The organism is Amycolatopsis sp. NPDC051061 (assembly GCF_040682935.1).
Classification (GTDB): Bacteria; Actinomycetota; Actinomycetes; order Mycobacteriales; family Pseudonocardiaceae; genus Amycolatopsis.
Genome location: NZ_JBFBBZ010000011.1, coordinates 57,672 through 251,028, shown reverse-complemented (window position 1 = coordinate 251,028; position 193,357 = coordinate 57,672). Strand labels below are relative to the sequence as shown.

Annotated in this window: 185 protein-coding genes, 1 tRNA gene and 3 pseudogenes (1 of these 189 running past the window's edge); 82 read left to right on the top strand and 107 right to left on the bottom strand. The window is 69.8% G+C overall.

All coding sequences use genetic code 11. The features are described 5' to 3' along the window. Nucleotides 1–46 precede the first annotated feature (46 nt). From AB0N03_RS17805 to AB0N03_RS17795, 3 genes are read right to left on the bottom strand one after another with little or no spacing between them, the layout of a single operon-like run. The gene (locus AB0N03_RS17805; protein ID WP_364372273.1) at nt 47–1,657 is read right to left on the bottom strand and encodes an ATP-binding cassette domain-containing protein; all 1,611 of its coding nucleotides are present in this window, start codon (nt 1,655–1,657) and stop codon (nt 47–49) included. Then, nucleotides 1,654–2,721 carry an energy-coupling factor transporter transmembrane component T gene (locus tag AB0N03_RS17800; protein ID WP_364372271.1) on the bottom strand — a complete coding sequence of 356 codons (1,068 nt, stop codon included), beginning with the start codon at nt 2,719–2,721 and terminating at the stop codon, nt 1,654–1,656. The genes AB0N03_RS17805 and AB0N03_RS17800 overlap by 4 nt, the downstream gene beginning before the upstream one ends. Continuing rightward, nucleotides 2,711–3,352 (bottom strand): LPXTG cell wall anchor domain-containing protein, encoded by a 642-nt coding sequence (locus AB0N03_RS17795; protein WP_364372268.1) that lies wholly within the window; start codon nt 3,350–3,352, stop codon nt 2,711–2,713. Before AB0N03_RS17795 ends, AB0N03_RS17800 begins: the two co-directional genes overlap by 11 nt. 66 nt (nt 3,353–3,418) lie before the next feature. Here AB0N03_RS17795 and AB0N03_RS17790 point away from each other — a divergent pair, with 66 nt between their 5' ends. Together AB0N03_RS17790 and AB0N03_RS17785 are read left to right on the top strand one after the other, a co-directional pair. Next, on the top strand, nt 3,419–4,324 hold the full coding sequence (locus AB0N03_RS17790; protein WP_364372265.1) for a Gfo/Idh/MocA family oxidoreductase: 906 nt from the start codon (nt 3,419–3,421) through the stop codon (nt 4,322–4,324). Between the two features lie 366 nt (nt 4,325–4,690). Next, nucleotides 4,691–5,446, top strand: coding sequence for a GNAT family N-acetyltransferase (locus AB0N03_RS17785; protein WP_364372262.1), 756 nt, complete (start codon nt 4,691–4,693; stop codon nt 5,444–5,446). On the opposite strand, the gene arfB is transcribed toward AB0N03_RS17785, so the two are convergent. From arfB to AB0N03_RS17755, 6 genes are all read right to left on the bottom strand, one after another. Next, nucleotides 5,443–5,859, bottom strand: coding sequence for an alternative ribosome rescue aminoacyl-tRNA hydrolase ArfB (arfB, locus tag AB0N03_RS17780; protein ID WP_364372321.1), 417 nt, complete (start codon nt 5,857–5,859; stop codon nt 5,443–5,445). The genes AB0N03_RS17785 and arfB overlap by 4 nt on opposite strands. Before the next feature lie 50 nt (nt 5,860–5,909). Further along, entirely contained in the window at nt 5,910–6,980 is a 1,071-nt protein-coding gene (purM, locus tag AB0N03_RS17775) for a phosphoribosylformylglycinamidine cyclo-ligase (protein ID WP_364372259.1), read from the bottom strand. A gap of 30 nt (nt 6,981–7,010) precedes the next feature. Continuing rightward, complete coding sequence (gene purF, locus AB0N03_RS17770) at nt 7,011–8,537, bottom strand: amidophosphoribosyltransferase (RefSeq protein WP_364372256.1); 1,527 nt, start codon at nt 8,535–8,537, stop codon at nt 7,011–7,013. Between the two features lie 118 nt (nt 8,538–8,655). Next, nucleotides 8,656–8,961 (bottom strand): hypothetical protein, encoded by a 306-nt coding sequence (locus AB0N03_RS17765; RefSeq protein WP_364372254.1) that lies wholly within the window; start codon nt 8,959–8,961, stop codon nt 8,656–8,658. Continuing rightward, the gene (locus tag AB0N03_RS17760) at nt 8,948–9,187 is read right to left on the bottom strand and encodes a DUF397 domain-containing protein (RefSeq protein WP_364372251.1); all 240 of its coding nucleotides are present in this window, start codon (nt 9,185–9,187) and stop codon (nt 8,948–8,950) included. The genes AB0N03_RS17765 and AB0N03_RS17760 overlap by 14 nt, the downstream gene beginning before the upstream one ends. A 325-nt stretch (nt 9,188–9,512) precedes the next feature. After that, the gene (locus AB0N03_RS17755) at nt 9,513–10,391 is read right to left on the bottom strand and encodes a helix-turn-helix transcriptional regulator (protein WP_364372248.1); all 879 of its coding nucleotides are present in this window, start codon (nt 10,389–10,391) and stop codon (nt 9,513–9,515) included. Nucleotides 10,392–10,591: 200 nt separating this feature from the next. Here AB0N03_RS17755 and AB0N03_RS17750 point away from each other — a divergent pair, with 200 nt between their 5' ends. Further along, nucleotides 10,592–11,389 carry an SAM-dependent methyltransferase gene (locus AB0N03_RS17750; RefSeq protein WP_364372319.1) on the top strand — a complete coding sequence of 266 codons (798 nt, stop codon included), beginning with the start codon at nt 10,592–10,594 and terminating at the stop codon, nt 11,387–11,389. Between the two features lie 21 nt (nt 11,390–11,410). On the opposite strand, the gene AB0N03_RS17745 is transcribed toward AB0N03_RS17750, so the two are convergent. Further along, complete coding sequence (locus AB0N03_RS17745; protein ID WP_364372245.1) at nt 11,411–11,791, bottom strand: sterol carrier family protein; 381 nt, start codon at nt 11,789–11,791, stop codon at nt 11,411–11,413. Between the two features lie 56 nt (nt 11,792–11,847). Between AB0N03_RS17745 and AB0N03_RS17740 the strand changes: the two genes are divergently transcribed. The 6 genes from AB0N03_RS17740 (at nt 11,848) to AB0N03_RS17715 (ending at nt 17,544) form a co-directional block, all read left to right on the top strand. Beyond that, entirely contained in the window at nt 11,848–12,552 is a 705-nt protein-coding gene (locus tag AB0N03_RS17740; protein WP_364372243.1) for a type VII secretion system-associated protein, read from the top strand. A gap of 99 nt (nt 12,553–12,651) precedes the next feature. Further along, nucleotides 12,652–13,452 (top strand): lysozyme, encoded by an 801-nt coding sequence (locus AB0N03_RS17735; RefSeq protein ID WP_364372240.1) that lies wholly within the window; start codon nt 12,652–12,654, stop codon nt 13,450–13,452. A gap of 193 nt (nt 13,453–13,645) precedes the next feature. Next, nucleotides 13,646–14,515, top strand: coding sequence for a lysozyme (locus AB0N03_RS17730; RefSeq protein ID WP_364372237.1), 870 nt, complete (start codon nt 13,646–13,648; stop codon nt 14,513–14,515). Nucleotides 14,516–14,688: 173 nt separating this feature from the next. Further along, entirely contained in the window at nt 14,689–15,621 is a 933-nt protein-coding gene (locus AB0N03_RS17725) for a hypothetical protein (RefSeq protein WP_364372234.1), read from the top strand. Between the two features lie 4 nt (nt 15,622–15,625). Beyond that, entirely contained in the window at nt 15,626–16,723 is a 1,098-nt protein-coding gene (locus tag AB0N03_RS17720) for a pentapeptide repeat-containing protein (protein ID WP_364372231.1), read from the top strand. Beyond that, nucleotides 16,720–17,544 (top strand): pentapeptide repeat-containing protein, encoded by an 825-nt coding sequence (locus AB0N03_RS17715; RefSeq protein ID WP_364372228.1) that lies wholly within the window; start codon nt 16,720–16,722, stop codon nt 17,542–17,544. Before AB0N03_RS17720 ends, AB0N03_RS17715 begins: the two co-directional genes overlap by 4 nt. A 344-nt stretch (nt 17,545–17,888) precedes the next feature. On the opposite strand, the gene purL is transcribed toward AB0N03_RS17715, so the two are convergent. Further along, on the bottom strand, nt 17,889–20,171 hold the full coding sequence (gene purL, locus AB0N03_RS17710) for a phosphoribosylformylglycinamidine synthase subunit PurL (protein ID WP_364372316.1): 2,283 nt from the start codon (nt 20,169–20,171) through the stop codon (nt 17,889–17,891). Between the two features lie 278 nt (nt 20,172–20,449). On the opposite strand from purL, the gene AB0N03_RS17705 reads away from it, so the two are divergent. The 3 genes from AB0N03_RS17705 (at nt 20,450) to AB0N03_RS17695 (ending at nt 24,318) form a co-directional block, all read left to right on the top strand. Continuing rightward, nucleotides 20,450–22,084 (top strand): ABC transporter ATP-binding protein, encoded by a 1,635-nt coding sequence (locus AB0N03_RS17705; protein WP_364372226.1) that lies wholly within the window; start codon nt 20,450–20,452, stop codon nt 22,082–22,084. Beyond that, a complete protein-coding gene (locus AB0N03_RS17700) occupies nt 22,081–23,826 on the top strand; it encodes an ABC transporter ATP-binding protein (protein ID WP_364372223.1) in 1,746 nt (581 codons plus the stop codon). The genes AB0N03_RS17705 and AB0N03_RS17700 overlap by 4 nt, the downstream gene beginning before the upstream one ends. Before the next feature lie 66 nt (nt 23,827–23,892). After that, nucleotides 23,893–24,318 carry a pyridoxamine 5'-phosphate oxidase family protein gene (locus tag AB0N03_RS17695; protein ID WP_364372220.1) on the top strand — a complete coding sequence of 142 codons (426 nt, stop codon included), beginning with the start codon at nt 23,893–23,895 and terminating at the stop codon, nt 24,316–24,318. Between the two features lie 87 nt (nt 24,319–24,405). On the opposite strand, the gene purQ is transcribed toward AB0N03_RS17695, so the two are convergent. Then, entirely contained in the window at nt 24,406–25,083 is a 678-nt protein-coding gene (gene purQ / locus AB0N03_RS17690) for a phosphoribosylformylglycinamidine synthase subunit PurQ (protein ID WP_364372217.1), read from the bottom strand. Then, entirely contained in the window at nt 25,080–25,319 is a 240-nt protein-coding gene (purS, locus tag AB0N03_RS17685) for a phosphoribosylformylglycinamidine synthase subunit PurS (RefSeq protein ID WP_086675945.1), read from the bottom strand. The genes purQ and purS overlap by 4 nt, the downstream gene beginning before the upstream one ends. A 160-nt stretch (nt 25,320–25,479) precedes the next feature. Here purS and AB0N03_RS17680 point away from each other — a divergent pair, with 160 nt between their 5' ends. Both AB0N03_RS17680 and AB0N03_RS17675 read left to right on the top strand, forming a co-directional pair. Next, nucleotides 25,480–27,039 (top strand): GMC family oxidoreductase N-terminal domain-containing protein, encoded by a 1,560-nt coding sequence (locus AB0N03_RS17680; protein WP_364372214.1) that lies wholly within the window; start codon nt 25,480–25,482, stop codon nt 27,037–27,039. Between the two features lie 183 nt (nt 27,040–27,222). After that, nucleotides 27,223–29,778, top strand: a complete 2,556-nt coding sequence (locus tag AB0N03_RS17675; RefSeq protein WP_364372211.1) for a hypothetical protein — start codon at nt 27,223–27,225, stop codon at nt 29,776–29,778. 249 nt (nt 29,779–30,027) lie between these two features. On the opposite strand, the gene AB0N03_RS17670 is transcribed toward AB0N03_RS17675, so the two are convergent. Together AB0N03_RS17670 and AB0N03_RS17665 are read right to left on the bottom strand one after the other, a co-directional pair. Continuing rightward, a complete protein-coding gene (locus tag AB0N03_RS17670) occupies nt 30,028–31,524 on the bottom strand; it encodes an aldehyde dehydrogenase family protein (protein ID WP_364372209.1) in 1,497 nt (498 codons plus the stop codon). A 35-nt stretch (nt 31,525–31,559) separates the two neighbouring features. After that, nucleotides 31,560–32,705, bottom strand: coding sequence for an MFS transporter (locus tag AB0N03_RS17665; protein ID WP_364372206.1), 1,146 nt, complete (start codon nt 32,703–32,705; stop codon nt 31,560–31,562). Nucleotides 32,706–32,766: 61 nt separating this feature from the next. Between AB0N03_RS17665 and AB0N03_RS17660 the strand changes: the two genes are divergently transcribed. Genes AB0N03_RS17660 through AB0N03_RS17650 form a run of 3 tightly spaced genes read left to right on the top strand, consistent with a single transcriptional unit; the run spans nt 32,767 to nt 35,142 of the window. Next, nucleotides 32,767–33,699 carry a DUF5937 family protein gene (locus AB0N03_RS17660; RefSeq protein ID WP_364372203.1) on the top strand — a complete coding sequence of 311 codons (933 nt, stop codon included), beginning with the start codon at nt 32,767–32,769 and terminating at the stop codon, nt 33,697–33,699. Between the two features lie 3 nt (nt 33,700–33,702). Beyond that, nucleotides 33,703–34,473 (top strand): tyrosine-protein phosphatase, encoded by a 771-nt coding sequence (locus tag AB0N03_RS17655; protein WP_364372200.1) that lies wholly within the window; start codon nt 33,703–33,705, stop codon nt 34,471–34,473. Between the two features lie 33 nt (nt 34,474–34,506). Next, a complete protein-coding gene (locus AB0N03_RS17650; RefSeq protein WP_364372197.1) occupies nt 34,507–35,142 on the top strand; it encodes an MBL fold metallo-hydrolase in 636 nt (211 codons plus the stop codon). Here the strand turns inward: AB0N03_RS17650 and AB0N03_RS17645 are convergent. The 3 genes from AB0N03_RS17645 to AB0N03_RS17635 all read right to left on the bottom strand — a co-directional run bounded on the left by AB0N03_RS17645 (nt 35,139) and on the right by AB0N03_RS17635 (nt 37,295). Further along, nucleotides 35,139–35,834, bottom strand: coding sequence for a DUF2334 domain-containing protein (locus AB0N03_RS17645; RefSeq protein ID WP_364372195.1), 696 nt, complete (start codon nt 35,832–35,834; stop codon nt 35,139–35,141). The two genes, AB0N03_RS17650 and AB0N03_RS17645, sit on opposite strands and share 4 nt — an antisense overlap. 74 nt (nt 35,835–35,908) lie before the next feature. After that, on the bottom strand, nt 35,909–36,373 hold the full coding sequence (locus tag AB0N03_RS17640) for an NADPH-dependent FMN reductase (RefSeq protein WP_364372192.1): 465 nt from the start codon (nt 36,371–36,373) through the stop codon (nt 35,909–35,911). Next, a complete protein-coding gene (locus AB0N03_RS17635) occupies nt 36,294–37,295 on the bottom strand; it encodes a phosphoribosylaminoimidazolesuccinocarboxamide synthase (protein WP_364372189.1) in 1,002 nt (333 codons plus the stop codon). The genes AB0N03_RS17640 and AB0N03_RS17635 overlap by 80 nt, the downstream gene beginning before the upstream one ends. A gap of 47 nt (nt 37,296–37,342) precedes the next feature. On the opposite strand from AB0N03_RS17635, the gene AB0N03_RS17630 reads away from it, so the two are divergent. Then, complete coding sequence (locus AB0N03_RS17630; protein WP_364372313.1) at nt 37,343–38,149, top strand: SAM-dependent chlorinase/fluorinase; 807 nt, start codon at nt 37,343–37,345, stop codon at nt 38,147–38,149. Here the strand turns inward: AB0N03_RS17630 and AB0N03_RS17625 are convergent. The 6 genes from AB0N03_RS17625 to AB0N03_RS17600 all read right to left on the bottom strand — a co-directional run bounded on the left by AB0N03_RS17625 (nt 38,032) and on the right by AB0N03_RS17600 (nt 45,066). Next, the gene (locus tag AB0N03_RS17625) at nt 38,032–38,913 is read right to left on the bottom strand and encodes an MOSC N-terminal beta barrel domain-containing protein (protein ID WP_364372186.1); all 882 of its coding nucleotides are present in this window, start codon (nt 38,911–38,913) and stop codon (nt 38,032–38,034) included. The genes AB0N03_RS17630 and AB0N03_RS17625 overlap by 118 nt on opposite strands. 75 nt (nt 38,914–38,988) lie before the next feature. Then, nucleotides 38,989–40,416, bottom strand: coding sequence for an adenylosuccinate lyase (purB, locus tag AB0N03_RS17620; RefSeq protein ID WP_364372183.1), 1,428 nt, complete (start codon nt 40,414–40,416; stop codon nt 38,989–38,991). Then, the gene (locus AB0N03_RS17615; protein ID WP_364372180.1) at nt 40,413–41,255 is read right to left on the bottom strand and encodes a DUF4380 domain-containing protein; all 843 of its coding nucleotides are present in this window, start codon (nt 41,253–41,255) and stop codon (nt 40,413–40,415) included. The genes purB and AB0N03_RS17615 overlap by 4 nt, the downstream gene beginning before the upstream one ends. Continuing rightward, complete coding sequence (dgoD, locus tag AB0N03_RS17610) at nt 41,249–42,394, bottom strand: galactonate dehydratase (protein WP_364372177.1); 1,146 nt, start codon at nt 42,392–42,394, stop codon at nt 41,249–41,251. The genes AB0N03_RS17615 and dgoD overlap by 7 nt, the downstream gene beginning before the upstream one ends. Nucleotides 42,395–42,407: 13 nt before the next feature. Then, nucleotides 42,408–43,091, bottom strand: coding sequence for an SDR family oxidoreductase (locus AB0N03_RS17605; protein WP_364372175.1), 684 nt, complete (start codon nt 43,089–43,091; stop codon nt 42,408–42,410). Nucleotides 43,092–43,107: 16 nt separating this feature from the next. After that, entirely contained in the window at nt 43,108–45,066 is a 1,959-nt protein-coding gene (locus AB0N03_RS17600) for a hypothetical protein (protein WP_364372173.1), read from the bottom strand. A gap of 272 nt (nt 45,067–45,338) precedes the next feature. Between AB0N03_RS17600 and AB0N03_RS17595 the strand changes: the two genes are divergently transcribed. From AB0N03_RS17595 to AB0N03_RS17585, 3 genes are read left to right on the top strand one after another with little or no spacing between them, the layout of a single operon-like run. Beyond that, nucleotides 45,339–46,253 carry a sugar kinase gene (locus AB0N03_RS17595; RefSeq protein WP_364372171.1) on the top strand — a complete coding sequence of 305 codons (915 nt, stop codon included), beginning with the start codon at nt 45,339–45,341 and terminating at the stop codon, nt 46,251–46,253. Further along, the gene (locus tag AB0N03_RS17590) at nt 46,250–46,867 is read left to right on the top strand and encodes a bifunctional 4-hydroxy-2-oxoglutarate aldolase/2-dehydro-3-deoxy-phosphogluconate aldolase (protein ID WP_364372169.1); all 618 of its coding nucleotides are present in this window, start codon (nt 46,250–46,252) and stop codon (nt 46,865–46,867) included. The genes AB0N03_RS17595 and AB0N03_RS17590 overlap by 4 nt, the downstream gene beginning before the upstream one ends. Then, nucleotides 46,860–47,855: a beta-propeller fold lactonase family protein gene (locus tag AB0N03_RS17585; RefSeq protein WP_364372167.1), complete on the top strand. Its 996-nt coding sequence runs from the start codon at nt 46,860–46,862 to the stop codon at nt 47,853–47,855. The genes AB0N03_RS17590 and AB0N03_RS17585 overlap by 8 nt, the downstream gene beginning before the upstream one ends. On the opposite strand, the gene AB0N03_RS17580 is transcribed toward AB0N03_RS17585, so the two are convergent. The 4 genes from AB0N03_RS17580 to AB0N03_RS17565 are packed head-to-tail and all read right to left on the bottom strand — an operon-like array spanning nt 47,829 to nt 52,903. After that, a complete protein-coding gene (locus tag AB0N03_RS17580) occupies nt 47,829–49,868 on the bottom strand; it encodes an alpha-galactosidase (RefSeq protein ID WP_364372165.1) in 2,040 nt (679 codons plus the stop codon). The genes AB0N03_RS17585 and AB0N03_RS17580 overlap by 27 nt on opposite strands. Beyond that, entirely contained in the window at nt 49,865–50,683 is an 819-nt protein-coding gene (locus tag AB0N03_RS17575; protein WP_364372163.1) for a carbohydrate ABC transporter permease, read from the bottom strand. Before AB0N03_RS17575 ends, AB0N03_RS17580 begins: the two co-directional genes overlap by 4 nt. Continuing rightward, nucleotides 50,680–51,603 carry a sugar ABC transporter permease gene (locus tag AB0N03_RS17570; protein ID WP_364372162.1) on the bottom strand — a complete coding sequence of 308 codons (924 nt, stop codon included), beginning with the start codon at nt 51,601–51,603 and terminating at the stop codon, nt 50,680–50,682. The genes AB0N03_RS17575 and AB0N03_RS17570 overlap by 4 nt, the downstream gene beginning before the upstream one ends. Before the next feature lies 1 nt (nt 51,604). After that, nucleotides 51,605–52,903, bottom strand: coding sequence for an extracellular solute-binding protein (locus AB0N03_RS17565; protein ID WP_364372160.1), 1,299 nt, complete (start codon nt 52,901–52,903; stop codon nt 51,605–51,607). Between the two features lie 171 nt (nt 52,904–53,074). Between AB0N03_RS17565 and AB0N03_RS17560 the strand changes: the two genes are divergently transcribed. The 3 genes from AB0N03_RS17560 (at nt 53,075) to AB0N03_RS17550 (ending at nt 55,224) form a co-directional block, all read left to right on the top strand. After that, entirely contained in the window at nt 53,075–53,773 is a 699-nt protein-coding gene (locus tag AB0N03_RS17560) for an FCD domain-containing protein (RefSeq protein WP_364372158.1), read from the top strand. A 75-nt stretch (nt 53,774–53,848) separates the two neighbouring features. Beyond that, nucleotides 53,849–54,619: an inositol monophosphatase family protein gene (locus AB0N03_RS17555; protein WP_364372156.1), complete on the top strand. Its 771-nt coding sequence runs from the start codon at nt 53,849–53,851 to the stop codon at nt 54,617–54,619. Further along, nucleotides 54,616–55,224 carry an NAD(P)H-binding protein gene (locus AB0N03_RS17550; RefSeq protein WP_364372153.1) on the top strand — a complete coding sequence of 203 codons (609 nt, stop codon included), beginning with the start codon at nt 54,616–54,618 and terminating at the stop codon, nt 55,222–55,224. Before AB0N03_RS17555 ends, AB0N03_RS17550 begins: the two co-directional genes overlap by 4 nt. A 123-nt stretch (nt 55,225–55,347) precedes the next feature. On the opposite strand, the gene AB0N03_RS17545 is transcribed toward AB0N03_RS17550, so the two are convergent. From AB0N03_RS17545 to AB0N03_RS17530, 4 genes are read right to left on the bottom strand one after another with little or no spacing between them, the layout of a single operon-like run. Beyond that, on the bottom strand, nt 55,348–56,250 hold the full coding sequence (locus AB0N03_RS17545) for a LysR family transcriptional regulator (protein ID WP_364372150.1): 903 nt from the start codon (nt 56,248–56,250) through the stop codon (nt 55,348–55,350). 18 nt (nt 56,251–56,268) lie between these two features. Further along, nucleotides 56,269–56,865, bottom strand: coding sequence for a TetR family transcriptional regulator (locus AB0N03_RS17540; RefSeq protein ID WP_364372147.1), 597 nt, complete (start codon nt 56,863–56,865; stop codon nt 56,269–56,271). A 34-nt stretch (nt 56,866–56,899) separates the two neighbouring features. Continuing rightward, on the bottom strand, nt 56,900–57,616 hold the full coding sequence (locus AB0N03_RS17535; protein WP_364372145.1) for a hypothetical protein: 717 nt from the start codon (nt 57,614–57,616) through the stop codon (nt 56,900–56,902). Then, nucleotides 57,609–58,118 (bottom strand): SigE family RNA polymerase sigma factor, encoded by a 510-nt coding sequence (locus AB0N03_RS17530; RefSeq protein ID WP_364372142.1) that lies wholly within the window; start codon nt 58,116–58,118, stop codon nt 57,609–57,611. The genes AB0N03_RS17535 and AB0N03_RS17530 overlap by 8 nt, the downstream gene beginning before the upstream one ends. Before the next feature lie 135 nt (nt 58,119–58,253). On the opposite strand from AB0N03_RS17530, the gene AB0N03_RS17525 reads away from it, so the two are divergent. Together AB0N03_RS17525 and AB0N03_RS17520 are read left to right on the top strand one after the other, a co-directional pair. After that, entirely contained in the window at nt 58,254–59,276 is a 1,023-nt protein-coding gene (locus AB0N03_RS17525) for a GntG family PLP-dependent aldolase (RefSeq protein WP_364372139.1), read from the top strand. Nucleotides 59,277–59,293: 17 nt separating this feature from the next. After that, on the top strand, nt 59,294–59,872 hold the full coding sequence (locus AB0N03_RS17520) for an HAD family phosphatase (protein ID WP_364372136.1): 579 nt from the start codon (nt 59,294–59,296) through the stop codon (nt 59,870–59,872). A 19-nt stretch (nt 59,873–59,891) separates the two neighbouring features. On the opposite strand, the gene AB0N03_RS17515 is transcribed toward AB0N03_RS17520, so the two are convergent. The 10 genes and pseudogenes from AB0N03_RS17515 to purD all read right to left on the bottom strand — a co-directional run bounded on the left by AB0N03_RS17515 (nt 59,892) and on the right by purD (nt 69,106). Next, the gene (locus tag AB0N03_RS17515) at nt 59,892–60,083 is read right to left on the bottom strand and encodes a hypothetical protein (protein ID WP_155548045.1); all 192 of its coding nucleotides are present in this window, start codon (nt 60,081–60,083) and stop codon (nt 59,892–59,894) included. A gap of 101 nt (nt 60,084–60,184) precedes the next feature. Then, a complete protein-coding gene (locus AB0N03_RS17510; protein ID WP_364372133.1) occupies nt 60,185–61,357 on the bottom strand; it encodes a pyridoxal phosphate-dependent aminotransferase in 1,173 nt (390 codons plus the stop codon). 333 nt (nt 61,358–61,690) lie between these two features. After that, nucleotides 61,691–61,906 (bottom strand): annotated as a pseudogene (locus AB0N03_RS17505) (transglycosylase SLT domain-containing protein); the annotation flags it as partial. Between the two features lie 1,758 nt (nt 61,907–63,664). Beyond that, nucleotides 63,665–63,874: pseudogene (locus AB0N03_RS17500) on the bottom strand (WXG100 family type VII secretion target); the annotation flags it as partial. 71 nt (nt 63,875–63,945) lie between these two features. Beyond that, nucleotides 63,946–64,257, bottom strand: a complete 312-nt coding sequence (locus AB0N03_RS17495; RefSeq protein WP_364372130.1) for a hypothetical protein — start codon at nt 64,255–64,257, stop codon at nt 63,946–63,948. A 133-nt stretch (nt 64,258–64,390) separates the two neighbouring features. Next, nucleotides 64,391–65,149 carry an ESX secretion-associated protein EspG gene (locus AB0N03_RS17490; protein ID WP_364372127.1) on the bottom strand — a complete coding sequence of 253 codons (759 nt, stop codon included), beginning with the start codon at nt 65,147–65,149 and terminating at the stop codon, nt 64,391–64,393. A 2-nt stretch (nt 65,150–65,151) separates the two neighbouring features. Beyond that, on the bottom strand, nt 65,152–66,732 hold the full coding sequence (locus tag AB0N03_RS17485) for a hypothetical protein (protein ID WP_364372124.1): 1,581 nt from the start codon (nt 66,730–66,732) through the stop codon (nt 65,152–65,154). A gap of 9 nt (nt 66,733–66,741) precedes the next feature. Next, complete coding sequence (locus tag AB0N03_RS17480; protein ID WP_364372310.1) at nt 66,742–67,308, bottom strand: DUF3558 domain-containing protein; 567 nt, start codon at nt 67,306–67,308, stop codon at nt 66,742–66,744. Between the two features lie 28 nt (nt 67,309–67,336). Next, complete coding sequence (locus AB0N03_RS17475) at nt 67,337–67,717, bottom strand: hypothetical protein (RefSeq protein ID WP_364372121.1); 381 nt, start codon at nt 67,715–67,717, stop codon at nt 67,337–67,339. 114 nt (nt 67,718–67,831) lie between these two features. Beyond that, on the bottom strand, nt 67,832–69,106 hold the full coding sequence (gene purD, locus AB0N03_RS17470) for a phosphoribosylamine--glycine ligase (RefSeq protein WP_364372118.1): 1,275 nt from the start codon (nt 69,104–69,106) through the stop codon (nt 67,832–67,834). A gap of 180 nt (nt 69,107–69,286) precedes the next feature. Here purD and AB0N03_RS17465 point away from each other — a divergent pair, with 180 nt between their 5' ends. The 3 genes from AB0N03_RS17465 to AB0N03_RS17455 all read left to right on the top strand — a co-directional run bounded on the left by AB0N03_RS17465 (nt 69,287) and on the right by AB0N03_RS17455 (nt 73,029). Further along, the gene (locus AB0N03_RS17465; RefSeq protein WP_364372115.1) at nt 69,287–70,438 is read left to right on the top strand and encodes a glycerophosphodiester phosphodiesterase; all 1,152 of its coding nucleotides are present in this window, start codon (nt 69,287–69,289) and stop codon (nt 70,436–70,438) included. Nucleotides 70,439–70,478: 40 nt separating this feature from the next. Continuing rightward, nucleotides 70,479–71,417, top strand: coding sequence for a serine hydrolase domain-containing protein (locus tag AB0N03_RS17460; protein ID WP_364372112.1), 939 nt, complete (start codon nt 70,479–70,481; stop codon nt 71,415–71,417). A gap of 70 nt (nt 71,418–71,487) precedes the next feature. Further along, nucleotides 71,488–73,029 carry an amino acid permease gene (locus AB0N03_RS17455; RefSeq protein ID WP_364372109.1) on the top strand — a complete coding sequence of 514 codons (1,542 nt, stop codon included), beginning with the start codon at nt 71,488–71,490 and terminating at the stop codon, nt 73,027–73,029. Between the two features lie 75 nt (nt 73,030–73,104). Here the strand turns inward: AB0N03_RS17455 and AB0N03_RS17450 are convergent, their stop codons facing one another. After that, complete coding sequence (locus tag AB0N03_RS17450) at nt 73,105–74,340, bottom strand: aromatic acid/H+ symport family MFS transporter (RefSeq protein ID WP_364372106.1); 1,236 nt, start codon at nt 74,338–74,340, stop codon at nt 73,105–73,107. A 150-nt stretch (nt 74,341–74,490) separates the two neighbouring features. Here AB0N03_RS17450 and AB0N03_RS17445 point away from each other — a divergent pair, with 150 nt between their 5' ends. The 3 genes from AB0N03_RS17445 to AB0N03_RS17435 all read left to right on the top strand — a co-directional run bounded on the left by AB0N03_RS17445 (nt 74,491) and on the right by AB0N03_RS17435 (nt 79,907). Further along, the gene (locus AB0N03_RS17445) at nt 74,491–76,125 is read left to right on the top strand and encodes a Na+/H+ antiporter (RefSeq protein WP_364372103.1); all 1,635 of its coding nucleotides are present in this window, start codon (nt 74,491–74,493) and stop codon (nt 76,123–76,125) included. Nucleotides 76,126–76,314: 189 nt separating this feature from the next. Continuing rightward, nucleotides 76,315–79,242, top strand: coding sequence for a BTAD domain-containing putative transcriptional regulator (locus AB0N03_RS17440; protein WP_364372100.1), 2,928 nt, complete (start codon nt 76,315–76,317; stop codon nt 79,240–79,242). A 167-nt stretch (nt 79,243–79,409) separates the two neighbouring features. Continuing rightward, nucleotides 79,410–79,907, top strand: a complete 498-nt coding sequence (locus tag AB0N03_RS17435; protein ID WP_364372097.1) for an OsmC family protein — start codon at nt 79,410–79,412, stop codon at nt 79,905–79,907. Here AB0N03_RS17435 and AB0N03_RS17430 read toward each other — a convergent pair. Continuing rightward, a complete protein-coding gene (locus AB0N03_RS17430; protein WP_364372094.1) occupies nt 79,904–81,190 on the bottom strand; it encodes an adenylosuccinate synthase in 1,287 nt (428 codons plus the stop codon). The genes AB0N03_RS17435 and AB0N03_RS17430 overlap by 4 nt on opposite strands. 113 nt (nt 81,191–81,303) lie before the next feature. On the opposite strand from AB0N03_RS17430, the gene AB0N03_RS17425 reads away from it, so the two are divergent. From AB0N03_RS17425 to AB0N03_RS17390, 8 genes are all read left to right on the top strand, one after another. Further along, nucleotides 81,304–81,948, top strand: coding sequence for a hypothetical protein (locus AB0N03_RS17425; protein ID WP_364372307.1), 645 nt, complete (start codon nt 81,304–81,306; stop codon nt 81,946–81,948). Between the two features lie 140 nt (nt 81,949–82,088). Next, entirely contained in the window at nt 82,089–82,727 is a 639-nt protein-coding gene (locus AB0N03_RS17420) for an HNH endonuclease family protein (protein WP_364372092.1), read from the top strand. Nucleotides 82,728–82,853: 126 nt separating this feature from the next. Further along, complete coding sequence (locus tag AB0N03_RS17415; protein ID WP_364372089.1) at nt 82,854–84,461, top strand: ABC transporter substrate-binding protein; 1,608 nt, start codon at nt 82,854–82,856, stop codon at nt 84,459–84,461. Beyond that, entirely contained in the window at nt 84,458–85,411 is a 954-nt protein-coding gene (locus tag AB0N03_RS17410; protein ID WP_364372086.1) for an ABC transporter permease, read from the top strand. The genes AB0N03_RS17415 and AB0N03_RS17410 overlap by 4 nt, the downstream gene beginning before the upstream one ends. Then, nucleotides 85,404–86,225, top strand: coding sequence for an ABC transporter permease (locus tag AB0N03_RS17405; protein ID WP_364372083.1), 822 nt, complete (start codon nt 85,404–85,406; stop codon nt 86,223–86,225). Before AB0N03_RS17410 ends, AB0N03_RS17405 begins: the two co-directional genes overlap by 8 nt. Next, nucleotides 86,222–87,772: an ABC transporter ATP-binding protein gene (locus AB0N03_RS17400; RefSeq protein WP_364372080.1), complete on the top strand. Its 1,551-nt coding sequence runs from the start codon at nt 86,222–86,224 to the stop codon at nt 87,770–87,772. The genes AB0N03_RS17405 and AB0N03_RS17400 overlap by 4 nt, the downstream gene beginning before the upstream one ends. A 69-nt stretch (nt 87,773–87,841) precedes the next feature. Further along, nucleotides 87,842–88,735 carry a glycosyl hydrolase family 18 protein gene (locus AB0N03_RS17395; RefSeq protein WP_364372077.1) on the top strand — a complete coding sequence of 298 codons (894 nt, stop codon included), beginning with the start codon at nt 87,842–87,844 and terminating at the stop codon, nt 88,733–88,735. A 16-nt stretch (nt 88,736–88,751) separates the two neighbouring features. Continuing rightward, nucleotides 88,752–89,858: a glycosyltransferase gene (locus tag AB0N03_RS17390; protein ID WP_364372074.1), complete on the top strand. Its 1,107-nt coding sequence runs from the start codon at nt 88,752–88,754 to the stop codon at nt 89,856–89,858. Here the strand turns inward: AB0N03_RS17390 and AB0N03_RS17385 are convergent. Beyond that, complete coding sequence (locus AB0N03_RS17385) at nt 89,842–91,719, bottom strand: FAD/NAD(P)-binding protein (RefSeq protein ID WP_364372071.1); 1,878 nt, start codon at nt 91,717–91,719, stop codon at nt 89,842–89,844. The two genes, AB0N03_RS17390 and AB0N03_RS17385, sit on opposite strands and share 17 nt — an antisense overlap. A gap of 208 nt (nt 91,720–91,927) precedes the next feature. Here AB0N03_RS17385 and AB0N03_RS17380 point away from each other — a divergent pair, with 208 nt between their 5' ends. From AB0N03_RS17380 to AB0N03_RS17370, 3 genes are all read left to right on the top strand, one after another. After that, on the top strand, nt 91,928–93,073 hold the full coding sequence (locus tag AB0N03_RS17380) for an LLM class flavin-dependent oxidoreductase (protein ID WP_364372068.1): 1,146 nt from the start codon (nt 91,928–91,930) through the stop codon (nt 93,071–93,073). Nucleotides 93,074–93,387: 314 nt separating this feature from the next. After that, nucleotides 93,388–94,647 (top strand): MFS transporter, encoded by a 1,260-nt coding sequence (locus tag AB0N03_RS17375; RefSeq protein WP_364372065.1) that lies wholly within the window; start codon nt 93,388–93,390, stop codon nt 94,645–94,647. Between the two features lie 311 nt (nt 94,648–94,958). After that, nucleotides 94,959–96,134, top strand: coding sequence for a GGDEF domain-containing protein (locus AB0N03_RS17370; protein ID WP_364372062.1), 1,176 nt, complete (start codon nt 94,959–94,961; stop codon nt 96,132–96,134). A gap of 4 nt (nt 96,135–96,138) precedes the next feature. On the opposite strand, the gene AB0N03_RS17365 is transcribed toward AB0N03_RS17370, so the two are convergent. Next, nucleotides 96,139–96,783: a TetR/AcrR family transcriptional regulator gene (locus AB0N03_RS17365; RefSeq protein ID WP_364372059.1), complete on the bottom strand. Its 645-nt coding sequence runs from the start codon at nt 96,781–96,783 to the stop codon at nt 96,139–96,141. An 89-nt stretch (nt 96,784–96,872) separates the two neighbouring features. Here AB0N03_RS17365 and AB0N03_RS17360 point away from each other — a divergent pair, with 89 nt between their 5' ends. Beyond that, complete coding sequence (locus AB0N03_RS17360; RefSeq protein WP_364372056.1) at nt 96,873–98,096, top strand: lipase family protein; 1,224 nt, start codon at nt 96,873–96,875, stop codon at nt 98,094–98,096. Between the two features lie 70 nt (nt 98,097–98,166). Here the strand turns inward: AB0N03_RS17360 and AB0N03_RS17355 are convergent, their stop codons facing one another. Continuing rightward, complete coding sequence (locus AB0N03_RS17355; RefSeq protein ID WP_364372053.1) at nt 98,167–98,577, bottom strand: DUF3151 domain-containing protein; 411 nt, start codon at nt 98,575–98,577, stop codon at nt 98,167–98,169. Between the two features lie 285 nt (nt 98,578–98,862). Here AB0N03_RS17355 and AB0N03_RS17350 point away from each other — a divergent pair, with 285 nt between their 5' ends. Then, entirely contained in the window at nt 98,863–100,038 is a 1,176-nt protein-coding gene (locus AB0N03_RS17350) for a hypothetical protein (RefSeq protein ID WP_364372050.1), read from the top strand. 71 nt (nt 100,039–100,109) lie between these two features. Here the strand turns inward: AB0N03_RS17350 and fbaA are convergent, their stop codons facing one another. Next, nucleotides 100,110–101,141 (bottom strand): class II fructose-bisphosphate aldolase, encoded by a 1,032-nt coding sequence (gene fbaA, locus AB0N03_RS17345; RefSeq protein WP_364372047.1) that lies wholly within the window; start codon nt 101,139–101,141, stop codon nt 100,110–100,112. 153 nt (nt 101,142–101,294) lie between these two features. After that, entirely contained in the window at nt 101,295–102,119 is an 825-nt protein-coding gene (locus tag AB0N03_RS17340; protein ID WP_364372044.1) for an LLM class F420-dependent oxidoreductase, read from the bottom strand. Between the two features lie 63 nt (nt 102,120–102,182). On the opposite strand from AB0N03_RS17340, the gene AB0N03_RS17335 reads away from it, so the two are divergent. From AB0N03_RS17335 to AB0N03_RS17320, 4 genes are all read left to right on the top strand, one after another. Next, nucleotides 102,183–103,091 carry an aldo/keto reductase gene (locus AB0N03_RS17335; RefSeq protein ID WP_364372041.1) on the top strand — a complete coding sequence of 303 codons (909 nt, stop codon included), beginning with the start codon at nt 102,183–102,185 and terminating at the stop codon, nt 103,089–103,091. A gap of 83 nt (nt 103,092–103,174) precedes the next feature. Then, the gene (locus tag AB0N03_RS17330) at nt 103,175–104,086 is read left to right on the top strand and encodes an SDR family oxidoreductase (RefSeq protein ID WP_364372038.1); all 912 of its coding nucleotides are present in this window, start codon (nt 103,175–103,177) and stop codon (nt 104,084–104,086) included. Between the two features lie 2 nt (nt 104,087–104,088). Further along, entirely contained in the window at nt 104,089–104,562 is a 474-nt protein-coding gene (locus AB0N03_RS17325) for a pyridoxamine 5'-phosphate oxidase family protein (RefSeq protein WP_364372036.1), read from the top strand. An 81-nt stretch (nt 104,563–104,643) separates the two neighbouring features. Beyond that, a complete protein-coding gene (locus tag AB0N03_RS17320; protein ID WP_364372033.1) occupies nt 104,644–106,116 on the top strand; it encodes an NAD(P)/FAD-dependent oxidoreductase in 1,473 nt (490 codons plus the stop codon). Between the two features lie 22 nt (nt 106,117–106,138). Here AB0N03_RS17320 and AB0N03_RS17315 read toward each other — a convergent pair whose 3' ends face one another. Further along, a complete protein-coding gene (locus tag AB0N03_RS17315; protein ID WP_364372030.1) occupies nt 106,139–106,423 on the bottom strand; it encodes a YciI family protein in 285 nt (94 codons plus the stop codon). 201 nt (nt 106,424–106,624) lie between these two features. Between AB0N03_RS17315 and AB0N03_RS17310 the strand changes: the two genes are divergently transcribed. The 4 genes from AB0N03_RS17310 (at nt 106,625) to AB0N03_RS17295 (ending at nt 109,579) form a co-directional block, all read left to right on the top strand. After that, the gene (locus AB0N03_RS17310) at nt 106,625–107,197 is read left to right on the top strand and encodes a SigE family RNA polymerase sigma factor (protein ID WP_199191266.1); all 573 of its coding nucleotides are present in this window, start codon (nt 106,625–106,627) and stop codon (nt 107,195–107,197) included. A gap of 91 nt (nt 107,198–107,288) precedes the next feature. Then, entirely contained in the window at nt 107,289–108,440 is a 1,152-nt protein-coding gene (gene nagA, locus AB0N03_RS17305) for an N-acetylglucosamine-6-phosphate deacetylase (protein WP_364372304.1), read from the top strand. Between the two features lie 26 nt (nt 108,441–108,466). Further along, the gene (locus AB0N03_RS17300; RefSeq protein ID WP_364372027.1) at nt 108,467–108,832 is read left to right on the top strand and encodes a hypothetical protein; all 366 of its coding nucleotides are present in this window, start codon (nt 108,467–108,469) and stop codon (nt 108,830–108,832) included. A gap of 45 nt (nt 108,833–108,877) precedes the next feature. Further along, nucleotides 108,878–109,579, top strand: a complete 702-nt coding sequence (locus AB0N03_RS17295; RefSeq protein ID WP_364372024.1) for a VTT domain-containing protein — start codon at nt 108,878–108,880, stop codon at nt 109,577–109,579. A gap of 78 nt (nt 109,580–109,657) precedes the next feature. On the opposite strand, the gene AB0N03_RS17290 is transcribed toward AB0N03_RS17295, so the two are convergent. Together AB0N03_RS17290 and AB0N03_RS17285 are read right to left on the bottom strand one after the other, a co-directional pair. Continuing rightward, entirely contained in the window at nt 109,658–111,049 is a 1,392-nt protein-coding gene (locus tag AB0N03_RS17290) for an FAD-linked oxidase C-terminal domain-containing protein (RefSeq protein WP_364372021.1), read from the bottom strand. Nucleotides 111,050–111,131: 82 nt separating this feature from the next. Continuing rightward, nucleotides 111,132–111,557, bottom strand: a complete 426-nt coding sequence (locus tag AB0N03_RS17285; RefSeq protein ID WP_364372018.1) for a PPOX class F420-dependent oxidoreductase — start codon at nt 111,555–111,557, stop codon at nt 111,132–111,134. 185 nt (nt 111,558–111,742) lie between these two features. Here AB0N03_RS17285 and AB0N03_RS17280 point away from each other — a divergent pair, with 185 nt between their 5' ends. The 4 genes from AB0N03_RS17280 (at nt 111,743) to AB0N03_RS17265 (ending at nt 116,482) form a co-directional block, all read left to right on the top strand. Continuing rightward, on the top strand, nt 111,743–112,273 hold the full coding sequence (locus tag AB0N03_RS17280; protein ID WP_364372016.1) for a MarR family transcriptional regulator: 531 nt from the start codon (nt 111,743–111,745) through the stop codon (nt 112,271–112,273). Then, on the top strand, nt 112,270–114,864 hold the full coding sequence (locus tag AB0N03_RS17275) for an MFS transporter (protein WP_364372013.1): 2,595 nt from the start codon (nt 112,270–112,272) through the stop codon (nt 114,862–114,864). The genes AB0N03_RS17280 and AB0N03_RS17275 overlap by 4 nt, the downstream gene beginning before the upstream one ends. Next, nucleotides 114,861–115,682, top strand: a complete 822-nt coding sequence (locus AB0N03_RS17270) for a YceI family protein (RefSeq protein WP_364372010.1) — start codon at nt 114,861–114,863, stop codon at nt 115,680–115,682. Before AB0N03_RS17275 ends, AB0N03_RS17270 begins: the two co-directional genes overlap by 4 nt. Nucleotides 115,683–115,813: 131 nt before the next feature. Then, nucleotides 115,814–116,482 carry a DedA family protein gene (locus tag AB0N03_RS17265; RefSeq protein ID WP_364372007.1) on the top strand — a complete coding sequence of 223 codons (669 nt, stop codon included), beginning with the start codon at nt 115,814–115,816 and terminating at the stop codon, nt 116,480–116,482. 1 nt (nt 116,483) lies between these two features. Here the strand turns inward: AB0N03_RS17265 and AB0N03_RS17260 are convergent, their stop codons facing one another. From AB0N03_RS17260 to AB0N03_RS17230, 7 genes are all read right to left on the bottom strand, one after another. Then, the gene (locus AB0N03_RS17260) at nt 116,484–116,897 is read right to left on the bottom strand and encodes a VOC family protein (RefSeq protein ID WP_364372004.1); all 414 of its coding nucleotides are present in this window, start codon (nt 116,895–116,897) and stop codon (nt 116,484–116,486) included. Nucleotides 116,898–117,074: 177 nt separating this feature from the next. Continuing rightward, a complete protein-coding gene (locus AB0N03_RS17255; RefSeq protein ID WP_364372001.1) occupies nt 117,075–117,815 on the bottom strand; it encodes an SDR family oxidoreductase in 741 nt (246 codons plus the stop codon). Beyond that, nucleotides 117,812–118,447: a nucleoside/nucleotide kinase family protein gene (locus AB0N03_RS17250; protein ID WP_364371998.1), complete on the bottom strand. Its 636-nt coding sequence runs from the start codon at nt 118,445–118,447 to the stop codon at nt 117,812–117,814. The genes AB0N03_RS17255 and AB0N03_RS17250 overlap by 4 nt, the downstream gene beginning before the upstream one ends. Continuing rightward, entirely contained in the window at nt 118,444–119,271 is an 828-nt protein-coding gene (locus AB0N03_RS17245) for a PfkB family carbohydrate kinase (RefSeq protein WP_364372301.1), read from the bottom strand. The genes AB0N03_RS17250 and AB0N03_RS17245 overlap by 4 nt, the downstream gene beginning before the upstream one ends. A gap of 7 nt (nt 119,272–119,278) precedes the next feature. After that, nucleotides 119,279–120,088: an ATP-binding cassette domain-containing protein gene (locus tag AB0N03_RS17240; protein WP_364371995.1), complete on the bottom strand. Its 810-nt coding sequence runs from the start codon at nt 120,086–120,088 to the stop codon at nt 119,279–119,281. Then, the gene (locus tag AB0N03_RS17235; protein ID WP_364371992.1) at nt 120,085–121,089 is read right to left on the bottom strand and encodes an ABC transporter permease; all 1,005 of its coding nucleotides are present in this window, start codon (nt 121,087–121,089) and stop codon (nt 120,085–120,087) included. Before AB0N03_RS17235 ends, AB0N03_RS17240 begins: the two co-directional genes overlap by 4 nt. Continuing rightward, nucleotides 121,086–122,102 (bottom strand): substrate-binding domain-containing protein, encoded by a 1,017-nt coding sequence (locus tag AB0N03_RS17230; protein WP_364371989.1) that lies wholly within the window; start codon nt 122,100–122,102, stop codon nt 121,086–121,088. Before AB0N03_RS17230 ends, AB0N03_RS17235 begins: the two co-directional genes overlap by 4 nt. Before the next feature lie 119 nt (nt 122,103–122,221). Here AB0N03_RS17230 and AB0N03_RS17225 point away from each other — a divergent pair, with 119 nt between their 5' ends. The 4 genes from AB0N03_RS17225 (at nt 122,222) to AB0N03_RS17210 (ending at nt 125,917) form a co-directional block, all read left to right on the top strand. Further along, entirely contained in the window at nt 122,222–123,259 is a 1,038-nt protein-coding gene (locus AB0N03_RS17225; protein ID WP_364371986.1) for a LacI family DNA-binding transcriptional regulator, read from the top strand. Between the two features lie 69 nt (nt 123,260–123,328). Then, nucleotides 123,329–124,195: a substrate-binding domain-containing protein gene (locus AB0N03_RS17220; RefSeq protein WP_364371983.1), complete on the top strand. Its 867-nt coding sequence runs from the start codon at nt 123,329–123,331 to the stop codon at nt 124,193–124,195. 64 nt (nt 124,196–124,259) lie between these two features. Further along, the gene (locus AB0N03_RS17215) at nt 124,260–125,369 is read left to right on the top strand and encodes a toll/interleukin-1 receptor domain-containing protein (protein WP_364371980.1); all 1,110 of its coding nucleotides are present in this window, start codon (nt 124,260–124,262) and stop codon (nt 125,367–125,369) included. Nucleotides 125,370–125,419: 50 nt separating this feature from the next. Further along, nucleotides 125,420–125,917 carry a GNAT family N-acetyltransferase gene (locus tag AB0N03_RS17210; protein ID WP_364371977.1) on the top strand — a complete coding sequence of 166 codons (498 nt, stop codon included), beginning with the start codon at nt 125,420–125,422 and terminating at the stop codon, nt 125,915–125,917. Here the strand turns inward: AB0N03_RS17210 and AB0N03_RS17205 are convergent. Then, on the bottom strand, nt 125,882–126,904 hold the full coding sequence (locus tag AB0N03_RS17205; RefSeq protein WP_364371974.1) for a glycoside hydrolase family 76 protein: 1,023 nt from the start codon (nt 126,902–126,904) through the stop codon (nt 125,882–125,884). The two genes, AB0N03_RS17210 and AB0N03_RS17205, sit on opposite strands and share 36 nt — an antisense overlap. A gap of 72 nt (nt 126,905–126,976) precedes the next feature. Between AB0N03_RS17205 and AB0N03_RS17200 the strand changes: the two genes are divergently transcribed. Further along, nucleotides 126,977–129,112: a molybdopterin-dependent oxidoreductase gene (locus tag AB0N03_RS17200; RefSeq protein WP_364371971.1), complete on the top strand. Its 2,136-nt coding sequence runs from the start codon at nt 126,977–126,979 to the stop codon at nt 129,110–129,112. A gap of 77 nt (nt 129,113–129,189) precedes the next feature. Beyond that, nucleotides 129,190–130,170 carry a cellulase family glycosylhydrolase gene (locus AB0N03_RS17195; protein WP_364371968.1) on the top strand — a complete coding sequence of 327 codons (981 nt, stop codon included), beginning with the start codon at nt 129,190–129,192 and terminating at the stop codon, nt 130,168–130,170. On the opposite strand, the gene AB0N03_RS17190 is transcribed toward AB0N03_RS17195, so the two are convergent. From AB0N03_RS17190 to AB0N03_RS17140, 11 genes are all read right to left on the bottom strand, one after another. After that, nucleotides 130,171–130,827 (bottom strand): RNA methyltransferase, encoded by a 657-nt coding sequence (locus tag AB0N03_RS17190; RefSeq protein WP_364371965.1) that lies wholly within the window; start codon nt 130,825–130,827, stop codon nt 130,171–130,173. A 14-nt stretch (nt 130,828–130,841) separates the two neighbouring features. Further along, complete coding sequence (locus AB0N03_RS17185) at nt 130,842–131,234, bottom strand: DUF2784 domain-containing protein (protein ID WP_364371962.1); 393 nt, start codon at nt 131,232–131,234, stop codon at nt 130,842–130,844. 110 nt (nt 131,235–131,344) lie between these two features. Beyond that, entirely contained in the window at nt 131,345–131,509 is a 165-nt protein-coding gene (locus AB0N03_RS17180) for a hypothetical protein (protein WP_364371959.1), read from the bottom strand. A gap of 26 nt (nt 131,510–131,535) precedes the next feature. Further along, on the bottom strand, nt 131,536–131,802 hold the full coding sequence (locus AB0N03_RS17175; protein ID WP_364371956.1) for a hypothetical protein: 267 nt from the start codon (nt 131,800–131,802) through the stop codon (nt 131,536–131,538). Beyond that, entirely contained in the window at nt 131,799–132,155 is a 357-nt protein-coding gene (locus AB0N03_RS17170) for an Asp23/Gls24 family envelope stress response protein (RefSeq protein ID WP_364371953.1), read from the bottom strand. Before AB0N03_RS17170 ends, AB0N03_RS17175 begins: the two co-directional genes overlap by 4 nt. After that, nucleotides 132,152–132,745, bottom strand: a complete 594-nt coding sequence (locus tag AB0N03_RS17165; RefSeq protein WP_364371950.1) for an Asp23/Gls24 family envelope stress response protein — start codon at nt 132,743–132,745, stop codon at nt 132,152–132,154. The genes AB0N03_RS17170 and AB0N03_RS17165 overlap by 4 nt, the downstream gene beginning before the upstream one ends. Continuing rightward, nucleotides 132,736–133,290 (bottom strand): RNA polymerase sigma factor, encoded by a 555-nt coding sequence (locus tag AB0N03_RS17160; RefSeq protein WP_364371947.1) that lies wholly within the window; start codon nt 133,288–133,290, stop codon nt 132,736–132,738. The genes AB0N03_RS17165 and AB0N03_RS17160 overlap by 10 nt, the downstream gene beginning before the upstream one ends. Nucleotides 133,291–133,370: 80 nt before the next feature. Continuing rightward, complete coding sequence (gene pyrE / locus AB0N03_RS17155) at nt 133,371–133,934, bottom strand: orotate phosphoribosyltransferase (RefSeq protein ID WP_364371944.1); 564 nt, start codon at nt 133,932–133,934, stop codon at nt 133,371–133,373. Nucleotides 133,935–133,961: 27 nt separating this feature from the next. Next, entirely contained in the window at nt 133,962–136,409 is a 2,448-nt protein-coding gene (locus tag AB0N03_RS17150) for an ABC transporter permease (protein WP_364371941.1), read from the bottom strand. After that, nucleotides 136,409–137,149 carry an ABC transporter ATP-binding protein gene (locus AB0N03_RS17145; RefSeq protein ID WP_364371938.1) on the bottom strand — a complete coding sequence of 247 codons (741 nt, stop codon included), beginning with the start codon at nt 137,147–137,149 and terminating at the stop codon, nt 136,409–136,411. The genes AB0N03_RS17150 and AB0N03_RS17145 overlap by 1 nt, the downstream gene beginning before the upstream one ends. A gap of 75 nt (nt 137,150–137,224) precedes the next feature. Beyond that, nucleotides 137,225–137,977 carry an SDR family oxidoreductase gene (locus AB0N03_RS17140; protein ID WP_364371935.1) on the bottom strand — a complete coding sequence of 251 codons (753 nt, stop codon included), beginning with the start codon at nt 137,975–137,977 and terminating at the stop codon, nt 137,225–137,227. 152 nt (nt 137,978–138,129) lie between these two features. Here AB0N03_RS17140 and AB0N03_RS17135 point away from each other — a divergent pair, with 152 nt between their 5' ends. After that, the gene (locus AB0N03_RS17135) at nt 138,130–138,834 is read left to right on the top strand and encodes a hypothetical protein (protein WP_364371932.1); all 705 of its coding nucleotides are present in this window, start codon (nt 138,130–138,132) and stop codon (nt 138,832–138,834) included. On the opposite strand, the gene AB0N03_RS17130 is transcribed toward AB0N03_RS17135, so the two are convergent. The 4 genes from AB0N03_RS17130 to AB0N03_RS17115 form a co-directional block, all read right to left on the bottom strand. Continuing rightward, nucleotides 138,831–139,592 (bottom strand): hypothetical protein, encoded by a 762-nt coding sequence (locus AB0N03_RS17130; RefSeq protein WP_364371929.1) that lies wholly within the window; start codon nt 139,590–139,592, stop codon nt 138,831–138,833. The genes AB0N03_RS17135 and AB0N03_RS17130 overlap by 4 nt on opposite strands. A 193-nt stretch (nt 139,593–139,785) precedes the next feature. Then, a complete protein-coding gene (gene clpB, locus AB0N03_RS17125; protein WP_364371926.1) occupies nt 139,786–142,380 on the bottom strand; it encodes an ATP-dependent chaperone ClpB in 2,595 nt (864 codons plus the stop codon). Between the two features lie 96 nt (nt 142,381–142,476). Continuing rightward, nucleotides 142,477–143,664 carry an MFS transporter gene (locus AB0N03_RS17120; RefSeq protein ID WP_364371923.1) on the bottom strand — a complete coding sequence of 396 codons (1,188 nt, stop codon included), beginning with the start codon at nt 143,662–143,664 and terminating at the stop codon, nt 142,477–142,479. A gap of 100 nt (nt 143,665–143,764) precedes the next feature. Beyond that, a complete protein-coding gene (locus tag AB0N03_RS17115) occupies nt 143,765–144,250 on the bottom strand; it encodes a MarR family winged helix-turn-helix transcriptional regulator (RefSeq protein WP_364371920.1) in 486 nt (161 codons plus the stop codon). A gap of 324 nt (nt 144,251–144,574) precedes the next feature. Here AB0N03_RS17115 and AB0N03_RS17110 point away from each other — a divergent pair, with 324 nt between their 5' ends. The 6 genes from AB0N03_RS17110 (at nt 144,575) to AB0N03_RS17085 (ending at nt 151,205) form a co-directional block, all read left to right on the top strand. Beyond that, complete coding sequence (locus tag AB0N03_RS17110; protein ID WP_364371917.1) at nt 144,575–145,750, top strand: globin domain-containing protein; 1,176 nt, start codon at nt 144,575–144,577, stop codon at nt 145,748–145,750. 353 nt (nt 145,751–146,103) lie between these two features. Continuing rightward, entirely contained in the window at nt 146,104–147,207 is a 1,104-nt protein-coding gene (locus tag AB0N03_RS17105; RefSeq protein ID WP_364372298.1) for a globin domain-containing protein, read from the top strand. A 53-nt stretch (nt 147,208–147,260) separates the two neighbouring features. Next, a complete protein-coding gene (locus tag AB0N03_RS17100) occupies nt 147,261–147,977 on the top strand; it encodes a dienelactone hydrolase family protein (protein ID WP_364371914.1) in 717 nt (238 codons plus the stop codon). Nucleotides 147,978–148,122: 145 nt separating this feature from the next. Beyond that, the gene (locus tag AB0N03_RS17095; protein ID WP_364371911.1) at nt 148,123–148,869 is read left to right on the top strand and encodes a lytic polysaccharide monooxygenase; all 747 of its coding nucleotides are present in this window, start codon (nt 148,123–148,125) and stop codon (nt 148,867–148,869) included. After that, complete coding sequence (locus AB0N03_RS17090) at nt 148,866–149,399, top strand: DUF305 domain-containing protein (protein WP_364371908.1); 534 nt, start codon at nt 148,866–148,868, stop codon at nt 149,397–149,399. The genes AB0N03_RS17095 and AB0N03_RS17090 overlap by 4 nt, the downstream gene beginning before the upstream one ends. Nucleotides 149,400–149,654: 255 nt before the next feature. Continuing rightward, nucleotides 149,655–151,205 (top strand): ATP-binding cassette domain-containing protein, encoded by a 1,551-nt coding sequence (locus AB0N03_RS17085; RefSeq protein WP_364371905.1) that lies wholly within the window; start codon nt 149,655–149,657, stop codon nt 151,203–151,205. Between the two features lie 51 nt (nt 151,206–151,256). Here AB0N03_RS17085 and AB0N03_RS17080 read toward each other — a convergent pair whose 3' ends face one another. The 7 genes from AB0N03_RS17080 to AB0N03_RS17050 form a co-directional block, all read right to left on the bottom strand. Then, a complete protein-coding gene (locus AB0N03_RS17080) occupies nt 151,257–151,682 on the bottom strand; it encodes a helix-turn-helix transcriptional regulator (protein ID WP_364371902.1) in 426 nt (141 codons plus the stop codon). Nucleotides 151,683–151,687: 5 nt separating this feature from the next. Continuing rightward, nucleotides 151,688–152,866: a molecular chaperone DnaJ gene (dnaJ, locus tag AB0N03_RS17075; RefSeq protein ID WP_364371900.1), complete on the bottom strand. Its 1,179-nt coding sequence runs from the start codon at nt 152,864–152,866 to the stop codon at nt 151,688–151,690. A 36-nt stretch (nt 152,867–152,902) separates the two neighbouring features. Next, on the bottom strand, nt 152,903–153,610 hold the full coding sequence (gene grpE, locus AB0N03_RS17070; protein ID WP_364371897.1) for a nucleotide exchange factor GrpE: 708 nt from the start codon (nt 153,608–153,610) through the stop codon (nt 152,903–152,905). Continuing rightward, a complete protein-coding gene (dnaK, locus tag AB0N03_RS17065; protein WP_364371894.1) occupies nt 153,607–155,478 on the bottom strand; it encodes a molecular chaperone DnaK in 1,872 nt (623 codons plus the stop codon). The genes grpE and dnaK overlap by 4 nt, the downstream gene beginning before the upstream one ends. Before the next feature lie 318 nt (nt 155,479–155,796). Continuing rightward, entirely contained in the window at nt 155,797–157,239 is a 1,443-nt protein-coding gene (locus tag AB0N03_RS17060) for an alpha/beta hydrolase (RefSeq protein ID WP_364371892.1), read from the bottom strand. A gap of 66 nt (nt 157,240–157,305) precedes the next feature. Then, a complete protein-coding gene (locus tag AB0N03_RS17055) occupies nt 157,306–157,539 on the bottom strand; it encodes a hypothetical protein (protein WP_364371889.1) in 234 nt (77 codons plus the stop codon). 29 nt (nt 157,540–157,568) lie between these two features. Next, nucleotides 157,569–158,339, bottom strand: coding sequence for a DUF4097 family beta strand repeat-containing protein (locus AB0N03_RS17050; protein ID WP_364371886.1), 771 nt, complete (start codon nt 158,337–158,339; stop codon nt 157,569–157,571). 174 nt (nt 158,340–158,513) lie between these two features. Here AB0N03_RS17050 and AB0N03_RS17045 point away from each other — a divergent pair, with 174 nt between their 5' ends. The 3 genes from AB0N03_RS17045 (at nt 158,514) to AB0N03_RS17035 (ending at nt 160,145) form a co-directional block, all read left to right on the top strand. Next, a complete protein-coding gene (locus tag AB0N03_RS17045) occupies nt 158,514–159,047 on the top strand; it encodes a YbhB/YbcL family Raf kinase inhibitor-like protein (protein ID WP_364371883.1) in 534 nt (177 codons plus the stop codon). A gap of 95 nt (nt 159,048–159,142) precedes the next feature. Next, nucleotides 159,143–159,970 carry a helix-turn-helix transcriptional regulator gene (locus AB0N03_RS17040; RefSeq protein ID WP_364372295.1) on the top strand — a complete coding sequence of 276 codons (828 nt, stop codon included), beginning with the start codon at nt 159,143–159,145 and terminating at the stop codon, nt 159,968–159,970. 1 nt (nt 159,971) lies between these two features. Further along, nucleotides 159,972–160,145, top strand: a complete 174-nt coding sequence (locus AB0N03_RS17035; protein WP_364371880.1) for a DUF397 domain-containing protein — start codon at nt 159,972–159,974, stop codon at nt 160,143–160,145. Here AB0N03_RS17035 and AB0N03_RS17030 read toward each other — a convergent pair. The 3 genes from AB0N03_RS17030 to AB0N03_RS17020 are packed head-to-tail and all read right to left on the bottom strand — an operon-like array spanning nt 160,123 to nt 161,465. Further along, complete coding sequence (locus tag AB0N03_RS17030; protein WP_364371877.1) at nt 160,123–160,557, bottom strand: GNAT family N-acetyltransferase; 435 nt, start codon at nt 160,555–160,557, stop codon at nt 160,123–160,125. The two genes, AB0N03_RS17035 and AB0N03_RS17030, sit on opposite strands and share 23 nt — an antisense overlap. 21 nt (nt 160,558–160,578) lie before the next feature. Next, the gene (locus AB0N03_RS17025; protein ID WP_364371875.1) at nt 160,579–161,139 is read right to left on the bottom strand and encodes a TetR family transcriptional regulator; all 561 of its coding nucleotides are present in this window, start codon (nt 161,137–161,139) and stop codon (nt 160,579–160,581) included. After that, on the bottom strand, nt 161,136–161,465 hold the full coding sequence (locus AB0N03_RS17020; RefSeq protein WP_364371872.1) for a multidrug efflux SMR transporter: 330 nt from the start codon (nt 161,463–161,465) through the stop codon (nt 161,136–161,138). Before AB0N03_RS17020 ends, AB0N03_RS17025 begins: the two co-directional genes overlap by 4 nt. Nucleotides 161,466–161,630: 165 nt before the next feature. On the opposite strand from AB0N03_RS17020, the gene AB0N03_RS17015 reads away from it, so the two are divergent. The 3 genes from AB0N03_RS17015 to AB0N03_RS17005 all read left to right on the top strand — a co-directional run bounded on the left by AB0N03_RS17015 (nt 161,631) and on the right by AB0N03_RS17005 (nt 165,647). Next, nucleotides 161,631–163,844 carry a (Fe-S)-binding protein gene (locus AB0N03_RS17015; RefSeq protein WP_364371869.1) on the top strand — a complete coding sequence of 738 codons (2,214 nt, stop codon included), beginning with the start codon at nt 161,631–161,633 and terminating at the stop codon, nt 163,842–163,844. A gap of 313 nt (nt 163,845–164,157) precedes the next feature. Continuing rightward, nucleotides 164,158–164,622: a DUF742 domain-containing protein gene (locus AB0N03_RS17010; protein WP_364371866.1), complete on the top strand. Its 465-nt coding sequence runs from the start codon at nt 164,158–164,160 to the stop codon at nt 164,620–164,622. Nucleotides 164,623–164,639: 17 nt separating this feature from the next. Next, nucleotides 164,640–165,647 (top strand): cation diffusion facilitator family transporter, encoded by a 1,008-nt coding sequence (locus AB0N03_RS17005; RefSeq protein WP_364371863.1) that lies wholly within the window; start codon nt 164,640–164,642, stop codon nt 165,645–165,647. On the opposite strand, the gene AB0N03_RS17000 is transcribed toward AB0N03_RS17005, so the two are convergent. The 5 genes and pseudogenes from AB0N03_RS17000 to AB0N03_RS16980 all read right to left on the bottom strand — a co-directional run bounded on the left by AB0N03_RS17000 (nt 165,641) and on the right by AB0N03_RS16980 (nt 171,523). Then, nucleotides 165,641–166,330 (bottom strand): CAP domain-containing protein, encoded by a 690-nt coding sequence (locus AB0N03_RS17000; RefSeq protein WP_364371860.1) that lies wholly within the window; start codon nt 166,328–166,330, stop codon nt 165,641–165,643. The genes AB0N03_RS17005 and AB0N03_RS17000 overlap by 7 nt on opposite strands. 155 nt (nt 166,331–166,485) lie before the next feature. Further along, on the bottom strand, nt 166,486–168,261 hold the full coding sequence (locus AB0N03_RS16995) for a hypothetical protein (RefSeq protein WP_364372293.1): 1,776 nt from the start codon (nt 168,259–168,261) through the stop codon (nt 166,486–166,488). A 318-nt stretch (nt 168,262–168,579) separates the two neighbouring features. Next, nucleotides 168,580–168,654 (bottom strand): annotated as a pseudogene (locus AB0N03_RS16990) (hypothetical protein); the annotation flags it as partial. 15 nt (nt 168,655–168,669) lie between these two features. Then, nucleotides 168,670–170,955 (bottom strand): hypothetical protein, encoded by a 2,286-nt coding sequence (locus tag AB0N03_RS16985; protein ID WP_364371857.1) that lies wholly within the window; start codon nt 170,953–170,955, stop codon nt 168,670–168,672. Nucleotides 170,956–171,052: 97 nt separating this feature from the next. Continuing rightward, a complete protein-coding gene (locus AB0N03_RS16980; protein WP_364371854.1) occupies nt 171,053–171,523 on the bottom strand; it encodes a MarR family transcriptional regulator in 471 nt (156 codons plus the stop codon). A 73-nt stretch (nt 171,524–171,596) separates the two neighbouring features. Here AB0N03_RS16980 and AB0N03_RS16975 point away from each other — a divergent pair, with 73 nt between their 5' ends. Next, on the top strand, nt 171,597–172,793 hold the full coding sequence (locus AB0N03_RS16975) for an FAD-dependent monooxygenase (protein ID WP_364371851.1): 1,197 nt from the start codon (nt 171,597–171,599) through the stop codon (nt 172,791–172,793). On the opposite strand, the gene dcd is transcribed toward AB0N03_RS16975, so the two are convergent. Together dcd and AB0N03_RS16965 are read right to left on the bottom strand one after the other, a co-directional pair. Next, nucleotides 172,790–173,371 carry a dCTP deaminase gene (dcd, locus tag AB0N03_RS16970; protein ID WP_329053741.1) on the bottom strand — a complete coding sequence of 194 codons (582 nt, stop codon included), beginning with the start codon at nt 173,369–173,371 and terminating at the stop codon, nt 172,790–172,792. The genes AB0N03_RS16975 and dcd overlap by 4 nt on opposite strands. 23 nt (nt 173,372–173,394) lie before the next feature. After that, entirely contained in the window at nt 173,395–174,588 is a 1,194-nt protein-coding gene (locus tag AB0N03_RS16965; RefSeq protein WP_364371848.1) for an oxygenase MpaB family protein, read from the bottom strand. A gap of 110 nt (nt 174,589–174,698) precedes the next feature. Here AB0N03_RS16965 and AB0N03_RS16960 point away from each other — a divergent pair. Continuing rightward, nucleotides 174,699–174,769: transfer RNA gene (locus tag AB0N03_RS16960), tRNA-Gly, on the top strand. Nucleotides 174,770–174,863: 94 nt separating this feature from the next. Here the strand turns inward: AB0N03_RS16960 and AB0N03_RS16955 are convergent. The 8 genes from AB0N03_RS16955 to AB0N03_RS16920 all read right to left on the bottom strand — a co-directional run bounded on the left by AB0N03_RS16955 (nt 174,864) and on the right by AB0N03_RS16920 (nt 181,695). Then, complete coding sequence (locus AB0N03_RS16955; protein WP_364371845.1) at nt 174,864–175,889, bottom strand: site-specific integrase; 1,026 nt, start codon at nt 175,887–175,889, stop codon at nt 174,864–174,866. Between the two features lie 154 nt (nt 175,890–176,043). Beyond that, nucleotides 176,044–176,262 carry a helix-turn-helix domain-containing protein gene (locus tag AB0N03_RS16950; protein WP_176174002.1) on the bottom strand — a complete coding sequence of 73 codons (219 nt, stop codon included), beginning with the start codon at nt 176,260–176,262 and terminating at the stop codon, nt 176,044–176,046. Between the two features lie 19 nt (nt 176,263–176,281). Further along, complete coding sequence (locus tag AB0N03_RS16945) at nt 176,282–177,916, bottom strand: replication initiator (protein ID WP_364371842.1); 1,635 nt, start codon at nt 177,914–177,916, stop codon at nt 176,282–176,284. Further along, nucleotides 177,916–178,305: a hypothetical protein gene (locus AB0N03_RS16940; protein WP_364371839.1), complete on the bottom strand. Its 390-nt coding sequence runs from the start codon at nt 178,303–178,305 to the stop codon at nt 177,916–177,918. Before AB0N03_RS16940 ends, AB0N03_RS16945 begins: the two co-directional genes overlap by 1 nt. After that, nucleotides 178,302–179,861 (bottom strand): FtsK/SpoIIIE domain-containing protein, encoded by a 1,560-nt coding sequence (locus tag AB0N03_RS16935; RefSeq protein WP_364371837.1) that lies wholly within the window; start codon nt 179,859–179,861, stop codon nt 178,302–178,304. Before AB0N03_RS16935 ends, AB0N03_RS16940 begins: the two co-directional genes overlap by 4 nt. Nucleotides 179,862–180,198: 337 nt before the next feature. Further along, complete coding sequence (locus tag AB0N03_RS16930; RefSeq protein ID WP_364371835.1) at nt 180,199–180,447, bottom strand: AMED_5909 family protein; 249 nt, start codon at nt 180,445–180,447, stop codon at nt 180,199–180,201. Then, on the bottom strand, nt 180,431–180,709 hold the full coding sequence (locus AB0N03_RS16925; protein ID WP_364371832.1) for a hypothetical protein: 279 nt from the start codon (nt 180,707–180,709) through the stop codon (nt 180,431–180,433). Before AB0N03_RS16925 ends, AB0N03_RS16930 begins: the two co-directional genes overlap by 17 nt. Nucleotides 180,710–181,221: 512 nt before the next feature. Next, the gene (locus AB0N03_RS16920) at nt 181,222–181,695 is read right to left on the bottom strand and encodes a hypothetical protein (RefSeq protein WP_364371830.1); all 474 of its coding nucleotides are present in this window, start codon (nt 181,693–181,695) and stop codon (nt 181,222–181,224) included. A gap of 191 nt (nt 181,696–181,886) precedes the next feature. On the opposite strand from AB0N03_RS16920, the gene AB0N03_RS16915 reads away from it, so the two are divergent. Then, nucleotides 181,887–182,729 carry a GntR family transcriptional regulator gene (locus AB0N03_RS16915; RefSeq protein ID WP_364371827.1) on the top strand — a complete coding sequence of 281 codons (843 nt, stop codon included), beginning with the start codon at nt 181,887–181,889 and terminating at the stop codon, nt 182,727–182,729. Then, on the top strand, nt 182,726–183,397 hold the full coding sequence (locus tag AB0N03_RS16910; RefSeq protein WP_364371825.1) for an HAD hydrolase-like protein: 672 nt from the start codon (nt 182,726–182,728) through the stop codon (nt 183,395–183,397). Before AB0N03_RS16915 ends, AB0N03_RS16910 begins: the two co-directional genes overlap by 4 nt. A gap of 274 nt (nt 183,398–183,671) precedes the next feature. On the opposite strand, the gene AB0N03_RS16905 is transcribed toward AB0N03_RS16910, so the two are convergent. After that, nucleotides 183,672–184,868, bottom strand: coding sequence for a hypothetical protein (locus AB0N03_RS16905; RefSeq protein WP_364371823.1), 1,197 nt, complete (start codon nt 184,866–184,868; stop codon nt 183,672–183,674). Nucleotides 184,869–184,950: 82 nt separating this feature from the next. Between AB0N03_RS16905 and AB0N03_RS16900 the strand changes: the two genes are divergently transcribed. Continuing rightward, nucleotides 184,951–186,129 (top strand): Fic/DOC family N-terminal domain-containing protein, encoded by a 1,179-nt coding sequence (locus AB0N03_RS16900; RefSeq protein ID WP_364371820.1) that lies wholly within the window; start codon nt 184,951–184,953, stop codon nt 186,127–186,129. Between the two features lie 808 nt (nt 186,130–186,937). On the opposite strand, the gene AB0N03_RS16895 is transcribed toward AB0N03_RS16900, so the two are convergent. The 4 genes from AB0N03_RS16895 to AB0N03_RS16880 all read right to left on the bottom strand — a co-directional run bounded on the left by AB0N03_RS16895 (nt 186,938) and on the right by AB0N03_RS16880 (nt 191,305). Beyond that, nucleotides 186,938–188,917 (bottom strand): exo-alpha-sialidase, encoded by a 1,980-nt coding sequence (locus AB0N03_RS16895; protein ID WP_364371817.1) that lies wholly within the window; start codon nt 188,915–188,917, stop codon nt 186,938–186,940. A 98-nt stretch (nt 188,918–189,015) separates the two neighbouring features. Next, complete coding sequence (locus AB0N03_RS16890; protein ID WP_364371811.1) at nt 189,016–190,209, bottom strand: DUF6596 domain-containing protein; 1,194 nt, start codon at nt 190,207–190,209, stop codon at nt 189,016–189,018. After that, complete coding sequence (locus AB0N03_RS16885) at nt 190,206–190,556, bottom strand: YciI family protein (protein WP_364371808.1); 351 nt, start codon at nt 190,554–190,556, stop codon at nt 190,206–190,208. The genes AB0N03_RS16890 and AB0N03_RS16885 overlap by 4 nt, the downstream gene beginning before the upstream one ends. A gap of 98 nt (nt 190,557–190,654) precedes the next feature. Further along, nucleotides 190,655–191,305 (bottom strand): hypothetical protein, encoded by a 651-nt coding sequence (locus tag AB0N03_RS16880; RefSeq protein WP_364371805.1) that lies wholly within the window; start codon nt 191,303–191,305, stop codon nt 190,655–190,657. Between the two features lie 93 nt (nt 191,306–191,398). On the opposite strand from AB0N03_RS16880, the gene AB0N03_RS16875 reads away from it, so the two are divergent. Further along, nucleotides 191,399–191,932: a GNAT family N-acetyltransferase gene (locus tag AB0N03_RS16875; protein WP_364371802.1), complete on the top strand. Its 534-nt coding sequence runs from the start codon at nt 191,399–191,401 to the stop codon at nt 191,930–191,932. On the opposite strand, the gene AB0N03_RS16870 is transcribed toward AB0N03_RS16875, so the two are convergent. Together AB0N03_RS16870 and AB0N03_RS16865 are read right to left on the bottom strand one after the other, a co-directional pair. Further along, nucleotides 191,922–192,248 carry an MmcQ/YjbR family DNA-binding protein gene (locus tag AB0N03_RS16870; RefSeq protein WP_364371799.1) on the bottom strand — a complete coding sequence of 109 codons (327 nt, stop codon included), beginning with the start codon at nt 192,246–192,248 and terminating at the stop codon, nt 191,922–191,924. The genes AB0N03_RS16875 and AB0N03_RS16870 overlap by 11 nt on opposite strands. A 37-nt stretch (nt 192,249–192,285) precedes the next feature. Further along, nucleotides 192,286–193,357, bottom strand: partial view of a bifunctional metallophosphatase/5'-nucleotidase gene (locus tag AB0N03_RS16865; RefSeq protein ID WP_364371796.1) — the 3' portion only. 623 nt of this gene lie beyond the right edge of the window; 1,072 of the gene's 1,695 nt are visible here — the last part of the coding sequence; its start codon lies off the right edge, out of view — the gene reads right to left on this strand; its stop codon occupies nt 192,286–192,288.

Sequence of the window (193,357 nt, the reverse complement as noted above, 5' to 3'; positions counted from 1 at the left end):
CCCGCCCGCCCGCCCGCGCCCCCGCCCCCTCGCTCCTCCTCCGTCCTCATGCCAGCGCTTCCGCTACCTCGTCCACCGTCAGCCACCGCTCCGGCGCCAGGATCTTCGCCACCTGCGGGGCGAACGCCGGCGATGCGACGATCACCTCCTTCGTCGGGCCGTCCGCGACCACCTCGCCCTCGGCCATGACCACCACGCGGTGGGCCACCGTCGCCACGAACTCGACGTCGTGGGTGGCCAGCAGCACCGCGTGGCCCTGCGAGGCCAGCTCTCGCAGGGTCGCCGCGAAGCGCCTTTTCGCGTGGTAGTCCAGGCCGCGGGTGGGCTCGTCGAGCAGCACGACCGGCGGGGCCGCCGCCAGCTGGACCGCCAGCACCAGCGCCAGTCGCTGCCCTTCCGAGAGATCTCCGGGGTGCGCTTCACCGGCGATCCCGGGGGCGAGCCGGTCCAGCAGGGCCCGGGCCGTTCCCGCCGGGACCTCCGATTCGGTGTCGGCCTGTACGCACTCGGCGTCGACCGAATCGAGGTACAGCAGGTCGGCCGGGGTCTGCGGGACCAGCCCGACGCGCTGACGGGCCACTCGTGGCTTGAGCGACGCTGGATCCGCGCCACCGACGTCGACCTTCCCCGCCAACCTCGGGCCGCTGCCCTGCACCGCCCAGAGAAGCGACGACTTGCCGGAGCCGTTGCGTCCCATCAGCGCGACCACTTCCCCCTGCCCGACGCGCAGGTCCACCCCGCGCACCGCCAGGACATCTCCGTATCGGACCACCACCCCTCTCACGTCCAGTGCTTGACCGGTCACCGAGAGAGTAGAACCCACCACCGACAATTTCCGATCGAGCAGCTGAAGCCGGGACCGCAGCGGCCCCGCGACCCGCCGCGCGTCCCGCACCGACAGCGGCAACGGCGACCACCCCGCCAGCCGCCCCAGCTCCGCGATCGGCGGCGCGATCGACGACGTCGCCAAGATCTCCGAAGGCGGGCCCGACCGCACCGAACCGTCGCCCGGCAGGTACAGCACCCGGTCCGCGTACTGCGCCACCCGCTCCATCCGGTGCTCCGCGACGACCACCGTCGTCCCGAGGTCGTGCACCAGCCGGGTGATCGCCGCCAGCACGTCCTCGGCCGCCGTCGGGTCCAGCGCCGACGTCGGTTCGTCGAGCACCACGACCGACGGGTGGGCCGTCAGCACCGAGCCGATCGCGACGCGCTGCTGCTGACCGCCCGACAGAGTCCGAAGTGGACGGTTGCGCAGCTCCGCGATCCCCAGCAGGTCAAGGGTTTCCTCGACGCGCTTGCGCATGACGTCCGGCGCCACCGCGAGCTGCTCCATCGCGTACGCCAGCTCCTCCTCCACGGTGTCGGTCACGAACCCCGAAAGCGGGTCCTGCCCGACGACGCCGACCACCGAAGCCAGCTCGCGCGGCGGATACGCAGCAGTGTCGAGCCCGCCCACGAGCACCCGCCCGGCCAGACGCCCGCCGGTGAAGTGCGGGACGAGTCCGTTGATCGCCCCGAGGAAAGTCGACTTGCCGGCCCCGGTCGGCCCGGCGACCAGGCACAGCTCACCCTCCTCGACCTGCAGTGAGACGTCCGAAAGCACCGGCCGCGAGGCGTCCGGGTAGGTCACCGTGACCCGCGAGAACTCGATCACCGGACGACCTCCGACGACGGCGGACGAGGCGCCACGAACGCGGGCACCACCGCGATGAGCAGGGACACCACGTGCACCAGGGAAACCTCCGGCCACCGCAACGGGCTCAACGACGGGTACAGGTTCGCGGGATCGACCTGCGCGGAAAGGAAGAGCGACACGCACGACCCGATCCCGGCGAGGACGACCAGCGTCTCCGGCCACCGCCACGGGTCCGGCCGGTACGCCGTCCGCCGCACGCGCCGCCCGCCGAGGACGAACCCCACCACCGCCACCACCAGCCCCGCCGCCAGCAGCGGCACGCCGAGCCACGACGACGTCCCGTCGAGCACGCCGTAGACGCCGACGCACACGCCGACCAGCCCGGACAGGACGCAGGAAGCGATCAGCACCCGCACGCCAGGGCTCAGGTACGCCCGGCGCCCGTAGCCCCGGGAGTCCATCGCGGCCGCCAGCCGCAGCGACCGGTCCATCGCGTCTTCCAGCACCGGCACCACGATGCCCTTGACCGCCCGCAGCCCGCGAGTCCGCCCCGCCCGCAGCCGCCGGGCTCGCCGCACGCGCTGCACGCTCTCGACGAGCTGCGGCGCCACCGTCAGGGCCACCGTGACCGCCGTACCCACCTCGTACAGCGCTCCGGGGACCGCCTTGAGCAGGCGTTTCGGGTTGGCCAGGGCGTTCGCCGCGCCGACGCAGACGACCATCGTCGCCAGCCGGAGGCCGTCGTAGAACCCGCCGAGCAGCGCTTCCGCCGACGTCGGCCCGAGCAAGGACAAACCTGCGGTCAGCGGGATCCGCGGCAGCGCGAGGAGCACGTGACCGCCGTCCTCACCGCCGACCAGGATCCGGAACAGCACGCGCGACGCGACGATCAGCGCGCCGACGTACGCGTACAGCCGGAACGCCAGCGCCCACGGCGCGTCACTCCGGCGGTTCGCGACGACGAACCCCGCGACGGCGATGATCAGGCCGAGCAGCAGCGGGTTCGTCGTCCGGCTGGCGGCGACGGCCAGCGAGAGCGCCCAGACCCACCAGGCGCCGGGATGCAGCGCCCTACTGTTCACGCCGACGCCGGCGCCGCGACGCGATGAACACTCCCGCGCCGGCGAGCAGCAGGACCACGACGGCTCCGATCACGAAGCCCCAGGGAAATTCGGTGTCGCCGGCTTTCGCGACATCCGGAGCGGCCGTCGCGGCCTGACGCACCGGAGCCACGCGCGGCGGCGTCGGCAGGTCGTTCGCCGACTTCGGACGCGCGAACGCCCAGCCCTCGAAGCCGTTCGCGACCGGCTTCGACGTCTGCGCACCTTCCTGGCTCGACTCCCACGCCCCGCCCGCCGACGCGTGCCAGTAACTCCAGTACGCCGTCGCCGACGGCATCCCCGCGCACGACTCGACGTCCGGCCCTGGCTTGCCGTCGATCCGGCAGGCCACCGCGAGGCCGTACTTCTGCGACCCGGCGACGTCGACCCCGGCCGCTTGCAGGGTCGCGATGCCGTTCGCGGGCGTGCCCGCGGCGCAGCGGATCAACGGCTGCGGGCCCAGGTCGCCGAAGTCGACGACCACCGTGACCCCGGCGCCCTCGGCGCAGGACCCCGCCGTCCCGGTCGCCGAGGCGGGCGCGGCGCCGGCGAGGCCGGCTCCCAGCAGCAAGGCGCAGACAGCGGAGAAACGGGCGAAGCGCACGGCGATCATGCGAGAACCTTAACCAGCGGCGGACGCGGTTCCGGCGCGACGAGGGACACACCTAGACTGCGGACCGTGGGACAGCTCATCGCGGACGGACAGCTGCGCGTCGGCCTGATCGGCGCCGGCCCGTGGGCGACGACCATCCACGCACCCGGCCTGGCGGATCACCCCGGCACGGCGCTGACCGCGGTCTGGGCCCGGCGGCCCGAGGCCGCGCAAACGCTTGCGGACACGCACTGCGCGGCCACCGCGAGCAGCGTCGAGGAGCTGTTCGAGCAGGTGGACGCGGTCGCACTGGCCGTTCCGCCGTCGATCCAGGCCGAGCTGGGCGTGCGCGCGGCCGAAGCCGGGAAGCACCTGATCCTGGAGAAGCCGATCGCCGCCGACCTCGCCGGTGCGAAGCGGCTGGCCGACGCCGTCGCGAGCACGGGTGTCGCCGCGCTCGTCGTGCTGACCTTGCGGTACTCGGCGCAGACCCAGGAGTGGCTCGCCGGCCTCGCGCAGGCGGGCGGCTGGGCCGGGGGCGGCGCGCGCTGGCTCTCCGGCGCCCTGCTCGGCGGCCAGTACGCCGCTTCGGAGTGGCGGCAGGACGACGGCGGCGCGTTGTTCGACATCGGCCCGCACGCGCTCGACCTGCTGGACGCCGCGCTCGGCCCGATCACCGAGGTCGTGGCGGCGCGGCGGAGCCCGGGTGACCTCTGGCACCTGATGCTGGCGCACGAGAACGGCGTGGTCAGCACCGCGACGCTGTCGCTGCGGCTGCCGGTGCAGCCGACCGTCGTCGAGGTCGCCGTCTGGGGACAGCACGGATATCGGACACTCGGGCGCAAACCGGGCTCGGCGCAGGAGTCCTACACCGCGTTGCTGGACGACTTCGCCGCGATGATCGCGAGCGGCACCACGGCGCACCCCTGCGACGTCCGCCGTGGTCTGCACCTGCAGAACCTCCTCGAGCAGGCCCGACAGCTCGCCGAGTAGTACACAGGCCCACATCGCGGGTTTACGTTGTGAAGTAAGGCTTCCTCACAAACTCTCCGAATTCATCCACAGGGTTGTCCACAGCCTCCACTATGGAATACGCCTTCTGACCGAACCACGGAAAGACAAACGCCGCCACCGGAAAGATCACCGAATAGTGCGGCCTGCTCGGACTGCCGCCGATAATCCGCTTGCGGACCGTGTCAAGATGGCCGGGAAGAGTCCCTTCGAGTCAAGGAATGACCGCCTATGCCTGGCGCCGCCCTCGGCGTCGGCCCCCGCTAGGCCCGACGCCCGGCGTTCGGCCCGCATGCCCGTCCGGGGCTGCGGCTCCTTGACATGCTCTCGAAAGGCTCCAACCCAGCGATGTCTGCTATCCAGACCTATGTCCGAAAGACGGCACCCCGCGGCCGGACCACCGAGCAGGTCGGCCCCTTCCTGGCCACCTACTCGCCGGGCACGGCCCACCCGATGCTCAACTACGCGATCCCGGACGACGGCGCGCGGCCGACGGCGGCCGAGATCGGCGCCCTGACCGAGGCGTACCGGCGGCGGGACCTGCTCCCGCGGCTCGAGTACTTCACCGACGTCGCTCCCGACCTGGAGAACCTGCTGGTCGAGGCGGGGTACGGGCTCGAACACCGGGTGCCGCTGATGACCTGTTCCCCGGCCGGCTTCGTCGACCACCCCGCCCCCGACGGTTACGCCGTCCGCGAACCGGAGTCCGACGAGGACTACCGGCGGATGCGCGCGGCGCAGAACCACGCGTACGGCGAACCGGACGCGGAAGTCACCGACCAGGACGTCGAGAAGGCGAAGAAGAGCGCGTCGGCCGGGGTCGTGTCCGCGCTCGTCGAGCACCTGGCCACCGGCGAGGTCGTCGGCGGCGGAGTCGCCCTCGAGATCGTCGACGGCACCACGGAGATCGCCGGCATCGGCGTGCTCGACACCCACCGCGGGCGCGGGCTCGCGGGCGCGCTCACGGCGTTCCTCACCCGGGACGCGCACGCCAAGGGCGCCCGCACCGCGTTCCTGACCCCCGGTGACCTGGGGATCGGGCGCATCTACGCCCGCGTCGGCTACCAGCCGGCGGGCGAGTGCGTGCATCTGTCCCTGAGCTAATCCTCGAAGCGGCCGGAGCGGCCTCGCTTCACGTCGCTCCGGCGCTTCTTCGACGCCAGGCGGCGCTCCTTCGAACCGCGAGACGGCTTCGTGGGGCGCCGCTTGGCGGGCGGCGGCGCCGACGCGTCGCGCAGGAGGTTCGCCAGGCGGCCGCGAGCCGCTTCGCGGTTCTGCAGCTGGGAGCGGTGTTCGCTGGCCGCGATCGTCAGGACGCCGTCGACCAGCCGCGGGCCGAGTTCGGCGAGGACCCGGTCACGCAGGTGCTCCGGGATCGACGGCGACGAAGCCACGTCGAAGGACAGCTCGACGCGCGAGTCGGTGGTGTTCACGCCCTGCCCGCCCGGGCCGGACGAGCGCGAAAAGCGCTCGTTCAACTCGGCTCCCGGGATCGTGAACCGAGAGCCGATCACCACGTCCTCGGCTGCCACGTCAACCAGTGTGACAGCCGCGATCAAGTACGTTTCTAAAAGCGCGGGTGATCGCCGGAGAGAACCGCGCGCGGGCCGTCGACGTCCTCGGCCGGCTGGACGTCGCCCAGCACCCACGCCGGCAGGTGCCGCGCGGTCAGCATGGCCAGCGCCCGGTCGACGTCCTCGGCGCCGACGATCGCGACCATGCCGACACCCATGTTGAAGGTCTTCTCCAGCTCGGCCCGCTCGACCTTGCCGCGCTGGCCGATCAGCGCGAACACCGGCGCCGGGGTCCAGGTGCCGCGCTCGAGCCGGGCGACCAGGCCGCGCGGCATGACGCGGGCCAGGTTCGCCTCCAGGCCACCGCCGGTGATGTGCGCGAACGTCCGGACCTCGGTCTCGGCCGCGAGCGCGAGGCAGTCCTTGGCGTAGATCCGGGTCGGCTCCAGCATCTCCTCGCCGAGGGTGCGGCCGAACTCCTCGACGTGCCCGCCGAGCGGCATCCGCGCGATGTCCAGCAGCACGTGCCGGGCCAGTGAGTAGCCGTTCGAGTGCAGGCCCGACGAACCGAGCGCGAGCACGATGTCGCCCGGGCGGACCTTCTCCGGCGAGAGCAGCTGGGACGCCTCGACGACGCCGACGCCGGTGGCCGACATGTCGTAGTCGTGCTCGCCCATCAGGCCGGGGTGCTCGGCGGTCTCCCCGCCCAGCAGCGCGCAGCCGGCCTGGACACAGCCTTCGGCGATGCCGCCGACCAGCGCGGCGATCTTCTCCGGGTGCACCTTGCCGACGGCGATGTAGTCCTGCAGGAACAGCGGCTCGGCGCCGGTCACGACGAGGTCGTCGACGACCATGGCGACCAGGTCGATGCCGACCGTGTCGTGCTTGTCCAGCGCCTGCGCGACCGCGATCTTGGTGCCGACGCCGTCGGTCGACGACGCGAGCACCGGCTCCTTCCACTTGTCGAGCTTCAGGGAGAAGAGCCCGGCGAAGCCGCCGACGCCACCCATGACCTCGGGGCGCGTGGCCCGCTCGGCGTGCGGCTTGAGCAGCTCGACGGCTTGGTCGCCGGCGTCGATGCTGACCCCGGCGGCGGCGTACGTGGCGCTCGTGAACTCGCTCACGGTGGAAGGACTCCCTACTGGAAGGAACTGCTAGGGACGCCGGACGGCGTCCTCGGCACCGTACCCGGCGGAGCTGACCGGAGTCGCCGCGCCATTGACCGAGTCGAGGCTTTCGAGCAGGTGCTTCCCGATCAGCGCGTCCTCCGGCAGCGGGATCGGGTACTCCCCGGAGAAGCACGCCGTGCACAGCCGCGACTTCGGCTGTTCCGTGGCCGCGACCAGGCCGTCGAGGGAAATGTAGCCCAGGGAGTCGGCCCCGATCGAGCGCCGGATGCCGTCGAGGTCGACGCCGTTCGCGACCAATTCGGCCCGCGACGCGAAGTCGATGCCGTAGAAGCACGGCCAGCGCACGGGCGGCGACGCGATCCGGACGTGCACCTCGAGCGCGCCGGCCTCCCGCAGCATCCGGACGAGCGCGCGCTGGGTGTTTCCGCGGACGATCGAGTCGTCCACGACGACCAGGCGCTTGCCGCGGATGACGTCGCGCAGCGGGTTCAGCTTGAGCCGGATGCCCAGCTGGCGGATGGTCTGCGACGGCTGGATGAACGTGCGCCCGACGTAGGCGTTCTTCACCAGGCCGGTGCCGTAGGGGATGCCGGACCCCTGCGCGTACCCGATCGCGGCCGGCGTACCCGACTCCGGCACCGGCATGACCAGGTCGCCCTCGACCGGCTGCTCGTGCGCCAGGCGGCGGCCGATCTCGACGCGGGTGGCGTGCACGCCGCGACCGGCGATCGTGGTGTCGGGACGGGCGAGGTAGACGTACTCGAAGACACAGCCCTTGGGGTCCGGGCTCGCGAAGCGGGAGGAGCGCAGGCCCTCCGCGTCGATCGCGATGAGCTCGCCGGGTTCGACCTCGCGGACGAAGGACGCGCCGACGATGTCGAGGCCCGCCGTCTCGCTCGAGACGACCCAGCCGCGCTCGAGCCGGCCGAGCACCAGCGGGTGCACGCCGTGCGGGTCACGCGCCGCGTAGAGCGTGTTCTCGTCGGCGAAGACCAGGCAGAAGGCGCCCTTGAGCGTGGGCAGCAGGTCCATCGCGGCGGCTTCGATGCCCTTGTCGGCGGCGTTCGCCGCGAGCAGCCCGCAGATCAGGTCGGAGTCGCTCGACGAGCCGGTCAGGCCCGCGTGCGGCTTGAGCCCGGCGGCGATGGTGCGCTCGCGCAGCTCGGCCGTGTTGACGAGGTTGCCGTTGTGCGCGAAGGAAAGGCCGCTGCCGGTTGCGGTGGTGCGGAAGATCGGCTGGGCGTTCTCCCAGATGGTCGCGCCGGTGGTCGAGTACCGGCAGTGCCCGACGGCGATGTGCCCCTGCAGCGACTGCAGGATCTGCTCGTCGAAAACCTGGCTGACCAGGCCGAGGTCCTTGAAGACCACGATCTGCGAGCCGTCGGAGACGGAGATGCCGGCAGCCTCCTGGCCCCGGTGCTGCAGGGCGTAGAGGCCGTAGTAGGTCAGCTTTGCGACTTCTTCCCCGGGAGCCCAGACGCCGAAGACGCCACACTCCTCGCGGGGTTCCGGTTCGGGCTGGTCGGACACGAGCTGCGGGTCGGAAACCACCGAAGGTGCTCCCAGGAAGACGTGGTCAGGCCGATTTCAGTGTAGACGGTGCGGACCTGAGTCAGGCCCCGCCCGACGTGGTACTGACCACTTCGGACAGGGCCTGAAGCCTTCTTGTCTAGCAAGCATCCGGCAGGGAGAGCATCTCCGTGAGCACTTGCGCGCCTTCGCCGCGGCGGCGCCACAACCAGCGCTCCGGCTCGAAGATGTTCTCTTCGGTGCCGGGCATCCGGGTCGCCACGACGTCGTCCTCGGCGTTGAGCCGGACCACGTCCACCACGTCGTCGTGCACCCGCACACCGACGACGGCGAGGACCTCGCCGCGCTCGTCGGCGGGGTGGACGAACTGGTAGCCGCGGGCCACCAGTTCCTGCAGTCCGGTTTCGATGTCGAAGACGGCGGAGATGGCCTCAGCCGAGGACATCGTCGAATTCACCGTCTTTCGCGCCGGCCAGGAAGGCCGCCATCTCCGCGCGCGTGTAGACGAGCGCCGGGCCGGTCGGGAACCGCGAGTTGCGCATCGCGATCTCGCCGTTGGACAGCGGCGCGACCTCGACGCAGTTGCCGACGGCACCGCTGTAGCTCGCCTTGCGCCACTCGGCCCCGGAGAGCCGGTCGGCCGGGATGCCGTTCTCGAATCGCTCAGCCATGGTCCACCTCTCGATGCGGAAAACCTTCCGGGCACTGCATCTGCATGTGCATTTGCCCGCGTATCGGAGGCTAGCACGTGTGCCTGCAACGGTAAATGCACGTGCAGAATTTCTTGCAAAGTTCTCGGACGGTAAAGAATCACCAGGTCACGGTTAACCTATTGGGTGATAGTTAGCGACCCTAATGGGTGAACAACTACGGGTAGTCACCGCTGATCAGGACAGGGCGGGAGTCGCCGACTGGCCCGCGGATACCGCCGGTGACCACCTATCGGGCACACGTCGGCGCCGGCGAAGCGGTTCACCGGCCTGGTCACGGACGTTCTCAGATCTCCGCGCGCCGCTTCGCGAGTAGAGCGCGGCTCCGCTCCGGCGTCTCGGAATCGACCGCCAGCATGTCCAGCGCACGACTGTACTTTTCGATCTCTTCGCGCTTCTCGATGTAGTGCGCGCCGGTCAGGTACTCGACGTAGGCGATGTTCGGCAGTTCCGGTTCGCCGAACCGCAGCAGCGAAAACGCGTGCTCCGCGGACAGCCCGCTGCGCGAATACGGCAGGACCTGGACCGATACGTGCGGCAGCGCGCTCATCTCAAGCAGGTACTCGATCTGCTGCTTGAGGATCTTCATCCCGCCGATCGGCCGGTACAGCACCGACTCGTCGAGCACCATCCACACCCGGGGCGCGTCCGGCCGGCTGAACATCTTCTGCCGCCGCATGCGCAGGGCGACCAGCTGGTCGACGCGCTCGTCGGCCATCTCCGGGCGGCCGTGGCTGAAGATCGCCCGCGCGTACCCCTCGATCTGCAGCAGCCCCGAGACGTACAGCGGCTCCCAGATCTGGATCCGGGCCGCGGCTTCTTCGAGGCCGACGAGGTCGGTGAACCAGTTCGGCATCGTGTCGCCGAAGCGCCGCCACCAGCCCGGCTCGTTCGACTGCTTGACCATGTCGAGGAACGTCTGGCGCTCGGTCCCGTCCTCGACGCCGTACATCGTCAGGAGGTCGGTGACGTCGCGTTCCTTGAAGCCGACCCGGCCCAGTTCCAGGCGGCTGATCTTCGATTCGGACCCGCGGATGTTGTACCCGGCCTGCTGGCGGGTGATACCGGCCTCTTCGCGGAGTCGGCGAAGCTGCGAGCCCAGGATCATCCGGCGCGCCGTGGGGCCGATGTTCTGTTCACCTGCGGACGCGTTCACCGCGTTCATTCCCGGACCTTCCGCGCTCACGTCACCAGGGGGTTCTAGCCCGACTACCGAAAGTACACGTTGGGCCGTCCTGCGCAAAGAGGTGACCCGGTTTACCGCATGCGTGTGTCGTCCTACTCTACGTAGAAGCCGAGACTTTCGACACAGAACTTGCGAGGTTCAAGATGCCCGACGCCGCGACCCGGACCGAACGAGTTCCCGTGGGGGTCGACCCGACCCGAGCGAGCATCGCGCGCGTGTACGACGCCTTCCTGCTCGGGAAGGACAACTACGAGATCGACCGGGAGGTCCTGCACAAGGTGCAGCAGGCCGCCCCGGAGGCCCAGGACCTCGCGTTCGAAAACCGCGGCTTCCTGATCCGCGTCTGCCGCTTCCTCGCCGGCCAGACCGGCATCACCCAGTTCCTGGACCTCGGCTCCGGCCTGCCGACGGCGGAGAACACCCACCAGGTCGTCCAGCGGATCAACCCGGAGACCAAGGTCGTCTACGTCGACAACGACCCGGTGGTCCTCGCGCACGGCCGCGCGCTGCTCGAAGAGAACGAGCACACCCACTTCGTCGCCGAGGACATCTTCGAGCCGCAGCGGATCCTCGAGAACGAGGTCGTCCGCGAGCACATCGACTTCACGCAGCCGCTCGTGCTGCTGCAGATGGGCACGCTGCACCACTTCAAGGGCGACCACGACCGGCCGGCCCAGATCATGCGGGAGTACGTCGACGCGCTGCCGTCCGGCTCCTTCGTCGGGCTCAGCCACTTCTCCGACCCCGAGAACGAAGACTCCGCGACGGCGCGCCGCATGGAGGACTTCTTCGTGCACAGCCCGATGGGGTCCGGCACGTTCCGGACGCAGAAGGAGATCGAGGCGCTGTTCCCCGGCCTCGAAATGGTCGATCCCGGCGTGACGCTGTGCGCCGACTGGTGGCCGGACGGCCCGCGGCTCAAGGAGCTCAACGTCGCGCAGCGCACGATCTCCGGCGGCGTCGGCCGCAAGCCGTAGCTCCGCGCGCGCCCGCGCCCGTCAGAGGCGGACGAGGGGCAGCCAGTGGGAAAGGTCGGCCCGGGTGCCCGAAGCGGACACCCGGCCGTCCGCCACCGCCGTGGTCCAGTCCAGCCGGCCGGTGGCCAGTTCGAGCCAGGTGCGCGGGTCGGTCTCGATCACGTTCGGCGGGGTGCCACGCGTGTGCCGCGGGCCGTCCACGCACTGCACCGCCGCGAACGGCGGCACGCGGACCTCGACCGTGCGGCCCGGCGCGTCGGCCGCGAGCGCGCGCAAGCTGAGCCGGACCGCGGCGGCCAGCTCCGGGCGCGCCGGATCGGGCGCGTCGCCTTGCAGCCACGCGGAAATCGCCAGCACCGCCGCACGTAACTGTCCGGGGTCGACCGAACGCGAAGAGGCCATGGGCAAACAGTAGAGTGGCGCACCAAGACTTTTCAGGCACACCCGAGAACGTGGGGATGACGATGGCGCAGCGGGACGAGGCAGATCGGATGGTTTCGCAGCAGCCCACCGGAAGCGGCGCCGATCGCCCCGGCAAGCACAGCAAGCACAACCGCGCCGCGCGGCGCGGCGGCCAGCAGGCCCGGCGCTCCGGCAAGCACGGCACGCCCGAGATCACCGCGGAGATGCGCACGAACGCCCGCGCCAACCCCGACAGCTGGCTCTACGTCATCGACGAGGCCTTCGACCCGAACGGCCCGGTGCCGTCGTGGGCGGTCGTCGGCGCGTACCCGGTGAACGGCGCGGGCGACGTCGTCGCCGACTTCCACCCGAACGACCGGTACCGGCCCTCGCCCAAGGCGCTCGGCTTCCCGGAGCCGTCGAACGACCTCGAGCAGCTGCTGCAGCTCGTCCGCACCGAGCACCGGCCGCCGTCGGACCTGCCGAAGGTCGTCCTCGACTCGACGCTGTTCGTCTACGCGATGTCGCCGGTGCAGCGCACCGTGATCGGCTTCCACAACACCGACGGCCGGGTCATGGTGCCCGCCTACACCCGCAAGGCGCTGGTGCCGCGCGAGTGGCCGCACGCCCGCGCCGTGGTCGGCCGCGACATCGCCGGCCTGCTCGGCGGGCACCCCGTCGCGATCAACCCGCACGACCTGATCACGGCCGTCGTGCCGGCCGAGCACCTGCTGAAGGCGCTGGCCGACGAACGCGGCTGACCTGCGGGTTTAACCCCATCGAGTGACCACCCGAGTCGCCGATCCGGCGGCTCGGGTGCATGGTGAGGCTGGAAAAGACTCACGAGACCGGTGGGGTGCATGAGGGTGGGACGTCGTTCGCTGCTTCCCTTCGCCGCCGCCGTCCTGCTCGCCGCCGGACAGGCGCCGGCGGCGGCCGCCGACAGCTACTCGGGGGCCGAAGACCACTACGCCGGTTCGCAGATCGCCAAGGTCGAAGGCGTCGACGCGGTGCCCGGCGTGGAGTACGCGACCGACGACCAGGAGCTCGGCCACGACGTCAGCGGCCACCAGGGCCCGGTCGACTGGTCCGGCGCGGCGCGGACGGGCGCGAAGTTCGTCTACGTCAAGGCGACCGAGGGCACCGGGTTCGTCAACCCGCAGTTCGCCCAGCAGTACAACGGCTCCTACGGCGCCGGCCTGATCCGCGGCGCTTACCACTTCGCCCGGCCGGACATCTCCGACGGCGCGTCGCAAGCACGGTACTTCCTCGCTCACGGCGGCGGCTGGTCGGCCGACGGCCGGACCCTGCCCGGCGCGCTCGACGCGGAGTACAACCCGTACGGCGAAACCTGCTACGGCAAGGACGCCGCGGGCATGGTCGCCTGGATCCACGGCTTCTCGGACACCTACCACGCCGCGACCGGCCGCTACCCGACCATCTACACGTCGACGAGCTGGTGGAAGCGCTGCACCGCGAACAACGGCGGTTTCAGCGGGAATCCCTTGTGGATCGCCCGCTACAACACCTTCATCGGCGAGCTGCCCGCCGGCTGGAGCATCCACACGATCTGGCAGTTCGCCGACCGCGGTTCGCTTCCGGGCGACCAGAACTGGTTCAACGGCCCGGCCGACCGCCTCCGCGCCCTCGCGCTGGGCTGAACGGCCCACCGGCCGAAGTAATAGGTGTTAACCAGTCACCAATTGAAGATCGACTACCCGGGAAAATCACCCACACGTATACCCAATTTCACGGAACTGAGTGACAAACACGACCTCGTCCTCAACAATCGTGCACGGGCGGCTACCTGCAGTAAGCCGTCCTCAGCGAGGGTATCTGTGAAGGGATTCAACGATGTCCACTTCCCGAAGAGGGCGGATCTTCGCCGCCCTGGTCGTCCCGGCCACGCTGCTCCTGCTCGGCAGCACGGCCCAGGCGACGACCTTCTCCCCCGAAATCGACCCCGTGGCCGCGATCAACGCGGACATCGCCCAGCACGACCACGAACTGGGGTCGCAGATCCGGCGCGTCGAAGGCGACACGTCGACCCCGGACACGCAGAAGGCGGCACAGCAGCCGCAGCCCGGCCAGGCCATCCCGGGCCAGGTGCTGGCCACGGTGGCCGGCATGGACGTCGCCGGCTACCAGGGCAACGTCGACTGGGCGAGCTGGTGGAACCAGGGCAAGCGGTTCGTCTGGACCAAGGCCACCGAGAGCACCAGCTACACGAACCCGTACTTCGCGCAGCAGTACAACGGCTCCTACAACCAGGGCTTCATCCGCGGCGCCTACCACTTCGCGACCCCGAACACCGCGAGCGGCGCGGCGCAGGCGAACTACTTCATCGCCCACGGCGGCGGCTGGTCCAAGGACGGCAAGACGCTGCCGGGGGCCCTGGACATGGAGTACAACCCGTACGGCGCGACCTGCTACGGGCTGAGCAGGGCGGCGATGACGGCGTGGATCCTCGACTTCCACGACACCTACCACGCCAAGACCGGCCGGTACCCGGCGATCTACACATCGCAGAGCTGGTGGAACCAGTGCGTCAACGCCGACTTCTCCAGCACGGCCCCGCTGTGGGTCGCGCGGTACTCGTCGTCGGTGGGCGCCCTCCCCTACAACTGGGGCTTCTACACCGTCTGGCAGTACACCTCGAGCCCGCTCGACCAGGACACCTTCAACGGTGCCTACGACCGGCTCCAGGCCCTCGCCAACGGCTGACCCGCACCCCCGGCTCCCGGATCGTGACGACTTCGCGTCGTCGCGACCGGGAGCCGGTTTCATGCCGTACCGTCCGAGCTTGCAGAATGCTGCTCACCACGTCCTGGGGGAACCGCACAGGCCTTGCGGACGTCGGAAGCGCACGAACACCCAGCGCCCGGAAGGCATGAAAGATGACGTACCCGCCTCAGCCGGGCCAGCCCGGCCAGCCCGACCCGTACGGCCAGCAGCCGCAGTCCGGCGGCTTCCAGCAGCCGTACCCGCAGCAGGGCGGGTGGGACCCCAACCAGCAGCAACAGCCCTACCCGACGCAGCAGTACCCGCAGGGCTGGGACCCGAGCCAGCAGCAGCAACAACCCGGCTACCCGTCGGGCGGGTTCCCGGCGAACCAGCCGCCGCAGTGGGGTGACCCGAACGCCCAGCAGCAGCAGGCGTGGGGCGACCCGAACGCGCAGCAGCAGTCGGCGTGGGCGGACCCGAACGCGCAGCAGTACGGCCAGCAGGCCTGGGACCCGAACCAGGGCGGCCAGATGGCGGGCTGGGACCAGTCCGGGGGCTACGGCCAGGGCTTCGGCGGGCCGCCGGCGCCGCCGAAGCAGGGCAAGACCGGGCTGTGGATCACCATCGGCGCCGTGGTCGTCCTGCTCGTCGCCGTCGGGATCACCGGGTTCGTCGCGCCCGGCTTCTTCCTGTCCAAGGACAACAACACCGCGGCCCCGCCGGCGACGAGCACGTCGGCCAAGCCTTCGACGCCGAAGACGACCCCTCGCAAGTCGACCACGCCGACCACGAAGCCGTCGTCGCCGACCGGTTCGGGCGCCGACGCCAAGGTCGTGCTGCAGGGCTTCATCGACAAGCTGAACGCGGGCGACACGCCCGGCGCGCTCGCGCTGGGCTGCTCGGACTCGAAGGACCTGCTCGACTCGTGGCTCAAGACGTTCCTCAAGCCGCCGCTGCAGCTGACGCTCGGCGACGTGCCGGACGACGAGTTCCTCGTCGAGGGCCAGGTCACCGGGACGTCCGCGGGCAAGAACGTCAAGGGCACGCTGAGCGCGACGAACTTCGACGACAAGGGCTTCTGCGTCAGCACGATGCTGGTGTCCTGACCCGGTGAAGCTGTGGCGATCACCGCTGGCGTGGACGTTCTTCGCGTCGGCGGTGCTGCTGGTGGGGGTCGGCGGCTGGCTGCTGGCCGACCCCGCCACCAGCCGCAGTGACGCGCTGAAGACCGGCGGCCTCGCCGGCGGCGCGATCGTGGCGCTGTACGCGCTGTGGCTGAACGACCGGCGACGCCGGGTCGAGGAACGCCGTCAGGACATCGAGCGCCAGCGGCACGAGCTCGAGTCGCAGCGCGCGGAACTGGACCGCGAACGGGTGGCCGACGAGCGATTCGCGAAGTCCGTCGAGTTGCTCGGGCACGCGGCCGACCAGGTGCGCGTGGGCGCGATGCACGCGCTGGCGGGGCTGGCGCGCAGCCGGCCGGAGTACACGCAGACGGTGCTGGACGTGCTGTGCTCGTACCTGCGGCGGCCCTTCGACGTCAACCAGTCTTCGTCGTCTGCTCGGGTCGACGACGACGGGCAACCGGATCCGGAACGGGAACGCGAACTCACCGTCCGGCTCACGGCGCAGCGGCTGGTCGCCGACCTGCTGCCCTCGCGGGACGCCGAAGGCCCGGCGTACGACCTGGACCTGACCAGCGCGACGCTGGAGTACTTCGACCTCTCGGGCAAGCTGGTCGGGGGCCTCCTGCTGCGGTACGCGTCCTTGCGCAGCAGCACGAACCTCAGCGGCTGCCGCTTCAAGGGCCGGGTGTACTTCACCGCGGCGGGCACCGGCTCGAGCCGCCTGGTGGGCTACTTCCGTTGCCGCGGAACGGTTTTCGAAAGCCATGCCTGGTTCAGCGGGACGACTTTCGCCGAGGGCGCGGAATTCACGGAGACGACGTTCGCCGGGCGGACGACGTTCAAGGACGCGACGTTCGTCAAGAACGCTGAATTCACCGACGTGACCGCTTCCGATTCGCTCGACCTGCGGCGAACTTCCTTCGAGGGGCAGACCGACTTGCGGTTCGCTTCGCTGCCGGAATCGGTTTCGCTGTACAACACGCGGGTCCGGTCCGAAAAGGACATTCAGCTGCCGGCCGGCTGGGAGCTGGAAGACCTGCGTGACGGCGAAGCCCGCATCGTCTCGAAGGTGGGTAAGTGAAGCGCTTCTCGCCCCTCCTCGCCGCCTTCCTGTTCAGCGCCGTCGTGTTCGCCGGGGTGCTGGTGTGGCTGCTCGCCGACCCCGGGACCAACCGGGGTGACGCGCTCAAGACGGCGGGGCTGGCGGGCGGTGCGGTCGCGGCGTTGTACGGCCTGTGGCTGAACGACCGGCGCCGGCGCGTCGAGGAGGACCGGCACGAGCTGGAACGCAGGCGGATCTCCGACGAGCGGTTCGCGAAGTCGGTCGAACTGCTCGGGCACCAGGCCGACCAGGTCCGGGTCGGGGCCGTGCACGCGCTGGCCGGGCTCGCGCGGACGCGGCCCGAGACCTACACGCAGACCGTGCTCGACGTGCTGTGCGCCTACTTGCGCATGCCGTTCGCCCACGAGAACTTCGACGCTTCCCTCGAAGGATCGGCCGAGGCGGACCGGGAGCGGCAGGTCCGGCGCACGGCCCAGCAGGTGCTCCGGTCGTTGCTGCCGGACGCCGGCACCCCGGACGCGCCGGAGTACGCGCTCGACCTCACCGGAGCCCGGCTCGATCGGTTCAACCTCAGCCACAAGCGAATCGCGTGGCTCGGCGCGCAGCGGACGGAGATCATCAACGGCGCGTCGTTCACCGGGACGTCGTTCCGCGGGTCGGCGTTCTTCACCGGGGCGAGCGTGCACGGGCCGGTGGAGTTCGTCGGGACGAAGTTCGGTTCGGGGACGGGCTTCCGGGACTTCACGGTTCACGACGAGGTGGTCTTCACCGAGGTCGACTTCGCGATCGCGCCGGACTTCGGTCAGGCCAGTTTTCCGGCGGGGACCGAACTGCCCTGAGCAGCACCCGCCCGCCCTGGCTGGGCTCCGGCATAGTCGCGGCCGCGCGCGGAGTCGGGTGTCGCGAATGAGTCATTGGGGGCACCGGAGGTCCCGAATGAGTCATTCGCGACGTCGGGCGGGGTTGGCGACGTCATGAACGACCCTTTCCTGTCGCCGGACGTCATGAACGACCCTTTCATGACGTCCGCCCGGCGAACGCGACTTTGCCGGAGCCCCCGCCCTCCCTGGGGGGCGTCCCCGAGTCCAGTCTATCGGCGGGGTGCGACAAACCCTGGGGAAAAGCCCGACGAGCCCCGACCTGTCCACATTCGAACCGGGCTGTGGACAGGTCGGGATCCGGCTCAGTTGAACAGGGCCGGGAGGGTCTTCTCCCAGGGTTCGCGCAGCTCGTCGAGCGTGAACTCCGTGATGTCCTGCAGCTCCAGCGTTCCCGACTCCGGGTCCACCACGCCCGTCTTGCGCCACGGGAGGCCGCGCGCCGTGCACATCTCCGTGAAGCGGAGCTCCTCCGTGCGCGGGACCGCCACCAGCACGCGACCGGCCGACTCGGAGAACAGCTGGACGAATGGGTCCTGGTCGTCGTCGAGGAACACCCGGGCGCCGCACTGTCCGATGAGGACGGTCTCGACCAGCGTCTGGATCAGGCCGCCGTCGGACAAGTCGTGCGCCGCCGAGATCATGCCGTCGCGGGAGCCCGCCACCAGGATCTCGCCCAGCAGCTTCTCGCGGGCGAGGTCGACGCGCGGGGGCACGCCGCCGAGGTGGCCGTGGAGCTCGCGGGCCCACGCCGAACCGTCCAGCTCGTCGTGCGTCTCACCCAGCAGCAGCAGGGTTTCGCCCGCCTCCGCGCCGATGCCCGTCGGGATGCGGCGGGTCACGTCGTCGATCACGCCGAGGACGCCGATCACCGGCGTCGGCAGGATCGCCGTCGAACCCGTCTGGTTGAAGAAGCTCACGTTGCCGCCCGTCACCGGGATGCCCAGCTCGACGCAGCCGTCCGCCAGGCCGTGCACCGCCTGCTCGAACTGCCACATCACGCCCGGGTCGGTCGGGGCGCCGAAGTTGAGGCAGTCCGACACCGCCACCGGCGTCGCGCCGCCCGTCGCCACGTTGCGGTACGCCTCGGCCAGCGCCAGCTGCGCGCCGCGGTACGGGTCGAGGTAGACGAACTTGCTGTTGCAGTCCGTCGCCACCGAGACGCCGCGGCCGGACGACTCGTCGATCCGGATCATGCCGGAGTCCGACGGCTGCGAGAGCACGGAGTTCCCGCGCACGTACCGGTCGTACTGGGACGTCACCCATTCCTTCGACGCCTGGTTGGGCGAAGAAATCAGCCGCAGCACGTCCGCGCGCAATTCGTCCGGAGTGGACGGACGCGGCAACGAAGCCGACGTGTCCGCGACCAGCGCGTCCTGAGTGGACGGACGCTCGATCGGCCGGTCGTACACCGGGCCCTGGTGGGCCACCGTGTGCGCCGGGACGTCGACGACGACCTCGTCGTGCCAGGTGATCACGAGGTGCTCGCCGTCGGTGACCTCGCCGATGTCGGTGGCGATGACGTCCCACTTGCGGCAGACGGCCATGAACGCCTCGACGTTCTCCGGCGAGACGACCGCGCACATGCGCTCCTGCGACTCGCTCGAGAGCACCTCCGCCGGCGTCATCCCGGTGGCGCGCAACGGAACGCGGTCGAGGTAGACGTGCATGCCGCCGTCACCGGCCGCGGCCAGCTCGGACGTCGCGCAGGACAGCCCGGCGCCGCCGAGGTCCTGGATGCCGACGACCAGCTTCTGCGCGAACAGCTCGAGGCAGCACTCGATGAGCACCTTCTCGGTGAACGGGTCGCCGACCTGGACGCTCGGCAGCTTCTTGCGGCCGCCCGAGGACTCGTCACCCGAAAAGGTGTCACTCGCCAGGACGGAGACGCCGCCGATGCCGTCGAGGCCGGTGCGCGCGCCGAACAGGATGATCTTGTTGCCGGTGCCGGACGCGAACGCCAGGTGCAGGTCCTCGACGCGCATCGCGCCGACGCACAGCGCGTTCACCAGCGGGTTGCCCGCGTACGACGGGTCGAAGACCAGCTCGCCGCCGATGTTCGGCAGGCCGAGGCAGTTGCCGTAGCCGCCGACACCGGCGACCACGCCGGGCAGCACGCGCTTGGTGTCGGGGGCGTCGGCCGGGCCGAAGCGCAGCGCGTCCGAGACCGCGAGGGGCCGCGCGCCCATGGCCATGATGTCGCGGACGATGCCGCCGACGCCGGTCGCGGCGCCCTGGTACGGCTCCACATAGGACGGGTGGTTGTGGCTCTCCACCTTGAAGGTGACCGCCCAGCCCTCGCCGATGTCGACGACGCCCGCGTTCTCGCCGATGCCGGCCAGCATCTTGGCCTTCATCTCGTCGGTGGCGGTCTCCCCGAAGTAGCGCAGGTGCTTCTTCGACGACTTGTAGGAGCAGTGCTCGCTCCACATCACCGAGTACATGGCCAGCTCGGCGTCGGTGGGCCGGCGGCCGAGGATTTCCCGGATGCGGGCGTACTCGTCGTCGGCGAGCCCGAGCTCGCGATAGGGCTGGGTGTGGTCCGGGGTCGCCCCGGCGCGCTCGGTGGTGTCAACGGTGCTGGTCACGGTGTCCGTGTCAGGGTTCGCCACGGCCGCCAGGATACGGGGCGCACCCGCGTGCCCCGGACGGTGGGCCGCCGAAAACGGACGGGCGCGAAAAGGGTGTGAGCGAGGCGACACCGGGCGGCGCCCTGGGGACAAGCCGGGTCCGCGGGCCCGGAATTGTCGGTCCCCGCGAGTAGCGTTGAAACCGGGGGTCCCCCGAGAGGGCCGGGTGCGCGCCGAGGTGCGATCGCCGGAAAATCGGTCGCCTTCGACTGGTCGGCGGCTTACCGTCGGGAATCGTGCTTTCCGCCACGTATCCCTTTCCGCCGCTGCGGCTGCCCGCGCGGCCGAGTGCGAGCCGCTTCCTGCTCGCCGTGTTCCGGGCCCGGCTCGCCACGGTGCTGGGCGCCGCCGCGCTCGGCGTCGTCTGGGCGCTGCCGGGTGCGCTGGTGCCGCTGGTGATCGGCCAGGGCATCGGCGCCGTCAGCGCGCACGACGCCACCGCCGTCTGGCGCTGGGCGCTGGCCGCCGCCCTGCTCGGGGTGGTGCAGACGCTCACCGGGACCTGGCTGCACTTCCTCAACTACGGCCTGTGGCTGCACGGCGCGGGCTCGACGCAGCGCGCCGTCTCGGCGCACACCACGCGCGTCGGCGCCGGCCTGCGCGAGAAGACGACCACGGGCAACCTCGTCGCGATCTCCACGACCGACATCAACCACATCGGCAACACCATCGAGATGACCGGCCGGGCGTTCGGCTCGCTGCTGGCGTTCGTCGTGGTGGCGGTGTGGCTGATCTCGACGTCGACGCTGCTCGGCGTGGTCGCGCTGGTCGGCGTGCCGGTTGCGGTGCTGGGCATCGGGCCGCTGCTGGCGCCGCTGCAGAAGCGCAAGGCGAGCCAGCGCGAGAAGCGCGGTGACGTCAACGCGCTGGGCGCGGACATCGTGTCGGGCCTGCGGATCCTGCGGGGCATCGGCGGCGAGCGGCGGTTCTTCACCCGCTTCCGCGAGACGAGCCAGCGGGTGCGCCGGGCCGGCATCGAGGTCGGCAAGGCCGAGGCCTGGCTGGCCGCGGCGGAGATCGCGATGCCCGGCCTGGTCACCGTGGTGATCACCTGGCTGGGCGCGCGGCTGGCCGTGGCCGGGGAGATCGGCGTCGGTCAGCTCGTGGCGTTCTACGGCGTTTCGGCGTTCCTCATCTGGCCGGTCACCGCCGCGACCGAAGCGGTCGGGGCGATCACGTCCGGCCTGGTCGCGGCGCGGAAGGTGGTGACGCTGCTGGCGATCCACCCGAAGCTGGCGGACCCGGAGACGCCGGTCCGGCTGCCCGCGGGGCCGCTGGAGCTGGTCGACACCGAGTCCGGCGTGCGGGTCGCGGCCGGGCGGCTGACGGTCGTCGACTTCGGCGCCGACGGCGAAGCGGTGGCCGACCGGCTGGCGCGGTTCGCCGACCCGGCCGAGGGTGAAGAGGTGCTGGTCGGCGGCGTCCGGGCGGACCACGTCGCGCTCACGGAGCTGCGGCGGCGGGTCGTCTACGCGCACAACCAGGACATCTGGTTCTCGGGCGTGCTGCGCGAGCAGCTGGCGCCGGCGCGGCCGAGCGGCGTCGGGATCACCGAAGCGCTGTACGCGGCCGACGCCGACGACATCGTCGAGGCGCTGCCCAACGGCGTCGACGAGGTGATCGGCGAGCGCGGGCGCGAGGTGTCCGGCGGTCAGCGGCAGCGGCTGAACCTGGCCCGCGCGCTGGCGGTCGACGCCGACGTGCTGGTGCTGGACGAGCCGACGTCGGCGGTCGACGCGCACACGGAGGCGCGCATCACCGAGCGCATCGCGGCCCTGCGCCGCGGCAAGACGACGGTGGTGTTCAGCCAGAGTCCCTTGTGGACACACGTGGCAGATGAGGTCTTCACGGCGAAGGTGGTGACGGTATGAAGCGGCTCCCCACGGCGTCCCGGCGGGACGTCCGGCGCTGGGCGCTGAAGACGGCGGGGACCCACAAGCGCGAGTTCGGGCTGCTGCTCGGCGCGCTGTGCGTGGCAACGCTGATCGGGCTCGCCGGGCCGCAGCTGCTCGGCTCGCTGGTCGACGACGTCGCGGCCGGCACGACGACCGGCCGCGTCGACGTGGTGGCGGCGGTGTTCGTCGGGATCCTGGTGCTGCAGGCGGTGGCGCGGAAGATCGCGCGGATGCGCGGCGCGGTGTTCGGCGAGCTGGTGCTGGCCGAGACGCGCGAAGAGTTCGTCGGGACGGCGCTGCAGCTGCCGCTCGGCACGGTCGAGGCGGCCGGCACCGGCGACCTGCTCAGCCGCGCCACCACCGACCTCGGCCGGATCGACCACGCGGCGCGGTTCGCGGCGCCGGAGATCCTGATCGCGGCGGTGACCGTGGTGTTCACGGTCGTCGCGATGGTAGTGACGTCACCGCTGCTCTCGCTGAGCCTGCTCGTCGCGGTGCCGCTGCTGCTGTGCGTGAACGTCTGGTACCAGCGGCGGATCCCGGCGCTGATGCAGTGGATGCTCGACCGCTGGGCGGACCTGACGACGAGCGTCCACGAGACGGCGGAGGGCGCGCGCACGGTCGAGGCGCTCGGGCTGACCGAGCAGCGGGTCGGCGCGGCGTACGAGGCGCTGGACCGCAGCATCCTCGGCGAGCGGCGGATGCGGGCGCTGCAGCTGCGGTGGCTGCCTTCGCTGGAGATCAGCTACGTGCTGCCGCTGGCGGTGATGCTGCCGCTCGGGCTGCTCGCGTACACGCGCGGCTGGGCCGGGCTCGGCGAGATCACCACGATGCTGCTGTACGTGCAGGCGATGTCGGCACCGCTGAACGAAGCGCTGTTCTGGCTGGAAGACCTGCAGGTCGCGGCGGCCGCGGCGCGCCGGATCCTGGGCGTCCGGGAGGTGGCCGTCGAGGAGTCGCCGAAGGTGACGGAGGTGCCGCGCGGGCGCGACATCGACGTCCACGGCGTCCGGTTCGCCTACACGGCCGACCGCGAGGTGCTCCACGGCATCGACCTGCGGGTTCCGCGCGGCGAGCGGCTGGCGATCGTCGGCCCGTCCGGCGCGGGCAAGTCGACGCTCGGCCGGCTGCTGGCGGGCATCGCGGCGCCGTCGTCGGGCTCGGTCCGGATCGGCGGCCAGGACGTCTCGTCGCTGGCCGACGACGTCCTGCGCGGCGAGGTCCTGCTGCTGACCCAGGAGCACCACGTGTTCTCCGGGACGCTGCGGCAGAACCTGGCCCTTCCGGCCCGGCGAGCGGGCGGCGACTGGACGGACGACGAGCTGCTGGCTGCCCTGACCTCGGCGGGCGCGTCGGACTGGGTGGCGTCGCTGCCGTCCGGGCTCGACACGAAGCTGGGTTCGGGCGAGCACCCGGTACCGGCGGCGATCGCGCAGCAGCTGGCGCTGGCCCGCGTGGTGCTGGCGGACCCGCACACGCTGGTGCTGGACGAGGCGACGTCGCTGCTGGACACCGGCTCGGCGCGTGACCTGGAGCGGTCGCTGAACAGCGTGCTGGCCGGGCGCACGGTGATCGCGATCGCCCACCGCCTGCACACGGCGGCGGCGGCCGACCGGGTGGCGGTGGTCGAGGGCGGCCGGATCACGGAGCTGGGATCGCACTCGTCGCTGCTGGCGGCCGGCGGTTCGTACGCGCGTCTGGTCGCGGCGGCTTCGTAGTCCGGAATGTCCGGAGTTCGCGACGTGTTGCTCCCCGGGTAGCGGATCTTCTACCCGGGGAGTGCCATGTCGTTTGTGATGACCACGGCCGAGCGCGAATCGTTCTTGAGCGGGGTGCACGTCGGGGTGCTGGCGGTGGAGCGCGCCGGCCGGGCACCGCTGGCGGTCCCGGTTTGGTACGACTACTCGCCCGGCGGCGAGCTGCTCATCTGGATGGAGCGCGACACGGTCAAGGATCGCGCGATCACGACGGCGGGCCGGCTGAGCCTGGCCGTCCAGGACGAGAACCCGCCGTACAAGTACGTGACGGTGGAGGGTCCGGTGGTGGCGAACGACGAGCCGCCCACGCGCGAACAGGCGTTGCGGATCGCCGGCCGATACTGGCCCACGGACCAGGCGACGGCCTACGTCGACTCGGCGCTCGGGGAGCGATCGGTGCTGGTGCGGGTCCGGCCGGAGAAGTGGCTGTCGAACGACCAGAGCAAGAGCTGAGCCCGGACCGGTGGACAACCCGCGTCCACCGGCCCGGAACTGTCGGTGCCTCTCGGTAGCATGGATACCGGGGGGCGCCGCCCACCCTCAAGCCTTGATCAGCGCGTCCACCGCGCTGTAGAACATGCCCAGCCCGTCGTCCGACGGCCCGGTCAGCGCGTCGATCGCGTGCTCCGGGTGCGGCATCAGCCCGACCACCCGGCCGTTCTCGCTGCGAATCCCCGCGATGTCGTTGCGCGACCCGTTCGGGTTGCCGCCGACGTACCGGAACACGACGCGCTCCTCGGCTTCGAGCTCGTCCAAAGTGGACTGCTCGGCCACGTAGCACCCGTCGATGTTCTTCATCGGGATGAGGATCTCCGCGCCGGACTCGTAGCGCGACGTCCACGCCGTCGCGTTGTTCTCCACGCGCAGCCACTGGTCGCGGCAGATGAAGTGCAGGCCCTGGTTGCGGATCATCGCGCCGGGCAGCAGGCCCGCCTCGCACAGGATCTGGAACCCGTTGCAGATGCCGAGCACCGGCATGCCCGCGCGCGCCGCCTCGATCACCGGCGTCATCACCGGCGCGAACCGGGCGATCACGCCCGCGCGCAGGTAGTCGCCGTAAGAGAAGCCGCCCGGGACGACCACCGCGTCGACGTCGTGGAGGTTCTCGTCCGCGTGCCACAGGGGCACCGCCTCCGCGTCGGCGTAGCGGACCGCGCGGGCCGCGTCGCCGTCGTCGAGCGTGCCCGGGAAGGTGATGACCCCGATGCGCGCGCTCACGCGTCGACCCGCGTGATCGTCCACTGCTCGATGACCGGGTTCGCGAGGAAGCCCTCGGCGATCTTCTCGAGCGTCGCGTCGTCGACCGTGTCGTCGACCTCGATCTCGAAGTGCTTGCCCTGGCGGATCTCCTTGATCCCGGTGAAGCCGAGACGACCGGCGGCGCCGAGCGCGGCCTGTCCCTGCGGGTCGAGGATTTCGGGCTTCGGCATGACGTCGACGACGACTCGGGCCACGGCAGGCTGCTCCTTATTCACGCAGGTCGTGGGTACCCCGCGAGCATAGTTCACCCAGTTCGGCGGGCCGCGGGGGCCGCCGGGAAAACTAGACTGGCCGTCGGCGCGCCGCTGCGCCATGATGAGTCGTTGACATCGCGCCAACAGCTGTGGAGGCACCGTGGACTCCTACGACTACGTGATCGTCGGCGCCGGGAGCGCCGGGTGCGTGCTGGCGAACCGGCTCACCGAAGATCCGTCGGCCCAGGTCTTGCTGCTCGAAGCGGGCGGGGAGGACACCGCGGACGAAATCCACATCCCCGCCGCGTTCCCCTCGCTGTTCAAGACCAGGTGGGACTGGAACTACGAGACCGTCGAGCAGAAGCACACCGGCAAGTCCGCGTACTGGCCGCGCGGCAAGGTGCTCGGCGGCTGCTCGTCGATCAACGCGATGATCTACATCCGCGGCAACCGCGCCGACTACGACGGCTGGCGCGATTCCCACGGCGCCGAAGGCTGGGGCTGGGACGACGTCCTCCCGTACTTCAAGCGCGCCGAGGGCAACCAGCGGCTCGATGGGCCGCTGCACGGCACCGACGGCCCGCTGAACGTCGAGGACCGCCGGTTCACCCACGAACTGTCGAGCGCCTGGGTCGACTCGGCCGTCGCGTGGGGGCTCAAGCGCACCGACGACTTCAACGGCGAGAGCCAGGAAGGCGCCGGCGTCTACCAGGTCACCTGCAAGAAGGGCCGCCGCTGGTCCACCGCCGACGCGTACCTGCGGCCCGCTTTGGAACGGCCGAACCTCACGGTGAAGACGTGCGCGCCGGCGACCCGCGTCGTCTTCGAAGGTACGCGCGCGGTCGGCGTGTCCTATTTGGACAACGGCTTCGAGCGGACGGTGCGGGCGTCGGCCGAAGTTCTGTTGAGTGGCGGCGCGGTGAATTCGCCGCAGCTGCTGATGGTTTCCGGCGTCGGCCCGGCCGAGCACCTGCGTGAGCACGGCATCGACGTCGTCGCGGCGCTGCCGGGTGTCGGCGAGAACCTGCACGACCACCCGGCGTGCGGGATCATCTGGTCCACGCGCGGCACGACCGACCTGGTCGACGCGGCCACGCCGCGCGGGCTCGTTCGCTACCAGCTGACGAAGCGTGGGCCACTGACGTCGAACATCGGCGAGGCGGGCGCGTTTTTCCCGACCACCGACGGACTTCCGGCGCCGGACATGCAGATCCACGTGGCGCCGACGCTGTTCTACGACAACGGCATGCGCGAGCCGACGGTCCCCGGATTCACCTCGGCGGCGACGCTGGTGGACGTCGCGAGCCGCGGCCGGCTGCGGCTGAAGTCGGCGAACCCTTCGTGGAAGCCGGAAATCGACCCGGCTTACTACGCGGAGTCGTCGGACATGGACAAGATGGTGGCCGGGCTGCGGGCGCTGATCGAAATCGGCCGGACGGGGCCGTTGCGGCGGTTCCTGGACCAGCCGTTCCTGCCCGCGCGGCACGACCTGAGTGATGTTGAGCTGGCCGAGCACATCCGTGAGAACACGCAGACGCTTTATCACCCGGTCGGGACGTGCGCGATCGGGTCGGTGGTCGATCCGCAGCTGCGGGTTCAGGGGGTCGAGGGGCTGCGGGTGGTCGATGCTTCGGTGATGCCGGTGGTGCCGCGGGGGAATACGAACGCGCCGACGATCATGGTGGCGGAGAAAGCGGCGGATCTGATTCGGGGGCGGTGAGAGGCAGAGTCATACGGCCCCGAGGAAGCCCGACGCGGACAACACCCATGAGCCGACGCCCAGCGGCGTTTCAATCACTTTGATCACGACCACGCCGTGCCGGCTCGGAGGCTGTAACAACAGCCTTACGCACGCGACCTCTGTCTAGAGGTTCGACATCCGTCAACAGAGCTGGGTGGTAGCGTGCCGACGCGGGTGATTCAGATCTGCAAAGCAGTCGCCGTTGCGTTTCTGTTTGTAACTGTCATCGCAAGCAGCTCCTGGTTTGTGCACCAAGTGAGCAAACAGCTTTCACGCGACAAGGACAACTCCAGCTTTTCAGATGAAGAACCACCCTTGAAGCTCTTGCCCGGCCCACATCCGCCGCGTACGGAGTCATGCAAGTTTCTGATTGACGGAAGATCGGCAGAACTTACCGCAACCGGAAGTTGCGATGTAACAGTCAATCGAAAAGACCCACTGCTTCAAAGCATCAGATCAGGCAGCGGAGAAGTCAGCAGTCTTATGGCCGCAGTCACCGCTGTCAACATGTATCAAGATGGCCTTCCGACCGTTGACCTGTTGCCTAGTTCACCCAACGCCCAGATCCACGTCAGAGGATCTCTTAATTTTTCTATTATCATAGACGATCAGAGCGAAAATCTAATTAAATTCTCTCTCGAGCCACGAGAAGAAAGCGACGTAAACCGCTTATCAAATCGCGTAGAAAACCGCAATATAACGATCGAGACAATTGAATTATCCGTCGTCGGATCCCAGGGTCCAATACCAGTAGAACAAGGGTCTACTAAGATCAAGTTTGACGGGAACCCTTCTGTCGGTACATATATTTTGATCAAACCTGAAAAGAGTGCCAATAAAGCTTGGTTTCCAACCAGAATTGGCGAACTCACCAGTCGCAGATCATCTAATGTCGCCGAGTTCGCAGCCTTGGCTCTAATTTATTTTTTCCCTTATTTAGTTGTACTTCGCTGGACTAGCGGATCTCATCATCCCGACAACATGGCTCTGCGGAACATGACAGTTGCCATTATCTTCGGCATTTTCACCCTAGGATCGATGATAGCGTCGTCGCAATTGTCGATCACAAGCATCTTCGGTGTTTCCGCAAGAGAGTTCAGCGCGGCAGGCGCTGGCCTGGCCACGTTCAGTGGCAGCCTGGTCGTTGCGGCCGCATGGCACACCGGACACGGCAGCACGCCAATCCCCGCGCGACGCGGGTGGATACTGTCGAGTGTAGCTTTTGTTATCCTGCTCACACTTTTTTGGACATTGAACACACGAATTACCGCGATGACCGTCGGTGAGCTCATGGCCCTAGTTGCCGTGGTGGCGGCGTGCACCTTGATACAGGTTGCACTTGTGCGCAAGAACAATATGTTTCTCGGCCTGCTGATCGGCTTTATTTCCGCAGTCGCATGCTTGATTTTATTTACCTTCAAAAACACGAGCAGTACACCTCTGACATGGTTGCCGGACATTCTCGCCGGACTTGGAATGATGCCACTGGTTGCCATAGGATTATCTATCACTAATCTATCCAGACGCTGGCGCGTTCTCTTGTCGCTAACGCTTGCGGCACTCGCATACACCCCCCTCGTCTACCTAATTTTCGAATCGGATGATCTGACATACTGGCCATTAGACTATGGTGGAATAATTAGCCAACTTGCAAGCAGTAGCACGCAAGCAATTGGAATGTCATGGCTGACAGTCGCCAACCTGATAATTTGCGTTCTTATTTTAGCACAACTGCGCAAGCAGTCCGATCTCAGCTTTTTTGATGCGCGAAAAATTCGTTTGCCACTCATTGCCGTTTCGATTATTTTCATTCCCACCAAATTTTTGCCAGGCGTCCCCAATGCACTGGCGTGCACTCTTTTATTCATTGGTTTTTACCTAGCCATCCCCGCTCGATCGACGGCGATCATCGACCGGACGATGGATGCGCATCGAACAGCATTTCAAGCAGAAACTCGCCGACGCCTTTCGCAATCCGCCGCCGCCCGCTTCTACCATTCAGCACAAGGTGATCTGGCAGCCGGAAATATAGATGCCGATGGTTTCCTTGCGAGATACGAAAGCTTGACGAGTCTCGACCCCACCAGATCGGCATCTTCCTCAAGTAGAGTGTCAAGTCCACTCGGGTCCAACTGCGGCGAGACCGCGTGGCAAAACCTAAAGTGCGGATTGCGGTTGGCTTTACCGATCTGCATGCCGTCCGTAATTTTTGAGGCCTGGGCCTACGTCAGCAGCACCAGTTTCGAATACCAGTCGGTAGTTGATATCATCGATAATCTGCGTCACATCTTGAGATGGTTTACTTACGCTGCAATATACGGCTATGCATACCCTTGGTTGCGAGGCAGCAATCCTATTCAAAAGTCGATCGTATTTGCGATTGCCTTAGGCATACCCGAGGTTATTACCGCCCTGAGCACACCTACCCTGGAACAGAACCTGCTGGTTTCCAGCGTTGTGCGATCCGGGCAAGTCGTATTCTTTTGCATCTGCCTTGGCATGCTCTGGGAACGTGAGATCGCACGACGCGCCAACACGGCGTGGTCTCAAATTCGTGACTTTAGAAAACTTCGCTCATTGGCGGCGCCGACGATTACCGTGTTGGTCGCGGCCGCGACCGCCGCAGCGACAGTACTGGCTACAGCCGCTGTGACTCCTAAATCCACTGAGTCCACGGAGTCGAGCACCAGTCAGGACAAGGATGGCAAAAAACCATGATCCGGCCGAGGAGAAGGCGGCGGACCTGATTTGTGGCGCGGAGCGTGGGCCGCCCCGTTACCAATTTCGTAGTTACTGCACAAGAAGCTGTGGTCGCCAGGTCCGGTATGACTCAGGCACCAGTCGCTCGCATGATCGGGGTGGCATCGACTGACCGCTGATAGACACGGCCACCACTGTATCCAGTTATCGGGGACCACCGACAGTTCCGGGGCTGTGGACGTGACTTGTCCACAACCCCGGACCGCCTCAACGCTTGCCGTGGAGGATCGTCACCAGCTTGGCCACCATCGCGTCCGTCGAAGGCTTGCGGCTGAACGATGTCAGCGTCAACGGCGCCGTGAAACGCTGGCGGGCGATTGCCTTTGTGCGGGCGAACTCGCGTAGTCCCTCCGGACCGTGGATGCGGCCGAAACCCGAGTCGCCCACCCCGCCGAACGGGAGGGAGGCGATGCCCGCGAACGACAGCGGTGCGTTGATCGACGTCATCCCCGTGCGCAGCTTCTCGGCCAGCTCCACGCCGCGGGACTTCGAAAAGACCGTCGATCCCAGGCCGTACTTCGTGCTGTTCGCCTTCTCGATCGCTTCGTCCATGTCGCGGACCTTCGCGATCGTCACCGTCGGGCCGAACGTCTCCTCGGTGACCGCCTCCGAGTCCTCCGGGACGTCGATCAGCACCGTCGGCTGCGCATACCTGTCGCCGACCGCGTCCTCGCCGCCGAGGACCGCCTTGCCGCCGCGGGCCAGAGCGTCCTGGATGTGCCTCTTGATCACGCCCAGCTGCGACGGCATCGTCACCGGGCCGTACTGCGCCGCCTCGTCGGAGCCCGCGCGCACGTCCTTCGACTTCTCGACGACCTTCGCCACGAACTCGTCGTGGACCTTCTCGTGGACGTACACCCGCTCGACGCCGATGCACGTCTGGCCGGAGTTGGAGAACGCGCCCCAGACCGTCGCGTCGGCCGCCGCGTCGAGGTCGGCGTCCGCGTCGACCAGCACCGGGTCCTTGCCGCCCGCCTCGATCACCACCGGCGTCAGCGTCTCCGCCGCCGCGGCCATGATGCGCTTGCCCGTGGCGGTCGAACCGGTGAACGCGATCTTGTCGACACCAGCTCGCACCAGCGCCGCGCCCGTCTCGCCGAAGCCCGTGATCAGCTGCAGCACCGGCTGCTCCGGCACGATCTCGGCGAACGCGTCGACCAGCCACTTCCCGACGCCCGGTGTGTACTCGCTGGGCTTGAACACCACGGCGTTGCCCGCCGCGAGCGCGTACGCGATCGAGCCGAGCGGCGTGAACACCGGATAGTTCCACGGGCCGATCACGCCGACTACGCCCAGCGGCTGGTACTCGACGGTCGCCGCCTGGTTCGACATCAGCAGCCCGGCCGAGCGCTTCTGCTTGCCGAGGATCTTCTTCGCGTGCTTGCCCGCCCACGCGATGTGCTCGATGGCCAGGACGCTCTCGAGCTGCGCGTCGGCGATCGGCTTGCCGGTCTCGTCGCGGACCACCTGGCACAGCTGCGGGAGCCGGCGCGTCAGCACGCCCTTCCAACCGCGAAGCCGCTCGGCGCGCCCGGCGAAGCCCAGGTCCTCCCACCACTTCGCCGCGACTCGCGCTCGCTCGACGGCCGCCTGGACGTCTTCGGCGGAGTGCACGGGGTAGGTTCCGACCACCTCGTCGGTCGCCGGGCTCAGCGAGTCGAAGGTCTCGCCGACCGACGTCGGCTTCGGCTGGACGGCAGTCATCGGCGTCTCCCTGGAGGTTCGCGGGTCAGCCCAGGTTACGACGTTACTGACATCGTGCCAATAGCTCTCGCGGGCTTCGCCACCAGCATTGCACCCGCGATCGCCGCGGCAAAGACACCGAACAACGGTGGGAGCCACAGCGGCAGCACGCCGACGGCCAGCGAGCCGAGCCCGAAGCCGCACGATTGCACCGTGAAGCTCAGTGAAAACCCGGCTGACCGGCGGTTCTTCGGCAGCAGACGCTGGAGGTTGACCGAGGTCGCGGCGACCAGCGGCCCGCCGCACGCGCCGATCACCGCCACCGACGCAAGCAAGCCGGCCCAGCCGAGGTCCGCGGCGAGCGCGATCCCGCCGGCGACGAACCCGCCGAGGAACAGCCGCGGGTCGCCGATCTTCCCGCGCCACACGTAGAGCGCGCTGCCCGCGATGCTCGCCCCGGTCAGCACGGCGATCACGACCGGGGCGGCCGTCTCGGGCGCGCCCAGGCGCTGGACCAGCGGCAACGGTGCGACCTCGATCGTCGACGTCAGCAGTCCGATGGTGAAAGCGCAGCAAAGCCACGGCAGGTAGGCGACCGGCCGCACGGGTGGGCGGTCGTCCCCGGAGTTCACTCGTTCGTGCTCACCCGCGCGGCGCGGGACGAGCGCGGCGGCGACCACGCAGGCGACGGCCATCGCGCCCAGCGGCACGAGCGGGCCGGCCAAGTCGAGCAGCGTGACCAGCGCCGGGCCGCCGACGAGCACGCCGTCGAGGATCATCGCGTCGACGGAAATCGCCCGGGGAAGCAGCCCGTCGTCGACCGTGTCCGCGAGCAGCGTCCGGAAGCCGCCCGACAACGCCCCGCCCGTGATCCCGGGCAGCAGGACGACCACGAGCAGGACGGCGCCGGACGCGTCGCTCGCGGCGGCCGCCGCCAGGACGACGAACCCCGCAGCCGTCAGGAGCAGGAGCGCCGGCAGGCCACGCGAAGGGCCGACGCGGTCGAGCAGCCGTCCCATCGGGACCGCGCAAACCATCTCGGCGGCGACGTAGACCGACATCAGCACGCCGCCGAGCCGGTAGGAGCCGGTCGTCGCGGTGGTCAGCAGGGTGAACGCGAGCGGCGCCATGGTCGCCGGGAGGCGGGCGAACTGGACGCCCGCCGACCAGCGCCAGTAGGCGCGATGGGTGAACAACGACATGCTCATACGCTCGTTCGTGGCTCCCGCAAGGCACACTGATTCGCGTGAGAGCGAATCACCGGTGATCGAGCTGGTCCTGACCGCGGCGGGTGCGCAACGCGTCCGGTTCGCGATCTCGCCGCTGGAGGAGGTGCTGGGCGCTGTCCAGACGCTGCTCGGCGTCCGGCGGCACCCGGCGCACCTGCCGTGGCTGTCCGATGCTCCAGACGTACCTGAACTGGCCGCGGTGCTGGGCGCGCGGCACTACATCACCGAGTTCCTGAGCCCGCCGCCCGAGGGTCCGGAGACGACGGCGGAGGCGCAGCTGCGGGCCGTGCGCGCCACGCCGCCGGCCCAGGTGGCGCTGGAGCTGGCGATGGTCGACGCCGACCTCTCGCTCCTGCCGGACGACCCGGCGACCGCGCGCGACCTGCTGGCCGGCCAGCTCGAGACGGTCTGGCACACGCTGCTCGCGCCGGAGTGGCCCCGCCTGCGCGAACTGCTGGCCGCGGACATCGCGTTCCGGACGCGGCAGCTGGGTTCCGGCGGGCTCGCGTCGATGCTGGCCGGGCTGCACCCGCGCGTGCGGTTGTCGGACACGTCGGTGCTGGTGGACATCCGCTCGCGCGAGCGGCTGGAGATCGATTCGCGCGGGTTGCTGCTGATTCCGGCGGTGTTCGCGTGGCCGAACGTCGGCGTGGTGACAGTGCCGCCGTGGCAGATTTCGCTGCTCTACCCGGCTCGAGGCGTGGCTTCACTGTGGACGGCTTCCGAGGCGCCGCCGGAGCCGCTGGTCGAGGTCCTCGGCCGGACGCGGGCGCTGCTGCTGGCCACCCTCGACCGCCCCGCCGCGACGACGGAGCTGGCCCGGCGCCACGGCTTGGCGCCGGCGACGGTCTCGGCGCACCTCACGGCGTTGCGCGGGGCGGGGTTGCTGACGTCGGAACGTCGTGGTCACCGGGTGCTGTACCGGCGGACGGAGCTGGGCGACGCGCTGCTCACCGGCAAACTGTGACGCATGGACAGAGCGGTGACTTGGGAAGGCTTCCACAACACCCGGGATCTCGGCGGCCTGCCGACGGCAGCGGGACGCACGACTCGTCACGGTGCCCTCTTCCGGGCCGCGGACCTCCGGTTCGTGACCGAGACGGGCTGGGCCCGAGCGCGGGAATCCGGCGTCCGGACCGTCATCGACCTGCGCAACGCCGATGAGATCCGGCCGACGACGGACGCCCCGACCGCGCTGGCCGGTTCGGCGCAGTTCGCCGCCGCGGCCGGAATGACCTCACCGGCCGGCATCGACCGCGTGGAGGTTCCCCTCGACGACATCGACGACGTCGAGTTCTGGCGGCACGTCAACCGCGAACGGCTGAACGGCACCCCGCTCTACTACCGCGTCTTCCTCGAACGGAAAGCCGAGCGCTGCGCCGCCGTCATCGAAGCGATCGCCCGGTCCGCCCCCGGCGGTGTCCTGTTCCACTGCGGCGCCGGCCGGGACCGGACCGGTCTGGTCGCGCTCCTGCTGCTGGCACTGGCAGGCGTCGGCCCCGACGCCATCGCCGCGGACTACGACCTGTCCGCCGAGGCCGTGAAACCGCTGTTCGCCGTGATGGGCGCCGAAGACCAGGGCCCGGTCATCGCGGCCATCCTCGCGGAGCGACGCACGACGACCGCGGCCGCCATCCGGGACACGCTCGACGGATTCGACGTCGAGCGGTACCTGCTGGAAGCGGGGGTCGGCAGCGCGCAGCTCGACGACATCCGGCACCGGCTGACGCACCGGGACTAGGCTGGAATCGACCACCTGCGAAGGAGAACATCGATGCGTATCGTCCATTTCGGACACGCCTGCCTGTTGCTGGAGACCGGCTCCGAGCGGATCCTGATCGACCCCGGCGCGTTCTCCACCGGGTTCGAGGGTGAGCGGGAGCTGTCCGCCGTCTTGATCACGCACCAGCACTTCGACCACCTGGACGTCGACCGGCTGCCGAAGGTGCTCGAAGCCAACCCGGACGCCAAGCTGATCGTCGATCCCGGCTCGGCCCCCGAGGTCGAAAAGCTGGGCCTGCCCTTCGACGTCGCCAACGTCGGTGACGCCTTCGCCGTCGGGGACACCTCGATCAAGGCCGTCGGCGGGGAGCACGCCGTCATCCACTCCGACATCCCGGTGATCCCGAACATCGGCTACGTCTTCGACGACGGCGCGTTCTTCCACCCGGGCGACTCGTTCTTCGTGCCCGAGCAGAAGATCGACGTCCTGGGCCTGCCGACCGGCGCCCCGTGGCTCAAGGCCGGCGAAGCGGTCGACTACCTGCGGGCCGTCGCGCCGCGGGTCGCCGTGCCGATCCACGAAGCCGTGCTGGCCAACCCGGCCCTGCACTACGGCCTGTTCGGCAACCTCGCGCCCGAAGGCACCGAGGTCAAGGTGCTGGAGCGCGCCGAGCCGGCGAAGTTCTAGGCCGCGACCGTGCGCAGCGAACCGTAGGTGGCGCCGAACGCCCGGTTCTCCAGCGCCACGTCGACGGCGTCGAGCAGGGCCTGGCGGAGGCCGGGGCGGGTGAGGTCCGTGGCGTCGACCCCCAGCCGGACCAGCCCGCCCCGGCGGGCCCCGCGCGCCGCCGCCAGGACCAGCGCGAAGCAGCGCACCGTTTCCGTGCGGTGCGACTGGCTCGTGAACTCACTCACGCGCGCCCGGCGGATCTCGCCCGTGACGAGGTCGCGGACCGCGCCGAGGTCCGCGCACAGGCGGAACCCGTGCTCCGCCAAGGCCTGAAGCGTGCCCTGGGAGGCGATCCAGCGCGGGGGCGCGAAGCCGTCGACCGCCAGGCCGGTGCTGTCCAGCGCGGCCTTCGCGGCGATCAGGCGCAGCCGCGCCTCGTGCGCCGGCAGCGTCGCGAACTCCGCCTTCTTGCCCAGGTACACCGTGCGGTGCGTGGGCGTGACGGCGTGGTCGTAACCGTGCAGCAGCACGGAGTCTCCGGCCCGGGCGCGCGTGCGCACCCATTCCGTCACCGGGCCGCCGCCGGTGCGAGCGGCGTAGAGCACCGAGAGCGGCACCTTGCGGCGGTCGAGCTCGGCCGCGAGGTCGGCGCACCGGTGCAGCGTGCGCGGGGTGATTCCCGACAGCGAAACCAGCAAGCGAGCGTCCACGCCACCATTGGGACGCACGCGTCTGACCGGCCCGTGAACTGCGCAGAACGGGCGGGCGTCCGTTGCCGGAAGGGTCAGACGCCCTCTCGCAGGCGCTGGACGGCCACCGCGATCCGCCCCCGCAGGTCGGGGTCGGCGACCTGACCGTCGGCGACGTCGGCGCGGGACACCGGGATCCGCGCGCACGCCTCGTCGACGATCTTCGCGCCCGCGTACGTCAGGACCTTCCGCAGCGAGTCGTGCGCGTCACGGCCGCCCGTCGGCGCCGCCACCGAAGACGCGTTGATCCACGCCACCGGCTTGCCGTAGACCTCGCCGCCGCCGACCGTCCAGTCCAGCAGGTTCTTGAACGAGCCCGGCAGGCCGCCCGCGTACTCCGGCGTGCAGATCAGGATCGCGTCCGCTTCCCCGATCGCCGCCCGCAGCGTCGCGACCTCGGGGTGCAGCGGGTCGCGGTCGTCATCGGGGTTGAAGTGCGGCAGGGCACCGAGGCCGGTGTACGTCTTGCTCGCGGTGAGGGTCGCGACGGTCCCCAGCACCGCCGCATTGCCCGAGCCTGCTCGCAGGCTGCCGCAGATCAGCAGGATCACGCGGCCAGTCTGCCAGGGAAAGCCCGGTGATGCGGCGGTACGCCTCGAGGTACCGGTCGCGCGTGGCGGTCACCACTTCGGGCGGCAACGGCGGCAGCGCGGACACGCAGTCCCAGCCGGAAGCCGGATCGACCAGCCAGTCGCGCACGTGCTGCTTGTCGAACGACGGCCGCGGGCGGCCGGGGTGGTGGCCGTCGGGGAGCCAGTAGCGCGCGGAATCCGGCGTCAGCAGCTCGTCGGCGAGCACGAGCCGGCCGTCCGCGCCCAGGCCGAACTCGAATTTCGTGTCGGCCAGCAGCAGGCCCTGCTCCGCGGCCCGCGCGGCGCCCCGGCGGTACAGCTCGAGCGACGCCTCGCGGACCTCTTCGGCGAGCGCGCGGCCGAGGACCGCCACGAAGGTGTCGAAGTCGATGTTCTCGTCGGGCTCGCCGGGACGCGCCTTGGTCGACGGCGTGAAGATCGGCTCCGGCAGCCGCGCCGACTCGGCCAGCCCGTGCGGCAGCTCGAGGCCGCACACCGAGCCGGACCGGCGGTAGTCCGCGTAGCCGCGGCCGGTGAGGTGGCCGCGGACGACGGCCTCCACCGGCAGCATGTCGAGCCGCTCGACGAGCAGCGCCCGGCCGCGGAAGGCCTTCGGGATGAGGGGCCCGTCGCAGGCCACCAGGTGGTTCGGGAGGACGTCGGCCAGCTCGCGGAACCAGAACACGCTCATCGCGGTGAGCACCCGGCCCTTGTCCGGGACGTCGGTGGGGAACACGCGCTCGAAGGCGGAAATGCGGTCGGAAGCGACGATGAGCAGGTGATCGCCCATGCCGTAGAGGTCACGGACCTTGCCGGAGGCGAGTCGCTCGGGGGTGGGGAGGGGTGTCACGCGCTGAACCCTAACGGGCACCCTCCGCCACCATGGATGATGCTGGCATGGCGTACGACTGGATCTCGGTGACGACCGACTACGGCCTGCGCGACGGCTTCGTGGCGGCCTGCCACGGCGTGATCGCGCGGCTGGCGCCCGCGGTGCGAGTGCTCGACGTGACGCACGAGGTGCCGCCCCAGGACGTCCGGCACGGGGCCATGGCGCTGGCCCAGACCGTGCCCTTCCTCCCGGAAGCGGTGCACGTCGCCGTCGTCGACCCGGGCGTCGGCACGGCCCGGCTCGGCGTGGTCGTCGTCGCCGAGGGTGGCCTGCTGGTCGGGCCGGACAACGGCCTCCTGCTGCCGGCCGCGCACGCGCTGGGCGGGGTCCGGGCCGCGTACGAGCTGGCCGAGCCGTCGCTGCGGCTGCCGGTCACGTCGGCGACGTTCCACGGGCGGGACGTCTTCGCGCCCGCGGCGGCGCACCTGGCCTTGGGGGTCGCGCCGAGCGACTTCGGCGCCTGCGTCGACGACCTGGTCGAGCTGCCCGAACCGTTCGTGGCGGCGTTCCCGGGGAAGCTGGTGTCGGAGGTGCTGACGGTCGACCACTTCGGCAACGTCCAGCTGGCCGCGACCCCGGCGGACCTGGAGCTGTCGGGGTTGTCCGGCGCGGTTTCCGTGCACAGCGAGCGGGTCGCGGTGACCACCGAGATCGGGCGCACCTTCGCCGACGTGCCCGCCGGCGCGAGCGTGCTCTACACCGACTCCGCCGGACGGCTCGCCGTCGCCGTCAACGGCGGTTCCGCCGCGGCCGTGCTGGGGCTCGGGCCCGCCCAGGAGTGCACGATCACCTCGTCGCCGACCGCCACCTGACCGGGTCGCACCACCGCGGCCTTCATCCCGAAGACCACCCCGCCGTCCGGGTGCCGCCGGTAGCTCGCGAGCGTGCGGATCGGCTCGGGGCCGGCCTTCCGGCCCGTTTCCTGGTCGACCATCGGGACCGTGCAGCGCACGCACTGCTTGGCGTAGCCGAACCGCGCGGTGCCCGCGGTCATCGCGCGGACCTCGTCCTCGGTGTGCGGCTCGACCCAGCCGGAGACGATCACGTTGGGCCGGAAGCGGTCCATCGGCACGGGCTCGCCACCGCGTTCGAGGATGCGCGCGTTCAGGCCGTCCAAAGAGGACTCACCGGCGACGAGCAGCGCGTGCCCGTCGGCGAACGCGGCCGTGCCGGGCGTCTCGCCGCCCGTGACGCGCTCGTGGTCCGGCGCGACGCCGATCAGCACCGAGGGCAGGCCGAGCAGGTCCGAGAACCACTCGGCCGCGGCTCGCCCTTGGTGCACGCCGTCGCCCTGCCAGGAGAACGTCGAGCCCGGGTGCCGCGGGCCGTCGCGGCGGATGTCGAGTTCGAGGTCGTCGGACCCCGGCGCGGACAGCGCGAGCCGGTCACCGAGCACGCGCGGCCGGACCGACGCCAGCACCGGGTAGCGCCGCTGGCTGCGGAAGTCGCCGTCCGGCGCGACGACCTGGAAGACGCGGTCGTGCGCCAGTCCGGCCGGCCCGACCTCGGCGACCGGCACCGAAGTGCCGGCACAGCCCTTGACCGGGTAGTACGTCAGCCGCGCGATCCTCGCCATGCCCGCAGGCTACCCGGGCACCGGCGGCCGAATCGCGGGATTTTCAGGCGGCGGTGACGTTCCAGGTGCGTCAGCTCAGAGGATCGGTTGCGGCGCATAACCCGCGGCCGCGGGGAACCGCTCCAGCACCCGCGCCACGCGCTCGGCCACCTGCTCGACCTGGCGGCCGGCCGTGCCGGTGAAGGAAATGCGGTCGGCCAGGAGCTTGTCCAGCTCACCGCGGTCGAGCGGGATGCGCTCGTCGGCGGCGAAGCGGTCGAGGAGGTCGTTCTCGGCGCGGCCTTCCCGCATCTCCAGCGCGACGGCGACGGAGTGCTCCTTGATCGCCTCGTGGGCCGTCTCACGCCCGACACCGGCGCGGACCGACGCCATGAGCACCTTCGTCGTGGTGAGGAACGGCAGGTAGCGATCCAGCTCACGCTCGATCACCGCCGGGAAGGCGCCGAATTCGGCCAGGACCGTGAGGAATGTCTCCAGCAGGCCGTCGAGCGCGAAGAACGCGTCCGGCAGCGCGACGCGGCGGACGACCGAGTCGGAGACGTCGCCCTCGTTCCACTGGTCGCCGGCCAGCTCGCCGATCATCGACAGGTAGCCCCGCAGCACGACGGCGAGGCCGTTCACGCGCTCGCACGAGCGGGTGTTCATCTTGTGCGGCATGGCGGACGAGCCGACCTGGCCCGGCTTGAAGCCCTCGGTGACCAGCTCGAGGCCGGCCATCAGCCGGATCGTCTTGGCCAGGCTGGACGGCGCCGCCGCGAGCTGGACCACAGTGGACAGCACGTCGAAGTCGAGCGAGCGCGGGTACACCTGGCCGACGCTGACGAACCGCCGGTTGAAGCCGAGGTGCTGCATCACGCGATCTTCGAGCTGGTCCAAAGTGGACTCGTCGCCGAGCAGGTCGAGCATGTCCTGCGCGGTGCCGACCGGGCCCTTGATGCCGCGCAGCGGGTAGCGCTCGATGAGGTTGTCGAGCCGCTCGAAGGCGACCAGCAGCTCGTCGGCCGCGGTGGCGAACCGCTTGCCGAGGGTGGTGGCCTGCGCGGCGACGTTGTGCGAGCGGCCGGCCATGACGGTGTCGGAGTGCTCGACGGCGAGGGCGGCCAGCCGCGCCAGCACGGCGGCGACGCGCGTGCGCACGAGCTCCAGCGAGCGGAGCAGCTGCAGCTGCTCGACGTTCTCGGTGAGGTCGCGCGAGGTCATGCCCTTGTGGATGTGCTCCTGCCCGGCGAGGTCGCTGAACTCCTCGATGCGCGCCTTGACGTCGTGGCGGGTGACGCGCTCGCGGGCGGCGATCGAATCCAGCCGCACGTCCGCCAGCACCCGCTCGTAGTCCTCGACGACGCCGTCTGGCACCTCGACGCCGAGGTCCTTCTGCGCCTTGAGGACGGCGAGCCAGAGCTGCCGCTCCAGGACGACCTTCTGCTCCGGCGACCAGAGCGAGACCAGCTCCGCCGAGGCGTAGCGGGCGGCGAGCACGTTCGGAATGCGGGGCTTGTCCGTCACGCCCTCACGATACCTGTGCAGGTCAGGGACATCGAAGTGCCCGGGTCCAGCGCGGTCAGCGGGCCGAGCACCTCCAGTTCGACGATGCGCGCCGGCGGGTCCAGGTCGCCCAGCTCCGTGAGCGGCGACGGCAGCGGGTGCTCCAGCCAGATCTCCAGCGGCGAGCCCTGGTCCGGGTACTCGCCCGCCGGGTCGACGTCGAAGGAGAGCGTCAACGCGCCATAGGTCACCCAGCCCGACGAGCCCGGCACACCCAGCTTCCCGACGACGTCCTGGGCGGGCACGACCAGCCGGTCACAGTCCACTGTGTACTCCGGCGTTCCGGTGCCCGCGACCAGCGCGACCACGTCGGGCCGGCGGAGCCCCGCGGTGACCGGGCCACCGCCGGGGAGCTGGGTCACGTTCCACAACGCCCAGCGCACCTGCCGCTCGGACACGTTCTCCGCGCGCAGGTCCAGCCGGTAGCCGTCGTCGAGGATCGTGATCGCGCGGGTGAACCGCAGGCCGGTAAGCGGGTCCGGCGCACTGGTCATGGTCACCGTGTCGCCGTCGGCGGCCACGGAGTACGGCCCGGAGTCGAGGACCGGGTCGGGCGGGCCGGGCCACTGGTCCGGACCGTCCCAGCCCTGCGGCGCGGGCCACGTCTTGTCGCCGCCGTAGTTGACCCAGTCGCCCAGCTGCCCGGAGTTCGGCGCGTACTCGCCGCGCAGGTCGGCGTCGAGCAGGTCGGCGTTGCGCCACAACAGTTCGACGCCGCGGTGCCGCACCGACAGCAGGCGGCCGCCGAGTTCCGGGACGAGCCCGAGCCGCAGGTCGCCGCGTTCGAGCCAGGTCACCATTCGGCGAGACCGCCGTCGTCGTGGCGCCACACCGGCGAGCGCCAGGTGTGCCCGACCTCGTCGGCGCGTCGGACGGCCTCCTCGTCGACCTCGATGCCGAGCCCGGGCCCGAGCGGGCGGGCCGCGTAACCGTCCTGGAAGGCGAAGATCGAGGGATCCGTGAGGTACGCGTGCTCGCGACCCTCGTGGTAGTGCATGCCGACGCTCTGTTCCTGGATCAGGAAGTTCGGCGTCGCGAACGCGACCTGCAGCGACGCGGCCAGGGAGATCGGCCCGAGCGGGCAGTGCGGCGCCAGCGACGCGCCGTAGATCTCGGCGAGCGCGCCGATCCGCCGCAGCTCGGAAATGCCGCCGGCGTGCGACGGGTCGGGCTGCAGCACCGCGACACCGGCGTCGAGCACCGGCTTGAACTCCCAGCGCGAGTACAGCCGCTCGCCGACCGCGATCGGCACGGTCGAGGCCTCGACGACCGAGCGCAGCGCGTCGCCCTGCGTCTCCGGCAGCACCGGCTCCTCGACGAACATCGGCTGGACGTCTTCGAGCAGCTTCACCAGCCGTCGCGCCATCGCGGGCGAGACGCGGCCGTGGAAGTCGATCGCGAGGTCTCGGTGCGGGCCCAGGACCTCCCGCGCTTCCCAGGCGCGGGCCACCGCGGCGTCGGCCTCGGCGGGCGACGCGATCGCGGTCAGCGGGCCGGCGACGTTCATCTTCACCGCCGTGAACCCGGCCTCGACCTGGGCGGACACGGCTTCGCGGATGCCGGACGGGCGGTCGCCGCCGACCCAGCTGTAGACGCGGACGCGGTCGCGGACCGGGCCGCCGAGCAGCTCGTGCACCGGCGCGTCGCGGACCTTGCCGGCGATGTCCCACAGCGCGTGGTCGAAGCCGGCCAGCGCGCTGGAGAGCACGGGCCCGCCGCGGTAGAAGCCGCCGCGGCGCAGCACCTGCCAGTGGTCCTCGATGCGCAGCGGGTCTTGGCCGAGGAGCAGCTCGGACAGCTCGTGCACGGCCGCGCGCACGGTCTCCGCGCGGCCCTCGACCACGGGCTCGCCCCAGCCGCTGATGCCCTCGTCCGTGCTGACCTTGAGGAAGAGCCAGCGCGGCGCGACCAGAAACGTTTCAACCCCGGTGATCTTCACCCGTGTCCCCCATCTACGCGGAATCCTTGGCGGCGGACCAGCCGCCGTCGACGGTCAGCTCGGCCCCGGTGACGAACGACGCCGCGTCCGAGAGCAGGAACGCGATCACGTTGGCCACCTCGGCGGGCTGCCCGAGGCGCCCGGCCGGCGTCGCCTGGGCACTGCGTTCGCGGTCCGCCGGCGAGATGCGGTTCCAGGCCTCGGTGAGCACCGGTCCCGGCAGGACGGAGTTGACCCGGAGGGACGGTGCATATTCCACGGCCAGCTGCCGGGCCAGCGCGACCAGCGCGCCCTTGCTCGCGGCGTACGCGGGGTGGCCCGGCAGGCCGAAGTGCGCGTGCACCGACGAGACCAGCACGACCGCGCCACCTCGAGCCCGCAGCGACGGCAGGCAGGCTTTCAGGGCGAGGTACGTGCCGGTCAGGTTCACGTCGAGCTGGCGTTCCCACTCGGCGCGGCCGATCTCGTGCAGCGGCCCGGTGCTCGGCACGTAGGCGTTGCTGACCAGGGCGTCCACCTCACCGATGGCCGCCCACGTCGCTTCGTCGCTGACGCTGCCCCGGATCGGGACGACGCCCTCGGGGAGTTCGGCGATGTCCACGCCCAGCACGCGATAGCCGTCTTCGAGCAGCTTCCGGGCCGTGGCCAGCCCGATCCCGGACGCCGCTCCGGTCACCACCGCCGTACGCGTGGACATCGCCGTTCTCCCCTTCCTAGAACTTCGCTACGTGGACATGGTCGTCCGGCCCGCGGGCGGCGAACCACAGCGACCCGCCGTCGGACGCGGCGCCGAGGGTTCCCACGATGCTCCCGCTCGGGTACTCCGGCCGCTTGAACCAGCCGGCCCACGAGCCGGACCACTCGTTGGCCCACAGCGAGTAGTCGCTCGCGGACGCGGTGAGCGCGACCTTCGCGCCGACGGCGACGAGCGTCGGGCTGCTGCCGACTGTGCCACCGATGCCGGTCCAGTCCGACCACGTGTCGCCGGTCTTCGTGCGGGCCCAGACGCTGTCGTCGGCCGTGCGGACCGCGACGACCGTGCCACTCGTGGCCGTCGCCGAGCCGGGTCGGCCGAAGATCGGCTTGCCGCCGGGCGCCCCGAGACCGGACCACTGACCGGCACTGGTCCGCTGCCAGACCTGACCGTCGGCACCTCTCGCGAAAACGGTTCCATCGGTGGTGACGGACGGCGAATCGGTGAGCGCGCCGCCGAGCCGCTTCCAGTCGCCCCACTTCTTCGTATAACTGCGCTGGTAGAGGGCGTTGTCGAGGCCGCGGACGTAGACGTCGATCTTGCCATCGGAAGCGACCGCGGCCGGCTGGCCGAGGAACTTGCCGCCGACCTGGCGCGGCCCGTCGAGACCCTTGACCTGCAGGGACCCGCTCTGGTCGCGGAAGAACGTCACGGTCTTGCCGCCGGTGCGGACGATCGCCGGGCTGGCGGACGCGTCGCCGCCGAGGTCATCACCCGGGACGAGGTCGGTACCGTGCAGGCGGAGGAACGCGGTGCCGTGCGCGGGGACCGTGACCGTGTACGAGCCGGTCGCGCTGCCGCGGTCGGCGCGGGCGCGGAGGTCGCGAATGGACACTCGACCGTTGAGCCCGGCGTCGGCGAAGTTCAGCGTCATCTGCGTCGGCGTCTCGCCGCGGTTCAGCAGGACCACCGAGCGGTCACCGTCGCGGTCGAGAACCTTGCTGTAGGTGTCGGTGCTGCCGCTCGACGCGACGCGGACGCCCTGGATGCCGAGGCGGTCCTGGTTGACGCCCACGATCTCCGGGTTCTTCAGCGTCTTGAGCATCGACGCGGGGAGCGTGCGCGGGTCGGAACCGAGGATCAGCGGGGAAGCCATCTCCGCCCACATGACGAACTGGGTGGTCGACTCCTCCTCGTTCAGCTCGTAGGTGCCCTGCTCGGTCTCGCGCATCGGGATCAGGTAGTCGGGGTCGTTGTAGTGACCCGGCCCGTTCGCCTCGGGGTGCGCGGCGTTGGCGTCCATGTTGCGCAGGACGTCGGTCCAGATGCCCTCGTACGGCGTGCCGAACGCGATGTCGGTACTGGTGCGCCAGGAGTCGGCGACGAGCGGGCCGTAGCTGTAGGCGATGCCGGCGACCTGGTCGGGCCCGTGCGGAGTGCCCCACTCGTCGGTGACCGGGTTGCAGACGTTCAGCACCATCGGACGGCCCGCCTTGGCGAGGGCCTGGCTGAACTGCGTGAACGCCTCGGCGGGCTTGAGGTTCTGGACGATGCCGCAGAGGAAGTCGACCTTGACGGCGTCGAACTTCCAGTTCGCGAACCGCTTGGTGTCCTGCTCGTAGTAGCCGCCGGAGCCGGCCGCGCAGTTCTTGCCGTCGGAGGCGCCCGCGTCGGTGTAGATGCCGGCTTTCAGGCCCTGGCCGTGCAGGTAGTTGACCAAAGTGGACAGTCCACTCGGGAACTTCGCTCTGTCCTCGTGGAGGTTGCCCTGCGCGTCACGCGGATCGGGGGCGGTCCAGCCGCCGTCGATCCAGACGTAGCGGTAGCCGGCGTCGCGCAGGCCGCTGGAGACGAGGAAGTCCGCGACGGACTTCACCGACGCCTCGCTGGGCGCGCCGAGGCCGTAGTAGGTGTTCCAGCCCATGTACGGGGTCTTCGCGACCCCGCTGTCGTAGTAGTCGGGAGCGCCTTGGTCCACGGCCGGGGTTGCTTGTGCTGGGATCGCGATGGCGGTGAGCGCGGCAGCTGCCGCGGCTACGACCGCTAGAGATCTTTTCAGGAGCATGTTGCCGGACACCCTTCTCCAGTGAACAGGTGTAGTGCGGGGGTTCCGGGTGGCGGAGTCCCCGGCCCGGGGCGAAGCCCCGGATGACAGAGCGTCGAGCGAAGCCGGATGCAGCATGCCGGGGCGTCTCGGCTTCCGTCAAGAATAAATCCTAAATTAAGATTTCACGCGCTATGCTGTCGGCGATGAACACCGAAGTCGTCACTCTCGGCGAGGCGATGCGGCTGCTGCTCGCCGAGCCCGGCGTCGCCCTGCGGCGCGCCCACACCTTCACCTCGTCCGTCGCCGGCGCCGAGACCAACGTCGCGGTCGGCCTGGCCCGGCTCGGCCACCGCGTCCGCTGGCTGAGCCGCGTCGGCGACGACCCGTCCGGCGCGCACGTGCTCGCGACCCTGCGCGCGGACGACGTCGACGTCTCGCGGGTCGAAGTCGATCCGGACGCGTACACCGGGTTCCTGATCCGGGACACCGAGACGGTCGAGTACCACCGAAGCGGCTCCGCTGCTTCGCGTCTGTCAGCTGCGTACGTACGCGAAGCAGGTCTCGACGGCGCTCGGCTCGTACACGTCTCCGGCATCACGGCGATGCTGTCGTCCGACGCGCGCGAAGCCGTCGAAGCGCTCTTCGCGCTGGCACGCGCTTCGGGGGCTTGGGTGTCCTTCGACCCGAACGTCCGGCTGAAGCTCGCGAAGCCGGACCGCTGGCGCTCGGTGGCCGGGCCACTGCTGACCAGGGCGGACCTCGTCTTCGCCGGAGAAGACGAGCTCGAACTACTCGGGCAGACGCCGGACGCGCTGCTCGCGGGCCGGGCGCGGACGGTGGTCGTCAAGCAGCGGAACAAGATCGCGCGGGCGGTGACGGCGGACGGGTCGTGGTGGCAGCCGAGCCTGGTCACGCGGGTCGTCGACCCGGTCGGGGCGGGTGACGCGCTGACGTCGGGGTACCTGTCGGCGTGGCTGCGGGGCGCGTCGCCGGAGGAAGCGCTGCGGGCGGGCGCGGCCTGCGCGGCGCTGGTCGTCGGCACGCGGACGGACCTGGAAGGCCTGCCCGACCGGGGCGAACTCACCAAGGCACTGCTCGGCACGGAGGTGGACCGATGACCTATCGCTGGGAGATCACGGCGGCGGCTTTGCGCCAGGGCGTCGTCGGAATCGTGCGCACGCACGACGCGGAATCGGCGGTTTCGGCGGCCCGCGCGGCCCTGGAAGCCGGGCTGCGCTCGATCGAGCTGCCGCTGACGAACCCGGGCGCGCTGGACGCGATCGCGGGACTGTCGGCGGCCTACCCGGACGCGACGATCGGGGCCGGCACGGTCCTCGACGAGGCGTCGGCGGTGCTGGCGATCCGCGCGGGCGCACGGTTCCTGGTGTCGCCGTCGGTGGACGCGACGGTGATCCGAACCGCTCACCGGTACGGCGCGGCGGCTTTCCCCGGCGCGGGCTCGGTGACCGAAATCGTGCGGGCGCTGGAGGAAGGTGCCGACGCGGTCAAGGTGTTCCCGGCGTCGGCGCTGAGCCCGTCGTGGGTGAAGGACGTGCGGGCGGCGCTCCCGCAGGCGCCGCTGGTGCCCACCGGCGGCATCGGACCGGCGGACGTGCCACAGTGGCTGGCGGCGGGCGCGGTGGCGTGCGGAGTCGGCTCGGCGCTGACCCGCGGCACGGCCGCGGAGGTCTCCGCCCGGGTCGAGACGCTGTTGAGGAGCGCGCATGGCTGAGCTGGTCTTCGTCGGGTGCTACACCGGCGACGCGGGGAACGGCACCGGGATCACGACGTTCTCGCGGTCCGCCACGGGTGAGCTGACCGAGGTGGCCACGCTGCCGCTCGAATCGCCGTCGTGGCTGGTGCGGCACCCGTCGCTACCGGTGCTGTACGCGGTGAACGAGACCTCTTCGGGCGCGGTCACGGCGCTGTCCATCTCGCCTTCGGGCTCGTTGTCGGTGCTGGGCACCTTGGAGACGGGTGGGGCGCACCCGTGTCACCTGGCGGTGACGCCGGACGGCCGGTTCCTGCTGTGCGCCAACTACACCGGGGGCAGCCTGGCGGTGTTCTCGCTCTCCTCGTCGGGCGCGCTCGAGTCTCGGACGGCGTTGGCCCAGCACACCGGAACCGGGCCGGACGCGGACCGTCAGGAGGCGGCGCACGTCCACATGGCGGTCCCGTCGGCCGACGGTTCGGTGGTGAGCGCGGTCGACCTGGGAACGGACGAGATCCGCAGCTACACGCTGTCTTCGTCGGGTGCTTTGGAGCTGCTGGCCGTGTCTTCGCTGCCGCCGGGCACGGGCCCGCGCCAGCTGGTGCGGCGGCCGGGTACCGACCTCGCTTACGTGGTGGGCGAACTGGCCGGAACGGTGGTGACGGTCCGCGAGACTTCGCCGGGCGCGTTCTCGGTCGTGGCAGTCACCGCGTCGACGCTGTCGCCGGTGACGCCCAACCTGGTGGCCCACCTGGAACTGGCGGACGCGCGGATGTACGTGTCGAACCGCGGCCCGGACTGCGTGACGGAGTTCGCCCTCGACGAGGCGGTGGCGGTGGCCGACCAGCCGTGCGGCGCGAACCCGCGCCACTTCGCCCTGATGGACGGGACTTGTTACGTGGCCGCGCAGTCGGAGGACGCGATCACGGCGTTCACGCTGACCGCGTCGGGCGAGGCGGAACTGAAGCACTACCCGACGGGCTCACCGACGTTCGTGCTGCCGGCGTAGGACGACCACGTCCGCGTCGTGGTCCGCCGTCCAGTCGAACGGGAGACCCGCGTACTTCAAGTGCGTTCCCGAGTACCGGATTCCCTTTTCGTCCACATAGGACGACTCAGCGTGCACCTCGAGCCGCACCCGCGACGATCGGCCCGGCACCAGCGGTGCTCCGGTCAACCGGCCCGTGCTCCACGCCAGCACGACGACCGTGTCGCCGTCCTCGGACGTGTACTGCGTTGCCGCCGTCGGGACTGACGGGCCCGCGAGGACCCGGGCCACGCCGTGGTGGATGACCGGGCGGATCGACTTGTAGACCGCGATCAGCGACGCCGCTTCCGCGTGCTGCCCGGGTGTCCAGCGCGAGAGGTCCGCGCCGATGCCCAGCACACCCGCCATCGCCGTCACGAACCGGAACCGCAGGGACCGGGGACGCGGGTCGAACACCCCCGGCGAGTCCGTCACCCACGAACTCATCAGGTGCGGCGCGTGCATCAACAGGAACCCGTCCTGGATCGCCAGCCGGTCCAACGGTCCCGTGTTGTCACTCGGCCACACCACGTCCGTGCGAGCCACCGTCGCCAGGTCCGTCCGGCCCCCGCCACCGGCACAAGCCTCGATCGTGACGTGCGGATGTGCGGCACGCAGGTGATCCAAGATCGACAAGTACCCCGCCACGTGCTCGGCGTCCAAGTCCGCAACAGGCGAACCCGGGCGGCCGCGTTCCGTCGGGGGACGGTTCATGTCCCACTTCAGGTACGAGATCGGATACGTCGTCAGCAACGTGTCCAGAGTGGACTTCACGAAGGAAACGACCTCAGGCAGACCCAGGTCCAGCAGGAGCTGATTCCGGATCAAAGTGAGCGGCCGTCCGTCGATCCGGTACACCCAATCCGGATGCGACGCGTAGAGCTGCGACTTCGGGCTGACCGCCTCCGGCTCGACCCACAGGCCGAACTCCAGACCCAGCTCCCGCACCGAGTCGACGAACTCCCCGAACGACTCCTCCGCCGGGGTCCAGTCGCCGAGACCCCCGGTGTCGTCATCGCGGCCGGTGAACCAGCCGTCGTCGACCACGAACAGCTCGACACCGATGTCCGCCGCCCGCTTCGCCAGTTCCAGCTGGTGCGCGCTCCGGACGTCGAACCCCGTGGCTTCCCAAGAGTTGTAGAGCACCGGACGCGGACGTCGCCACCGCGAGCCGGCCAGCACGCGGTCGTAGTCGTGCCACCCGGAGGCCAGCCCGGAAAGTCCGTCCACACTGGACGCAAGGGCAACCGCGGGTGTCACCAGCGAAGCGCCGGGTTCCAAAAGCACAGGGCCGGGCGAAGGCAGCCGCCCGGCGCGGATGCGCGTCAAGCCCGAAGGTTCGACGTCCGCCTCGATCGACCACGAGCCCGGCCACTCCAGGGAGACCCCGAACGCCGGACCACCGGACGCGTCCTGCACCGCCAGCCACGGCACGTGCGCGTGCCCCGGAACGCCGAAGCGGCTTTCCATGCGGAACCCGCCCGCGGGCAGCGAAACGGACTGGCGCGTGAACTCCTGCGACCACTGCCCGGTCAAGTACGTCAGCCGAGCGCCGGACACCGTCGGGACGCACACGCCTGCCGAGCCCAGCCGGTCGAACTCCAGGGTCGACGAGCCGGTGTTCGTGAACTCGACCCAGCGCGTCAGGACGTCCGTCTCGGGCACCGGCCGGTAACAGAGCACGGCCCGCAGTCCGGTCAGCTCATCCACAAAGGACACACGTAGGTCAGCGGCAGAAGAGGCGCCGTCGAACCGCCACCACGAACCGCCGCGGACCGAGACGTCCGCGCCCGAGAACGGACGCAGACCCAGCGGCGCGTACTCCACCGGCGCCGCGTCGGCCTCGGTGATGAAGTGCACCGAGCCCGCGTTCGCGAACACCGACGGCCCGTCCTCGATCCCGGCCGGCCCCCATGCCACCAGCTCCAGCCAGCGCTCGGTGGGGTCCAGCGCCACCGTGTACGAAGTGGACTTCATCGACACGGTCCACGTCACTTGATCGCCCCGATCGCGAGTCCGGAAATGAAGTGCTTCTGGAACCGCAAGAACACCGCGACCGTCGGCACGGCGGCGATCACCGAGCCCGCCGCGATCACGTTCCAGTTGGACACGTACTGCCCCTGCAGGCCGAGCAGCGCCGGCGTCACCGGCATCACCGTCCCGGTGCGCAGCACGGTGATCGACCACAGCAGGTCGTTGAATGTCCAGGTGAACGCCAGCGCGCCGAGCGCCGCCAGCGCCGGGCGGGTCATCGGCAGGATGATCCGCCAGAAGATCTGCGCGACCCCGGCGCCGTCGATCAGCGCCGCCTGCTGGATCTCGCCCGGGATCGACCGCATGAACCCCTGCAGGACGAACATGTAGAAGCCGAGCCCGAACCCGACCTGCACGACGATCAGCGCGGTCAGCGTGTCGTAGATGCCCAGCAGCTCCGACAGCTTCGCCACCGGCACGAGCAGGATCTGCGGTGGCAGCAGGTTCCCGGACAGCATGACCAGGATGATCGTGCGGCGGAACGGGATCGTGTACCGGCTCAGCGCGAACGCCGCCGCCGACGCGAGCAGCAGCGACAGCAGCACGGTCGGGATCGTCACGAGCAGGCTGTTCAGCATCGCGTGCCCGCCGCCGCCCTCGCCCCACGCCTGCCCGAACCCGGCGAGCGAGAACGAGCCGGGCAGCGCGCCGAGGCCGTTCGACGCGATGTCGTCGAACGACCGGACGCTCGTCGTCAGCACGAGCAGGATCGGCAGGAGCCACAGCACCGCCAGCCCGCCCGCGAGCAGGTGGAAGCCGAAGGTCCGGGCCCTCACTGGTCGTCCTCCCGGAACGCGCGCACGAGGTAGGTCACGATCACGCCGAACGCCAGCACGAAGATCACCACGGCCAGCGCGGACGCGTAGCCGAGGCGCAGCGACTGGAACGCCGTCGCGTACATGTAGGTGCTGAGCACCTCGGACGAGTGGTACGGCCCGCCCTTGGTCATCGACCAGATGACGTCGAACGATCGCAGCGAGTCGATGATGATCACCGACAGGACCACCGAGTTGACGCTGCGCAGCTGCGGCCAGGTGACGTTGCGGAACTGCTGCCACGCGGTCGCGCCGTCCAGTTTGGCCGCTTCGTACAGCGCCGGGTCGATGCCCTTGAGGCCGGCCAGGTACAGCACCATGACGTACCCGAGCTGCCGCCACAGCGCCGGCACGAGCACCGCGTACAGCGCGGTCTTCGGGTCGGCGAGCCAGGCGTGCTGCCAGCTGCCGAGCCCGACCGCGCCGAGGAGCTTGTTGAAGACGCCGTCCGGCTGGTAGATCACCTGCCAGATCAGCGACGTCGCGACCAGCGAAAACACCACCGGCGTGAACAGCGCGGCCCGGTAGAACCCGACGCCGCGGCGCTCCTTCTGCAGCAACGTCGCCAGCGCGAGCCCCCCGACGGCCGAGAGGCCGCCGAAGAGCACGAGCCAGATCACCGTGTCCAGCGCCGCCGTCTTGAAGATGTCGTCGGAGAACATCTCGGCGAAGTTCCCCAGGCCGACGAACGTGGGCGCCGAGACGCCGTCCCAGTTCGTCAGCGACAGGTAGAACCCCTGCAGCGCCGGCCAGAACACCCAGAACCCCTCGACGACGAGGGGCACCAGGACGAACGCCAGCAGCACGGGCGAGACCCGGCGACGACGACGTTTCGCGGCCAGGAACGCCGTGTCGGGCCTCTTCGCGGTCAGCACCGCCATCTCAGGACTGCCAGACCTTCTGCGCGGCGGTCTGCCAGTCGCTCAGGATCGAGTCGAGCTCGTTGGGCTTCTGGATGAACCGGATCAGCGCGGCGTCGGCGGTCGGCTGCAGCGCGTCGGAGGAGTCGCGGTTGAAGAACTGCGTGATCTCCTTGGCGTCGGTGAGCAGCTTCCGTCCCTTTTGGACCAACGGCGTGCCGTTGTCCTTGGCCTTCGGGTTGGTCGGCAGGACCGTGCCGGAGGAGTTCTTGATGTAGAGCTCCTGCGCCTCGGCCGTCGCGACGTACTTGAACCACTCCTTGGTCTCGGCGACGTGCGGGGTGCGCGCGCTGGCGAAGAAGCCGTCGGTCGGGCCTTCCTCGGCTACCGGCACGGCCGGGTCGAGGATCGGGAACTGGAAGAAGTCGAGGTCGTCGAGGGCGTCCTTCGGGGCGGCGTCGGCGAAGAACGTGCCGGTCAGGACCATGCCGGTGCGGCCCTGGAGCAGCACGGTCGTGGCGTCCTGGAACGCGATCGCGGTGCCGTTCGGGTCGAAGTACGGCAGGGCCTGGCGCCACGGGTCGAAGATCTTCTTGACGCGCGGGTCGTCGAAGCGCTGCTTGCCGGCGAGCAGTTCGCGGTGGAACGGCGCGCCGTTGATCCGGATGTTCAGGTAGTCGAACCAGGCGGACGCGGTCCACGGCGTGTTGCCGCCCGCGCCGAGCCCGATGGGCGCGATTCCCTTGCCCTTCAAGGTTTCGCACAGCGCGAGGAACTCGCTCCAGTTCGTCGGCGGCTGCACGCCCCACTTCGCGAAGTTGGACTTGCGGTAGAAGAAGCCCCACCAGTAGTAGGACGTCGGGATGAAGACCTGGTGGCCGGCGCCGTCGCCGGAGAGCGCGCGGAACGCGGCGCTGTAGTCGCCCATGGTCTGCCAGACGTCGCCGACGTCGAGCAGCAGGCCCTTGCGCGCGTAGCCGGACAGCAGCGACCCCGGGTACCACGTGTAGGTGTCCGGCGGGGTGGCGGCGGTGAGGTAGCTGGGCAGCTGGGTCCGGAAGGTCTCCGACGCGACGGTGTTGACCGTCGCCGTCGCGCCGCCCTTCGCGCCGAACGCCTGCGCCAGCGCTTCGATCGCCTTCTTCGCCTCGGGCGAGGAAAGGTTCGACTGGACGGTGACCGCGCCGGCGGCCTGCTTGACCGGGCCGGAGTTCGCGGAGGTGGCGCAGGCGGCGAGGAAGCTGCCCGAGCCGATGGCGCCCAGCCCGGCCAGGCTCGTGTTGCGCAGGAAACGACGGCGGGACAGGCCTGCACTCGTCATGTCGTGACCCCTTTGTCATGGTGCTGTCTTCGGCGCCCGCTCGGGCGTGACTGCTGCCAAAGAGTGCAACCGGGCGACGCCGGTGTCAAGATGTATTCATAATTTATGACGACTTAGTGAGCGGCGTAGGATGTCCCCGATCACGACCTGCCAGCCGAGAGGGCCCCTCCATTGACCGAACACCGGCCACGCGGGTTGCACGGCCAGACCGTGGAGGCACTGGCCAGCCGGATCCTCTCCGACGAGTGGGGCGAGGGCACCGTCCTGAATCTGCCGGCGCTGCGCGAAGAGCTCGACATCAGCCTGACCGCGCTGCGCGAGGCGCTGAAAGTGCTGGCCGCGAAGGGGATGATCGACGCCCGCCAGAAGCGCGGCACGTTCGTCCAGCCGCGCGAGAAGTGGAACATGCTCGACGCCGACGTCATGCGCTGGCAGACCGCGGCCGCCGACGACCCCGTCCTGCTCGACGAGCTCACCGAGGTCCGCACGGTCGTCGAGCCGGCGGCGGCGCGGATCGCGGCCGAGCGGGCGTCGGAGGAGGACCTCAAGTCGTTGCGCGAGGCGCTGGCCGACATGGCCGCGGCCGACGACGCCGAAGCGAGCGTCCAAGCCGACCTCGCGTTCCACCGGCGGCTGATGGGGGCCACCCACAACAACTTCCTGATGCGGATGGAACGCGTCATCGCGATCGGGCTGGCCGAGCGCGACAAGCTGGTGCACGGGGCGTCGGCGGCGGAGGACCCGGTGCCGAGCCACCGGAAGGTGTTCGACGCGATCGTGGCCGGCGATCCCGTGGCGGCCGAGCAGGCGATGCTGGCGCTGGTCACGAAGTCCCGCGACGACTTGGCGAAGGCTCAGCGCAAGTCTTGACAAGTGCATGGCGGTAACTCGTCGATTAAGGAGATTGCACTGGAGTCAGGCGTAGGTCTGTGCCGTAATGGGTGCATGACAAACGTTCTGACAGCGGTCGTCCAGGCGGCCGAGAAGGCCGGACAGGCGTTGCTGGCTTCGTACGACCCGGCGAGCCGGCCGGCGGACCGGACCGAGATGTACGAGGTCGGCACCCGCCTCGAAGCGACGTCGACGGCGATCGTGCGCGAGGCGCTCGACGGCGTCGCGCCCGGCGTCGGCTGGTGGGACGAAGACGAGACCGGCCGGGTCGTGCCGGCCGGGCGGTGGTGGGTGGTCGACGGCACCGAAGGCGCGGTCAACCACGTGCACGGCCTGCCGGAGTGGGGCGTGACGATCACGCTGGTCACGGACGGGCGGCCGGAGCTGACCGTCTTCCGCCAGCCGATCGGCGACCTGACGTACACGGCGGAGCGCGGGCAGGGCGCGTTCCTCAGCGGGCAACGGCTGCGTGCCTCGGCGAAGACGGACCTCTCGGCCGCGGCGGTGACCGCGAGCCAGGGTGGCAACGACGACGCCGTCTACGAGCGGTTCGCGGGCGCGTTCGCGGCGATGGCGTCGCGGGCTTTGCTGGTGCGCAACACGATTCCGACGGTGTTCCCGTTGCTGGGCCTCGCCGCCGGGCAGTACGACGTGTTCTGGCAGTACGAACCCGACCTGCCGGGCTCCGCGGCCGGCGCTCTGCTGGCCGGGGAAGCGGGCGCGATCGTCACCGACCTCACCGGGGCGCCGTGGGACGTCAACGCGTCCGACATCCTGGTCGCCGCACCGGGTTTGCACGCCGCGGCGCTCGAGGTGCTGAAGTGAGCCGGGTGACGGTGCTCGGCGCGTCGGGCGCGGTGGGCAGCGAGCTGGTGCGGCAGGCCCTTTCGCGCGGGCACGAGGTGGTGGCCATCAGCCGTCACGCGTCGGCTACCGGCGAGCGGCTGGTGTCGGTGGCGGCCGACGTCCATGACGCCGCCGAGATCGCGAAAGCGTTGCGGGGCAGCGAAATCGTGCTCGACGCGCTGGGTTTGCGGAAGGGCGACCCACCTGGGGTACTGACCGCCGGGGCTCGCGCGGTGGTGGCCGCGGCGCCGTCGCGGGCGGTGTCGGTGGGGGCGTTCGGAACCGGGCCGTCGGCGCGGGCGGCCGGATGGCTGACCCGGACGTTGCTCGAGCGGTTCATGAAGAACGAGCTGCCGGACAAGGTCGCGGCGGACACGGCGATCCTCGGCATGGGCGGAACGGTGGTGCACGTGGGGCCGATGAAGACCGGCCCGATCAGCCCGACGCGGCGGGAGGTGCGGATCGACACGGCGCCGCACCGGTGGTTCCCGCCGATGATCAGCCACGCCACGGTGGCGGCGGCCATGCTGGACGCGGCGGAGAGCGGGCCGCGCGGCGAGGTGCTGGTGGCACTGCCCAAGTGACACCGCGGCGCGGGCGGGTCCGGCTCGGCTGCGAACGACATGAAAGAGTCGTTCACCTCGCCTGACGACATGAAAGAGTCGTTCATGTCGTTCGGGCCGGCCCCGCGACCCGGCCGCGCCACCTCAATCTCGGGCTGCTGGTTCTTCTCCCTCCAGCACCTGGGCCAGCGCGGCGCGGCAGTGGCCGCGCAGCCACTCGTGCGCCGGGTCCGTGTCGTAGCGGCTGTGCCAGCTCAGGACCACCTGGGGCCTCGGCAGGTCCAGCGGCAGCTCCGTCGCCGCCAACCCCACGTCCGCCCGCGCCAGGGCCGTGGCCCGGATCGGCATCACCCCGGCGACGTCGCTGTGCGCGATCGCCTGCAGCGCCAGCGCTGCCGTCGGGAGCGCCGCCACCACCCGGCGGCGCAACCCCAGCTCCGCCAGCGCCTTGTCCACCCCGTCACGCAACCGCCCACGCCGGGACACGATCACGTGCTCGGCCGCCGCGAACTCCTCGATGCCGAGGGCGACCCCGGCGCGCGTCACCAGCACCAGCCGGTCCTCGCCGACCACGTCGTGGCTGATCTCCGGCGCGCCCGGCACCGTCGCCCCGACCTCCAGGTCGACGTGCCCGCGCGCCAGGTCGGGCGTGTCCACCGGCGCCTCCGCCAGCAACCGCAAGCCGATCCCGGGCGCCTCGGCCGACGCCGTCCGCAACAACGCGGGGAACAACGCCGCGAGCAGCGCGTCGTGGCCCTGGACGGTGAACGTGCGCCGCAGCGTCGCCGGGTCCACCGTGCGGGCCGGGGCCAGCACCCGGTTCGCGCGGGCCACCAGGGCCCGCACCTCGTCGCGCATCGCCAGCGCGCGGGGCGTCGGGGTCATCGTCCGGCCGGTGCGCACCAGGATGTCGTCCCCGGTCGTCGCCCGGATCCGGGCGAGCGTGCGGCTCATGGCGGGCGGCGTGAGGTGCAGCCGGTCGGCGGCCGCCTGCACGGAGTTCTCCTCCAGCAACGCGTCCAGGGCGGTCAGCAGGTTCAGATCCACCTGCACGACAGTAACGACTCAGGTGCCGTCGAGTGCGTTCCGCAGCATCCGGGACGCCGCCGCGCGCGGGGCCGGGTCGATCGCGATCAGTGCGTTGACGACGGCGCCGTCGACGAGGGCGATCAGCCGTTCGAGTTCATCGGAGGAAACCGGCGTGCCCGACCGCGCGAAGATCGCCGTCAGCAGCTCGTCGAGCTGGGCCGACAGCGTCCGCATCAGCGGCCGCAGATAGGGACGGCGACCGGTCGCGACCAGGCGTTCGTAGCGCAGGAGCACCGCTTCCGCGTCGGCCTCCTGGTCGTCGGTCTCCGGCCCGAGCAGCATCTCCAGCACCAGGTCGACGGTCGCCTGCACCCCGCGGTTGCGGGTCGCCAGCTCCTCCAGCCGGTGGCGGCCCGCCGCCAGCTCCGCGTTCGAGTGGTGCTCGACGGCCGCCGTGACCAGGTCTTCCAGCGAGTCGAAGTAGTACGTCGTCGAGGCGAGCGGCAGCCCCGCGCGCTCAGCCACCGCCCGGTGCCGGACGGCGTCGAACCCGCCCTCGACGAGCAGCTTCGCGGCGGCCTCGACGAGCGCGGCGCGCCGTCGTTCCCCTTTGGGAGTGGTCGCGGCGGTCATGACCGGTCATTCTGCCAACCGGGCGGACCGGGGCTCAGAAGCGGGGCGCGAGATCGCGCGCGAACGCGTCCACCTGGCCGGCGTACGGCGCCGTCGCTCCGGATGAAGGCACGCTCACCAGCACCAACGACCCGCCGGACGCGGTGGCCACCTGGGCCGTGACCGTGCCGGCCGGCTGGGACTTGAAGACCACGGGAATGCCTTTCGGGTACACCGCCGCGGACACTTCGCCGCCCGCAACCGGGAACCCGGCGGAACGCGAGCCCGTCGAACAGGCGCCGCCCGGCACAGCCGGGGTACCGGCGACGTGGCCGGGGAGCTCGCCAGCGAGGGCGATGGCGAGCTCCCCGTCCACCTGTTCGCACCCGGAGGCGCCTTCGGCCAGGTGGCCGGTCTTCCCGCCCTGGTCACCTCCCTGCCGAGGTGGTTCGGACGAGAAGTTCGGTGACTCCCCACCGACTTCAGGACGTGCCGGGCTCAAGCCGGGTTGCCCCGACCCCGGCCCGGATTGCGACGACAGGGCGCCGTTGTCCGCGGACGTCAACGACTCGGGGGTACCCCCGGACAGCACGCCGTACGCGCCGAACCCGACGACCACCAGCGCCGCGGCGCTCACCCCGGTGGTGATCCGGTTGCGGCGCCGCACGCTCTGGCGGCGGGATTCGCGGACGACGTCGTCCTGCGTGAACGTCGACGAGGGCGCGTCGCCGGGCGCGGCGGAGAACAACGAGCGCAGCTCCTGCTCATCCATTGGTCTCCACCTCCCGTTCCAGCACCTGCTTGAGGTTCGCCAGCCCGCGTGCGGTCTGGCTCTTCACGTTGCCTTCGCTGCAGCCCAGCTCCTTCGCCGCGCCGGTCACGTCGAGCCCTTCGAAGAACCGCAGGACCAGCACCGCCCGCTGCTTGGGCGGCACTTCCTTCAGCGCCGCGAGCAGGTCTTCCCTGGTCGCGACGAGGTCGTCGAGGCCCGGCGTGTCGTCGAGCGGCTCCGGCAGCACTTCGGTCTGCCACTCACGCCGCCACGGACGCCGCGATTCGTCGATCGACGCCCGGACGAGCGTCTTGCGGACGTACGCGTCGGTCGCCGCGCGATCCCTGATCTTCTTCCACCTCCGGTGCAGCGCGACGAACGCCGTCTGCGCGAGGTCGTCCGCCCGGTGCCAGTCGCCGCAGAGCATGTACGCGGTCCGGCGCACGGCGTCCCGCCTGGCGGCGAAGTACTCCGCGAACTCCTCCTCGTCGCGCTGGTCCACGCGCAGTCGTGCTCCGCTCTGTTGTCGTCGGTGGGTAGGACGGAATCAGGGGCGTCCACGGTTGCACGGACCGAGCGGGTTCGACCACCCGAGGCCTCATTGATCCCCGTCGGGTGGGTGTGATGTGATCACTCTGTGACCTTCACGCTGCCGCCGCTGGACTTCCGTTCCGACACCGTCACCCGTCCGGATGACACGATGCGCGCGGCGATGGCGTCCGCCGAAGTCGGGGACAACGTCCTCGAGCGCGACCCCACGGTCCAGGCGCTGGAGGAACGCGCCGCGCACGTCCTGGGCATGCCGGCCGCCCTGTGGGTGCCGAGCGGGACCATGGCGAACCTCGTCGCACTGAGCCTCCACCTGCAGCGCGGCGACCGGTTCCTCGCCACGCGGGGCGCGCACGTGCTGTCCAACGAGCTCGGCTCGGCGGCGTGGCTGGCCGGCGGGATGCCGGACATCCTGGAGCACGACGGCGGCCCGGGCCGCCCATCGCCCGACGCCCTCGCGGCCGCGATCGGACAACCCGGGCCGTACTTCACATTACGGACAACTCTGCTCTGCCTCGAGAACACGCACAACGCGGCCGGGGGCGCGGTGACGCCGCCCGACGAGCACGCCCAGCTGCTGTCCGTCGCGAAGGAAGCCGGCCTGACCGTGCACCTCGACGGCGCCCGGCTCTGGCAGGCCGCCGTCGCGCTGGAGGTGCCGCCCGCCGCGCTGACCGTCGGCGTCGACACCGTGTCGGCCTGCTTCAGCAAGGGCCTCGGCGCGCCGGTCGGCTCGGTCGTCGCGGGCAGCGTCGCGTTCGTCGAGCGGGCCCGCCGGATGCGGCAGATGCTCGGCGGCGGCGTCCGGCAGGGTGGCGTCCTGGCCGCGGCCTGCCTGGTCGCGCTGGACCGCATCCCCGAGCTGGCCGAGTCGCACGAGAACGCGCAACGGCTCGCCGAGGGCCTGACCGAATACGGCTGGGCGACGAACGTGCCGGACACCAACATCGTGCTCGCCGAGGTACCCGACATCCCGACTGCGCTGGCCTGGCTCGACTCGCTCGGGATCCGGGCGGTGCCGATGGCGGGCCGGGTCCGGTTCGTCACGCACCGGGACCTGAGCGCGACCGACGTCGAAGAAGCCTTGCGCCGGATCAAGACCGGCGCGTGACGAGTACTGGGGGCCCCGTGAACTGGATCGTGTTCGACTACGGCGACGTGCTGAGCAAGCCGAGCCTGGCCCGCCCGGACCTGGCCGCGGCGATGGGCGCGCCGCTGCCGGAGTTCGAGAAGGCGTACTGGGACTACCGGATTCCCTACGACGCCGGGAGCACTCCGCTCGAGTACTGGCAGACGGTCGGCAAGGCACTGGGCGTGTCCGTCGACGAACCGCTGTCGGCCGAGCTGACCCGCATCGACGTCGAGGGCTGGGCCCACCTCGAACCGTCTTCACAGGCGCTGTTCGAAGCGCTTTCCGAGGCCGGCGCGTCGCTGGCGCTGCTGTCGAACGCGCCGGTGGTGTTCGGCGAGTGGGTTCGCGCGCAGGAGTGGGCGCGCCACTTCCGCGTGACGCTCTTCTCGGGCGACGTCCGGTGCGTCAAGCCGGACGCGAAGATCTTCCGCCTGCTGCTCGACGAGCTCGGCGCGGAGCCGGCCGACTGCCTGTTCTTCGACGACCGTCCGTCCAATGTGGAGGGCGCACGCGCGGCCGGGCTCAAGGCGGAGGTCTGGAACGGCGCCGACGCGGCCCAGGCGTGGCTCGAGTGAGCCACGCCCGGTCACGGGCTCAGTAGCGGTTGATGCGGCGCGGGTCCTTCTTGCCGCCGCTGATCGCGCGGTAGCCGGCGGCGCCGAGGAACGCGATGCCGCCGATGATGGCGATCCACAGGACGGCCTTGAACACGAAGCCGATCACGGCGCCCAGCACCATGAACGCCACCCAGGCGACGATCAGGCCGCCGACGATCTTCCAGAACATGGCTTCCTCCGTTTGTTCCCGTGGCCCCTCCGGCCCGATGCCTCCACTGTGGCACCTCGGCCGGGGAAACTCCCCTCGTCGAGCCAACGTTCAGGGATGAATCAGGGTTCCCCCTGGCCGAGCCACGCCCCCAGCCGGCGGACGCCCTCGTCGATGTCGGCCGCGCTGCCGGCGAAAGAGAACCGCACGTACTTGCCGCCGTCGACCGGGTCGAAGTCGACGCCGGGCGTGATCGCCAGGCCCGTTTCGGCGAGCAGCCGCTGGCACCAGCTCAGACTGTCCTCGGTGTACGCGCTGACGTCGGCGTACGCGTAGAAGGCGCCGTCGGCGGGGGCGAGCTTGCCGAGGCCGATGCTCTCGAGGCCCGCGAAGAGCCGGTCGCGGTTGGCGCGGTACCGCTCGACGTGCGCGTCGGCCTCCGCGTACGCCTCCGGCGTGAAGGCGGCGAGCGCCGCGTACTGCGAAACCGCGGGCGGGCAGATGGTGAAGTTGCCGGTCAGGACGTCGACCGCGCGGTGGAGGCGCTGCGGCACGAGCATCCAGCCGAGCCGCCAGCCGGTCATCGCGAAGTACTTCGAGAAGCTGCCGAGCACGAGCGGCTCGCGGCCGAACTGCCACGCGCAGTCGAGCTCGGCGCCGTAGGAGATGCCGTGGTAGATCTCGTCACTGACCAGCTGCACGCCGTGCGACGAGCACCAGCCGGTGATCGCGGCGAGCTCCCCGGGCGGCAGGACGGTCCCGGTCGGGTTGCTGGGGCTGGCAACGATCAGGCCGTCGATCGGGCCGAGCTCGTCGAGCAGGGCGACGGTGGGCTGGAAGTTCGTCTCGGCGGTGGTGGCGAACTCGACGACCTCGCAGCCAAGGACGGCCAGCAGGTTGCGGTAGGCGGGGTAGCCGGGCCGGGCCATCGCGACCTTGGCACCGGGATCGAAGGCGCTGAGGAAGGCGAGCAGGAAGCCCCCGGACGAACCGGTGGTCATGACGACGTCCTGCGCGGCGACGTCAAGGCGGTACTTCCGCTGGTAGTGCCCGGCGACGGCCTCGCGCAGCTCGGGGATGCCGAGCTGTTCGGTGTAGCCGAGGGTGCTTTTGCCCAGCGCTTCGCGGGCGGCCTCGAGGACGGGCTGAGGCGCGGGCGCGGAAGGCTGCCCGGCGGCGAGCGACACGAGATCGCCGTGGCTGCGCTGCCGGGCGCCCGCCGCGGAGAGGACATCCATGACGTGGAAGGGCGGCACACCGGCCCGCAGCGCGGGACCCGCCTCGAGGTCGGCCATGCGGCCAGGCTAACGCGGAGAGGCCGCGCTCCAGTTCACCGAATTCACCGAAAGCCGTGAAGGCCCCCTTCACGGCATCTTGGGCCGGTAAGGGGGCCTTCACGGCATCTCGGGGGTCAGTACCCCGGTAGGCACAGTCACGGCCGCGCGCGGAGTCGGGTGTCGCGAATGAGTCATTGCGGGCGCCGGAGGTCCCGAATGAGTCATTCGCGACGTCGGGCGGGGTTGGCGACGTCATGAACGACCCTTTCCTGTCGCCGGACGTCATGAACGACCCTTTCATGACGTCCCGCCCGGCAAACGCGACTTGCCGGGGCCCTGGCATCTCGGGGGTCAGTACCCCTGGTAGGCACCACCGTGGGCCATGGCCTTGATGCCCGGCACGTTCCCGAGGCCGCCGTAGCGGTCGAAGGAGTACCGCACGCCGGCGATGATGTTGTCGACCGGGTTGTAGATGTTGTCGTGACCGGGCAGCTTGTGCGCGTTGAACGTCCCGTCGATGCACTGCATGAGCCCCTTGGACGGGTGCCCGGCAGCGGCATTGGAATTGCCGGTCAGGAAGAGGTGGTCGTCTTCCTGGGCCGTCCACGTGCCCAGTTCCGTGGTCACGCACCACACGTCGCCCCGCCCGGCGTCTTCCTTCCGCAGGAAGGCCCCCGTGACGACCGGGTTGTTCAGGTGCACGGAAAATTCCCGGCGCCAGGTCTCCGGCCGGCCCGCCCGCTCCACCGGGAGTACGCGAGGCCGCGATCCGGACAGGTAACCCGCCAGCGCGATCGCCTCGAGGACGGCACCGGGCGCCTGGTAGATGACCGTCTGAGGTGCGGAGTAGCCAGGCCGCAGGTAACGGGTGCCCTCGGCGTCGATGATCGCTTCGAGCCACGCCGCACGCTGAGCGGCGGACATCGCCAGCACCTGGGCGGCCGCTTCGGACTTGGGATTCCCCGCTCGCGCGAGCAGGTCCTGGGCGTAGTCGTGGTCCAGCCGGAACTGGTGGCGGGGTCCGCACCCGCCGCGATCGTCGACGTACACCGCGTGCGGCACGCCGTCGAGAAGCCGGCGGATCTTCTCCACCATTTCGGGCTTCGACTGCGCGATGGACATGGTCGGGCGGTGCTGCCTCGTCTCGATGTGACCATCACCGGCGATCCACCCGAGGATCGCCGCTTCAGGCACGGAGACATCCAGCGACGACTCCGTCGCGGCAGGTGCCGTCAGAAGGATCCGGTCGCGAGAGCGGACGTCTTGAGTGGTGACAAAGCGAGGCTCGGTCTCGTACTGGTTCTCCTGCTTCGGCGAAACGAAGCCGTGCTTCTTTCGCCGATGCACGGCGACACCGTTCTCCGGCTGATGCGCCGCGCGCGGCTCCCAGCCGCACTCCGGGCAAACCACCGGCAGGTCAGTGCGCCTGACATTGACCCGCGGCAGGGTGAGCCAGCGGTGGTTCGGCGTCGTGGTCGCCTGCCACCGGGAGTTGCTCATCCGGACCAGCTGGGCATCTTCGTGGTGGACGACCCGGGTGATCCGCGTCCACTCGCTGTGCCCGGTGGCCGGGTTGAAGCCGATCGTCTCGTCGCCGACCTCGACCGCGTCGTGCTTCAGGAGGCCGCGCTTGGTCACGATCATCGTGTCCAGCGGCACGCAGTCCCAGTTGTTGATGGCGTTGGGATTCCCGCCCGACTCGTGCTGGATGATCGCCCAGATGTTGGGGATGTCGGCATCGGTCACCGGCACGCCGGCGGCCTGGAGGGCCTTGATGGCTTCCTGGATCCACTGCTGGACGTTGCCCGGGGGCGGCGAGGACGGGGGGCCGCCGCTGGGACCGAGGCCGCCTCCGCCGCCACCACCACCACCGCCTCCTCCGCCACCGCCGCCGCCGTGGGAGGAACCGTTGCTGTGGATGCCGCCGGTGCTCTTCGGCGCCGCGGGAGTGCTGCTCGGCAGGGGGACCTGGTCGTAGCCGCCCTCGATCTGCTGGGACATCAGCGTCTGCGAGGCCTTGATCGCCGTGTCGGCCTGGGTCTGCAGGCTGGCGACGTCGGCGTCGAAGCCGGCCGTGATGGTGTGGATGTCCTTCTTCGCCTGGTCGAGGATCTCCCCGGCGGACGGGCTCGGGCCGGGCTTGCCCTCGTCCATCGCCTTCTTCGCGCCGTCCAGCGCGACCTTGATGTCGGTCGCCGCCTTGGTGTTGCGCTCGTTGACCGCGGTCTCGGCGGAGTTCTGCTTGTCCGAGACCTTGCGCTTGATCTCCGCGAGGTTGGTCTGCAGGGTGTCGAGGTCCTTGGCGACGTCCTCGAGGTGCGTCTGCACCTTGGTACCGGCGTCGCGCACCTGGCGGACGTAGGTGAAGAACTGGTCCGCGGCCGGGCCGGCCCAGACTCCGCCGTTGAGCGCGTCCGTCGAAGACTTCAGCGACGCGTTGTGGTCACCGGCGTTCTTGCCCGCCTCACGAAACTGCGTCGCCGCGTCCGTGATTTTCTGCAGGTTCACCTTTTCGACCTGGTCGACCTTCTTCATGAAGGCGTCCCAATTGTCCGGCGTTCCGGCGCCGACCCCGTTCAAAGCCACTCTGGTGCCCCCTGCTCAGTTCACTTGTCGACGTGCAGCTTGAGGTCGCTCGCCCCGACCTGGTCGGTCTCGGCGATCAGGCCGGCGGCCTTGCGCATGGCGAACCCCAGCGCCTCCATGTGCTTGCCCGCGGCATCGAACTGGCTGTGCACGCCGTCCTTGAACTTGCCGACCGCGCTGTGCGCGTCGCCTTTGTCGTCCATCCCGCCGAAGGGGCTTTCGTGCTCGTGGTCCAGGCCGGTGACCTTGTGCTTGGACTTTTCGAACTCGTCCTTCAGCTTCTCCACCTGGCCGGCCGCGATGGCCATCGAGTCGGCGTCGTAGACAGGCACGGTTCGTCATCCCCTTCGCGAACTTGGGTCCGCCCGATCAGACGTCGTCATGACCCGGACGGTTCCCGCGCTTACTTTAATGACTTCCCGCGCGCCGCGCGTACCGTTCCCCGCCAACTTCCACCCGGCGGGCTCAGGCCTCCGCCATCAGTTCCCGGATCCTCGTCGCCAGCAGGGCGTTGTCCGCCGGGGTCACCGTCGCCCACTCGCGGCCTTCCCGGTCCGAGACCGCCTGGAACAGGTAGCGCCCCGCGTCCGTGTCGAAGAACGCCACCACGCGGCCCGCCCGGTGGGCCATTCCGTCACGGCCGGCACGCTCGGCGCCGAACTGGCCCCGGGCCTCCTGGCCCAGCAGCATCCCGGACAGCTCCTGGGCCTGGAACAGCTCCACGCCCCGGTCCGCCAGCGACGTGACCAGGGCCTTCGCGTCGCCCTTCGCGGCGGCGTCGGAAGACCGGAGCACGTCGTAGGGAATGCTCACCGTCTGGCCGATGCCCGGTCCGAGATCTCCCGCCACCGAGACCGCCGCCTCCGGGAGGCCGTCCTCCGTGGCCGGGATCAGCCAGACCTCGCCGTTGTCCACCACCGCCAGCACCGCCTGGCCGCGGACGCTCACCGCGCGGCCGCGGATCTCGCGCTCGGCCCACACCCACACGTCGATGCCGAACTGGGGGCGGGCCAGCAGGTGCAGCTGGTCCGCCACCTCACCCGACACCCGGCCGTTGCGGGCCAGGCGCCGCTCGCTCAGCGACGCCCACGCCGCCTCCACCACTTCCCGCCGCTCGGTGCGGGTGGTTCCCTCGCTCGGCACGTCCAGCGCGACGTGCTTGCGCGGCAGTTCGAGCGACTCCCAGAGCACGTCGAACTCACGCGCGGACAGCACCAGCGACACGGTCAGCGCCCGTCCCCGCCGTGGTCGCCGAGCACGTCGGGGGAAACCATCCGCTGGTCGGCGAACAGGTCCTGGTCGTCGACGCCGTAGCGGCGGACGTGCTCGGCGTCGTCCTCCTGCGGGGCCGCTTCGGACAGGAACTTCGACTCGCCGGGCCGCTGCTTCGGGCTGATCTGCTCCGACTTCCGCAGCGCGGCGGCCTCCTCCTCGGGCAGCTCGCCGACCGGCAGCGGCCGCACCGGGCCCTTCGCCTGCCCCTTCTCCCGCCGCAAGCGCTCCTTGTCGCCGCTCAGCGCGCCACCGGCCGCGCCCGCGCCGATCGCCGCCGCGCCCGCGCCGATCTCGCCCGGCGTCGCACCGGGCTTCGCGACGAAACCGCGTTCGGCCGTGAACTGACCCGGGGGGAGCGGGGCCTGCGGCATCGCGCCGACCGTGCGGCCCTTCGCCAGCAGGCCGTCGGGACCGCGGTTGGTGCCCGCGAGCGAACCTTCGACGCCGGTCGAGCCGGCGCCGGACGCGCCGCCGCCGCCGAGCGACTTGATCGGCGCCGTCGCCGGCGACGAGCCGGGTGGCAGCGAGCCGGGCGCACCCGGCGGGACGAACTGCTCGCCGCCGCCCCCGGTGGCCAGGCCGGGCGAGAAGTGGGACGGGTCGCCGGAGGACGTGCCGCGGCCCGGCGCGTTGACCCAGCCGGGCCCGGGCGACGACGGCGACGGCTTGACGCCCGCCGGGGTCGTTGACGAGCTCGCCGTCGTGTGCTGTGGGGGTGGGGCGCCCGCGCCGGTCTGACGCGGCGGCTGCGCGACGGACCGGGACGGCTGCTGCGCCGCGACGCCGTAGACCGGGGTCGGCGGGTCGGCGTGGACCGTGTGCGACACCGGCTGCACCACCGGCGGGTCGACGTGCACCGACCGGACCTTGTCCGACGCCGGCCGCACGCCGCCGTCCGGCGTCACCGCGACGGAGGCGCCCGCGACGTCCAGTACGCCCGGCGTCACGCCCGGGGCGGCCAGCTTCAGCGACTCGGGGTCGGACAGCGACTGCGTCGAGAGCAGGTTGGTGCCGCTTTCCTGCGCGTAGTCGTTCAGTGCCTGCTTCGCCTGCTCCTTGGCGTCGTTCGCGGCTTCGACCTGCCGGGCGTGGTCGGTCTCGAAGCCGATCAGGCTGAGCAGCAGGCCGTCGGTGAGCGTGTAGCCGCCCGCGCCCTTCCGGACGGTCTCGGCGTCCGGGAGCTTGTACTTGGTGCGGTTGAACGACTCGCCCTGCTCGAACACCATCTCCGCGGCGTGCGCGACCTTCGTCGTCGCGTCCTGGGAGAACCCGGCCTGCTCGGTCAGCACCTGGCTGGCCGCGCCCCCGGCCTGGCTCTGCCATTCGACACCCAGCTTGAGCAGCTGCGCGCGCAACGTCTGGTCGGTGTGGGCGAGGGCGGTCGCGACGGCCTTCAGCGCGTCGACGGCCGTGCCGATGCTGCCGGTGCCGTCACCGTTGACCATCCGCGTGATCTGGTCGGCGATCGCGGTGTTGGTCCAGCCGTCGAAGCGGTGGTTCTGGATCCCGGCCGCGAGCTCGGAGAATTCCACGCGCCCTCCCTAGTTGCTTGACTTCAAGGACTGCAGCGCCAGGTCGGCGGCGTGCACCGACATCTCGCACAGCTGCGGCTGCGTGAGCCGGCCGCGGGTGATGGCGAAGGTCTGGACGGCCAGCGTCTGGCCCCTCGCGACGCCGACGAGCGCTTCGCAGTCGGCGGGGTCGCCGGCCGCGCGGTAGTTCGTCAACGCCGGGTAACCACCGACGGTCTTCGGCTCGGTGGTCATGCTGTTCTTCTTGCGGGACCCCGTGATCCACTCGTCGAGGTCCGCCGACACGGCACGCACGTGGTACGCGTGCACCGGCTCGGCGCCGTCGGCGTCGAACACGCAGGTCGGCCCGTCTTCCGGCGGAGCTTCCCGGGGCGCGCTGGTGATTTTCATGGCGTCGAGCTGCACCTGCGGGAACACCTCGCACAGGTTGACGCCCTGCAGGGTCAGCTCGGCCGGTCGTTGCGGCAGCTGGGCGGCCTTGGCGCTCTGCGACGCGGCGGTCGCGGCCGTCTCGATCGGGTACGGGGTGCCGTCGGTGCCCGCCGAACAGCCGGCGAGCGCCGCCGTCGCGAGCACGCCTCCGGTGACGATGCGCACCTTCCGGCTACGCACCGTGCTTGGCGCGGTCACCGAACACCGCCGCCTTCTCCTCGTCGCTGACCTGGTAGTCCTTGGCGGCCTCACGCAGCTGCGAGACCAGGCGCTTCAGGCCGGCGACGTACTCGCGGACCTGCCCCGCGTAGGAGCGGTCGCCGTCGGCGATCAGGGTGTTCCAGGCGTCGATCGACTGGGTGCTGATGACGTCGGCGGACGGCGCGTCGATCCGCAGCTGCCCGAGCTTGGTCAGCAGCTGGTCTTCGAGGGCGTTCGCCTGCTCTTCGACGATCCGGGCGACGTCCAGGAGCTTGTCCGGGTGGACCAGGACGTCCGCGGCCGCCGGCGCCACGGGGACGGCCGAGCTGAGGTCGTACGAGGGTCCTGACATGCGCTCCCCTGACGTCATACGGACAGTGACCGGCCGACTCCCGTCGAGGCTACCAACCCGGGTGTGACAGCAGGCTGAGATGGGACGAACATCGTCGGCCGCCGGTTCCCCGGATCAGGCGCGCTGTTTGGCCGTCGGGGCGCCGATCTCGCCGTTCGCCGCCTTGAGCGCGATGTCCGTGCGGTGGTGCGAGCCCGCGAGGTGGACCTTTTCGACGGTCTCGTACGCGTGCTTGCGCGCCGACTTGAGCGTCTTGCCGGTGCCGACCACCGAGAGCACGCGGCCGCCGGAGGAGACGACGGCGCCGTCGTCGCGACGGCGGGTGCCCGCGTGCAGCACGCCTTCCAGCTCGGCCCCGCTGATGACGTCGCCGGTGCGCGGCTTGCCGGGGTAGCCGTCGGCGGCGATCACGACCGTGACCGCGGCGCCGCCCGCCCACTCCAGCGGCGGGTGCTCGGCGAGCTTGCCGGTGGCGGTGGCGTGCATCAGCCCGGCGATCGGGGTGCGCAGCAGTGCCAGCACGACCTGCGTCTCCGGATCGCCGAAGCGGCAGTTGAACTCGATGACCTGCGGGCCGTCGGACGTCAGCGCGAGGCCGGCGTAGAGCAGGCCGGAGAACGACGCGTCGCGCGCGACCAGCTCGTCGGCGACCGGCTGGACGACCTTCTCGACCAGCTCGTCGACCAGGTTTTCGGGCGCCCAGGGCAGCGGCGCGTAGGCACCCATGCCGCCGGTGTTCGGGCCGGCGTCGTCGTCGCCGACGCGCTTGAAGTCCTGCGCGGGCAGCAGCGGCACGACGGTGTGGCCGTCGACGAAGCAGAACAGCGACGCCTCCGGTCCGTCCAAAAAGGACTCCAGGAGGACCGGGTGGCCGCCGTCGAGGAGCATGATCGCGTGCTTGCGCGCGACGTCGTAGTCGGTCGTGACGACGACGCCCTTGCCGGCGGCGAGGCCGTCGTCCTTGACCACCCAGGTCGGGCCGAAGCGGGCGAGCGCGGCGTCGAGGCGGGCCGGGTTGTCGACCACCTCGCTGCGCGCGGTCGGCACGTCCGCCGCGGCCATGACGTCCTTCGCGAACGCCTTCGAGCCTTCGATGCGGGCCGCCGCGGCCGAGGGGCCGAAGCAGGCGATGCCGGCCTTGCGGACGGCGTCGGCGACGCCGGCGACGAGCGGGACCTCCGGCCCGACCACCACCAGGTCGGCCTGCCAGCTCTTCGCGAGCGTGGTGACCGCTTCCGGATCGGCCGCCTCGACGCCGAGCTGCTCGGCCATGGCGGCTGTCCCGGCGTTGCCGGGCGCGCAGGCCAGGGCGGTGACCGTGGGGTCGCCGGAGGCCGCGAGGACGAGAGCGTGCTCACGGGCGCCGGAGCCGATTACCAGTACGCGCACGCCGCACAGCGTATCCGGCCGTGTTCGCCCCGGACATTTCGCCGTCCTCCGCACCCGGGGCGAGCAGGGGTCCACGCGCCGTTTACCGAGGTGTTCACCCAGGTACTGCCCGGAGACGCTTGCGGCGGTGAGGGTTGCGCGGGTAGTCAGGGTCAACCCTGTGTGAAAAGAGGTCACCAGATGAAGCGCAAAAGTGTCGGCGTACTGGCACTCGCCGGACTGGCGTTGCTGAGCGTCACCGGACTGGCCGTCGGGTCGGCGAGCGCGTCCACAGTGCCGTCCGAAAGCGGGGGGTCCGCCGATGCGGCCGCGCACGGACGGGGCCACGATGACCCCGTGATCATCGGACACCGCGGCGCGCCCGGGTACCGGCCGGAGCACACCCTCGCCTCGTACGAGCTCGCCTACCGGATGGGCGTCGGCTACGTCGACGTCGACCTCGTCCCGACCAAGGACGGCCAGCTCGTCGCCCGGCACGAGCCGGAGATCAGCGGGACCACCGACGTGGCGAAGCACCCCGAGTTCGCGAACCGCAAGAAGACCCTGGTGATCGACGGCGTCTCGACGACCGGCTGGTTCACCCAGGACTTCACGCTGGCCGAGCTGAAGACGCTGCGCGCGGTCGAGCGGATCCCGGCGAACCGGCCGCACAACACGCTGTACAACGGCCGGTACCAGATCGCCACCTTCCAGGAGGTGCTCGACCTGACCAAGCGGCTCGGCAAGGAGCTGCACCGGACGCTCGGCACCTACCCCGAGGTCAAGCACTCGACGTTCTTCCAGTCGATCGGCAACCCGATCGAGCCGAAGCTGGTCACGGCGCTCGAGCGCAACGGTCTCGACCGGCCGGACGCGCCGGCGATCATCCAGTCGTTCGAGGTGTCGAACCTGATCGCGCTGCACAAGCAGGTCCGGACGCCGCTGCTGCAGCTGACGTCGGCTTCGGGCGCTCCGGCGGACTTCGTCGCGAAGGGCGACAAGCGGACGTACGCGGACATCGTGTCGGCTTCCGGGTTGCGTGACGTCGCGAAGTACGCGAAGTACCTCGGGCCGGACAAGGCGCAGATCATCCCGCTGGACGCGGCCGGCAACCTGACCAAGCCGAGCGCGATCGTCGCGGACGCGCACAAGGCGGGCCTGAAGGTGCAGCCGTACACGTTCCGGAACGAAAACCCGTTCCTGCCGGCGAACCTGCGCTCGTCGGCCGAGCCGGACGCCTACGGCGACGTCTTCACCGAAGAGGCCGCGTTCCTCAAGGCCGGCGTCGACGGCTTCTTCGCCGACCAGCCGGACACCGCCCTGGAGTCGCTGCACGCGTTCCTGGGCCGGTAATCGCTTTGCCGTGAAGGGCACCTTCATGGACGCTATGTCCATGAAGGTGCCCTTCACGGCTTTCGACGGCTTCTCCGGCGTGGTCCTGGTGACCCGCGGCGAGGAGACGCTCGTCGAGGAGGCCTACGGGCACGCGCACATCGCATACGGCGTCGAGAACACCGTCGACACGCGCTTCGCGATCGCCAGCGGCACCAAGGGGTTCACCGCGCTGGTCGTCGTGGGACTGGTCGCCGAGGGCCATCTCCAGCTGACGACGAAAGCCCGCGAAATACTCGGCGACGACCTGCCGCTGATCGACGACCGCGTGACCGTCGAGCACCTGCTGACGCACACGTCCGGCATCGGTGACTACTGCGACGAGGAAGCCGATCCGGAGCCGACTCCCTTGCTCGCCACGTCGGCCGACTACCTCGCCGCGCTCGGCGGCTACCCGCAGAAGTCCGCGCCGGGTCGGGAGTTCCGCTACCACAACGGCGCGTTCGCCGTCCTCGGCCTGATCGCCGAACGGGTCGCGGGTGTACCTTTCGCCGAGCTCGTCCGGACCCGCATGACCGAGCCCGCCGGGATGACGGACACGGCGTTCCTGCGGTCGGACGCGCTGCCCGCCCGCACCGCCACCGGCTACCTCGAAGACGGCCGCACCAACGTGTTCAGCCTGCCGGTCGTGGGCTTCGGCGACGGCGGGATCTACAGCTCCGCCCCGGACTTCCGGAAGTTCTGGCCCGCCCTGCTCGACGGCCGGATCCTGCCGCGCGAGTGGGTGGACCGGATGCTCAGCCCGCACGCGGACGGTTACGGGCTCGGCTTCTGGCTACCGCGGCCGGGCGTGGTGCACCTGGACGGCGGTGACCACGGCGTCACGTTCTGGAGCTCGCACGAGCCGTCGTCCGGGCTCACCGCGACCTTGATCTCGAACAACCACCGAGGTGGCGGGCCCCTGCTGCGGCGGCTGGACGAGTTCTTGACGAAGGCTTGACACCCTTCGGGCCCGGGGCTACTTTCGGCGAATTCAATGGTCTGGCCGCATACCTTTCAAGAGGTGCCCGATGGATGTTTCCGACCAGCAGACCACCCCCGACCACGATGACGACAGTGCCCGGCTGCACCAGCTCGGCTACGCGCAGGAACTGAAGCGGACGATGTCGGGGTTCTCGAACTTCGCCGTCTCGTTCACCATCATCTCGATCCTCTCCGGCTGCCTGACGCTCTACGGGTTCGGCATGAAGACCGGCGGGCCCGCCGCGATGATCTGGGGCTGGCCGCTGGTCGGGATCTTCGTCATCCTGGTCGGGCTCGGCATGGCCGAGGTCTGCTCCAGCTACCCGACCGCGGGCGGGCTGTACTACTGGGCGGCGAAGCTGGCGCCGAACAAGTCCGGCCCGGCCTGGTCGTGGTTCACCGGCTGGTTCAACCTCATCGGGCAGATCGCCGTCACCGCGGGCATCGACTTCGGCGCGGCGCTGTTCCTCAACGCGTTCCTCGACCTGCAGTGGGGTTTCACGGCGACGCCGGGGCACACGATCCTGCTGCTCGCGATCATCCTCGTGGTGCACGGCCTGCTGAACACCTTCGGCGTCCGGATCGTGGCGATCCTCAACAACGTCAGCGTGTGGTGGCACCTCATCGGCGTGCTGGTGATCGTCGGCGTGCTGATCTTCGTGCCGGCCAAGCACCAGGACGCGTCGTTCGTCTTCGGCAGCTTCGTGAACCAGACGGGCTGGGGCTCGACGTTCTACGTCTTCGCCATCGGGTTGCTGGTCGCGCAGTACACGCTGACCGGGTACGACGCGTCGGCGCACATGACCGAGGAGACGAAGAGCGCGGCGACGGCCGGGCCGCGCGGCATCGTGATGTCGATCGTCGTCTCGCTCGTCGCGGGCTGGATCCTGTTGATCGGCCTGACGTTCGCGATCCAGGACTACGACGGCGCGGTCGGCTCGGCCACCGGTGTCCCGCCCGCGCAGATCTTCATCGACGCCACCGGCGCGGTCACCGGCAAGTTCCTGCTGCTGATCTGCATCGGCGCGCAGCTGTTCTGCGGCATGGCGTCGGTGACGGCGAACTCGCGGATGATCTACGCGTTCGCCCGCGACGGCGCGATCCCGGGTTCGGGCTTCTGGCACAAGATCAACAAGCGGACGCAGACGCCGACGAACGCCGTCTGGCTCGGCGCGGGCGGCGCGCTGATCCTGGCCCTGCCGTACCTGTGGAGCGCGACGGCCTACGCGGCGGTGACGTCGATCGCCGTGGTGGGGCTGTACGTGGCGTACGTGATCCCCGTGTTCCTGCGGGTCCGCCGCGGCGACTCGTTCGAGCCCGGGCCGTGGTCGCTCGGCAGGTGGGGCAAGCCGGTCGGCATCATCGCGACGATCTGGGTCGTGCTGATCTTCTTCCTGTTCATGCTGCCGCAGGTGTCGCCGGTGACGGTGGATTCGTTCAACTACACGCCGATCGCGTTCCTGGTGGTGCTCGGCGGCGCGGCGCTGTGGTGGGCGGTCTCGGCCCGGAAGTGGTTCAAGGGCCCCAAGGTCCAGGGTTCCGAGGCCGAACTGGCAGCGGTGGAACAGGAACTCAAGGAACTCGGCTGACGCTCGGCGCAAGTGGCCGTGAGTGTTTAGGACGGTTGGAACCGTCCTGAACACTCACGATCCCGCCGCGGCAGATCAGGTAGTCGCTGGGCTTTGCTTGACCGGGGCGGCGTCCCGGGCCGGGCTTTGGCGGCCCGGGCGGACCACCGTGACCGCCGCCGCGCCCAGGGCGCCCACAGCGGCAAACGCGTAGAAGCCCCACGGGTACGCGATCCCGGCCGTCAGCAGCGCGCCGCCGAGGAGTGGGCCGGAGATCGCGCCGATCCGGCCGATGCCGGCGGACCAGCCGAGGCCGGTCGCGCGGATCGCGTCCGGGTAGATCCGGCCGATGTAGGCGTACACCAGCACCTGCGCGCTGAACACGAAGCAGCCGGTCAGGAACACCGCCGCGTACAGCCCCACCGCCGGCAGCTTCACGCTCAGCAGCGCGAGGAACACCGCGCCCAAGCAGAACCAGACGATGGCCGACGGGCGGATGCCGACGCGGTCGGCGACCCGGCCCGCGACGAGCAGCCCGACGATTCCGCCGACGTTCAGCGTCAGCAGCAGGCTCAGCGCCGCGCCGAGCGGGTAGCCGGCCTGGCGCATGATCTCCGGCAGCCAGGTGTTCAGGCCGTACACCAGCAGCAGGCCCATGAACGACGTCACCCAGAACGCGATCGTCGCGCGCAGCAGGCCGCCGCGGAACAGGCCGGCCACCGCGTGCCCGGCCGACCGCTCGGTCTCGCGGACCTGCTGGAACGTCTCGGACTCCGGCAGGAACTTCAGCATCAGCGGGATCAGGAAAACCGCGGGAATGGCTCCGGCTACGAACATCGCGCGCCAGCCCAACGGCGAGATCAGCACGATGCCGAGCAGTGCCGTCAGCACCGCGCCGACGTGGTAGCCGGTCATCACCGTGGTCGTCGCGCTGCCGGACTTGCCGTGGCGCGCGTACTCCGTGACCAGCGTGATCGCCGTCGGCAGGCAGCCGCCCAGGCCGAGCCCGGCGACGAACCGCAGCAGGCCGAAGATGAACGTCGACGGCGCGAAGGCGCACAGCAGCGTGCACAGCGAGAACAGCGACACGGAGATGATCAGCGACTTCCGGCGGCCGATGACGTCGGTGATCGTGCCGATCGCCAGCCCGCCCAGCATCATCCCGGCCAGGCCGACGGTCGAGACGACCGACGCAGTACCGGGCGTCAGGCCCCAGACGTGGTCGCGCAGCAGCACGGGCAACACTGAGCCGAGCACGACCAGGTCGAACCCGTCGAGCAGGACGGCGGTCCAGGCCAGGGGCACGACCCAGGAGCGGGTGCCAGGGGACATGGGAGAACCTCCGGATGTGCGTCGGTGCACGATTTCCGTACAGGTGTGCGGATTGCGCACAAGTATGCATGGGCGCTATGTCGCAATCCAGCTCACTTCCATTGAACGGAAGCCGAGCGCACGGCTTCTACCTGGGGAAAGATCGCGCCCGTGGAGATCCTGACGCTGATGGGCGTGCTCGCCGGCTCGCTCGCACTGACCGCGCTCGCCCGCCGCTACAACCTGTCGGCGCCGCTGCTGGTGGTGGTCGTCGCGCTCGGGGTCGCACTGATCCCCGGCGTGCCGCGGCTGGAACTGGAACCGGAGCTGATCCTCACGGTCGTGCTGCCGCCGCTGCTCTACTCGACGTCGCTCGAGAGCTCGGTGACGCACTTCAAGACCAACCTGCGGCCGATCGTCGCGCTCGGCGTGGTGCTGGTCGCGGTGACCGCGGTGGTCGTCGCCTTCGTCGTGCACCTGCTGCTGCCGGACGTGCCGTTCGCGTCGGCGCTGGTTCTCGGCGCGGTGGTGGCGCCGCCGGACGCGGTGACGGCGGTGGCGATCGGGCGCAAGCTCGGGCTGCCGCGCCGGCTGATGGCCGTGCTGACCGGGGAAAGCCTGGTCAACGACGCCGCCGCGCTGACGCTGTACAAGGTCGCGCTCGCCGCGGTCGCGGGCACCGCGGGCTCGGCTGGGCACGGGTTCGCGGTGTTCGGCGTCGCGACCGTGCTGGGCATCGGGGTCGGCCTGGCGATCGGCGCGGCGGTCGTGCTGATCCGGCGGCTGCTCGACGACCCGCTGCTGGAGTCGGCGTTCGGGATCATCGTGCCGTTCGGCGCGTACGTCCTCGCCGAGCACTTGCACCCGTTCGGCCCGGAGTTCAGCGGGTCCGGCGTCCTGGCGGTCGTCGCCGCCGGTCTCTACCTGGGCGCGCGCTCGCTCTACGCGTCCCCGGCGACGCGGATGCAGGACAGATCGGTGTGGGCGTCCATCGACGTCCTGCTGGAGGCGCTGGTGTTCGCGCTGATGGGGCTGCAGCTGCCGTTCGTGCTCGACGGCGCCCAGCACGCGGCCCGCGACAACGGGACGCTCGCGCTGGTCGCGGTGGTCGTGCTGCTGGTGACGATGCTGGTGCGGATCCCGGCGGTGTTCGCCTTCGCGTTCCTGCCGCGGACGTTGCGGCTGTTCGGCCGCGGGCGCGCGACCCCGCCGTGGCGGTCGTTGGCGGTGCTCTCGTGGACGGGCATGCGCGGCGTCGTCACGCTGGCCGCGGCCGCCGGTGTCCCCGCCGGCACCCCGGGCCGGGAGGAGATCCAGCTGTTCGCGTTCGCGGTGGCGATCGGGACGGTGCTGGTCCAGGGGCTGACGCTGCCGCCGTTGATCCGCGTCCTGAAGGTGCGGGACCCGTCGGAGGCATCCCGCGACGAGGCCGAAGAGCTGGCCGCGCGCGAGGTCGCGCAGAACGCCGCCCACGAACGGCTGCGCGAGATCAGCCGCGACCGGCTGGCGTCGCTTGACCTGCCGCCCGAGAAGGTCGAGCGGCTGAAGCAGCGCCTGGAACGGCTCGTCGACACGCGCTACCGGTTCGCGAAAGCGGCGATCACGTTGTCGGGCGAGGAGCGGTCCGGCAGTCCGCAGGCCCAGTTCGCGAAGGCCCGGCGGGAGCTCCTGATCACGCAGCGCAAGGCGATGCTGGAGGAGAACCGCGCGGGCCGGCTCGACGACGAGATCCTGCGGAAGGTGCTGCGGGAGCTCGATCTCGAGGAGCTGTCGGTGTCGACGACGCTCACGAACCGGATGAGCTGATCACCTTTTCAGGTCCTTCGGCGCTACCGATCAGCACTCGCTGCCGGCGCACACAGTGAGCCCCCTCGCCCCTCCGTGTGCGCCGGCGGCAGGCACCCCCAGCGATTCCATGGTGGCAAGGTGGCTGTACAGGATCGGCACATCCGGCGAACATCGACTGGTCACGCCACGATCACCGGGAGGGATGTCGTGGAGTTCCTGCTCCTCGGCCCGGTCGAAGTCCGGTCGGGAACCGCGCACCTGCGGCTGGCCTCGCAGCGGCAACGAGCCCTTCTCGCCGCACTCCTGCTGACGCCCAACGCGGTGATTTCGCCACCGCGGCTGGTGGAGGTGGTCTGGGGTGAGACGGCGCCGCCGTCGGCGATGGCGAACTTGCGCACCCACGTCGCCCAGCTGCGCCGGCAGCTTGCCGGGCTGGAACCCGGCGCACGGCGGATCCACGCCCGGGCGGGTGGCTATCTGATCGAAGTCCAGGCGGACGAGCTCGACATCGAGCGGTTCGAACGACTCGCCGCCGCGGGTCACCGGGCTCTCCTCGCCGGCGACGACAAGGACGCCGCGGAAACGCTCGGGCGAGCCTTGGCGTTGTGGCGAGGACGGCCACTGGCCAACCTGCCCGCGACCGCGGCGGCCGAAGGCGAGGCCCAGCGGCTGACCGAGGCCCGGCTCGCCGTCGTCGAACACCACTGCCGGGCCCGTCTCGACCTGGGTGCGTGCGCGGACGTCGCCGGCGAGCTGCACCGGCTGGTTGTCGACCACCCGCTCCACGAACGGCTCTGGGCGCTGCTGATGCTCGCGCTGGCCGGCGCGGGACAACAGGCGGCGGCGCTCGACGCCCACGACAAGATCCGCAGCCGGCTGGCCGCCGAGCTGGGCGCCGAGCCGGGTCCCGACCTGCGTGAGGCTCAGCTGGCCGTGCTGCGGCAGAAAGCCGTTCCCACCACGCCGTCCGTCAGTCCCGCGCAGCTCCCCCGGGCCGCGGCCGGGTTTCGCGGGCGCCGCGCCGAACTGCTGGCTCTCGACCGCCTGCTGCCCACGGGCGATGGCTCCCGGCTCGCGGTCGTCGCCGGGACCGCGGGTGTGGGCAAGTCGGACCTCGTGACGCACTGGGCACACCGTGTCCGCGACCGGTTTCCCGACGGGCAGCTCTACGCCGATCTCCACCGGTCCGCTCGGCCCGCCGTGGTGCTCGCGCGGTTCCTGCGAGCCATGGGGGTCCCGGCCCGGCAGATCCCGGACGACCTCGACGAGGCCGCGGCGCTGTACCGGTCCGTGCTGGCCGCCAAGTCCGTGCTCTGTGTCCTCGACGACGCCCTCGATTCCGCGCACGTGCGGCCGTTGCTGCCCGCGGCACCGCACTGCATGGTCGTGGTGACCAGCCGGAACCGGCTCGACGGGCTGGTCGCCCTCGACGGCGCGCACCGCCTCCCGCTTGACGTCCTCGGCGCGGCCGACGCGGTCGCCGTGCTCGCGGCCGCGATCGGGCCCGACCGCGCAGCCCGGGAACCGGCCGCCACCGCCGATCTGGCCGAAACGTGCGCGCGCCTGCCCATCGCCCTGCGCATCACCGGCGCCCAGATCCGGCACCGAGCCGGCCGCCGGGTTCTCGATCACCTCACCGACATGCGCGCCCACGGCGTACTGGACAGCTTGACGACCGACGGCGACACCAGCGCGCTCCGCGTCGCCTACGACCTGTCCTACGACGCGCTCGACGCCGCGACCCGCCGCACCTTCCGGCTGCTCGGCCTCGTGCCGGGCCCGGACACAACCGTTCCCGCGGCCGCAGCCCTGATCGACGCTTCAGCTTCGACGACGGCCCGCCACCTCGAGCGGCTGGCCCAGGCCCACCTGATCCAAGAGCACGCGCCGGGCCGCTACCGCTTGCACGACCTGCTTCGCCGCTACGCCGTCGAACGTGCGCATCTCGACTGTTCCGAGGACGAACGCGAGACGGCGACGCGAGCGCTGCTCGACCACTACCTCGCACGCGCCGGCGCGGCCGCCCGCGTCCTGTATCCGTACGTCCTGCGCTTGCCCGGGACGCGACCGCCCCGGAACGCGTTCGACAGCGAAGAGCACGCTCGGGCCTGGCTGAACGACGAAGTTCCGAACCTCGTCGCCGCGATCCGCCACGCCCACGCACACCAACACCACCGGCTGGCGTGGGAGCTCGTCGACGCCCTGCGTGGGCACTCCATGACCACCTGGCTCGCGGAAGGGCTGGAACTCGCGCGGATCGGCGTCGAATCCGCCGGCGCCACCGATCTGCCGGACCTGCGCGCGGCCGCGCACAACAACCTCGCGGCCACCCACGCGCTCCGCTACGACTTCCAGCCCGCCATCAAGCACTTCCAAGCCGCTCTCGAGCTCTACCGCACGGTGCGGTTCTCGCGTGGCGTGACCGGCGTGCTGGAAAACCTGGCCACCCTCCACCTGGTGACCGGTGACCTCGACCGGGCCGGCGCCCTTTTCGCCGAGGCAGCCGAGCTCGATCCCCGGCGCAACCCGATCAGCCGGCGAAACCTCGGCATCCTCCACGAATACCGCGGCCGGCTGACCGAGGCGACGGCCGTGCACGCCGAATGTGCCGCGGACTCGCGGAGTCCGGACGACCTCTTGCTGCTCGCGCGCGTGCGAGCCCGCGCGGAGGACTACGCCGCCGCGCTCCCCACCGCGGAAGAAGCCGCCGAAGGCGCCCGACGCCTGAACGATCGCTGCACCGAGGTCCACGCGCTCGCGCTGCTCAGCGCGATCCACGCCGCCACCGGGAACCCCGCGCGAGCCGTCCGCCTCGCCGGGACAGTGCTCGAGTTCGGTCAGGGCACCGGCGACACCAGCGCCGAAATCGCCGGGCACGCCGCGCTGGCGGTGAGTCACCTCGCCGGCGGCGACCACCGGCGTGCACTGGTCAGCGGCCACCACGCGCTCCGCCTCGCCTGCCGAACCGGCGCCCGGTTCGACGAATGCGAAGCCCTGATCAGGATCGGCCGCATCCACCGCGCCGCCGGGTCGCCGGCGCAAGCCGGCCACTACCTCGGCTCGGCCCGGCGCCTCGCGGAAACCCACGGCTACCACGGGCTCGCCGCCATCGCCGGTGAGCGCGGGGCCGGCTGAGCCCGCGCCGAGCCGACGCTCGGGGAGGTCGCCATGATCCCCGCTTCGCCCGGCTGTGCAAGCGCTTCCGCATCGCGGACACCGCCGCTCCCAGCGCGTGAGAACCCGCGCGCCCGCCGCGAGAATCGCTCACCCTGTGGCGAAATGCCGATCACCGAGGAGCACCCATGTCGCTGACCGACGTCATCGAAGGCACCCGCAAGGCCGTCGACGCCGACCCGCACAACGCCGCCGTCTCCTTCAGCGTGGCCCACACCCTCAAGCCCGGTACCAAGACCGAGGTCCTCGTCAACGTCCGGGACCACAGCTTCACCGTCGACGAGCCGCCCGCGCTCGGCGGGACCGACCAGGCCGCCAACCCCGTCGAGGTCGCGCTCGCCGCCCTGGGGTCCTGCCAGGTCATCACCTACCAGTTCTGGGCGGCGAAGCGCGGCATCCCGCTCGACTCCGTCAAGGTCACCGTCGACGGCGACCTCGACCTCCACGGCTTCTTCGGCTTCTCCTTCAACACCCGCCCCGGTTTCGGGGACGTGCGCGTGTCCGTCGAACTGGAGGGCCCGGCGAGCCGGGAGCGCTACGAAGACCTCAAGCGCGAGGTCGACGAGCACTGCCCGGTGCTCGACCTCTTCCGCAACGAGACGCCGGTCAGCACGAAGCTGACTTAGACAAACGTATGCCGCACGATCGTCTGCTCACGGCCCGGGCCCACGCCGATCGCCGAAATCCGGGCGCCCGACAGCTCTTCCAGACGCTCGACGTACGCGCGCGCGTTCGCCGGGAGCTCCTCGAACGTGCGGCACGCCGAGATGTCCTCGAACCAGCCCGGGTGCTCTTCGTAGATCGGGATCGCGTGGTGCACGTCGGTCTGCGTCATCGGCATGTCCTGCGTGCGGAAGCCGTCGACCTCGTAGCCGACGCACACCGGCACCTTCTCCAGCCCGGACAGCACGTCCAGCTTCGTGAGGAAGTAATCGGTGATGCCGTTGACGCGCACCGCGTAGCGCGCGATCACCGCGTCGAACCAGCCCGTGCGGCGCGAGCGGCCCGTCGTGACGCCGAACTCGCCGCCCTGCTTGCGCAGGTACTCGCCGGACTCGTCGTGCAGCTCGGTCGGGAACGGGCCCGAGCCGACGCGGGTGGTGTACGCCTTGAGGATGCCGAGCACCGTCGTGATGCGGCCCGGGCCGATGCCGGAGCCCGCGCTCGCGCCGCCGGACGTCGGGTTCGACGACGTCACGAACGGGTAGGTGCCGTGGTCGACGTCGAGCAGCGTGCCCTGTGAGCCCTCCAGCAGCACGATCTCGCCGCGCTCGAGGGCCTGGTTGAGCTGCAGCCGCGTGTCGGCGATGCGGTGCGCGAACTTCTCGCCCGCGGCCAGTACCTCGTCGGCGACCTCGTTCGCGTCGAGGGCCTTGCGGTTGTAGACCTTCACCAGCACCTGGTTCTTGAACTCCAGCGCGGCTTCGACCTTCTGGCGGAAGATCTTCTCGTCGAGCAGGTCCTGCACGCGGACGCCGACGCGGGCGATCTTGTCCTGGTAGCACGGGCCGATGCCACGGCCGGTGGTGCCGATCTTGCGGCTGCCGAGGTACCGCTCGGTGACCTTGTCGATGGCCACGTGGTACGGCATGATCAAGTGCGCGTCGGCCGAGATCAGCAGCTTGGACGTGTCGACGTCCCGCGCTTCGAGGCCGGACAGCTCGTCGAGCAGCACACCCGGGTCGACGACCACGCCGTTGCCGATGACGTTGGTCACGCCCGGGGTGAGGATGCCGGACGGGATGAGGTGCAGGGCGAAGTTCTCGCCGTTCGGCAGCACCACGGTGTGCCCGGCGTTGTTGCCACCCTGGTAGCGGACGACCCACTGGACCCGGTCACCCATCAGGTCGGTGGCCTTGCCCTTGCCTTCGTCCCCCCATTGGGCACCGATGAGCACGATGGCCGGCATGTGACACTCCAAGGTGTTCGACGACGTGAGGTTTAGTGTCCCGGACGGACACCGGTGGCGCTGGTAAATGCCGGTGCATGACTGTAACGGAGGACCCGCGGGTGCGCGGAATAGTGGTGGCCTGTGGCGAGGACGCGGCGGGCTTCGAAGATGTCGATGATGTCGAATCGATCCGCGTGTCCAGCCGTCCCGGCAAGGCGGAAATCGACCCCTTGCTGGGCGAACACGATCACCTGGTCGTGTCGGGCACGGACGCGGACCTCGCCGCGGTCGTGCTGCGACTGCTCCGCAAGGAGGCGCTCTCCGGCGTGTCGGTCGGGTTCGTGCCGTCTTCGCCGGACTCGGCCGTCGCCGCGCTCTGGGGACTGCCGAAGACGCCGTTGCCGGCCGTCGCGCTCGCCCTGCGCGGGGAGGTCGACCCCGTGCCGCTGATCCGCGACGACGTCGGCGGGGTGCTCGTCGGGCGCGGGGTGCTGCGGCTCGTCCGCGGAGTGGCCTACGCCGACGAAGAGCTGGCGCTGCGCGGGCCGGCTTCGTCGATCGAGGTGATGCCGGATCCGGGCGGGCCCGGCCTGGCCGTCCGCGTCGTGAAGGGGACGATCTTCAAGCGGCCGACGACGCTCTACTCGCGCGCGTTCCAGATCGGCTGCATCCCGACGCGGCCCATCAGCGACGACGTCGTCCACGAGCGCGCGGTGAACAAGTGGACGTGGTACCGGCACACCCAAGATCTCCGGCTGGTCCGGGGTCCGGCCTGACCAGCGGTTTTCATCCTTGGGTGCACGCATGGCAACGCAGCGTTCACCAACGGGCAGCAACATGTCACCTATACGTGTTGCACTCGCCACTCCGGTGTATCAGGGTTAGCTGTCCCCGCACCTGACACGGAGGCAGCAAAATGCCAACCAGGCGTGCTGTTCGTCATTCCTTGGCCGTTCTCGCGGCCACCGCCGTGCTCTCCGGGACGCTGGTCAGCGTCGCCGGGGCCACCCCGCCGGGCATCCCGTCGACGACCACGGCGAAGTCCGACCTCGCGGCCCTCACCGTCAAGGCCGACGGTTCGCAGACCGGCTACAGCCGGGACAAGTTCCCGCACTGGATCGACCAGGGCAACAGCTGCAACACGCGCGAACTGGTCCTCAAACGCGACGGCACCAACGTCGTCACCGGGTCGGACTGCGCGGCGACGTCCGGCAGCTGGAAGAGCCCGTACGACGGCGAGACCTGGACCGCCGCGTCCGATGTGGACATCGACCACGTCGTGCCGCTGGCCGACGCGTGGCGCACCGGCGCGTCCGGGTGGACGACCGCGCAGCGCCAGGCGTACGCGAACGACCTCACCGACCCGCAGCTGATCGCCGTGACGGACAACGTCAACCAGGAGAAGGGCGACAAGTCGCCCGACCAGTGGAAGCCGCCGCTCACGAGCTACTGGTGCACCTACGCGAAGATGTGGGTCGCGGTGAAGTACAAGTTCAAGCTGACGATCAACACGGCCGAAAAGAGCTCGTTGACGGACATGCTCGGCCGCTGCTGACCGTGTCAAGGGCGAATCCTTGCGGTATCAGGGATTGAGACCCCGGTTCGCTCTGTGGGACGGCCTTCAGCGCGTGGTTAGCGTCGCTCATCGAAGACGCAACCGCTCCCCGCTGGAGGCCGTCCGGTGTCCCCACTCTTCCGCGCCCGCAACGCCGCGGCCCTGCTCGCCCTGCCCGTCCTGCTGACCGCCTGCTCCGCCGCCGGCACCGAACAAGCCGCTTCCGGTCCGCCGAAACCCGGCGGCACGCTCCGCCTGGGCATCTCGTCCGCGCCCGACTGCATCGACCCGCAGCAGACCGCGACGAACGCGTCGATCAACGTCGCGCGCCAGCTGGTCGACTCGCTCACCGACCAGGATCCGAAGACCGGTGAGATCAAGCCGTGGCTGGCCGAAAAATGGGAGGTCAGCGCCGATTCGACGGCGTTCACCTTCCATCTGCGCGCCGGCGCGACGTTCTCCGATGGCAGCCCGGTCGACGCCGCCGCGGTGAAGACGAGCTTCGACGGCATCAAAGCCCTCGGCACCAAAGCCCAGCTCGGCTACGGCTACCTCGCCGCGTACAAGGCGTCGACGATCGTCGACCCGCAGACCGTGCGCCTCGAGTTCTCCGCGCCCAGCGCGCAGTTCCTGCAGGCCAGCTCGACGATGTCGCTCGGCGTCCTCGCGCCCGCCGCGTTCCAGAAGACGCCGGAACAGCGCTGCCAGGGCAACGGCCTGATCGGCTCCGGGCCGTTCGTCTTCGAAAGCCTGAAGCAGAACCAGGAAATCGTCCTGGCCAAGCGCAAGGGCTACACCTGGGGCTCGTCGCTGTTCAAGCACCAGGGCGAGGCCTACCTGGACAAGATCGACTACAAGATCGTGCCGGAGCCCGGTGTCCGCACCGGCAGTCTCGCGTCCGGCCAGCTCGACGCGGCCACCGACATCCAGCCGGTCGACGAGCCGCAGTTCACGGGCAACGGCTTCAGCGAGAACATCCGGCCCAACCCCGGCGTCGTGTTCAACCTGCACGCCAACACCACCCGCGGCGTGCTGACCGACGAGAAGGTGCGCCAGGCCGTGCTCAAGGGCGTCGACCGCACCGAGGTCGTGAACACCGTGCTGACGGCGTCCTACAAGCCCGCCACCAGCATCCTCGGCTCGGCGACGCCGCTCTACGACGATCTTTCGCAGCAGCTGGCGTACGACCAGAAGGGCGCCGCCGCGCTGCTCGACGCCGACGGCTGGGTGCCCGGACCCGACGGGATCCGCGTCAAGAACGGACAGCCGCTGAGCGCGTCCGTCGTGTTCTCGCCGGTGTTCAACCAGAACCGCAGCGTGCTGGAGCTGGTCCAGCAGCAGCTGCGCAAGATCGGCTTCGACCTGCGGATCGAGCAGCACACCACGGCCGAGACCACGCAGCTCCAGCTCGCCGGGAACTACGACTTCCTCTGGTACAACGTCACGCGCGCCGATCCGGACATCCTGCGCGGCCAGTTCTCCACCAAGGCCGGCAACCGCAGCAGGCTGACGCCGGGCAACCCGCTCGACGTCGCCCTCGACGCCCAGTCGTCCACTGTGGACAACGCCAAGCGCAAGCCGTCGGCCGATGAGGTGCAGAAGCTGATCGTCGACCACGCCTACGCCATCCCGGTGTTCGAGCTGACCCAGGTCGTCGCGCTGAGCTCGAAGGCGCACGCCGTCGACTTCGAGGCGTCGTCACGGCTGCAGCTCTTCGACGCGTGGCTCTCGTGAGGCGATACCTGCTCCGCCGCGTCGGGCAGGCGGTGTTCGTGCTGTGGGCGGCGTTCACGCTGTCGTTCCTGATCCTCTACCTGCTGCCGGGCGACGCCGTTTCGGCGAAGCTCGCCAGCGGGGAGGCCGGTTCGTCGGCGACACCCGAGCAGCTCGCCGCCGCCCGCGCGGAGTACGGCCTCGACTCGCCTCTGCCGGTGCAGTACCTGAAACGGCTGGTCTCGGCGCTGCACGGCGACTTCGGGCGCAGCGTCGCGACCGGCGACGACGCGTCGCACATGGTCGTCACGGCGTTGCCGCCGACCCTCGCGGTGACCGGGCTGGCCCTGGTGTTCGCGGTGCTCTTCGGCGGCGGCTCGGCGTTACTCGGCACGTTCACGCGGTTCCGCTGGCTGCGGCAGGCGCTGTTGTCGTTGCCATCCCTGGCGATCTCGCTGCCGCCGTTCTGGGTCGGGTTGCTGCTGATCCAGTTCTTCTCGTTCCGGCTGCGGCTGCTGCCGGCGCTGGGCACGCAGGGCTTCGAGACGATCATCCTGCCCGCGATCACCCTCGCGCTGCCGACCGGCGCGATCATCGGCCAGGTGCTGGCCAAGAGCCTCGCCACGCAGCAGGAAGAGCCGTACGCGGAGATCGCCGCGGCCAAGGGCGCGAGCCGCTGGCGAGTCCACTTCGGACACCTCCTGCGCAACGCCGCCGTGCCGACGCTGACCGTCGCCGGCGTGGTGGCGGGCAACCTCGTCGCGGGATCGGTGATCACCGAGACCGTGTTCTCCCGCGACGGCGTCGGCCGGATCACCGCGGCCGCCGTCACCGCGCAGGACGTCCCGGTGGTGCAGGCGGTGATCGTGCTCGCCGCGCTGGTGTTCGTGGTGCTCAACCTGGTCGTCGACCTGCTGTACCCGCTGCTCGACCCGCGCATCGCGCGGACCCCGGAGGTGGCCCGTGGTTGACCTCGCCACCCCGGCTCGCGTCGTGCGCCACCCGGGTCTCGTGCTCGCGATCGCCGTTTTGGCGTTCGTGCTGCTCGCGGCCTTCGTGCCGGGGCTGCTGACCGGCTACGACCCGATCACCGGCGTCCCCGCCGAGCGAATGCAGGGCCCGTCGCTGCAGCACCTGTTCGGCACCGACGAAACCGGCCGTGACGTCTACGCGCGGGTGATCCACGGCGCGTCGCTCTCGCTGCGGGCGACCGCGATCGCCGTGCTCGTGGCACTGGTCGCGGGCTCGGCGCTCGGCCTGCTGGCCGGGTTCCGCGGCGGCTGGGCCGACACCGTGATCATGCGGGTCGTCGACGTCTTCCTGGCCATCCCGCCGATCCTGCTGTCGCTGGCCCTGGTCACGGCACTCGGCTTCGGCACGACGAACGTCGCGATCGCCGTCGGCATCGCGAACCTCGCGTCCTTCGCGCGAGTCATGCGCGCGGAGGTGCTTCGCGTGCGAAACGGCGTATTCGTCGAAGCGGCACGCGCCAGCGGAGTGCGCTGGTCGGGCGTGCTGCTGCGGCACGTCCTGCCGAACGCGGCGGGCCCGGTGCTCGCGCTGGCGACGCTCACCCTGGGCACGGCCGTGCTCGAGGTGTCCGCACTGAGCTTCCTCGGTTTCGGCGCGACCCCGCCGACGCCGGAGTGGGGCTCGCTGGTCGCGGGCGGCCGCAGCTTCCTGGCCACGGCCTGGTGGATGACGACGTTCCCGGGCTTGACGGTCGCGGCGGTGGTCCTCGCCGCGAACCGGCTGTCCCGCGCGCTGGACGGAGGAGACCGATGAGCTTGTTGCGGATCGCGGACCTGGCCGTGTCGTACCGGAAGGTCCCGGCGGTACGTGACGTCGGATTGCACGTCGACGCGGGCGAAGTGGTCGCCGTCGTCGGCGAATCGGGCTCGGGGAAGTCGACGACCGCGCACGCGGCGATCGGCCTGCTGCCCCGCGGTGGCCGGATCGACGGCGGCTCGATCACCTTCGACGGTCGCGACCTGCTTTCCCTGTCGGACAAGCAGTGGCGGGGCGTGCGCGGCCGCGAGATCGCGCTGGTGCCCCAGGACCCGGCGGTGTCGCTGAACCCCGTGCACCGGATCGGCGACCAGGTCGCGGAGGTCCTGAAGATCCACGGACTCGCGGACCGGCGCACGGCCGGTGTCCAAGCGATTGAACTCCTCGAACGCGCGGGTGTCCCCGACCCTGCGGCAAGGGCGCGGCAGTACCCGCACCAGCTGTCGGGTGGGCTCCGGCAGCGCGTGCTGATCGCGTCGGCGCTGGCCGGGCGGCCGAAGCTGATCATCGCGGACGAGCCGACGTCGGCGCTGGACGTCACCGTGCAACGCCGGATCCTCGACCACCTGACGTCGCTGGCCCTTGAATCAGGCACGGCGATCCTGCTGATCACGCACGACCTCGGCGTCGCGGCCGACCGCGCGTCGCGAATCGTGGTGCTCTCGCAGGGTTCGGTGGTCGAGGAGGGTTCCTCGGTCGTCAGCGCGCCCACCCACCCCTATACCCAGCAGCTGCTCGCGGCGGCGCCGAGCATGACGAGCGCTTCGCGTCCGCCCGCGCCCGCCGCCGAGCCGCTGGTGTCGGTGCGGGACCTCGCGAAGACGTTCGACGGCGGGATCCGCGCGGTCGACGGCGTTTCGTTCGCCATCCCCCGCGGTCAGACGCTGGCGCTGGTGGGCGAGTCGGGCTCGGGCAAGTCGACGACGGCGCGCATGGTGCTCCGGCTGGAAACGCCGTCGGCGGGTTCGGTGGAGTTCGACGGCCAGGACATCACGTCGCTCGCGGGTCCCGAGCTGCGCCGGCTGCGGCGGCGGATGCAGATCGTGTACCAGAACCCGTACGCGTCGCTGAACCCGAAGTTCTCCATCGAAGACGTCGTCGCGGAGCCGCTGCGGGCGTTCGGGCTTCCGCGAACCCGGGTGCCGGAGCTGCTGGAGCAGGTGGCGCTGCCGACGTCGGTGGCCCGCCGGAAACCGTCGGAGCTGTCGGGCGGCCAGCGCCAGCGGGTGGCGATCGCGCGGGCCTTGGCGTTGCGGCCGGACCTGGTGGTGTGCGACGAGCCGGTGTCGGCGCTCGACGTCTCGGTGCAGGCCCAGATCCTGCGGCTGCTGGCGGAGCTGCAGTCGGAGCTGGGGCTGTCGTACCTGTTCATCTCGCACGACCTGGCGGTGGTCCGCCAGCTCGCGGATCAGGTCGGCGTGATGCGCGAGGGCGCGCTGGTGGAGCTGGGGCCGGCTGCGCAGGTGCTGGAGGAACCTCAGGCCGAGTACACGAAGGAACTGCTGGACGCGATCCCCGGACGTTCGGTGCAGGAAGTGAGCTGAGACAGGAAACCGGACAGAAACGACGGTGAGTGTTTCCCCAACCACCCGCCGCGACTTATGGTCTGGACCATGCGGCGGATCGGCGTGGCCTTCGTGGCCTTGGTGCTGATGATTTCGGGTGCGGTGCCGGCTTCGGCCGCCGCCGGGCGGAGAGTTGTCGTCTACTACCAGACCATCTACAACGGCTCCACCTACGTCTCGCCGCTTCCCCTGCGCGACGCCGGGGCCACGGACGTCGTCGTCGGGGCGATCCACCTCGACACGAACAGCGTCGTCCACCTCAACGACGATCCACCGAACGCGAGCAAGTTCACGCGGATGTGGCAGGACCTCGCGACCCTGCGCAGCCAGGGCGTGCACGTCCTCGCCTTCGTCGGCGGAGCCGCCGCGGGCAGCTTCCAGCGGCTCGAAACGCAATTCGACACGTACTACCCGCTGCTGCGGAACCTCATCCGGACGTACTCGCTCTCCGGCATCGACCTCGACGTCGAAGAGCACATGTCCAACGGCGCGCTGAACAAGGTCATCGACGCGCTGCGAGCCGATTTCGGCAGCTCCTTCCTCGTCACCCTCGCTCCGGTGGCGACCGAGCTGAGTGGCGGCGGCGGGCTCTCGGGCCTTAACTACGACACGCTCTACCGCGACCGCGGGAGCCAGATCTCCTGGTTCAACACGCAGTTCTACTGCGGCTGGGGCTCGCTTTCGAGCACGTCGGGCTACGACAACATCATCCGGCGCGGGGTCGTGCCGGCGAGCAAGGTCGTCGCCGGAACGGTGACCAACCCCGCGAACTGCAGCGGATACGTCGCCATGTCGACACTCCAGTCGACCGTGCGCAGCCTGATCGGCAAGTACTCCGACTTCGGTGGGATCGACGGCTGGGAGTACTTCAACTCGCTGCCCGGCGGGACGTCGGCGCCGCAGCAGTGGGCCCAGCAAATCGCTCCGGTCGTGAAGGGCTGACCGGTACGCTCGGGTGGTGCGGATCCTCTTCACGTGCCGCCCGGCGTACGGCCACTTGTTTCCCTTGCTGCCCTTGGCGAACGCGGCCGTCGAAGCCGGGCACGACGTCGTCTTCGGCACCGGCGAAGCCTTCGTGCCCCAAGTGCGTGACCTCGGCTTCGAGGTCCACCGCGCCGGGATCGGCATCGGCGAGGCGGAGGCCGAAGCCAAGAAACGGCACGGCGAGGACGCCGGATTCATGGACATCGGCATCACGATGTTCGCCGAGCTGCTGCCGCGGTCGCTGCTCGACGACCTGACGCCGCTGCTCCCCGAACTGCGTCCCGACCTGGTCATCTACGAGATGAGCGACGTCGGCGCCGGGATCGCGGCGCGCCGGGCGGGCCTCCCCGCGGTCGCGGTGGTGATCGGGCGGTCGATGCCGCCGGAGCTCTTGTCCGTCGCCGCCGAACGGCTGCGGCCGCTGTGGGGCACGCTCCCCTCGGACGCGCTGTTCGGCGACGCCTGCGTCGACGTCTGGCCGGACAGCGTCCGCGATCCGGGCACCGCCGCCGTGCCGACGGTGTTCCGGATGCGCCCGACGCCGTTCGACCCCGACGTCCCGCTGCCACCCCTCCCGGCAGACGGCTTCGTCTACCTGACGCTGGGCACGGTGGTCTTCGGCGCGACGGACGTCCTGCGCGGTGCGATCCGCGCGTTGTCCCGCCTGGACGTGGACGTGCTGGTGGCGCTCGGCCCCGGCGATCCCGCGCTGCTCGGTTCGCTGCCGGCTCGCGTCCACGCGGCCGGGTTCGTGCCGCAGGCGGAGGTGCTGAAGCACGCGGGCCTGGTCGTGCACCACGGCGGCACGGGCACAGTGCTCGCGTCGCTCGCCGCCGGGCTGCCGCAGCTGATCCTGCCGCAGGGCGCCGACCAGTTCGCGAACGCGGACACGCTCTCGACGCTGGGGGTGGCGAAGTCCCTGGTGGGCGACGCGATCCGGATTCCCGCGATCGAAACGGCGGTGCGCGAACTGCTCGGCGATCCGAAGCCACGCGACATCGCCCGGGGCGTCGCGGCCGAGATTGCGGCGATGCCTTCGCCCGAACAGGTCCTGGCCGAAATCGTCAGCTGGGCGGGCTGACCAGCGCCAGGATCTCGCGCGCGACGGCGTCGTTCTGGCGGAAGCTCGCCGCGTTCGTCCGGGGGCGGGTGAACGCCGCCGCCGAGCGGGCGCTCGTGTGGGGGCCCACGGCGAAGCGGTGCGAGTGCGGGCGGCCGGTGCCGTCGAGCAGGCGGGAGTCCGACACGCGCGTGTGGATCCGGCCCGACGGCAGCAACGCGCCTGTGACCGGGTCCGTCACCGTCTCCTCCGCCAGCTCGCCCGTGTCGCGCAGCTGCCGGAGCAGGCCGTCCGCCGCCCGCGTGACGCTCGGACCCGGCAGCCGCGCCTCGACCAGGGTCCGCGCCGAAACCGTTCCCGGGTAGCTCGCGCTGGACGCGGCGAACGCCTCGCCGTTCGCCGTCACCTGCATGTCCGCGCCGGCGAAGGAAACCACGCCGGCCTGGTGCAGGGCCAGCAGCTCCTCCAGCCGGCGCGGCGGCGGCCCGCTGGCGTAGTAGGAGAAGAACCCGTGAAACCAGCCGTCCATGTCGGACACTTGCGAAGCCGCGTCCAGCCGTCCTTTTTGGACGAGCACCGGCAGCTGGCCGTACACCGACAGCAACGCCATGAACGCGCCCAGATCGGCGCTGAACTCCTGGTCCGCCCGGCGCGCGAGGTCGGCTTCGACGTACTCCCGCAGCTCTTTGCCGAATTCCTCCGCCGAGCCGAACTCGCGGCCGGACAGGGGCCGGTCGAGCCGGTCGAGGTCGAGGCGGTCGGCCTCGGCGGGCACCGCCCGCACGACGAGGTCCCGCATCCCCGGCGAATCCCAGGGCAGGTCGGCGAAGGCGTCGGCGAACACGACGAAGTCCAGGCGCACGCGGTCCGGGTGCCCGGTGAACAGCTCGCTGTAGTAGCCCCAGGCCAGCTCCTTGGCGATCAGCGGCCAGACGTCCGTGCGGAAGTCGAGCGCCTCTCCGGCGAGTCCGTCCATGGCGTAGGCGTCGAAGAACCTGGGCAGCCGCAACGCTTTTCCGCGCAGCCGGTAGCCGATCTTCGCGTGGTAGGGCACCCCGCGCCGCGAGCCGACGTGCAGCACCGGCTCGGCGCCGCTCGGGTGGTAGCGCAGGCCGCCGCACGGGAGGTCCTCGAACCGGCCGCCGCGGCCCTCGGTCAGCAGCAGCATCAGGTCGACGAACGCCAGCCCGAACCCGCGCACCAGCACGGTTTCCCCCGGTGCGATGCCGGAGTAGTCGACGTCGGCGGTGTAGCCGGCCGGGTAGTAGGCGAGCCCGTGCCGCGCGGCGAACGTCACGAGCTCGCGCTCCCGGTCGTCCGGTTCCGCGTCGAGGTGCCCGACCGTGAACACGACGGCGTCCGCCGCGACGGTCGTACCGTCGGACAGGCTGACGGTACGACCGTCGACCCCGACGGCCCGCGCCGCGTGCTCGACGACGTCGATGCCCTCGGGCAGGTCGTCGAGGATCTTGCGGTAGACCCAGGTCAGGTAGGCGCTCTGCAGCCGCCGGGTCGGGAAGTCGAAGCTGTCGAGCGCGGTCAGCTCGGCGACGACGCCGGGCGGGACTTCGGCGTCGAGCGCGCCGTCACGCACCTTCCGCGCCCACTCGAGCAGCGTCGGTCCCGGGCGCACCGGGCCCGCCATCTTCACCGAGTCGTCGGTGAACATCGTGACGTCCTCGGGCATGGAGTTCATCCGCAGCAGCGGCGACTGGTCGTAGCGCCACACCCGGCCGGGCCCCGGCGGGAATGGGTCGATCAGGTGCACTTCGAGCCGGCGGTCGCGCAGCGAGCCGGAATTCGCGCCGAGCCGCTCGAGGACGCCGACCCCCCGGGGTCCGGCGCCCACGACGGCGAGGGTGAACGGCGCGCGCTCGGCCATGGAGCCGAAGCTACGCCCGGGCCCCGGACCAGGGCGTCCTTCCCATACTCCGGAATTCCGGGAATAAAAACCAAACACTCCGGCCGGCGGCGCCGAATCCCGGGGCACACCGACGGAAGGAACTGAGTTCCACCCTGCGGACTTCGTTGCCGTCCACCGCACGCGAGGCGTAGCTCTGGCGGTACCGACGTGAGAGAAGGTGGACGGAATGCCGGTGGAGTTCCTGGGCATCGGAGGCACGCACGACGGGTCGGAGACGCACGCCCGCTCGGGCGGGGTGTTCGACAAGGAGTACACGCTGCGCCTGGCCCGCGCGCACGAGGACTTCGGCTGGGACCGGGTGCTGTTCGCCTACGGCTCCGGTTCGCCGGACCCCGCGCAGGCGGCCGCGTACGTCGCCACGAAGCTCGACAAGCTGCAGATCCTGCTCGCGCACCGCCCGAACGTCTCGTACCCGACGTTCGCGGCGAAGACGTTCGCGTCGCTCGACCAGATCTCCGACGGCCGCCTGACGGTGCACTTCATCACCGGCGGCAACGACCACGAGCAGCAGCGCGAAGGCGACTACCTCACGAAGGACCAACGCTACGGACGCACGCGCGAAGCCATCCAGATCATCAAGAAGGCCTGGACGTCCGACGAGCCTTTCGACTTCGAAGGCGAGTACTACCGCTTCGCGGACTACGTCAGCGACGTGAAGCCCGTGCAGAAGCCGCGGCCGGGCGTCTCGTTCGGCGGCTCCTCGCCCGCCGCGTACGCCGCCGGCGGTGCCGAAGCGGACATCTACTGCCTCTGGGGCGAGCCGCTGGCCCAGACCGCGGAGCAGATCGAGTCGGTGAAGGCCGCCGCCCTGGCGGCCGGCCGCACCGACGTGCCGCGGATCCAGGTCGCGTTCCGGCCGATCATCGCGCCGACCGAGGAGCTGGCCTGGGAGAAGGCGTACGCGACGGTCGGGGCGATCAAAGACCGGACGAAGGGCGGACAGCCCCTGACCCGGCGGCACAAGCTCACCGAGCCCGAGAACACCGGTTCCCAGCGGCTGTTGTCGCTCGCGGCCCAAGGTGAGCGGTTCGACCGCGCGCTGTGGACCCCGACGGCGGCCGCGACGGGCGGCGCGGGCAACTCGAACGCGCTGGTCGGCACGCCGGAGACGGTGGCTCAGGCCCTGCTGGACTACTACGACCTCGGCGTCGAGATCCTGTCCGCGCGGGGTTACGACATGCTCGGCGACACGATCGACTTCGGCCGGTACGTCATTCCGATCGTCCGGGAAGAGGTGGCCAAGCGGGACGCGGAGCGCGCGTCCGGGGTGACGCGGGCGCCGGCGGAGGACGCCCTCGCCGTCGACGGCTGAGCCGGATCACCGCTCGGGACCACCTCGCGGGAGCACGCTGGGTGGTCTTGACCTTTTCGCCCCGAGTTACCCGATCAGGTGACACCGTTGGTGACTCCGGAGCGAGCGTTCGTGCACGGCGGGCTAGGGTCTGCACGCGCCGGAAAGATCCGTGACACGTTAGATACCAGCTAAAGAACCTAGAGATTCACCTACCGTCACGGGACACTGGCCTGGGTAACTCACGTATCGTGATCGCCCGTGACCAGAGGGTTTGAGCGTCGCCACTGGTCACCGGTGTGACACGGTCTGCGCACGAACTCGGGAGTGAAGGTATGGCAGCACCGCCGGCTCGGGTCACCTTCGGCGAGGTGTTCGGCATCGCGGAATTCCGGGCACTGTGGTTCGCGGAACTGCTGTCCATGGCCGGCGACCAGCTCGCGAGAGTCGCGCTGTCCGTCCTCGTCTTCACCGGGACCGGTTCGGCCGCGCTCACCGGCCTCACCTACGCGCTGACGTTCGCCCCCTCGCTGCTCGGTGGCGTCTTCCTGACCGGCCTCGCCGATCGCTTCCCCCGCCGTTCGGTGATGGTCGCCGTCGACCTCGGCCGCGCCGCGCTGATCGCGCTCGTCGCCCTGCCCGGCATGCCGTTCTGGGGGATGTGCGTACTGGTCGGCGGTGTCTCCCTGCTCAACCCGCCGTTCAAGGCGTCCCAGCTGGCCCTGCTGCCGCAGGTGCTCGAGGGAGACCGGTTCGTCGTCGGCATGGGCATCCGGAGCATGACCGTGCAGTCGGCTCAGCTGCTCGGCTTCGCCGGCGGCGGCGCGCTGCTGCTGGCCGTCGACCCGCGCGTCGCGCTGGCCATCGACGCGGCGACGTTCCTCCTCTCCGCGACCTTCGTCCGATTCGGACTGAGCGCCCGGCCCGCCGCGGCGACCGGCGAGAAGCGCAAGAAGTTCTTCGCGATGATCAGCACCGGCGGCAGCGTGGCCTTTCGCGACGCGCCGCTGTGCTCGCTCGTGCTGTTCACCTGGCTGATGGGCCTGCTGCCGGTGTACGAGGGCATCGCCGCGCCGTACGTCGCCGCCGCGGGCGGCGGCACGGCCGCGATCGGCCTGCTGCTGGCGGCCGACCCCGTCGGCAGCGTGATCGGCACGTTCATCTACACCCGCTGGGTGCCCGCCCGGGTCCGGCCGCGGCTGATCGGGCTGATGTCCCTGCTCTGCGCGATCCCGCTGCTGCTGTGCCTCCTGCAGCCCGGGCCGTGGGTGTCGATCGCGCTGTTCGTCGTCTCCGGCGGGTTCGGCACGATCGCGCTGCTGCAGGCGACGGCGTCGCTGACGCTGGCGGTGCCCGACGAGACGCGGGCGCAGACGATGGGCCTGTCCAACACCGGCCTGACGACGATGCTCGGCATCAGCCCGCTGCTCGGTGGCCTCCTGGCCGACCACGTCAGCCCTCAGTCGACGGTCGGCATCTTCGGGCTTGTCGGAATCGTGATGACGCTGCCGCTGGCCTTCGTCTGGCAGCGCAGCCTCAACGGGAACCCGGGGCGATGGGTCGATGAAGGAGCCGCACGCGCCGAACATGCTTGACATGTCCCAGCGCGTGGGCTTGACCAGCGCGACCTTGGCGGTGCGGCTAGTCGGTCACTGCTCCTTCGTGCGCATCGCTGGTCACCCTTCATCCGGCGTCAGAGAAAAGGTACACACCTAAGACCCTTGTGGACAGGCGGCAAACGGGCTGAAACTGTGCGTGAGTAGTTTGTCACGGCACCATTGCGCAAGCCTCTGGGGGAAGAATGATTACATCGGGGGAACAGACTGGACAAGTCTCGGTCTCCATGATTCGCCACTGGGCGCTGTGGGCGCGTCCACGGAGGTGGATCGCGGTCACCCTCACGGCGATGGCCGTGCTGGTGGCCTGGACCTTGGCGACCGTCGTGGTGGTTCCGGTGACGACCGGCGCGCTGGGGATGTTCGCGCTCATCACCGGGCTCGCCGTGGCGCAGACGGAAATCAGCAGGCGGATCGAGCGCCAGCGCCGCAGCCTGAGCCAGGGCCCGCACATCAGCACCACTTCGGTGTGGCTGGTGCCGGCGAGCCTGCTGCTCCCGCCGCAGCTGGTCGCCGCCGCCGGTGTCGTGCTCTACATCTACCTCGCGTTCCGGAGCTGGTCCGGCACGCGGCCGGGGCAGCCGCACCGCGTCGCCGCGAACATGACGACGGCGATCCTTTCCGGACTGGCGGCGAACCTCGTGGGCCCGCTGGGGAGCGGGCACACGGTCGCGACGGTCGCGGCGGCGGCACTCGTGTTCTTCATGGTCAACACCGCGCTGACCGGCCTCGGCCTGTACTTCGCGGCGCCGGACAAGGCCACCGTGGCGTCCTGCTTGGGCACAATGGACGACAACCTGCTCGAGCTCGCGCTGCTGTCGGTCGGCGGGCTGCTGACGATGATGCTGGCCGACGAGCCCTACCTGTCCGTCCTCGTCATCCTGCCGCTGTACGTGCTGCAGCGGTCCGTGCTGATCAAGCGGCTCGAGGAGCTGGCCACCACCGACCAGAAGACGCAGCTGCTCAACGCCACCACCTGGCAGGACGGCGCGCAGCGGGAGATTTCGCGCGCGCAGCGGGACAGCGGCAGCTTCGGCGCCCTGATGATCGACCTCGACCACTTCAAGCGGATCAACGACACCTACGGGCACCTCGCGGGGGACGACGTGCTCAAGGCGGTGGCCGCCGCGGTCAAGCAGGAGACCCGGGCGCACGACCTGGTCGGGCGGTTCGGCGGCGAGGAGTTCGTCGCGCTGTTGCCCTCGACGTCCAAAGAGGACGCGATCGTCACGGCGGAACGGATCCGGCAACGGGTCAGCGAGCTGGTCATCAGCACGAAGACCAACGAAGGCGCCGCCGTCGCCATCGAACGGCAGACGGCGTCCATCGGCGTCGCCGCCTACCCGCTCGACGGGTCGTCGATCGAGGAAGTGATGGCGTCCGCCGACGCGGCCGTGTACGCGGCCAAACACGGCGGCCGCAACCGGGTGGTGGGGTCCGTCGAAGTGGCCCTGGCCGCGGCTTAGCTGCTCACCGCAGCCGGTCGATGACGTCGCTCGCCTTCGTCTGGAGGCGAGCGACTCCGCCGACCGTGAATTCGGTGAGCAGGTCGATCAACGCTTCCTGGTCCGGCGGCGCGCCGTCCCAGGTCGCCTGCACCAATGACTCCGTCATCGCGAAGAAGAGGGTGACGAGCGCGCGGTCGGCGCGGCCGGAGTCGATGCCGTGCGCGGCCCACCGCTTGCGGCTCGCGCCGGCGTAGACGACGGCCAGCCGCTCCCTCAACCGGGTGAGAGCGGGGTCGCCCGCGCGCTCGGCCGCGCGGAGCACGCCGTAGGCCTCGGGGCTGTCGGCGACGAAGGTGACCATGTTGGCGTAGTTGGCGCGCGCCCAGGCCCGCAGGCCGGGCTGCGGGTCGGTCACCGACGGGCCCGCGATCGCGGCGAACGCGCGCTCCTCGGTTTCCGCCACGACCTCGGCGAACAGCGTCGCGCGGTCGCCGAACTGCTCGTAGACGGCCTGGCGCGAGACGCCGGCTTCGCGCGCGATCTGCTCGATCGTCGCGCCCTGCATCCCGTGCTGCGCGACGACCCGCGCCGTCGCGTTCAGCACGCGCGCGCGCTGCTCCCCGACCGGGAGCTTGCGCGGCCGCCCACGCGGAGCCGGGCTTGACATGGTGGTCCACCTCACGTGATTCTTTTTCCGACACCTCTGTCTAAAAAGGTGTTCCCCCGCGCACCAGTCCTGCTCAACGAGGAGCAAGCATGCGTATCTTCTCTCGCCGCGCCCTCTCCGCGGCGGTCGCCACGGTTTCGGTTCTGGCCCTGGTGGCACTCGGCCCGCCGCAGGCCTCCGCCGCGTCGTTCTACGACCCCCCTTCGCCCCTGCCGGCCGGCCGCGACGGCGACGTCATCCGGCACGAGGCTTCGACGTTCTACATCGACCCGGTCAAGCTGATCAAGGCCGACGCGGGCGTGCAGCGGATCATGTACCTCAGCCGCGACACGCACGGTTCGCCGATCGCGGTCACCGGCACGGTGCTGACGCCGCGGTCCGCCTGGCACGGCGCCGGGGTGCGCCCGATCGTCTCCTACGCCGTCGGCACGCAAGGCGAGGGCGACGACTGCGCGCCGTCGAAGGCACTCGCCGCCGGCTTCGAGTACGAAGGGCCGTTCATCGCCGGGCTGCTGGCGCGGGGCTACGGCGTGGTCGTGACCGACTACGAGGGACTCGGCACGCCGGGCGACCACACCTACGTCAACCGCGCGTCGGAGGGACACGCGGTGCTCGACGCGATCCGCGCGGCCCAGCGGCTGCCGGAGGCGGGCCTGCCGGACGACGGCCCGGTCGCGATCGCGGGCTACTCCCAGGGCGGCGGCGCGTCGGCCGCGGCGGCGGAACTGCAGCCGAGCTACGCGCCGGAGCTGCAGCTGAAGGGCGCGTACGCGGGCGCCGTGCCGGCGGACCTGGCTTCGGTGGCCATGAACCTCGACGGCCACTACGCGGTCGGGTTCCTCGGGTTCGCGCTGGTGAGCATGAACTACGCGTACCCGGAGCTGGACATCCCGGCGCTGCTCAACGCGCGCGGCAAGCAGCTGTTCGAGCAGGTCCGGACCGAGTGCACGGTGGAGGCGATCGCCGCGCACGCGTTCACGCAGTCGTCGACGCTGACGACCGACGGTCGCTCGCTCACCGCGTACCTCGGTGAAGAGCCGTACGCCTCACGGGTGGCGGAGCAGAAGATCGGGACGTTGAAGCCGACGGCGCCGGTGCTGATCGTCCACAGCGCACTCGACGACATCGTGCCCTACGCGCAGGACCGCGACCTGGGCCGGACGTGGTGCGGCAAGGGCGTGCAGGTGCGGTTCAGCACGACGCTGGTGCCCACGCACGTGCTCGCCGCGGTGCGCGCGTACCCGGAGGCGTTCGCCTGGCTGGAGGCCCGCTTCGCCGGCCTCCCGGCGTTGAGCAACTGCGGCCTGTTCTGACCCTGCCGAAAGCCGTGAAGGCCACCTTGAGGAACTTGAACTTCCTCAAGGTGGCCTTCACGAACTTGGGTCACTTCAGGCCGGTGGCCTCGGACGCGGCGGGGTCGGAGTCGGCGAGGAACGTCCGGCAGCGGTCGTACTCCTCGGTCTCGCCGATCTTCCCGGCGGACTTGCCCAGCACGGCCAGCGCCCGCAGGAACCCCTGGTTCGGGCGGTGCGTCCACGGGACCGGGCCGAAGCCCTTCCAGCCCGCGCGGCGCAACTGGTCGAGACCCCGGTGGTAGCCGGTGCGGGCGTAGGCGTACGCGGCGACCGTCTCACCCGCGTCGAAGGCCTTCTCGGCCAGCGAAGCCCACGCCTCGCTGTAGTCGGGGTGTTCGGCCGCGACGGCGGCCGGGTCGTTCCCGGCGTCGAGCGCGGCCTGGGCGGCGGTGTGCTCGGGCAGCAGCGTCGGCTCGGGGCCGAGCAGGTTGTGCGTCATGACCCCATTCTGCCCGCGCCCGCGGATCAGAAGAACAGGCCCGCGAGAACCCCGCCGCCGGCCAGCACCAGAGCGCCGATCAGGACGGCGGCCACAACTCGTTTCGGCATCATGGCGGCACACCCTGCCAACCCGCGCCGGGCGAAAGCAAGTCGTCCACCCGTAGGGGTGACAGCGGTGCGAAGCGCCTCCGTTGAGGGTGGTGGTGGGGAAGAAGGTCGGGGGGAACCCGGGTTTTTCGAGGTCTTTGCGCGCTCGTGACCATGACCGGTCATGATGTCCGGCATGGCCAAGGCAGTCGACGTCCCCGTGGACGTGATCCCGCGCAGCCCCGTCGGCAAGACGCGGCTGTTCTTCACGCGGCACTGGCACCGCGGCGCCCCCGGGCAGCCGACGCCGGACTGGGTGCTCCGGTTCTGCTACGGGATGTGGCTCGCGGCGTTCGCGTTCAAGCTGGTGGGCTCGTCGTGGGACATGTCGTGGCACTTCATGTGGCTGCGCGACGACCTGGCGCCGCCGCACCTGATCAACACCGTCGGCACGGTGATCATCGTCGTGCTGGTGGCGATCCACAGCTACACGGGCCTCGGCGCCGACAAGACGTCACTGCGGCTGATGCAGATCGGCTTGCTGGTGTTCCTGGTCGCGGCGCCGCTGGACGTCATCAACCACCGCGTCAACGGTCTCGACCTGACCGCGTGGAGCCCGTCCCACCTGATGCTCTACCTGGGCACGGGCATCATGCAGGCGGGCGTGCTCCTGGGCTGGCTCCGGCTCTCACCGCCCGGGCGGTTCCGGACGGGCGTCCTGCTCGCGCTGTGGGCGTTCTTCCTGGAGAACACGTTCTTCCCGAACGGCCAGCAGGAGTACGGCATCCTCGGCCTGCGCGCGTGGGAGCGCGGCACGCCGGAGGCAGAGCCGTCACTGCTGGACTTCGCGGCCAACCAGATCGGGCACCCGGTCGACCGGACCGCGGTCATGCACTTCACGATGCCGATCCCGGAGTGGGTGTACCCGCTGTGGGGCATCGGCGTGATGGCGCTGATCCTGGTTTTGGCCCGGCGCACGCTGGGTTTCCGCTGGGCGGCTTCCCTGGTGGCGGTGGCTTACATCGCGTACCGCGGTGTGATGTGGCCGCTGCTGCTGGGCATGGGCTTCCCGGTGTCGACGGTGCCGTTCTACCTGCTTTTCGTGGGGCTCGCCGTGGACCTGGCGTTCATGATCGGCCGCGCGCGCGGCCTGCTGACGGCGGGCGTGGGAGCGCTGCTCGTAACGGCGTTCGGGTACGGCGCGCTGTGGGTGCAGTCACAGTTCCGGCCGTGGGTGCTCGGTGACGCGCACACGGAGTCGGCCCCGCCGGTGGCGTACTGGACGGCGCTGGTGGTGCTGGCCGGGGTGTTCGCCCTCTGGGCGGCTGCGGGGCCTGTTGCACGCCGCCGGAGCAGGACACCGGCAACCTGACCTCGAATGCGCTGAAGGCCACCTCAGGGCACTGGATGCCCCGATGGTGGCCTTCAGAGGCTTTGCGGTGCTTACTTGACCTTCGTGCCCGCAGAGCCGAGGGCCTGGCAGGCCTCGACGACGCGCTGGGCCATGCCGGTCTCCGCGGCCTTCAGGTACGACCGCGGGTCGTAGACCTTCTTGTTGCCGACCTCGCCGTCGATCTTCAGGACGCCGTCGTAGTTCTTGAAGAAGTGGTCCACGATCGGGCGGGTGAACGCGTACTGCGTGTCCGTGTCGACGTTCATCTTCACCACGCCGTACGACACCGCCTCGCGGATCTCCTCCGGGAGCGAGCCCGAGCCGCCGTGGAAGACCAGCTCGAACGGCTTCGAGCCGGCGTCCAGGCCGAGCTTCTTCGCCGCCGCCTCCTGGCCGCCCTTCAGCACGTCCGGGCGCAGCTTCACGTTGCCCGGCTTGTACACGCCGTGGACGTTGCCGAACGTCGCCGCCAGCAGGTAACGACCGCGATCGCCGGAGCCCAGCGCGTCGATCGTCTTCAGGAAGTCGCCCTCGGCGGTGTAGAGCTTCTCGTTGATCTCCGCCTCGACGCCGTCCTCTTCGCCGCCGACGACGCCGATCTCGACCTCGAGGATGATCTTCGCGGCCGCCGTCTTGGCGAGCAGCTCCGCGGCGATCTCGAGGTTCTCGTCGAGGTCGATCGCCGAGCCGTCCCACATGTGGGACTGGAACAGCGGGTTCTGGCCGTTCTTGACGCGCTCGGCCGAGATCTCGATCAGCGGGCGGACGAAGCCGTCCAGCTTGTCCTTCGGGCAGTGGTCGGTGTGCAGCGCGACGTTGACGTCGTACTTCGCCGCCACGACCTGCGCGAACTCCGCGAGCGCGGCCGCGCCGGTCACCATGTCCTTGACCTTCTGGCCCGACGCGAACTCCGCGCCGCCGGTGGAGAACTGGATGATCCCGTCGCTCTCCGCCTCGGCGAACCCGCGGATGGCGGCGTTCACGGTCTCGGACGAGGTCACGTTGATGGCCGGGTAGGCGAACTCGTTCGCCTTGGCCCGGTCGAGCATCTCCGCGTAGACCTCGGGGGTCGCGATGGGCATCGGTGTTCCTCCTTGGCAGGGATGGGTCCCGACCGCATCGTACGAGGTGTACCGCCGCCGCACACCGGTCCCCGCACAGAAACTTTTCCGCACGTGGAATCGGTTCAGAAGGGGGTGTGTCCGGCCGCCGGGTGACCGGCGGCCGGACCAGGATCACCGCAGCTCGGAAGCCAGCGCCCGGTAGCCCGGCCACGGGTCTTCGTTCAGCACCTGGACGACCACCTGGTCCGCCCCCGCCTCCAGGTGGGCCGAAAGCCCCCGCGCGATCGTCGACGCGTCGCCGTGCAACGCCAGCGCGTCGATCAACCGGTCGCTGCCCTCACCTTCCAGATCGGCGTCCGTGAAGCCGAGTTTGCGCAGGTTGGCGACGTAGTTCGACAGCCCGAGGTAGTACTTGACGGTGTTGCGGCCGATCGCGCGAGCCTCGGCGACGTCGGTCGACAGGACGACCTTGTGCTCCGGGGCCAGCAGCTTGCCCGCACCGAGGATCTCGCGGGTGCCGCGGGTGTGCTCCGGCGTCGTCAGGTACGGGTGCGCGCCCGCCGTGCGCTCGCCCGACAACGCCACCACCTTCGGCCCCAACGCCGCCAGGGCACGCCCGGAAACCGGGACTCCCGCCGCGTCCAAGCCGTCGAGGTAGTCGACCAGCGCCGCGTACGGCTTCTTGTACTCCTTCGTCGCTTCGCGGTGGCCCGCGCCGACGCCCAGCAGGAAGCGGTCCGGGTACTTGCCCGCGATGCGCTCGTACACCTTCGCGATGTCCGCGGGCTCGTCCTGCCAGATGTTCACGATGCCGGTCGCGATGACCAGCGAGTCCGTCGCCGCGAGGAGGTCGTCCACGGACGCGAGGTCGCCCGCGCCGGGCGAGCCGCCCAGCCAGATCGCCCCGTAGCCGAGCTTCTCCGCCTCCGCCGCGAACTTCGCGTCCACGTTGGCGTGGTACCGCCAGATTCCGAGCTTGCCCAGTTCGATAGCCATGGAACACTCCAACGCGTGGGACGGCGATTTTCCTCCCGGGATCGGCGAACTAACGTCGAAGGCATGACCAAGCTGGGCAACACCGACCTCGACGTGTACGGACTCAACCTCGGCGGCAACGTCTTCGGCTGGACGGCGGACGAGCCGCAGTCCTTCGCCGTGCTCGACGCCTACACCGCGGCCGGCGGCAACTTCGTGGACTCCGCCGACCTCTACGGCGGGGGCGGCGGCTCCGAGGAGATCCTCGGCAACTGGCTCGCCGCGCGTGGCAACCGCGACGACGTCGTCATCGCGACCAAGGTCGGCATGTGGGACGGCCGGCCGGGCCTGTCCGCGCAGAACATCCAGGCCGCGGCCGAAGACTCGCTGCGCCGCCTCAAAACCGACCACATCGACCTCTACTACGCGCACCGGGACGACCCGGACACCCCGCTGGAGGAAACCCTCACGGCGTTCGACGCGCTCGTCCGCGCGGGCAAGGTGCGGCACCTCGGCGCGTCCAACTACAGCGCCGAGCGGCTCGCCGAAGCACTGTCCATTTCGGACTCAGGTGACCTCGCCCGCTACGCCGTGCTGCAGCCGCACTACAACCTCGTCGAACGGGACTACGAGCGCGACCTCGCCCCGCTCGTCGAGCGCGAAGGGCTCGCCACGCTGCCGTACTTCGCCCTCGCGAAGGGCTTCCTGACCGGCAAGTACCGCACGAAGGACGACACGGTCGACAGCCCGCGAGCGGCCCGCGCGTCGTCCTATTTGGACGGAAACGGCGAGCGCGTGCTGGCCAAGCTCGACGAGGTCGCCCAAGCGCACGGCGTCTCCGTCGCCACGGTCTCGCTCGCCTGGCTGCGGCAGCAGCCGACGGTCGCCGCGCCGATCGCCAGCGCCCGGACGCCCGAGCAGCTCACCGACCTGATCGCGTCGGTGAGCCTCGAACTGACCGACGCCGAGGTCACCGCATTGAGCGAAGCGTGAGACCTACTTCCGGGTAGCTTACTCGTAGTAAGTTGAGGTACGGTGCCCTCCAGATAGCGACGTGCGACGTCCAGGAGGGCACCGTGGCCAACCCGTTTTCGCTGCTGAGCGGCACCAAGAAGGTCGACGGCAAGGTCGTCCTCATCACCGGGGCGGCCCGCGGCATCGGCGCCGGGCTGGCCGAACGGCTCGCCGCCCGCGGCGCGAAGGTCGCCCTCGTCGGCCTCGAAGCCGAGGAGCAGCAGAAGGTCGCCGACCGGATCGGGCCGAACGCGCACGCCTGGGAAGCCGACGTCACCAGCTGGGACGCCCTCGAAAAAGCCACAGCGGGCGTCGTCGAGCACTTCGGCGGCATCGACATCGTCATCGCCAACGCCGGCATCGCGACCGCGGGCTTCGTCCGCTCGGTCGACCGGGCCGCGTTCGAGAAGGTCATCGAGGTCGACCTGCTCGGCGTCTGGCGCACGTTCCGCGTCACGCTCCCGCACGTCATCGAGCGCAAGGGCTACCTGCTGGCCATCTCGAGCCTCGCCGCGATCACGCACGCGCCGGGCATGGCGAACTACTCCGCCGCGAAGGCCGGCGTCGAGGCGTTCTCCAACAGCCTCCGCGCCGAGGTCGCGCACCTGGGCGTCAAGGTCGGCGTCGCGCACCCGACGTGGATCCGCACCGACCTCGTCGAGAGCGCCGACGCGCACCCGGTGTTCGGCAAGCTCCGCGCGTCGATGCCCGGCCTGATCGGCAAGACCTACCCGCTCGACACCGCGCTGGACGACCTCGAAGCGGGCATCCTCAAGCGCGCCCGAACCATCCACGTGCCGCGCTGGGTCGGCGGCCTCAAGCTGCTCCGCGCCTTCCTCCCGCCGATCATCGAAATCGGGTCCCGCAGCCGGGTACCTTCGGCGGACAAGGCCGCGCTGGCCGACATCGAGGCGCGCGGCGCGTTCGAGTCGGCGGTCACCGGCCACGGCGGCCGGGCCGCCACCAAGGGGTGAAGATGTCCGGTCGTGACCAGATCCGGATGACCGAGGACGAAGTGCGCGCGTTCTTCGCCGAGCAGAAGGTCATCAACGTCGCCAGCGTCGGCCTGAACGGCCGCCCGCACCTCGCGCCGCTCTGGTACTTCCCGCACGAGGACGGCGTCGCGACCTGGACGTACGGCACGTCACAGAAGGCCAAGAACCTCCGGCGGCTGCCGGAGGCGACGGTCCTCATCGAGGACGGCGACAGCTACGAGAAGCTGCGCGGCGTCTCGCTCGAGGCCGACGTCGAGATCGTCGAAAGCACCGTGGAAGTCACCCGGATGGGGATCACGCTCATGCAGCGGTACGCGGGCGCGAAGCCGGGCGACCCCGTGCCCGACGAGCTGAGCAGCTTCATCGCAGGTCAGGCGCCGAAACGGATCGGGCTGGTCTTCCGCCCGACGAAGATCGCCAGCTGGGACCACACGAAGCTCGGTGGGAAATACTAACCAGTAGGGAGTACTTTCAAGTAACTGTTACTTGAGGTAACGTCATCTGGGCAGCATTCTCGAAGCAGCGGAGGCCGACAGATGACCGAGCGGTTCAAGGTCGTGATCGTGGGCACCGGATTTTCCGGGCTCGGCCAGGCGATCCAGCTCGAAAAGGCCGGCATCCGGGACTACGTGATCCTGGAGAAGGCCATCGAGGTGGGTGGCACCTGGCGCGACAACTCCTACCCCGGGTGCGCGTGCGACGTGCAGTCGCACATGTACTCGTTCTCGTACGAGCAGAACCCGGACTGGTCGCGGTCGTTCTCGCCGCAGCCGGAGATCTTCGAGTACCTCAAGGGCGTCGCCGACAAGTACCGGCTGCGCGAGAAGATCCGGTTCGGCGTCGAGCTCACCGGCGCCCACTGGGACGAGCGCGAGCGCCGCTGGACGGCGACGACGAAGGACGGCCGCGAGTTCGTCGCGCAGTTCCTCGTCTCCGGCGTCGGCGGCCTGCACATCCCGCAGGTCCCCGAGCTGCCCGGGATCGGGAAGTTCCAGGGCCAGACGTGGCACTCGGCGCAGTGGAACCACGAGTACGACCTTCGCGGCAAGAAGGTCGCCGTGGTCGGCACCGGTGCCAGCGCCGTCCAGTTCGTCCCGAAGATCGCTCCCGACGTCGCCGAGCTGACGCTGTTCCAGCGGACGCCGCCGTGGATCATGCCGAAGCCCGACCACGCGATGCCGCGCTGGGCGCAGACGCTGTTCAAGCGCGTGCCCGGTACCCAGCGCCTCTACCGCAACGCGCTGTACTGGTTCCTCGAAGCGCGGGCCATCGGCTTCAACGGCCACCCGGCGATCATGAAGGCCGGCGAGCTGATCGCCAAGCGCAACATCGCGAAGGGCATCAAAGACTCCGCGCTGCGCAAGAAGGTCACGCCGGACTACACGATGGGCTGCAAGCGCGTCCTGATCTCCAACGACTACTACCCGGCGCTGAGCCGGCCGAACGTCGACGTGACCACCTCCGGGATCAAGGAGGTCAAGGCGCACTCGATCGTCGACTCCGCCGGCGTCGAGCACGAGGTCGACGCGATCATCTACGGCACCGGGTTCAAGGTGACCGACGCGCTGGAGTACCTGGACATCACCGGTGTCGACGGCCGGGACCTCGCCAAGGAGTGGGCCGCCGAGGGGATGCAGACCCACAAGGGCATCGCGGTCTCCGGCTTCCCGAACCTCTTCTTCCTGCTCGGCCCGAACACCGCGCTGGGCCACAACTCCGTGGTGTTCATGATCGAGTCGCAGTCCCGGTACGTCGTCGACGCCATCAAGCTAGCCGGCTCCCGCGACGCCGCCGCGCTCGACGTCCGGCCGGGCGTGCAGGACGAGTTCCAGCGCGACATCCAGGACAAGCTGGTCAAGGGCGTCTGGACGCAGGGCGGCTGCAAGAGCTGGTACCTCGACGCCAAGGGCGTGAACCGGACGATCTGGCCCGGCTTCACCTGGCGCTACTGGCTCCAGACGCGGAAGGTGGACCCGGCCGACTTCGAGCTGTCCGGCCGGGCGTCGTGACTTCGCAGGACGAGCGCTCGACCTATGACTCCTGGGGGACCCAGGCGCCGATGACCGGCTTGAACTCGCGGATGGTCCGCTCCGCGATGACGCCCTCCAGGAGGTACGGGTCCTGGTCGATCGTCGCCTTCAGGTGCGCTTCGTCATCGGCCTGGTACAGCGTGAGACCGCCGGAACCGTCGCCGAGCGGCCCGGCGACCGCGACACGCCCGTCCGCGGCCAGGTTCCGCAGGAATTCGCGGTGCCGGGGCCGGACCTCCGGCATCTTCTCCTGGACGTAGGTGATTTCGACGAGGTACCAGGCCATGTGGATCTCCGGGGTGGGGCAGGGGCGGGACAGGACCGACGCTACCCGGGTCGTCGCCGTGTCCCAGCATCCGATCTGTGGCGACGGGAAGCCAACCCGATAGGCTGGGTGTGCGTCAGTACCTGTGTGAGCGCTGTGAATACCGTGAACCTGCTGACGCGACACACCGTGCAAACCGGGGTCGAGGACAGGCAGGGGTTCATGCTCGAGGGCAATGCGGAACGCAGTGTCGAGGCAACCCTCGGCCACCTGCGGGTCATGGACGGTCCGGCCCCGGCGCAGGCGCCGACACCGCTGACCCTCGAAGACCTCTACCGCCAGCACCGCATGCGGCTGGTCCGGCTGGCGATTCTGCTGGTGGACGAGCCCGCGACAGCGGAAGACGTCGTCCAGGAGGCCTTCACCGGCCTGCATCGCAACTGGGGCCGCCTCCGGGACGCCGCGGCCGCTGTCGGCTACCTGCGCACCGCCGTGGTCAACGGGTCTCGCAGCGTGCTGCGCCGGCGCAAGACGGCCCGCGAGTACGTGCCGCCGCACGCGGTGAACGCGCGGTCCGCGGAGAGCCTCGCGATGCTCTCCAGCGAGCACCAAGCCGTGGTCAGCGCGCTGTCCAAGCTGCCGCCCCGCCAGCGCGAAGTGCTGGTGCTGCGTTACTACGGTGGGTTGAGCGAAGCCGAAATCTCTGAGGCCGCAGGCATTTCCAAGGGTACCGTTAAGTCGACCGCCAGCCGGGCGCTCGAGGCACTCCAAAAGGCCATGCAGGCCCCACAGTGACCCGGGTGGACCAAACCGATCACTGAGTCGTATCACCATGCTTGGTCCAGACCAATATATGCTGGGGTGCGTGAGAGGCGCCGGAGATTTCGTGATCATGGGCGGCCGGGTCGCTGCCCCGGACCGTGTACTCGACGACGGCTGGGTGGCCGTCTCCGACGGGCGGATCGCCGGCGTGGGTTCGGGGACCCCGCCGTCCGGCGAATACGTCGACGTCGGCGGGGCACTGGTCGTGCCCGGGTTCATCGACACCCACTGCCACGGCGGGGGAGGTGCTTCGTTCACCTCCCTCGATCCCGAGGAACTGCAGACGGCGGTGCGAGCGCACCGCCGTCACGGCACCACGACCATGCTCGCCAGCCTGGTGTCCGACCCGGTGGACATCCTGCGTGAGCAGGTCGCGGCGCTGCGTGAGCTCGTCCAGGACGGCGAGGTCGCGGGCATCCACCTGGAGGGGCCGTTCATCTCGAAGGCCCGCTGCGGGGCGCACGACCCGGAGACGCTGCTCGAGCCGGACACCGGCACGGTCGACAAGCTCCTGCGCGCCGGCCAGGGCGCGATCCGGATGGTCACCATCGCGCCGGAGCTGTACGGCGGGATCAAGGCCGTCCGGCAGCTGGCCGAATCGGGCGTCATCGCCGCCATCGGGCACACCGACGGCGTCGAGGAGCAGCTGCTGCCGGCCATCGACGCGGGCGCTTCGGTGGCAACGCACCTGTTCAACGGGATGCGGCCGCTGCACCACCGCGAGCCGGGGCCGGTCGGGGCACTGCTCGATGACGAGCGCATCACGATCGAGCTCATCTGCGACCTGGTGCACCTGCACCCGACCGTGGTGCGGCTGGCCGCGAAGCACGCGGGCCGCAACCGGACGGTGCTCATCACGGACGCGATGTCGGCCACCGACGCCGCCGACGGCCGCTACACGCTGGGCCGCCTCGAGGTCGACGTCCACGACGGCGTCGCGACGCTGGCCGACAACGGCTCGCTGGCCGGCAGCACCCTGACGATGGACACCGCCTTCCGCAATCTGGTCCGGGGTGCGAAACTCGGCATCCTCGACGCGGTGCACGCGACGTCGCAACGGCCCGCCGAGCTGCTCGGCATCGCCGACCGCACCGGGATGCTGTGCCCGGGTTACGTGGCCGACATCGTCGTCCTCGACCAGGACCTGCGGCCCGCGAAGGTGCTGCGTCGGGGTGAATGGGTCGCCGAGGTGGGTACGGCTACCTTGAGTACCTGAGTTTCGGGACGAGGAGACGGGCGGAGATGAGCGAGCCGAAGGACCCCGAGCAGTTGCTGGCGGACGCCCTTCGCGCGCAAGCGGTCTTCGCCCCTTCGGCGTCACCCCCGGCCCCGGCTCGTGAACCCGAGCCGGGCACGGAAGCGGTTCCGACCAGCGCGATCAACGAGCTGCCGTCGGCGTACGGTCTGCTCTCGGGCGCGAGCGCGGACTCACTGGAGCGCGAGCGCGCGGCCCTGGACCCGGCACCCGAAGCGCCCACGGCGTACGTCCCGCGTCCCCCGGAACCGCCTCGGCAAGGGGCGCAGCTGCCCGCGTACTGGATCCTGTTGCTCGCGGTGCTGCTCGGCCTCGCCGCGGGGTCCGTGGTGGGCCTGCTCACACTCGTCTGACCGGGTCTCAGTAACGACTCAGGGTGACCCTGTACCGTTTTTGGGGTGATTCTCGCCCAGAGCACGGTCAACACGATGTCCCTGCTGCCGTCATGGCTCGACCCGCAGCACCTGCTGAGCGGCCTGACCACGCCGGTCATCGCGGTGCTCTGCCTGATCATCTTCATCGAGAGCAGCGTTTTCCCGGTGCTGCCCGGTGACTCCCTGCTGTTCACGGCGGGTCTGTTCATCGCGAACGGCACCCTCGACGCGCCGTTGTGGCTGGTCTGCGTGCTGGTGACGGCCGCGGCGCTGCTCGGCAACGTGGTCGGCTACTACCTCGGCTACTTCGTCGGACCCAAGCTGTTCAACCGGCCGGACTCGAAGATCTTCAAGCAGGAGTACGTCCACAAGACGCACGAGTTCCTGGAGAAGCACGGCCCCAAGGCGGTCGTGCTGGCCCGGTTCGTGCCGTTCGTCCGGACGTTCATCACGTGGATCGCGGGCATCGGCCGGATGGACCCGAAGCGTTACTTCACGTACACGGTGATCGGCGGCATCCTGTGGGCCGCGGGCATCACGGTGCTGGGTTCGCTGCTGGGTGGGGTGTCGTTCATCGCGAACAACGTCGACGCGATCTTCGTCCTGATCGTCCTGATCTCGGTGGTCCCGATCGTGCTCGAGTACCTCAAGTCGCGGCGCGCGAAGAAGGCCGCGGCCGAGACCGACCCCGAAGTCACGCAGCGGATCCCGCGGGTGCGGGACTGAGGTCCGCTCGACGGAGAGGGCCCCACCGGTCGGCGGTGGGGCCCTTTTCGTTCGGCTCGGGCGAGGCTGTCGCGCGGCTCAGGTCATCGAGAACATCGAGCCCGGGTTGAACACGTTCTCCGGGTCCAGAGCCGCCTTGATCTGCCGGTGCACCCGCATCCCCACCGGCCCGATCTCCCGTTCCAGCCACTCCCGCTTGATCTTCCCGACCCCGTGCTCGCCCGTCACCGTCCCACCAAGGGACAACCCCACCTCGAGGATCGCGTCGAACGCACGCTGAGCCCGCGCGAACTCGTCCTCGTCATCCGGCTGGTAGACGATCGTCGGGTGCATGTTGCCGTCGCCCGCGTGACCCACCACCGCGATCCGCAACCCCACCTCGGAACTGATCTTCTCGCAGCCGCGGATCAGCTCCGCGATGCGCGTGCGCGGGACGCAGACGTCGTCGGTCAGCCACTGGCCGTACGTCTCCAGGGCCGTCAGCACCACCCGGCGGGCCTGCAGCAGCATCCGGCCCTCCTCGACGTCCTCGGTCGTGTACGCCAGGTCCGCGCCGCAGTCGGTGCAGATCTGCTCGATCGCCGCCAGCTCGCGGCGCGCGACCTCGCCGCCCGCGTCGGATTGGCCCAGCAGCAGCGCCTGGCAGTCCGAGCCCGCCCCCAAATCGGTCTTCAAGTACGTCTCGGACGCCTTGATCGACGACGCGTCCATGATCTCCAGCAGCGACGGCACGAGCCCCTCGCGGACGATCCGGGCCACGGCCGCCCCGGCGGCTTCGGTCGTCGTGAAGCCCGCGACGAGCGTCGCCGGGGCCTGGGGCAGGGGCTTGAGCTGGACCGTCGCCTGCGTGATGACGCCCAGCGTGCCCTCGCTGCCGACGAACAGCCGGGCGAGGTCGTACCCCGCGACCCCCTTGACCGTCCGCCGCCCGGTCTTGAGCAGGGACCCGTCGGCCAGGACGACCTCCAGGCCCAGCACCGAGTCCGTCGTGACGCCGTACTTCACGCAGCAGAGGCCGCCGGCGTTGGTCGAGAGGTTGCCGCCGATCGTGCACCAGTCGTAGCTCGACGGGTCCGGCGGATAGAACAGGCCGTGCTTCTCGACGGCGTTGCGGAAGTCGAGGTTGACGACGCCCGGCTGCACGACGGCGAGCCGGTTGCCCGGGTCGATCTCGACGATCTCGTTCAGCTTGGTCATCGACAGCGTGACGCAGCCGTCGATGGCGTTCGCGGCGCCGGACAGGCCGCTGCCCGCCCCGCGCGGCACGATCGGCACCCCGGCTTCGGCACACGCCTTGACGACGGCCTGCACCTCCTCGACGTTCGCCGGCAGCACGACGGCGAGCGGGCGGCCGGAGGGCGCCAGCGGCATCATGTCGCGCGCGTAGGAGGCGGTGACGTCGGAGTCGGTGAGCACGGCGCTCTTGCCGAGCAGGTCGCGGAGCCGGGTGACCAAAGCTTCGTCGCTCATGGCCTCATGGTAAGCCCGCCTAGTCCGCACTGCGGAAGTTCTATTTCAAAACCGCCGGTTCAGCGCAGTGCGGGCTCCCATCTCAGCGAACCAGGCCCAGCAGCTTCTCCACGTGCACCCGCAGCAGCACGCGCTGGTCGCCGACCATCGCGTCGCGGTACTCGTCCCAGTCGGGGTGCTCGCCCGCCGCCCGGCGGTAGTAGTCGACGAGCGCTTCGACCGTCTCGTCGTCCCGCGAAGCCGCCGGCGCCGTGAGCGAGGCCCGCCCCTCGGCGACGACGTAGCTCCAGCCGTCCTCGCTGCCCACGTGGTAGGTCACCCGGGGGTCGCGGCGCATGTTCTTCGTCTTCGCCCGCGTCTCGGTGATCGACGCGATGATCGTGTTCGTCTCCGCGTCGTACAGGTGCGTGATCGTGGACAGCTGGGGCCGCCCGTCGCGGCGGATCGTGGCCAGGACGCCGTGGCGGTGCGTGCCGAGGAAGTCCTTCAACGCTGTGTCGTCGGTCATACCCCTACCAACCCGTGTCCGCCGCCCTTGTTCCGGGGAGCCGCCGGAAATCTGCTTGCATACGACAACTAAAGTGTGTTCCGACACATCGACCGCGCCTCCGCTTGCATAACCGCTAGTGAAGGCACATCCTTGCCTGAGGCAACTAGTTGCAGCCGCCAACCAACGCCGTTGAAGGATCCCTCATGGCACCGAACAGCTCCGCCACCCGGCCCAAAGCCGAACTGGACCTCGCCGACCAGCTCGGGCACGAGCTCGTGCGCTTGGTCCGGCTGATCAACAAGGCGAAGTCCCAGGTGACCAAGCAGGGTCCGGACGGGATCGAGCGGGCGGCCTACGCGATCCTCTTCACCCTCATCCACGAGGGCCCGCAGCGCACCAGCCGGCTCGCCGAGTCGCTCCACTCCGAGATCTCCACGATCAGCAGGCAGTCGAGCTCGCTCGTCCAGCACGGCCTGGTCGAGCGGCAGGCCGACCCCGAGGACGGCCGGGCGTGCCTGCTCGCGCCGACCTCCGAGGGCATGCGGGTGTTCGAAGAGAACCGCAAGCAGCGCAACAAATGGCTGGCCGAAGTGCTCGGGGACTGGACCGAAGGGGAGATCCAGACCTTGAACAAGCTGTTCGGCCGACTCAACACAGGTATCGAGAACCACTCTCCACAGCTGGCCGACGCGCAGGCGTCACCCGCTGCACCGGCCAAGGGGGCCACCGCATGAGCACCACCGTCGACAAACCCACTCAACCGCCCGTGGCGAAGGAGCCACCCCGGCTGAGCCACCGCCAGATCGTCACGATCCTGAGCGGCCTGATGTGCGGCATGTTCCTCGCCGCGCTCGACCAGACGATCGTCGGCACGTCGATCGTCAAGATCGCCAACGACCTGCACGGCTTCGACCTGCAGGCGTGGGCGACCACGGCGTACCTGATCACCTCGACGATCGTCACGCCGATCTACGGCAAGCTCTCCGACATCTACGGCCGCAAGCCGTTCTACCTGGCCGCGATCACGATCTTCGTGATCGGCTCCGCGGCGTCGTCGTTCTCGACATCGATGTACGAGCTGGCCGCCTTCCGCGCGGTGCAGGGTCTAGGTGCCGGCGGTCTGATGTCGCTGGCCATGACCATCCTCGGCGACATCGTGCCGCCGCGTGAACGGGCGAAGTACCAGGGCTACATCCTGGCCGTGTTCGGTCTGTCGACCGTGCTCGGCCCGGTGCTCGGCGGCTTCTTCGCCGGCATCGACAGTCTGGCCGGCCTGCACGGCTGGCGCTGGGTCTTCCTGATCAACGTCCCGATCGGCATCCTCGCGCTGTTCGTCGTCGCGAAGGTGCTGAACGTGCCGCACACCCCGCACAAGCACAAGATCGACTGGTGGGGCGCGCTCACGCTGATCGTCGCGGTCGTGCCGTTCCTGGTGGTCGCCGAACAGGGCCAGAAGTGGGGCTGGGGCGACGGCAAGGCGATCCTCTGCTACGTCGTGGGCGGCGTCGGCGTGATCTCGTTCATCCTGGTCGAGAAGCTGATGAAGGACGCCGCGCTGATCCCGCTGCGGCTGTTCAAGAACTCGACGTTCACCATCGCGATCATCGGTGGTGTCATCGTCGGTGTGGCGATGTTCGGCGCGATCATCATGATCCCGCAGTACATGCAGGTCGTGCAGGGCTACACGCCGACCGAGTCCGGGCTGCTGATGCTGCCGCTGATGGCGGGCATCATGACCAGCTCGATCGTCTCCGGCCGGCTCACCGGGAAGACCGGGCGCTACAAGATCTTCCCGATCGTCGGCACCATCCTGATCGCCGGCGGCGCGTTCTTCTTCGCGCAGGTCAAGTACGACTCGCCGCTGTGGCACCCGCTCGTCGCGGCCGCCATCATCGGCCTCGGCCTCGGCCAGTGCATGCAGACGCTGATCATCGCGGTGCAGAACGCGGGCCCGCGCAGCGACATGGGCGTCTCGACCGCGTCGGCGACGTTCTTCCGCCAGATCGGCGGTACCGCGGGTGTCGCGATCTTCCTGACGGTCCTGTTCAACACCCTGCTGCCCAACATCACGAAGGCGTTCGGCGGCAAGCTACCGGCCGGCGCCGGTGCGGGCATCAGCAGCCTGTCCGGGGACACCAGCGGCATCCAGAACCTGCCGGAGGCGATCAAGACCCCGGTCCTGATCGGCTTCACCGACTCGATCACCACGGTGTTCTACATCGCGGGCGCGGTGGCGCTGCTGGCCACCGTGGTGCTGCTGTTCATGAAGGAGATCCCGCTCACCAGCGGGGCCCCGGCCGCGGCGGCCATGGAGGGCGGCGAGGCGCTGCTCGACGCGGACGAGCACGACTTCGCCGACGAGCCCACCGAGATCGTCGAGCCGGTCCGGCCGGTCGACCGCGAGCCGGCCCTCGTCGGCGGCGGGAAGCACTCCTTGAGCACCAACGGGCACGGCGACTACCAGGCCGTGTCGGGCGCGCTGCCGATGCCGATCACGAACTCCGTCGCCGGCTCCGGGATCGACGTCCCCGTCGGCGCGGGTGGCGTGCCGGTCGTCGGGCACGTCCGCCGTCAGGACGGCAGCCACGTCTCCGGCGCGGCGCTGACCCTGATCGACCAGCGCGGCCGCCAGGTCGCGCGGGCCACCGGTGCGGCGGACGGCAGCTACTCGGTCCCCAGCCAGGGCCCGGGCGCGTACGTCCTCATCGTGTCGGCCCACGGCCACCAGCCGCAGGCCTCCAGCGTCGTGATCAGCAACGGGCCGGCGACGGTCGATGTCACGCTCACCGGGTCCGGCGAGCTGACCGGCACCGTGCGGGCGGCCGCCACCGGCTCCCCGCTGGCGAACGTCACGGTGACGCTGACCGACGGCCGCGGCGAGGTGAACGGCGCGTTCATCACGACCACGGACGGCACCTACGCCTTCGTCGGGGTCGGCGCCGGGGCCTACACCCTGGTCGCCAGCGGCCCGGGCTACCGGCCCGTCGCGGTGACGCTGACCGTGCCGGACAGCGGCGTGCTGCGCCACGACGTCGAGCTGTCCAGCTCGGTGCAGCTCACCGGCGTCGCGCGGACCGAGGGCGACCGGATCGTCCCGGACGCGCGGATCACCGTCCTCGACGCCGAAGGCAACGTCGCGGCCGTGGCCCGGACCGACGGCGAAGGCCGGTACCTGGTGAGCGACCTGCCCGCGGGCGCGTACACCGTGGTCGCGAGCGGCTACCCGCCGGCGACCAGCCAGGTGGAGCTGACCGGCGGCGAAGCCGGTCACGACGTCCGGCTGAGCTACGACCAGGCCCTCGACGAGCTGGTCGACCGGTCATGAGCGGCTTGCGCGCGACCTTCCGCACGGCCGAGGGCTGGGCGGTGGAGCACGCGGTGCTGACCGTGACCGACCCGGCCGGGCGGCAGGTCGCCCGGCAGGCGGCGGACGTCCGCGGGGAGGTCGTCACCGACGCCCTCCCGGCGGGCACCTACACCGCCGTCGTCACGGCGGCCGGGTACACCCCGATCGCCCGGATGACGCAGGTCGCCTCGGACGGCTCCGGCTCGCTCGGCGACGTCGTGCTGGCCCCGGTCGCCGAGGCGATCGACCTGCCGCCCGCCGGGCCGTGGGTGATCGACCCGATGCACTCGTCGGTGGTCGCGACCGCCCGGCACCTGGGCATCGCGAGCATCAAGGCGCGGTTCCCGGACGTGTCCGGCCGGATCGAGATCGGCCGCCCGGCCGAGCGGTCGTCGGTGCACGCCGAGATCAAGGCGGCGAGCATCGACACGAACATCCGGATGCGCGACGACCACCTGCGTTCGCCGGACTTCCTCGACGTCGACGTCCACCCGGTCATCACGTTCGCGAGCACCGGGCTGCGCCAGCGCGGCGTGGACTCGTGGACGCTGATCGGCGACCTGACGCTGCACGGCGAGCGCCGCGAGCTCGAGCTCGAGCTGACCTACGGCGGCTGGGGCCCGGACCCGTGGGGCGGCGTGCGCGTGGCGTTCCACGCCGAGACGACGCTGCACCGGAACGACTTCGCGATCAACTACAGCGCGATGGTGCGGGCGGGTGTCGCGGCGGTCGGGACAGTCGTGAAGATCGAGCTGGACGTCGAGGCGGTCCAGGGCGAGTCGCTGCCGCAGTTCTGAGCGATCGGTTTTTGAAGGCCCTCTCACCGCTGGTGAGGGGGCCTTCACCGTTCGTAGATCCTGAATATCCCGGACAGTTCGATTCGACCGTTCGCCGTGGGCCGTTCACTCGGGCCACGTAGGCTCCGGGTGTGAACGTCGTGAGCTTCGAGGCCGCGGGCGTCGGCGTGAGCTGGCTGGACACCGCCGGTCCGCTGCTCGTCTGGGTGATCGTGCTGAGCTTCGTGCTGGTCGAATGCGCGCTGATCATCGGGCTGTTCCTGCCCGGTGACTCGCTGCTGTTCGGGGCCGGCGTGGTGCTGGCCCAGCACGGTTCGGACGCGAACGCGTGGTTCCTTTCGGGCGCCGCACTGATCGTCGCCGTGCTCGGCAACCAGATCGGCTACTACATCGGCCGCACCGGCGGCACCAAGCTCATCGCCCGCCGCGACGGCAAGGTGCTGAACCGGCAGGCTCTCGACCGTGCTCAGCGGTTCCTGGACAAGCGCGGCTTCTTCGCGATCGTGGCGGCCCGGTGGATCCCGTGGATCCGCACGCTGGCCCCGCTGATCGCGGGAGCGGCCCGGATGGACCCCCGCCGATTCATGGCCGCGACGGCCTTGGGCGGCCTGCTGTGGGTGCCGACGCTGGTACTGCTGGGGTACTACGGCGCGGGTCTCCTGGACGCGCTGCCGTGGCTGAAGACGGCGGCGCTGTGGGTCAGCATCGCGTTCTTCGTGTTCGGCACGGGGTATGGGGTGCTGCGCTACCGCCAGGAGATGCGCCGCCCCGTCGACGAGCCGAACGACGCGCGGACCTGACTCAGAGTTCCGGGTCCGCCCAGATTTCGAGCTGAATGCCGTCCGGATCGCGGAACACGACGACCTTCGAACCCTCGAAAGTCCGCGAAGGCGCGGCCGGCAGATACGACACCCCGAACTCCGCGAGCCGGCACTCCCATTCGGTCAGCTCGGCAGTCGACTGCACCCGGAACGCGACGTGGTCGAGCCCGGTTCTGCGTTCGTCGAACCCGCGTCTTCCGGTGTCCGCGTGCTGGACCAGCACCACGGAGAACTCGTCCCCGGCGGACCGGAGCACGACCTTGCGCAGTCCCGTGTCCGGCTCTTCGCGCCGGGTGACCTCCTCGAGGTCGAGGACGCGCACGTACCAGGGCACGCTACGGTCCACGTCGGTCACGGTGAGCGCCAAGTGGTGCACGGACATGAGTTTTGCCATGGCTTTTTAAGCCGTCCTTTCGCGTGGCGGCTTCCCAGAGTTGCACAGCGTTCGCCCACCGAAAACGAGGGTGACCAAGTTCCGCGTCCGATCGTGATCTCGCCGTCTCCGGGCGTCTCAGCAGGCGGACGCCGGTGACTGAAGGTCATTCGTCTTTATCGGACGGTACTCGACCGATCACCGGCCGCCACCGACGTCGAGCACCGCGCCCGTGGTGAACGACGATGCCGGCGACAGCAGGAACAGCACCGCCTCGGCGATTTCGGCCGGCTCGCCGGCGCGGCCCATCGGGATCTGCTGCGCGAACTTCGCGAGCCGGCCCGGCAGGCCGGCGGCCTCGTGCAGGCCCGTGTGGATCATCCCCGGCGCGACCGCGTTGACCCGCACGCCCTCGCCCGCGACCTCCTGGGCGAGCCCATAGGTCAGCGTGTCGACGGCCGCCTTCGACGCCGCGTAGTGCACCCACTCCCCGGCCGAGCCGGTGCGCGCGGCCGTCGAGGAGATGTTGACGACCGCGCCGCCGTCGCCGCCGTAGCGCGTCGACATCCGGCGGACCGCCTCGCGGCAGCACAGGAACACCCCGGTCACGTTGACGTCGAGGGTCCGCCGGACGACCTCGACGTCGTAGGAGTCGAGCCGCCCGGGCGTGTTGCCGACGATCGCGGCGTTGTTGACCAGCGCTTCCACCGGTCCGAGCGCGGCGGCCGCGTCGAACAGCGCGCGGACGTCGTCCTCGACGGAGACGTCCGCGCGGACCGCGACCGCCTGCCGGCCGTGGGACCGCACCTCGTCGGCCACCGCGAGCGCGGGCGCGGGATCGCCCGAGTAGTTGACGACGACGTCGTAGCCGCGCGAACCCGCCAGCGAACAGATCGCCGCCCCGATCCCCCGGCTGCCGCCCGTGACGATGAGGGTCAAATCGCGAAGTTCGCCAGCGGCAGGTTCTCCAGCACCAGGTCCGCGCGGTCGCGCGTCGGCGAGATCAGGTCGGCGTTGCGCTGGTCCGAGCCGAGCGCGCGCTGCTTCGCCTCGACGAGCGAGCGGCCGTAGCGGCGGTGGCGTGACACCAGCCGTTCGATCCGCTCGGGCTCGTCCGGCGCGAGGAACCAGGCCTCGGTGAGCAGTGGCCGGATGCCGCTCCACGGGTCGTCCGGCAGCAGCAGGTAGTTACCCTCGGTGATCACCAGCTGGACCTCCGGCGGCACCGCGACGGCCCCGGCGATCGGCTCCTCGATCTCGCGGCGGAACTCCGGCGCGTACACCGTCTCGCGGCCTTCGGCGAGGCGACGGATCAGGTGGTAGTAGCCGGCCGCGTCGAACGTGTCGGGCGCGCCCTTGCGCTCGGTGCGCTCCAGCCGGCGCAGCTCGACCTGCGCGAGGTGGAAGCCGTCCATCCCGACCACGGCCGCGCGCGAGCCGAGCGCGTTGGCGATCGCCCAGGCCAGCGTGGTCTTGCCGGACGCCGGTGCGCCGATGATGCCCAGCACGTTGCGCTGCCCGCGCACGGTCAGGCCCTCGGCCCGGGCCAGCAGGTCGTCGAACCCCGTCATGTCCTGTTCCTTCCTGCGATCGCGGTCGTCCACGACCGCGGTCCCACCTGCCGCACCCGTTCGGCGGCCACCTCGTTGGCGAAGCGAATCCGGTCCGTCACCGTCGGTTCGCGCGTCACGGCCACGGCGAGCGCGCCGTGCCAGACGTCGCCCGCACCTAGTGTGTCCCGCGCTTCCACGGCCGCGACAGGCACCTCACCCGAGCTGCCGTCCGCAGTGGACCACCGCACCGGGCCGGGCCCGGCGGTGGTGATGACGGTGGCTACGCCGCGCTGGTGCAGACCCGGTTCCGGCGCGCTGAAGTGCGCTGAGCACGCGGCGATGTCGACCAGCGGGAGCAGCTCGTCGAGCACGGGCTTCCAGCTCCCGGCGTCGAGCACGACCGGCGCTTCGGTCCCCCGCGCGACGGCCAGCGCGAGTTCCGGGTAGTGCCCGTCGAGCAAAACGACATCGGCTTCCGGAAGCGGAGCTTTTACGTGAAAGCTGCGGTTCGCGGCATTGCGGGAGACGACCGTGCGCTCGCCGTCGCGGTCGCGGATGGCGACCGCGCTGACCGGCGGTGGGTCGGGCAGGTCGGGAGCCAGGTCGATCAGCCGGACCCCGTGCGCTTCGAGGTCGGCGCGGGCGAGCGCGGCCAGCGGGTGTGCACCGAGGACGGTCAGCAGGATCGCCTCGGCACCGAGCGCGGCGGCCGTCACCGCGGCGTTCGTCGCGGGCCCCCCGGCCGCGACGTCCACCCGCAGCGACTGCACCTTCTCGCCCGGCGCCGGAAGCTCGTCGACCCGCTGGACGACGTCCACGGTGCACAAGCCCGCCAGCAGCACCCTCACGTCAGGTCAACCCGGCCACATGGGTCGCGGCGGCGGCCTCTTCCACTTCACCGTTTTCGTTGAGCCGCAACGCACCCGTGAGCAGGCCGACGACCTGGTTCATCGAGTGCGTCTTCGGCGAGACGACCGCGACGCGCTTGCCGAGGCGGTGCACGTGGATGCGGTCGGCGATGTCGAAGACGTGCGGCATGTTGTGGCTGATCAGCACCACCGGCAGGCCGCGGTCGCGGATCCGGCCGATGAGGTCGAGCACCTTGCCGGACTCGGCGACGCCGAGCGCGGCGGTGGGCTCGTCCATGATCACCGCCTTGGTGCCGAACGCGGCCGCGCGGGCCACCGCGACACCTTGGCGCTGGCCACCGGAAAGCGTCTCGACGGGCTGGGAGATCGACTTGATATTGATGCCGAGCTCGTCGAGGATCCGCTGCGCTTCGGACCGCATGGTCGCGGTGTCGAGCTTCCGGAACAGCCCGAACGGACCCTTGAGGCGCTTTTCCCGGCCCAGGAACATGTTCGACGCGATGTCGAGCGCGGGCGCGACGGCGAGGTCCTGGTACACCGTCTCGATCCCGTAGTGCCGAGCGTCCAAAGGGGACTTGAAGTGGACGGTCCGACCGTCCACTTTGATCTCCCCTGCGTCCGGGATCACCGCCCCGGAAAGGGTTTTGATGAGCGACGACTTCCCGGCGCCGTTGTCGCCGACCACGGCGAGCACCTCGCCGGGGAGCAGGTCGAAGTCGGCGCCGTCGATGGCGGTGACCCGGCCGTAGCGTTTCACCAGGCCGCGGGCTTGCAGGATGGGTTCACTCATGACTGCTGCTGCCTCCTCGCGATCCGGTCCACCACGACGGCGGCGATGAGCAGGGCGCCGGTGGCGAGGTCCTGGTAGTTGCCGTCGACGTTCATCTGCGTCAGCCCGGACCGCAGCACGGCCACGACCAGCGCGCCCATCAGCGTCCCGAGCACCGAGCCGCGGCCGCCGAAGAGGCTCGTCCCGCCGAGGACGACGGCGGTGATCGAGTCGAGGTTGCCGAGCTGGAACTGGTTCGGGTCGGCGTTCGGCGTCCGGCCGAGCGCCTGCCACGCGGCGATGCCGAACGCGAGGCCCGCCACGATGTAGACCGACAGCACCGTGCGGTTGACCTTGATGCCGGACAGCCGCGCGGACTCCGGCGCGTTGCCCACCGCGTAGACGTGCTTGCCCCACGCGGTTTTCGTCAGCGCGTACCAGACGCCGAGGTACATCAGCAGCGCCAGCGTCATGCCGTAGGTGATGGGGATGCCGCCGAAGAGATAGCGCTTGGTGCCGAGCCACTGCAGCAGCCCGTCGGTCACCGGGACGGCCTGGCCGCCGGCGATCAGCTTCGACACCGCGGTCAGCATGGTGAACGTGCCGAGCGTGATGATGAACGCCGGGAGCTTGATCCGCGTGGCGAGCGAGCCGATGAAGATGCCGACGATGATCGTCAGCACGACGCCGGCCAGGAGCGCGACGAAGCCGTTCGTGCCGGCCGCGGCGAGCTTCGCCATGATCAGCGTCGCGACGACCATCGAAGACGCGTTGGACAGGTCGATGCCCGCGATGAGGATGACGAGCGTCTGGCCCAGCGCGAGCGTCCCGACGACCAGCGACTGCTGGACCACTGTGGACAGGTTGTCGAGGTCGAAGAACGTGTCTGTGGCCAGCGAGAACACCACGACGGCGACGACCAGCGCGAGCGCCGGGCCGACCGCGGGGGCGCGGAGGAGGAACTCACCGAGCGACTCACGTTCCTTTGTGTCCCTTGTGGACACAGCCGACGCCGTTGTCATTTCGTGCCTCCCCAGCAGTTCTGCAGGCCCCACGCGGTGTCGTGACTCTCGACGCCGGGCAGGGGCTTGTCGGTGATCACCGCGGACCCGGTGTTGACGAAGCCGGTCGGCTTCTTGCCGGTCTTCGCGTAGTCGACGGCGGCGAGGACGCCCTGTTCGGCCATCTTCTTGGGGAACTGCATGACGGTCGCGGCGTACTGGCCGTCCTTGACGTTCTGGACGCCTTCGCAGCCGCCGTCGATCGAGCCCATCACGATCTGGCCGGTGAGCCCGCGGGCCTTCAGCGCCGCGTACGCGCCGCGGCCCATCGGCTCGTTCATCGAGTAGACGGCGTTGATGTCGGTGCTGCGCTGCAGCAGGTTCTCCATGCCCTGCTGCGCGAGGCTCTGGTCGCCGTTGGCCGCGGTGTGGCCCTTGATCTCCGGCGAGCCGTCGGTCAGCCCGATGCCCTTGAGGAAACCGCCGTGGCGCTGGGTGTCGACCGAGCTGCCCGCCGTGCCGTCGACCATGAGCAGCTTGGGCGGGACGCCCTTGAGCGCGGCCTTGACGTAGGCGCCCTGCTGCTCTCCGGCGGCGAAGTTGTCGGTGGCGAACGTGGCGTCGACGGCGTCGGGCGGTTCGGTGGCGGTGTCGAGCGCGATGACCAGGACACCGGCGTCGCGGGCGTCCTTGATCGCCTTGAGCACGCCGGTCGAGGAGCTCGGCGTGATGAGGATGGTGTTCACGCCCTGCTGCATGAGGTTCTCGATGGCGCGGACCTGGCCGTCGTTGTCCCCGTCGAACTGGCCGGCGAGGGCGTTGAAGTCGGCGCCGTTGGCCTGCGCGGCCGCTCTGGCGGAGTTGCGCAGTTCGACGAAGTAGGGGTTGGTGTCGGTCTTGGTGACCAAGCCGACCTTCGCTTTGCCACTCCCGCCGGTGTTCGTGTTACCGCCCCAGTGGCGTTCGACGGTGCATCCGGTCGTCGCGGCGAGTACGGCGGCCAACGCGAGTGCGGTGAGACTTCGCTGTCTCATGGGTTCCCACCCCTTAAGGAAGACACGGTGTGATCGAGTGCTTGCCGATGGTCGGGAAGGTAGACAGACTGCACCGTGGACGCAAGCGTTTGCGCAAACGCTTGCCGGAAAGGATTGGCATGCCCCAGCCGAGATCATCCCGGCCGACCCAGCGGGACATCGCCGAGCTCGCCGGCGTCTCCATCACGACCGTCTCGCACGTCGTCAACGGGACGCGCGCGGTCGCCGAGGACACCAAGGCGGCCGTCCTGCGGGCGATCGAGACGACCGGCTACACCGGCGACGCGATCGCCCGTTCGCTGGTCACCGGCGGCACGCGGTCGATCGGGATGGCCATCTCGCTGGTGGCCAACCCGTACTTCGCGACGCTGATGCAGGCGATCGAGCGCGAGGCGTCGGCGCACGGGTACACCGTGCTGCTGGCCGACACGCACGACACGGCGGGCACGGAACGTGACACCGTGCGAGCGCTGCGCTCCCGGCGCGTCGACGGCCTGCTCATCACGCCGGCCCCCGGCGACGGCCCGGTGATCGGCGAGCTCGTGTCGCTGGACGTGCCGACGGTGCTGATCGACCGGCTGACCACCCGCGCCGACGTCGACCAGGTGGGCACGGAGAACATCCAGGCGACGTCGGCGCTGACCGCGCACCTCGCGACGCTCGGGCACCGGCGGATCGGGATGATCAGCGGCACGCCCGGGCTGTCGACGAGCGAGGAGCGCGTGCTGGGCTACCGGCTGGGCCTCGGCCGGTCCGGGCTCACGTGGTCGGCCGACCTCGTGGCCTGCGGGAACTCGTCGCACGAGGGTGGTTCACTGGCGTTGAGCACGCTGCTGGCCCTGCCCGAACCGCCGACGGCGCTGGTCGTCGGGAACGACAGCATGATGGTCGGGGTGCTGCACGAAGCGCGGCGGCGAGGCCTGCGCATCGGGCGGGACCTGCCGGTGGTGGTCTACGACGACGTCGAATGGGCGGACCTGGTGGACCCGCCGCTGACGACGATGGCGCAGCCGATCGAGGAGATCGGGCGGCAGGCGGTGCGGCTGCTGCTGGCCCGCATCAACGACCCCGCGCGCAAGGCCGAGACGGTCCGGCTGGCACCCACTCTGCGTCACCGTGAGTCGTGCGGCTGCCCGCCGGTTCACTCACATCAGTGATTCTGGGGCCGCGGCGCGTCGGCGTGGCCGCTCAGCGGATACCTTTCGGCTGAGCGTCTGCGAGGGCTTATGACGGCACTATCGCCGGAGCTCCGGTTGTGGGACCCCCCGGTCACCTACCGGATCGGCGTCGCGATGGGTACGCACGCGAACCCCTACTCGGGCGAGCTGCTGCGCTCGATCAGGGCAGCCGCGGCGCAGGCGGGGTGTGACGTCACGCTGGCCGACACGGGCGACACGGCGAGCGAAGAAGCGTCGCTGGTGCACGCGCTGCGGGCGGACCTCGTGGACGGCGTGCTGCTGGTGCCCTCGGCCGGCGGCGAAGCGGTGATCAACGGCCTGGTCCGGATGGGCGTGCCGACGGTGCTGGTCGACCGCGTCGCCGCCCGCAACGACGTCGACCAGGTGGGCACGGAGAACGTGCACGCGGTGGCGTCGCTGGTTCGCCACTTGACCGAGCGCCGCCACCGCAAAATCGGCCTGATTTCGGGCGACGAGGGCCTGGACATCAGCCGCGAGCGCGTCCGCGGCTACCGGCTGGGGCTGGAGCAGACGGGGCTGCGGTTCAACCGCGAGCTGATGGAAAGCGGGCTGTCGACCTCGGGCGGAGCGGCCCGCGCGACGGCCAAGCTCCTCGACGGCTGGCCCTCCCCGACGGCGCTGGTGGTGGCGGACGAGTCGATGCTGGTGGGGGTCCAGTACGAAGCGCACCGCCGCGGGATCCGCATCGGTTCGGAGCTGGCGGTGGTGGGCTACGGGGACATGGAGTGGGCGCGCCGGGTGAGCCCGGCGATGACGACGCTGGTCCAGCCGGTGGCGGACATCGGGCACCGGGCGGTGCAGCAGCTGCTGTCCCGGATGGCGGATCCGGACCGGCCACCGGAGTCGGTGTCGCTGACGCCTCGGTTCCTGCACGGCGCCTCCTGCGGATGCTGACCGCGTAACAAGGCCGTTCCCCGGGACGACCTGGACCACATCTTCCGATCAGCGAGGTGGGTCCTTGAGCGAGACGTCTGGTTTCTGGTCTTATGTCCACAAGGACGACGCGGCCGAGAGCGAGCGGATTTCCCAGCTGGCGCGCGATGTCGTGTCCCAGTTCGAGATGATCAGCGGCGAGTCGATCTCGCTCTTCCTGGACCGGGACAGCATGGAGTGGGGCGAGAAGTGGCGCTCCAAGATCGACACGACGCTCGCGTCGGTCGCGTTCTTCGTCCCCATCCTCACACCGCGGTATTTCCTGAGCGCGGAATGCCGCCGCGAACTGAACTTCTTCGCTAGACGAGCCAGCGAGCTGGGCATCCCCGAACTCATCATGCCGATCAAGTACATCGATTTCCCCGGCCTCACGGACGAAGTCCCCGTGGACGACGCCATCACCTTGATCAGGTCCTTCCAGTGGGAGGACTGGACCGAGACGAGGTTCTGTTCGCGCACTTCTCCCGAGTACCGGCAAGCGGTGGCCCGGCTGGCCGAGCGGATGCACCGGGTCAATTCCGCGCTGGAAACCAACGCGGTCGTGGTGCCTGCCCTTGCCGAGCCGGCCGAGGATGACGAGCTCGGGTTCGTCGACGTCATCGCGAAGGCGGAGCAGGCCTTCCCCGAGTGGAGCACGACGCTCGGGGAACTCGGCCAGGCGATCGCCGAGATCGGCGAGGTCATGGCGACGGCGGGCGCCGAAATCGAGGACGGCGTGAAAAGGGGCGAGTCCTACTCGGCGCGCTTGGCCGTGATCGAGGTCGCCGCCGGCAACCTGGAAGAGCCCACCACGCGGATCGAATCCCTCGCCAACGCCTACTCGAGCCAGCTGCACAACGTCGACGACGGGATCTCCCTGATCATCAAGATGATCCCCGCCGAGATCGAGAACCAGACCACCCCGAGCACGGACATCAAGTTCTTCTGCGATTCCCTGACCAGTCTCGCCGACGCGGCGGCCGAGGCCCTGGGCCACATCGGGACCATGACCGAAGTCCTGGAGCAAACCGAGGGTTCGACGAGGACGATCAGGCCGGTCGTCCGGCGCCTCCGCAAGAGCTTGACCCTTCTCCTGGAAGCGAAGGACATAACCCAGAACTGGGTGACCGAGATCGACAAGCTGACATTGCCGTGAAGAGCGCGGGAGAATGGTCACGTGATCCGACTCGCACACACCGCGCAGCTTTGGCCGCCGAGCTTCTCGCGACCCGGGCCCTGCTCGAAGGCGCCTTCAAGGACTTCGACCTCGACGGCTGGGAGAACACCCTCGGCGGGATGCACGCCCTGACCTTCGACGGTGACGAGCTGGTCGGCCACGCCTCGCTCGTGCAACGGCGGCTCCTGCACGGCGATCGCGTGCTGAACACGGGTTACGTCGAGGGCGTCGCGGTGCACCCGGACCACCGGCGGCGCGGGATCGCGAGTGCCTTGATGGCGTCGATGGAGGCGCTGCTGCCCGGGTACGAGGTCGGCGCGCTGAGTGCGTCCACCGCCGGGGCGCCGCTGTACGCGGGCCGCGGGTGGCAACAGTGGCGCGGGTCGACCTTCGCCTTGACGCCGCGAGGGGTCCAGCGCACCGAAGACGACGACGGCGCGGTCTACGTCTTCCCCGGCCGGGTGCCGCTCGACCTCGACCTGGCCGGGGAGCTAACCGCCGACTGGCGGGCCGGCGACGTCTGGTGACAGCGTCGCCGCCGCTTCCAGCAGCATCCAGCCGCCCACCTGGACCGACATGTCTCGTTCCGGCACATCCGGAGGCAGCGGCGACGACGGCGCCGGGCGGTCCCAGAACGCGCTGAACAGCGGGCCCTCCGAAGCGCCCGACCAGCACGCCGAAGCCGACGTGAGCACCAATGACCGGGCCAGAGAAGCTTCCGGCTCGGGCAGGGCACGCGCCGCCAAGGCCAAGTACCGCGCCAAGATCGCCCCGAACAACCCGCCGTCGCCGCCGCTTTGGCCGCGGATCACTCCTCCCGGGGCACAATGCGAAGCCACCGCTCGGACCGTCCGCGCCGCATCGTCCATTAAGGACAGCTCCAGGCACGCCCCCAGATAAACACCTTGGCAATACGTGAAGATGTGCTTCACCAGCTCGCCCGTGTCCGCACGAATCCCGTCCCAGACCAAGCCCGATTCAGGATCGACCAAAGTGGACGACATCCAGTCCGTCATCTCGCGCGCCCGCACCACGTTTCCCGACCGGGCGTGGAAGATCGCCGCCGGACCGTTGGCCGGGGCGTTCTTGAAGTCGTCTCCGCGACGCCACCGGATTCCGCCGCCCGCGGCCGGCGTCCACCCCGACAGCAGCTGCGTGTCGATCGCCGCGATCGCCGGGCCGACGTCGATGCCGAGCGAAGAAACCCGTTGCAGCGCAAGGCCGAGCCAGGCGATGTCGTCGTAGTAGTCGTTCGTCCACCGGCCGAAGTTGCGCAACCGCACCGAACGCACGAAAGAGCGGATCAGGGCCAAGCGCGAAGCAGCCGGAGAACGCAGCTGAGCGTCGACCAGCGTGTCCAGCAGGTGGGCCTGCCACCAGTAGTTCCAGTGCCAGTGCAGCCGCTGGTCAAGGGACGCCGGCCAGCGGCTGCGGCCCAGCGCCGTCCCGGGCAGGCCCCAGACGCGGCGGAGGTGCCGGGCAGTCACCGCGCGTTCGGCGGCCGAGACGTCCATGACGCAATCCTGCCTTGCCCATCGACATACCGCTCGGTATGTTGAAGGACCCCAATGGCTCGCGAGGTGCCCATGACCACCGCACACGTCACCTGTCCGCTGTGCGAAGCCACCTGCGGCCTCGAGGTCACCCTCGACGAGAACCAGCAGGTCACGCGCGTGAAGGGCGACGAGAACGACGTCTTCTCGAAGGGCTACATCTGCCCGAAGGGAGCGTCGCTTGGCGCGCTGCACCACGATCCCGACCGGCTGACCGCGCCGCTGCTCAAGCGCGACGGCGAGTTCGTCGAGGTCAGCTGGCAGGAGGCGTACGACGAGATCGACCGCCGGCTCCCGCCGATCCTCGAGGAGCACGGCCGGGACGCCGTCGCCGTCTACGCGGGCAACCCCGGCGTGCACAACATCGCGCTGACGCTCTACGGCCGCGTGCTCTACAAAGCCTTGGGCACCAAGAACTTCTACAGCGCGACGTCGGTCGACCAGATGCCGAAGCACTACTCGTCCGGCACCCTGTTCGGCGACCCGCTCGCCATCCCCGTGCCCGACCTCGACCGCACTCGGCACCTGCTGATCCTCGGCGCCAACCCGCTCGTCTCGAACGGCAGCCTGATGACCGCGCCGGACATCCGCGGGCGGCTGCGCGGGATCCGCGCCCGCGGCGGCAAGATCGTCGTCGTCGACCCGCGGCGCACGCGCACCGCGCAGTTCGCCGACGAGCACCACGCCATTCGGCCCGGCACCGACGCGCTGCTGCTGTTCGCGCTGGTCAACGTCCTGTTCGCGGAAAACCGGGTCGCGCCCGGCCGCCTGGCGGACCACCTCAACGGCCTCGATGACGTCCGCGACCTGGCCCGGCCGTTCACCCCCGAAGCCGTGGCGACGCGCACCGGCATCGACGCCGCCGACATCCGCCGGATGGCGCTCGACCTGGCCACGGAGAACGCCGTCGTCTACGGCCGGATCGGCACCACGACGCAGGCGTTCGGCACGGTCGCGAGCTGGCTGGTCGACGTCCTCAACGTGCTCACCGGCAACCTTGACGAGCCGGGCGGCGCGATGTTCCCGCTGGCCGCGTGCCAGCCGACCGGGAACCGGCGGCCGTTCGCCGTCGGGCGCTGGCACAGCCGCGTCCGCGGCTACCCCGAGGTCGTCGGCGAACTGCCGGTCGCGACGCTCGCCGACGAGATCGAAACCCCGGGCGACGGCCAGGTCCGCGCGCTGATCACCGTCAGCGGCAACCCCTGCCTGAGCACTCCGAACGCGGGACGCCTCGCCGAAGCCCTGAAAAAGCTCGACTTCATGATTTCCGTCGACGTCTACCTCAACGAGACGTCGAGCCAGGCCGACGTCATCCTGCCCGGCCCGTCGCCGCTCGAACGGCCGCACTTCGACCTGGCCTTTTACCAGCTTTCGGTGCGCAACGTCGCCAACTGGACGCCGGCGACGCTGCCGCCGCAGCTGCCGCAGGAGTGGGAGACGATGCTGCGGCTCACCGGCATCGTCACCGGTCAGGGCCCCGAAGCGGACGTCGCGGCGCTCGACGACTTCGTCGCCGCCGATGTCGCGCGCCGCGCGAAGCTCGAAGTCACCCGCGACCGCACCGGCCCCGCGCGGCTCGTCGACCTGATGCTGCGCGCGGGTCCTTACGACGTCACGCTGGCCGACCTCGAAGCCGCGCCGCACGGGGTGGACTTCGGGCCGCTGAAGCCGCGGATCCCCGAGGTGCTGTGCACCGCGTCCGGCCGGATCGAGCTGGCGCCGGAGACGATCGCCGCCGACGTCCCCCGGCTGCGCGCCGAACTCGCCAAGCCGGAAGACGACGGCCTGGTGCTGATCGGCCGGCGGCACCTGAGCTCGAACAACTCGTGGATGCACAACCTCGCGCCGCTGATCCGCGGCGGCAACCGCTGCACCGTCCTGGTCCACCCGGCCGACGCGACGCGCCTGGGCCTCACCGACGGCTCACTCGCGTCGGTGACCTCGCGCGCCGGCAAGCTGGAGGTGCCGGTGGAGGTGACGGACGAGGTCAGGCCGGGCGTGGTCAGCATCCCGCACGGCTGGGGCCACGACGTCGACGGCTCGCGGACCCGGGTGGCGCGTGCGAACCCCGGCGTCAATTCGAACCTGGTCGCGGACGAGACGCTGCTCGACGTTCCGTCCGGAACGTCGGTGCTGAACGGCATCCCGGTCGAGGTCGCACCCGTCTGACGCTTGACACCCCGGCCGTCGGGAGCGCATCCTCGGCTGCGCATGTTTACGTGAACATCGATCATCTCGGAGTTCGCATGACCCGCCTTCGCCGTCACATGCACGCCATCCTGATCGCGGTCCTCGCCGCCTCCCTGCTCACGATTCCCCAGCCCGCTGCCGCCGCCACCACCGCCTTCCGCGGCGTCAACTGGGCTGACGCCCGCGACAACTACGTGGACGGGTGGGTCATCCCGACCGGCCTCACCGCCGGGGACACCTACGATGTCGTCCGCAGCAAGGCCGACGGCATCATCAGCGGTTTCCAGCAGCAGCTGGGCGCGAACACCGTGCGGCTGCCGATCAACCCGCAGAGCGTCAATTCGGACTGGTGGGCGCGGTACCAGGGCGCCGCCGACTCGGCGCTGGCCCACGGCATGAAGGTCATCTTCGGGTACTGGGAAGCGAACAAGGACGGGCTCGTCGACGACGTGACCGCGTGGAACACCATGTGGGACAAGGTCACCGGCGACTACGCGGGCAACGGCAACGTCTACTTCGAGCCGATGAACGAGCCGTTCGGCTACAGCTTGAACTCCTGGGTCTCGCTCTGCTCGACCTGGCTGTCCCGCCATTCCGGCATCCCACGCGGCCGGGTCCTGGTCAGCGGAACCGGCTACAACGACAACGTGACGGGTGTCGGGGCGGCGAGCGCGTTGACCGGAACGCTGCTGTCACTGCACTTCTACGGTTTCTGGGCCTCGGACACGACCCGCTCGGCGTGGACGGCCAACCTGAGCAACCGGCTCGGTTCGTACTCCTCGCGCACGGTCATCGACGAGGCCGGCTCGCCGATGACGACCGGGCTGGACTACTCCGCCGGGCACCAGGACGGCAACGTCTTCACCGCGTACTTCGCCGCCACCACCGACCTGGCGCGGTCGCGGCAGATGGGCGTCGTCTACTGGCCCGGCCTGCGTTCGGGGGACACCTACTCGATCACGCGGCAGAGCGGCAGCGGCCTGGCGACCAACAACGCGTCGGGCGTGGTGCAGCTGCGCTGGGGCTGGGGGCTGTGACTACCAGGCCGTCGACAGGTCGGCGTGCTGCCGGACCCACGCGTGCATGACGATCCCCGCCGCGACGCCCGCGTTGATCGAGCGCGTCGTCCCGAACTGGGCGATCGACACGACCAGCGACGCCGCTTCCTGCGTACCCGCCGACAACCCCGGCCCCTCCTGACCGAACACGAGCACGCACTCGCGCGGCAGCGACGCCGTCTCCACCGGCTCGGACCCCGGCGTGTTGTCCACCGCGACCACCGCCAGGCCCTGTTCGGACGCGAAAGCCACCAATCCGGAGACGTCGTCGTGGTGCCGGAGGTGCTGGTAGCGGTCGGTCACCATCGCGCCGCGGCGGTTCCAGCGGCGGCGGCCGACGATGTGGACCTCCGCGGCCGCGAAGGCGTTCGCCGTGCGGACCACCGTGCCGATGTTGTGGTCGTGCTGGAAGTTCTCGATCGCGACGTGGAACGGGTGCCGCCGGCTGTCCACATCGGACACGATCGCCTCGCGGCGCCAGTAGCGGTACGCGTCGACGACGTTGCGGCGGTCGCCGTCGCGCAGCAGGTCCGGGTCGTACCGCTCGTCCGACGGCCAGTCGCCCGGCCATGGGCCGACGCCGACCTCTTCGCGGCTGACCCACTCGGTGGGTCCGGCGTCGGGGGAGGTGCTCACCCCCCGATTGTCGCCTAGCCCAAGCGCACCCGGTGCGTCCGGGCGTCTTCGCTGTGGTCGCGGTGGCGCCAGCGGTGGTACACGCCGACGTAGGAGTAGACGACCACCGCGATCGCGACGACGCCGATCGCCGGCAGCCACGACTGCGGGAACACCGTGCCGTACAGGTAGTAGGCGTTGAACCCGCCGGGCAGGTCGCCGAGGCCCTGCTGGTGGCGGAAGAAGTTCTCCAGCGCGGTGAACGGGCACGGCACCGGCGCCACGTTGACCAGGATTCCCCAGGCGACGGCGAGCATGTGAACGAAGATCAGCTTCGGCCAGCGCCAGGCGACGAATCCCCCGAAACCGATGAGGATCAGGGCCAAAAGGTGCACCGCGACAGTCACGTCCGCCAGGAACTTCGCCACCACACGCCCCCTTCACCGTCCCCCTACCAGCGACTTTACTCCGCTGATCGAGTTCGGCCGCCCCTAGGAATGCCCGGCTGTGTGATGTTTAACCCACCGGAGCAACCTGTTCACCCCGGCGGTGACGGGGGCGTCACACCCGGTGGGAATTCCGGTGGGCGTTTTGCCGGGTACTTCGTCGGCTCCTCGTGCGGGTACTGCTCGGGCGGCTTCTTCCACGGCGGCTGGTGCCCGGGCCGCTCCGGCGGCTCGTCGGGCTTCGACGGCTCGTCCATGCCTTCGACGGTACTCCGGGAGGGGGTCAGGCGAACGCCGCGCCGTCGAGGTCCGTGACGACCAGCCGCAGCCGCGCGTTCTCCCACACCGTCCCCACCAGCACCGGACGCACCACCGCCGCGGCCCGGTCCAGCAACGGCGGGATCGGCAGCCGCGTCGCGATCAGGCGGACCTGAACGACCTCCGGCGACAGGTCGACCGCCGAATCCGCCGACAACCACGTCGCCGGGCGGAGGCCGTCCACCGCTTCGAGGGCGCCGACGATCTTCTCGACGGCTTCGGCCCCGGTCACCGGTCCTCGATGTCCATGATGGACACCGAAACCTCGTCGACGACCAGGCCGGTCTGCTCGGTCACGAACCGCCCGACCGCGCGCTGCACCGCCCGGCCCACCGCCGCGGCCTGGTCGGCCGAGGCTGTGACCAGGTCGATCTCGACCGTCACGCGGCCGTCCGCCGTGCGGACCCGGACGCCGTCCGCCGGCGCCGGGTCGAGGCCCTTCCAGCGCTGGCGGGCGGCGCGCGTCCACGCCGTGACCAGGCCACGCAGGCCCGGTTCGAGCCGCACCACGCCCGGCGTCCCGATCGCCGCCCGCGCCGCCACCGACGCGATCACCGGGTCGGCGATGACGTAGTCCACGCTCATTCCCCTGGCTCCCCGACAGTGTCTTCCTCAACAGTGTCTTCCTCGAAGAGGTCGTCCACCAGCAGGTCGAGCTTCGCCAGCGTCAGCCCCACCCGGGCCGCGGCCGCCGCGGTCACCCGCTCCCGCACCAGCGCCAACGCCGCACCGCCGGTGACGATCCGCAGACTCACCGCGAGGGTGAGTTCCACCTCGACGACACCGCCGACGCCGTCCGCTCTGGTCCGCACCCGGCAGCGTCGCGCCCGGACGCCGTCGACCGTGTCCGCCGCGTACCGCAGCACGGCCGCGACGGCCTGCTCGCTGATCTCGACGAACCCGGGTTCGGGGGTCGGCAACGCCACCATCGAGCCGCGCCGCACCTCGGCCCGCACCGCCGACATGATCCGGCCGAACAAGGCCGGCGGAACATCGTCCTCGACCACCAGTTCCGCGGTGGCTTCGCGCAGGGCCAGCAAGCTCTCGCGCGCGGCCCGGCAGTGCGGGCAGGTCAGCTCGTGCTCGTCGGCCAGCCCGGCGCCGACCGCGTCGAGCCGCTCCCACACCTGCTCGACATCGCGTTCGCAGGGCAGCTCGTAGTCCGTCATCGCCACGGCTTCATCACCTCCGCCAGCTGGGCCCGGGCCCGCGCGATCCGGCCGCGGACCGCGGTCGCGTTCGCGCCGACGACTTCGCCGATTTCGTCGTAGGACCGGCCGTGCACTTCGCGCAGCAGCCAGCACGCTCTCTGTTCGGGCGTCAGCTGTGCCAGCGCCGCGGTCAAGGCCGCGAGCTGCCCACTGACCTGCGCGGCCCGCTCCGGCTGGAGGTCGGCCCGAGGCGACTCGGCGGTGTCCAGGTCGACGTCCGCCTGGGGTTTCCGCGCGCGGATGGCGTTGAGGCAGCGGTTCGTGGTGGCCCGGTAGAGCCAGCCGACGAACGCCGCGTCCTCGCCGAGCTGGCCGAGCTTGCGCCAGGCGTTGAGGAAGACCTCCTGCACGACGTCCTCGGCGTCGCCGCGGTGCGCGAGCATCTTCACGGCGAGCCGGAACATCGGCCCTTGGTAGCGCAGCACGAGCTGCTCGTACGCCCGGACGTCGCCATCCTTCGCGCGCCCGACGAGGGTCGCGTCGTCGAGCGGCGTAGCGGCAGTCGTCACGGCACCTCCTCAGGAGGAGGACACCAGCGAACGGAAAACGTCACGGGGTGATTGTCGGTGACCTGGGTCACCGAGGCGAATCAGCCCAGGCCGAGGTCGTCCTTGCCGAGGACGTAGCGGTACTCCAGGCCTTCCTTCTCGATGGCCTCCCGCGCCCCGGTGTCGCGGTCGACCACCGTCACCACGCCGATCACGTTCGCGCCCGCCTCACGCAGGGCGGCGACCGCTTCGAGGACGCTGCCGCCGGTCGTCGACGTGTCCTCGACCGCCAGCACGCGCTGCCCCCGGACCTCCATGCCCTCGATGCGCCGCTGCATGCCGTGTTCCTTGACGGACTTCCGGACGACGAACGCGTCGAGCAGGACCCCGTCGGTCGCCGCGGAGTGCAGCATCGCCAGCGCGACCGGGTCGGCGCCGAGCGTCAGCCCGCCCGCGGCGACGTAGTCCCAGTCCGCCGTCAGCTGGCGCAGCAGCTTGCCGATCAGCGGCGCGGCCGCGTGGTGCAGCGTCGCGCGCCGGAGGTCGATGTAGTAGTCGGCTTCCTTGCCGGACGCCAGGGTCACTTTTCCGTGCACCACGGAAAGATCGGTGACCAGCCTGGCCAGTTCGAGTTTCGCCGCTTGATCCAACCCGGGGTACGCCACGGCCGAGAGTCTTACACACGGCCGTTCTCACTCACCGATGGATGTGGCGTCGACCGCACGTCCGCGCGTCGCGGCCCAGGCCGGGACGAGGATCGCGACGAGCGAGAGCACCACGGCGATCGCGAGCACCACCAGGTAGATCGCCAGTGGGCCGGACGGCAGCAGCGATCCGCTCACCACGAGGCAGAACGGCACGATCGAGCCCGCCGCGACGAGCGTCCCGAGCAGCACCGCGATGGCCGCGATCAGCCCGCCTTCGACGCCGGCCATCCGCAGCACCTGGCCGCGGGTGAACCCGCTCAGCCGCTGCAGCCCGAACTCCCGGCGCCGCTTGGCCGTGGCCATCACCAGCGTGTTGACGACCGAAATCACGGTGTACGCGATGATCATCCCGACGAGCAGGTAGTTGACCCACGCGCCGATCTCGTTGCCCTTCGCGTGCGCCGCGATGAGCACGTCCCGGTCACCGACAGCCACCGGCATTCCGGCTGTCGCCTCGCGAAGCCGCGAAGTCAGCGTCGCCGTGTCGACACCGGGAGCCGCCCGCACCAGCAGCTGCGGGGCGAGTCCGAGAGTCGTGTGCGGAGCCAGCAGCGACGCGGGCAGCACGAGCCGTTCGAACCCGGCGCGCTGGCTCACGACCGCGGCCACCCGCACGTCCACCGGCGTGCCGTCGCCGAGCCGCACCGACAGCGTGTCCCCGACCTGGCGGCCGAGCGTCGTCGGCACCTCGACGGCGTTCCCGGTCAGCTCGCTGACGCCGAGCGCCGGCCAGCCGTCGTCGTCCTGGTTCGAGTCGTAGGGCTTCTCGACGAACACCGTGCTCGTGACGTACTCGGACGCGCCGGCGACCCCCGGCGTCGACCGCACCCGCCCCAGCACCGACGGGTCGAGCCCGGCCGGCCCGGCGACGACCGCGTCCGCCCGCAGATCCTCGGTGTACGCCTGGTTCGAGACGGCTTCCTGGGTGGTCTGCAGGTAGATGTTGGCGGTCGCGATGCCGACCGCGAGCATGATCGGGGTGACCGCGCCGGCCGTCCGGACCGCGCCGACGCGGGTGTTGAGCAGCGCGATCCGGCCGGTGACGCCGCTGACCGCCTGGACCGGCCAGCGCAGCAGCATCGCCGTCACCTTGGTGACGCCGGGGCTGATCGCCGCGAGCCCGAACGCCCACAGCATCACCGCCGGACCCGCCGTGCTGGCCGCGACCGGACCGGTCATCACGGCGACGGTGACGATGGACAGCGCCGTGCCGCCCGCGAAGCACAGGATCGCGGTGATCACCCGGATCGGCGTCAGCCAGCGCCGCTCGACGGCGGCCTCGGCGAGGGCCTCGGTCGGGCGGACCTTCGACGCACGACGTCCGGCGACGAAGGACGCGGCGATGACGGCCAGCAGCGACGCGCCCGCGGCGACCGTCGCCGGGAGCCAGCCCTGCTCGAACCGCAGCACGTCCGGCACGACGTGGTTGGCCGCGAGCTCTCCGAACAGCCACTTCCCGAGCACCGGGCCGAGCACGACCGCGACGGCGACCGCGAGCACGCCGACGACCAGCGCCTCGCCGAGGACCATCCGCCGCAGCTGGCGCGGGGTCGTGCCGATCGCGCGCAGCAGCGCGAGTTCGCGCTGGCGCTGCTGGGTCGACAGCGTGAGCGTGCCTGCGACGACGAACACCATGACCATCGCCGACAGTCCACCCGAGACGGCGGCCAGCACGATCAGGTTCTCGCCGCTCTTGCCCACCTCGGGGAACTCGAGAAGACCACGGTCGGCGCCGGTCGTCACGACCCCGGCGTCCCCGACCACCGCCGACACCGCGGCGGCGTCACCACCGAAGACGCCGATGGCGTCGAACTGCCCGGGGTGTCCCGAAAGCCGTGAAGCGTCCGAAGCCGCGAAGAACACCGCCGAGTCCCGCATGGCCTGCGGCGCTTCGGCGATGCCGGAGATCCGGTACTCGACGACGCTGCCGTGCGCGGCGACCGGCAGCGTGTCCCCGGCGGCGAGCCCGAGCCCGGCGTCGACCACGACTTCGCCCGGCTTCGGCGCTTCGCCCTTCAGCGCGTACGGCGTCAGCGCGGCGGAATCCCACGCGTGCCCGAGGGCGCTCGCGGCGCCGATCTGGGCGGGGAAGCTGACCTCGCCGACGACGTCCGTGACGCCGGGGACCGCGCGCAGGCGGCCGGCCAGCGCGGCGTCGACGCGGACGCGCTCGGGCAGCGTCGCGTTCTTGAACTTGTGCTTGTCGTCGGGGTCGAGGGTCGCCGGGTCCTCTTCGGGCAGCGCCAGCGTTTGCTGCCCGCCGACGACGATCGGCGCCGCGGCCAGCCGCTGCACCGGCGTCTCGGACCGGATGCCCGTCTCCATCAGGCCACCGCACGCCGACACGATCAGCGCGCCGAAGAACACGGCGACGAACGTCGCCAGGAAGCCGCCCTTGCGCAGGCGGAGGGTGCGCATCGCCAGCTTGAACATCAGGCCCGCACCGCCGTCCGGTCCCAGGCCCCGAGGTGGGTCATCCGCTCGGCGACGGCTTCCGCGGTCGGCCGCGAGAGCCGCCCGGCGATCCGGCCGTCGGCCAGGAACACGACCTCGTCGGCGTAGGACGCGGCGACCGGGTCGTGCGTCACCATGATCACCGTCTGGCCCGACGTCCGGACGGAGTCGCGCAGCAGGCCGAGCACGTCGGCGGCCGTGCGGGTGTCGAGCGCGCCGGTCGGCTCGTCGGCGAACAGCACGGCCGGGTTCGTGACCAGGGCGCGCGCGATCGCGACGCGCTGCTGCTGGCCGCCGGAGAGCTGCCCGGGCAGGTGCTTGCGGCGCCCGTCGAGCCCGACGTGCGTGAGGATCCGCGCCACGAGCCGCTTGTCCGGGCGCTTCCCGGCCAGCTGCAGCGGCAGCACGACGTTCTGCTCGACCGTCAGCGCCGAGAGCAGGTTGAACGCCTGGAAGACGAAGCCGACGCGGTCGCGGCGCAGCTTCGTCAGGTACGTCTCGCTCTTGCCGTCGAGGTCCTGGCCGTCGAGCACGACCCGGCCCGACGTCGGCCGGTCGAGCCCGGCCGCGCAGTGCAGGAACGTGCTCTTGCCCGACCCGGACGGGCCCATCACCGCGGTGAACCCGCCGCGCGGGAACGAGATCGAGACCCCGTCCAGCGCGACCACGCCGTCGTACTCCTTGCGCACGGCCTCGAGCCGAACCGCCTCAGTCGTCATGGGGAGAACGCTAGGGAGGCAGCGCCCGGATCACCCTGGTGCGCACGCGCGTCTTCGAGGTAGGGACAGCCCTACTCAGGTGCGGCCTTTGCCACCGAAGCCGCCGCTGATCTTCCGCAGTACCGCGCGCGGCAGCAGCCCGCCGATCGCGACGACGGCCTTGTACTGCAGGCTCGGCACCGAGATCACCTTGCCGCGGCGCAGGTCCGCGAGCGCCTCGCCGACCACCTGTTCGACACCCAGCCAGGCGATTTTCGGGCCCGGCTTGCCGATGCCGGCCCGCTGGTGGAATTCGGTCGCGGTGAAACCGGGGCAGAGGGCCATCATCCGGACACCCTTCGGCAGCGACGCGGCGATGCCTTCGGTGAACGACGTGACCCAGTTCTTGCTGGCCGTGTACGTCGAGCCACGGCCGCTGAAGAACCCCGCGACGCTGCTGACCTGGATGATCTCGCCGTGGCCGCGCTGGATCATGCCGGGCAGCACGGCCCGGGTCAGCCGCAGGACGGCGGTGACGTTGACGTCGAGCTGACGCTGCAGCGCGTCCGGCGGGATCGTCCAGAAGTCGCCGTTCAGCCCGAACCCGGCGTTGTTCACCAGCAGGTCGACCGGACCGGCCGCGAGCCGCTCCTCGACCGCCGTCCGTCCGTCCACTTCGGACAGGTCAGCAGGGAGCACCTCAACGGCGACTCCGTGCTTTTCCCGCAGCTCAGCGGCGTACGCCTCCAGCCGCGTGGTGTCGCGGGCGACGAGAACCAGGTCGTACTTCTCGGCGGCGAGCGTGCGCGCGAACTGCGCGCCGATGCCCGCGGTGGCTCCGGTGATCACAGCTGTGTGACGTCCGGGGCTCCGCCCCGGGCCGGGGGCTCCGCCACCCGGACCCCCGACAAAGAAGTAGGTGGTGGTCATGTGGGTGAACGATACCCACAGGTCAGGGCCTGCGGGTGCAGCCGTTTCGGGCCCGGGTTATCGTCCCGGCCATGGGTAAGCACAGCAGGCGCAAGAGCGGCTACCTGCCCAAGGTCGCCGCCGGCGCGGCGCCCGTGGCTCTCCTGTTCGCGGGTCCCGCGTCCGCGTTCGCCGCCCGGCCCGACCTCCCGCTGCCGATCGACCACCGCCACACGACGACGTTCGTCAGCGACGGCGACACGCTTTCCGCGGCCCGCCGCGACGTCGTCGTCAAGCAGCTCGGCGACGCCCAGCTCGCGTCCGACGTCACGGAGGCCGTCGCCACGCGCGGCGACCGCGCGGGCGTCGTCGAGCGGGCTCACCAGGGCGTCTGGCTCGCCAAGGGTGTCGACGTCCTGAGCGAAGACGCCGAGCAGCTCGACACCGGGCTGTTCACGGGAGACCTCACGGGCGGGGTCGCCGGCCGCCGATCGTCCGGGCAGGCCGTCGACCTCGGCCGGCTGGGCGCGCTCGGCACGACGTCCGAGCTGCACGCCATCGGCAGCCTGTCCGGCCACCTCGACGTGGGCCAGGCACACGAGCTCGGCGGCCAGCTGGGACCGGCATCCAGCCTGGTCAAGACGTCCCAGACCCTGCCGTCGGGCTCGTTCAGCGGCGACCTCGGGATCGACCACGTGGTCCACGTCCAGGGCGCCACGACCACCGTGCGCGGCGCCCTCGACCAGCACCCGTCACTGACGGCGAGCGTGCTCGACCAGCGGGTGCCCGGCCTCTAGCCCTGCGGCGCCGGCGGGTCCGCGGGCGGCTGCTGGACCGGAATGCCGGCGGCCGGGGTCGGCGGGTTGCCGCCGGTGGACGGGATGGGCGCGCTCGCCTGGTGGCGGCCCGCGTCGTAGTCCTCGTCGAACGGGTCGACGATGTCCGCGATCTCGCCGAGGTCACGCAGCAGCCGCTCGAGCCGGGACGGACCGGCCGTCGGGACGACGCTGGCGAGCACCCACTCGGCCTCGAGCCAGGCCACGCCGACGTCGCCGCCCAGCTGGTCCGCGGCGTCGACGAGCTCCTGGGTGATCACCGCGCGGGCGCCGTCGGCGTCGTCCGCGAAGGCGTAGCGCGAGCCGATCGGACCGAGCATCTCGGGCATGTCGGTGCGCTGGAACGGCACGCTGGACAGCCACATCTCGATCGGGATCCGGTGCTTCTTGTTGCAGCGCACGGCGACGACGACCGCCGGGATCTGCCCCTCGGACTCGATGTCGAAGATGAACACGGGACGGCGGCCGTCGGAGGTGAAGGTCGAACCCGCGACGACGTTCACGGCCGCGTCCGCGCCGAAGTAGCCGATCGCGCCGTTGGACCACTGCTGCGGCAGCCGCTCGTCCTCCTCGACGAACTGCCAGCCGCGCAATTGCGCCCAGCGCATTCGCTCGCGGTTGCGCGAGCCCTCCTTCGCCCGGTCGGCCGCGAGCAGCCCCAGCCCCGCCACCAGCGCGACGGCGGCGATGACGAACCAGATCCACGCCGGAATACCCACGACGTGCAGGGTATCGCCTGCTACGCCGAAGAGATGATCGCCGGTACCCGTGTCGCCGAGCCCGTTCGGATCAATTCCCGGTCCCCGGGTCGACAAATCGCCACGAACCACCACTGTGGACGGCCGTGAAAAGCCGTGAAGGCCTCCTTCGCGGCCATAAGAGCCGGTAAGGAGGCCTTCACGGACTTGCGGGTCAGACGCGCTCGACGGTGAGGGAGTCGCCGGCTTCCAGCTCCGGGATGTCGACCCGCACCGTGTCGCCGTCGCGGACCTCGCCGGACAGGAGCTCCTTCGCCAGCTTGTCGCCGATCGCCGACTGGACCAGCCGCCGGAGCGGGCGGGCGCCGTAGATCGGGTCGAAGCCGTTGAGCGCGAGCCACTCGCGGGCGCCGTCGGTGACCTCCAGGTTCAGCCTGCGCTGCGCCAGCCGCGAAGCCAGCCGCGCCACCTGGATGTCCACAATGGACGTCAACTGCTCGGTGCCGAGCGAGTGGAACACGACGATGTCGTCGAGCCGGTTGAGGAACTCCGGCTTGAACTGCCGCTGCACCACCGACAGCACCGCGTCCCGCCGCTGCCGCTCGTCCAGGTTCGGGTCGGCGATGGCCTGCGAACCGAGGTTCGAGGTCAGGATCAGGATGGTGTTGCGGAAGTCCACCGTCCGGCCCTGGCCGTCGGTCAGCCGCCCGTCGTCGAGGACCTGCAGCAGCACGTCGAAGACGTCCGGGTGGGCCTTCTCGACCTCGTCGAGCAGCACCACCGAGTACGGCCGGCGCCGGACGGACTCGGTCAGCTGCCCGCCCTGGTCGTACCCGACGTACCCCGGCGGTGCGCCGACCAGGCGCGCCACCGAGTGCTTCTCGGCGTACTCGCTCATGTCGATGCGCTGCATCGCGCGCTCGTCGTCGAACAGGAACTCCGCCAGCGCCTTCGCCAGCTCGGTCTTGCCGACGCCGGTCGGGCCGAGGAACAGGAACGAGCCGGTCGGGCGGTCGGGGTCGGCGACGCCGGCCCGGCTGCGGCGCACCGCGTCCGCGACGACCTGCACGGCCTCGGGCTGCCCGATCACGCGCCGGGACAGCTCGTCCTCCATCCGGAGGAGCTTGCCGGTCTCGCCTTCGAGGAGCCGGCCCGCCGGGATGCCGGTCCACGCGCTGACGACGTCCGCGACGTCGTCCGCGCCGACCTCTTCCTTGAGCATCACGTTCTGCTGGCTGGCCTCGCTCGCCGCGGTGGCCGCTTCGAACTCCTTCTCCAGCGCCGGGATCCGGCCGTAGCGCAGCTCGGCGGCCTTGCCGAGGTCGCCGTCGCGCTCGGCGCGTTCGGACTCGCCGCGCAGCTGCTCGAGCTGCTCCTTGAGTTCGCGGACCTTCTCGATGGAGCCCTTCTCGTTCTGCCAGCGGGCGGTCAGCGCGGTCAGCGTCTCGCGCTTCTCCGCCAGCTCGCCGCGCAACGCCGCCAGCCGATCGCGAGAAGCCGCGTCGCTCTCCTTGGCGAGCGCCATCTCCTCGATCTCCAGCCGACGGACGGCGCGCTCGACCTCGTCGATCTCCACCGGCCGCGAGTCGATCTCCATGCGCAGCTTGGACGCGGCCTCGTCGACCAGGTCGATGGCCTTGTCCGGCAGGAAGCGCGCGGTGATGTAGCGGTCGGACAGCGTCGAGGCGGCGACCAGCGCGGCGTCCGTGATGCGGACACCGTGGTGCACCTCGTAGCGCTCCTTCAGCCCGCGCAGGATCGCGATGGTGTCCTCCGGCGACGGCTCGCCGACGAGCACCTGCTGGAAGCGCCGCTCCAGGGCGGCGTCCTTCTCGATGTGCTGGCGGTACTCGTCGAGGGTGGTCGCGCCGACCATCCGCAGCTCGCCGCGAGCGAGCATCGGCTTGATCATGTTGCCGGCGTCCATCGCGCCCTCGCCGGTCGCGCCGGCGCCGACGATCGTGTGCAGCTCGTCGATGAAGGTGACGACCTCGCCCGCGGAGTCGGTGATCTCCTTGAGCACGGCCTTCAGCCGCTCCTCGAACTCGCCGCGGAACTTCGCGCCGGCCACCATCGACCCGAGGTCGAGGGCGACGACGCGCTTGCCGCGCAGCGACTCCGGCACGTCCCCGGCGACGATGCGCTGGGCCAGCCCTTCGACGATGGCCGTCTTGCCGACGCCGGGCTCGCCGATCAGGACCGGGTTGTTCTTCGTGCGCCGCGACAGCACCTGCACGACGCGGCGGATCTCGGTGTCGCGCCCGATGACCGGGTCGAGCGCGCCCGCGCGAGCGCGCTCGGTGAGGTCGACGCCGTACTTCTCCAGCGCCTTGAACGTGCTCTCCGGGTCTTCGCTGGTGATCCGGGCGGAGCCGCGGACCTTGACGAACGCCTCGCGCAGCGCGTCCGGCGTGGCGCCGTGGCGCTTGAGCAGGTCCGCGACCTGGCCGCCTTCGGTGGCGAGCCCGACGAGCAGGTGCTCGGTCGAGACGTACTCGTCGCCCAGCTCGGTCGCCAGCTTCTGCGCGTGCGTCAGCGACTTCACGGCGAACGTGTCGAACTGCGGGCTCGACACCGTCGCGCCGGTCGCGGACGGCAGCGCCGCGATCAGCGGCTCGAGCTCTTTGTGCACCACCCCCGGGTCGGCCCCGACCGCGGTCAGCAGCGGTGCGGTCAGCCCTTCACCCTGCGCCAGCAGGGCGCCCAGCAAGTGGGCGGCCGACACGTGCGGGTTGCCGGCCATGGTGGCCGCCTGCGCCGCGGACGAGATCGCCTGCTGGGTCTTCGTGGTCGGGTTGAAAGCGTCCATCCCTCACCTCATGCTCGATACACCAAAAGTCCAGGTGACAGGCCTGACCGAGACCTGACACTATCTCTAACGCACGAAAACTTGAGTCTGTTCCGCTCAACTCTGACCGGGTGCGACGGCGCCCGCCGGCAACCGGGAGCCCAGCATCCCGAGCCCGGCCACGGCGAGGCCGGCGCACGCCCCGACCAGCACCCAGGGTAACCAGTTCGCGACCGAGAACAACGCCACCACGGCGGGCGCGAGGACCTGCGCCACGGTGAACGCGTACTGGTACGCAGCCAGATAACGGCCGCGGGCCACCGGAGGTGCCGCGGCTTCGGCCAGCGCACCCGAACGCGGGCCGAAGACCAGGTCGCCGGCGGCGAAGACCAGCGTCGACAACAGCAGGTAGACCACGCGCCAGCCGTCGGGCACGAGCAGCACGCCGAGGCTGACCAGGCACCACGCGGCGAACAGCGCCGAGCCGGCGCGCATCGCCGTGATCCGGCTCAGGTGGGCGGTGAGCCGCAAAGCGAGCGTGCCGCCGACGCTCGTCAGCACGGTCAGCAGGGCGAGGATCGCGCCGGGCAGCCAGGCCGGGCCGTGCAGCCGGTCGAGGACGAACACCGGCGTGCCGATCAGGAAGAAGTCGAGCGAGAGCCCGAAAAGCCCGCTGAAGAGGATCAAGGCGAGGTACGGCCGGTCGCGCAGCACCCGGGCGGACCCTTCGCCGTCCTGCCGGTGTGGCCGCGACAGCTGCACGAAGAACGCGAGGATCGACGCGGCCACGACGAACGTCGCGACGTCGAGGAGGAGCGCGATCCGGTACCCGCCCGCGCCGAGCCAGGTCAGCAACGCCCCCGCGACGAGACCGCCGAGGCCGAAGCAGCCGGCCCGCACCATCCCCACCTCGGCGAACGGCCGATCTTTCGGGACGTCGCCCGCGACGTCGGCGATGAGCACGTACAGGCAGCTGTAGAACAGCTGCTGGCCGGTGGACAGCAGGACCGCGGCGGCCACGACCGGGCCCGCGCCGTCGGCGAGCAGGTACGCGCCCGCGCCGGCGGCCTGCAGCAGCTGGGCCCCGATGACGACGGCCCGCGGCCCGACGCGGTCCACCAGGCGACCGGCCAGCGGCGGCACGACGAGCCCGCCGACGGTACCCAGCGTGACCGCCGTGCCCGCCATCGCGAGCGGCACGCCGACCACCTGCGTCACGTAGACCAACGCCAAGGGGAGAAAAAGACCTGAGCCGAAGTTGTCGATCCCCAACGCGCACAGCAGTGCGACCCGGCTACGCGTCACCCACCGACGTTAACGCTGTGGCACACCGCCAAGTCAGGCCCGAACGGCCACATTCCGGCGTGCAAAAAGCCACTGCCGGTGTTACCGCGAGGGCACCGCGTCACTTGGTCGTGTCAGCCAGGCAAGCGGCGCTGCCGAGGGCGCGGCGGAGGTCGGCGTTCATCTCGGCGAGCCTGCCGATGAGATCGGTGACGCGCTCGTCGTCCCAGCCGCCGAGCGCCGTTTCCATGAATTCCAGGTAGTTGGCGCGCCAGCGGGCGAGCTCGGACCGGCCCTTCTCGGACACGCTCACCAGGGACGCGCGGCCGTCTTCGGGCGCGGGACGGCGGTCGACGAGCCCGGCCGCGGACAGCTGCGTGATCTGCCTGCTGACCACCGACAGGTCGACGAACCGGCGCTTGGCCAGCTCGGACGGCCTGGCTTCGCCGTTCTTCGCGAGGTCCGACAGCAGCATCGCGGCCGCCGGGTGCAACCCCGGCTGGTCCTGCCAGGCCTGCATGACCCAGGCGTGCTGGAGCTGCGACGCGGTCTTCAACTCGCGCATGAGCTCGACCCGGACATCGTCGTCGGTGTCGTCGAAGCCCATCGGACCCTCCTGCCACAGCCATTACTTGTGCAATACAAGTTTATTGTCGATCGCTTGCGCGAGCAAGGATCACCCTGGTGAGGTCGCCCACGCCGCAACCGCGGGCAATACACCCGGTCGGAGCAACAATGCGAGCAAAAGGGCGCCCGGCGGCTACCCTGCGGACGGACGCGCGCGCGACGCGCCCAGGTGCGTAACGAGGTGGATGCAGTGGCGATGGACTCAGGAGGCGGCCGTGAGCACGAAGGCCGTCTCCGCGCCCGGGCCGGCGATGACTGACCGGGTACCACCGCACCACCGTCCCCAGGCAGCGAACACCCGCCCATGACAGCCGACTCCGTCAGCCCGTTCCCCCGGTCCTCGGCCCCGCGTGAAGCCCCCGCGGCCGTCGCGGCGATGGTGCAGCTCATCCGGGACAGCTGGGCGAAGTCCGAGCCGTACATCGCGGACATCTCCCAGTTCTTCTACGGGATGCTGTTCACCCTCGCGCCGACCACGCGCGATTTCTTCCCGATCAACATGGAGATCCAGCGCGGCCGGCTGGTGCGCGCGCTGGTGCACATCGTGCAGATGGTGGACCGGCCCGACGACCTCGCGCCCTTCCTGCGCCAGCTGGGCCGCGACCACCGCAAGTTCGGCGTCGTGCCCCGGCACTACGAAGCCGTCGGCACCGCGCTGCTGGCGTCGCTCAAGAACCACCTCGGCCCGGAGTGGACGCCCCAGGTCGAACGCGCCTGGGCGGAGGCGTTCACCATCGCCGCGCGGGCCATGCAGGACGCCGCCGCGTCCGACACGAACCCGCCGTCGTGGCAGGCCACCGTGGTCGAGCACCGGCGGCTGACCTGGGACCTCGCGCTGGTCCGGCTGATGCCCGACCAGCCCGTGCCCTACCACCCCGGCCAGTACGTGAGCGTCGAAGTCCCCCAGCGGCCGCGGCTGTGGCGCTACCTCTCGCCGGCGAACGCGCCGCGCGAGGACGGCGGCATCGAGTTCCACGTCCGCGCCATCGACGGCGGCTGGGTGTCCAGGGCGATAGTCAGCCACACCCAGCCCGGCGACGTCTGGCGGCTCGGCCCGCCACTCGGCCGGCTGACGGTCGACCGCGAATCGTCACGGGCCGTGCTGATGGTCGCGGGCGGGACGGGCATCGCGCCCCTGCGGTCGATCCTCGACCACCTCGCGCTGTGGGGCGAGAACCCGAAGACGTGGCTGTTCTACGGCGGGCCGGCCCGCGAGGACCTCTACGACCTCGAGGAACTGCGCGCGCTCGCGTCCACCAACCCCTGGCTGAACGTGACGCCGGTGGTCGAGCGCGGCGGCGACGTCCCCGGCTTCGAACAGGGGACGCTGGCCGAGGCGATCACGCGGTACGGCGCCTGGCCGAACCACGACATCCTCGTGTCCGGCTCGCCGGCGATGATCCGCGCGACGGTGTCGCGCATGTTGGTGGCGGGCAGCGCGCTCGACCAGATCCAGTACGACCCGTTCACGATCGACTAGCACCTCCCATTGCGGACGCACCGGTTCCGGTGCACAAATCGAACGAACCGCAAGAATTGTTACGGCGCTCGGTGAATCCCTTCGGGTGATCGTTTTTACGCTGTGCCAGACGGGGTTGACCCGGTGTGGCGAAATTGCTCCGTTCGAGCGGACCGCGCGGAATCACGCGCATCTGCACGGGAATTCGCCTACAGTCGGAAACCCTCGGGGGCGGCACCGCCACGACGACGCCGCAGGCACGGCGCGAAAAGCCTTTGCACGACTGGAGATTACCGTTCCCGATGAGTGCTGAATCACTGAAGATCTCCGCCCCGCCCAAGACTGTTCCCGTTTCGGCTGTGGAAGGTCGCGAACTGGCCAGGCTGATCCGTGAAAGTTTTGCGGAGATCGAACCGAAAGCCGACGAACTGGCGCAGTACTTCTACGGCGCGTTGTTCGTCATCGCGCCGGATTGCCGCGATCTGTTCCCGGCCTCCATGGCCAACCAGCGGAGCCGGTTGTTGCGCGCCCTCGTGTACGTGGTGCAGATGGTCGACCGGCCCGACGAGCTGACGACGTTCCTCGGGCAGCTGGGCCGCGACCACCGCAAGTTCGCCGTGGTGTCCCGCCACTACGACGCCGTCGGCGTCGCGCTGCTGTCCGCGCTGAAACGGTTCCTCAAGCAAAAGTGGACGCCCGAGGTGGAGTGCGCGTGGACGACGGCGTACGGGATCATCGCCAAGACCATGCGCGAGGCCGCGCAGGCCGAGACCGGGCCGGCGTCGTGGGCGGCGCGGGTGCTCGACCACCGCAAGCTGTCCCGCGACGTCGCGATGGTGCGGGTGCAGACCGAAGGACTGCTGCCCTTCCGGGCCGGCAGCTACGTGAGCGTCGAGGTACCGCAGCGGCCGCGGATGTGGCGCTACCTCTCCCCGGCGACCGCGCCGCGCGGCGACGGCCAGCTGACGTTCCACGTGCGCACGGTGCCCGGCGGCTGGGTCAGCGGCGCCATCGTCAACCACACCGAGCAGGGCGACGTCTGGCGGCTCGGGCCGGCGATGGGCACGCTCAACGTGCGCCCGACCGCGACGCGGAAGCGGCTGCTGATGATCGCCGGCGGAACGGGCGTCACCCCCTTCGTCTCGATCCTCGACGACCTCGCGCACTGGAAGCGCAACCCGCCGGTGCACCTGTTCTTCGGCGGCAAAAGACCCGAGGACCTGTACGCGCTCGACGACCTCCGGCGGCTGACCGCGGTGTCGAAGTGGCTGACGGTCACGCCGGTGACCGAGGAGGGCGCGATCCCGGGCGGCGACCGCGGCACGCTCGCCCACGCGGTGACCCAGCGCGGTTCCTGGAAGGACCACGACATCCTCGTCTCCGGCTCGCCCCCGATGATCCGGGCGACGATCGCGAAGCTGCTGACCGCCGGCGTCGAGCTCGAGCGCATCCGCTTCGACCCGTTCACCCTGGACTGAGGAACTCTCAGCGCGCCTCGCGGGAGGGACTGATTCTCGCTATGTTCGCCGATATGGAGATGACTATTCCGGTTTCGGACGGCACGATCGGCGGCTACCTGGCGGAGCCGCCGGGCGAAGGACCGCATCCGGGTGTGGTGCTCATCCACGACGCGTTCGGGCTGAGCCAGGACACGAAGAACATCACCGACCGCTTCGCCGCCGAGGGCTACCTCGCGCTCAGCCCGGACCTGTACGCGCGCGGCGGTTTTCGCCGGTGCGTGCGCCGCGTGTTCTCGGACATGTTCGCCAACCAGGGCCGGACGTTCGACGACATCGAGGCGTCGCGCGCGCTCCTGGCCGGCCGCGGGGACAGTTCGGGCCGGATCGGCATCGCCGGGTTCTGCATGGGCGGCGGCTTCGCGCTCGTCGCGGCGTCACGCGGCTTCGAGGCGTCGGCGCCGTACTACGGGCAGCTGCCGAAGAACCTGTCGGTGCTCGACGACGCGTGCCCGATCGTCGCGAGCTTCGGCAAGAAGGACTTCTCGCTGCACGGCGCGGCGGTCAAGCTCGAGACGGCGCTCACCGAGCGTGAAATCCCGCACGACGTCAAGGAGTACGACGGGGCGAGTCACGGGTTCGCGAACAAGATCGAGGTCGCACCGCCGTTGAACCTGCTGCTCAAGGTCATCGGGTTCACCTACCACCACGAGGCGTCCGAGGACGCGTGGCGCCGAGTGACGTCTTTCTTCGGCGAACACCTGCAGCAACCGGCCCGACCTTCGCACTGAGCCGAGCGGGCTACCGAAGTCGCCGGATGGCTGTAGTTGATTGACCGTTGTGCCCGAATCGCTTTATGGTCTAGACCACGTCTTCCCCGGACGTGCTCGTTCGTCCTCCCTCCGGAACAACGCTGTTCCCCCTCGAGGAGCCGAAATGACCCTGAAGCGAAAGCTCTTCGCGGCCGCAGCCGGTGCTCTCCTCGCCCCGGTGCTGGTCGTCGTCCTCCCCGCCACCTCCGCGAGTGCCCACGGGTACATCTCCGATCCGCCCAGCCGGCAGGCCAACTGCGCGGCCGGGAAAGTCCCGAACTGCGGGCAGATCGTCTACGAACCCCAGAGCGTCGAAGGTCCCAAGGGCCTGCGCAGCTGCAACGCCGGGTTGGGGCAGTTCGCCGAGCTGACCGACGAGTCGAAGCCCTGGCCGGCCAAGTCGGTCGGCACTTCGGTGACGTTCAACTGGGTGTTCACCGCCCGGCACGCCACGAAGAGCTACGAGTACTACGTCGGCAACACGCTCGTCGCGTCGTTCAACGGCAACGGCCAGCAGCCCCCGTCGACCGTGCAGCACACGGTGAACCTGGCCGGCTATTCGGGCCGGGTGAAGGTGCTGGCGATCTGGAACATCTCCGACACGACCAACGCGTTCTACAGCTGCGTCGACCTCCAGATCGGTGGCGGCGGCACTCCGCCGCCGACCACCACCCCGCCCCCGACGACGACCCGCCCGCCGACGACGACCCCGACCACACCGCCCTCGAGTGGCACGTGGGCGGCCGGAACGGCGTACAAGGCCGGCGACGTGGTGACGTACGGCGGCGCGAGCTATCGCTGCCTCCAGCCGCACACGGCGATCGCGGGCTGGGAGCCGCCGAACACGCCTGCCCTCTGGCAGCGTCAGTGAGAGTGCTGCTGGCCGTCGTCGCGCTGCTGCTGGCCGGCTGCAGCGCGACGGCGGCCCCACCCGCGTACAACGCGGCCGACGTGATGTTCCTGCAGATGCTGATCCCCCAGAACCAGCAGGGCATCGAGATCGTCCGCCTGGCCGCGGACCGCCCGCTGCCACCGGCGTTGAAGGAGCTGGCGGCGGCGATCGAGTCCACCCAGCTCACCGAGATGGACGACATGAAGCGGTGGCTGCGCGACTGGGGCCGGCCCGAGACGATGGACATGAACCCCCAGGTTCACGCGGGGCACGGCGGCATGAAGATGACGTCGCCGGACCTGGTGGGCACTCTCCGGGCGGGTTCGGACGCCGAGTTCTCCCGCAAGTTCCTCGACGTGCTGACCGGCCAGCAGCAAGGAGCGGTCGAGCTGGCCCAGACGGAGAACGGCGCGGGCGGCGGAGTCAACGCCCAGGCTCGCGACCTCGCTCGGCGCGTCATCGAGTCGCGGACCGCCGAGGTGAAGCAGCTGTTGAACTTCAAGGTGTGACGTCCCCGCGGCCCCGGGTGCCGACCGCGAGCAGCCCCTGCCCGGCTGCTCGCGGTCGGCGCGTTTATTCGGTTGGCCACGCCCGCGCGCCGAGTTAGCCTCGCGATCATGAAGTTCTCCTGCGCCGTCTTCGCGAGGTTGCGTACCCGCCGCTGACGGCGGCGCACCGATCTCCTTTCCCTGCCCGCCGTTCCGGCCTTCGCCGGGCGGCCGCTTTCGTGCTGCCCGGCTCCCTCCAGAGCTGCGGAGCATCCCTTGACTTCCCTCGTACCCGAACACGCCCACCTGCGCGCGGACCGCGTCGGCGTCACGCTCGGCTCCCGCCGGGTCCTGCACGACGTGAGCGTCACCGTCTCGCCCCGGTCCCGGCTGGCGATCGTCGGCGAAAACGGGCGCGGCAAGACCACCCTGCTGCACGTTCTCGCCGGACTGCGAGCGCCCGACCACGGCACCGTCCAGCGGACCGGGACCATCGGCGTCGCCCGCCAGACCATGCCGTTCCGGTCCGGCGAAACCGTCGGCACGCTGACCACCGAAGCCCTGCGCGAAACCCACGACGCCTTGCGAGCGCTCGAGGCGGCGACCGAGAACTTCGCCGAAGACCGTTACGCCGCAGCGCTCGACACGGCCACGCGCCTCGACGCGTGGGACGCCGAACGCCGCGTCGACGTCGCCCTCGAAGCCCTCGACGCCTGCGCCGACCGGGCCCGCGAGCTCAGCACGCTCTCGGTCGGGCAGCGCTACCGCGTGCGCCTGGCCTGCCTGCTCGGCGCGCGACACGACTTCCTGCTGCTCGACGAGCCCGGCAACCACCTCGACGCCGGCGGCCTCGCGTTCCTCACCGGCCGCCTGCGCGATCACGACGGCGGCGTCGCCCTCGTCAGCCACGACCGCGCGCTGCTCGGCGACGTCGCGACCGAGTTCCTCGACCTCGACCCCAGTCAGGACGGCCGCCCGCGCAGCTACGCCGGCGGCTACCAGGCCTGGCAGGACGGCCGCCGCCGCGACCGCGAACGCTGGGTGCAGGAGTTCGAAGAGCAGCAGGACACGCACCGGCAGCTCACCCTCGCGGTGACGCAGGCCCGCGACCGGCTCAGCACCGGCTGGCGGCCGGACAAGGGCACCGGACGGCACCAGCGTCAGTCCCGCGCACCCGGCGTCGTCCAGGCGCTCAACCGGGAACGGGCGGCGCTGGAAGCGCACCGCGTGACCGTGCCCGAGCCGCCGTTGTCGTTGCGGTGGCCCGATCTCGGCTCCGGCGCTCAAGCACTGGTCCGCCTGCACGACGTCGGCGTCGCCGGTCGCCTCGCCGGCCCGGTGACGCTGTCCCTCGACCGCGGCGACCGGCTGCTCGTCACCGGCGCGAACGGCGCGGGCAAGTCGACGCTGCTCTCGGCGCTCGCCGGCGAGCTCACGCCGACGACGGGTTCGGTCCGGCGCCTCGCCGGGGCGACGGTGGCCTTGGTCGGCCAGGAAGTCCCGGCGTGGCCGGAAGAACTCACCGCTCACCGGCTGTTCGAGCGGGCAGGCGTCCCGTTTTCGGCCATGGGTTTGCTCGACGCCGAAGCCCTGCGCACCCCGGTCGGCCGCATGTCCCAGGGACAGCGGCGGCGCCTCGACCTCGCCCTGCGGCTGGCCGGACGGCCGGACCTGCTGGTGTTCGACGAGCCGACCAACCACCTGTCCGCGGTGCTCGTCGAGGAGCTGACCGAGGCCCTGCTCGGCACCCCGGCCGCGGTCGTCGTCGCGACGCACGACCGGCGGATGCTGGCGGATCTCGCGCCGTGGCCCCGGCTGGACCTCTGACGCACGAAGGCCTCCCCGAGGAGCTCGGGGAGGCCTTGGTGCGTTGGCTGGTCAGCGGCGTTTGGGACGCCACACCACCAGCGCCGTCTGCTGGTTGAGCGGGACGAGGTCCCGGCGGTAGGACGCGTGCGCCGCCGCCGCGGCCCGTTCACCCGCCACATAAGCCGCGGCCAGTTCTTCGGTCAGCTCCGCGAGGCGGGCCCGCAGAGCGTCGACCTGGTTCTCCAGCTCGATGATGCGCTTGATGCCGGCCAGGTTGACGCCATCCTCCTGCGACAGTCGCTGGACTTCACGCAGCAGCGCGATGTCCCGCATCGAGTAGCGCCGCCCACCACCGGAGGTGCGGCCCGGCGAAACCAGGCCCTGCCGGTCGTAGGTGCGCAATGTCTGCGCGTGCATCCCGGCGAGCTGTGCTGCCACCGAGATGACGAACACCGGGGTCTCTTCGTCGCCCCCCGCGGGAATCCCGCCGAACATCCCACTCACCTGCCTTCGAGCAGCTCAGTGATCTCGGGCCGGGGGTCGTGCCCGGCCATCGACTCGGCGTACGCCTGCAGTGCTTCGCGCGCCTTGTCGTCCATTTTGGCGGGAATCGCCGCCTGGAGGGTGACGAGCAGGTCACCTTGCGAACCGTCGCGCTTCGCGATGCCCTTGCCGCGCACGCGCAGCACCCGCCCGCTCGAGGTGCCCGGCGGCACCTTGAGCGAGACCTTGCCTTCGAGCGTCGGCACCGTGATCGTGGTGCCGAGCGCCAGTTCGGTGAAGTCGACCGGCACGGTGATGGTCAGGTCGAGCGCCTTGCGCCCGAACAACGCGTGCGGGGCCACGTGCACCCGGACGTACAGATCGCCCGCCTGCGCACCGCCCCGTCCCGGCTCGCCTTGGCCGGCCAGCCGGATCCGCTGGTCGTCGTCGACGCCCGGCGGGATCCGGACGGTCAGCGTGCGGGTCCGCGTGCTGACGCCTTCGCCGCCGCACTCCGGGCACGGGTCGTCGATGATCTGCCCACGCCCACGGCAGTCGCGGCACGGCTCCGAGAACGCGAACGCGCCCTGGCTGCGGCTGACCAAGCCCGAACCGGAACAGGTCGGGCAGGTCCGCGGCGACGTGCCCGGCTTCGCGCCGTTGCCGCCGCACGTCGAACAGGTCGCCGGGCTCGACAGCCGCAGCGGCAGGGTCGCGCCCTTGACCGCTTCGACGAAGTCGATCCGGACGTCGGTCTCGACGTCGGCGCCGCGCTGCGGCCGGTTGGCCGTCGCGCCCGCCGTCGTTCGGCCGCGGCCGAACAGCCCGCCGAGGATGTCGCCGAGCCCGCCGAAGCCGGCTTGCTGACCGCCGCCCGCGCCGGCCTGGCCGAAGATGTCGCCCATGTCGAAGCTGCCGCCACCGCCACTGCCGCCGGGGAAGTTGAACCCGCCCCCGCCGCCGAACAGCCGCCGCGCCTCGTCGTACTCCTTGCGCTTGCTCGCGTCGGAGAGCACGCCGTAGGCCTCGGAGACCGCCTTGAACTTCTGCTCCGCCTGCGCGTTGCCGGCGTTCGCGTCCGGGTGGTTCTCCTTGGCCAGCTTGCGGTAGGCCTTCTTGATCTCGTCCGCCGTGGCGTCGGAGGAGACGCCCAGTTCACGGTAGAAATCCTTGCCGACCCATTCCCGAGCACTCATCGGGCGCCTCCTCCTTCCAGCTGAACCGGATACTGCTTACTGCTGCTGGTCATCGAGTCCGCCGCCGAGTGGCAGCTCGCCACCGACGGGCGGGTGCTCCGCCGGGCCACCGGGCTCGTGGTCGGTGACCCCGACCAGCGCCGCCCGCAGGACCCGGTCGCCGAAGCGGTAGCCGCGGCGCATGACCACGGTCACCGTCGGGCCCGCCACGTCCGGCGACGTGTTGTGCTGCACGGCCTCGTGCACGCTCGGGTCGAAGGCCTCGCCCTCGCTGCCGAACGACTCGAGCCCCGCGCGCTGCAGGCCGCTGATCAGCTTGTCGCCGACGGCCTTGAACGCCCCGGTGAGGTCACCGTGCTGCTCGGCCCGCTCGAGGTCGTCGAGCAGCGGCAGCAGGTCGTTGACCACCGTCGCCTTCGCGCCGAGGACGACCGCCTCGCGGTCGCGCTCGACCCGCTTGCGGTAGTTGGCGTACTCCGCCTGCAGGCGCTGGAGGTCGGCGGTGCGCTCGGCCAGCTCCTTCTCGACGTCGGAGAAGACCGACACCGAGTCGTCCACAATGGACTCGCCCAGCGAGGGGCCCGCGTGCTCCACGGGCGCTTCCTCCGGCTCCGGCGCGGCGTGGGCCGGACCGGGCGGGCGAACCTGCCCGGTCTGGGGGTCCACCCGCCGCCGATCCCGCACGACCACCGGCTCCTCGGGGCCGCGGCCCTGGTTCTCGGATTCGTCGTAGCTGTGGGTCACTTCTTCTCGTCCTCTTCGACGATCTCGGCGTCCACCACGTCATCGGCCTTGGCCTGGCCACCGGCCGCACCGGCGTCTCCACCGGCCGCACCGGAAGCGCCGGCGGCACCCGCGGCCGCGTCGGCGTTCGCGTTGGCGTACAGGGCGGTGCCCAGCTCCTGCGAAGCGGTGTTCAGCTTCTCGATCGACTCGCGGATCTTCGCCGAGTCGGTGCCCTTGAGCGCCTCGTTCGACTCGTCGATCGCGGACTTGACCTTGCCCTTGAGGTCCTCGGGCAGCTTGTCGTCGTTGTCCTTGAGGAACTTCTCAGTCTGGTAGACCAGCGTCTCGGCCTGGTTGCGGGTCTCGGCCTCTTCGCGACGGGTCTTGTCTTCCTCGGCGTGCGCCTCGGCGTCCTTGACCATCCGATCGATGTCGTCCTTCGGCAGCGCGGAGCCACCGGTGATCGTCATCGACTGCTCCTTGTTCGTGCCGAGGTCCTTGGCCAGGACGTGCACGATGCCGTTCGCGTCGATGTCGAAGGTGACCTCGATCTGCGGCACGCCACGCGGGGCGGGCGGGAGACCGGTCAGCTCGAACATGCCGAGCTTCTTGTTGTGCGCGGCGATCTCGCGCTCACCCTGGAACACCTGGATCTGCACCGACGGCTGGTTGTCGTCCGCGGTGGAGAAGATCTCCGAGCGCTTGGTCGGGATCGTGGTGTTGCGCTCGATGAGCTTGGTGAACACGCCACCCTTGGTCTCGATGCCCAGCGACAGCGGGGTCACGTCCAGCAGCAGGACGTCCTTGACCTCGCCCTTCAGGACACCGGCCTGCAGCGCCGCGCCGACCGCGACGACCTCGTCCGGGTTCACGCCCTTGTTCGGCTCGCGGCCGCCGGTCAGCTCCTTGACCAGGTCGGACACGGCCGGCATGCGGGTGGACCCACCGACGAGCACGACGTGGTCGATGTCGCCGACGGCGATGTTCGCGTCGCGGATCACGTTGTTGAACGGGTTCCGGGTGCGCTCGAGCAGGTCCGAGGTGATCTTCTGGAACTCGGCGCGGGAAAGCTGCTCGTCGAGGAACAGCGGGTTCTTGTCGGCGTCGACCGTGATGTAGGGCAGGTTGATGCCGGCCGAGTTCGAGCTGGACAGCTCGATCTTCGCCTTCTCGGCCGCTTCGCGGATGCGCTGCAGCGCCATCTTGTCCTTGGTCAGGTCGATGCCGTTCGTGGCCTTGAACTTGTCGACCAGCCACTTGACGATGCGCTCGTCCCAGTCGTCGCCACCGAGGTGGTTGTCACCGGAGGTCGCGCGGACCTCGACGACGCCCTCGCCGATCTCCAGCAGCGAGACGTCGAAGGTGCCACCACCGAGGTCGAAGACCAGGATGGTCTGCTCCTTCTCGCCCTTGTCCAGGCCGTACGCCAGCGCGGCGGCGGTCGGCTCGTTGACGATGCGCAGCACGTTCAGGCCGGCGATCTGCCCGGCCTCCTTGGTGGCCTGCCGCTGCGCGTCCTCGAAGTACGCCGGGACGGTGATCACCGCGTCGGTGATGGTTTCGCCCAGGTACGCCTCGGCGTCGCGCTTGAGCTTCATCAGCACCCGGGCGCTGATCTCCTGCGACGTGTAGTTCTTGCCGTCGATCTCGGTCTTCCAGTCGGTGCCGATGTGCCGCTTCACGGACCGGATGGTCCGGTCGACGTTCGTCACGGCCTGGTTCTTCGCCGGTTGACCGGTCAGCACTTCGCCGTTCTTGGCGAAGGCGACGATCGAAGGGGTGGTCCGGGAGCCTTCCGAGTTGGCGATGACCGTCGGCTCGCCGCCCTCAAGGACGGCGACGACCGAGTTGGTCGTGCCGAGGTCGATGCCGACCGCTCGCGCCATGGTGCTTTCCTCCTGTGTAAGCCTGCTATGTTCGTGACCTGCACGTTCATCCTCGCCTTGAGCGAGGCTCTGGCAAGTTTTATCTGGCCTTCGCACGTCCCGTCAAGCTGGACTTGAGCCGAGTGCGCTCAACCTTTGTATCCAGCCTAACGAGGGGATCGCCGTCCTTGTTCCCGGGTTCCGCACCGGAGTGCGGGATAACCGGGTGTGACGCCGCCCACCAGGCAGTGCGCGCTGGCCCCGGGGGCTGCCGCCGGGCCCGGCCGCGCTACCTGCGCGGTACGGGTGGCCTGCCGCCGGGCTGCCCCGGCCATCGCGTCACCGGCACACCGCCCCGCGAGCAGGCGGGACCCCGCTCACCAGGTAGTCCACCTCCGCCACACGGGCGCACGCCGAGTTGAACAGCCCTGTGTGGCCGTCGTCGGTGCGGGTGAGCAATGCCGCGCCGTCGATGCTCGAGGCCAGGCCGCGGGCCCACGCCAGCGGCGTCGCCGGGTCGTGGGCGCCGCCGACGACCAGGATCGGTGGGGCGCCGTGGACCGGGTGGGGTTGTGGTGGGTTCTTCGCCGGGACCGGCCAGCCCGTGCAGCCGCTGGTGAAGTCCCAGTACTCCGAGTACCGCCAGCTGTGCGGCGCCACCGCGCGGACCAGCCCGGCCATTGCCCCCATGTCCGCCGGCCCGGTGAACGGCGACGGGAAGTCGTGGCAGCCGATCGCCCGGTACGCCCCGTAGATCGGGGAGAGGAACTGGTTCCGCTCGGTCAGCCCCTTGGCGTCCGGGAACTCGCCACCGGCCGCGGCCAGCGCCTTGCCCAGCGCCGGCCACTCCTCCCGGATGTAGAGGTGGTTGTAGACACCGGCCGAGATCTCGTCGGCCGACGCCGGGCGGCCCAGGTCGCTCGCCCACACCGCGCCGTGCACCGCCCGGGCCACGACGTCGTCGTAGAAGCTGAGGACGTCTCGTCCCGGTAAGACGCAGTCGGCCGAGCCGCGGCACCAGTCCGCGAACCGGACCAGCGCGTCTTCGGTCGCCGCGGCCTCTTCGAGGATCGCCTGGCGCAGCGGCCGGGCGTGGTCGACGGCGCCGTCGAGCACCATCGTGCGGACCCGGCCGGGGTGCTTCGACGCGTAGACCGCACCCAATTCGGTGCCGTACGAGAGGCCCAGCCACGAGATCTTCGGTTCGCCGAGCGCCGCGCGGATCGTCTCGATGTCTTCGGCCGCGCTCTGCGTGTCCGCGTTCGCCAGCAACGGTCCGGTGCGGGCCAGGCAGTCTTCGCCAGCCGCGCGGTTGTGCGCCACCAGCGCCTCGAACCCCGCGTGGGACGACGGGAACCGGTCGAGCGCCGGATCGAACAGCGTCGCCGGGTCGCACGTGATGCGTGGCGTGCTGAACCAGTCGCCGCGCGGGTCGAAGCCCACGACGTCGAACCGCTGCCGCAGCCGCGCGAGGTCCGGCGAGGCCAGCCCGCCGAACTGGACGAACCCGACACCGGAGCCGCCCGGCCCGCCCGGGTTCACCAGTAGCGAGCCGATCCGCCGGCCCGGATCGAGCGCCGGCAGCCGGGCCAGCGCGAGCCGCGCCGACCCCACCTCCGGCCGCGCGCGGTCGATCGGCACGTCGACCGTCGCACACTCGGCTGTCGGTTCTTGCTGTGTCGCGCACGGCCGCCACGTCAGCGAAGACGCTGAAGCGACGGCCGGTACCGCTGCCATGACCACGACCGCCGCGATGACCGCGACGACCCGGCGCACGTCCATGATCTGGTTCCTCCCCTGCACGCCGGCCTTCGGCGTGCTTCCTTCCTAACAGCGACCACCGACGGTTCAGGAGCGGCGGCCGGTCCAGGAGGAAAGGAAGAAATCCGGGTTTTCTTGCTGCACAACGACTTTCGTCCCGGTGCCGACCCAGGAAGTCACTCGATAGTGGGAATCCGCGGCGACCGGCACCCCCTGCGCCGGCGCCACGGACCCCTCCCCCCGCGCGAACCCCACGACGCCGAACATCGCGACGGCACCCAGCAGCGCGGCCGTCAGCACGCGCCGTTCGATCTTGACCATGGTGAAAAGCCCCCGTAGTAAGGAAAAGGTCAGGCCGCGCGGACCGTGACACTGCCGCTGTCGGTCGTGAGGTCGAGCGTGTTCGGCGCCGAACCGTCGGTCGGGACGCCGATGTTCCGGCGCCCGCTGTCGCTGTCGCCGACGACGCGGTACGGCCCACCCGGCACCTCGACGTCGACGCTCCCGCTGTCGGCCTTGATCTTGACGTTGTTCGCCTGCGCCAGCGTGAAGTCGACGCTCCCGCTCGACGACGTCACGTCGACCGGGCCGCGCACCCCGATGCCCTTGATGCTGCCCGAATCGGCGTGCAGCTGGACCTCGCCGACGTCCCGCAGGTCGATCCCCCCGCTGTCCAGCCGCAGCTTCACCAGGCCCGGCACGTCTTCGACCCGGGCGTGCCCCGAGTCGGCCTGGACGTCCACGCTCGCCACCCCGGCGATGTCGAGGCCACCGGAGTCGACCTTGCCGCTGACCGGCACGCCCGCGGGCACGACCACCTCGAAGTCGACCGAGCAGTTGTTCCCGCAGTCGCTGAGCACGAGCTGGTCGCCGTCGACGTGGAAGAACGTGTCGCCCGGCTTGCTGCGCCAGTGGTAATCGATCTTTTCGTGCACCGTGGACGGTCCCGTGCCGGTGCGGATCTTCACCGACCCCGAGTCGCCTTCCAGCTTCACGCTGCGGATCGTCTCCGAAAGGGTCTTGGTGTTGTCGAAGTCCGATCCCCAGCCCCAGCCGAACGCGGTCGCCAGGCCGACGCCGATCAGGACGATGCCACCCAGAGCCAGAAGCGGGCGCGCCATGGTCGTTGGTCCCCTCAGTGATGTTTCCCCTGCGTGAAGAACGTTATGGCCAGGTGCGGGGGCGGCACATGGGGGTAACCCCCCGAAAGACCCTGAGATCCGTCCCTGACACGCGGGGGTGGCTCGGGGGGCCTAACCTGGCGCCAGGCTCCAGTTCCGTGATCAGGAGGATCCATGCCGCAAGCACCCGGCCCGTACGAATCCCTGCCCGACGTGCCGTCCTTCACCCTCCGCAGCACCGACGTCGCCGACGGCGAAACCCTGGCCACGCCCCACCTCTCCGGCATTTTCGGCGCCGGCGGCGAGGACCGTTCGCCGCAGCTGGCCTGGGAAGGCTTCCCGGCGGAGACGAAGAGCTTCGCGGTCACGTGCTACGACCCGGACGCCCCGACCGGCAGCGGGTTCTGGCACTGGGCGGTGTTCAACGTCCCGGCGTCGGTGACGCAGCTTGCCTCCGGCGCGGGCGACGGCTCGGGGCTTCCCGAAAGCGCGGTCACGTTGAAGGGTGACGGCGGGGTCAAGCAGTTCCTCGGCGCGGCACCCCCGCCCGGGCACGGCCCGCACCGCTATTACTTCGCGGTGCACGCGCTCGACGTCGACAAGCTGGACGTCCCGGAGGACGCGACGCCGGCGTTCCTCGGCTTCACCATGTTCGGGCACACCTTGGCTCGCGCCGTGATCACGCCGGTGTACGAGAACAAGGGCTGAATTTCCCTGAGGGCCCGGCGCTGTTGCGGATCGGCAACGGTGCCGGGCCCGTTTTTGTCGGTGGCCGATGACACACTGCGGTCACGTCACCACCGATAGCGACACCCCGGTCCAGAGCACTGGGGTTCGGGTTGCGGAAGACGCGCAAGGAGCGCGGACTCGGGCTGCGCCAGCTGGCCCGGGCCACCGGCGTGCACCCGGCGGAACTGTCCAATTGGGAGCTCGGGCTGAGGGTGCCCAAGGTCGAGGAGGTCGCGCTCCTGCTCGGGCAACTGAGGGTGGAGGTGGCCGAGCGGGAGCGGCTGTTCGAGCTGGCGGAGCACGCGAGGGAGCCCAACTGGCTCGAGAAGGAGATGCCCGACGCCCCGGCGATCCTGACGACGCTGGCCGAGTACGAGCGCACGGCGGCCTCGATCTTCAGCTGGCAGCCGATGGTCGTGCACGGGTTGCTGCAGACACCCGACTACGCGCGGGCGATCCTGGCGTACGGCGGCTCTCCCGCGCACCTGGTCGAGCAGCGGCTGCGAGTGCGCCTGATCCGGCAGGCCGCGATACGCGAGTACCGCGCGCCCGAATGTTCCATCCTGCTCGGCGAAATCGCGCTCAGGCAGCCGATTGGCGGGACCGAAACGCTGGTCGGCCAGCTCCGGCACCTGCTCGAACTCCCGCGTGGGCTCGCGGTGCGGGTGGTTCGCTTCGGCGGCGATTTCCACCCCGGGCTCAACGGTTCCTTCAGCGTCTTCGAGTATTCGGACCTGCCCGCCATCGTCTTCTTGGACCAGCATCGCGGCAGCGCCTACATCTACGATGACGAACAGGTGGCGGACTACAAGTCCGCCGCGAAGACCATGGCATCCCTCGCCATGGACGTGGCCGAATCGCGCGCGTTCATCGAGGGGGTGATCGCCGAACTGGAGGCCTGACGTGACCTGGCGGAAGTCGAGCTACAGCGGGCAAGAAGCCGAGTGCGTCGAGGTTGCGCTCGCACGAGTGGTGCGGATTCGTGACACGAAGGACCGCCCGGGCGGCACCCTCACGATCTCCACCCGATCGTGGGATGCGCTCGTCCGCGGCTTCAGCGCAGAGCTTCCTTGTTGACGCCCTCGCGCTCCAGGTAGCGGCCCTTGGTGTGCTCGCCGAAGCCGAACTGCCGGTACAGCCCGTGCGCGTCGGCCGTGTGCAGCATCCAGCGGAAGCCGGCGCCGGGCCCGTTGTCGATCATCTCCCGCACGAGCTCCTTGCCGAGCCCGGTGCCGCGGGCGGAGTCGACGACGAACACGTCAGCCAGGTAAGCCGAGCCGACGCCGTCGGAGAAGGCGCGGGCGAAGCCGACCAACTCGGAACCGCGATAGGCCCCCACGACCCGCCAAGAGCCGTCGATCGCGGCTTCGACCTGCGAACGCGAGCGCCAACGGCCCCAGTAGGCCTCGGTCGAGAGGAACTTCCACACCACTTCGAGGTCCAGCCGCGTGCGATCGTCGTCGAGTTCGTAGTCACCGAAGGTCCGCATGATCCGAAGCTAACGACCGAGTCAACGCGGTTTCAGCAGGTAGTCCACCACGGGACGCAGCTCGTCGGCCGACGGCGGCTCGTCGTCGATCAGGCCCTGGATCAGCAGCCCGTCGATCCCAGCCAGGAAGACCCGGAACGCCACCTCGTCGTCGTGGCGGACCATCGACGTCAGGACGTCCAGCCAGCGGCGCGCGGCCGGGCGCAGCTCCGGCTTCCGCGCCGCCAGCAGGTACAGCTCGTACTCGGCCATCGTCCGCCCGCGCCGCGGGCCCAAGGCCTCCGCGAGCAGGCCCGCGACCTCCGAAGCGCCACGCGAGCCGCGTGACCGGGCCCGGTCGATCATCCAGTAGACCTCGGTCGCCATGTCGCGGGCGCACGAGATGAGCGTCGCGATGAGCAGGTCGTCGAGCGACGAGAAGTGGTAGGTCGTGGACGTCGTCGGGACGCCGGCCTCGGCCGCGACGATCCGGTGCGTGACGCCGGCGACGCCGTCACGCTCGATCACCCGCAGCGTCGCCTCGATGATCTCCGCGCGCCGTTTGTCGCCACGCGCCTTACGGCCGTCGACCTGCATTTTCACGTCGACGCACTCCCGATCTCGATCAGCACGACACCACCGATGACCAGCGCGAGCCCGGCGATCATGGCCGCGTTGACCGGCTCCTTCAGGAATACGACGCCGATGATTGCCACCAAGGCGACGCCGGCCGCGGCCCAGATCGCGTAGGCGACGCCGATCGGCAACCCCATCTTCAGCACGTACGACAGCGCCACAAAGGCCACGGCGTACCCGGCCACCACGACGATCGACGGACCGAGCTTGGAGAAGCCCTCGGAGAGCTTCAGCGAGACCGTCGCGGAGACCTCGGCGGCGATCGCCAACGCAAGCAAAAGGTACGCACCCATGGGGTGAAAACTACCTGAACGATCGTCCCGAAACAAAGAGCGACGTACACCACATCGGTGGGACTTAGGGGCACTCCCCGGGTTACTCATCAGTAAGGAAGGTTAGTCTCCCGGCACCACCACTGCTTTGATCACTGCAGCATCCGGACGAAAGGCACCCGAACGATGGGCGCTCTGCAACTGACGCTCGGCGGGATCTCCGTCGTGCTCGGCCTCGTCGCCTGGGGCATGTTCGCCGCGACGATCGCCCGTTTCGTGCGGGTGATCCGCCTCGGGCAGCCCGACTCGACCCGCAACGGGCCGTTCATGCCACGCATGAAGACGCTGATCAAGGAGTTCGCCGCGCACACGCGGATGAACCGCAAGCGCAGCGTCGGTCCCGCGCACTGGCTCGTCATGTGGGGCTTCCTGCTCGGGTCACTCGCCCTGTTCGAGGCGTACGGCGAGGTCTTCGTCCCGACGTGGGGCTGGCCGATCCTCGACGACTTCCCGCCGTTCCAGCTGCTCATGGAGCTGCTCGGGCTCGGGACGATCGTCGGCATCCTGGTGCTGATGGCGATCCGCCAGCGCAACCACCCGCGTCGCGCCGACCGCCAGAGCCGTTTCCAGGGCTCCAACTTCAAGTGGGCGTACTTCATCGAGGCCGTCGTCCTGGTCGAGGGCATCGGCATCATCGGCGTCCGCGCCGCCAAGTCCGCGCTGAACACGCACGAAGGACCGCTGTGGGCGTCTTTCGTCTCCAACCCGATCGGCCAGCTGCTGCCGGCCAGCCCGAACCTGGTCACGGTGTTCGCGTTCGTCAAGCTGATGAGCGCCACGGTCTGGCTGATCGTCGTCGCGCGCACGATGACCATGGGCATCGCCTGGCACCGCTTCAGCGCGTTCTTCAACATCTACTTCAAGCGCGAGCAGAGCGGCGGCGTCGCCCTCGGCGCGCTCAAGCCGATGATGAGCGGCGGCAAGGTCCTCGACCTCGAGGAAGCCGACCCGGACGAGGACACCTTCGGCGTCGGCAAGATCGAGGACTTCAGCTGGAAGGGCTGGCTGGACTTCTCGACGTGCACCGAGTGCGGCCGCTGCCAGGAGCAGTGCCCCGCGTGGAACACCGGCAAGCCGCTGTCGCCGAAGCTGCTCATCACTCAGCTGCGTGACCACGCCTACGCGAAGGCGCCATACCTGATGGCCGGCGGCAAGCGCGACATGGCGGGCGACGAGGTCGGCTTGTCCGGCGACAATATGTACGCGGGCATCGACGTCCTCGCGATCGCCGAGTCCCAGAAGGCCCTGATCGGCGATGACGGCGGCGTCATCGATCCGGACGTCCTGTGGTCCTGCACCAGCTGCGGCGCCTGCGTCGAGCAGTGCCCGGTGGACATCGAGCACGTCGACCACATCGTCGACATGCGCCGCTACCAGGTGATGATCGAGTCGTCGTTCCCCAGCGAGCTGAACGGCATGTTCAAGAACCTGGAGAACAAGGGCAACCCGTGGGGCCAGAACGCCAAGGACCGGCTGGCCTGGACCGAGGACCTCGACTTCGAGGTCCCGGTGTTCGACGGCGACCTGGGCGACGCCGAATACCTGTTCTGGGTCGGCTGCGCCGGCGCGTTCGAGGACCGCGCGAAGAAGACGACGCGCGCGGTCGCGGAGCTGCTGCACATGGCGGACGTGAAGTACAAGGTGCTCGGCTCGGAGGAGTCCTGCACCGGTGACCCGGCGCGCCGCGCGGGCAACGAGTTCCTCTTCCAGATGCTGGCCCAGCAGAACGTCGAGGTCCTGAACTCGGTGTTCGAGGGACGTGAGCGCAAGGCGCGCAAGGTCGTCGTGACCTGCGCGCACTGCTTCAACACCCTCGCCAACGAGTACCCGGAGCTGGGCGGCCAGTTCGACGTCGTGCACCACACGCAGCTGCTGAACCGGCTGGTCCGCGAGAAGCAGCTGGTGCCGGTGGCGCCGGTCGCCGAGGACGTCACCTACCACGACCCGTGCTACCTCGGCCGCCACAACAAGGTGTACGAGGCACCGCGGGAGCTCGTCGGCGCGACGGGCGCGAGGCTGCGCGAAATGCCGCGGCACGGCGACAAGTCGATGTGCTGCGGCGCGGGCGGCGCGCGGATGTGGATGGAAGAGAAGATCGGCAAGCGGATCAACGTCGAGCGCGTCGACGAGGCGCTCGGTACCGCGCCGTCGAAGATCGCGACCGGCTGCCCGTTCTGCAAGGTGATGCTGAACGACGGCCTCACGGCGCGCCAGGCCGACGGCAGCGCGAGCGAGAAGGTCGAGATCGTCGACGTCGCGCAGATGCTGCTCGAATCGGTCAAGCGCAAGCCGGAGCCGAAGCCGATCGCTCTCGGTGCGCCGTCACTCGCAAAAGAGTGACATAGATCGAAATGCACGCGGCCCCGGTCAGAATTCCTGACCGGGGCCGTTTTCATGCCCAAAAGCGCATTGTTCGCGCATTTCCGTAGCCGACAGGCTACCCCTCGTTACCGAACACGACGTCCACTAGCTGGGATTTTGTCACGGCAATCGATTTCCCGAATAATGTTCACGATATTCACCGAAATGGCCCATCAGGCCAACAAGAAACGTTGGCCAAAAGCCCCGTCCTCCGGCGTATCCTGACCTTTCCTCGCCGCCACCGCTGCCAGCGAGGCCACTTCGACGATGACGGAATCAGGGGGCAGCGAGGATGGGCGAGGACCTCCGGACCACGGCCGGCGGACGCGAAGAAGATCGTCACCCCTCTGCCGGCCGGCACGCCCTCCGCGACTTCCCGCCCCTCGAAGAGCACCGGATCGCCGAGCAGGTTCCCAGCCAGCGGACATTGGTGCGCCCGTACGTCCTCACGCGCGGCCGGACGCAGTCGCGGCGGCACCTGGCGATCGAGGCCCTCGTCTCGACCCGGGCCGGCGCCCACTGGAACGGCGCCCGGCTGGCCGGCGAGTTCCGCTCGGTGCGCACGCTTTGCCACCACCCGCGCTCGGTCGCCGAGGTCGCCGCCCGGCTCTGCGTGCCGCTCGGCGTCGCCCGGGTGCTGCTCGACGACATGGCCGAGCAGGGCCTGGTCACGATCCACGACACCCGGGTCAACACCGACGGCCGTCCGGCCGTGGCGCTCATGGAACGCGTGCTGCACGGCCTGCGCCGCCTCTGACCATTACGCTCACCAGGGTGAGCGAGGAACCCGAAAAGCCCGGTGGCGAAAGCACGCTGACCGTCCTGCTCGCCGGTGGGGTGAACCTGGCGATCGCGATCATGAAGCTGATCGCGGGCATCATCACCGGCTCGGGCGCGATGCTCTCCGAAGCGGCGCACTCGGTGGCCGACACGTTCACCGAGGTCCTACTGCTGACCGCGTTGAAACGTTCCGACCGCCCGGCCGACCGCGTGCACCCCTTCGGCTACGGCAAGGAGCGCTACTTCTGGTCGCTGCTCGCCGCCGTGTCGATCTTCGCGTCCGGCTCGATGTTCGCGCTCTACGAGGGTGTCTCGACGCTGTTCGGCCACGGCGAAGCGCAGAGCACGTCGATCCTCAGCTACATCGTGCTGGCGGTAGCTTTCCTGCTCGAAGGCACGTCGTGGGTGCAGGCGGTGCGCCAGACCGTCCGGGAGTCCAAGGCCGAAAACCGGTCATTCCGGACGTACCTCCGCCTGATCGACGACCCGGCACCGAAGACAGTGCTCTTCGAGGACTCGGCCGCGCTGATCGGCCTGCTGGTCGCGTTCGCCGGCATCGGGCTGCACCAGCTCACCGGCTCGGAGGTCTGGGACGGCGTCGCGTCGATCGTCATCGGCGTGCTGCTCGCCTGCGTCGCCTACCTGCTCGGGCGGACGAACCGCGGCCTGCTCATCGGCCGCCAGGCCAACCCGGAGATCGTCCGCGGCGTCCGGGACCACCTGTCCGCCGCGCCGGAGATCGAGGCCGTCGTGGACCTGCAGACCATGCTGATGGGCACCGACCAGGTCCTCGTCTGCACCCGCGTCGACTTCGACGACTCCCTGAGCGCCGGCGACCTCGAACGGGCGTGCGTCCGGCTGGCGAGCGAGCTGACCGAGTCGTTCAACGACGTCACCGAGGTGTTCATCGAGCCGGTGCCGCGGACGGATCCCGAGCTGCGCGCGACCGTGCTGGCGCGCTACGGCGAAGTCGCGGAGCGGTGGAACACCCCGGGTCAGTAGCCGAAGTCCTGGGTCCAGTACCAGCCCTTCGTGGTGACGCCGACGCCGATCTTCGTGAGCGAGCAGTTCAGGATGTTCGCGCGGTGGCCCTCGGAGTTCATCCACGCGGTCATGACCTGCGACGCGGACGTCTGCCCCTTCGCGATGTTCTCCGCGCCCGGCTTCGAGTAGCCGGCGTTCTTGATGCGCTGGTCGAACGTGACGCCTTCGGGGTTGGTGTGGGCGAAGAAGTTCCGGGCGGACATGTCGTCGCTGTAGTCCTGCGCGGCCTTCGTCAGGTGCGATTCCTCGGTCAGCGGCTTGCAGCCCGCCTGCGCGCGCTCGTCGTTGACGAGGGAGATGACCTGCTCGGCGGTGGAGGAAGCGACGCGGGCCGCGGGTTTGGTGCTCGGCGGCGGGGCCGCTTCCGACGTCGTCGGCTTCGGCGCTTCGGAAGTCTCGGCCGGGGTCGGTGCCGCGCTGGACGTCGTCGGCGCGGGGGCGCCGGTCGTCGTTTGCTTCGGGGTCTGAGCCTGCCCGCCCGCCAGGTCGGTGCCGCTGCCGGCCCCGGACGCGCCCGGCGCATCGGGCAGCACCAGGGCCGCGGCGCCGAGCTCAGCGGTGTTTCCTTCGGCGGTGGCCATCCAGGTGCCGGTCGCGGCGGAGAAAACGCCGAGCAGCACACTGAGTGACACCATCACCACGCGAGCACGTTCACCAATGGGGGACACGGCGCGAGAACGTATCACGGAACGATTACAGCGAGAACCCTGCGAACGCCCTGGTCACATTTCTTCCGCCCGGCATTCGACGACTGACACCGAACCCGCGGCAACCGGCCGCTTCGGCGTTACTCCATTCAGCCGCTTCGGACTTCGAAGGTCGCCTCGCCGGACGCCGTCACCGGGTGGCCGGTCGGGTCCTCGCCAGTGACGGTCGCCTTGCCGGTGAAGCCTTCCTTGCCCGCGATCGTCTTGCAGGTGTAAGTGATTTCGGCGTCGGCGGCCAGGTCGGACGCGGTGTGCGCGCACGACGTCGTGTGATCGTCCACGACGGACACGGCGGTGAGCGGCACGTCGCCGGTGTTCTTGACCAGAATCGAGAACGTGACGGTGTCGCCCGCGCGGACTTCGTACGGCGTCGCGTCCTTCATCAAGGCAATCTCGGGGTGGACGACGTCGACTTTCACTTCGGCTTTTGATTGCGCGGAGCGATTGGTCGAGTCCATTCCGGTTACTTCGGCGGTGGCGGTGAAGTCGTCTTCCGGCGCTTTTTCGGTGCAGCCGTAGCTCCGGTTTTCGCCGGCCGCCAGGGTGCCGAGCTCCTTCACGCAGGATTCGCTGACCTTGACGTCGGTCAGCGGGACGTCACCGGCGTTGGTGACGGTGATCGTGAACGTGACGTCGTCGCCCGCGCGGACCGTGCTCGGCTTCGCTTCTTGAGTGATCTTCACGGCCGGGTGGATGACGTCGAGCTCGTCGGCGTCCTCGGCGGTGACCGGCGGGCCGATCGGAGGTGTGGCCGTGGCCTTCGCGGTGCTCACGACGTCGTTCTGCGGCGCGGTCGTGGCGCAGTCGAACTTCTGCGTCGCACCGGGTTCGAGGCTGTCGAACGCCTTCACGCAGGGCTCGCTGACCTTGACCTCGGTCAGCGCGACGTCGCCGGTGTTGGTGACGGTGATCGCGAGGGGCACGGTATCGCCTTCGCGGAAGGGGCCCTTCGCGTCCTGGGCGATCTCGAGTGCGGGGTGGAGGACGGCGTAGGAGGCAGCATCGGTCGCGTTGACCTGGCGGTTCGTCGGATCGGTGCCAGTCGCGGTGGCGGAGCTCACGAAACTGTCGGTGCCGGCGTTTACCGTGCAGGAGTGGTGCTGGGAAGCGCCGGGAGGGAGGGTGCCGATGGTCTGAGCGCACGCCGGAGTGCGACTGTCCGCGATGGACACGTCGGTCAGTGGGACATCGCCGGTGTTCGCGACGACGAGGGTGAACGTGACGGTGTCGCCTTGCCGGACCTGCGCGGGCGTCGCGTCGTTCGTGATGGTGACCGCCGGGTGGATGACATCGACCGGTTCCCCGGCGGTGGCGGTCACGGGACGGTTCGTGGCGTCGGTGGCGGTGACTGCCGCGGTGGCGGTGAAGTCTTCCTGGCTCGCGCTTTCGGTGCAGGTGTAGGCCTGCTTCGCCCGCGGTTCCAGCTTGCCCAGGGATTTGGCGCATGCCGGTGCGCCGGGATCAGCCACGGAGACGTCGCGCAGCACGCTGTCGCCGGTGTTGGTGACGGTGATCGTCGAGGTGACGGTATCGCCGGGCCGGACGGTCTTCGGCTCGACGGTCCGGCCGATCGTGACGGCCGGATGGACGACGTCGAGGTTCGCCGTCGCCTGCGCTGTGACCGACGGGCCGACCGGCGGAGTGCCGGCGACCTGGACGGCGGCGGTGACGTCGTCGGTGGGTGCGGTGAGGGTGCAGGCGAAGTCCCGGGTGCCGCCGGGTTCGAGGGATCCCTCGAGGACCTGGGCGCAGCCGGTGGCTCGCGCCTGCGGTCCGGTGGCCCGCGGGGTGGCGGCTCGGGTGGCCGAGGTCGGCGTGCCTGGCGTGCCCGCGTCGGCGTCGGCGTCGGCGTGCCGACCAGGCACCTGCGAGTCCGTGACCCGCAAGCCGGTCAGCGGCACGTCACCCGTGTTGCGCACCGTGATCCGCAGCGGCACCGCGTCGCCCTCGCGGAACGGTCCGCCCGTGACCTCCGTGGTGATCGCCACGCCCGGGTGCTGCACGGCGAACGCGGCCTCCGCGCTCGCCGTCACCGGCCGGGCCGTCGGGTCCACGCCCGTCACCGCCGGCTTGTTCGTGAAGCCGGTCGCGCCCGCGAGCGTCGTGCACCTGTACGCCGAAGTCGCCTGCGGCTGGAGCGTTCCGAGCGGCTTCGCGCACCCTGCGACCTGGTCGTCCGCGACCGTCACGCCGGTCAGCGGCACGTCGCCCGTGTTGGTGGCGGTGATCGTCCACGTCACCGTGTCGCCTTCGCGGACAGCCGCGGGCGAAGCCTACGCGGCGAGCGCCACCCCCGGGTGGATCACGTCGACCACGGCGTCGTCGGTGACCTTCACCGTGCGGCCGAGCTCGTCCTTCCCCGACGCGGCCGCCGTGTTGGTGAAGTCGTCCGGCGGGGCCGGCGTGGTGCAGGTGTACGTCTGCCTGCCCCGCGGCGGCAACGCGCCGATCGTCCGTGCGCACGCGGGCGTGCGGTCGTCGGTGACGGCGACCTCGGTCAGCGGCGCGTCGCCGACGTTGGCGACCGTGATCGTGAACGTGATCGGGTCGCCGGCCCGCACGACGCCGGGCGCGGCGTCCTTCGTGAGCGTCAGGGCCGGCGTGATCACCGTGACGGTCGCCGACGCGGTCGCGGCCACCGGCTGCCCCGCGAGGTCGGTGCCGGTGGCGGTCACGTGCGACGTCGTCGTCGTGGACGGGTTCGCCGCGCACGTGTATGTCTGCGTCGCGCCCGCGGCCAGGCCGGCGAACGTGCGCGAGCACGACGTCGTCGTGTCGTCGGTGACCTTCACCGGTGCGAGCGGGCTGTCGCCGGTGTTCCTGACCGCGACGGAGAACGTGACGGCGTCGCCCGCGTGGACCACCGGCGGGTCCGCGGTCTTGGTGACCTCGACGGCGGGCGCGATCGTCGGGGCGGGGGCGTCCGCGGTGGCCGTGACCTGCTTGCCGAGCTCGTCGACGGCAGCCGCGGTCGCGGTGTTGACGCCGTCGGCGATCGGGGCCTTCGCGGTGCACGTCGTCGTGCGGCTTTCGCCGGGGGCAAGAGACCCGGCGAGGGCGCACGTAGGCGCCTTCGGGTCGGTGACCCGCAGGTCGGAAAGCCCGGTGTCGCCGGTGTTCGTGACCTTGATCGTGAAGGTCGCGGTGTCACCGGCGCGGTAGGCGGGCTTGTCGGCCGTCTTCGTCATGCCCAAGTACGGGTGCACGACGTCGACGGCGGCGGTCGCGGCGCCGTCGAGCGGGTCACCGAGCGCGCTCGCGCCGGTCGCCTTCACCGTGTTCGTGAAGTCGTCGGCGGGGGCGGGGCCGGTGCAGTCGTAGGTGACCGTCTGCCCCGGCGTCAGCGTGCCGAGTGGCTTGGCGCAGGCCGGAAAGGCCTCGTCGGCGACCTGCACCCCGGACGCCGCGACGCCGCCCGGGTTGGTCACGGCGACGGCGAACGTCGCGGGCTCGCCGGCGTGTGCCTTGGGCCGCGTCGCGTGCAGGGTGACCTGGAGTTCGGGCACCGGCACGGAAAACGCCACGTTTTGCGCTAGGTAGGTGTCGCCGCTGGTCACGAAGCCGAGCTTCGCGCTCGTCGCGCCCGCGGGGATGTTGTCGACGTTGAACGCCTTCGCGTCCACGCTGAAGTTGTTCTTCACTCCCGGCGCGGCGGCGTTGTCGGCGTTGGCGATGAAGAAGTTCGACGTCCCGCCGGTCGCGGGCTCGGCGGCCGGCGTGCCGTCGACCAGGAGCTGGTCGCCGGAGCCGCCCCAGTCGCCGTCGTACGCCGTGACGCCGATGTGGGCGTCGGCGGCCGCCGCGCGGAAGCCGGTGATCGTCGTTTCCGTCGGGACGTCGGCGGTCTGGCGGACGTGTCCGTCGTAAACCGCGACCTTGCGTTTGTTCGGTGCGAAGTCGGGATTGCGGGCCGGGTACGCGTAGACCAGGGCGATCGACCAGCCGCCGACGCAGTCGAAACCCTTGGGGGCCCAGACGTTGCCGACGGTCACGTCGAGCGCGGCGCCGGTCGGCGCGCCCGCGAACTGGCTGGTCACGTCCGCGTGGGCGGAGTAGTACGGGCCGTCTTCGGCGAAGGCCGCGGGCTTGACGTCGACGGACTTCGCGCTGCCCACCGAAAGCCGGACCTCCTGCGTGGCAGGGTTCCCGGCCGGCGGAACGGCGGGAACGCCCTCGCGAAAACCGCACGTCGTCCCCGTCGTGTTGCCCGCCCAGTTCAGGCGGGCGAAGGCGATTCGAGCGCCGGGCGGAACACGCACCGACGCGCTCGCGGAATCGAACGTGCCCGGGTCGGCGTCGACGTCGGCCCACTGCATGAAGAAGTCGTCGTTGACCAGGGTGTCCTTGCGGTCCGCGGTGTTCGCGCACGCGGCGGGTGTGTCGACCGCCCCGGCGGTGGGCGCGTGGTCGGCGGTGACCGGGCAGCGCAGGACACCGTTGCCCGCGTACAGGAAGTCGCCGTAGACGACGTCGTCGTAGCCCACCGCGAAGGCCGGGGCGTCGGCCGCACCGGCAGCCGGCGGCACAGCGGCGGCAAGGAAAACCAGGGCCAGAACCAAGCGAAGCGGTCTATCGGGCAACCGCATTCCTCGCTACCTCCGGGCCCTTGACGACCTGTCGGAGCTTGGCACGAAAGAGGGGTTTACGCCCCAATACTCACCCGTCCGTGGCGTCAGTCAGCTTCGCCGTCGACTCGTGGGTGAGGGCCGTGGCCCCTTCGACGAACCCGATCACCGTGCGGAGCTCGTCGTCGGTGTAGCGGTCGCACAGCTCGTACATGCGCTTGACGAGGTTGTCCCACAGGTGCACGCCGCTCGCGATGGCCTGTTCGTCCAGCGCGATGAGGACGCGGCGGCGGTCGTCGGGGTGCGGTTGGCGGCCGACGATGCCCTTGCGCTCCAGCCGGTCGATCATCGCGGTCACCGACGCGGGCGCCAGGCCGGAAAGCCGCGCCAGATCCTTCGGCGTCTGCGGGCCGAAGCGCGCGAGGTAGTCCAGGACCTTGCTGTCGACGGCCGACAGCCCCCGCGTCTCGGAGATCGCGGTGTGGAACATGACTGTCTCCGTCGACAGCTCTCGGGACCTGAGCAGGACTTCTTCGACCAGGTGCGCTCGCTCGCTTGACACGAGCCCCAGCCTAGCCCACTCTTTAGTTCGACAGAACGAATTAGTTTCTAAGAGATTCGAGAGGACGAACGAGATGACCAAGGCACTGATCATCGGGGGCGGCATCGCGGGCACCATCACGGCCATCGCCCTGCACGAAGCCGGCCACGAACCCGTGCTGTTCGAGGCGTACGACCGGGGCGCCGAGGGCGTCGGCGCGTTCCTCACGCTGGCGGTGAACGGCCTGGACGCGCTGCTGCCGCTGGGCCTCGAGGACGTCGTCAAGAGCACGGGCTTCGACTCGCCCCGCATGTCGATCGGGCTCGGCAACGGGACGCGGCTGACCGAGTTCACCCTGGGCGGCACGCTGCCGGACGGCACGGTGAGCCAGACCGTGCTGCGCTCCGACCTCTACGTCGCCCTGCGCGACGAAGCCACGCGACGCGGCATCCACGCCGAGTACGGCAAACGCCTGATCGGCGCGAGCCAGACGTCTTCGCAGGTCAGAGCGGACTTCTCGGACGGCTCACACGAAACCGGTGATGTCTTGATCGGCGCCGACGGACTCCGTTCGCGCGTCCGCACGATCATCGACCCGGACGCGCCGGCGCCGCGGTACGTGCCGCTGCTCAACACCGGCGGGTTCGCCGAAGGCCTGACCCTGCCGGACGAGCCGGGCGTGCTGAACATGGTCTTCGGCAAGCGCGTGTTCTTCTGCCACGTCGTCAGCCCGAAGGACGGCCGCGTCTGGTGGTTCGCGAACCCGGCCCGCAAGACCGAGCCGACGGCGTCCGAACTGGCGACGCTGGCCGGCGAGAAACTACGCGCCGAGTTGCTGCACCTGGTAGCGCGCGACCGGACGCCGGCGGCGGAGATCATCCGCGCGACCCGCGAGGTCTACCCGGCGTGGCCGACGTTCGACTTCCCGACGGTCCCGATCTGGCACCGCGGCCGCATGGTGATCATCGGCGACGCGGCGCACGCGACGTCACCGGCGGCGGGCCAGGGCGCGTCGATGGCCATCGAAGACGCCGTCACGCTGGGCAAATGCCTTCGCGACGTGCCGGACGTCGAGCGCGCGCTGAGTACGTACGAGAGCCTGCGGCGCGAGCGCGTCGAAGCCGTCGTCGCGGCGGGAAAGCGCAACGGAGACCAGAAGGCGATCGGCCCGGTCGGGCGCGTCGTGCGCGACTTCTTCATCAAGCGGGTCTTCTCGAAGCCGTTCGACGAAGATCCCAACGCCTTCATGTGGAACCACCGCACGGACTGGAACGAGAAGATCTCCGCTTAGCGCCAGGTGTCGACGCGGTGGAAGTTCTTGTACGCCCGGCTCGGGGTCGGGCCGCGCTGCCCCTGGTAGCGGGACCCGGCCTCACTCGAGCCGTACGGGAACTCGGCCGCACTGGAGAGCCGGAAGATGCACAGCTGGCCGATCTTCATGCCCGGCCAGAGCGTGATCGGCAGGTTCGCGACGTTCGACAGCTCGAGCGTGATGTGCCCGGAGAAGCCCGGATCGATGAACCCGGCGGTCGAGTGCGTGAGCAGCCCGAGGCGGCCGAGCGACGACTTGCCTTCGAGGCGGCCGGCGAGGTCGTCGGCCAGGGTGACGAGCTCGAACGTCGAGCCGAGCACGAACTCGCCCGGGTGCAGCACGAAGGGCTCGTCGCCCTCCTTCTCGACCAGCGAGGTCAGGTCGTCCTGCTGCAGCTGCGGGTCGATGTGGGTGTACTTGCTGTTGTTGAAGACGCGGAAGTACCGGTCGAGCCGGACGTCGACGCTGGACGGCTGAACCATGCCGGCGTCGAAGGGGTCGATGCCGAGCCGGCCGGCGTCGAGCTCTTTGCGGAGGTCACGGTCACTGAGCAGCACGCCGGGCAGCCTATCCGGTGGGTTCAGGCCGCCCGCATGTGCTGCGCGTACGTCGTGTCGGGCGCGAAGATCTTCTCGAGCCGCTTCACGTACCCGCGGCGCCCGGCCTCGCCGATCCGTTCCTGCAGCGCGGTGGCGCCGGGGATGAACCGCCGCACGGTTTCGGCGGCGAAGTTGACCCCCGCCACGGCGACGATCGCGGCCTGCGCGACGGGGTCGTTGGGCAGGCCCAGGAAGTCGGCGTTGCGCTTCCCGAGCACGAGCCGGCTGATCGACGAGTGCACGGCGACGGAGACGTGCGAGAGCACCTTCCCGACGGCGCCGCGCCCCTCGCCGACCGCGGCGTTCGCCTCGATCAGGGCCTTGGCGAGGCGCTTCGAGTCATCGTCCGGGATGAACTCGGTGGCGGCGAGCAGCCAGAGGAGGCGCCAGGCGTCTTCTTCGGAGGTGGGCAGCAGCTCGTCGTCGACGCCCATGAGCCAGCCGATGTAGCGCCAGAGGTGCAGGATGTCGCCGCGCTCGCGGGCGGAGTAGCGGAGGCCGAGCAGCTGCGTGCCGAAGACGTAGACGAGCGAGAAGAGCAGAAGCGTGCCGGCGGTCTGGACCTGGTTGACGGGCCGGTCCCAGGCGTCGTAGTCCCAGTCGTCCCGCCGGTTCATGGCGGCGCGCACGTGGGCGTGCACGAGCCGGATCCGCAACGCCGAGGCGTAACCCTGCTCGCCGTGCTTGAGGGCGCCCGGCGTGGTGACGTCGATCCACCAGGCGGCGGTTTCGACGAGCCGCCGGGTGGCCTGATACTCGATCTCCCCGGTCCCGACCAGGGATTTCGTGGCGCGGGACGCGAGGTAGCCGCCCATCAGCGACATGTCACCGAGCGGGAAGAGGCCGAGCAGCCCGGCCCGGGTGATGGCTTTGGCGCCGCGTTCGAGCCGTTCGTCGTCGACCCAGTAGGGCTTGGCGTCGACCTCGTCGAAGAAGGCTTTCAACGGCCCTTCCGCGGCGGCGCCGTTCTTGAGAGCGTCTTCGAAGAGCTTCCGGCCTTGTCCTTTGGGCTGCTGCGCCATCCAGGCGACGACGTCGTCGGCACGCTGGTCCTGAACCTGGGCGAACTCCCGCAGCCGCGCGACCTGCCGCTCGTCCCCCCGGATGTCGCCTTCGATGAACAGCCACCGGCCCAGCCGGAACCCGCCTTGCCGGAACAGCTCGGGCTCATCCATGGCGCTCACCTCCGAGGTCGACAACAAGTGTTGTCACTTGAGGCGCGAACGTCAAGGAGGGAGGGGTCTGGACACGAGGATCACGCCGCCGTGTATGCTGGCGACGCACTGCGGATGTAGTTCAATGGTAGAACATCAGCTTCCCAAGCTGAATACGCGGGTTCGATTCCCGTCATCCGCTCTCATGGAGAAGCCCCAGGTCACACGGTGTCTACTGTGGACCTGGGGCTTTCTCTATCTCCGGTCTTCACTTCTCGCGTGCCATTAATGTGCCATTAGCCGACCGGAACCGGTTGGCCCTCCTGATCTTCGTCGTCGTCCGGGGTAGTGCCCTTGCGGTGTCGGTCGACGAGCTTGGACAGCCGGTCCGCGATCTGCTTGTCGGCGTCGCTGGTCGCCCGCTGGTAGATGAGGGCCGCCCGCATGTCGTCGTGCCCCATCCGCGCCATCAGGTCTTTGGTCGAGGTGCCCGCCTTTGACGCCCAGATGTTCCCGGCGTGCCGGAGGTCATGGAAGTGCAGGCCCTTGAGCCCCATCTTCTCGACGACCTCCGTCCACCTGGTCCGCTGGCTGAAGTTCGGCCGGCGGACCGCGTGCCCAGCTCGCTCACCCGTGAAGAGCAGCGCGTCCTGCTCCGGCTTGACCCAGGTGTCCAGGTGCCGGAGAAGGTCACGCCGGACCGCAGTCGGAATGATCAGCGTCCGGACGCCAGCTCGCGACTTCGGCGGACCGACTATGAGCCCACGGCCCGGAACCTCGACCAGCGCCCGCGAGACCCGCACCCACGACGCGTCCTCAGCCACGTCACACCGACGTAGCGCGGTCACTTCACCCCACCGCAGTGACCCGAACGCAGCGAGCAACACCAGCGCCCGGAACCGCTCCGGCACCCGGCTGGCCAAGTCGAAGACCTGGGCCACGGTGATGACTGGCCGTTCGTCAGGGTTTTCCTTATCAGCACCACGAACCCGGCAGGGGTTGCGCGGAAGGATCTTGTCCTCATCAACAGCCGTGTTCAGGATCGCCCGGAGCAGCCGGTACGACTTGGCTGTCACCGACTCCGAGACGCCCGCTGTCAGCCGGTCCGCCCGCCACTGACGAATGACCGCCGTCGACAGCTTGCCCAGCTCGACCCCGCCGAGGTCCGGCGCAATGTGCTTACGCAGCAACCATTTGTACAGCTCGACCGTGCGCGGACGGAGCCCCGGACGCTGAGCAACCCACTGGTCCGCGTAGTCGCCGAGCTTCCGCTTCGCGCGTTCCGGGTCGATCCACTCACCCTGCATGATCTGCGTTTCCACGCCCGACAGCCACTGTTCAGCGGTCCGCTTCGTGTCGAACGTTTTCGGCGCCGACCGCACAACGCCGTCCGGACCGGGATAGCGAGCCTGCCACCGCCCGGACGGAAGTTGCCGGACACTCCCGAAACCGCGATGCCCTTGCTTGTTCGCCATGTCAGGCCGCCCTTCCCAGGTCCCGCCGGACCGACGCACGCGTGATCGGCTCGACCCGGCCGGCCTGCATGAAGCTCTCCAGGTCTTCAAGTGCGAACCGGACGTGCACCCCGGCCTTGTGAAACGCGATCCGTCGTTCGGCGATCAGCCGACGCACAAACCGAACCCCCGTGTTCAGGTAGACGGCCGCCTCATCAACCGTCAGATACTTCGTTTCCATGCGATCCTCTCCCCAGGGTCTAAGCAGCCTGCTGAGATGCCGAAGTTTCTGGATCACTCCCCGGTGGCCCAGCGGCGGCGAGTAGCGCGCGGTCGTACTCGGCCTTCCACGTGATCCGTTCCGCGATCGCCCGCATGACCAAGTGCGGCCGAGGCGGTACCTGCGGGTCTCCCGGTTCGACCTTCCGCCACACCAGCCGGGCCGGATCAGGTTGTGGCTTCTCGATCCCGATCGCCGCCAACGCCTGCTGAACGAACGCCTTGCGATCGGCCTTGTGGTCGTCGAGCGTCTTCCCGGACCACTTCCGCGACACCAGCACCCGACGACCAGGCAGCCCAAGCGTGGTCCGCCGGTGAGCGCGGCCCTTGCAGTGCCCCGGCGTGGTCTTGCTGCCCGCGCCCTTCGGCTGAACCCCGTATAGCAGCCAGACCGCGCACCGAGGCGAGCACGGAGTCACCGACAGCTCGGCGTGCAGCCGGTCCTGGTGATCCCGCAGCCGCGCCGTGTCCGCTTCCACGACTTCGCCGGTGGACTTGGTCAGGTACTTCGTGAGGTAGCCGACGTGGCGGCCAGCTTCTTCGGTGCCGCCGAGGATGCCCTTCGAGTGCACCTGCCGCCCGAACACGACGACGTGCGCCGGGTCCTCGACCGCTTCCACGGCGTCATCCCACGACGTCAGCGGTTCCCGGGTGTCCGGGTCGAGGAACATGCGGGTGTCGCCGTCCCAGACCGGCAGCCGCTCGGTGTAGACGATCTGGTCGTGGTTGGGCCACCAGACCTGGTGATAGGTGGCTTCGGTGACCTGCCGGATGACATCGTGCGGGATCGCCCCGCGGATTGCCGCATGCAGGTGTGGAGCGGTGCGCTTCTGCGGCTCGACGGTGGCGAAGTACTGCGCGTCCCAGCCGACGACCCGGCGCAGGTTCTGCCACCACCGATCCACCAGCGCGGAGAAGTGCACGGCGTCCCGAGCAGCCCGCCGGTAGTCATATCGACTCGGGTCGACCGGTGCCCCATCGCGGACCGGGCCGTAGGAGTCGCAGGTCAGCGTGACGAACATGGACGGCCGGAACTTGCCCGCGTACTCCCGGCCGACCGTGGTCTTCGCGACCTTCTGCCGGGGCAGGTTCGGCGCATCCTGCCGACGACGAGTCGACCGCTTCACGGCACGCTTGGTCGGCACGTCGAGGGCGGGCAGCCGGCCCCGCATCCCGAGTTGCCGAAGTTCCGCATCAACACCGGCGACCTCCTCCCGCAGCTCTTCGGCCTCGGCCTGGTCGTGCTCGACCACCTCCCGATACGCCGCGACCAAGTCGGCGCGGTAGGTCAGCAGTTCCTTGTGATCCTCCGATGGCGGCTCGGCGGTGAGGATGGGTTCTTCGGTCATGTGCCAGCCCTCGCGGCACTGGGCCTGGCGAAGCGCCTTCGCTTTCCGCGCGCAGGGCAGGCACACGGATTCCACGGTGGAGCCGCAGGGCACGGGGACGTAGCGGAGTTCGCCGGTCTCGGTGTCGCCGACCTCCATCGTGAACGGGCGGACGCAGACGCCGTGTTTCTCCGCCGTCGCCCGGATCACGTCAGCAGCGAGCGGTACGCGCATCCGTTCGGCCCGCGTCCCAGAGGTGGCCGGCTGGGTCTGTTCCTGGTCGGTCATCAGGCAGCCACCTCCCCGGGGCGGGTCCATTGCCGGAGCACGAATACGGGCATGTCCTGCCGCGACCCGGCGGGCAGATCTGGGAACACGTCCTCGGAGAAGTCGACCGCGCCGTAGACGTGGACCGGGACCCCGCAGGGCATCCGCCCCTTGACGATCAGATGCACCGACGTTCCGGCGGGCGTCCGCCAGATTTGCGCGGACACCTCATCCAGAGTTCCGGCCCATGTCATCAGCCCCGAGGCCACTTCGGGCAGCTTCCGAGCGGCACCGAGCTGCACCCAGATCGGGTCCGAGCCCGACGTCACGCTCACCGACGCCACCGGCCCGAACACGTGCAGGTCCAGGTGATCGCGGATGGCGTCGAGAAAGACCATGGTCGTGTTCACGCCGCCACCCCCTCACCACCGAGCACCGGCCGAGCGACGCCGCCGTTGGTGACGTACTGCTCCAGCGCCTTGACGGTCTCATCGGAGACCCACCCGGCGCGGATACGCAGGGGTTCGCGGATGCCCTCGCCCCACACGAACCCGACCCCGGCTTCGCTGTCGCCGATGCGGTTGGCCCACGCGCCGCGTCCATAGGCGCCGTCGCCGAGGACCATGCCGACGTGCGTCTTCGAGGTGACGCGCAGGCAGACGCGGCGGGTGAACAGCTCCCGCACCGGGACGGTGTCCTTGGTTGGTTCCTGCACGTACCCGCGTACGGAGATGTTGAGCGCCCGCCCTTGGGTGTTCAGCAGTGCCACGCGCTCGACGATCTGTTCGCGGGTCTTCCGGTCGGTGTACTTGGTCAGAGCACCGATCTCGTCGAACTCCAGCAGCTCAAGCGGATAGTCGGTGGACAGGGGGATGGTGCGGACGTGGCCGGCGAACTCTCGCTTGCGGGATTCCATCTCCTCGACCAGGCCGTCGAGCACCTCGAGCGCGTCCTTCCCGGACACCGCGTAGCGGGCGAAGATCCCTCGCCCGTAGGCGAGCTCCATCCCTTTGGGGTCGATGCCGGACATGCGCACCAGGCCCGAGCGGATCGCCGGGGCTGCCGCGACGAGCGGGCACCACATCACCGAGTTCTTGCCCGCGCCCGAGGCACCGGCGGTGAGGCAGTGGGCGCCCGAGCCGAGCAGCGGCACTCGCCAGTCGTGGCCGTACTCGGTGCGACCGGCCCAGACTTTGCGGAGGTCCACCGCGGATTCCTGCACCGCGACCAGGTCGGGAACGGCCGGGGAGTGCACGAGCGTGGCCAACTGGTCGCGTCGTTGGAAATCGACGGAGACCACGTTCGGCTCCAGCTCTCGCACCTGACACCGGGCGACCTTCCGGGCCGAGGCCAGCGCACGGGCCGCGTCGTCGAAGTCCTCGGGCTTCTGGCCGGGCACGAGCTGTACCCGCACCTCATCCCACGACGGACCCGATCGGACGCCGAGGACCTTGGGCACCTGCACCCCGGACTGCCGAGCCGTCGCCCGCGAAGCCTTCCGACGGCCGACCAGGTTGACCGTGACCTCGACCGGCAGGGCGGCGTCCCGGACGCTCAGGCCGCAGGCGTGCAGCCAGCCGGGCAGTTTGAGGTGGTAGACGGCCCAGCGCAGCCACCACGACCGCAGAGGCCGGCCGCACCACTGGTCAAACGAGGTCACGTCGAGCAGCCGCCACACGCCGAGGATCAGCGCCAGGCCGCCGAGGTTCACGACGAGCCAAACCCAGCCGACCCAGACGCACCACAGGTAGACCGCGATCACGGTCAACGAGGTGCGCCAGTGGATCACGACCTGGGAGAACAGCCAGAACACGACCTTGCAGGCCCACCACAAGGCCACGAACACCACAACCATCGCGGTCAGCAGCTCAGCCATCGAGGCCAGCGCACGCCCGATCTTGGCCAGGACCCACACACCGAGGCCGAGGCCGGCCAGGGCGATCACGAGCATTCCGGGGGAGGTCATCGCCGACCACCACCCAGCACCGCCGAGAGATCCAGCGGCAACGCCCCCAGACAGGGGGCGCACTTGGTTTCGCCGGGCAGCAGCCGAGCGAATCGCTTGCATTCCGAGCATCGCGAGCGGGTGACCCCCACTGGCGATGGTTGCTTGTCATCGTCTAGCGTCTGCATTGTTCACACCTCGCGGTTGTGGACAGCGCAGGAGCGGCATGGTTGGTAGCCGAGTTTCCGCTTCTGCGCCTTACGGTTCCGCGTCACCGAAAGAGGACGCGTTTCATCGCCGCACGACATAGCGTGCGTTTTTCCTTGCAGTGATTCAATCTTCGCCTGTCTACACAGGACTATTCAGGCTTGTTCTTCGCGCCCTGGATCTTCGCCGACACCTCCCCGGCTTGACGTCGTTCGTAGTCCGCCCAGTAGAGGGATTCGTGGTGGTGACCCCGGTCGACGTCGGCGACCCACTCGTACATCCGGGCGTTCGCCTGGCGGTAGGCCACCCAAACCGATGGATTGGCGTCCGGCGCAGGCCGACGATCCATCGCGATCTCATGCGCGTCCCGCAGGGTGCGCGGCTTATCCGGCGTCTTCATCACGCATCAGCCGAGCCGTCGCGCGGGCTTCGAGGAGCGCCGCCAGGTCCTCCGCGCCGTCGCGGAGCTGACGGAGGAACGTCACGCACGCCGGCCACATCGCCGGGTCGTCCGGTGGCCGGAGCGTCACCACGCAAGGCGCCCCCGCGAGCACCAGCATCGGCGGATATGTCGGGTCCGAACCAGTCTCCTCGACCGTCAGTTCCGCTTGTGGGCCGACGACCCACGTCACGCCGAACCCGTCCCATCCGGTGGTCGACATGCCCTACCTCGCCTCGAACGCTGTACTTGTCGGCCTGAATCTCGAACGCCTCAGCCGCGGAAATGACCGCCGCGTGCGCCCACCCGGGAAGCTCGAACTCGGCGGCAAGGTGACGCCAAGCCGCCGCGACCGCACGCGACACTGACGACAGCTCAGCGTCCGACGCAGCCGAGTACCGGGCGTAGGCCAGTTCCCAAGCCCGCACCAGCTCCCACCGGCTCATGTCAGCTCCCCTGGTCGACGACCCGAATCGGCGCGGCTGAACTCCAGTTGCGAACGCCGCATGAACTCCTCCCCCGCGACCGCCGACGCGTGACGCGCCCACAGCGGCACAGCCAGATCGGCGGACAAGGCACGCCAGGCAACCGCCACAGCGTGGTAAGCGAGAGCAAGACGCCGCACTGCCGCCAGATCGTCCGAAGTCGACCTCATCGCAGCGAACAGCGCGGACGTCTGCTCCGCGTACGCCTCGTTCCACCGAGCGACCGCCTCACGCGACGGCCGCCCCGCCATCACGCGGCCTTCTGCTGACTGCCCGAGCCCTCACCGGCGGGCGTCTTCGCGGCAGCCTGCTTCGAACCAGCACTACGGCCCGGCTCACGCATGCCGGTCGCCCGCAGCACCCAGCCCTGGTACTTGAACTTCTCGCCCATCACCCGGGCCTCGACCATCAAGCCGTCGAACACAACAGGCCTGAAGTCGAACCCCTGCATCGCCGCCGGAGGCGGGACGGGCTGGACCCGGTCGAGCAGGGTAACGGTGGCCGACTTGTCGCGGTCCTTCTCCGCCGACGGGTCGGTCACGGTGACCTTCCACTGCGGCAACCCGGTCTGCTCGTCGATCTTCTGCTTCGGCTGCTTACCCCGGGCCTTGTCCTCATTGGAGACGTACTCCATGTCCGGTGTGACCGGACCGACGATCGCGGCCCCGGCCGGGAACACGACGTCGTGCTCGATTTCGAAGCGTGTCCCGCGCGCTACTGCCATATCGGTACCTCCTGGTCAGGCGCCTCACTCGGCGCTGCCGTACTTGGCTTACTTGATCAGGTTAGCCAGGTTGCCTAGCCAAGTCAAGCAAGTCGAAATCGGCCTAGACCGCTAGGTCGCCTAGACAGGCAAGGCGGTGGTCGGGGAAACTGGACGCGTACCTGAGGTACCCGTCAAGGAAGGAGCCACCGATGACGCTCGACCCGGACGACCCGAGGCCGCCATACGTGCAGGTGGCGAACGCATTGCGCGCGGCGATTTTGACCAGGAAGTTCACGCCCGGCGACAAGCTGCCATCGCGAAACGAGCTGGCGAAGACGTACAACGTCGCGCCGATGACGGTGCAAAACGCCATCCGCGAACTTCGCGACGAGGGCCTGATCGTGTCGCGTCAGGGCAGCGGCGTCTTCGTTCGAGAACGCACCGAACGCCCTATCGGCCTCCGACCGCACATCGAACGCGCCTTCGAGGCCGAAGACGTCACGATCGACTTTGCTGGCTTCTCTGGCGAGACCCTGCACGGCGTCATCTCCGAGCCGCTGGACAAGATCCGAATCGGCCGGCTCCGGCCCGAGTCGATCACCGTCCGCCTACTGGTACCGGACCCCACGCAGCCGTGGTCCCTCCCGGTCACGGTCGACGAGCACGCCGACAGCCCGCTGTTCCGCAAGCGCGCCGAAGAGATCATGCGGCGACACACCCTCGCCATCGTCGACTCGGTGACCGAGCTCGCCGAGATGGGCCTAATCAACAAGGCCACAGCGCAGGTTCGCGTGCACCCGTCACCGCCGATGTTCAAGCTCTACTTGATCAACAACGAAGAGACGTTCTTCGGCTTCTACCCGGTCCGCGAGCATGTCATCAGCTACGGCGGCGAGACCCAGGCGATGTACGACCTCATGGGCAAGGACGCGATCCTCTTCCACCACTCGATCAACGACGACGACACCTCGACCGGCTCGCAGTACGTCGACCAGGCCAAGACGTGGTTCGACAGCATGTGGAACAGCGTGGCCATGGACTACGAGCGATGAAAGCGGCGGAGATACTCTCCCGTGCATCCGCCTTGTTCCTCGACTTCGACGGCCCGGTCTGCTCGGTCTTCGCAGGCATCCCCGCATCCACAGTCGCCGACCAGCTCCGAGGAGTGCTCGCAGACAACGGGCACACTGATCTACCTGATGCCGTCGCAACAACCGAGGACCCGTTCGACATATTCCATTACGCGGCCTTGCTCGGCGATGACGAAGCCCGCTATGTCGAGGCCGCCTTCACCGCCCACGAAGTTGAGGCGATTTCAAGCGCCACTCCTACAAACGGCGGACACCAGCTCATCGAGACATGGACCGAATCCGGCCGACCACTCGCCATCGTCAGCAACAACAGTGCACTAGCGATCAGCGCCTACCTAGATCTCTACGATCTCCACGCCTTGATCGACCTCGTGTCCGCTCGGACCGGCCCGGATGCCGCGCTACTCAAGCCGAGCCCCCACTTCTTGAACCAAGCCATGTCGGCGCTGGACGTCGCCTTCAACGAATCCGTGCTCCTCGGCGACTCGACGAGCGACATTGAAGCCGCGCACGCCGCAGGCGTCCGCTCAGTCGGCTACGCCAACAAGCCCGGCAAACGCACGAGACTGACCGCAGCCGGAGCCGACGCCATCACAGAAGCCCTCACCGGCCTCGCCACCGTCGGATGAACGTGCCGGCCGCTACAAAACTTCGTTACGTTATGAAGACCCGGCGGAGACGACGGTGCCCAGAACGGACATTTAGCCCAAAAGACTAGCGCTTTGAGTAGTATGGTGGTCACCGTACGCGTCGATCGCTACCGTGCGTATCGACGCGTCGCCCACTGCAACACCCCGCGTTGACTAGGTGCGAGCAGTTAATGTACAGTTGCGCCTGACTCACTGCGGGACTCATGGGCCCGCTTTAACGAAGGGGGCGGCCTAGCCGTCCCCTTCGCTCTTTCTAGGGCAACGGAGTCCCCACGGCGACCCAGACCGGCCCCCTCTTGTTGAGGTCGATCTGCATTCCAGGCAGTCGCTGACCAGCGCGTAGCTTCTGATCGGTAGTCAGAAGTCCGCGGTTGCCGTCACTACTGACGATGACGGCACCCCCCTTCGGGAGCACTGACGCAACTCGCAGTGAGTCGACGAGATCGGGATCGAAGAGGCGCGCGTTGCCGTTGATGAGGCGACCGAGGATGCGGCCCGTAGTGCGATGCACAAGGACCGAATCGCCGGGTATGACACCTCCGAGCATGGACTGCTCACGACGTGAGGTTCCGTCGCTCAGTTCAATCTCAACCGTCATGGGAGCGGTCCGCTTCCGGACTACAGCGGTCTGCCAGCTCTTCGACGCTCGGTGCGCCTTGCCACAGACCAAGATCGGAAATGAACCCAGGATCTTCTCGTCCCACATGACATCCACAGGTCGCAGCGACACCGTCTGACCATAAGAAGGCAGTGGCGTGCCCTTCTCTGGAACAGCGACGATGCCCGTGCCGTGCACTAGCCGTGGATGACTGCGCGAGCCGCCCACCTTCCAGGGCAACAGGTTTCCGTCACGCAAGGCGCACGCCAGCAACTCACGGTACTCGTGACCTGTTGTCAGTGTCGGGTCACCAGCCATCTCTGCGTAGGTGCTAGGCGCCAGCAACATGTACGGATGGCCGCGATGTTGCACTACATTGAGCGCAGCCACCGTGATCGGCACCTTGCTTGCGACGGCGTAGTCGACCGCCGGTGCGAGGTCGATGTCTTTACTTAGGACGATGATCGCTTCAATCGTCGTCCTCGCAGAAGCGATCTCCTCTACGTAGCGCGTGATACGGACGCAGCATGCTCCGTCCACCATCTTCTCTTCGATCGTGCCCGTCGGCTTCAGGTGCAGCTCACCGAGCAGGGGATCGCCACCCTCAGCAATAACGCGATTACGGTAAGCTTCATTAAGGGCATGCTGCTTCGCAAGATCGACCTTGTCACGTGTGCGTGCCAGAGCGAGGCCGACGTGGACCGCTGCCACGTCGAACCCATACCGCGCCAGCCCAATCCGGATGCCGGCCACCGACGGGCACGCGCGAACGCCGGTAGCGTCACCGCACTGGTGGAAGACGTTTCGGCTGTCGACGACAACCGCTGCCGAAACTCCCAACGCTTCCACCATCCCATCCACCACGATGCAACGCAGTCTACACTCGACCCCGCTTCTCTCAACAAACCACGCCGTTGTGTTGTAAGTTGGCCATGTGAGACCCGACCAATTCGAGGTGCCCACGTTCGGGCAGGCCTGCCAGGACGACGACAGTAGGTACTGGTGGTTTAGGCCTGCCCCGCTGCCGCGCGAGCTGCCGCTTGACGCGGAGACGCAGCTAGCACTATCAGAGGCCGACGCGGCGCTCGGACGCCTGTCGGGAGTGGGTGGAATGCTGCGAAACCCCAGACTCCTGATGCGCCCCTACGCAGTCCGGGAGGCGCTCGCCAGCGCTCGAATCGAGGGGACTCAGGCAAGTCTGACCGATGTCTTTCAGGCAGAATCCAGCCATGCTCGCGCCCGCGAGCGAGATATCAGAGAAGTCACCGCGCATGTCGAGGCGCTCGAAACGGGCCTTACGCTCGCAATCGACCATCTAGATCTAAGCGCACTATTCGAAGTGCACAAGACATTGATGTCAACAATCGCGGGCAGCTCGATTGGCGGCAGCATCAGAAAAGGCCCCGTTTGGCTCGGGTCTCCGACACAAAGTCCCGAAACTGCCATATTTGTGCCGCCGGTGGGAGACGCAATAAATGAATCGCTTGACGACTGGCAGGATTATCTCAAGAACCCACCACGCGTTCCTGTTTTGGTGCGGGCAGCTCTGCTTCACTATCAATTTCTGACAATCCACCCGTTCTCTGATGGCAATGGTCGCGTAGGGAGGATGCTAGTACTACTCTTCTTGCGACAGCAGGACAGGCTGTCCGTGCCACTTCTCTACGTAAGTCCGTACTTCGCAGCCAGACGGCGGGAGTACTACGACAGACTGCAAGCCGTCCGTGAGCGCGGCGAAATACAGCAGTGGCTACAGTTTTTTCTAACAGCAGTCGCCGCCCAGGCCGATGACGGAGTCCTGCGATCACGTGAACTGTTAAGCCTCAGGGAACGCTACCGAGCTGAACTTGCGGGCAGCAGAAGTCGCGCAATTGAAGTAGTAGAGCTCTTATTCATGAATCCCATAATTACAACTTCCCTAATTCGCAGGAAGTTGGAAATCACGAACCAAGGTGCCCTCAATCTGATTCGCAGTCTCGCGGGACGTGGGTGGCTCTCCGAGATAGGTGTTAGCGGCAAAGGCGGAGGAACCGTGTGGATTGCAAATGAAGTCTACGGTGCCATCGCTGGCGATGAAGCTCACGAATCAGACGGCCGGACGTTTGCCATTTAAGTGTCATCGCCAGTCACGTAGCCTGCCGAACTTGGCTCTATGGGATCAAGGCGCCGCCAGCGGCGGCGCGCACGTCGCCTGCCGTACGGCGAGCCCACCCGCTCGCGGCACGGACGGCCTGCCGCTCCGCTCCGGCCGCCGGCCGCCGGGTGGGCCCGCCGCATCGATCGATCGCATAGCGCGCCGCCGCTGGCAGCGATCAGCTCATCGGCCTAGTTACGGTAGAGACGCACGCTGGCAGGGTCGAAGCCATGCCACCCTCTGACCGCGCTACAGCAGACGCTCACGCCGCAGCAGCACGTCAGGCTATCGAGCAGGGTAGGAACAGCGCCGACCCGATCAGTCTGGCCACGGCCGAAGCGCTCCTAGCCGTGTTCCACCAGCTCAAGCACATGGATGACCACTCGGTCGCCTCCGACCAGGTATCCACTCTGATTGGGGCCATCGACACGCTCACCTACAAGCTCCCTGATCACTAGCCGCCGGCACCCCGAAGCCAGCACGCGGCCGGTAGCACCGCGTCAAGGCGGGAAAGCGTGCCTTGACCCGGCGCCACCGGCCGCGTGCTGGCTTCGTATCGGGGTGATGGGGGAGGTCTGGGTGGGGCGCAGGTAATGCCATTAGCGTGCCATTCAGGCCGGTCAACCAAGGTCAACAGCGGGTGCCGCGAGACAACCCCGTCCGCAGGTCAGGGCCACTTTCGAGCATGATCACCCTGGTTCCCAAGCTGAATACGCGGGTTCGATTCCCGTCATCCGCTCAAGAAATCGAAAAGGGTGCCTCCCGAATCGGGAGGCACCCTTTTCGTTTATGGCCGCGTGAATCGGTTGTAGAACAGCACCGGGTCGGTGATCTGGGAGAAGTTGCGGTCGGACGCGAACAGATCGATCGTGTTCTCGTCGAGAACTTCCGCGCCCGCGCCGAAGCGGAAGTGGATCGACTGCGTCTTGGTGTTCTGGGGGCAGAACGGCAGGCGCGCAATCTCGGACATCCCCTGCCCAGCGATGTCCACCGCGTACAGGATGCCCCAGTCGTCGAACTTGTAGCTGCCGCCGGAGGCCAGGGACAGCAGGTAGACGTTGTCCTCGAAGTCGGTCAGCAGAGCCATGCTGTCGGGGCCGGGGCTGCCCGTCTCGGCGGAGAAGCGGTAGGTGAACTGGCAACGCCGGTCGCTCAGCGGCATCGCGTTCGATTCGTAGAACCGCACCTCGCCACCCGCGTAGACGCCCATCACGTACCGCCGGGCCGCGCCGGCGCCGATGTCGGTGATGCCCACGGCGTTCGCCGCCTTGCCGGTGTCCACGCGCAGGTCGAGGAACTTCGGGTCGGCGCTGTCGGTCAGCTTGCTGAGGTCGTAGAAGCGCACGCAACCCCGCGTGGTGCCGTTGTCCTCCAGTGCGACGGCGAGGTAGTCGCCGATCACCTGTGCGCCGCCGGGATGACTGAGGCCCCGCTCGGGGATCGTGAGCTTCCGGGTGGGCATCTTCCGTTCGCGGTCGAGGATGTAGAGGGACCCCTGGTTGCCGAGCCGCGCGTTGTAGGGCAACAGGAACCAGTCGCGGTAGGGCACCATCGACTGGATGTGGTCGAGCAGCGCGAAAATCGCCCCGTCGACGGCGCAGGTCTCGTTGATTCCCTTCTTGTCGATTTTCCTGATCGCATTCTGGACGCAGGCCAGCCGCGTCGACCATTCGCGACGCCACGTCGCCCGGAACGCGGCGAGACCCGCCTTGTCGTGGTTCGTGGACCGGTAGCCGACGTCGAGGCCGAACTCGTCGGCCAGCACCTGGAGTTCCCCGTCGGCGCTCGCGTGGTTGCGCTCGGAGATCCGGATTTCGGGGCCCCACGTGCCGTTGGTGTCGTTGCGCACGCAGAGGTCGACGTGGTGGTTGTCCGACGTGCCGATGAAGAACAGCAGCAACTGGTTGTCGTAGGCCACCGGCGCGGGCTGCCGGCGGCTCCGCGTATTGCCGTCACGGATGTGCTGCCGCTTGCTCCAGCTCCGGCCGTCCGGACTTTCGACGACGGTGAGCAGATCGCTGTAGCGGTAAAACGCGAACAACGTGCCGCGGTGCAAGCAGAGAACGGGTTTCGCCGACGTCGGAAAGTACTGATCGGTGACGGTCGCGGCGACGCGCCAGCCGCGGCCGTCGGTGCTGTAGGCCGTGTGGATTTCCGGCGTTCCCCGCCGCTGGTAGGCGACGACCAGTTTGTCGGCGAGGCCGACCGCGGCCAGTTCGTCCTGCAAGTCGGCATCGATCTCCTCGGAGACGTCGACCAGCTGCCAGTCGGCACCATTGCCGGTGATCGCGATACTCAGGCCACCGACCTCGTCGCGGTAGAAGACGTACAGCTCACCCTGGTAGTGCACGGCGACGGGCTGACACGACGTCCCCATGCCACCCGGGAGGATCGTCACCGGCGGGAACCACTCGCTGCCGTCGGGCGACTGGCACAGCATGAGTTTCGAGGGGTCCTTCCGGTCCCGGTAGAGCAGGAAAAGCTTTTCGAACACGACGATCGGCACGAGTGGACCCGCACTGCGCGCCTTGTTCTTCGCGGTGAGATCGGTCTTTTTCGACCAGTCACTCCCGTTCTCCGACGAGCAGTACTCCACCGTGCCGGCGGAAGAAGTGTCCACGGTGAACAGGTACAGCCGGCCCCGGAACCGCACCGGTGCGGGCGAACCGTGCGTCCGGACGCCGTTCTTCTTCGTGATGTCGCTGACCGCCGACCAGTCCACGTCGGTCGCATCGGCGGTTTCTGGTCCCCGTTGGGTGGTGGTCATTTCGCCTCTCCCCGGATCTGCCGCGATCCAGTGTCGAGCCGAAATCGCCATCGGGAAAGCGGCCATCCGGCGGTCGCCCGAAACGGTGACCTCGCCGGCTACCGCGGATTCAGCCGATTTCGCAAATGGGCGGCGTGCGCGGCGGGAAGACCGGTCGCCACCGCTTGGGAAAGCGCTTCTGCGGCGGCTTCGACGAAATCCAGGCGGAACAGCAGTTCCGCTCGGGACGCGTGCCACCAGGGATACTCCGCCAGATCCGGCAATTCATCCACCAGTGCCAAAGCCGCGGCGGGTCCGTCGCGCTCCGCTACGGCGGCCGCGCGGTTCAAGTGGACCACCGGGGTGTCCTGGACCGACACCAGCACGTCGTACCAGGAGATCACCGCGTCCCAGTTCGTCTCCGCATACGACGGCGCCAGGTCGTGGCAGGCCGCGATCGCCGCCTGGACGACGTACGGGTTCGGGACCGACGGCGTCCGGCGCAGCCCCACGCCCACCAGTTCGACGCCTTCCTTGATCAGCGAACCGTCCCACGCCGAACGATCCTGCGCGGACAGCAGCACCGGCAAACCGGACGAATCGAAGCGCGCCGCACGCCGGGCGTCCTGCAGCAGCACCAACGACAAGAGTCCCAGCGCGGTCGGTTCGTCGGGCATCAAGGAAGCCAGCAGGCGCGCCAGGCGGACGGCCTCGGTGATCAGCGTGACGCGGCCCGTGTAGCCCTCGTTGAAGATCAGGTACACCGTCGACGCCACGCCGGACAAGCGTGAAGGCAGTTCCTCCGCCGCGGGCACCCGGTACGGAATGCGGGCCTGGGCGATCTTCTGCTTCGCGCGCGTCAGGCGCTTCGCCATCGTCGCTTCCGGGACCAGCAAGGCCCGGGCCACCTCCGCCGTCGACAAACCGCCCAACGTCCGGAGGGCCAACGCCACCTGGGCGTCCAGTGACAACGCCGGGTGACAGCACGTGAAGACGAGCCGCAGCAAGTCGTCGCGGACCGAGACGGGGTCCGGGCACGGGTCGAAGGCGGGCATCGCGTCCGCCTCCTTCCCGAGCCGCTTCGCTTCGCGGCGGACGACGTCCACCGCGCGACGGCGGGCCGCCACCAGGAGCCAGCCGCGCGGGTTGCCCGGGACACCGTCGCGCGGCCACGTCTCCAGCGCGCGCACGACGGCGTCCTGGACCGCGTCCTGGGCGAGGTCGACGCTGCCGGTGACGCGGACCAGCGTGGCCAGTACCCGGGTGCCCTCGTCCCGGACCAGCCGCGCGACCGCGTCCCCGGCGTGGGTCACCGGCCGAAGTCGACGACCGGCCGGACCTCGATCGCGCCGTCCCAGGCGCTCGGGATCTGCGCCGCGACCTTGACGGCTTCGTCGAGGTCGGCGCACTCGATCAGGTAGAAGCCGGTCAGGACTTCCTTCGTCTCCGCGTACGGGCCGTCGCTGGTCACGATGTCACCGCCCTTGCCGCCGGTGACGCGGACCGTCGTCGCGGTCGCCGTCGGGTACAGCGCCGCGCCACCGCGGATCACGGCCTGGGCACCGTCGTGGAACTCGTTGTAGTCCTTCATCATGTCCGCGGCCTCGGGCTTGGTCGGGTCGACGTCGGAGGCGTAGATGATCGCGGCGTACTGGGGCATGGCTGCTCCTCACAGGTCCTGACCGGCGCCGATCGCCGGCTCTCACTGTAAGGACGAACGGCGCGGACGTCCCCTGGACAACCCCGCCGGACTTTTTCTCAGCCTTCGACGAGCTCCCACTCGGCGTCCGGGGTCTCGCGGTCGTAGACCTGGCCCGGCGCCGCCTTGAGCACCGTCCGGACGTCCGGGTACAGGTTCGCGACGTGCTCCAGTTCCAGGCCCTCGACCTCGAAGTCCTCCGCCTCGGGGACCTCGAAGCCGACGAACAGCCAGGTGCCGTCCTGCTCGCGGACGACCTGGCGGACCGCGCGCACCGGCCGCTGCGAGCCGGTCGTGATCTCCGTCAGACCGCTGCTGACCTGGGCTTCGTCGTCCGGTGAGCCCGCGAACTTCCAGGCCGCGCGGCGCTGGTTCAGCAGCCGGATGTCCTCGTCTTCGTCGTCGGAACCGGTCACCGACGACAGCAGCCACGTGCGGCGCTCGGGGTCCCAGTCGGCGGCCATGCCCGTCGGCAGCTCGGCCAGCGCGGCCAGCTGCGGGAGCAGCTCGAGGGCCTCCCGCACCGACAGCTTGCCGAAGCTCTCGCGGTTGACCAGCACGTCGTCGGACAGCTCGGTGCCGTCGCTGATGAAGAAGTCGTCCTCGTCGTCCAGGACGACGAAGCCCAGCGCGTCCGGGTCGTTGACCAGTGCCAGTGCGATGATCACCGGCGCTTCCGGGTCCTGGCGCAGCGGCCATGCGGTCGACATGCGCCATATCCCACCATCGGGTCACCCGGCGCGCAGATCCGGGTCACCCGTAAATCGCGCGAACCTCGCCGCGACGTCGGGCACCATGGACGGATGCTCAAAGGTGACCTGGTCCGGCTGCGCGCCCTCGAACCCGAAGACGCCGAAAAGATCCACCCGTGGCTGAGCGACCCCGAGGTCGGCCGGTGGATGAACAACAGCCACCCGCGGTCGCTCGCCCAGGTCCGCAAACGCGCCGAAGAGCGCCCGCTCAACAGCTACGAGCTGGTCGTCCTCGGCATCGAAACCGTGGCCGACGGCCGGCTCATCGGGATCGTCGACCTGCGCGACGCCGAACCCGAGGTCGGCGACGCCGAGCTGGACATCTACATCGGCGACGCCGAGTACCGCAACGGCGGCGGCTACGGCACCGAAGCCCTGCGCCTGATGTGCCGCTACGGCTTCAACTCGATGCGGCTGCACATGATCACGCTCTGGGTCGTCGCCGAGAACGAGCGCGCCCGGCACGTCTACCGCAAGGTCGGGTTCTCCGAAGACGGCCGCCACCGCGAGGCTTTCGTCGCCCCGGACGGCCGGCGCCACGACATGATCCTGATGAGCATGCTCAAGGGCGAACTCAAGTGGTGAGCCGCTTGGGCGCCTTCAGCCGCCACGCCTCCTCGAGCAGCTCACGAAGCTGATCGACCTTCACGCGATCGAGGTCGACGATGATCGAGCCGTACCCGTCGTAGTGCGCGGTCGTGAAGAAGGCCGCGTCGCCGGAGTCCAGCAACGCGGCCTTCTCGTCGAGCCCGCACATCACGACCAGGCCGCCTTCGGCCTCGGTGCGCAGCCGCGCGAACCCCTTGCCCGCCACCTTCAGCGCGGGTGTGCGGTACCAGGTCGACGCCTCGACCTCGGGCAGTTCCGAGGCCAGGCGTACGACGTCTTCCCAGGTCGTCATGGATCCATTGTCGACCTGGCGTCTTGGAAAAACCGGACTACGGCAGCCGCGTGATCCGGTCCGCCGCGGGCGGGGCCAGGTTCGGGTGGGCGCCCAGGTACGCGATCAGCGCGTCCAGGTCCACCGGTCCGCCGGCCAGGCCCGTGCCCTTGGTGAACTCGGTGAAGCCGTCCCCGCCGGCGGCGAGGAAGTTGTTCACCGACACGCGGAACGTCGCCGCCGGATCGACCGGCGTGCCGTTCACCGTGATGTTCGAGACCCGCGAGCCCTGCGGCGCGGACGCCGACCAGCTGTAGTGCAGCGAGCTCGAGATCTGCAGGAACTTCGGGTTCACGCCCGGCGCCCACTGCTGCTCCAGCACGTTCTTCAGGTTCGCGCCGGTGAGCGTGATCGTCTGCATGATGTTCGCGAACGGCTGGACGGTGAACGCCTCGCCGTAGGTCACCACGCCGTCGCCCTCGTTGTTCGCCGACGACTTGTACGTCAGGTCGGCGCGAATGCCGCCCGGGTTGGTCATCGCGATGACCGCGTTGTTCGACGTCGTGCCCGCGAGCTGCGCGTCGGCGATGACGTCGCCGAGCGAGGACTCGCCGGCCGCGTTGCCCGCCGCCGGCAGGTCCGCGGTGATGGTGCCGACCTGCCGGTTCGCGATCGGCGCCGACTTCGTCTTGGCGTCGGCGACGAGTGCCGCGACGGCCGGGTCCGGCGTGACCGTCCGCGTGACGATCTCGTTGTGGGCCTGGGTGGCCGACCGGACGACGTCGCGCGTCTTCAGGTTGATCTTCAGGTCCACGACGGACAGCAGGCGGCCGAACGACGCGCCCTGGATGACCGTGCGCGGCTGACCGGCCGGGTCGTTGATGACGCAATTGTACTGCTGGTGGCTGTGGCCGGTGAAGATCGCGTCGACCTTCGGGGTCACGGCCTTCGCGATCGCCGTGGCCGGGCCGGGCAGGACCCGGCAGTCGTTCGGGCCCTCGATCTCGGTGCTGTCACCCTGGTGCAGCAGCACGACCTGGGACTTGACGCCGAAGAAGTCGAGCAGGTTCGCGGTGCGGTTGATCGCCTCGACCTCGTCGCCGAACTTCAGGCCCTTGATGGCCTCCGGC

Bases quoted from the DNA above. Each gene is read 5' to 3' on its own strand.
- AB0N03_RS17385 (WP_364372071.1), bottom strand. From the start codon at position 91,719: ATGGCCGAGCGCGCGCCGTTCACCCTCGCCGTCGTGGGCGCCGGACCC.
- AB0N03_RS17595 (WP_364372171.1), top strand. From the start codon at position 45,339: ATGAACACCGAAGTCGTCACTCTCGGCGAGGCGATGCGGCTGCTGCTC.
- AB0N03_RS16915 (WP_364371827.1), top strand. From the start codon at position 181,887: ATGACGCTCGACCCGGACGACCCGAGGCCGCCATACGTGCAGGTGGCG.
- AB0N03_RS17290 (WP_364372021.1), bottom strand. From the start codon at position 111,049: ATGAGCGACGAAGCTTTGGTCACCCGGCTCCGCGACCTGCTCGGCAAG.
- AB0N03_RS17360 (WP_364372056.1), top strand. From the start codon at position 96,873: ATGCGTATCTTCTCTCGCCGCGCCCTCTCCGCGGCGGTCGCCACGGTT.
- AB0N03_RS17060 (WP_364371892.1), bottom strand. From the start codon at position 157,239: ATGGACGTGCGCCGGGTCGTCGCGGTCATCGCGGCGGTCGTGGTCATG.
- dnaJ (WP_364371900.1), bottom strand. From the start codon at position 152,866: ATGAGTGCTCGGGAATGGGTCGGCAAGGATTTCTACCGTGAACTGGGC.
- AB0N03_RS17395 (WP_364372077.1), top strand. From the start codon at position 87,842: ATGCGGCGGATCGGCGTGGCCTTCGTGGCCTTGGTGCTGATGATTTCG.
- AB0N03_RS17315 (WP_364372030.1), bottom strand. From the start codon at position 106,423: ATGGCCTGGTACCTCGTCGAAATCACCTACGTCCAGGAGAAGATGCCG.
- AB0N03_RS17760 (WP_364372251.1), bottom strand. From the start codon at position 9,187: ATGGCTGAGCGATTCGAGAACGGCATCCCGGCCGACCGGCTCTCCGGG.
- AB0N03_RS17745 (WP_364372245.1), bottom strand. From the start codon at position 11,791: ATGGCCTCTTCGCGTTCGGTCGACCCCGGACAGTTACGTGCGGCGGTG.
- clpB (WP_364371926.1), bottom strand. From the start codon at position 142,380: ATGGACGCTTTCAACCCGACCACGAAGACCCAGCAGGCGATCTCGTCC.
- AB0N03_RS16950 (WP_176174002.1), bottom strand. From the start codon at position 176,262: ATGGAAACGAAGTATCTGACGGTTGATGAGGCGGCCGTCTACCTGAAC.
- AB0N03_RS17510 (WP_364372133.1), bottom strand. From the start codon at position 61,357: ATGGCCGACCTCGAGGCGGGTCCCGCGCTGCGGGCCGGTGTGCCGCCC.
- AB0N03_RS17270 (WP_364372010.1), top strand. From the start codon at position 114,861: ATGAGCGGCTTGCGCGCGACCTTCCGCACGGCCGAGGGCTGGGCGGTG.
- AB0N03_RS17300 (WP_364372027.1), top strand. From the start codon at position 108,467: ATGAGCGAGCCGAAGGACCCCGAGCAGTTGCTGGCGGACGCCCTTCGC.
- AB0N03_RS17430 (WP_364372094.1), bottom strand. From the start codon at position 81,190: ATGCCGGCCATCGTGCTCATCGGTGCCCAATGGGGGGACGAAGGCAAG.
- AB0N03_RS17340 (WP_364372044.1), bottom strand. From the start codon at position 102,119: ATGGCTATCGAACTGGGCAAGCTCGGAATCTGGCGGTACCACGCCAAC.
- AB0N03_RS17350 (WP_364372050.1), top strand. From the start codon at position 98,863: ATGGCCAAGGCAGTCGACGTCCCCGTGGACGTGATCCCGCGCAGCCCC.
- AB0N03_RS17100 (WP_364371914.1), top strand. From the start codon at position 147,261: ATGGAGATGACTATTCCGGTTTCGGACGGCACGATCGGCGGCTACCTG.
- AB0N03_RS17280 (WP_364372016.1), top strand. From the start codon at position 111,743: ATGGCACCGAACAGCTCCGCCACCCGGCCCAAAGCCGAACTGGACCTC.
- AB0N03_RS17370 (WP_364372062.1), top strand. From the start codon at position 94,959: ATGGCCGTGCTGGTGGCCTGGACCTTGGCGACCGTCGTGGTGGTTCCG.
- AB0N03_RS17205 (WP_364371974.1), bottom strand. From the start codon at position 126,904: ATGGACGTCTCGGCCGCCGAACGCGCGGTGACTGCCCGGCACCTCCGC.
- AB0N03_RS17250 (WP_364371998.1), bottom strand. From the start codon at position 118,447: ATGACGGGGTTCGACGACCTGCTGGCCCGGGCCGAGGGCCTGACCGTG.
- AB0N03_RS17015 (WP_364371869.1), top strand. From the start codon at position 161,631: ATGGGCGCTCTGCAACTGACGCTCGGCGGGATCTCCGTCGTGCTCGGC.
- AB0N03_RS17650 (WP_364372197.1), top strand. From the start codon at position 34,507: ATGCGTATCGTCCATTTCGGACACGCCTGCCTGTTGCTGGAGACCGGC.
- AB0N03_RS17450 (WP_364372106.1), bottom strand. From the start codon at position 74,340: ATGTCCCCTGGCACCCGCTCCTGGGTCGTGCCCCTGGCCTGGACCGCC.
- AB0N03_RS17540 (WP_364372147.1), bottom strand. From the start codon at position 56,865: ATGACCGCCGCGACCACTCCCAAAGGGGAACGACGGCGCGCCGCGCTC.
- AB0N03_RS17725 (WP_364372234.1), top strand. From the start codon at position 14,689: ATGACGTACCCGCCTCAGCCGGGCCAGCCCGGCCAGCCCGACCCGTAC.
- AB0N03_RS17375 (WP_364372065.1), top strand. From the start codon at position 93,388: ATGGCAGCACCGCCGGCTCGGGTCACCTTCGGCGAGGTGTTCGGCATC.
- AB0N03_RS17555 (WP_364372156.1), top strand. From the start codon at position 53,849: ATGACAAACGTTCTGACAGCGGTCGTCCAGGCGGCCGAGAAGGCCGGA.
- AB0N03_RS17435 (WP_364372097.1), top strand. From the start codon at position 79,410: ATGTCGCTGACCGACGTCATCGAAGGCACCCGCAAGGCCGTCGACGCC.
- AB0N03_RS17585 (WP_364372167.1), top strand. From the start codon at position 46,860: ATGGCTGAGCTGGTCTTCGTCGGGTGCTACACCGGCGACGCGGGGAAC.
- AB0N03_RS17080 (WP_364371902.1), bottom strand. From the start codon at position 151,682: ATGTTCGGCGGGATTCCCGCGGGGGGCGACGAAGAGACCCCGGTGTTC.
- AB0N03_RS17625 (WP_364372186.1), bottom strand. From the start codon at position 38,913: ATGGCGAGGATCGCGCGGCTGACGTACTACCCGGTCAAGGGCTGTGCC.
- AB0N03_RS17700 (WP_364372223.1), top strand. From the start codon at position 22,081: ATGAAGCGGCTCCCCACGGCGTCCCGGCGGGACGTCCGGCGCTGGGCG.
- AB0N03_RS17285 (WP_364372018.1), bottom strand. From the start codon at position 111,557: ATGACCGACGACACAGCGTTGAAGGACTTCCTCGGCACGCACCGCCAC.
- AB0N03_RS17240 (WP_364371995.1), bottom strand. From the start codon at position 120,088: ATGAGTGAACCCATCCTGCAAGCCCGCGGCCTGGTGAAACGCTACGGC.
- AB0N03_RS17785 (WP_364372262.1), top strand. From the start codon at position 4,691: ATGTCTGCTATCCAGACCTATGTCCGAAAGACGGCACCCCGCGGCCGG.
- AB0N03_RS16885 (WP_364371808.1), bottom strand. From the start codon at position 190,556: ATGCCCCAGTACGCCGCGATCATCTACGCCTCCGACGTCGACCCGACC.
- AB0N03_RS17615 (WP_364372180.1), bottom strand. From the start codon at position 41,255: ATGGTGACCTGGCTCGAACGCGGCGACCTGCGGCTCGGGCTCGTCCCG.
- AB0N03_RS17115 (WP_364371920.1), bottom strand. From the start codon at position 144,250: ATGGGCTTCGACGACACCGACGACGATGTCCGGGTCGAGCTCATGCGC.
- AB0N03_RS17535 (WP_364372145.1), bottom strand. From the start codon at position 57,616: ATGGATGAGCAGGAGCTGCGCTCGTTGTTCTCCGCCGCGCCCGGCGAC.
- AB0N03_RS17570 (WP_364372162.1), bottom strand. From the start codon at position 51,603: ATGGCGGTGCTGACCGCGAAGAGGCCCGACACGGCGTTCCTGGCCGCG.
- AB0N03_RS17765 (WP_364372254.1), bottom strand. From the start codon at position 8,961: ATGTCCTCGGCTGAGGCCATCTCCGCCGTCTTCGACATCGAAACCGGA.
- AB0N03_RS17630 (WP_364372313.1), top strand. From the start codon at position 37,343: ATGGCGTACGACTGGATCTCGGTGACGACCGACTACGGCCTGCGCGAC.
- AB0N03_RS17055 (WP_364371889.1), bottom strand. From the start codon at position 157,539: ATGGTCAAGATCGAACGGCGCGTGCTGACGGCCGCGCTGCTGGGTGCC.
- dnaK (WP_364371894.1), bottom strand. From the start codon at position 155,478: ATGGCGCGAGCGGTCGGCATCGACCTCGGCACGACCAACTCGGTCGTC.
- AB0N03_RS17030 (WP_364371877.1), bottom strand. From the start codon at position 160,557: ATGCGGACCTTCGGTGACTACGAACTCGACGACGATCGCACGCGGCTG.
- AB0N03_RS16925 (WP_364371832.1), bottom strand. From the start codon at position 180,709: ATGTCGACCACCGGATGGGACGGGTTCGGCGTGACGTGGGTCGTCGGC.
- AB0N03_RS16975 (WP_364371851.1), top strand. From the start codon at position 171,597: ATGACCAAGGCACTGATCATCGGGGGCGGCATCGCGGGCACCATCACG.
- AB0N03_RS17795 (WP_364372268.1), bottom strand. From the start codon at position 3,352: ATGATCGCCGTGCGCTTCGCCCGTTTCTCCGCTGTCTGCGCCTTGCTG.
- AB0N03_RS17515 (WP_155548045.1), bottom strand. From the start codon at position 60,083: ATGTTCTGGAAGATCGTCGGCGGCCTGATCGTCGCCTGGGTGGCGTTC.
- AB0N03_RS17335 (WP_364372041.1), top strand. From the start codon at position 102,183: ATGACCAAGCTGGGCAACACCGACCTCGACGTGTACGGACTCAACCTC.
- AB0N03_RS16945 (WP_364371842.1), bottom strand. From the start codon at position 177,916: ATGACCGACCAGGAACAGACCCAGCCGGCCACCTCTGGGACGCGGGCC.
- AB0N03_RS17275 (WP_364372013.1), top strand. From the start codon at position 112,270: ATGAGCACCACCGTCGACAAACCCACTCAACCGCCCGTGGCGAAGGAG.
- AB0N03_RS17590 (WP_364372169.1), top strand. From the start codon at position 46,250: ATGACCTATCGCTGGGAGATCACGGCGGCGGCTTTGCGCCAGGGCGTC.
- AB0N03_RS17670 (WP_364372209.1), bottom strand. From the start codon at position 31,524: ATGACTGCCGTCCAGCCGAAGCCGACGTCGGTCGGCGAGACCTTCGAC.
- AB0N03_RS17455 (WP_364372109.1), top strand. From the start codon at position 71,488: ATGGATGTTTCCGACCAGCAGACCACCCCCGACCACGATGACGACAGT.
- AB0N03_RS17235 (WP_364371992.1), bottom strand. From the start codon at position 121,089: ATGACAACGGCGTCGGCTGTGTCCACAAGGGACACAAAGGAACGTGAG.
- AB0N03_RS16920 (WP_364371830.1), bottom strand. From the start codon at position 181,695: ATGGCAGTAGCGCGCGGGACACGCTTCGAAATCGAGCACGACGTCGTG.
- AB0N03_RS16870 (WP_364371799.1), bottom strand. From the start codon at position 192,248: ATGACGACCTGGGAAGACGTCGTACGCCTGGCCTCGGAACTGCCCGAG.
- AB0N03_RS17180 (WP_364371959.1), bottom strand. From the start codon at position 131,509: ATGGACGAGCCGTCGAAGCCCGACGAGCCGCCGGAGCGGCCCGGGCAC.
- AB0N03_RS17170 (WP_364371953.1), bottom strand. From the start codon at position 132,155: ATGAGCGTGGACTACGTCATCGCCGACCCGGTGATCGCGTCGGTGGCG.
- AB0N03_RS17380 (WP_364372068.1), top strand. From the start codon at position 91,928: ATGCCGGTGGAGTTCCTGGGCATCGGAGGCACGCACGACGGGTCGGAG.
- AB0N03_RS16880 (WP_364371805.1), bottom strand. From the start codon at position 191,305: ATGTCGACCGCATGGCCGCTGCGCCAGGACCCGGAAGCGCCGGTGATC.
- AB0N03_RS17135 (WP_364371932.1), top strand. From the start codon at position 138,130: ATGGGTAAGCACAGCAGGCGCAAGAGCGGCTACCTGCCCAAGGTCGCC.
- fbaA (WP_364372047.1), bottom strand. From the start codon at position 101,141: ATGCCCATCGCGACCCCCGAGGTCTACGCGGAGATGCTCGACCGGGCC.
- AB0N03_RS17260 (WP_364372004.1), bottom strand. From the start codon at position 116,897: ATGGCAAAACTCATGTCCGTGCACCACTTGGCGCTCACCGTGACCGAC.
- AB0N03_RS16965 (WP_364371848.1), bottom strand. From the start codon at position 174,588: ATGGATGAGCCCGAGCTGTTCCGGCAAGGCGGGTTCCGGCTGGGCCGG.
- AB0N03_RS17200 (WP_364371971.1), top strand. From the start codon at position 126,977: ATGACCACCGCACACGTCACCTGTCCGCTGTGCGAAGCCACCTGCGGC.
- AB0N03_RS17325 (WP_364372036.1), top strand. From the start codon at position 104,089: ATGTCCGGTCGTGACCAGATCCGGATGACCGAGGACGAAGTGCGCGCG.
- AB0N03_RS17465 (WP_364372115.1), top strand. From the start codon at position 69,287: ATGAAGCGCAAAAGTGTCGGCGTACTGGCACTCGCCGGACTGGCGTTG.
- AB0N03_RS17605 (WP_364372175.1), bottom strand. From the start codon at position 43,091: ATGTCCACGCGTACGGCGGTGGTGACCGGAGCGGCGTCCGGGATCGGG.
- AB0N03_RS17665 (WP_364372206.1), bottom strand. From the start codon at position 32,705: ATGTCGTTGTTCACCCATCGCGCCTACTGGCGCTGGTCGGCGGGCGTC.
- AB0N03_RS17460 (WP_364372112.1), top strand. From the start codon at position 70,479: ATGAAGGTGCCCTTCACGGCTTTCGACGGCTTCTCCGGCGTGGTCCTG.
- AB0N03_RS17230 (WP_364371989.1), bottom strand. From the start codon at position 122,102: ATGAGACAGCGAAGTCTCACCGCACTCGCGTTGGCCGCCGTACTCGCC.
- AB0N03_RS17565 (WP_364372160.1), bottom strand. From the start codon at position 52,903: ATGACGAGTGCAGGCCTGTCCCGCCGTCGTTTCCTGCGCAACACGAGC.
- AB0N03_RS17150 (WP_364371941.1), bottom strand. From the start codon at position 136,409: ATGTTCAAGCTGGCGATGCGCACCCTCCGCCTGCGCAAGGGCGGCTTC.
- AB0N03_RS17045 (WP_364371883.1), top strand. From the start codon at position 158,514: ATGCCGCAAGCACCCGGCCCGTACGAATCCCTGCCCGACGTGCCGTCC.
- AB0N03_RS17400 (WP_364372080.1), top strand. From the start codon at position 86,222: ATGAGCTTGTTGCGGATCGCGGACCTGGCCGTGTCGTACCGGAAGGTC.
- AB0N03_RS17310 (WP_199191266.1), top strand. From the start codon at position 106,625: ATGCTCGAGGGCAATGCGGAACGCAGTGTCGAGGCAACCCTCGGCCAC.
- AB0N03_RS17655 (WP_364372200.1), top strand. From the start codon at position 33,703: ATGGACAGAGCGGTGACTTGGGAAGGCTTCCACAACACCCGGGATCTC.
- AB0N03_RS17095 (WP_364371911.1), top strand. From the start codon at position 148,123: ATGACCCTGAAGCGAAAGCTCTTCGCGGCCGCAGCCGGTGCTCTCCTC.
- AB0N03_RS17695 (WP_364372220.1), top strand. From the start codon at position 23,893: ATGTCGTTTGTGATGACCACGGCCGAGCGCGAATCGTTCTTGAGCGGG.
- AB0N03_RS17755 (WP_364372248.1), bottom strand. From the start codon at position 10,391: ATGAACGCGGTGAACGCGTCCGCAGGTGAACAGAACATCGGCCCCACG.
- AB0N03_RS16905 (WP_364371823.1), bottom strand. From the start codon at position 184,868: ATGGTGGAAGCGTTGGGAGTTTCGGCAGCGGTTGTCGTCGACAGCCGA.
- AB0N03_RS16895 (WP_364371817.1), bottom strand. From the start codon at position 188,917: ATGACCACCACCCAACGGGGACCAGAAACCGCCGATGCGACCGACGTG.
- AB0N03_RS17420 (WP_364372092.1), top strand. From the start codon at position 82,089: ATGCCAACCAGGCGTGCTGTTCGTCATTCCTTGGCCGTTCTCGCGGCC.
- AB0N03_RS17195 (WP_364371968.1), top strand. From the start codon at position 129,190: ATGACCCGCCTTCGCCGTCACATGCACGCCATCCTGATCGCGGTCCTC.
- AB0N03_RS17320 (WP_364372033.1), top strand. From the start codon at position 104,644: ATGACCGAGCGGTTCAAGGTCGTGATCGTGGGCACCGGATTTTCCGGG.
- AB0N03_RS17365 (WP_364372059.1), bottom strand. From the start codon at position 96,783: ATGTCAAGCCCGGCTCCGCGTGGGCGGCCGCGCAAGCTCCCGGTCGGG.
- AB0N03_RS16910 (WP_364371825.1), top strand. From the start codon at position 182,726: ATGAAAGCGGCGGAGATACTCTCCCGTGCATCCGCCTTGTTCCTCGAC.
- AB0N03_RS16930 (WP_364371835.1), bottom strand. From the start codon at position 180,447: ATGAAGACGCCGGATAAGCCGCGCACCCTGCGGGACGCGCATGAGATC.
- AB0N03_RS17145 (WP_364371938.1), bottom strand. From the start codon at position 137,149: ATGACGACTGAGGCGGTTCGGCTCGAGGCCGTGCGCAAGGAGTACGAC.
- AB0N03_RS17730 (WP_364372237.1), top strand. From the start codon at position 13,646: ATGTCCACTTCCCGAAGAGGGCGGATCTTCGCCGCCCTGGTCGTCCCG.
- AB0N03_RS17220 (WP_364371983.1), top strand. From the start codon at position 123,329: ATGACGGCACTATCGCCGGAGCTCCGGTTGTGGGACCCCCCGGTCACC.
- AB0N03_RS17355 (WP_364372053.1), bottom strand. From the start codon at position 98,577: ATGACGCACAACCTGCTCGGCCCCGAGCCGACGCTGCTGCCCGAGCAC.
- AB0N03_RS17010 (WP_364371866.1), top strand. From the start codon at position 164,158: ATGGGCGAGGACCTCCGGACCACGGCCGGCGGACGCGAAGAAGATCGT.
- AB0N03_RS17110 (WP_364371917.1), top strand. From the start codon at position 144,575: ATGACAGCCGACTCCGTCAGCCCGTTCCCCCGGTCCTCGGCCCCGCGT.
- AB0N03_RS17050 (WP_364371886.1), bottom strand. From the start codon at position 158,339: ATGGCGCGCCCGCTTCTGGCTCTGGGTGGCATCGTCCTGATCGGCGTC.
- AB0N03_RS16935 (WP_364371837.1), bottom strand. From the start codon at position 179,861: ATGACCTCCCCCGGAATGCTCGTGATCGCCCTGGCCGGCCTCGGCCTC.
- AB0N03_RS16875 (WP_364371802.1), top strand. From the start codon at position 191,399: ATGCTCAAAGGTGACCTGGTCCGGCTGCGCGCCCTCGAACCCGAAGAC.
- AB0N03_RS17225 (WP_364371986.1), top strand. From the start codon at position 122,222: ATGCCCCAGCCGAGATCATCCCGGCCGACCCAGCGGGACATCGCCGAG.
- AB0N03_RS17020 (WP_364371872.1), bottom strand. From the start codon at position 161,465: ATGGGTGCGTACCTTTTGCTTGCGTTGGCGATCGCCGCCGAGGTCTCC.
- AB0N03_RS17475 (WP_364372121.1), bottom strand. From the start codon at position 67,717: ATGTCAGGACCCTCGTACGACCTCAGCTCGGCCGTCCCCGTGGCGCCG.
- AB0N03_RS17740 (WP_364372243.1), top strand. From the start codon at position 11,848: ATGACGATGGCGCAGCGGGACGAGGCAGATCGGATGGTTTCGCAGCAG.
- AB0N03_RS17735 (WP_364372240.1), top strand. From the start codon at position 12,652: ATGAGGGTGGGACGTCGTTCGCTGCTTCCCTTCGCCGCCGCCGTCCTG.